Annotated in this window: 183 protein-coding genes, 5 tRNA genes, 1 rRNA gene, 1 other RNA gene, 4 pseudogenes and 1 riboswitch; of the genes and pseudogenes, 121 read left to right on the top strand and 73 right to left on the bottom strand. The window is 69.6% G+C overall.

Annotated features, from left to right (window positions below):
• Positions 1 to 154: 154 nt before the first annotated feature.
• Positions 155 to 271, top strand: a 5S ribosomal RNA gene (rrf, locus tag ACI2LP_RS08390).
• A gap of 122 nt (positions 272 to 393) precedes the next feature.
• Here the strand turns inward: rrf and ACI2LP_RS08385 are convergent.
• The 5 genes from ACI2LP_RS08385 to ACI2LP_RS08365 are packed head-to-tail and all read right to left on the bottom strand — an operon-like array spanning position 394 to position 5,806.
• Positions 394 to 1,704, bottom strand: coding sequence for a DUF58 domain-containing protein (locus ACI2LP_RS08385; protein WP_404723731.1), 1,311 nt, complete (start codon positions 1,702 to 1,704; stop codon positions 394 to 396).
• A gap of 11 nt (positions 1,705 to 1,715) precedes the next feature.
• Positions 1,716 to 2,699 carry an AAA family ATPase gene (locus ACI2LP_RS08380; protein WP_404723730.1) on the bottom strand — a complete coding sequence of 328 codons (984 nt, stop codon included), beginning with the start codon at positions 2,697 to 2,699 and terminating at the stop codon, positions 1,716 to 1,718.
• Entirely contained in the window at positions 2,696 to 3,889 is a 1,194-nt protein-coding gene (locus ACI2LP_RS08375; RefSeq protein ID WP_404723729.1) for a DUF4350 domain-containing protein, read from the bottom strand. Before ACI2LP_RS08375 ends, ACI2LP_RS08380 begins: the two co-directional genes overlap by 4 nt.
• Positions 3,886 to 4,575 carry a DUF4129 domain-containing protein gene (locus ACI2LP_RS08370; protein ID WP_404723728.1) on the bottom strand — a complete coding sequence of 230 codons (690 nt, stop codon included), beginning with the start codon at positions 4,573 to 4,575 and terminating at the stop codon, positions 3,886 to 3,888. Before ACI2LP_RS08370 ends, ACI2LP_RS08375 begins: the two co-directional genes overlap by 4 nt.
• A gap of 4 nt (positions 4,576 to 4,579) precedes the next feature.
• A complete protein-coding gene (locus ACI2LP_RS08365) occupies positions 4,580 to 5,806 on the bottom strand; it encodes a hypothetical protein (protein WP_404723727.1) in 1,227 nt (408 codons plus the stop codon).
• A 182-nt stretch (positions 5,807 to 5,988) separates the two neighbouring features.
• On the opposite strand from ACI2LP_RS08365, the gene mtnA reads away from it, so the two are divergent.
• From mtnA to ACI2LP_RS08330, 7 genes are all read left to right on the top strand, one after another.
• Positions 5,989 to 7,134 carry an S-methyl-5-thioribose-1-phosphate isomerase gene (gene mtnA, locus ACI2LP_RS08360; protein ID WP_404723726.1) on the top strand — a complete coding sequence of 382 codons (1,146 nt, stop codon included), beginning with the start codon at positions 5,989 to 5,991 and terminating at the stop codon, positions 7,132 to 7,134.
• 4 nt (positions 7,135 to 7,138) lie between these two features.
• The gene (gene mtrA / locus ACI2LP_RS08355; protein WP_351232597.1) at positions 7,139 to 7,828 is read left to right on the top strand and encodes a two-component system response regulator MtrA; all 690 of its coding nucleotides are present in this window, start codon (positions 7,139 to 7,141) and stop codon (positions 7,826 to 7,828) included.
• 1 nt (position 7,829) lies between these two features.
• Positions 7,830 to 9,845, top strand: coding sequence for an MtrAB system histidine kinase MtrB (gene mtrB / locus ACI2LP_RS08350; protein ID WP_404723725.1), 2,016 nt, complete (start codon positions 7,830 to 7,832; stop codon positions 9,843 to 9,845).
• Positions 9,835 to 11,682 carry an LpqB family beta-propeller domain-containing protein gene (locus ACI2LP_RS08345; protein ID WP_404723724.1) on the top strand — a complete coding sequence of 616 codons (1,848 nt, stop codon included), beginning with the start codon at positions 9,835 to 9,837 and terminating at the stop codon, positions 11,680 to 11,682. Before mtrB ends, ACI2LP_RS08345 begins: the two co-directional genes overlap by 11 nt.
• Positions 11,683 to 11,752: 70 nt before the next feature.
• The gene (locus ACI2LP_RS08340; RefSeq protein ID WP_404723723.1) at positions 11,753 to 12,478 is read left to right on the top strand and encodes a ComF family protein; all 726 of its coding nucleotides are present in this window, start codon (positions 11,753 to 11,755) and stop codon (positions 12,476 to 12,478) included.
• Between the two features lie 332 nt (positions 12,479 to 12,810).
• On the top strand, positions 12,811 to 13,500 hold the full coding sequence (hpf, locus tag ACI2LP_RS08335) for a ribosome hibernation-promoting factor, HPF/YfiA family (protein WP_360883180.1): 690 nt from the start codon (positions 12,811 to 12,813) through the stop codon (positions 13,498 to 13,500).
• A gap of 192 nt (positions 13,501 to 13,692) precedes the next feature.
• Entirely contained in the window at positions 13,693 to 14,442 is a 750-nt protein-coding gene (locus tag ACI2LP_RS08330; protein ID WP_404723722.1) for a response regulator, read from the top strand.
• Between the two features lie 33 nt (positions 14,443 to 14,475).
• Here ACI2LP_RS08330 and ACI2LP_RS08325 read toward each other — a convergent pair whose 3' ends face one another.
• A complete protein-coding gene (locus tag ACI2LP_RS08325; protein WP_404723721.1) occupies positions 14,476 to 15,645 on the bottom strand; it encodes a winged helix-turn-helix domain-containing protein in 1,170 nt (389 codons plus the stop codon).
• Between the two features lie 69 nt (positions 15,646 to 15,714).
• On the bottom strand, positions 15,715 to 16,296 hold the full coding sequence (locus ACI2LP_RS08320; protein ID WP_404723720.1) for a GNAT family N-acetyltransferase: 582 nt from the start codon (positions 16,294 to 16,296) through the stop codon (positions 15,715 to 15,717).
• A 241-nt stretch (positions 16,297 to 16,537) separates the two neighbouring features.
• Between ACI2LP_RS08320 and secA the strand changes: the two genes are divergently transcribed.
• A complete protein-coding gene (gene secA, locus ACI2LP_RS08315; RefSeq protein WP_404723719.1) occupies positions 16,538 to 19,351 on the top strand; it encodes a preprotein translocase subunit SecA in 2,814 nt (937 codons plus the stop codon).
• Positions 19,352 to 19,478: 127 nt separating this feature from the next.
• Here the strand turns inward: secA and ACI2LP_RS08310 are convergent, their stop codons facing one another.
• Positions 19,479 to 19,982, bottom strand: coding sequence for an SgcJ/EcaC family oxidoreductase (locus tag ACI2LP_RS08310; protein WP_404723718.1), 504 nt, complete (start codon positions 19,980 to 19,982; stop codon positions 19,479 to 19,481).
• A gap of 62 nt (positions 19,983 to 20,044) precedes the next feature.
• On the opposite strand from ACI2LP_RS08310, the gene ACI2LP_RS08305 reads away from it, so the two are divergent.
• Positions 20,045 to 20,506 carry a MarR family winged helix-turn-helix transcriptional regulator gene (locus ACI2LP_RS08305; RefSeq protein ID WP_404723717.1) on the top strand — a complete coding sequence of 154 codons (462 nt, stop codon included), beginning with the start codon at positions 20,045 to 20,047 and terminating at the stop codon, positions 20,504 to 20,506.
• 78 nt (positions 20,507 to 20,584) lie between these two features.
• On the opposite strand, the gene ACI2LP_RS08300 is transcribed toward ACI2LP_RS08305, so the two are convergent.
• Complete coding sequence (locus ACI2LP_RS08300) at positions 20,585 to 21,010, bottom strand: Rv3235 family protein (protein WP_404723716.1); 426 nt, start codon at positions 21,008 to 21,010, stop codon at positions 20,585 to 20,587.
• Positions 21,011 to 21,287: 277 nt separating this feature from the next.
• Between ACI2LP_RS08300 and ACI2LP_RS08295 the strand changes: the two genes are divergently transcribed.
• Both ACI2LP_RS08295 and ACI2LP_RS08290 read left to right on the top strand, forming a co-directional pair.
• A complete protein-coding gene (locus tag ACI2LP_RS08295; protein ID WP_404723715.1) occupies positions 21,288 to 21,794 on the top strand; it encodes a DUF6912 family protein in 507 nt (168 codons plus the stop codon).
• A 56-nt stretch (positions 21,795 to 21,850) separates the two neighbouring features.
• Positions 21,851 to 22,516: an HAD family hydrolase gene (locus tag ACI2LP_RS08290; protein ID WP_404723714.1), complete on the top strand. Its 666-nt coding sequence runs from the start codon at positions 21,851 to 21,853 to the stop codon at positions 22,514 to 22,516.
• A 168-nt stretch (positions 22,517 to 22,684) separates the two neighbouring features.
• On the opposite strand, the gene ACI2LP_RS08285 is transcribed toward ACI2LP_RS08290, so the two are convergent.
• Positions 22,685 to 23,251 carry a DJ-1/PfpI family protein gene (locus ACI2LP_RS08285; protein ID WP_360883150.1) on the bottom strand — a complete coding sequence of 189 codons (567 nt, stop codon included), beginning with the start codon at positions 23,249 to 23,251 and terminating at the stop codon, positions 22,685 to 22,687.
• A gap of 451 nt (positions 23,252 to 23,702) precedes the next feature.
• On the opposite strand from ACI2LP_RS08285, the gene ACI2LP_RS08280 reads away from it, so the two are divergent.
• Positions 23,703 to 28,643: an NAD-glutamate dehydrogenase gene (locus ACI2LP_RS08280; RefSeq protein ID WP_404723713.1), complete on the top strand. Its 4,941-nt coding sequence runs from the start codon at positions 23,703 to 23,705 to the stop codon at positions 28,641 to 28,643.
• Positions 28,644 to 28,713: 70 nt separating this feature from the next.
• Here ACI2LP_RS08280 and ACI2LP_RS08275 read toward each other — a convergent pair whose 3' ends face one another.
• From ACI2LP_RS08275 to ACI2LP_RS08260, 4 genes are read right to left on the bottom strand one after another with little or no spacing between them, the layout of a single operon-like run.
• The gene (locus ACI2LP_RS08275; protein ID WP_404723712.1) at positions 28,714 to 29,697 is read right to left on the bottom strand and encodes a serine/threonine-protein kinase; all 984 of its coding nucleotides are present in this window, start codon (positions 29,695 to 29,697) and stop codon (positions 28,714 to 28,716) included.
• A gap of 46 nt (positions 29,698 to 29,743) precedes the next feature.
• A complete protein-coding gene (locus ACI2LP_RS08270; protein WP_404723711.1) occupies positions 29,744 to 30,988 on the bottom strand; it encodes a glycosyltransferase family 87 protein in 1,245 nt (414 codons plus the stop codon).
• A gap of 47 nt (positions 30,989 to 31,035) precedes the next feature.
• Positions 31,036 to 31,815, bottom strand: coding sequence for an ABC transporter ATP-binding protein (locus ACI2LP_RS08265; RefSeq protein WP_404723710.1), 780 nt, complete (start codon positions 31,813 to 31,815; stop codon positions 31,036 to 31,038).
• The gene (locus ACI2LP_RS08260) at positions 31,808 to 32,731 is read right to left on the bottom strand and encodes an ABC transporter permease (protein ID WP_404723709.1); all 924 of its coding nucleotides are present in this window, start codon (positions 32,729 to 32,731) and stop codon (positions 31,808 to 31,810) included. The genes ACI2LP_RS08265 and ACI2LP_RS08260 overlap by 8 nt, the downstream gene beginning before the upstream one ends.
• Positions 32,732 to 32,885: 154 nt before the next feature.
• On the opposite strand from ACI2LP_RS08260, the gene ACI2LP_RS08255 reads away from it, so the two are divergent.
• Entirely contained in the window at positions 32,886 to 33,491 is a 606-nt protein-coding gene (locus tag ACI2LP_RS08255; RefSeq protein WP_404723708.1) for a TetR/AcrR family transcriptional regulator, read from the top strand.
• Positions 33,492 to 33,539: 48 nt separating this feature from the next.
• Here ACI2LP_RS08255 and ACI2LP_RS08250 read toward each other — a convergent pair whose 3' ends face one another.
• The 4 genes from ACI2LP_RS08250 to ACI2LP_RS08235 form a co-directional block, all read right to left on the bottom strand.
• Positions 33,540 to 34,421, bottom strand: coding sequence for a carbohydrate ABC transporter permease (locus tag ACI2LP_RS08250; protein ID WP_404723707.1), 882 nt, complete (start codon positions 34,419 to 34,421; stop codon positions 33,540 to 33,542).
• On the bottom strand, positions 34,418 to 35,767 hold the full coding sequence (locus ACI2LP_RS08245) for a carbohydrate ABC transporter permease (protein WP_404723706.1): 1,350 nt from the start codon (positions 35,765 to 35,767) through the stop codon (positions 34,418 to 34,420). Before ACI2LP_RS08245 ends, ACI2LP_RS08250 begins: the two co-directional genes overlap by 4 nt.
• Positions 35,768 to 35,770: 3 nt before the next feature.
• Positions 35,771 to 37,129, bottom strand: coding sequence for an ABC transporter substrate-binding protein (locus ACI2LP_RS08240; protein WP_404723705.1), 1,359 nt, complete (start codon positions 37,127 to 37,129; stop codon positions 35,771 to 35,773).
• Between the two features lie 165 nt (positions 37,130 to 37,294).
• Positions 37,295 to 40,657, bottom strand: coding sequence for an FtsK/SpoIIIE domain-containing protein (locus ACI2LP_RS08235; protein WP_404723704.1), 3,363 nt, complete (start codon positions 40,655 to 40,657; stop codon positions 37,295 to 37,297).
• A 450-nt stretch (positions 40,658 to 41,107) separates the two neighbouring features.
• Between ACI2LP_RS08235 and ACI2LP_RS08230 the strand changes: the two genes are divergently transcribed.
• From ACI2LP_RS08230 to ACI2LP_RS08215, 4 genes are all read left to right on the top strand, one after another.
• The gene (locus ACI2LP_RS08230) at positions 41,108 to 42,748 is read left to right on the top strand and encodes a serine/threonine-protein kinase (RefSeq protein WP_404723703.1); all 1,641 of its coding nucleotides are present in this window, start codon (positions 41,108 to 41,110) and stop codon (positions 42,746 to 42,748) included.
• A gap of 222 nt (positions 42,749 to 42,970) precedes the next feature.
• The gene (locus tag ACI2LP_RS08225; RefSeq protein ID WP_404723702.1) at positions 42,971 to 44,242 is read left to right on the top strand and encodes a serine/threonine-protein kinase; all 1,272 of its coding nucleotides are present in this window, start codon (positions 42,971 to 42,973) and stop codon (positions 44,240 to 44,242) included.
• Positions 44,243 to 44,297: 55 nt separating this feature from the next.
• The gene (gene prfB, locus ACI2LP_RS08220; RefSeq protein ID WP_404723701.1) at positions 44,298 to 45,404 is read left to right on the top strand and encodes a peptide chain release factor 2; all 1,107 of its coding nucleotides are present in this window, start codon (positions 44,298 to 44,300) and stop codon (positions 45,402 to 45,404) included.
• Between the two features lie 266 nt (positions 45,405 to 45,670).
• Positions 45,671 to 46,336 carry a PT domain-containing protein gene (locus ACI2LP_RS08215; protein ID WP_404723700.1) on the top strand — a complete coding sequence of 222 codons (666 nt, stop codon included), beginning with the start codon at positions 45,671 to 45,673 and terminating at the stop codon, positions 46,334 to 46,336.
• A gap of 93 nt (positions 46,337 to 46,429) precedes the next feature.
• Here ACI2LP_RS08215 and ACI2LP_RS08210 read toward each other — a convergent pair whose 3' ends face one another.
• The gene (locus ACI2LP_RS08210) at positions 46,430 to 46,633 is read right to left on the bottom strand and encodes a hypothetical protein (RefSeq protein ID WP_360880042.1); all 204 of its coding nucleotides are present in this window, start codon (positions 46,631 to 46,633) and stop codon (positions 46,430 to 46,432) included.
• Between the two features lie 249 nt (positions 46,634 to 46,882).
• Between ACI2LP_RS08210 and ftsE the strand changes: the two genes are divergently transcribed.
• The 5 genes from ftsE to ssrA all read left to right on the top strand — a co-directional run bounded on the left by ftsE (position 46,883) and on the right by ssrA (position 50,694).
• Positions 46,883 to 47,572, top strand: coding sequence for a cell division ATP-binding protein FtsE (ftsE, locus tag ACI2LP_RS08205; protein ID WP_266475950.1), 690 nt, complete (start codon positions 46,883 to 46,885; stop codon positions 47,570 to 47,572).
• 9 nt (positions 47,573 to 47,581) lie between these two features.
• Positions 47,582 to 48,499: a permease-like cell division protein FtsX gene (gene ftsX / locus ACI2LP_RS08200; protein WP_404723699.1), complete on the top strand. Its 918-nt coding sequence runs from the start codon at positions 47,582 to 47,584 to the stop codon at positions 48,497 to 48,499.
• Between the two features lie 67 nt (positions 48,500 to 48,566).
• On the top strand, positions 48,567 to 49,721 hold the full coding sequence (locus ACI2LP_RS08195) for a S41 family peptidase (protein ID WP_404723698.1): 1,155 nt from the start codon (positions 48,567 to 48,569) through the stop codon (positions 49,719 to 49,721).
• An 18-nt stretch (positions 49,722 to 49,739) separates the two neighbouring features.
• Positions 49,740 to 50,219 (top strand): SsrA-binding protein SmpB, encoded by a 480-nt coding sequence (smpB, locus tag ACI2LP_RS08190; protein ID WP_266475953.1) that lies wholly within the window; start codon positions 49,740 to 49,742, stop codon positions 50,217 to 50,219.
• Between the two features lie 90 nt (positions 50,220 to 50,309).
• Positions 50,310 to 50,694: a transfer-messenger RNA gene (ssrA, locus tag ACI2LP_RS08185) on the top strand.
• Positions 50,695 to 50,759: 65 nt separating this feature from the next.
• Here the strand turns inward: ssrA and ACI2LP_RS08180 are convergent.
• On the bottom strand, positions 50,760 to 51,182 hold the full coding sequence (locus ACI2LP_RS08180; RefSeq protein WP_404723697.1) for a hypothetical protein: 423 nt from the start codon (positions 51,180 to 51,182) through the stop codon (positions 50,760 to 50,762).
• A 71-nt stretch (positions 51,183 to 51,253) separates the two neighbouring features.
• Positions 51,254 to 52,477, bottom strand: a complete 1,224-nt coding sequence (locus tag ACI2LP_RS08175) for an MFS transporter (RefSeq protein WP_404723696.1) — start codon at positions 52,475 to 52,477, stop codon at positions 51,254 to 51,256.
• A gap of 273 nt (positions 52,478 to 52,750) precedes the next feature.
• Between ACI2LP_RS08175 and ACI2LP_RS08170 the strand changes: the two genes are divergently transcribed.
• From ACI2LP_RS08170 to ACI2LP_RS08110, 13 genes are all read left to right on the top strand, one after another.
• Entirely contained in the window at positions 52,751 to 53,716 is a 966-nt protein-coding gene (locus ACI2LP_RS08170; protein WP_404723695.1) for a LysR family transcriptional regulator, read from the top strand.
• Positions 53,717 to 54,003: 287 nt separating this feature from the next.
• Positions 54,004 to 54,540, top strand: coding sequence for a hypothetical protein (locus ACI2LP_RS08165; protein WP_404723694.1), 537 nt, complete (start codon positions 54,004 to 54,006; stop codon positions 54,538 to 54,540).
• A gap of 69 nt (positions 54,541 to 54,609) precedes the next feature.
• Positions 54,610 to 56,733: a glycosyltransferase gene (locus ACI2LP_RS08160; RefSeq protein WP_404723763.1), complete on the top strand. Its 2,124-nt coding sequence runs from the start codon at positions 54,610 to 54,612 to the stop codon at positions 56,731 to 56,733.
• Positions 56,730 to 57,929, top strand: coding sequence for an acyltransferase (locus ACI2LP_RS08155; protein ID WP_404723693.1), 1,200 nt, complete (start codon positions 56,730 to 56,732; stop codon positions 57,927 to 57,929). The genes ACI2LP_RS08160 and ACI2LP_RS08155 overlap by 4 nt, the downstream gene beginning before the upstream one ends.
• Before the next feature lie 125 nt (positions 57,930 to 58,054).
• The gene (locus tag ACI2LP_RS08150; RefSeq protein ID WP_404723692.1) at positions 58,055 to 59,395 is read left to right on the top strand and encodes a nitrate/nitrite transporter; all 1,341 of its coding nucleotides are present in this window, start codon (positions 58,055 to 58,057) and stop codon (positions 59,393 to 59,395) included.
• Positions 59,396 to 59,490: 95 nt separating this feature from the next.
• Positions 59,491 to 60,636 (top strand): uroporphyrinogen-III synthase, encoded by a 1,146-nt coding sequence (locus tag ACI2LP_RS08145; protein WP_404723691.1) that lies wholly within the window; start codon positions 59,491 to 59,493, stop codon positions 60,634 to 60,636.
• A 142-nt stretch (positions 60,637 to 60,778) separates the two neighbouring features.
• Positions 60,779 to 62,050 carry a serine hydrolase domain-containing protein gene (locus tag ACI2LP_RS08140; protein WP_404723690.1) on the top strand — a complete coding sequence of 424 codons (1,272 nt, stop codon included), beginning with the start codon at positions 60,779 to 60,781 and terminating at the stop codon, positions 62,048 to 62,050.
• A 103-nt stretch (positions 62,051 to 62,153) separates the two neighbouring features.
• Positions 62,154 to 62,756, top strand: coding sequence for a CGNR zinc finger domain-containing protein (locus ACI2LP_RS08135; protein WP_404723689.1), 603 nt, complete (start codon positions 62,154 to 62,156; stop codon positions 62,754 to 62,756).
• A 199-nt stretch (positions 62,757 to 62,955) separates the two neighbouring features.
• Positions 62,956 to 63,543: a sigma-70 family RNA polymerase sigma factor gene (locus tag ACI2LP_RS08130; RefSeq protein ID WP_142217417.1), complete on the top strand. Its 588-nt coding sequence runs from the start codon at positions 62,956 to 62,958 to the stop codon at positions 63,541 to 63,543.
• Complete coding sequence (locus tag ACI2LP_RS08125; RefSeq protein WP_404723688.1) at positions 63,540 to 64,376, top strand: anti-sigma factor family protein; 837 nt, start codon at positions 63,540 to 63,542, stop codon at positions 64,374 to 64,376. Before ACI2LP_RS08130 ends, ACI2LP_RS08125 begins: the two co-directional genes overlap by 4 nt.
• A 61-nt stretch (positions 64,377 to 64,437) precedes the next feature.
• A complete protein-coding gene (locus ACI2LP_RS08120) occupies positions 64,438 to 66,855 on the top strand; it encodes a HelD family protein (protein WP_404723687.1) in 2,418 nt (805 codons plus the stop codon).
• A 391-nt stretch (positions 66,856 to 67,246) separates the two neighbouring features.
• Positions 67,247 to 68,680 (top strand): NAD-dependent malic enzyme, encoded by a 1,434-nt coding sequence (locus tag ACI2LP_RS08115; RefSeq protein WP_404723686.1) that lies wholly within the window; start codon positions 67,247 to 67,249, stop codon positions 68,678 to 68,680.
• A 304-nt stretch (positions 68,681 to 68,984) separates the two neighbouring features.
• Positions 68,985 to 69,266: an HU family DNA-binding protein gene (locus ACI2LP_RS08110; RefSeq protein ID WP_004571953.1), complete on the top strand. Its 282-nt coding sequence runs from the start codon at positions 68,985 to 68,987 to the stop codon at positions 69,264 to 69,266.
• A gap of 138 nt (positions 69,267 to 69,404) precedes the next feature.
• On the opposite strand, the gene murA is transcribed toward ACI2LP_RS08110, so the two are convergent.
• Positions 69,405 to 70,745: a UDP-N-acetylglucosamine 1-carboxyvinyltransferase gene (gene murA / locus ACI2LP_RS08105; protein ID WP_360880087.1), complete on the bottom strand. Its 1,341-nt coding sequence runs from the start codon at positions 70,743 to 70,745 to the stop codon at positions 69,405 to 69,407.
• Between the two features lie 279 nt (positions 70,746 to 71,024).
• Here murA and ACI2LP_RS08100 point away from each other — a divergent pair, with 279 nt between their 5' ends.
• The 15 genes from ACI2LP_RS08100 to ACI2LP_RS08030 all read left to right on the top strand — a co-directional run bounded on the left by ACI2LP_RS08100 (position 71,025) and on the right by ACI2LP_RS08030 (position 88,634).
• Positions 71,025 to 71,585 (top strand): YqgE/AlgH family protein, encoded by a 561-nt coding sequence (locus ACI2LP_RS08100; protein ID WP_404723685.1) that lies wholly within the window; start codon positions 71,025 to 71,027, stop codon positions 71,583 to 71,585.
• Between the two features lie 73 nt (positions 71,586 to 71,658).
• Positions 71,659 to 71,946, top strand: a complete 288-nt coding sequence (locus ACI2LP_RS08095) for a DUF3039 domain-containing protein (RefSeq protein ID WP_360880093.1) — start codon at positions 71,659 to 71,661, stop codon at positions 71,944 to 71,946.
• Between the two features lie 262 nt (positions 71,947 to 72,208).
• Positions 72,209 to 73,513 (top strand): extracellular solute-binding protein, encoded by a 1,305-nt coding sequence (locus ACI2LP_RS08090; protein ID WP_404723684.1) that lies wholly within the window; start codon positions 72,209 to 72,211, stop codon positions 73,511 to 73,513.
• 119 nt (positions 73,514 to 73,632) lie between these two features.
• Positions 73,633 to 74,658, top strand: coding sequence for a carbohydrate ABC transporter permease (locus tag ACI2LP_RS08085; protein WP_404723683.1), 1,026 nt, complete (start codon positions 73,633 to 73,635; stop codon positions 74,656 to 74,658).
• A gap of 2 nt (positions 74,659 to 74,660) precedes the next feature.
• Complete coding sequence (locus ACI2LP_RS08080; RefSeq protein ID WP_404723762.1) at positions 74,661 to 75,494, top strand: carbohydrate ABC transporter permease; 834 nt, start codon at positions 74,661 to 74,663, stop codon at positions 75,492 to 75,494.
• 4 nt (positions 75,495 to 75,498) lie between these two features.
• Positions 75,499 to 77,184, top strand: coding sequence for a beta-N-acetylhexosaminidase (locus ACI2LP_RS08075; protein ID WP_404723682.1), 1,686 nt, complete (start codon positions 75,499 to 75,501; stop codon positions 77,182 to 77,184).
• 292 nt (positions 77,185 to 77,476) lie between these two features.
• Entirely contained in the window at positions 77,477 to 78,373 is an 897-nt protein-coding gene (locus ACI2LP_RS08070; protein ID WP_404723681.1) for an FAD binding domain-containing protein, read from the top strand.
• Entirely contained in the window at positions 78,370 to 79,704 is a 1,335-nt protein-coding gene (locus ACI2LP_RS08065; protein WP_404723680.1) for a 2Fe-2S iron-sulfur cluster-binding protein, read from the top strand. Before ACI2LP_RS08070 ends, ACI2LP_RS08065 begins: the two co-directional genes overlap by 4 nt.
• Positions 79,701 to 82,016 carry a xanthine dehydrogenase family protein molybdopterin-binding subunit gene (locus ACI2LP_RS08060; protein WP_404723679.1) on the top strand — a complete coding sequence of 772 codons (2,316 nt, stop codon included), beginning with the start codon at positions 79,701 to 79,703 and terminating at the stop codon, positions 82,014 to 82,016. The genes ACI2LP_RS08065 and ACI2LP_RS08060 overlap by 4 nt, the downstream gene beginning before the upstream one ends.
• Positions 82,017 to 82,114: 98 nt before the next feature.
• On the top strand, positions 82,115 to 82,648 hold the full coding sequence (locus ACI2LP_RS08055; RefSeq protein ID WP_404723678.1) for a hypothetical protein: 534 nt from the start codon (positions 82,115 to 82,117) through the stop codon (positions 82,646 to 82,648).
• Positions 82,649 to 82,681: 33 nt separating this feature from the next.
• Complete coding sequence (locus ACI2LP_RS08050; protein WP_404723677.1) at positions 82,682 to 84,193, top strand: hypothetical protein; 1,512 nt, start codon at positions 82,682 to 82,684, stop codon at positions 84,191 to 84,193.
• A gap of 27 nt (positions 84,194 to 84,220) precedes the next feature.
• Entirely contained in the window at positions 84,221 to 85,597 is a 1,377-nt protein-coding gene (gene mycP, locus ACI2LP_RS08045; protein WP_404723676.1) for a type VII secretion-associated serine protease mycosin, read from the top strand.
• 414 nt (positions 85,598 to 86,011) lie between these two features.
• On the top strand, positions 86,012 to 86,257 hold the full coding sequence (locus ACI2LP_RS08040) for a hypothetical protein (protein WP_404723675.1): 246 nt from the start codon (positions 86,012 to 86,014) through the stop codon (positions 86,255 to 86,257).
• A 32-nt stretch (positions 86,258 to 86,289) separates the two neighbouring features.
• Positions 86,290 to 88,050, top strand: a complete 1,761-nt coding sequence (locus ACI2LP_RS08035; protein WP_404723674.1) for an alpha/beta hydrolase — start codon at positions 86,290 to 86,292, stop codon at positions 88,048 to 88,050.
• The gene (locus ACI2LP_RS08030) at positions 88,047 to 88,634 is read left to right on the top strand and encodes a hypothetical protein (RefSeq protein WP_404723673.1); all 588 of its coding nucleotides are present in this window, start codon (positions 88,047 to 88,049) and stop codon (positions 88,632 to 88,634) included. Before ACI2LP_RS08035 ends, ACI2LP_RS08030 begins: the two co-directional genes overlap by 4 nt.
• 419 nt (positions 88,635 to 89,053) lie before the next feature.
• On the opposite strand, the gene ACI2LP_RS08025 is transcribed toward ACI2LP_RS08030, so the two are convergent.
• The 5 genes from ACI2LP_RS08025 to ACI2LP_RS08005 all read right to left on the bottom strand — a co-directional run bounded on the left by ACI2LP_RS08025 (position 89,054) and on the right by ACI2LP_RS08005 (position 99,249).
• A complete protein-coding gene (locus ACI2LP_RS08025; protein WP_404723672.1) occupies positions 89,054 to 91,096 on the bottom strand; it encodes a PQQ-binding-like beta-propeller repeat protein in 2,043 nt (680 codons plus the stop codon).
• Positions 91,097 to 91,123: 27 nt separating this feature from the next.
• On the bottom strand, positions 91,124 to 93,349 hold the full coding sequence (locus tag ACI2LP_RS08020) for a protein kinase (protein ID WP_404723671.1): 2,226 nt from the start codon (positions 93,347 to 93,349) through the stop codon (positions 91,124 to 91,126).
• A gap of 3 nt (positions 93,350 to 93,352) precedes the next feature.
• Complete coding sequence (locus tag ACI2LP_RS08015; RefSeq protein ID WP_404723670.1) at positions 93,353 to 94,285, bottom strand: serine/threonine protein kinase; 933 nt, start codon at positions 94,283 to 94,285, stop codon at positions 93,353 to 93,355.
• A 666-nt stretch (positions 94,286 to 94,951) separates the two neighbouring features.
• A complete protein-coding gene (locus tag ACI2LP_RS08010; RefSeq protein ID WP_404723669.1) occupies positions 94,952 to 97,030 on the bottom strand; it encodes a PQQ-binding-like beta-propeller repeat protein in 2,079 nt (692 codons plus the stop codon).
• 41 nt (positions 97,031 to 97,071) lie between these two features.
• Positions 97,072 to 99,249: a PQQ-binding-like beta-propeller repeat protein gene (locus ACI2LP_RS08005; RefSeq protein ID WP_404723668.1), complete on the bottom strand. Its 2,178-nt coding sequence runs from the start codon at positions 99,247 to 99,249 to the stop codon at positions 97,072 to 97,074.
• Positions 99,250 to 100,020: 771 nt separating this feature from the next.
• On the opposite strand from ACI2LP_RS08005, the gene ACI2LP_RS08000 reads away from it, so the two are divergent.
• Positions 100,021 to 100,437: a hypothetical protein gene (locus ACI2LP_RS08000; protein WP_404723667.1), complete on the top strand. Its 417-nt coding sequence runs from the start codon at positions 100,021 to 100,023 to the stop codon at positions 100,435 to 100,437.
• A gap of 112 nt (positions 100,438 to 100,549) precedes the next feature.
• Here the strand turns inward: ACI2LP_RS08000 and ACI2LP_RS07995 are convergent.
• A tRNA-Cys gene (locus tag ACI2LP_RS07995) sits at positions 100,550 to 100,624 on the bottom strand.
• 181 nt (positions 100,625 to 100,805) lie between these two features.
• Between ACI2LP_RS07995 and ACI2LP_RS07990 the strand changes: the two are divergent.
• From ACI2LP_RS07990 to ACI2LP_RS07975, 4 genes and pseudogenes are all read left to right on the top strand, one after another.
• A pseudogene (locus ACI2LP_RS07990) lies at positions 100,806 to 102,306 on the top strand (MFS transporter).
• A gap of 749 nt (positions 102,307 to 103,055) precedes the next feature.
• A complete protein-coding gene (locus ACI2LP_RS07985) occupies positions 103,056 to 104,849 on the top strand; it encodes a DEAD/DEAH box helicase (RefSeq protein WP_404723666.1) in 1,794 nt (597 codons plus the stop codon).
• 328 nt (positions 104,850 to 105,177) lie between these two features.
• Positions 105,178 to 105,819 (top strand): helix-turn-helix domain-containing protein, encoded by a 642-nt coding sequence (locus ACI2LP_RS07980; protein WP_360872838.1) that lies wholly within the window; start codon positions 105,178 to 105,180, stop codon positions 105,817 to 105,819.
• 199 nt (positions 105,820 to 106,018) lie between these two features.
• Entirely contained in the window at positions 106,019 to 106,807 is a 789-nt protein-coding gene (locus ACI2LP_RS07975; protein ID WP_404723665.1) for a PDZ domain-containing protein, read from the top strand.
• Positions 106,808 to 106,945: 138 nt separating this feature from the next.
• Here the strand turns inward: ACI2LP_RS07975 and ACI2LP_RS07970 are convergent, their stop codons facing one another.
• Complete coding sequence (locus ACI2LP_RS07970) at positions 106,946 to 107,422, bottom strand: Lrp/AsnC family transcriptional regulator (protein WP_404723664.1); 477 nt, start codon at positions 107,420 to 107,422, stop codon at positions 106,946 to 106,948.
• Positions 107,423 to 107,544: 122 nt separating this feature from the next.
• Between ACI2LP_RS07970 and hppD the strand changes: the two genes are divergently transcribed.
• Positions 107,545 to 108,690: a 4-hydroxyphenylpyruvate dioxygenase gene (gene hppD, locus ACI2LP_RS07965; RefSeq protein ID WP_360872829.1), complete on the top strand. Its 1,146-nt coding sequence runs from the start codon at positions 107,545 to 107,547 to the stop codon at positions 108,688 to 108,690.
• A gap of 127 nt (positions 108,691 to 108,817) precedes the next feature.
• Here hppD and ACI2LP_RS07960 read toward each other — a convergent pair whose 3' ends face one another.
• Complete coding sequence (locus ACI2LP_RS07960) at positions 108,818 to 109,216, bottom strand: DUF4267 domain-containing protein (RefSeq protein ID WP_404723663.1); 399 nt, start codon at positions 109,214 to 109,216, stop codon at positions 108,818 to 108,820.
• A gap of 100 nt (positions 109,217 to 109,316) precedes the next feature.
• Between ACI2LP_RS07960 and ACI2LP_RS07955 the strand changes: the two genes are divergently transcribed.
• Genes ACI2LP_RS07955 through nthA form a run of 4 tightly spaced genes read left to right on the top strand, consistent with a single transcriptional unit; the run spans position 109,317 to position 111,051 of the window.
• Positions 109,317 to 109,904 carry a TetR/AcrR family transcriptional regulator gene (locus ACI2LP_RS07955; RefSeq protein WP_404723662.1) on the top strand — a complete coding sequence of 196 codons (588 nt, stop codon included), beginning with the start codon at positions 109,317 to 109,319 and terminating at the stop codon, positions 109,902 to 109,904.
• 10 nt (positions 109,905 to 109,914) lie between these two features.
• Positions 109,915 to 110,196: a hypothetical protein gene (locus ACI2LP_RS07950; protein WP_404723661.1), complete on the top strand. Its 282-nt coding sequence runs from the start codon at positions 109,915 to 109,917 to the stop codon at positions 110,194 to 110,196.
• Positions 110,189 to 110,467, top strand: a complete 279-nt coding sequence (locus tag ACI2LP_RS07945; RefSeq protein WP_404723660.1) for an SH3-like domain-containing protein — start codon at positions 110,189 to 110,191, stop codon at positions 110,465 to 110,467. The genes ACI2LP_RS07950 and ACI2LP_RS07945 overlap by 8 nt, the downstream gene beginning before the upstream one ends.
• A complete protein-coding gene (gene nthA, locus ACI2LP_RS07940; protein ID WP_404723659.1) occupies positions 110,464 to 111,051 on the top strand; it encodes a nitrile hydratase subunit alpha in 588 nt (195 codons plus the stop codon). Before ACI2LP_RS07945 ends, nthA begins: the two co-directional genes overlap by 4 nt.
• A 29-nt stretch (positions 111,052 to 111,080) precedes the next feature.
• Here the strand turns inward: nthA and ACI2LP_RS07935 are convergent, their stop codons facing one another.
• Positions 111,081 to 112,742 (bottom strand): hypothetical protein, encoded by a 1,662-nt coding sequence (locus ACI2LP_RS07935; protein ID WP_404723658.1) that lies wholly within the window; start codon positions 112,740 to 112,742, stop codon positions 111,081 to 111,083.
• A gap of 108 nt (positions 112,743 to 112,850) precedes the next feature.
• Between ACI2LP_RS07935 and ACI2LP_RS07930 the strand changes: the two genes are divergently transcribed.
• Together ACI2LP_RS07930 and ACI2LP_RS07925 are read left to right on the top strand one after the other, a co-directional pair.
• Positions 112,851 to 114,218: an FAD-binding oxidoreductase gene (locus ACI2LP_RS07930; protein WP_404723657.1), complete on the top strand. Its 1,368-nt coding sequence runs from the start codon at positions 112,851 to 112,853 to the stop codon at positions 114,216 to 114,218.
• A gap of 99 nt (positions 114,219 to 114,317) precedes the next feature.
• Positions 114,318 to 114,698, top strand: coding sequence for a VOC family protein (locus tag ACI2LP_RS07925; RefSeq protein WP_404723656.1), 381 nt, complete (start codon positions 114,318 to 114,320; stop codon positions 114,696 to 114,698).
• A 42-nt stretch (positions 114,699 to 114,740) separates the two neighbouring features.
• Here ACI2LP_RS07925 and ACI2LP_RS07920 read toward each other — a convergent pair whose 3' ends face one another.
• A complete protein-coding gene (locus ACI2LP_RS07920; protein WP_404723655.1) occupies positions 114,741 to 115,217 on the bottom strand; it encodes an SsgA family sporulation/cell division regulator in 477 nt (158 codons plus the stop codon).
• Between the two features lie 231 nt (positions 115,218 to 115,448).
• Here ACI2LP_RS07920 and ACI2LP_RS07915 point away from each other — a divergent pair, with 231 nt between their 5' ends.
• Together ACI2LP_RS07915 and ACI2LP_RS07910 are read left to right on the top strand one after the other, a co-directional pair.
• Entirely contained in the window at positions 115,449 to 116,963 is a 1,515-nt protein-coding gene (locus ACI2LP_RS07915) for an RDD family protein (protein WP_404723654.1), read from the top strand.
• A gap of 75 nt (positions 116,964 to 117,038) precedes the next feature.
• On the top strand, positions 117,039 to 117,782 hold the full coding sequence (locus tag ACI2LP_RS07910) for an RDD family protein (protein ID WP_404723653.1): 744 nt from the start codon (positions 117,039 to 117,041) through the stop codon (positions 117,780 to 117,782).
• Here the strand turns inward: ACI2LP_RS07910 and ACI2LP_RS07905 are convergent.
• Complete coding sequence (locus ACI2LP_RS07905; RefSeq protein WP_404723652.1) at positions 117,771 to 118,091, bottom strand: hypothetical protein; 321 nt, start codon at positions 118,089 to 118,091, stop codon at positions 117,771 to 117,773. The two genes, ACI2LP_RS07910 and ACI2LP_RS07905, sit on opposite strands and share 12 nt — an antisense overlap.
• 373 nt (positions 118,092 to 118,464) lie before the next feature.
• Here ACI2LP_RS07905 and ACI2LP_RS07900 point away from each other — a divergent pair, with 373 nt between their 5' ends.
• Entirely contained in the window at positions 118,465 to 120,882 is a 2,418-nt protein-coding gene (locus tag ACI2LP_RS07900) for an immune inhibitor A domain-containing protein (RefSeq protein ID WP_404723651.1), read from the top strand.
• Positions 120,883 to 121,004: 122 nt separating this feature from the next.
• Positions 121,005 to 121,307 (top strand): annotated as a pseudogene (locus tag ACI2LP_RS07895) (hypothetical protein); the annotation flags it as partial.
• A 227-nt stretch (positions 121,308 to 121,534) separates the two neighbouring features.
• On the opposite strand, the gene ACI2LP_RS07890 reads toward ACI2LP_RS07895, so the two are convergent.
• Positions 121,535 to 122,122, bottom strand: a complete 588-nt coding sequence (locus ACI2LP_RS07890; protein WP_404723650.1) for a nicotinamidase — start codon at positions 122,120 to 122,122, stop codon at positions 121,535 to 121,537.
• A gap of 100 nt (positions 122,123 to 122,222) precedes the next feature.
• A complete protein-coding gene (locus ACI2LP_RS07885; RefSeq protein WP_404723649.1) occupies positions 122,223 to 123,551 on the bottom strand; it encodes a nicotinate phosphoribosyltransferase in 1,329 nt (442 codons plus the stop codon).
• Between the two features lie 80 nt (positions 123,552 to 123,631).
• Between ACI2LP_RS07885 and clpS the strand changes: the two genes are divergently transcribed.
• From clpS to ACI2LP_RS07850, 7 genes are all read left to right on the top strand, one after another.
• A complete protein-coding gene (gene clpS / locus ACI2LP_RS07880) occupies positions 123,632 to 123,946 on the top strand; it encodes an ATP-dependent Clp protease adapter ClpS (RefSeq protein ID WP_404723648.1) in 315 nt (104 codons plus the stop codon).
• The gene (locus tag ACI2LP_RS07875; RefSeq protein WP_404723647.1) at positions 123,946 to 124,539 is read left to right on the top strand and encodes a DUF2017 domain-containing protein; all 594 of its coding nucleotides are present in this window, start codon (positions 123,946 to 123,948) and stop codon (positions 124,537 to 124,539) included. The genes clpS and ACI2LP_RS07875 overlap by 1 nt, the downstream gene beginning before the upstream one ends.
• 351 nt (positions 124,540 to 124,890) lie before the next feature.
• On the top strand, positions 124,891 to 126,330 hold the full coding sequence (locus ACI2LP_RS07870) for an amino acid permease (RefSeq protein ID WP_404723646.1): 1,440 nt from the start codon (positions 124,891 to 124,893) through the stop codon (positions 126,328 to 126,330).
• Between the two features lie 162 nt (positions 126,331 to 126,492).
• A complete protein-coding gene (locus ACI2LP_RS07865; protein ID WP_404723645.1) occupies positions 126,493 to 126,915 on the top strand; it encodes a Mov34/MPN/PAD-1 family protein in 423 nt (140 codons plus the stop codon).
• Positions 126,916 to 126,995: 80 nt separating this feature from the next.
• Complete coding sequence (locus ACI2LP_RS07860) at positions 126,996 to 127,112, top strand: putative leader peptide (RefSeq protein WP_404723644.1); 117 nt, start codon at positions 126,996 to 126,998, stop codon at positions 127,110 to 127,112.
• A gap of 92 nt (positions 127,113 to 127,204) precedes the next feature.
• Positions 127,205 to 127,483, top strand: a complete 279-nt coding sequence (locus ACI2LP_RS07855; protein ID WP_404723643.1) for a MoaD/ThiS family protein — start codon at positions 127,205 to 127,207, stop codon at positions 127,481 to 127,483.
• Positions 127,483 to 128,433, top strand: a complete 951-nt coding sequence (locus ACI2LP_RS07850) for a PLP-dependent cysteine synthase family protein (RefSeq protein WP_404723642.1) — start codon at positions 127,483 to 127,485, stop codon at positions 128,431 to 128,433. Before ACI2LP_RS07855 ends, ACI2LP_RS07850 begins: the two co-directional genes overlap by 1 nt.
• A 193-nt stretch (positions 128,434 to 128,626) precedes the next feature.
• Here ACI2LP_RS07850 and ACI2LP_RS07845 read toward each other — a convergent pair whose 3' ends face one another.
• Positions 128,627 to 129,088 (bottom strand): type II toxin-antitoxin system PemK/MazF family toxin, encoded by a 462-nt coding sequence (locus ACI2LP_RS07845; RefSeq protein ID WP_404723641.1) that lies wholly within the window; start codon positions 129,086 to 129,088, stop codon positions 128,627 to 128,629.
• 180 nt (positions 129,089 to 129,268) lie between these two features.
• On the opposite strand from ACI2LP_RS07845, the gene ACI2LP_RS07840 reads away from it, so the two are divergent.
• Complete coding sequence (locus ACI2LP_RS07840; protein WP_404723640.1) at positions 129,269 to 130,021, top strand: MBL fold metallo-hydrolase; 753 nt, start codon at positions 129,269 to 129,271, stop codon at positions 130,019 to 130,021.
• A gap of 77 nt (positions 130,022 to 130,098) precedes the next feature.
• Here ACI2LP_RS07840 and ACI2LP_RS07835 read toward each other — a convergent pair whose 3' ends face one another.
• Together ACI2LP_RS07835 and ACI2LP_RS07830 are read right to left on the bottom strand one after the other, a co-directional pair.
• Positions 130,099 to 131,367 carry a PTS transporter subunit EIIC gene (locus tag ACI2LP_RS07835; RefSeq protein WP_404723639.1) on the bottom strand — a complete coding sequence of 423 codons (1,269 nt, stop codon included), beginning with the start codon at positions 131,365 to 131,367 and terminating at the stop codon, positions 130,099 to 130,101.
• Between the two features lie 284 nt (positions 131,368 to 131,651).
• Positions 131,652 to 132,950 (bottom strand): PTS transporter subunit EIIC, encoded by a 1,299-nt coding sequence (locus tag ACI2LP_RS07830; RefSeq protein WP_404723638.1) that lies wholly within the window; start codon positions 132,948 to 132,950, stop codon positions 131,652 to 131,654.
• Positions 132,951 to 133,192: 242 nt separating this feature from the next.
• On the opposite strand from ACI2LP_RS07830, the gene ACI2LP_RS07825 reads away from it, so the two are divergent.
• The 4 genes from ACI2LP_RS07825 to rdgB all read left to right on the top strand — a co-directional run bounded on the left by ACI2LP_RS07825 (position 133,193) and on the right by rdgB (position 135,407).
• Positions 133,193 to 133,426 (top strand): glucose PTS transporter subunit EIIB, encoded by a 234-nt coding sequence (locus ACI2LP_RS07825; RefSeq protein WP_404723637.1) that lies wholly within the window; start codon positions 133,193 to 133,195, stop codon positions 133,424 to 133,426.
• A gap of 141 nt (positions 133,427 to 133,567) precedes the next feature.
• Positions 133,568 to 134,305, top strand: a complete 738-nt coding sequence (rph, locus tag ACI2LP_RS07820; RefSeq protein ID WP_360872755.1) for a ribonuclease PH — start codon at positions 133,568 to 133,570, stop codon at positions 134,303 to 134,305.
• 93 nt (positions 134,306 to 134,398) lie between these two features.
• Positions 134,399 to 134,785, top strand: a complete 387-nt coding sequence (locus ACI2LP_RS07815) for a hypothetical protein (protein ID WP_404723636.1) — start codon at positions 134,399 to 134,401, stop codon at positions 134,783 to 134,785.
• A 19-nt stretch (positions 134,786 to 134,804) separates the two neighbouring features.
• Positions 134,805 to 135,407 (top strand): RdgB/HAM1 family non-canonical purine NTP pyrophosphatase, encoded by a 603-nt coding sequence (gene rdgB / locus ACI2LP_RS07810; RefSeq protein ID WP_404723635.1) that lies wholly within the window; start codon positions 134,805 to 134,807, stop codon positions 135,405 to 135,407.
• 56 nt (positions 135,408 to 135,463) lie between these two features.
• Here rdgB and ACI2LP_RS07805 read toward each other — a convergent pair.
• The 4 genes and pseudogenes from ACI2LP_RS07805 to bcp form a co-directional block, all read right to left on the bottom strand.
• A tRNA-Leu gene (locus ACI2LP_RS07805) sits at positions 135,464 to 135,550 on the bottom strand.
• A gap of 50 nt (positions 135,551 to 135,600) precedes the next feature.
• Positions 135,601 to 136,268, bottom strand: a pseudogene (locus ACI2LP_RS07800) (HNH endonuclease).
• A gap of 2 nt (positions 136,269 to 136,270) precedes the next feature.
• Complete coding sequence (locus ACI2LP_RS07795; protein WP_404723634.1) at positions 136,271 to 136,936, bottom strand: HNH endonuclease; 666 nt, start codon at positions 136,934 to 136,936, stop codon at positions 136,271 to 136,273.
• A gap of 135 nt (positions 136,937 to 137,071) precedes the next feature.
• Positions 137,072 to 137,539 (bottom strand): thioredoxin-dependent thiol peroxidase, encoded by a 468-nt coding sequence (bcp, locus tag ACI2LP_RS07790; RefSeq protein ID WP_404723633.1) that lies wholly within the window; start codon positions 137,537 to 137,539, stop codon positions 137,072 to 137,074.
• 109 nt (positions 137,540 to 137,648) lie between these two features.
• Here bcp and ACI2LP_RS07785 point away from each other — a divergent pair, with 109 nt between their 5' ends.
• From ACI2LP_RS07785 to ACI2LP_RS07775, 3 genes are all read left to right on the top strand, one after another.
• A complete protein-coding gene (locus ACI2LP_RS07785) occupies positions 137,649 to 137,999 on the top strand; it encodes a DUF3618 domain-containing protein (protein ID WP_404723632.1) in 351 nt (116 codons plus the stop codon).
• An 85-nt stretch (positions 138,000 to 138,084) separates the two neighbouring features.
• Positions 138,085 to 138,441: a GroES family chaperonin gene (locus ACI2LP_RS07780; protein ID WP_404723631.1), complete on the top strand. Its 357-nt coding sequence runs from the start codon at positions 138,085 to 138,087 to the stop codon at positions 138,439 to 138,441.
• Positions 138,442 to 138,513: 72 nt separating this feature from the next.
• Positions 138,514 to 138,583: riboswitch (guanidine-III (ykkC-III) riboswitch) on the top strand.
• Between the two features lie 35 nt (positions 138,584 to 138,618).
• A complete protein-coding gene (locus tag ACI2LP_RS07775; RefSeq protein WP_404723630.1) occupies positions 138,619 to 138,939 on the top strand; it encodes a DMT family transporter in 321 nt (106 codons plus the stop codon).
• Positions 138,940 to 138,952: 13 nt separating this feature from the next.
• Here the strand turns inward: ACI2LP_RS07775 and ACI2LP_RS07770 are convergent, their stop codons facing one another.
• Positions 138,953 to 141,367, bottom strand: coding sequence for a transglycosylase domain-containing protein (locus ACI2LP_RS07770; protein WP_404723629.1), 2,415 nt, complete (start codon positions 141,365 to 141,367; stop codon positions 138,953 to 138,955).
• A 167-nt stretch (positions 141,368 to 141,534) separates the two neighbouring features.
• Here ACI2LP_RS07770 and ACI2LP_RS07765 point away from each other — a divergent pair, with 167 nt between their 5' ends.
• From ACI2LP_RS07765 to ACI2LP_RS07745, 5 genes are read left to right on the top strand one after another with little or no spacing between them, the layout of a single operon-like run.
• Positions 141,535 to 142,335 carry an ABC transporter permease gene (locus ACI2LP_RS07765; protein ID WP_404723628.1) on the top strand — a complete coding sequence of 267 codons (801 nt, stop codon included), beginning with the start codon at positions 141,535 to 141,537 and terminating at the stop codon, positions 142,333 to 142,335.
• A 19-nt stretch (positions 142,336 to 142,354) separates the two neighbouring features.
• The gene (locus ACI2LP_RS07760; protein ID WP_404723761.1) at positions 142,355 to 143,131 is read left to right on the top strand and encodes an ABC transporter permease; all 777 of its coding nucleotides are present in this window, start codon (positions 142,355 to 142,357) and stop codon (positions 143,129 to 143,131) included.
• 2 nt (positions 143,132 to 143,133) lie between these two features.
• Positions 143,134 to 144,096, top strand: coding sequence for an ATP-binding cassette domain-containing protein (locus ACI2LP_RS07755; protein ID WP_404723627.1), 963 nt, complete (start codon positions 143,134 to 143,136; stop codon positions 144,094 to 144,096).
• A gap of 31 nt (positions 144,097 to 144,127) precedes the next feature.
• A complete protein-coding gene (locus ACI2LP_RS07750; protein ID WP_404723626.1) occupies positions 144,128 to 144,799 on the top strand; it encodes a DUF1707 domain-containing protein in 672 nt (223 codons plus the stop codon).
• 53 nt (positions 144,800 to 144,852) lie between these two features.
• Positions 144,853 to 145,917 (top strand): hypothetical protein, encoded by a 1,065-nt coding sequence (locus tag ACI2LP_RS07745; protein WP_404723625.1) that lies wholly within the window; start codon positions 144,853 to 144,855, stop codon positions 145,915 to 145,917.
• Between the two features lie 6 nt (positions 145,918 to 145,923).
• Here the strand turns inward: ACI2LP_RS07745 and ACI2LP_RS07740 are convergent, their stop codons facing one another.
• From ACI2LP_RS07740 to ACI2LP_RS07730, 3 genes are all read right to left on the bottom strand, one after another.
• A complete protein-coding gene (locus tag ACI2LP_RS07740) occupies positions 145,924 to 147,066 on the bottom strand; it encodes a hypothetical protein (protein WP_404723624.1) in 1,143 nt (380 codons plus the stop codon).
• Between the two features lie 26 nt (positions 147,067 to 147,092).
• On the bottom strand, positions 147,093 to 148,352 hold the full coding sequence (locus ACI2LP_RS07735; protein WP_404723623.1) for an SGNH/GDSL hydrolase family protein: 1,260 nt from the start codon (positions 148,350 to 148,352) through the stop codon (positions 147,093 to 147,095).
• Positions 148,353 to 148,693: 341 nt separating this feature from the next.
• A complete protein-coding gene (locus ACI2LP_RS07730) occupies positions 148,694 to 149,572 on the bottom strand; it encodes a hypothetical protein (protein WP_404723766.1) in 879 nt (292 codons plus the stop codon).
• Between ACI2LP_RS07730 and ACI2LP_RS07725 the strand changes: the two genes are divergently transcribed.
• A complete protein-coding gene (locus ACI2LP_RS07725; protein ID WP_404723760.1) occupies positions 149,507 to 150,784 on the top strand; it encodes a DUF445 domain-containing protein in 1,278 nt (425 codons plus the stop codon). The two genes, ACI2LP_RS07730 and ACI2LP_RS07725, sit on opposite strands and share 66 nt — an antisense overlap.
• A 145-nt stretch (positions 150,785 to 150,929) precedes the next feature.
• Here ACI2LP_RS07725 and ACI2LP_RS07720 read toward each other — a convergent pair whose 3' ends face one another.
• Complete coding sequence (locus tag ACI2LP_RS07720; protein WP_404723622.1) at positions 150,930 to 151,235, bottom strand: hypothetical protein; 306 nt, start codon at positions 151,233 to 151,235, stop codon at positions 150,930 to 150,932.
• 61 nt (positions 151,236 to 151,296) lie between these two features.
• The gene (locus ACI2LP_RS07715) at positions 151,297 to 152,241 is read right to left on the bottom strand and encodes a CHRD domain-containing protein (protein WP_404723621.1); all 945 of its coding nucleotides are present in this window, start codon (positions 152,239 to 152,241) and stop codon (positions 151,297 to 151,299) included.
• A gap of 170 nt (positions 152,242 to 152,411) precedes the next feature.
• Here ACI2LP_RS07715 and ACI2LP_RS07710 point away from each other — a divergent pair, with 170 nt between their 5' ends.
• Positions 152,412 to 152,903 (top strand): hypothetical protein, encoded by a 492-nt coding sequence (locus ACI2LP_RS07710; RefSeq protein WP_404723620.1) that lies wholly within the window; start codon positions 152,412 to 152,414, stop codon positions 152,901 to 152,903.
• Between the two features lie 207 nt (positions 152,904 to 153,110).
• Here ACI2LP_RS07710 and ACI2LP_RS07705 read toward each other — a convergent pair whose 3' ends face one another.
• Together ACI2LP_RS07705 and ACI2LP_RS07700 are read right to left on the bottom strand one after the other, a co-directional pair.
• The gene (locus ACI2LP_RS07705; RefSeq protein WP_404723619.1) at positions 153,111 to 153,410 is read right to left on the bottom strand and encodes a hypothetical protein; all 300 of its coding nucleotides are present in this window, start codon (positions 153,408 to 153,410) and stop codon (positions 153,111 to 153,113) included.
• A gap of 233 nt (positions 153,411 to 153,643) precedes the next feature.
• Positions 153,644 to 154,456, bottom strand: coding sequence for an excalibur calcium-binding domain-containing protein (locus tag ACI2LP_RS07700; protein WP_404723618.1), 813 nt, complete (start codon positions 154,454 to 154,456; stop codon positions 153,644 to 153,646).
• Positions 154,457 to 154,562: 106 nt separating this feature from the next.
• Here ACI2LP_RS07700 and ACI2LP_RS07695 point away from each other — a divergent pair, with 106 nt between their 5' ends.
• Positions 154,563 to 154,832 carry a hypothetical protein gene (locus tag ACI2LP_RS07695; RefSeq protein WP_404723617.1) on the top strand — a complete coding sequence of 90 codons (270 nt, stop codon included), beginning with the start codon at positions 154,563 to 154,565 and terminating at the stop codon, positions 154,830 to 154,832.
• A gap of 205 nt (positions 154,833 to 155,037) precedes the next feature.
• On the opposite strand, the gene ACI2LP_RS07690 is transcribed toward ACI2LP_RS07695, so the two are convergent.
• The 3 genes from ACI2LP_RS07690 to ACI2LP_RS07680 all read right to left on the bottom strand — a co-directional run bounded on the left by ACI2LP_RS07690 (position 155,038) and on the right by ACI2LP_RS07680 (position 158,801).
• Complete coding sequence (locus ACI2LP_RS07690; protein WP_404723616.1) at positions 155,038 to 155,895, bottom strand: geranyl diphosphate 2-C-methyltransferase; 858 nt, start codon at positions 155,893 to 155,895, stop codon at positions 155,038 to 155,040.
• Between the two features lie 33 nt (positions 155,896 to 155,928).
• The gene (locus ACI2LP_RS07685; protein ID WP_404723615.1) at positions 155,929 to 157,179 is read right to left on the bottom strand and encodes a family 2 encapsulin nanocompartment cargo protein terpene cyclase; all 1,251 of its coding nucleotides are present in this window, start codon (positions 157,177 to 157,179) and stop codon (positions 155,929 to 155,931) included.
• A 209-nt stretch (positions 157,180 to 157,388) separates the two neighbouring features.
• Positions 157,389 to 158,801, bottom strand: a complete 1,413-nt coding sequence (locus ACI2LP_RS07680) for a family 2B encapsulin nanocompartment shell protein (RefSeq protein ID WP_404723614.1) — start codon at positions 158,799 to 158,801, stop codon at positions 157,389 to 157,391.
• 349 nt (positions 158,802 to 159,150) lie between these two features.
• Between ACI2LP_RS07680 and ACI2LP_RS07675 the strand changes: the two genes are divergently transcribed.
• The gene (locus ACI2LP_RS07675; RefSeq protein ID WP_404723613.1) at positions 159,151 to 159,432 is read left to right on the top strand and encodes a hypothetical protein; all 282 of its coding nucleotides are present in this window, start codon (positions 159,151 to 159,153) and stop codon (positions 159,430 to 159,432) included.
• Between the two features lie 55 nt (positions 159,433 to 159,487).
• Here ACI2LP_RS07675 and ACI2LP_RS07670 read toward each other — a convergent pair whose 3' ends face one another.
• From ACI2LP_RS07670 to ACI2LP_RS07660, 3 genes are all read right to left on the bottom strand, one after another.
• Complete coding sequence (locus ACI2LP_RS07670) at positions 159,488 to 160,282, bottom strand: hypothetical protein (protein ID WP_404723612.1); 795 nt, start codon at positions 160,280 to 160,282, stop codon at positions 159,488 to 159,490.
• 146 nt (positions 160,283 to 160,428) lie between these two features.
• A complete protein-coding gene (locus tag ACI2LP_RS07665; protein WP_404723611.1) occupies positions 160,429 to 160,623 on the bottom strand; it encodes a DUF397 domain-containing protein in 195 nt (64 codons plus the stop codon).
• Positions 160,623 to 161,468, bottom strand: coding sequence for a helix-turn-helix domain-containing protein (locus tag ACI2LP_RS07660; RefSeq protein WP_404723610.1), 846 nt, complete (start codon positions 161,466 to 161,468; stop codon positions 160,623 to 160,625). The genes ACI2LP_RS07665 and ACI2LP_RS07660 overlap by 1 nt, the downstream gene beginning before the upstream one ends.
• Positions 161,469 to 161,675: 207 nt before the next feature.
• On the opposite strand from ACI2LP_RS07660, the gene ACI2LP_RS07655 reads away from it, so the two are divergent.
• The 3 genes and pseudogenes from ACI2LP_RS07655 to ACI2LP_RS07645 all read left to right on the top strand — a co-directional run bounded on the left by ACI2LP_RS07655 (position 161,676) and on the right by ACI2LP_RS07645 (position 163,417).
• Positions 161,676 to 162,332 carry an ATP-binding protein gene (locus ACI2LP_RS07655; protein WP_404723609.1) on the top strand — a complete coding sequence of 219 codons (657 nt, stop codon included), beginning with the start codon at positions 161,676 to 161,678 and terminating at the stop codon, positions 162,330 to 162,332.
• Positions 162,333 to 162,676: 344 nt separating this feature from the next.
• Positions 162,677 to 163,009 (top strand): annotated as a pseudogene (locus ACI2LP_RS07650) (YDG/SRA domain-containing protein); the annotation flags it as partial.
• Positions 163,010 to 163,075: 66 nt separating this feature from the next.
• Positions 163,076 to 163,417, top strand: coding sequence for an HNH endonuclease (locus ACI2LP_RS07645; RefSeq protein ID WP_404723608.1), 342 nt, complete (start codon positions 163,076 to 163,078; stop codon positions 163,415 to 163,417).
• On the opposite strand, the gene ACI2LP_RS07640 is transcribed toward ACI2LP_RS07645, so the two are convergent.
• The gene (locus tag ACI2LP_RS07640; protein WP_404723607.1) at positions 163,414 to 166,554 is read right to left on the bottom strand and encodes a DUF3427 domain-containing protein; all 3,141 of its coding nucleotides are present in this window, start codon (positions 166,552 to 166,554) and stop codon (positions 163,414 to 163,416) included. The genes ACI2LP_RS07645 and ACI2LP_RS07640 overlap by 4 nt on opposite strands.
• A 58-nt stretch (positions 166,555 to 166,612) precedes the next feature.
• Positions 166,613 to 167,629: an SEC-C metal-binding domain-containing protein gene (locus ACI2LP_RS07635; protein ID WP_404723606.1), complete on the bottom strand. Its 1,017-nt coding sequence runs from the start codon at positions 167,627 to 167,629 to the stop codon at positions 166,613 to 166,615.
• 105 nt (positions 167,630 to 167,734) lie between these two features.
• Here ACI2LP_RS07635 and ACI2LP_RS07630 point away from each other — a divergent pair, with 105 nt between their 5' ends.
• From ACI2LP_RS07630 to ACI2LP_RS07610, 5 genes are all read left to right on the top strand, one after another.
• Positions 167,735 to 168,514 (top strand): class E sortase, encoded by a 780-nt coding sequence (locus ACI2LP_RS07630; protein ID WP_404723605.1) that lies wholly within the window; start codon positions 167,735 to 167,737, stop codon positions 168,512 to 168,514.
• A gap of 43 nt (positions 168,515 to 168,557) precedes the next feature.
• Positions 168,558 to 168,878 carry a DUF6412 domain-containing protein gene (locus ACI2LP_RS07625; RefSeq protein WP_404723604.1) on the top strand — a complete coding sequence of 107 codons (321 nt, stop codon included), beginning with the start codon at positions 168,558 to 168,560 and terminating at the stop codon, positions 168,876 to 168,878.
• Between the two features lie 92 nt (positions 168,879 to 168,970).
• Positions 168,971 to 169,708 carry a YidC/Oxa1 family membrane protein insertase gene (locus ACI2LP_RS07620; protein ID WP_404723603.1) on the top strand — a complete coding sequence of 246 codons (738 nt, stop codon included), beginning with the start codon at positions 168,971 to 168,973 and terminating at the stop codon, positions 169,706 to 169,708.
• 125 nt (positions 169,709 to 169,833) lie between these two features.
• Positions 169,834 to 170,694: a fumarylacetoacetate hydrolase family protein gene (locus tag ACI2LP_RS07615; RefSeq protein ID WP_404723602.1), complete on the top strand. Its 861-nt coding sequence runs from the start codon at positions 169,834 to 169,836 to the stop codon at positions 170,692 to 170,694.
• Between the two features lie 168 nt (positions 170,695 to 170,862).
• Entirely contained in the window at positions 170,863 to 171,612 is a 750-nt protein-coding gene (locus tag ACI2LP_RS07610) for a dienelactone hydrolase family protein (protein WP_404723601.1), read from the top strand.
• Here the strand turns inward: ACI2LP_RS07610 and ACI2LP_RS07605 are convergent.
• Both ACI2LP_RS07605 and ACI2LP_RS07600 read right to left on the bottom strand, forming a co-directional pair.
• Entirely contained in the window at positions 171,596 to 172,072 is a 477-nt protein-coding gene (locus ACI2LP_RS07605; protein WP_404723600.1) for a heme-degrading domain-containing protein, read from the bottom strand. The two genes, ACI2LP_RS07610 and ACI2LP_RS07605, sit on opposite strands and share 17 nt — an antisense overlap.
• Positions 172,069 to 173,190: a Gfo/Idh/MocA family oxidoreductase gene (locus ACI2LP_RS07600; RefSeq protein WP_404723599.1), complete on the bottom strand. Its 1,122-nt coding sequence runs from the start codon at positions 173,188 to 173,190 to the stop codon at positions 172,069 to 172,071. Before ACI2LP_RS07600 ends, ACI2LP_RS07605 begins: the two co-directional genes overlap by 4 nt.
• 48 nt (positions 173,191 to 173,238) lie before the next feature.
• Between ACI2LP_RS07600 and ACI2LP_RS07595 the strand changes: the two genes are divergently transcribed.
• From ACI2LP_RS07595 to ACI2LP_RS07565, 7 genes are all read left to right on the top strand, one after another.
• On the top strand, positions 173,239 to 174,519 hold the full coding sequence (locus ACI2LP_RS07595) for an ROK family protein (protein WP_404723598.1): 1,281 nt from the start codon (positions 173,239 to 173,241) through the stop codon (positions 174,517 to 174,519).
• Between the two features lie 84 nt (positions 174,520 to 174,603).
• Positions 174,604 to 175,518: a hypothetical protein gene (locus tag ACI2LP_RS07590; RefSeq protein WP_404723597.1), complete on the top strand. Its 915-nt coding sequence runs from the start codon at positions 174,604 to 174,606 to the stop codon at positions 175,516 to 175,518.
• 30 nt (positions 175,519 to 175,548) lie between these two features.
• Entirely contained in the window at positions 175,549 to 176,307 is a 759-nt protein-coding gene (locus ACI2LP_RS07585; protein ID WP_404723596.1) for a GntR family transcriptional regulator, read from the top strand.
• A gap of 160 nt (positions 176,308 to 176,467) precedes the next feature.
• Positions 176,468 to 177,247 carry an HAD-IIA family hydrolase gene (locus ACI2LP_RS07580; RefSeq protein ID WP_404723595.1) on the top strand — a complete coding sequence of 260 codons (780 nt, stop codon included), beginning with the start codon at positions 176,468 to 176,470 and terminating at the stop codon, positions 177,245 to 177,247.
• Between the two features lie 180 nt (positions 177,248 to 177,427).
• Positions 177,428 to 178,018, top strand: a complete 591-nt coding sequence (locus ACI2LP_RS07575) for a hypothetical protein (protein WP_404723594.1) — start codon at positions 177,428 to 177,430, stop codon at positions 178,016 to 178,018.
• A gap of 1 nt (position 178,019) precedes the next feature.
• Positions 178,020 to 178,685, top strand: a complete 666-nt coding sequence (locus ACI2LP_RS07570) for a class F sortase (protein WP_404723593.1) — start codon at positions 178,020 to 178,022, stop codon at positions 178,683 to 178,685.
• Between the two features lie 139 nt (positions 178,686 to 178,824).
• The gene (locus ACI2LP_RS07565; protein ID WP_404723592.1) at positions 178,825 to 179,829 is read left to right on the top strand and encodes a glycoside hydrolase family 6 protein; all 1,005 of its coding nucleotides are present in this window, start codon (positions 178,825 to 178,827) and stop codon (positions 179,827 to 179,829) included.
• A 250-nt stretch (positions 179,830 to 180,079) separates the two neighbouring features.
• Here ACI2LP_RS07565 and ACI2LP_RS07560 read toward each other — a convergent pair whose 3' ends face one another.
• The 3 genes from ACI2LP_RS07560 to ACI2LP_RS07550 form a co-directional block, all read right to left on the bottom strand.
• Positions 180,080 to 182,032, bottom strand: coding sequence for a galactose oxidase-like domain-containing protein (locus ACI2LP_RS07560; protein WP_404723591.1), 1,953 nt, complete (start codon positions 182,030 to 182,032; stop codon positions 180,080 to 180,082).
• Positions 182,029 to 183,951, bottom strand: coding sequence for a glycosyltransferase family 2 protein (locus ACI2LP_RS07555; protein ID WP_404723590.1), 1,923 nt, complete (start codon positions 183,949 to 183,951; stop codon positions 182,029 to 182,031). The genes ACI2LP_RS07560 and ACI2LP_RS07555 overlap by 4 nt, the downstream gene beginning before the upstream one ends.
• Before the next feature lie 470 nt (positions 183,952 to 184,421).
• Positions 184,422 to 184,495, bottom strand: a tRNA-Lys gene (locus ACI2LP_RS07550).
• A gap of 147 nt (positions 184,496 to 184,642) precedes the next feature.
• On the opposite strand from ACI2LP_RS07550, the gene ACI2LP_RS07545 reads away from it, so the two are divergent.
• From ACI2LP_RS07545 to ACI2LP_RS07505, 9 genes are all read left to right on the top strand, one after another.
• Positions 184,643 to 186,007, top strand: coding sequence for a peptidoglycan-binding protein (locus tag ACI2LP_RS07545; RefSeq protein ID WP_404723589.1), 1,365 nt, complete (start codon positions 184,643 to 184,645; stop codon positions 186,005 to 186,007).
• 105 nt (positions 186,008 to 186,112) lie between these two features.
• A complete protein-coding gene (locus ACI2LP_RS07540) occupies positions 186,113 to 187,270 on the top strand; it encodes an SPFH domain-containing protein (protein WP_404723588.1) in 1,158 nt (385 codons plus the stop codon).
• A 122-nt stretch (positions 187,271 to 187,392) separates the two neighbouring features.
• On the top strand, positions 187,393 to 187,980 hold the full coding sequence (locus ACI2LP_RS07535) for a lytic polysaccharide monooxygenase (protein WP_404723587.1): 588 nt from the start codon (positions 187,393 to 187,395) through the stop codon (positions 187,978 to 187,980).
• Positions 187,981 to 188,006: 26 nt separating this feature from the next.
• A complete protein-coding gene (locus ACI2LP_RS07530) occupies positions 188,007 to 189,665 on the top strand; it encodes an AMP-binding protein (protein WP_404723586.1) in 1,659 nt (552 codons plus the stop codon).
• 145 nt (positions 189,666 to 189,810) lie between these two features.
• The gene (locus ACI2LP_RS07525) at positions 189,811 to 190,488 is read left to right on the top strand and encodes a response regulator transcription factor (protein ID WP_404723585.1); all 678 of its coding nucleotides are present in this window, start codon (positions 189,811 to 189,813) and stop codon (positions 190,486 to 190,488) included.
• Positions 190,478 to 191,830, top strand: a complete 1,353-nt coding sequence (locus ACI2LP_RS07520) for an ATP-binding protein (RefSeq protein WP_404723584.1) — start codon at positions 190,478 to 190,480, stop codon at positions 191,828 to 191,830. The genes ACI2LP_RS07525 and ACI2LP_RS07520 overlap by 11 nt, the downstream gene beginning before the upstream one ends.
• A 76-nt stretch (positions 191,831 to 191,906) precedes the next feature.
• Complete coding sequence (locus tag ACI2LP_RS07515) at positions 191,907 to 193,262, top strand: hypothetical protein (RefSeq protein ID WP_404723583.1); 1,356 nt, start codon at positions 191,907 to 191,909, stop codon at positions 193,260 to 193,262.
• Positions 193,263 to 193,461: 199 nt separating this feature from the next.
• On the top strand, positions 193,462 to 196,593 hold the full coding sequence (locus ACI2LP_RS07510; protein WP_404723582.1) for an amidohydrolase family protein: 3,132 nt from the start codon (positions 193,462 to 193,464) through the stop codon (positions 196,591 to 196,593).
• Between the two features lie 51 nt (positions 196,594 to 196,644).
• Positions 196,645 to 196,718: transfer RNA gene (locus ACI2LP_RS07505), tRNA-Lys, on the top strand.
• Between the two features lie 140 nt (positions 196,719 to 196,858).
• Here ACI2LP_RS07505 and ACI2LP_RS07500 read toward each other — a convergent pair.
• The 5 genes from ACI2LP_RS07500 to ehuB form a co-directional block, all read right to left on the bottom strand.
• On the bottom strand, positions 196,859 to 197,617 hold the full coding sequence (locus ACI2LP_RS07500) for an IclR family transcriptional regulator (RefSeq protein ID WP_404723581.1): 759 nt from the start codon (positions 197,615 to 197,617) through the stop codon (positions 196,859 to 196,861).
• A 167-nt stretch (positions 197,618 to 197,784) separates the two neighbouring features.
• Complete coding sequence (gene ehuA, locus ACI2LP_RS07495) at positions 197,785 to 198,570, bottom strand: ectoine/hydroxyectoine ABC transporter ATP-binding protein EhuA (protein WP_404723580.1); 786 nt, start codon at positions 198,568 to 198,570, stop codon at positions 197,785 to 197,787.
• The gene (gene ehuD, locus ACI2LP_RS07490) at positions 198,560 to 199,210 is read right to left on the bottom strand and encodes an ectoine/hydroxyectoine ABC transporter permease subunit EhuD (protein WP_404723579.1); all 651 of its coding nucleotides are present in this window, start codon (positions 199,208 to 199,210) and stop codon (positions 198,560 to 198,562) included. Before ehuD ends, ehuA begins: the two co-directional genes overlap by 11 nt.
• Positions 199,207 to 199,881 (bottom strand): ectoine/hydroxyectoine ABC transporter permease subunit EhuC, encoded by a 675-nt coding sequence (gene ehuC, locus ACI2LP_RS07485; RefSeq protein ID WP_404723578.1) that lies wholly within the window; start codon positions 199,879 to 199,881, stop codon positions 199,207 to 199,209. Before ehuC ends, ehuD begins: the two co-directional genes overlap by 4 nt.
• A complete protein-coding gene (ehuB, locus tag ACI2LP_RS07480; protein ID WP_404723577.1) occupies positions 199,878 to 200,759 on the bottom strand; it encodes an ectoine/hydroxyectoine ABC transporter substrate-binding protein EhuB in 882 nt (293 codons plus the stop codon). The genes ehuC and ehuB overlap by 4 nt, the downstream gene beginning before the upstream one ends.
• A gap of 42 nt (positions 200,760 to 200,801) precedes the next feature.
• On the opposite strand from ehuB, the gene ACI2LP_RS07475 reads away from it, so the two are divergent.
• Positions 200,802 to 201,302, top strand: a complete 501-nt coding sequence (locus ACI2LP_RS07475; RefSeq protein WP_360872538.1) for a DUF3830 family protein — start codon at positions 200,802 to 200,804, stop codon at positions 201,300 to 201,302.
• Positions 201,303 to 201,463: 161 nt separating this feature from the next.
• On the opposite strand, the gene ACI2LP_RS07470 is transcribed toward ACI2LP_RS07475, so the two are convergent.
• Together ACI2LP_RS07470 and ACI2LP_RS07465 are read right to left on the bottom strand one after the other, a co-directional pair.
• On the bottom strand, positions 201,464 to 202,876 hold the full coding sequence (locus ACI2LP_RS07470) for an amidase (protein ID WP_404723576.1): 1,413 nt from the start codon (positions 202,874 to 202,876) through the stop codon (positions 201,464 to 201,466).
• Entirely contained in the window at positions 202,857 to 203,819 is a 963-nt protein-coding gene (locus ACI2LP_RS07465) for a D-2-hydroxyacid dehydrogenase (RefSeq protein WP_404723575.1), read from the bottom strand. Before ACI2LP_RS07465 ends, ACI2LP_RS07470 begins: the two co-directional genes overlap by 20 nt.
• Before the next feature lie 209 nt (positions 203,820 to 204,028).
• On the opposite strand from ACI2LP_RS07465, the gene ACI2LP_RS07460 reads away from it, so the two are divergent.
• The 4 genes from ACI2LP_RS07460 to ACI2LP_RS07445 all read left to right on the top strand — a co-directional run bounded on the left by ACI2LP_RS07460 (position 204,029) and on the right by ACI2LP_RS07445 (position 208,690).
• The gene (locus tag ACI2LP_RS07460) at positions 204,029 to 204,847 is read left to right on the top strand and encodes a decarboxylase (RefSeq protein ID WP_404723574.1); all 819 of its coding nucleotides are present in this window, start codon (positions 204,029 to 204,031) and stop codon (positions 204,845 to 204,847) included.
• Positions 204,844 to 205,590, top strand: coding sequence for a decarboxylase (locus ACI2LP_RS07455; protein WP_404723573.1), 747 nt, complete (start codon positions 204,844 to 204,846; stop codon positions 205,588 to 205,590). Before ACI2LP_RS07460 ends, ACI2LP_RS07455 begins: the two co-directional genes overlap by 4 nt.
• Positions 205,591 to 205,652: 62 nt before the next feature.
• Positions 205,653 to 206,750, top strand: a complete 1,098-nt coding sequence (locus ACI2LP_RS07450; protein ID WP_404723572.1) for an LLM class flavin-dependent oxidoreductase — start codon at positions 205,653 to 205,655, stop codon at positions 206,748 to 206,750.
• Positions 206,751 to 206,980: 230 nt separating this feature from the next.
• Positions 206,981 to 208,690 carry a glycosyl hydrolase family 18 protein gene (locus ACI2LP_RS07445; RefSeq protein ID WP_404723571.1) on the top strand — a complete coding sequence of 570 codons (1,710 nt, stop codon included), beginning with the start codon at positions 206,981 to 206,983 and terminating at the stop codon, positions 208,688 to 208,690.
• A 339-nt stretch (positions 208,691 to 209,029) separates the two neighbouring features.
• Here ACI2LP_RS07445 and ACI2LP_RS07440 read toward each other — a convergent pair whose 3' ends face one another.
• Positions 209,030 to 210,844, bottom strand: coding sequence for a putative bifunctional diguanylate cyclase/phosphodiesterase (locus ACI2LP_RS07440; RefSeq protein WP_404723570.1), 1,815 nt, complete (start codon positions 210,842 to 210,844; stop codon positions 209,030 to 209,032).
• 322 nt (positions 210,845 to 211,166) lie between these two features.
• Between ACI2LP_RS07440 and ACI2LP_RS07435 the strand changes: the two genes are divergently transcribed.
• The gene (locus tag ACI2LP_RS07435) at positions 211,167 to 212,444 is read left to right on the top strand and encodes a M6 family metalloprotease domain-containing protein (protein ID WP_404723759.1); all 1,278 of its coding nucleotides are present in this window, start codon (positions 211,167 to 211,169) and stop codon (positions 212,442 to 212,444) included.
• Positions 212,445 to 212,748: 304 nt separating this feature from the next.
• On the opposite strand, the gene ACI2LP_RS07430 is transcribed toward ACI2LP_RS07435, so the two are convergent.
• Both ACI2LP_RS07430 and ACI2LP_RS07425 read right to left on the bottom strand, forming a co-directional pair.
• Positions 212,749 to 212,822: transfer RNA gene (locus ACI2LP_RS07430), tRNA-Lys, on the bottom strand.
• A complete protein-coding gene (locus tag ACI2LP_RS07425) occupies positions 212,813 to 213,469 on the bottom strand; it encodes a bifunctional DNA primase/polymerase (RefSeq protein ID WP_404723569.1) in 657 nt (218 codons plus the stop codon). The genes ACI2LP_RS07430 and ACI2LP_RS07425 overlap by 10 nt, the downstream gene beginning before the upstream one ends.
• Positions 213,470 to 213,625 lie beyond the last annotated feature (156 nt).

The following is a 213,625-nucleotide window of genomic DNA, read 5'->3' as shown; positions in this document are numbered from 1 at the left end:
GGTTGATAGGCCAGATGTGGAAGCCCTGTAAGGGGTGGAGCTGACTGGTACTAATAGGCCGAGGGCTTGTCCTCAGTTGCTCGCGTCCACTGTGTATGTTCTGAAGTAACGAACTCGCCTTTTGGCCGGCTTGAGTTCAATATTTTCATAGAGTTTCGGTGGTCATTGCGTTAGGGAAACGCCCGGTTACATTCCGAACCCGGAAGCTAAGCCTTTCAGCGCCGATGGTACTGCAGGGGGGACCCTGTGGGAGAGTAGGACGCCGCCGAACAATTATTGTGGGGAAGCCCCGCACCTTCTGGTGCGGGGCTTTTCTGCGTTCCGGGGCCAAACAGCCAGGCCCTCATGCGTCGGCCGCGCGGCATCCAATCCGAAATCCAATACCCGGCCCTCTCAGAGGCGACCGGCAGCCTTCAGCGCGAGGTACGCATCCGCGAGGGCAGGCGCGAGGTTGTCCGGGGTGGCGTCGACGACGGTGACGCCATGCCGTTGAAGCTGTTCTGCCGTTCGGCGGCGCTGGGCTTGGGCCTGGGCGCCCGCCGCCGCGTCGTACACCGCCTCGATAGTGCCGCGGGACGTGGACATCTGCTGGATGTGAGGGTCTGCCACCGAAGCCACGAGCACGGTGTGCCGTTGTGTGAGCTGCGGGAGGACAGGCAGTAGTCCCTCTTCGATGGGCGCGGCGTCGAGGCTGGTGAGCAGCACGATCAGGGAACGGCGGGGGGCGCTGGTGAGCGCGGTGGCGCTGAGGCCGCGGGCGTCGGTTTCGACGAGTTCGGGTTCCAGCGGAGCGAGCGCGTTGACCAGCGCGGGCAGCAGGTCACCGCCGGAGCGGCCCTGGACCTGGGCGCGGATGCGGCGGTCATAGGCGAGGAGGTCCACACGGTCGCCTGCACGTGAGGCCAGTGCTGTGAGGAGCAGCGCGGCGTCCATGGCCGCGTCGAGGCGAGGGACATCTCCGACGCGGCCCGCCGAGGTGCGGCCGGTGTCGAGTACGACGAGGATGTGGCGGTCGCGTTCGGGTCGCCAGGTACGTACGGCGACTGTGGTCTGGCGGGCGGTGGCTCGCCAGTCGATGGAACGGGTGTCGTCGCCGGGGACGTAGTCGCGAAGGCTGTCGAATTCGGTGCCCTGGCCGCGGATCAGGACGCTGGTACGGCCGTCGAGCTCGCGCAGCCTGGCCAGTCTGGAGGGCAGATGCTTACGACTGGTGAAGGGCGGCAGGACGCGAACGGTCCAGGGGACTCTGTGGTTGCCCTGGCGGGCAGCGAGGCCGAGTGGGCCGTACGAGCGGACGGTGACCCGTTCTGCGTGGCGGTCGCCGCGGCGCGTGGGGCGCAGGACGGTGGTGAGCCGACGGCGTTCACCGGCGGGAACGGTCAGCTTGTGGCGGCATGCCGCCTGTTCGGTGCCGGTGTGCCAGCTGCTCGGGGGCCAGGCGTCGCGCAGGTGGGCGCGCAGACGGCGGCTGGAGGGGTTGGTGACGGTCAGTTGGACTTCGGCACTGTCACCCAGTCGAACTGATGTGTCACCGCTTCGGGTGAATCGGAGCGTTCGCACTGGCGCGGCGAGGACGTAGTCGCACAAGATTGCCAGTGAGAGAGGCGCATTGACAGCGAGCATCCCGGTCCAGCTCGGAGCCAGGATGCCCACGGGGAGAGAGCCGAGAGCGGCGAGGAGTGCGGTTCGTCCGGTGAGGGCCATGGGGCAGTTCCTCAGCGGGGGACTGGCACGTGGGTGAGGATCGCGGTGATGACGGAGTCGGGGGTGACTCCTTCCATCTCCGCTTCGGGCCGGAGCTGGATCCGGTGGCGCAGGGTGGGCAGGGCCAGGGCCTTCACATCGTCGGGGATGACGTAGTCGCGGCCGGTGAGCCAGGCCCACGCTCGAGCGGTGGAGAGCAGGGCTGTTGCGCCTCGGGGGGACACACCGAGGGTGAGTGAGGGGGATTCACGCGTGGCACGGCAGATATCGACGACGTAGCCTGCGATTTCGGCGGAGATCGAGGTCTTGGCGACGGCGGCACGAGCCGCTTCCAGGTCGGCCGGTCCGGCGACGGGGCGCACGCCCGCAGCCTGCAGGTCGCGGGGATTGAAGCCTTCGGCATGCCGGGTCAGGACGCTGATCTCGTCCTCGCGGCTGGGCAACGGGACCGTCAGCTTGAGGAGGAAGCGATCCAGTTGGGCTTCCGGCAGGGGGTAAGTGCCTTCGTACTCAACCGGGTTCTGGGTTGCGGCGACCAGGAACGGTTCGGGCAGCAGGCGAGGTGTGCCGTCGACCGTGACCTGGCGCTCCTCCATCGCCTCCAGGAGCGATGACTGGGTCTTGGGCGGCGTGCGGTTGATCTCGTCCGCGAGAAGCAAGTTGGTGAAGACAGGGCCGGGTTGGAACGAAAACTCGGCGGTGCGTGCGTCGTAGACGAGCGAGCCGGTGACATCGCTCGGCATGAGATCGGGGGTGAACTGGACACGCTTGGTGTCGAGTTCGAGGGAGGCCGCGAGGGTGCGAACCAGGAGTGTCTTGGCGACGCCCGGCACTCCTTCGAGGAGGACGTGGCCACGGCAGAGCAGGGCCACGACGAGCCCGGTGACAGCGGGGTCCTGGCCGACCACGGCCTTGGCGATCTCGGTGCGCAGGGCCTCCAGGGAGGTCCGGGCGCGGTCCGAGTTCTCAGCCGTCTCGGGGGTCGGGGCGGTCATGAAGTGCGTACCTCTCTTTCGAGGGCGTCGAGTTGGTCAGCCAGGCGGATGAGAGCAGTGTCGTCGGCGGGTGCCGGGCCGAAGAGCAGATTCTTGAGGTCCCGGTCGTTATGGGGGAGGTGGGCCGAGACGGCCGGGAGCAGGGCCTCGGGGGCGTGGGCGTCGGCAGGTGGGACGCCGAGCAGCGCGGCAAGGCGGGTGCGGGTGGCCGAGCGCATGGTCGCAGCCGCACGGTCCCGGGCGTTCACCTTGCGATAGAGGCGGGCGCGGCCCTCGGTGGACTCGGATGCGCGGATGGCCACGGGAAGCCGTTCGGTGACCAGGGGGCCCAGTCGGCGGGCGCGCCAAATGGCGGCCAGGACGGCGGCGATGGCGAGCTGGAGTGTCCCCCAGAGCCAGCCTGCCGGGACAAGGTCGAGGAACGAGCTGTCGCCGTCGGTGCCGTCTCGTGCGGCGGAGGTATCGCTGAGTGAAGGGAGGTACCAGACCAGATGGGTGCGCGAACCGAGGAGTTGGAGGGCGAGGGAGGCGTTGCCGTGCTTGTCCAGGCGTTCGTTGTAGAGGATGTCGGGCGAACCGAGCAGGACGGTGTCCCCGTTGCCGGGGTCGTCGATCCTCAGAAGGGTGGGCAGGCCGTTGCTCGGGTAGCAACTGTCGGCGCCGGGCTTCTCGGTGGAGTACCGCTCACCGCCGAGTTCGGCACTGCCGGCTCGCTGCGCCGCGGGGAGGGAGCACTGGGGGTCGCGTGCCGCGACCCGGGCCGGGACTTCGCTGCGGACGCCGGGGGCCAGTGTGCCGAGCGAGGTGCTGTCGGCGGAGAGGAGGACCGTGCGTCCGCCGGAGTTGGCCGTCGCGGTGCGGAGAGCCTGTTGCTGGCGTTCCGTCAGCAGGCCGGGAGTGGTAACGAGAAGGGTGACATCGGGGCCCGTCGCCGTGGCGGCATCGTCGAGAGTGGTGACCACGTGGGTGGAGACACCACGGTCCTTGAGGAGTTCGGCGACGGCGCGGCTGCCGTAGCGGTCGGCGGAGCGGGGGTCGAGGCGGCCGTGCTGGTCCCCGGAGCGCAGCGCGGCCATGGCGATCCCGGCTGCTACGAGGATGATGAGCGTGAGCAGCAGGCCACGGGTGCGGGTCCACACCTGGCGACTGGTGGGATCCATCGAAGTGGCGCTGACGGTGGTCCCGGTCATTGCCCTGCTCCTTGGGCCGCGTCGCTCAGTTGGGGCTTGGCGCGCTCCAGTTCCAGGTCGAGATCCCGCAGACGCAGATATGCCTGCCGGTCGGCGGTGCGGCCGCCGTATGTGACGTCGTCGAACTCCCTGGCGGAGGCCCGCAGTCCGTCGGCGTGGCCCGGCAGGGAGCGGCCGGCTTCGGCGGCTGCCTCGTCGGCGGTGCGGCCGGGCCGCGGGTCGAGAAGGGCCCGCTCCTCCAGAGCGCGGACGATGGCGCGCATGCGTTCTTGGACGGCCTGGTTCCAGCGTCCGGCGGCGGCGTGGTCCTCGGCGGCGGCGCGGTGTTCGGATGCGCTGCGCGGGCTGTCGTCGAAGAGGGAGTCCGCGGAGCCAGGAGTGCGCCGCGGTGTGCCGAGACGCCACCAGAGGGCGGCGACCAGGCCAATGACCAGCAGGACGATGACGACGAGGCCGAGTGGGCCACCGGGGGCGGCCCCGGATGCGGAGTCGAAGAGGCCGCCGACCCAGTCCCAGAAGCGGTCGAGCGCGCGCTGGAGCAGGCTCGGGTCGTTCTCGTGGTACATCGGCTTGGACAGCTCCCGCTCCGCCGCCTCCCGGGCGGGGATGCGGGGAGTGTCCACCGGTACGTCGTCGCTCGTGCGGATCGGCAGCCGCACCGTCATCACGCCCCCCGTGGTGGACACCGCATCAGCTCCTGGCGGAGCTGTCGCCCGGCCGCCCGGAGCCGTAGCCGGGGACTCCCGCGGCCCGCGCGAGTTCCAGGTCGAGGGCCTCGCGGCGGATGCGCTGGTCGATGTAGAGGAGGACGGTCACCCCGGCGGAGATGGGGTACGTGATGGACGATGCGATGACCGAGCCGATACCCGTGATGATCAGGAACGGCCAGCCGAAGTCGGGGTTGTTTCCGGAGAACAGGTCGCTGAATGCGCTGCCGTCCACCGCGAACGCGATCAGGCTGAACGGCACCGCGATGATCATCGCCACCAGCAGGGTCAGCAGCAGCGTCAGCGCCACGATGCCGAAGGTCCGCCACCAGGCGCCCTGGACCAGTTTGGCGGAGCGGCGCAGGGAGGCGATGACACCCTGGCGCTCCAGCATCAGGGCGGGAGAGGCGAGGGCGAACCGGATCATCAGCCAGAGGATGACGACGCAGGCCACGAGGCCCAGGATCACGGACAGCGCGATTCCGGCACCGGTGCCCAGCAGCAGGCCGGGCAGAATCGCAACGGTCATGATGGCTGCGCTCATGATGGGCAACAGCACGGTCAGGCCCAGCAGTTGGGGCAGCCGGGGCCGTGCCTCGTGCCAGGCGTCGGAGAGCGTTACCGGGCGGCCCAGTACCGAGCGGCTGATCACCACCGTGAGAAGGGCCGTCGTGAAGAGTGTGGCGATCATGGTGATGATCAGGGACGGGCCCATGGCGAGCAGGCTGGACTGAAGCGAGTCCACGGACTGCCGCAGCGCCTCCGAGGGGGTCGCGTCCGGGTCGACCTCGGGCGGGTCGGGCAGCAGGTAGCGCTCGACGAGGATGTTGCAGATCTGGGAGATCACCGAGACGGTGATCGTGACGCCCAGCACCGTGCGCCAGTGGGCGCGCAGCGTCGACACCGCGCCGTCGAGGATCTCCCCGACGCCCAGCGGCCGGAGCGGGATGACGCCGGGCTTGGCGGCCGGTGGCCGACCCCAGTTGCTGTTCGGCTGACCGCCGCCCCAGCCGGGGGCGGGAGGTGGCGCAGGCGGGCGGTTCGCACCGTGGGCGGTCGGCGGGGACCACTGTCCTGGGGGCGGCTGCTCCTTGGACCACTTCGAGGCGGGGCCGGTCCCGTCGGCGGGCTCGGTGGGCCGGGGCACACCTGCGTCCTGCCCGTCGGAGGGAGCAGATCCGGGCGAGGCCCAGCCCGGAGTGTCATTCACGGTCGTCCACCTCAAGGATTGATCGCGGGGCCGGCTCGGCGAACCAGCACGTTCACGGTGCCTGTCCCCTTGGCGGGGCGGCAGGTTGGCAGCCATCGTGCCACGCGTGGCTTGCTGGTGGGCGGGGGCCTCTATCTCCTTCGCACCTTCATTGTCGGTCGCTCACCGGGCAGACTGGGCGGATGGCTGATCAGTTCGTACAAAACCCGGTCGGGATCGAGCCTCCCGCGCTTCCGGCACTGCGCTGGGACGAGCCGCCGGAAGGGCCCGTGCTGGTGCTGCTCGACCAGACCCGGCTGCCCGCCGAGGAGGTCGAACTGGTCTGCACAGATGTGCCTGCCCTGGTGCGGGCGATCCAGACACTCGCCGTGCGCGGGGCGCCGCTGCTGGGCATCGCCGGCGCCTACGGGGTGGCTCTCGCTGCCGAGCGGGGTTACGACGTGGACGAGGCGGTGGCGCTGCTGGAGGGGGCGCGGCCCACCGCGGTGAACCTGGGGTACGGGGTGCGGCGGGCGGCTGCCGCCTACCGGGCGTCGGTGAGCAAGGGCGAGAACGCGGAGCAGGCGGCACAGGCGGCGCTCGCCGCGGCCAAGGCACTGCACCGGGAGGACGCCGAGGCCAGCGTCCGGATGGCCGAGCAGGGCCTGGCGCTGCTCGACGAACTGCTGCCGGGCGGCGGGCACCGGATTCTCACCCACTGCAACACCGGCGCGCTGGTCTCCGGCGGGGAGGGCACCGCGTTCGCCGTCGCGCTCATGGCGCACCGCGCGGGCCGGCTGCGGCGGCTGTGGGTGGACGAGACGAGGCCCTTGCTGCAAGGTGCGAGGCTGACCGCATATGAGGCGGCGCGGAGCGGAATGCCGTACACATTGCTCACGGACAATGCTGCGGGATCGCTCTTCGCGGCGGGAGAGGTGGATGCGGTACTGATCGGGGCCGACCGGATCGCCGCCGACGGCTCGGTGGCGAACAAGGTGGGGAGCTACCCGCTCGCGGTGCTGGCGAAGTACCACCGTGTGCCGTTCATCGTGGTCGCGCCGACGACGACGATGGACCTGAGCACGCCGAACGGGGCGTCGATAGAGGTGGAGCAACGGCCTGGACAGGAGGTCACAGAGGTCTCCGCGCCGCATACTGCGGTGGCTGGAGGAGTGAGTGGAGGGCTGCAGGTTGCGCCGTTGGGCACGCAGGCGTACAACCCGGCTTTTGATGTCACACCCCCGGATCTGGTGACGGCGATCGTCACCGAGCAGGGAGCGTTGTCCCCGGTCAGCGGGGGTGGAATAGCGGAGCTGTGTGCCAGGTCACGCCAGGTAACGATTAGCTAATGGGATGATGTCGAATATGAAGGGACGAGTCCTTGTCGTCGACGACGACACCGCACTGGCCGAGATGCTCGGGATTGTGCTGCGTGGTGAAGGTTTCGAGCCGTCGTTCGTAGCGGACGGTGACAAGGCACTTGCCGCTTTCCGTGAGGCCAAGCCGGATCTTGTACTGCTGGATCTCATGCTGCCCGGACGGGACGGCATCGAGGTGTGCCGGCTGATCAGGGCCGAGTCCGGCGTGCCCATCGTGATGCTCACGGCCAAGAGCGACACCGTGGATGTGGTGGTCGGCCTGGAGTCCGGGGCCGATGACTACATCGTCAAACCGTTCAAGCCGAAGGAGCTGGTCGCCCGGATCCGGGCGCGGCTGAGGAGGTCGGAGGAGCCTGCGCCGGAGCAGCTGGCGATCGGGGACCTGGTCATTGATGTGGCCGGTCACTCTGTGAAGCGGGACGGGCAGTCGATCGCCCTGACCCCGCTCGAGTTCGACCTGCTGGTCGCGCTCGCCCGCAAGCCCTGGCAGGTGTTCACCCGCGAGGTGCTGCTCGAGCAGGTGTGGGGCTACCGCCACGCCGCGGACACCAGGCTGGTCAATGTGCATGTACAGCGGTTGCGGTCCAAGGTCGAGAAGGACCCGGAGCGCCCGGAGATCGTGGTGACCGTCCGTGGTGTCGGGTACAAGGCCGGGCCGAGCTGACATGCCCCGAAGCAGCGTTGCTCCGAAGCCCGGAGAACCGGGAGTCCGTACGGGGCGGGCTGCCGGACCGGGTCATGACCACTCGCGATTCGGCCGTCTGGGCGGACGGCAGCTCCAGGACAGTGCGCCGGGGGGCCCGATTCTGCGGCTGGTCGTGCGCTGGGTGCGCCGTCCGCTGCTGCCGGCGATCCGGCTGTGGCGGCGGAACATCCAGCTCAGGGTGGTCGCGACCACCCTGCTGATGTCGCTCGGCGTGGTGCTGCTGCTCGGGCTTGTCGTCATCGGGCAGGTGCGCAACGGGCTGCTCGACGCCAAGGGCAGGGCCGCCCAGAGCCAGGCCGCCGGTGGCTTCGCCGTGGCCCGGGAGAAGGCGAACGCGCCCACCCGGCCCGGCGGCCAGGACGGTGCCGGCACGGACGGCAGGACGGCCAGGAGCTCCTGGCGGTCCGATCTGGTGGAGCAGCTCGCCAGCGGTGGCCAGGGTGCCTTCAATGTGGTGGCGCTGAGCGCCGACTCCGAGGACGCGGGCTCCAGCCGCGGCCCCCGGACCTCGGGGAGCGTGGACTTCGCGAGCATCCCCGAGGACCTGCGGGAAGCGGTCGACAAGGGGACCGGGACGTACGAGACGTACATCCGGATCAAGTACACCAACGACGAGCACGAACCGGAGCCCGGGCTGGTCGTCGGTACGCGGCTGAACGACATCGAGGGCAATCCCTACGAGCTGTACTACCTCTTCCCGCTGGCTCAGGAGGAGCAGTCGCTCAGCCTGGTCAGGGGGACCCTCGCCACGGCCGGGCTGTTCGTGGTCGTCCTGCTGGGAGCCATTGCCTGGCTTGTGGTGCGGCAGATCGTCACGCCCGTACGAATGGCCGCGGGGATCGCCGAGCGGCTCTCCGCGGGCCGCCTCCAGGAGCGGATGAAGGTCACCGGCGAGGACGACATCGCGAGGCTTGGCGAGGCCTTCAACAAGATGGCGCAGAACCTCCAGCTCAAGATCCAGCAGCTGGAGGAGCTCTCCCGCATGCAGCGGCGCTTCGTCTCGGACGTCTCGCACGAGCTGCGTACGCCGCTGACGACCGTACGGATGGCCGCCGATGTCATTCATGAGGCGCGTATCGACTTCGATCCGGTGACGGCGCGTTCCGCCGAGCTCCTCGGGGATCAGCTCGACCGCTTCGAGTCGCTGCTCTCCGATCTGCTCGAGATCAGTCGCTTCGACGCGGGTGCGGCAGCGCTGGAAGCCGAGCCGATAGATCTGCGCGAGGTCGTACGCCGGGTGATCGGCGGTGCCGAGCCGCTGGCCGAGCGCAAGGGCAGCCGGATACGGGTGATCGGCGACGAGCAGCCGGTCGTGGCTGAGGCCGACGCCCGGCGCGTGGAGCGCGTGCTGCGCAACCTGGTCGTCAACGCCGTCGAGCACGGCGAGGGCCGGGACGTGGTGGTGCGGATGGCAGCGGCCGGTGGGGCCGTCGCGGTCGCCGTGCGCGACTACGGGGTGGGGCTGAAGCCGGGCGAAGCGACCCGGGTCTTCAACCGCTTCTGGCGGGCCGACCCGGCGCGCGCCCGTACCACCGGCGGCACCGGCCTCGGTCTGTCGATCGCGGTCGAGGACGCCCGGCTGCACGGAGGCTGGCTGCAGGCATGGGGCGAGCCCGGTGGGGGTTCGCAGTTCCGGCTGACCCTGCCGCGTACGGCGGACGAGCCGCTGCGCGGGTCGCCGATACCGCTGGAGCCGGAGGACTCGCGGCAGAACCGGGAGCGCGCCCAGTCCGTGATTCCGCAGGCGAACGGGCACCGGCTGGCGTCCGTACCCGCTCAGCCGGTGACGGACCGCTCGCGGCTGCCTGTTCCGCCGGCTGTTCCGGTGCCGCCCCGCAAGGTCCCGACGGGTGTGAACCCGGCGGCGCTGCCGGGCAGTGGCGCCCGGGTGGTGGCGCGTCCGGCGGGGGAGCGGCACGACGAATCGGCACAGCAGGTTTCTTCGGACCGGGAGGACACGACTCGTGGGCGCTGACCCCCGTCGCGGCGGACGCCGAGGCGCGCTCACCGCATTCGCGCTGCTCGGCTGCACCGGTGTGCTGGCAGGGTGTGCGTCGATGCCCGACAGCGGTGACATCCATGCCGTGAAGGCGTCCCAGCGCGCGGACACCCAGGTGCGGGTGTATGCGGTGCCACCGCGCAAGGGAGCGACGCCCAGCGAGATTGTCACGGGCTTCCTGGAGGCGATGACCAGCGACGATTCCAATTTCGCCACCGCCCGCACGTATCTGACGCCGGAGACATCGCAGAAGTGGCGGCCGGAGGCGAGCACCACCGTGCTGTCGGCTGCGCCGGACCCGGGACAGGCCAGCCTCGGCGGCAGAGACAACCCGGGGATGGACTATCAGCTGGTCGGCAAGCAGATCGCCACGGTGGACTCCCAGCACGCCTATCAGCCGGTGACGCCCACCGAGTTCCACCGGACGATCCATCTGTCGCAGCAGAGCGGCCCGGACGGCAAGGAGTGGCGTATCGACAACCTGCAGCCGGGGCTGGTGCTCGGCGCGTCCGACTTCCAGCGCAACTACCTCTCGGTCAACAAGTACTACTTCGCGTCCGGGCGGAACGTCCTGGTGGCCGACCCGGTCTACATACGGCAGCGCCTCGATCCGGTGACGCGGATGGATCCCGTGACCCAGTCGGTCAAGGCACTGCTCGACGGGCCGACGAACTGGCTGAAGCCCGTGGTCGAGTCGCCTCTCCCGACCGGTACGGCGCTGAAGGAGGGCACCAAGTCGCTGACGTTCGACGACCGGAACGGGCTGAAGGTGCCGCTCAATGAGAAAGCGTCGAATGTGGGCCGCCCGCAGTGCACGAAGATGGCGGCACAGATCCTGTTCACCCTGAGGGAGCTGTCTTCCACCCGGGTCGAGCAGGTGGAGCTGCAGCGCGCGAACGGCTCGCAGCTGTGTGTCCTCAACAGCGGCCAGGCCGAGGGTTACGCGCAGGATCATGTCTCGGGCAGGCCGATCAACCAGTACTTCGTCGACAGCAAGAACCGGCTGGCGCTGCTGGCGGGCGGCTCGAAGGACATAGGCGTGCCGGAGAACGTGCTGGGGCCGTTCGGAAGCGGCGGGCTGCCGATCAGCGTGGTCGGTGTGGCCCGTGACGAGCGCACCGCGGCGGCGGTCTCGAAGGACTACAGCCACTTGTACGTGTCGTCCATCATCGCGGACGGCGAGCTGGGCGGCGCGGTGCTGCAGAGCAGGGGCAACATCCCTGCCAACCGCCTTTCGGCGCCGAGCTGGGACGGCCGGGGCGATCTGTGGGTCGCCGACCGCGACCCGAACCATCCCGCGCTGCTGCGACTGGTGGGCGGCACGGGCAGACCGCAGATCGTCAAGATCGTTCCGGGCCTGGACGGCGAGCGGATCGAGGCGCTCAAGGTCTCGGCGGACGGTGTACGGATCGCGCTGCTGCTGACCAAGGACGGGAAGACCACGCTGAAGATCGGACGCGTGGAGCGCCGGGGGCCGAAGGACAACCAGGTGGTGTCCGTCGCGGAGCTGCGGCCCGCGGCACCGCAGATGGAGACGGTGACTGCCGTTTCCTGGGCGGGCCCCAGCAGGCTTGTGGTGGTCGGCAAGGAGTCCGGCGGGGTCCAGCAGGTGCGCTATATGCAGACGGACGGCTCGACTTCGGACACGAACGTTCTGCCCGGCCTGAATCGCGTCTCGGCGGTCGCGGCGTCGGACGACGAGACCCGCCCGCTGGTGGCGTACTCGGAGGAGGACGGCATCGTGCGGCTGCCGGCCGGTGCCAACTGGCAGACAATGGTCAAGAACGGCTCGGCGCCGGTCTACCCGGGGTAGTCCGGCAGCCGTCTCGCACAGTTATCCACAGGGGTGGCACGCTGCTTCGGCGGTTGGCACAGTGGTTGCCATGCGGGGCTGGTGGAGGGAGATCTCCGGTCTGGTGCTGCCGGTCGCCTGTGGCGGCTGCGGCACTCCTCGGACGCCGCTGTGCGAGGAGTGTGCGCGGGCGCTGTACGGCACCGGGGCGCGCCCGGCCAGGCCGGTGCCCGAGCCCGCAGGCCTGCCTGAGGTGCATGCTGCCGCACCGTATGCCGATGCGGTACGTGCCCTGCTGCTGGCCCACAAGGAGCGGGGCGCGCTGGGGCTGGCCCGGCCCCTGGGCGTCGCGCTCGCCGGGGCGGTGCGGGCCGCAATGCCCAGAGCCGCACCGGGATCGGGTCCGCTGCTGCTCGTACCCATGCCGTCGGCGCGGCGTGCGGTCAGGGCGCGGGGGCATGATGCGGCGCGGCGGATGGCGCTGGCCGCCGCGGGCGAGCTGAGGCGGACGGGGACGCAGGCCAGGGCGCTTCCGGTACTGCGGCAGCGGCGGGAGGTGGCCGATCAAACCGGCCTCGCGGCCCACCAGCGGGTGGCGAATCTGGCGGGGGCCCTGGAGGTCACGGCCGGCGGCGCACGGCTTCTGGAGGGCGGCCGGGCGGTGCTGGTGGACGATCTCATGACGACGGGGGCCTCGCTCGTCGAGGCGGCGCGGGCGGTCCGCGCGGCCGCCGGGTTGCGATTTCCCGCATACCTGCGGCTGAGCGCGGCGGTTGTCGCAGTGCCTCCGCTCTCCTTCGAAATCAACCGGAACTGAGAGGGAACTTGCATCGTTGCAGGTAGTGAGAGACGAAAAACTCCTGAATGGAAGTACGCGCTGGTAGCGGGTGCCGACACCCGTCCGAGCGAGCTATGTTCGGTTGTGAGGAATGGCGATAGCTGTACCTCACCGAATGCACTGCCGTGCTCCCGGCCAGGGATTCGAGGACGCGAAACCTCGAAAGTTGGTGGGGTGGGGACCTTGTCGACTGGGGAGGAGGAGGTGAAAGTCGCCAAGTCCGAGGCTCCGGTGATCATCGGGGCCTGGTGCAACAGGGAGACGCTCCGCAGCCAGCGAGCGGGCGGGGCTATCCGGGAACGGAGTTCTGCGTGGACATCGTCGTCAAGGGCCGCAAGACCGAGGTGCCCGAGCGGTTCCGCAAGCACGTGGCCGAGAAGCTGAAGCTGGAGAAGATCCAGAAGCTCGACGGCAAGGTGATCAGCCTGGACGTCGAGGTGTCCAAGGAGCACAACCCGCGGCAGGCCGACCGTTCCGACCGGGTGGAGATCACACTTCACTCCCGTGGCCCGGTGATCCGGGCGGAGGCCGCGGCCGCCGACCCGTATGCAGCGCTTGACCTGGCCACCGGCAAACTGGAGGCGCGCCTGCGCAAGCAGCATGAGAAGCGCCACAACCGCCGTGGAAACGGCCGCATTTCGGCATCCGAGGTGGCCGATGTCGTTCCCGGCGTCGCCGAGTTGAACGCCAACGGCCGGCCGCTCGTCGAAGAGGCGCCGGAATCCATTCCCACCACCAGGATCGGCTCGCTCGAAGTGCAGGGCGAGGGACCGCTGGTGGTCCGCGAGAAGATCCACACCGCAGCACCGATGACACTCGACCAGGCGCTCTACGAGATGGAGCTGGTCGGGCACGACTTCTACCTCTTCGTCGACTCCGAGACGAAGCAGCCCAGTGTCGTCTACCGACGGCACGCCTATGACTATGGCGTCATCCACCTGGAGACCGACCCGTTGGCCGGATCCGAGGCGGGCGGGGCCGGAGGTGCGCTCGGCGGCTGACCGCCGTCAGCAGTTCGGTGGTGCCCCTGGTGCGCCCTCTGCGCCCCCAGGGGCACCACCGTGCGACCACAGGATCATCGCGCTGTCGGTCGGGCATGAAAGCATGGCGTCGCTAGCCAACCGGTGCGCTGTGTGCTGATGTTGGCGGACCACTCATGATCTTCAGGCTCACGGGCTTCAGGGGGAGGAACGATGGCGGACAGCTTCGGGCCGGTTCACGACGCGGGCGACGCCACTGCCGCGGTCGCCGAAACCGGCGCCGACCACGGCGGCTCCCGCAAGGAGCCGATCCGGGTTCTGGTGGTGGACGACCACGCCCTGTTCCGGCGAGGGCTTGAGATCGTCCTCGCCCAGGAGGAGGACATCCAGGTCGTCGGCGAGGCGGGCGACGGGGCGGAGGCCGTCGACAAGGCTGCCGATCTGCTGCCCGACATCGTGCTCATGGACGTGCGGATGCCACGGCGCGGTGGCATCGAGGCGTGCACCTCGATCAAGGAGGTGGCCCCCAGTGCGAAGATCATCATGCTGACGATCAGCGACGAGGAGGCCGACCTCTACGACGCGATCAAGGCGGGCGCCACCGGCTATCTCCTCAAGGAGATCTCCACCGACGAAGTGGCCACGGCGATCCGTGCGGTGGCCGATGGGCAGTCGCAGATCAGCCCGTCGATGGCGTCCAAGCTGCTCACCGAGTTCAAGTCGATGATCCAGCGCACGGACGATCGGCGCCTAGTGCCCGCGCCGCGGCTGACCGAGCGGGAGCTCGAGGTGCTCAAGCTCGTCGCCACCGGGATGAACAACCGCGATATTGCCAAGGAGTTGTTCATCTCGGAGAACACCGTGAAGAACCACGTCCGCAACATCCTGGAGAAGCTGCAGCTCCACTCCAGGATGGAGGCGGTGGTCTACGCGATGCGGGAGAAGATCCTCGAGATCCGGTGACCCTGCGGGCGTCCGGTTGGCCCCTGGCCGCGCTCAGAGTGCCTTGACGGCCTGGGTCAGGGAGCCATGCAGTTCCGGCGGGCTCACGCGTTCCACGCGTACGTCCGTGCAGCCGACCCAGGTCGCGGCCTCGGACAGTGCCTGGGCCACGGCGGGCACATATTTGGCGCCCTCCAGCGAGACCTGCTTGGCCACCAGTGTGCTGCCTTCGCGTGCGGGGTCGACGCGGCCGACGAGTCTGCCCCCGGCGAGGACCGGCATCGCGAAGTAGCCGTACACCCGCTTCTGCTTGGGGACATACGCCTCGAGGCGGTGCGTGAAGCCGAAGATCCGCTCGGTGCGCGCCCGTTCCCAGATCAGTGAGTCGAACGGCGAGAGAAGGGTCGTGCGGTGGCGGCCGCGCGGCACGCTCGCGAGTGCCTCGGGATCCGCCCAGGCTGGCTTGGACCAGCCCTGGACCGTGACCGGCACCAGCCCGGAGTCGGCCACCACAGCGTCGAACTGCTCGCCCTTGAGGCGGTGGTAGTCCGCGATGTCCGCCCGCGTGCCCACACCGAGCGCCTCGCCGGCCAGCCGGACCAGTCGGCGCAGGCACTCCGCGTCGTCCAGTTCGGCGTTCAGCAGGTGGTCGGGGACGGCCCGCTCGGCGAGGTCGTACACCCGCTTCCAGCTGCGCCGTGCGGTGCAGACCACCTCGCCGTACATCAGGGCGCGCTCGACGGCGACCTTGGAGGCCGACCAGTCCCACCACTCGCCGCCGTTCTTCGCGCCGCCCAACTCCGTCGCGGTGAGCGGGCCTTCGGCGCGCAGCTGCTTGATCACCTTCTCGTACGCCCCGTCCGGCAGATCGTGGGACCAGTGCGGGCGGGAGCGGTAGGCGCGGCGCCGGAAGGCGAAGTGCGGCCATTCCTCGACGGGCAGGATGCAGGCGGCGTGCGACCAGTACTCGAAGCTGTGCCCCTCGGTCCAGTACGCATCCTCGACCGTCCGACGGCCCACGGCGCCCAGCCGCGCGTACGGAATCAGCTCGTGCGAGCGCGCCAGCACCGAGATCGTGTCCAGTTGTACGGCGCCGAGATGCCGCAGCACGCCGCGCACCCCGCCCCGCCGGTCCGGCGCGCCCAGGAATCCTTGGGCGCGCAGCGCTATGCGGCGGGCTTCGTCGGCGGACAGTTCGGCGGCGGGCGACGGCACGGTGGTCATGGTCGGCACCCTAGACGGCGGCACTGACAATTGGTCCGGCCGCCGGGAGGAGAGACCCTCGGCCGAGGCTCACGAGGTGCTCCGCACCGGGAGATATGGGTGGGGGCTCGGCAGCCCCAGGTCCGACGGGAGCAGCGCGCCGACCCAGGCGTCCCTGAGCGTGTCCTTGTTGAGCAGGGCCGCGCGCAGTGCCCCTTCGACCACGAAGCCTGCCTTCTCGGCGACTGCCCGCGAGCCCTCGTTGCCGACCTCCGCACGCCACTCCAGGCGCGTCGCGCCCAGCCTGGTGAAGGTCCAGTGGGCCACCGCGCCCACGGTCTCCGCCATGATGCCGCGGCCCCGGTACTCCTTCGCCGTCCAGAAGCCGATCTCCCAGGTGCCCGAGAGGGTGCGCAGGCTGACCGCCACCGACGCCATCAGCGGGCCGCCCGTCCGCGGCAGCACCGCGAAGGTGCACATCGTGCCCGCGCGCCAGCCGTCCGGCACTATCTGCCCGGTGAACTCCTCCGCGTGCCGTCGCTCGTACGGCGAGGGGACCGTCGTCCACCGCTGGATGTCGGGGTCCTGACAAGCCTGGTAGGCCGCATCCGTATCGTCGGGCGAGAAAGTACGCAGCAGCAGGCGCTCGGTGGTGAGGGTGATGGGCTCCATGCCCGGATTGTGGTCACGTGCGGGAAGGGATGCGAGCACTTTTCGGACCTCACCGGCACCTTCCGCGCGTCCCGTGCGTTCTCTTTTGCGGGTAACAGCAGCCCTGGCTGACGGCGGACCTCCCGACCCGGTGGGGTCCTCGCTTACGATGGCCGTTGCGGTGGGGCCCACCTGCCGTGCCCGCGCCAGTGTCCATAACACGACCCAGTGCCAGGCCCGATCGGCAAGGAGACCAACCTCAGTGTCCGTCTTCAACAAGCTCATGCGTGCAGGCGAAGGCAAGATCCTGCGCAAACTGCACCGCATCGCGGACCAGGTCAACTCCATCGAAGAGGACTTCATCAACCTCTCCGACGCCGAGTTGCGGGCTCTCACCGATGAGTACAAGGAGCGTTACGCCGACGGTGAGAGCCTGGATGACCTGCTCCCCGAGGCATTCGCGACCGTCCGCGAGGCCGCCAAGCGCGTCCTCGGCCAGCGCCATTACGACGTACAGATGATGGGCGGCGCAGCGCTGCACCTCGGTTACGTCGCCGAGATGAAGACCGGTGAGGGCAAGACCCTCGTCGGCACGCTGCCCGCCTACCTCAACGCGCTGTCGGGCAAGGGCGTCCACCTGATCACGGTCAATGACTATCTGGCCGAGCGTGACTCCGAGATGATGGGCCGGGTCCACAAGTTCCTGGGCCTGTCCGTCGGCTGCATTCTCGCCAACATGACCCCGGCGCAGCGCCGCGAGCAGTACAACTGCGACATTACGTACGGAACGAACAACGAATTCGGCTTCGACTACCTGCGCGACAACATGGCGTGGTCCAAGGACGAGCTCGTCCAGCGCGGCCACAACTACGCCATCGTCGACGAGGTCGACTCGATCCTCGTCGACGAGGCCCGTACGCCGCTGATCATCTCCGGCCCCGCCGACCAGGCCACCAAGTGGTACGGAGACTTCGCCAAACTGGTGACGCGCCTCGCCAAGGGCGAGGCGGGCAACCCACTCAAGGGCATCGAGGAGACCGGCGACTACGAGGTCGACGAGAAGAAGCGGACCGTGGCCATCCATGAGCCGGGTGTCGCCAAGGTCGAGGACTGGCTGGGCATCGACAACCTCTACGAGTCGGTGAACACCCCCCTCGTCGGCTATCTGAACAACGCCATCAAGGCCAAGGAACTGTTCAAGAAGGACAAGGACTACGTCGTCATCGACGGCGAGGTCATGATCGTCGACGAGCACACCGGCCGTATCCTCGCCGGCCGCCGCTACAACGAGGGCATGCACCAGGCGATCGAGGCGAAGGAAGGGGTGGACATCAAGGACGAGAACCAGACGCTCGCCACGATCACCCTGCAGAACTTCTTCCGCCTCTACGGCAAGCTTTCCGGCATGACCGGTACGGCCATGACCGAGGCCGCCGAGTTCCACCAGATCTACAAGCTGGGCGTCGTGCCGATCCCGACGAACAAGCCGATGGTCCGCAAGGACCAGTCCGACCTGATCTACCGGACCGAGGTCGCCAAGTTCGCGGCGGTCGTCGACGACATCGCCGAGAAGCACGAGAAGGGCCAGCCGATCCTCGTCGGCACCACCTCGGTCGAGAAGTCCGAGTACCTCTCGCAGCAGCTCAACAAGCGCGGCATCCAGCACGAGGTCCTCAACGCCAAGCAGCACGACCGGGAGGCGACGATCGTCGCCCAGGCCGGGCGCAAGGGCGCGGTCACCGTCGCGACGAACATGGCCGGCCGCGGTACGGACATCAAGCTCGGCGGCAACCCCGACGACCTCGCCGAGGCGGAGCTGCGCCAGCGCGGCCTGGACCCGGTCGAGCACGTCGAGGAGTGGGCCGCGGCCCTGCCCGCCGCGCTGGAGCGCGCCGAGGCGGCCGTCAAGGCCGAGCACGACGAGGTCACCGACATCGGCGGCCTCTATGTCCTGGGCACCGAGCGGCACGAGTCGCGACGTATCGACAACCAGCTGCGCGGTCGTTCCGGCCGTCAGGGCGACCCGGGCGAGTCCCGTTTCTACCTCTCCCTCGGCGACGACCTGATGCGGCTGTTCAAGGCGCAGATGGTCGAGCGCGTGATGGCGATGGCGAACGTTCCCGACGACGTCCCGATCGAGAACAAGATGGTCACGCGCGCGATCGCGTCGGCCCAGTCGCAGGTCGAGCAGCAGAACTTCGAGACGCGTAAGAACGTCCTGAAGTACGACGAGGTACTCAACCGCCAGCGCGAGGTCATCTACGGCGAGCGCCGCCGCGTGCTGGAGGGCGAGGACCTCCACGAGCAGGTGCGCCACTTCATGGACGACACCATCGACGCGTACATCCAGGCGGAGACCGTCGAGGGCTTCGCCGAGGAGTGGGATCTGGACCGGCTGTGGGGAGCGTTCAAGCAGCTCTACCCGGTGAAGATCACTGTCGAGGAGCTGGAGGAGGCGGCCGGCGACCGGGCCGGGATCACCGCCGAGTTCATCGCCGAGTCCATCAAGGACGACGTCCACGAGCAGTACGACGAGCGGGAGAAGCAGCTCGGCTCGGACATCATGCGTGAGCTGGAGCGGCGCGTGGTGCTGTCCGTACTGGACCGCAAGTGGCGCGAGCACCTCTACGAGATGGACTACCTCCAGGAGGGCATCGGGCTGCGCGCGATGGCGCAGAAGGACCCGCTCGTGGAGTACCAGCGCGAGGGCTTCGACATGTTCACTGCCATGATGGAGGGCATCAAGGAGGAGTCCGTCGGCTATCTGTTCAACCTGGAGGTCCAGGTCGAGCAGCAGGTCGAGGAGATCCCGGTGCAGGACGCGGCTCCTTCGCTCGCCAAGGAGGACGCGGTGCCCGCCGGTGCCTCCCGTCCCGAGATCCGCGCGAAGGGGCTCGACGCGCCGCAGCGGCGGGACCGGCTGCACTTCTCCGCTCCGAAGGTGGACGGCGAGGGCGGCATTGTCGAGGGCGACTTCGTCAGCGACGACGGGCAGCCCCACTCGGACGGGGACGGCCTGACGCGTGCGGAGCGGCGCAAGGCGCAGAAGGGCGGCGGTAGGCGCCGCAAGAAGTAGCGCGCCGACTCTCCCGCGCGCCTTCCCTCCCGGGCATCGCGCGCAGAGCCGACGGCCGGGGCCGGATACCGATTGCGGTGTCCGGCCCCGGCCGTTTCCGTGCCGTCCGCGCCCACTCCTTGCGTTCTCACGGGCTGGCGGTGGCCCGGCCCAGACCGAGATAGCGGGCCGTCCTGGTCATCGCCTGGGACATCCTCGACGGCATCGAGTCGGGTGCGGGGACGGTGACGGGGCGCACCCGGCCGTTGTGGATGGCGCTGATGCGCCAGCCGTCGTCCGTGTTCACGACGACGATCGTCTGCCGGGACAGCCTGCGCTTGGGGAGCCGGGAGCGCCAGGGCATCAGTACGGACGCCGTGCCGTAGACGATCGCGACGTCGGGGGTGACGTAGCGGATCGCCTCGATCTCGCCGACGAGTGCGGAACCGGTGAGGACGCCGCGGAACAGCCTGTCGTGGTTGGCCTGGTGGGCGACGCGTCCTACGGCGCGGGTGCCGTCGTACGAGACGTAGTCGGAGTCCTCGGTGAAGCAGGCGCCGAAAGCGACCGCGTCGCCCTCGGTCCAGGCGTGCATGAAGCGCTCGAAGAGGTCTGCGATGCGAGCGTCGCTCTGGTGCTGCTGAGTAATCATGGCTGTGCCCTCCGGGTGGTATTATTACGACTGACGAAACTTACGATACCAGAAAGATTCGAATGTCGAAAGAAGCAGCCATAGAGGATGTCGCTCAGCAGCTTCGGTCGCTGCAGCAGAGCTTCGACGCGTTCGACGAGGCGGCCGCGGCACGGCTTGGGGTGAACCGCACTGACCTGCGCTGTCTCGACCTGGTGTTGGGGAGGGGGCCGCTCTCGGCCGGTGAGCTGAGCACGGCCCTGAAGCTCAGTCCGGCCGCGACGACGACGGTCATCGACCGGCTGGAGCGCGCCGGTCTCGTCGCTCGCACGCGCGACGAGACGAACCGGCGCCGGGTGCTGGTCACCGCGACGGAGGCGGCGGGAGCGGCCGAGGCGGAGGTCTATCTGCCCGTCGGCGCGGCGGCGGCGCAGGCGCTGAGCCGCTACGACGAGGAGCAGCTGGCCACGATCCTGGACTTCCTCCGGGTGGCCCGCCAGGTCCAGGAGGGCCAGGCGGCGCGACTGGGGGTTTCATCGGGATGAGCGGCGGCGGCGCGGCCCCGGGCAGGGCCTGGAGCCGGGGCCCGGCTGCGACCGCCCCGGGTCCCCGTCCCGCCGGCGTCAGTCCGCCGCGCGGGCGGGGACGCGTTCGCCGCCGAGTTCCACTGCCGCGCAGCGCCAGCGCTGGTCCGCGCCCTGTTCCAGGCGGAACGCCATCGCGCTGACCCGGTCGCCCGAGCCGATCCTGGCGAAGGCCTCGATCACGCCCGGGCCCGGGTGGTACTCGCCGCAGTGACGTACGACCGGCGTCACCCGTTCCGCCGGGCGCAACGGGGCTCCGGGGGCGAGCCGCACCAGCTGCTCGTACGCCTCTCCGATCGTGTGCCCGAGCATCCAGTGCACCGGGCGCTGTCCGCTGAGCACCGCCAGCAGGCGGTCGGCGAACCAGTAGTGCGGCTTGTTCTGCCGTCGTGCGCGTGCCGCCGCCGCTGCCACCACGGCGGGGCGGCGCTGGTCGCGCCGTCCCGCGGGCCTGGTCCTGTCCATGCAGATCGCCCCCGATGTGCCGGGCCCGGCTTGATACCGGACGGTAACTTCGTTGGTGATCTTCTACGGGGTCGGCTCGGCGGGCTGCAACGCCGGTGACCCCGGCGCCAGGCCGACGCGCTGGTTCACCTATCAGAGTGACGAGGGGCGGTCTCGGGCCGTCGTGGGCGGGTGTGCGGTGTGTCCCCGGTGGACGGTGCGCTGGGCCGGGAGAGGCAGCCCGAAGGGGGACCTCGCACGTATCCTGAGGGCGTTCCCGACTACGAAAGCGGCCATCATGCGCGTCTACGTCCCCCTGACCCTTCCCGGTCTCGCAGAGGCGCACAAGACGGGTGATCTGGGCCCCGGCCCGCTGACCGCCTATGCCGTCACCCCCGGCCTGCGCGAGTGGTACGTCTCCGACGACATCGAGGAGCTCGAGTACGCCGCACTGAGCCGCGCCGCGGCCGCGTCGTTGCGGCTGCTCGCGGGTGACCCCCATGCGCCCAGGCGCCGGGTCGTCGTGGCCGTCGACGTACGGGACCAGGACGCGGTCGCCGATCCCGACCTGGTGCTCGACCCGGGCGCGCTCGGGGAGCTCCGGGTCGTGGCCGCCGTATCGCTGGCCAAGGCGGCGGCCGTGCATATCGACGCCGACGACGCGATCGGCGACGTTGCCGCGGCTGCGGATGCGCTGGGGGCTGCGGACCAGGGCGACGACGACGCGCAGTTCACGGTCGACGGCGCGGAGGATCACGAGCTGCTCTGGTACGGCGTGCAGGAGATCCCGAACCTCATCGGCTGATCCCCGGATCCCGGCGAGGGCGGCCGATTGTCGGACCCGGCCGGTACCGTTTTCGTATGGGGAAGCACACCACTCATCTGGTCTGGGACTGGAACGGCACACTGCTCGACGACGTCACGGCGGTCATCGGGGCGACGAACGCCGCCTTCGCGGAGATCGGCCTGGAGCCGATCACGCTCGAGCGTTACCGCGAGCTGTACTGCGTGCCGGTCCCTCTGTTCTACGAGCGGCTGATGGGCCGGCTGCCGTCGGACGAGGAGTGGGCGGTCATGGACGAGATCTTCCACCGGCACTACAGCGAGCAGCGGATCGGCTGCGGGCTGACCGAGGGGGTCGAGGAGCTGCTGCGGGAGTGGGCGCTGGCGGGGCGCAGCCAGTCGCTGCTGAGCATGTACGGGCACGAGGAGCTGGTCCCGGTCGTGCGGGGCTACGGCATCGAGAGCCACTTCATACGCATCGACGGCCGGACGGGGCCGTCCGGTGGCGGGAAGGCGCTGCACATGGAGCGGCACCTCGTGGCGCTGGCCGGGGCAGCGGCGCCGGAGCACACGGTGGTGATCGGCGACGCGGTCGACGATGCGGTGGCGGCGGCGCATGTGGGGGCGCGTGCGGTGCTCTACACGGGCGGGTCGCACAGCAGGGCGAGCCTGGAGACGGTGGGTGTGCCGGTGGTGGACACGCTGGTAGAGGCGGTGGAGGTCGCGACGTGGCTCGTGGCATGACGGCGACGCGCTGAGCCGGCTGCGGTGCGGTGTGAGGGCGGTGCGGGGCGCGGGCGGTGCGGGTGCGCCTGCGGCGTGCCTCTCCCCACCCCGCCCCTTCCCGCTGTGTCGATGTGCGGCTCCGCCCCGAGCCCGCGCCTCAATCGCCGACGGGGCCGGGATGTGCTTTCAGCCCAGTGGCGCCTTCGCCCGCAGCACCTTCAAGAACTCCCGCATCCACGCCGAGTGGTCGGGCCATGCCCGTGAGGACACCAGCGTGCCGTCCACCACAGCCTCCGTGTCCTGGAAGCTGGCTCCCGCCGCCTGCATGTCCAGTTCCAGCGCGGGGTAGGCCGTGACCCGGCGGCCCTCCAGGCCGCCGATCGCTGCCGTCAACAGAGGGCCGTGGCAGATCTGGGCCACCGGTTTGTCGGAGTCGAAGAAGGACTTGAGGATCTTGCGGAGCTCGGGGTCGTTGCGCAGATACTCCGGGGCGCGACCGCCCGGGATCACCACTGCCGCGTACTGGCCGGGGTCGACCTCCGAAAAGGCCAGGTCCGCCGGCCAGGTGTAGCCCGGCTTCTCGGTGTAGGTGTCGAAACCTGGCTCGAAGTCGTGCACGACGAATCGCAGCTGCTTGCGCGAGGGGGCCGCGATGTCGACCTCGTACCCCTCCTCCCGCAGCCGCTGGTACGGGTAGAGGACTTCGAGGGACTCGGCTGCGTCGCCGGTGACGATCAGGATCTTCGCTGTCATGACTGCTCCCGGGTGTCGGGCTCGACGGTGCCCCAGCCGGTGGCGCGGGGCGGCTGTCGACGGTGTCCGTGTCGTCATGGCCAACCTGCACCGCGGCGGGCTGTTTGCCAAGAGTGCCCCTGTGTCTCTGTCCAGAGTGTCAAACTTCCGGCCCCTCTTTTGTACACATACGGCTCATGACGGGTCGGGGGGAAGGAGCGATAGCCTTGACCCGTGATCAGCGCTATATGCCGTGGGGGCAGCGAAGCCCCCGGCCTGCGCCCGGAGCGCCACAGCGCCCGGGCGGTCGTTGATCTTCCCGGTCCGGCCCCGCTGCCAACATTGGCCAATAACGGCTCGGACATCGCTCATCGCGGCATAGCGTCGACTCCGACCGGACACCCCGCGTCGTGGCGTTGCGTCGCTTCTTTCACCTACGTCACGCAACGGCGCGCGACAGGAGCCAGAGGACATGCAGACCAAGCTGGACGAAGCCAAGGCCGAGCTGCTCGCACGGGCCGCCCGGGTAGCTGAGAACAGCCCGGTCGGGGGGAACCTTCCGACTGGGGCAGAGCAGGGAAAGAGTCCGGACCAGGACACCCTGCTCTCGTACCTCCAGCGCTACTACCTGCACACCGCTCCCGAGGACCTGGCCGATCGCGACCCGGTCGACATCTTCGGTGGAGCACTCTCCCACTACCGGCTCGCCGAGAACCGCCCACAGGGCACGGCCAATGTGCGTGTCCACACGCCGACCGTCGAGGAGAACGGCTGGACGTGCAGCCACTCCGTGGTCGAGGTCGTCACCGACGACATGCCCTTCCTCGTCGACTCGGTCACCAATGAGCTGTCCCGGCAGGGCCGCGGCATCCACCTGGTGATCCACCCGCAGATCGTCGTCCGCCGGGATGTGACGGGCAAGCTCATCGAGGTGCTGCCGAGCGAGTCCACCGGCAAGGCGCTGCCCCACGACGCGCTCGTCGAGTCCTGGATCCATGTCGAGATCGACCGCGAGACCGACCGCGCCGATCTGAAGCAGATCACCGCCGACCTGCTGCGTGTCCTGTCCGACGTCCGCGAGGCGGTCGAGGACTGGGAGAAGATGCGCGACGCCGCGCTGCGCATCGCCGAAGAGCTGCCGAAGGAGCCGATCCCCGACGATCTGCGCGAGGAGGAGGTCGAGGAGGCGCGGGAGCTGCTGCGCTGGCTCGCCGACGACCACTTCACCTTCCTCGGCTTCCGGGAGTACAACCTCGTCGACGGAGACGCCCTCTCCGCCCTCCCCGGCACCGGCCTCGGCATCCTCCGCTCCGACCCGCACCACAGCGGCGACGACGCCCACGGCCACCCGGTGAGCCCCTCTTTCAACCGGCTGCCCGCCGACGCCCGTGCCAAGGCGCGCGAGCACAAGCTGCTGATCCTGACCAAGGCCAACAGCCGCTCCACCGTGCACCGGCCCAGCTACCTGGACTACGTCGGCGTCAAGAGGTTCGACGAGAACGGCAACGTCATCGGGGAGCGCCGCTTCCTCGGCCTGTTCTCCTCCGCCGCGTACACCGAGTCCGTCCGCCGCGTCCCGGTCATCCGCCGCAAGGTCGCCGAGGTCCTGGAGGGCGCCGGCTTCTCGCCCCACAGCCACGACGGCCGCGACCTGCTGCAGATCCTGGAGACCTACCCGCGCGACGAGCTCTTCCAGACGCCCGTCGACCAGCTGCGTTCCATCGTCACCAGCGTGCTCTACCTCCAAGAGCGCCGCCGGCTGCGGCTCTACCTGCGCCAGGACGAGTACGGCCGCTACTACTCGGCGCTCGTCTACCTGCCCCGCGACCGCTACACCACCGGCGTCCGGCTGCGGATCATCGACATCCTCAAGGAGGAACTGGGCGGCACCAGTGTCGACTTCACCGCCTGGAACACCGAGTCGATCCTCTCCCGGCTGCACTTCGTGGTCCGCGTCCCGGCCGGCACCGAGCTGCCCGAGCTCACCGACGCCGACGTCGAACGCATCGAGGCCCGGCTCGTCGAGGCCGCCCGCTCCTGGGCCGACGGCTTCGCCGAGGCGCTGAACGCCGAAGTCGGCGAGGAGCGCGCCGCCGAGCTGCTGCGCCGCTACGGCTCCGCCTTCCCCGAGGGCTACAAGGCCGACCACTCCCCGCGCGCCGCCGTCGCCGACCTGGTGCACCTGGACCGGCTTACCGGGAGCGGCAAGGACTTCTCGCTCTCCCTGTACGAGCCGGTCGGCGCGGCCCCCGGCGAGCGCCGCTTCAAGATCTACCGCACGGGCGAGCAGGTCTCCCTCTCCGCGGTCCTGCCTGCGCTCAACCGGCTCGGTGTCGAGGTCGTCGACGAGCGTCCGTACGAGCTGCGCTGCTCGGACCGTACGACCGCCTGGATCTACGACTTCGGCCTGCGCATGCCGCTGGCCACCGGCAACGGCGACTACCTCGCCGACGACGCCCGCGAGCGCTTCCAGGAGGCCTTCGCCGCCGTCTGGACCGGCGAGGCCGAGAACGACGGCTTCAACTCCCTTGTGCTGCGCGCCGGTCTGAGCTGGCGGCAGGCGATGGTGCTGCGTGCGTACGCCAAGTACATGCGTCAGGCAGGCTCGACCTTCAGCCAGGACTACATGGAGGACACCCTCTGCAACAACGTCCACACCACCCGGCTGCTGGTCTCCCTCTTCGAGGCCAGAATGTCCCCGGAGCGCCAGCGCGCGGGCACGGAGCTGATCGACGGTCTGCTGGAGGAGCTCGACGGCGCGCTGGACCAGGTCGCGAGCCTGGACGAGGACCGGATCCTGCGTTCCTTCCTCACCGTCATCAAGGCGACGCTGCGCACGAACTTCTTCCAGGAGGCGGCGGGCTTCTCGCACCACAGCTATGTGTCGATGAAGTTCGACCCGCAGGCCATCCCGGATCTGCCGGCGCCGCGTCCGGCGTACGAGATCTGGGTCTACTCCCCGCGTGTCGAGGGTGTGCACCTGCGTTTCGGCAAGGTCGCGCGTGGCGGTCTGCGCTGGTCCGACCGGCGTGAGGACTTCCGTACGGAGATCCTGGGCCTGGTCAAGGCGCAGATGGTCAAGAACACCGTGATCGTGCCGGTCGGCGCGAAGGGCGGCTTCGTCGCCAAGCAGCTGCCGGACCCGTCGGTGGACCGGGACGCGTGGCTGGCCGAGGGCGTCGCCTGCTACAAGATCTTCATCTCGGCGCTGCTCGACATCACCGACAACCTGGTGGCGGGCGAGGTCGTGCCGCCGGCCGACGTCGTGCGCCACGACGAGGACGACACCTATCTCGTCGTCGCCGCCGACAAGGGCACCGCGACGTTCTCCGACATCGCCAACGAGGTCGCGCTCTCGTACAACTTCTGGCTCGGGGACGCCTTCGCATCGGGCGGCTCCGCCGGATACGACCACAAGAAGATGGGCATCACCGCCCGCGGCGCCTGGGAGTCCGTCAAACGGCACTTCCGCGATCTCGGCCACGACACCCAGACCCAGGACTTCACCGTCGTCGGCGTCGGCGACATGTCCGGAGACGTGTTCGGCAACGGCATGCTCCTCTCCGAGCACATCCGCCTCGTCGCGGCCTTCGACCACCGGCACATCTTCATCGACCCGAACCCGGACGCGGCCACCTCCTACGCCGAGCGCCGCAGGCTGTTCGAGCTGCCCCGCTCCTCCTGGGCCGACTACGACAAGGAGCTGCTCTCCGCGGGCGGCGGCATCCACCCGCGTACGGCCAAGTCGATCCCGATCAACGTGCATATGCGCGCGGCGCTCGGCATCGAGGCCGGCGTCACCAAGATGACGCCCGCCGACCTGATGAAGGCGATCCTCAAGGCCCCGGTGGACCTGCTGTGGAACGGCGGAATCGGTACGTACGTCAAGGCCTCCACCGAGTCCAACGCGGACGTCGGCGACAAGGCCAACGACGCCATCCGCGTCAACGGAGCGGACCTGCGGGTCAAGGTCGTCGGCGAGGGCGGCAACCTGGGTCTCACCCAGCTCGGCCGCATCGAGTTCGACCGCAACGGCGGCAGGATCAACACCGACGCCATTGACAACAGCGCGGGCGTGGACACCTCCGACCACGAGGTGAACATCAAGATCCTGCTCAACGGCCTGGTGTCGGACGGCGACCTGACCGTCAAGCAGCGCAACAAGCTGCTCGCCGAGATGACCGACGAGGTCGGCCAGCTGGTGCTGCGCAACAACTACGCGCAGAACGTCGCCCTCACGAACGCCGTCGCCCAGTCGCCCTCGCTGCTCCACGCCCACCAGCGCTTCATGCGGCGCCTCGGCCGGGACGGGCATCTGGACCGGGCGCTGGAGTTCCTGCCGACCGACCGGCAGATCCGCGAGCTGCTGAACGCCGGCAAGGGGCTCAGCCAGCCGGAGCTGGCCGTGCTGCTCGCCTACACCAAGATCACGGTGGCGGACGAGCTGATCGGGACCGAGCTGCCGGACGACCCGTATCTGCGCCGCCTGCTGCACGCGTACTTCCCCAAGCCGCTGCGCGAAAAGTTCCCCGAGGCGATCGACACGCACGCGCTGCGCCGCGAGATCGTCACGACCGTGCTGGTCAACGACACGGTGAACACCGGTGGTTCGACCTTCCTGCACCGGCTGCGGGAAGAGACGGGCGCGTCGATCGAGGAGGTCGTGCGGGCACAGACCGCGGCCCGCGAGATCTTCGGTCTCGGTGCGGTGTGGGACGCCGTCGAGGCTCTCGACAACAAGGTCGCGGCCGATGTCCAGACCCGTATCCGGCTGCACTCGCGCCGCCTCGTCGAGCGCGGTACGCGCTGGCTCCTCGGCAACCGCCCGCAGCCGCTGGAGCTCGCCGGGACCATCGAATTCTTCGCCGACCGTGTGGAGCAGGTCTGGGCCGAGCTGCCGAAGATGCTGCGCGGCGGGGACCTGGAGTGGTACCAGAAGGTGCTGGACGAGCTGACCGAGGCGGGCGTTCCCGAGGAGCTCGCCGTGCGCGTAGCAGGCTTCTCGTCCGCCTTCCCGACGCTCGACATCGTCGCGATCGCGGACCGTACGAAGAAGGAGCCGATGGCGGTCGCCGAGGTGTACTACGACCTCGCGGACCGGCTGCAGATCACCCAGCTGATGGACCGGATCATCGAGCTGCCGCGGGCGGACCGCTGGCAGTCCATGGCCCGCGCGTCGATCCGCGAGGACCTGTACGCGGCGCACGCGATGCTGACCGCGGACGTGCTCACGGTGGGCAACGGCAGCGCGACGCCCGAGGAGCGGTTCACGGCGTGGGAGCAGAAGAACGCGGCGATCCTGAGCCGGGCGCGTACGACGCTGGAGGAGATCCAGGGCTCGGACACGTTCGACCTGGCGAACCTGTCGGTGGCGATGCGGACGATGCGGCAGCTGCTGCGGACGCACAGCTGATGCGGTGACCGGGTCCGCCCGGTAGCCGGTTTGGTCCGCAGTCGGCGGGCGGGTTCGACGTGCGGTGTCCTCAGTCGCCGGGCGGGCTCGATGTCGAGCCCGCCCGGCGACCCGGCGTTCTGCGCAGCCAGCCCGAGGACCTCGGGTCCTTCGCTGCGCGTTCGATCCGTGACACCGTCGCGGTCAGCGGCTTCGGCAGCCAGCCGGTGAAGTCGCGTACGTCGCGTCCCGTCGCGCGGCGGCACAGCGCGGCCACCTGAGCCGCACTCGGCCGGTCCTCGGGACGGGCGGCGAGGCAGGCCGTCAGCACCTCGCGCAGTGCCGCAGGGTGCCCGCCGAGGTCCGGGGGCTCGCGGTCGGTGCCCGCGATCCTGGTGGCGACCACCAGGCCGCCGCCTTCTCCGTACGGATGGCTCCCGGAGGCGGCCTCGGCGGCGAGCAGCCCGAGGGTGAACACATCGGACGCGGGCGTGAGTTGCTTGCCCAGCGCATGCTCGGGCGACATGTACTTGGGGGTGCCGACCATCCGGCCGACGGTGGTCAGCGAGGACGTGCCGACGGCCCGCGCGATGCCGAAGTCGAGCAGCCACGGTCCCTCGGCGGTCAGCAGCAGATTGCCCGGCTTGACGTCGCGGTGTATGACTCCGGCGGTGTGTACGGCATCGAGTGCGAGCGCCGCCGCGGCGGTCAGCTGGAGCACGCAGGCCGGCGGCAGCGGCCCGTGTGCGGCCAGCGCGTCGTCGAGCGGCAGCCCCGGTACGTAACGGGTGGCGAGCCAGGGCCGCGGGCCCTGTGCGTCGTGGTCGACGACCGGCACGACATGGTGGCCGTGCACCCGGCGGGCCGCCTCGACCTCGCGGGCGAAGCGCCTGCGGAAGCTCTCGCTCTGCGCATGCTCGCGGCGGATCAGCTTCAGCGCGACGGGCCGGCCCTCGGCGGTGCGGGTGAGATAGACGGTGCCCATGCCGCCCTCGCCGATCCGCGACTCGAGCACATAGCCCGCGATCTCTCGCGGGTCGTCCGCGCGCAGCGGTTCCGGCCCCCCGTTCCCCATGCCCCGACTCCCTTGGCGTGCCCCTGCCGATCGGCGAGACGGGAGCCTATCGCGTGGCCGTCGCCGCCCACAGCCGTCGGCAGGAGAGCAGCGCGGCAAAGAGCAGCAGCCCGTTCCGTACGACCATGAGCAGCAGGCCGAGCGGGGTGCCGGCCAGCACATCGTCGTAGCAGACCGGGTAGGCGAGCGCGCTCAGTGCGGCGGCGGGCAGCATCAGCAGCGCGACCGTGCGCTGGGTGGTGTGCCGGGAGGTGAGGCACACGGCGGCCAGACCGAGCAGCCAGACCAGATACTGCGGGCTGATGACGCGGCTGGTGACGGTGAAGAGCAGTACGGCGGCGAACGCGGCGTCGAAGGGCGTGGCCGGCGTCCAGCGCAGCGCCCGCACCCGCCACAGCAGCAGCCAGCACAGCGCGACGACGCTCAGCAGCAGGGAGAGCCGCGCCACACCGGACACATGGGGGCCGACCAACTCGAACGCCCCGTACTGGTACCGGACCGTGCCCGACCAGCCCGCCTTCCGCGCGAGTTGGAGGACGGTCCCGCCGAGCGACTCGATCTGCACGCCCCTGGCGCCCTGTTGACGCACAAAGTCGAGGCTGTGCGAGAGGCCGGACATGAGGACGGCGAGCAGCGCTGCGGCGCAGGCGGCGGCCGAGAGCCAGGCCCGGCGTGTCGTACGTCCCGGGGGCGTACCCAGGACGGTCAGCACCGGCCACACCTTGATCATTGCGCCGAGTCCGGCGAGCGCCCCCGCGGTGCAGGGCCTGCGCTGCACGGCCAGCAGCGCGAGTACGGCGACGGCGGTGACCTGGACGTCGTAGCGCGCGTAGGGGAGGTGCAGCAGCAGCGGCAGTCCGCACACCCACAGCCATGCGCCGCTCAGACCGGCGCGGCCGAGGGCCAGGGTGATGACCGCGTCGGCCGCGAGGGTGAGGGCGACGAAGGCCTGGAAGTACGTCAGCCAGGGCAGCGCGCCGGGGGCGAGGAAGACGAGCGCGGCACCGGGCGGGTACTGCCAGGTGACGTCGTCCAGGGGGAACGCGCCCTGGAGGAGCTGTTCGTACCAGTGCCGGTAGAGGGTGTACACCTCCCCGGCAATGCCCGTGTCGCCGACGCGGTCGACGAGGAGCAGACCGAGCATGCCGAGGCGGGTGGCTCCCCAGACAGCGGCGAGCACCGCGGGGTGGCGGGTGCGGCAGTACGCGGCGCCGGGGATCCCCGGCGCCGGGGAGACGTCGAAGGAGGGCGGGGGCGGTGGCGGGGGCGGGCCGATCGGACGGGTCGTCATCGGCGGGTACTCTAGCCCGCTTTGGATCCTTTTCGAGCTATTTCGTACTACTTCTTGCCGCCGGTGAACGCCTCGTATGCCGCGACCACTTCCTTCGCCGGGCCGTCCATCCGCAGCACACCTGCCTCCAGCCAGAGGGCGCGGTCGCAGGTCTCGGTGATCGTCCCGTTGCTGTGGCTGACCAGGAAGACCGTGCCTGCCTCCGCGCGCAGCTCGTCGATCCGCTCCTGGCTGCGCCGCCGGAAGCGGGCGTCGCCGGTGGACAGTGCCTCGTCGATCAGCAGGACGTCGTGGCTCTTGGCGGCGGCGATCGAGAACCGCAGACGGGCACCCATGCCGGAGGAGTACGTACGCATCGGCAGCGAGATGAAGTCGCCCTTGTCGTTGATCCCGGAGAAGTCGACGATGTCGTCGTAGCGCTCCTGGATCTGCTCGCGGGTCATGCCCATCGCGAGCCCGCCGAGGACGACATTGCGCTCGCCGGTCAGATCGGCCATCAGGGCGGCGTTGACGCCGAGCAGCGAGGGCTGGCCCTGGGTGAAGACCTTGCCCTCGGAGGGCGGCAGCAGGCCCGCGATGGCCTTGAGCAGGGTCGACTTCCCGGAGCCGTTGGAGCCGATCAGGCCGATCGCCTCGCCCTTGTACGCGGCGAAGCTGACGCCCTTGACGGCGTGCACCTCGCGCACGCCGGGAGTCGTCCGGCGGGAGACGATCCGGCTCAGGGCGGTGGTGGCGCTGCCCCGGCCGGTCCGGGCGCCGTTCACCTGGTACGTGATGTGGACACCGTCGACGACGACGGTCGGGGTCCTGCCGGTCTGCTCAGCCACGGCCGTACTTCTCCTCTGCCTGCCAGAAGTAGACGAAGCCGCCCGCCCCGAAGAGCACCGCCCAGAACAGGGCCAGGGCCCAGACGTGCGGGGGGAGCTGGGCGGCGGTGAAACTCTCGATGAGGGCGAAGCGCACCAGGTCGATATAGACGGCGGCGGGGTTGCACTCCAGCGCGAGCAGCACGATGTGGGGCAGCTTGTTGTGGCTGAGCACCTTGTCGATGGACCACATCACGCCCGAGACATACATCCAGGTGCGCAGGATGAACGGCATCAGCTGGGCGATGTCCGGGGTCCGGCTGGCCAGCCGCGCCATGATCATGGACAGTCCGGTGTTGAAGCCGGCCTGAAGCAGCAGAGCGGGGACCGCGAGCAGCCAGTTGACGTCCGGGAACTCGCCGACGGCGAGCAGGATCATGATCAGTGCGGCGAGCGAGAAGAGCAGTTGCTGGAGCTGCTGGAGCGCGATGGCGATGGGCAGACTCGCGCGGGGGAAGTGCAGGGCCCGTACGAGACCGATGTTGCCGGAGATCGCGCGGGTGCCGGCCATGATCGAGCTGGAGGTGAAGGTCCAGATGAAGACCCCGGTGACGAGGAACGGGATGAAGTCGGGGACACCGCTCCTGGTGTCCAGCAGTACGCCGAAGATGAAGTAGTAGACCGTCGCGTTCAGCAGGGGGGTCATGACCTGCCAGATCTGGCCCAGCTTGGCCTGGCTGTACTGGGCGGTCAGCCGGGCGGTGGCGAAGGCGACGATGAAGTGGCGGCGGGAGAAGATCTGGCGGACGTAGCTGCGCAGGGTGGGGCGCGCGCCGCTGACGGTCAGACCGTGGCGCAGGGCGAGTGCGGTGAGGTCCTCCACCGGTTCCTCCGGTTTCTCCAGGGGCGGGGGCGGGGCAATCGTCTGGGTACGCACAGGGGCGGCCGCTTTCGGGGAGGGCGGATCGGCTGCTGACTGACGGATCGACTCATGGCTGGCGACGGGACGGTCCCGTATCGTCGCTACGGGGAGGGTAGGACGGAGTTACGTCGCAACGCAACCGTCTCGTCGTCCCGCTATGCTCCTGGGCATGACCACGGATCCGGGAACCCCGCGTCGCGCGCCGGCCGGAGCCGCAGTGCTCCGGGAGGACGTGACCGACGCCATTCGCGCCGCCGTCTTCGAGGAACTGGCGGCGGTCGGCTTCGCGCGCATGTCGATCGAGGGGATCGCGCGGCGGGCGGGCGTCGGCAAGACGGCGGTCTACCGGCGCTGGAAGTCGAAGCTGTCCCTGGTGCTCGACCTGGTCTCGGCGTTTGCCGCGCAGGGCCTGCCGGCGCCGGCGACGGGCTCTCTGTACGGGGATGTACGGGCGCTGCTGGAGGTGGCCTCGCACGCGCTGCGCCACCCGGTGGCCTCGCAGGTCATCCCGGACCTGCTGGTGGAGGCGGCCCGGCACCCGGAGATCTCGGACGCGATCAAGGCGGCGCTGCTGGACAGCCAGCAGGGGGTGGCAGCGGTGGTGGTACGCGAGGCGGTGGCCCGGGGCGAGCTGCCTGAGTCGACGGATCCGGACAGGGCGCTGGATCTGATGGTGGGGCCGCTGTACTGGCGGCTGGTGGTGGTCAGGTCGGACATGCCGGACGGATACCTGGACGAACTGGCGGGGGCGGCGGTGGCGGCGCTCCAGGCGTGAGGCGTGGGCGGGCTATGCGCGCGCCCGCCAACACCCCTCAGCCGTACGTCACTTCACCGCGCCGGCCATGACTCCCGTCACGAACTGCCGCTGGAACGCGAAGAACACCACCAGCGGGATGATCATCGAGACGAACGCGCCCGGCGCCAGCACGTCGATGTTGTTGCCGAACTGCCTCACCTGGCGCTGGAGCGCCACCGTGATCGGCGCGCTCTGCGAGTCCGCGAAGATCAGGGCGACCAGCATGTCGTTCCACACCCACAGGAACTGGAAGATGCCCAGCGATGCGATCGCCGGGCCGCCCAGGGGCATCACGACGCGGGTGAACAGCCGGATCTCACCCGCTCCGTCCAGCCTCGCCGCCTCCAGCAGCTCTCTCGGGATCTCCGCGAAGAAGTTCCGCAGCAGGAAGATCGCGAACGGCAGGCCGAACGCCACATGGAAGACGATCACGCCGATCGTCGTCTCGAAGATGCCGATCGCGCCGAACAGCTTCGAGACCGGCACCAGCGCGACCTGGACCGGGACCACCAGGAGGGCCACCACCGCGATGAACCACCAGTCGCGGCCGGGGAAGTCCATCCAGGCGAAGGCGTAACCGGCCAGAGCGCCGATCACCACCACCAGCAGTGTCGCCGGGACAGTGATCAGCACGCTGGACAGCAGCGAGTCGGTGATCGCCTTGTTGTCCAGCAGGCGCGAGTAGTTGTCGAAGGTGAGCTGCGCGGGCGCACTGAACACCTTCCACCAGCCGCTCTCGCCGATGTCCGCGGGACCCCGCAGCGAGGACAGCAGCAGCCCGAAGGTCGGCAGCAGCCAGAACAGGCCCACCAGCACGAGGAAGACGCGCATCACGCCACCGCCCGTGCGCGCCGCGATCCGTGCGGGGAGGGACTGCTTGGCCTTCACCACACCGTCGTTCGTGGTCATCGGCGGGCCTCCCTTCGCATGCGCCGGATGTTGAACAGCATCACCGGGATCACCAGCAGCAGCAGGAGTACGGCGATTGCGCTGCCCAGCCCCAGATTCGAGTCCGTGCCGAACGAGGACCGGTAGAGCTGGAGCGCCAGGACGTTGGCGTCGTCCTGCGCGGACCCGGGCGCGATGATGAAGACCAGGTCGAAGATCTTCAGCACATTGATCATCAGGGTGACGAGGACGACCGCGAGGACCGGTGCGAGCAGCGGAACGGTCACCCGGCGGAAGACCTGCCATTCGTTCGCGCCGTCCACCCGCGCCGCCTCCAGCAGTTCACGCGGCACACTCGCGAGCCCCGCCGCGATCAGCACCATCGCGAAGCCGGCCCACATCCATACGTAACTGCCGATGATCGCCGGTGTGACGAGCGACGGGCCGAGCCAGTTGACGCCGTTGTACGGCTCCCTGAAGTTCTCGGCAGGCAGCCGCAGTCGGGCGCCGTCCGCGGACGCGGGCAGCGTGAACGTACCGTCGGCGGCCGCCCTGGCCGATGCGACCACCTTGCCGTCCTTGACCGCCTCCACCTTGATGCCCTTGAGGCCGAGCTCCTTCGCGTCGATGGAGTTGGGCCTGCCGCCGCCCCCCTTGGTGAAGTCCAGCCACGCGGTCCCGGTGATCTTCCCGTCCGCCGGCTGCGCAGGCTTTGCGGGCTTCGCGTCGGACGGCATCTTCGCCGGCGCGACACCCACCAGCGGCAGCAGCGCTTCCTTGCCCGCGCTGACCGGCTCCTTGGTGATGAACGAACCGCCGCCGCCGGCCTTCAGTGGATGCACCGGCATCGGATGGGCCTTGGGGAAGCCCGCCGACTCGGCGAAGGTGTCATGGACGCCCACCCAGACCGCGTTGGCGACCCCCCGCTCCGGATCCTGCTCGTACACCAGCCGGAAGATGATGCCCGCGGCGAGCATCGAGATCGCCATCGGCATGAAGACGATCAGCTTGAAAGCCGTGCCCCAGCGCACCCGCTCGGTGAGCACGGCGAAGATCAGACCGAGCGCCGTCGAAACGGTCGGCGCCACGACCACCCAGATCGCGTTGTTCTTGACCGCGGTCAGGATGCTGTCCTCGGTGAATATCTCCTTGTAGTTGTCGAGCCCGGCGAAGGAGCCGCCGGACTGGTCGAAGAAGGACCGGTAGAGCGAGTACCCGATCGGGTAGACCACGAGCGCGCCCAGCAGCACCAGTGCGGGCAGCAGAAAGCCGACCGCAACAATTTTACGTGTGCCTGTCACGCTCTTGCGCTTGTCGGCGGGGGGAACCGGACTCGCCGGGCCCCCCGCTGCCGCCGCGGTCGTCACGCGTCAGCTCTTGTACGCCTTGGCCGCGTCCGACTCCAGCTTCTGCTGGGCCCCCGCGACGTCCTTCGGGTTCTTCAGGAAGTCCTGCAGCGCCTTCCACTCACCCTTGCCGGGCGTGCCGCCGAACGACTGCGGCATCTGGTCCGACATGTCGAAGCGGAAGTCGTCGCCCGCCGCGATCAGTGCTTTGGCGATACCGCGCTGCACATCATTGGGATACGCGGCGAGGTCCAGGGCCTTGTTCGGGGACAGGAAGCCACCCGACTGCGCGGAGATCTTGGCCGCGTCCGGGGATGCCAGGAAGGTCAGCAGCGCCTGCGCGCCCTTGCTGTCCTTCAGCGCCACGGCCGCGTCCCCGCCCGTCACCACCGGCGGCAGCGCGCCGACCGCGGGGAAGGGGAAGAACTTCGCGTCCGTACCGATCTTGGCGTCGGTCTGGGCGATGTTGACGGTTACGAAGTCACCCTCGAAGACCATGGCGCCCTTGGGCTGGTCGCCCCCGGTGAAGGTCTGGGTGACCGAGGCCGGGAACTCCGTCTGCAGCGCGCCGTCCGCACCGCCCGCGATCAGCGCCGGCTTGCCGAAGAGCTCGCCGAGCGTGGTCAGCGCGCTCTTCACGGACGGATCGGTCCACTTGATCTTGTGCTGGGCGAGCTGGTCGTACTTCTCGGGGCCCGCCTGGGAGAGATAGATGTTCTCGAACCAGTCGGTGAGCGTCCAGCCGTCCGCGCCCGCGACCGAGACGGGTGTGACGCCCGAGGCGGAGAGAGCCTCGGCGGTCGACAGGAAGTCCTTCCAGGTCTTCGGCTCCTTCGCGCCCGCAGCCTCGAAGGCGGCGTTGTTGTACCAGATCAGGGACTTGTTGGCGGCCTTGTAGTAGACGCCGTACTGCGTCCCGTTCACCGCTCCGAGGTCCTGCCAGCCCTTGGAGTAGTTCTTCGCCAGCTGCGCCTTCGCCTCCGCGCCGACGGGCTTGGCCCATTTGCGCTGTACGGCCTGCTGGATCGCGCCGACCTGGGGGAGCATCGCCACATCGGGGGGAGCGCCGCCCGCGATCTTCGTGCCGAGGAAGTTGACGATCGGGTCCTGAGCGGGGACGAAGGTGACCGTGGCGCCGGTCCGCTTCTCGAACTCCTTGAGGACCTTGGTGAAGTTCTCCTGCTCAGGGCCGCTCCAGACGGCGGATACTTCAATCTTCTCGCCGTTCAGCTTGGGGAGTTGGACGGTCGAGGCGGACTCCTTGCCCTTGCTCCCGCCCGGTTTCGCCTTGTCGTCCTTGTTGTCGCCACAGCCGGTCATGGCGAGTGCGCCGATGGCCACGAACACCACTGCGGCCCTGCCCGTACGAAGAGTTGTGCGCATCACTGCCCCGTCTCTTCCGTGCGCTGCTGTCCCGTGCGCGTTCCCACTGACCGACAGGTGTACGCCCGGTCTCCGGGTGTCGCAATACCGCACCAGCGGTCAACAAGCCTTTCGTGATGGCCTTGTGACGTGATGTCAGGTCAAATGGCGGGAGTACGCCGACGGTCAGGGGTGAGCCGGCGAGAGCGGAGGCAGCGGCGCGGCATCCACGGATCGTGCAGCTCGCTCCAGGGCACTGGCCAGGAGCGCCAAGTCCGTCGGCCCGTTGCCCAGTTCACGCACGGGGCGACGGGTGGGCGGATCACCCATCCGCTCCCACTCGAGCGGCACCACAGTGGGACGCAAGGTCGCCGTACGCGGAATGCGTCCCGTCACCCGGCCGCTCTGGAACGGCGTCACCCGGCCGTCCGGATGCCCCAGCCTGCCGCGCCCCGGAGCGGGGTCCTCCGGTCCGGGCGATGCGGGCGGCGCGTCCAGCACGGCACGCAGCCGCGCGCCCTGCGCGATCTCCGTCTCGGCGGTGCGGTCGGGGCGGGCGGACGTCGCCACCAGATGGATGCCCAGCCGCTCGCCGTCCCGGGCCACGGCGTCCAGCGCCCGTACGACCGAACCGGCCGCGGGGCGCCCGGGGCTGCCGAGCGCAGGAGCGACCAGCGCGTCGAAGTCGTCCACCAGGACCACGAGACGGGGCAGAGGAGCGGGCTCCTGGGCCCTCGTACGGGAGCCGGGGCGCAGCCGGAGCGTGCCACTGGAGGAGGAGTCCAGGTCACCGCGCTGCTCGGCGGCGCTCGGCGGGCGCTGGCCGACCATCCGGTCCGCGACCTCGCGCCGGTCGTGCCACTCGGCGAAGTCCACGCCGGCCAGCAGTTCGGCCCGCCGCTTCAGCTCGGCTCCCAGGGCCTGGGCGAAGGCCCGCATCCGGACCGGGTCGCTGGCGACCAAGTGCTCGGTGACATGCGGGAGTTCCGTACAGGCCGCGAGTCCTTCGCCGCGCTCGCCGCCCGCGCCGTCGACCAGCAGCAGGCCGAGCCGGTCGGGGCGGCCCGCGGCGGCGAGTGAGGCCGCGACGGAACGCAGCAGCTCGGTGCGGCCGCTGCCCGCCGGGCCCTCGATCAGCAGATGTGGGCCCTCCTCGGTCAGATCGACGGCGAGGGGGCCGCGCGGTCCCGTGCCGAGCACGACGGTGCCGTCGCCGGCCGAGGCCCAGCGCGCCATCAGGGACGCGGGGGTGGCACGGGCCAGCCCCAGCTCGTCGAGCAGCCGCGCGGACCGGGGAAGTGCCGCGGCCCGGCTCGGGTGCGTGCCCGTGCCCTCGGCGCGCAGCGGCGCGAGCGCGCGCCCGAAGCGCTCCGCCCAGGCCGCGGAGACGGCGTCCACCGCGCCGACCGTGCCATGGCCGGCGGGCCGGCCGCCGGCCGTACGCATCAGGCGCAGTGCGGTCGCCACATCGCCGCTCAGCAGGGCGACCGCGCCGCACTCGCGGAAGGCGAGCGAGGCCGAGCACGCGGTCTCGTACGTCGCGGCTACGGGGGAGAGCGGGGAGGCGGCCGGGGTCTCGGCCAGGCAGATCAGATGGATCCCGGCGGCCCAGCCCGCTCCGGCCAGCCGGGCCGTCGTCTCACGCAGCACGGCCGAGCCGGGGTCGCCGTCGACGATGACGACGGTCCGGGCCCCTTCGTACGCCGCGGCGGCGTCGGCGACCGACCTGCGGTCGGCGGACGGCCAGCCGGGGCCGAGCGGGCCGTCGTCAAGGCGGCGGGTGAGCTCGGCGGTGCGGGCGGTGGCCTGGTCCCGGTCGTACGCCAGCAGCAGCCGGCAGTCCTGGCCGTGGGCGGGGCGCAGATGCGGCAGCCAGCCGAGCCAGGCCCACTCGGCCCGGCGCTCTTCCAGGCTCCGGCTCCGGTCCGTGGAGATCAGCACGATCTCCAGATCCACGGGTGAGTGCAGCGCGGCCAGCTGGGCGACGGCGGACCTGGCGAGCCCGGCCAGCCGCGCCCGCGGCCCGGCGAGCCCGAGCGAACCGGCCTCGCGCAGGCCGACGGTCACCGGCACGGAGGGCAGCTCGGCCCGGTCCGCGGTGCCCAGCCGTATGACGAGCGATTCGGGGTGCGCCGGGCCCCGCTCCCAGAGCCGGGGCCCCGGCCCGAGCGCGGTGAGCAGCACCGCGGCGGGATCGGGCCAGCGCTCGGCGACGGGCGCGGCGAGGGCCGTCGGCGCGAACTGAGCCGGAAGCACGGACACAGCCTCGTCCCGCCCTCCGGCGAGCCGCCGCGCCCAGGCGCCTATGCCCCGCCGGCGGCTCCCGCTGTCGGGCAGCCGGGTCCCGCGGGCGGGCGTGCCACCGGTGTGGCCCTCGGCCGGCTGCTCCTGGTTGTCGGCGGCCCTGGCGTGCGTGGCGTCGGAGTCGTACGCATAGAGCGTCCCGGAGTCGCCCTGCCCGGCGCTGGTCGGCGCACTGGGCACGGCGGGGTCGTACTGGGCGGGCACGCGGGGCTGGCTACTGGACCCGTCTGCGGGGTGGTTCCCACCGGGGGCGGACCTTTGCGGGGCATATCCACGGGCGGTGGCTCCACCGGCGGCGGGGCTGCCGGAAGCTGTGCCGTGGGGTGCCGATGCGCCCGGGGCGGAGCCGCCGCGGACGTACCCGTCGGGGGTGTTGTCAGGCCCGGGGCGGTGCTGGGCGGGTGCCTCGGAGGCGTACCCGCCGGGGATGGTGCCGCCGGGCGGTGGGCCGCCGTGCCGTGCCCCGGCAGGAGCCGTCCCGCCAGCGGCGAGCCCGCCCCGGAGCGTTCCACCGGCAGCGGAGCGCGCGGAGGCGTGCCCGCCCGGGGCGCCCGCAGCGGGGCCCGCCCCGTCTCCCCTGTCTATCCGCAGATGCCCCTCGCCGTCCGGCGTCGTCGCAAGCGCCGTCGTCCGCGCGCCCTGCGTCAGCCGCAGCGTCGATTCCCCCAGGCGCAGCAAGGCTCCCGCGGGCAGCCGGACCGGACGCGGGCCCACCGCCGAGCCGTCCAGGGTCGTGCCGTTCGTCGAGTCGAGGTCTGCCACTGTCACATGGCCGTCCTCGGCCACCGTCACCGCGCAGTGCAGGCGGGAGACGTCCGGGTCGTCCAGAGGAACGTCCGCGTCGGCGGAGCGGCCGATGTCGATCCGGCCGCCGTGGAGCAGATGGACCCCGCCCGCGTCCGGCCCCGCCACGACGTGGAGCTGCGCGCACGCATCGGTCCACGGGGACTCGTCCTCGCCCGGGAACTGCAGCGAGAGCACCGCGCCGTCCACCAGCGGCGGCTCGCCCAGTGTGCGGCGCTGTGCGTCGAGGCGCTCCTGGCCCGCGTAGAGCACGACGGAGCCCGAGGCGTCCGGCCCGGAGACGGCCGCCGCCAGACCGGATGCCACCGCGGCCAGCGCCGTCCCGGCAGGCGCGGTGATCAGTACGTCGCACGCGCGCCCGACCGCAGAGGCGCGCCCCGCGGAGCCCGCCGCGGATTGCCCGCCGCCGCGCGGCGCGAGGACGGTCAGCCGGATCTGCATCGCCGTCAGCAATCCCTTCTGCGCGGGGTACCCGGCAGGAGCCGCCCTGTGATCGCCCCCACCCGGCAGGTCGGCACGGCGCGCGCAGTTCACTCCCCGAACGCTGACGCGCCAGAGGGCACTCCCACACGACTCCGTGCTGAAGGCATCCTCGCACCTGCCACTGACAACACGCCCGGGGACCGCCTTCAAGTGATCTTGATTGGTCGGCTCTGGGCGTAAAAATGCCTGGTTGGGGTCCGATCCGGAACGACCGTGACGTTCGCTGCACGACAGTGCGGCAACCATCCGTACGATGCCCGCGTCTTCTTTTCGAACACCACCGGGAGAGGGGACATGGCGACGACCCGCCGGTGCCCCGTGGAGCGGCACTAAAGTGGGTCGGACACCCGGGCCGGGCACAGTGGCTCCGGACCACGCAAGGACCACGATCAGCAGGGAGCACATGACGTGCGGCCGGTAGGCAGCAAGTACCTGCTCGAGGAGCCCCTCGGGCGCGGCGCCACGGGCACCGTCTGGCGAGCGAGCCAGCGGGAGACCGCGGGCGCCGAGGCGGCCGTCGCGGGCCAGCCCGGCGAGACCGTCGCGATCAAGGTCCTCAAGGAGGAGCTGGCGAACGACGCGGACGTGGTGATGCGCTTCCTGCGCGAACGCTCGGTCCTGCTCCGCCTGACCCACCCGAACATCGTGCGCACCCGCGACCTCGTCGTCGAAGGCGATCTCCTCGCCCTCGTCATGGACCTGGTCGACGGTCCCGACCTGCACCGCTACATCCGCGAGAACGGCCCTCTCACTCCGGTCGCCGCTTCTTTGCTGACCGCCCAGATCGCGGACGCGCTCGCCGCCAGCCACGCCGACGGTGTCGTCCACCGCGACCTCAAGCCTGCGAACGTACTGCTCAAGACGGACGCCGACGGCCAGATGCACCCGATGCTGACCGACTTCGGCATCGCGCGCCTCGCGGACTCCCCGGGCCTGACCCGTACGCACGAATTCGTCGGCACGCCCGCCTACGTCGCGCCCGAGTCCGCCGAGGGCCGCCCGCAGACCTCCGCCGTCGACATCTACGGCGCGGGCATCCTGCTGTACGAACTGGTCACCGGCAGGCCCCCGTTCGCCGGCGGCACCGCGCTCGAAGTGCTCCACCGCCACCTGAGCGAGGAGCCGCGCCGCCCCACCACCGTCCCCGAGCCGCTGTGGACGGTCATAGAGCGATGCCTGCGCAAGGAGCCGGCCGAGCGGCCCAGCGCCGAGAACCTCGCCAGCGGGCTGCGCACCGTGGCGGCCGGCATCGGCGTGCACTCCTCCAGCGCGCAGGTCGAGGCCGCGCTCGGCGTCGCCGCGCTGCTCGCGCCCGACCCGTCGCCGGCGACGGTCCCGGGGGCCCCCGGCTCGGCCGACCCGACACAGGTGCTGCCGAGCAACGCCGGTTCGTACGACCCCAACGCCGCGACCAGCGTCATGCCGCAGACCGGCCTCCCGCAGTCCGGTGGGCCACGCGGCGCCGCCGACCCGACCTCGGTGATGCCTCCCGTACCGCCGGGCCCGCCGCGTGGCGACAACGCCCCGCGCCCCGAGGACCCGCACCCCTGGCAGTCGCAGCTCCAGGCGGCCCGCGACCGCAACGAACAGACGCAGGTCCAGTACCTCGACCCGAATCAGGACCCGTTGCGCCGCCGTCCGCAGCGCCAGCAGCAGCGGCCGCCCCAGCAGCAGCCGCCGCAGCGTCCGCACCAGCAGCAGTACCCGCCGCAGCCGCAACGCCCCCAGCCGCAGCGGTACGCCCCGCCACCGCCGCAGCAACAGCAGTACGCGCCCCCGCAACCGCCGCCCCAGCAGCCCGTGCCGCGTCAGCCGCGCCAGCGCAACCCCAACAGGATGCGGATCCCGGGCCTGGGCTGCCTCAAGGGCTGCCTGTTCACGCTCCTGATCCTGGTCGGCGCGGGCTGGCTGGCCTGGGAGACGTTCCTCCAGGACTGGGTCGCCACGGGCACGAGTTACTGGGACGCGATCGGCGACGGCATCTCCAAGGTGACGAACTGGATCTCGAAGCTCGGCAGCAGTTCGGACACCCCGAACACCAAGCAGTAGCGACTCTGCGGATTTGTCGACTTCTGCGGCGTGATTTCCCCCGCAGAAGTGAAGGTTGGCGTCATCCGGGGCACACAGCCCCCGGATGCCCGCGTACGTTACTCAGGTGCGCCTCGTGTGTCCCCGTCGGTCACGGTGCCCGGCCTGCTTTTCGGGCCGGGGGTCCGGGGGTCTTCCCCCGGGTAGACACAGCGGGCAACGCCAGCCGCTGAGGGAGCAGTCTTGGCACGGAATATCGGCAGCCGGTACACGGCCCACCAGATCCTTGGACGGGGCAGCGCCGGCACGGTGTGGCTCGGCGAGGGACCCGAAGGGCCCGTCGCCATCAAGCTGTTGCGCGAGGACCTGGCATCGGACCAGGAGCTGGTCGGACGCTTCGTACAGGAGCGCACGGCCCTGCTCGGCCTCGAGCACCCCAAGGTCGTGGCGGTCCGCGACCTCGTCGTCGACGGCAACGACCTCGCGCTCGTCATGGACCTCGTACGCGGTACCGATCTGCGCACCCGCCTCGACCGGGAGCGACGCCTCGCCCCCGAGGCGGCGGTCGCGATCATCGCCGACGTCGCCGAGGGCCTGGCGGCCGCCCACGCCGCCGGAGTCGTCCACCGCGACGTCAAGCCGGAGAACATCCTCCTCGACATGGAGGGCCCGCTCGGCCCCGCCGGATCCCACCCGGCGGTGCTCACCGACTTCGGCGTCGCCAAGCTGATCGACACCCCGCGCCGAACGAAGGCACTGCGCACTGCCGGGGGACAGTCGCCGAACCCGCCGGGGATCATCGGTACGCCGGACTATGTCGCCCCCGAGATCGTCGAGGGGCTGCCGCCGCGGGCCGCGGTCGACATCTACGCCCTCACGACCGTTCTGTACGAGCTCCTCGCCGGCTTCACGCCCTTCGGCGGCGGCCACCCCGGCGCGGTACTGCGCCGGCATGTCACCGAGACCGTGGTCCCGCTCCCGGGCATCCCCGACGAGCTGTGGCAGCTGATCGTCCAGTGCCTGGCGAAGGCCCCGGCCTCCCGGCTGCGCGCCTCGGAGCTCGCAGCCCGGCTGCACGACCTGCTGCCGCTGCTCGCGGGCATGCCGCCCCTGGACGTCGACGAGCCGGACGCGGAGCCGCCCGCGGAGCCGTACGAGGACGTGGCCCCCGCCGTCCCCGGCGCACCCCGCCGCCGCGGCGCCGTGCCCCTGGTCCCCGGCGGCGCCTCCGCCGACTCCAACCGCGACACCCACACCTCGATGCGGGTCCCGGCCCCGGACGAGCTCGCAGGCGGCGCCCGCGGCACGGCCCGCGCCCCCCGCAGCCCCGGCCAGCGCCGCCCGGGTTCGGCCCGCCACAAGTCCGAAGCGGTGCGCAAGCGGCGTATCACCCTGGGTGTCACGGCGCTCGCCGTGGCCGCGGCGGTGGGCGTCGGCGGCTGGCTGGCCACGAGCGACGACGGCGGGGACGCGCCCCCGCAGGACTCGAAGCAGTCCAGTCCCGCGGAACCGTAGGACCGGGCAGGGCCTGACGGGTCGGGGTGTCGCCGCATGCCGTTACGCTGGGGGCGTGGCAGTCGTCGATGTATCCGAAGAGCTGAAGTCCCTCTCCTCGACCATGGGGTCGATCGAGGCCGTCCTGGACCTCGAGAAGATGAGGGCAGATATCGCCGTGCTCGAGGAGCAGGCCGCGGCCCCGTCTCTCTGGGACGACCCGGACGCGGCACAGAAGATCACCAGCAAGCTGTCGCACCTCCAGGCCGAGCTCCGCAAGACCGAGGCGCTGCGCAGCCGGATCGACGACCTCGCGGTGCTCTTCGAGCTCGCCGAGGCGGAGGACGACGCGGACACCCTCGCCGAGGCCGAGTCCGAGCTCGCCGACGTCCGCAAGGCGCTGGACGAAATGGAAGTGCGCACGCTGCTGTCCGGCGAGTACGACGAGCGCGAGGCGCTGGTCAACATCCGCGCCGAGGCCGGCGGTGTCGACGCCTCCGACTTCGCGGAGCGGCTGCAGCGCATGTATCTGCGCTGGGCCGAGCGCCATGGCTACTCGACCGAGGTGTACGAGACGTCGTACGCGGAAGAGGCGGGCATCAAGTCGACCACCTTCGTGGTGAAGGCGCCGTACGCCTACGGCACGCTCTCCGTCGAGCAGGGCACCCACCGCCTGGTGCGCATCTCGCCGTTCGACAACCAGGGCCGCCGCCAGACCTCTTTCGCGGGCGTCGAAGTGCTGCCGGTCGTCGAGCAGAGCGACCACGTCGAGATCGACGAGACCGAGCTGCGCATCGACGTCTACCGCGCCTCCGGCCCCGGCGGTCAGGGCGTCAACACCACCGACTCCGCGGTCCGCATCACGCACATCCCGACCGGCATCGTCGTCTCCTGTCAGAACGAGCGCTCGCAGATCCAGAACAAGGCGAGCGCGATGAACGTCCTGCAGGCCAAGCTCCTCGAGCGCCGCCGCCAGGAGGAGCAGGCCAAGATGGACGCCCTCAAGGGCGACGGCGGCAACTCCTGGGGAAACCAGATGCGTTCGTACGTCCTGCACCCGTACCAGATGGTCAAGGACCTGCGTACGGAGTTCGAAGTGGGCAACCCCCAGTCGGTACTTGACGGTGAGATCGACGGCTTCCTGGAAGCCGGAATTCGCTGGCGCAAGCAGACGGAGAAGTAGCAAGACGCTTTGTCGACAAGGGAACTGCCGCCCCGAGGGCGGCAGTTCCCTTTTATGTCACAGTTGCATCCTCGCAGGTCAGGCAACCTCCCTCATACCGGACATCGCACGCGCAACGAGCTTGACGCGTCCGCGAAAAGTGGGAAGGCTGACGCGCGGCATGCGTATCTCTGGGGCGCGTGTGAACGGGGGAGAACTCAACTCCCCGACAACGGCTGCCCCGGACGCTGCTCCATTGACAATTAGCTACTGGGGGTAGCAGCCAGATGACCAAGAAGACGCGGATCCGTGTGGCGCGTATAGCCGCCGGCGCGGTGATCGCCGCCGGTGCGTCGCTGACCGCCGCGGGCGCCGCCTCGGCCGTCGGTGTCGACATCAACGTCGGTCCCCTCGGGGTGTCGGCGAACGCCGACGCGAACGGTATCGACGCCGGTATCGGCATCGACGACGAGCCCACCGGGGACCCGACGGAGGAGCCGACGGAGATTCCGACGGACATTCCGACCGACGTTCCCACCGATGTCCCGACGGATGTCCCCACGGACGTTCCCACCGATGTCCCGACTGATGTCCCCACGGACAAGCCGACCGGCAAGCCCACGGACAAGCCGACCGGCAAGCCCGACAAGCCTGGCAAGCCCGGCAAGCCCACGGCCGATCCGTCCGAGGACCCGGCGAACCCGGGCACCGGCGGTGACGGCGACGCCGGCACCTGCACCGTCGACCTCGACGGTGCCAAGTGCGCCGACAACACCGACACCGACAGCGCCGGCTCCAAGCCGGTCGAGCAGGGCAAGGCCAAGGAGGAGCTGGCGGAGACCGGCGCCGCCGAGACCACCTTCCTGCTCATCGGCGCCGCGACGATGATCGCCGGTGGCATCGGCTTCCGTATGCTGCCGCGTCTCGTCGGTGGCGGTCGCACCATCGCTTGAGCGGCTGAGTGACACAGCTCACAAGAGGAGGGCCCGGGGTGCGCTTCAGCACCCCGGGCCCTCCTCTTGCGTACGCGGTACGTCCTGCGTGGGCTATGCCGCCCAGGCGGTCTGGTGCGTGGCCAGCAGCACCACAGCCGCTATCAGCAGCACCAGCAGGGTCAGCAGAGCCGCCGGGCTCAGGCCGCCGAAGGGGCCCTCCTGCTGCAGCCGCTCGCGGTTGGCCCGGCACACCGGGCATCGGCCCTCGATGACGGGGGCCGCGCAGTTGGCGCACACCAGTCGGTCGTAGGTCATGCGCTCTCCTCCTCCCGCGCGTCGGAGCCGCACATGCGGACCGTAAGCACAGTTCTCTACCGACAACGCTCAGGGAAACGCAACTGTTCCCTTACCACTGTGCCAGCTCCCGCGCTTTTCGGCGCGCCCCGCCGGGTTACCCCGGTTCCACGACCCGACAAAACGCGCAAACCACGACGCTGACTGCACGTGCCAGTCCGCTTCGCGTAATGTCTCGCACACCTACTCCCGGCCGACCGTGGTGCACCCGTGATCCGATTCGACAACGTCTCCAAGACCTACCCCAAGCAGAGCCGCCCCGCGCTGCGCGATGTCTCACTCGACATCGCGAAGGGGGAGTTCGTCTTCCTCGTCGGCTCGTCCGGTTCTGGAAAGTCGACCTTCCTGCGACTGGTGCTGCGCGAGGAGCGCGCCAGCCAGGGCCTGGTGCATGTCCTCGGCAAGGACCTCGCCCGGCTCTCCAACTGGAAAGTGCCGCACATGCGCCGCCAGCTCGGGACGGTCTTCCAGGACTTCCGGCTGCTGCCCAACAAGACCGTCGCGGAGAACGTGGCGTTCGCACAGGAGGTCATCGGCAAGCCGCGCGGCGAGATCCGCAAGGCCGTGCCCCAGGTCCTCGACCTCGTCGGCCTCGGCGGCAAGGAGGACCGGATGCCCGGTGAGCTCTCCGGTGGTGAGCAGCAGCGCGTCGCCATCGCGCGGGCCTTCGTCAACCGCCCCATGCTGCTCATCGCGGACGAGCCCACCGGAAACCTCGACCCGCAGACCTCCGTCGGCATCATGAAGCTGCTGGACCGCATCAACAGGACCGGTACGACAGTGATCATGGCGACTCACGACCAGAACATCGTCGACCAGATGCGCAAGCGCGTCATCGAGCTCGAAAAGGGCCGTCTCGTACGCGACCAGGCACGCGGCGTCTACGGCTACCAGCACTGAAAGGACGCCATGCGCGCCCAGTTCGTCCTGTCGGAGATCGGCGTCGGTCTCCGCCGCAATCTCACGATGACCTTCGCCGTCATCGTCTCCGTAGCCCTCTCGCTCGCCCTTTTCGGCGGTGCGCTGCTCATGCGTGAGCAGGTCAGCACGATGAAGGACTACTGGTACGACAAGGTCAACGTCTCGATCTTCCTCTGCAACAAGAACGATGCGGCGACCTCTCCCAAGTGCGCCAAGGGCGCGGTCACCGCGCAGCAGAAGCAGCAGATCGAGGCCGATCTCAAGAAGATGGACGTCGTCCAGTCCGTCCAACGTGAGTCGGCCGAAGAGGCGTACAAGCACTACAAGGAGCAGTACGGCGACACACCCATCGCCTCGACCATCACGCCGGACCAGATGCAGGAGTCGTTCCGGGTCAAGCTGGACAATCCGGAGAAGTACAAGGTCGTCGCAACCGCCTTCGCCGGCCGCGACGGTGTGCAGTCCGTCCAGGACCAGCGCAACATCCTGCAGAACCTCTTCGACCTGATGGAGGGCATGAGAATCGCGGCCCTGTGCGTGATGGGCCTCATGCTGGTGATCGCCATGATGCTGATCGTCAACACCGTGCGCGTTTCGGCGTTCAGCCGTAGGCGTGAGACCGGAATCATGCGGCTGGTGGGAGCTTCCAGCTTCTACATCCAGATGCCGTTCATCATGGAGGCCGCCTTCGCCGGGCTGCTCGGCGGCGGCGTCGCCTGCATCATGCTGCTGGTCGGCCGGTACTTCATGATCGACCATGGCCTCGCGCTGTCCCAGAAGATGCAGTTGGTCAATTTCATCGGCTGGGACGCGGTGCTCACCAAGCTGCCGCTGGTGCTCGCGATCGGTCTGCTGATGCCCGCTGTTGCGGCTTTCATCGCATTGCGCAAGTACCTCAAGGTGTGACAAGCACCCCTGGCGCCGTCCGGCCAACGGCCGTACGGCGCCGTTTGCTTGTCCTAGAGTGGTCGCCATGCCGGGCCCGGAGTTCTGTTCTCGGCCCCGCCGCATTCGCGGCGGGGCGGCCCTGGCATTGGTCTTCGCAAGCGTTCTCGCCACCGCGGCCGCCACCAACTCACTGCCGCACGACGACGAGAAGGCGCCACCCCTCTCCGCCGGTTCCGCGGCCGCGACCGTCGACCGCGACGATGTCGCCCGTGCCGCGGCCGAGGCGATGGCCGACGGCAAGTCCGGTACGGAAGCGGCCGAGGCCGTCGTCAGCCGCAGCGGGGACCGCTGGGGTGCGGTCTACGACAAGAGCGAGTACGAGGAGTTCGAGCAGGCACTCGACGGCGAGTACATCGGCGTCGGCCTGACGGCGAGACGCGCGGCCAACGGCCGGGTGGAGGTCGCCAGGGTCCAGCGCGGCGGCCCCGCCGACAAGGCGGGCATCAAGGCCGGCGACCGGCTGCGTACGGTCGACGGCCTCGGGGTCGACAAGCGGCCCGTCACCGACGTCGTGGCGCTGCTCCGCGGCGGCAAGGGGACCCGCGTCACGCTGGGCCTGGAGCGGGACGGCCGCGGATGGACGGAGCGGCTGCTGCGCACCACGCTGACCACCGAGGCGGTCACCGTTCGTCAGCTGGCCGGCGGGGCCGTCATGATCAAGATCGCCTCGTTCACCAAGGGCTCGGGCGCACGGGTGCAGGACGCGGTCCGGGACGCCCCCGCGGGCGCCGGTGTCCTGCTCGATCTGCGCGGCAACGCGGGCGGCCTGGTCGCCGAGGCCGTCACCGCCGCCTCGGCCTTCCTGGACGGTGGTCTGGTCGCGACGTACGACATAAGGGGCGAGCAGCGCGCCCTGTACGCGACACCCGGCGGGGACACCGACAGACCCGTCGTCGCCCTCGTCGACAGCGGCACCATGAGCGCGGCCGAGCTGGTCACCGGGGCCCTGCAGGACCGCGGCCGGGCGATCACGGTCGGCTCGCGCACCTTCGGCAAGGGCTCGGTGCAGATGCCCAGCCGGCTGCCCGACGGCTCGGTCGCCGAGCTGACCGTGGGCCACTACCGCACTCCGGCGGGCCACAGCGTCGACGGCCGGGGCATCGCCCCGGACCTCGTGGCGAGCGAGGGCGCCGAGAAGAGGGCCGAGACGGTATTGAGTGGCCTCGGGGGCGGGTCTTAGTGCGAAAATGACCGCACTATGGCTAAGGAAAAAGGGCGCAAGCTGATCGCGCAGAACAAGAAGGCGCGGCACGACTACACCATCCTCGACACCTACGAGTGCGGTCTCGTGCTGACAGGTACCGAGGTGAAGTCGCTGCGTCAGGGGCGGGCCTCGCTGGTGGACGGCTTCGTCCAGATCGACGCCCACGAGGCGTGGCTGCACAACGTGCACGTCCCGGAGTACACGCAGGGGACGTGGACCAACCACAGCGCGCGGCGCAAGCGGAAGCTGCTGATGCACCGCGCCGAGATCGACAAGCTCGAGTCGAAGTCGCAGGAGACCGGCCACACCATCGTGCCGCTGGTGCTGTACTTCAAGGACGGCCGGGCGAAGGTCGAGATCGCGCTGGCGAAGGGCAAGAAGGAGTACGACAAGCGGCAGACGCTGCGCGAGAAGCAGGACCGGCGCGAGACGGACCGTGCCGTCTCGGCTGCGAAGAAGCGCCAGCGGGCCTGATCGGCAGGAATAGGCTGGCACCGTCGTGCGTTGGTCACGTACGATGGCACCTGCACCTCACAGAGGGTGCGTGTTTTGAAAAATCAACATGGGGATGATCGGTTTCGACAGCGGATGTCGAAGCAGGGGAAGCGAGCCGAGGAAGCGGCAATGATCTCGTTAACCATATGTCGCAACCAATAATCGCCACTTCCAAGAGCGATTCCCGCGCCTTCGCGCTCGCTGCCTAATTAGCAGCTAGCGAAGGCCTTCGGGTGTCAGCCCGGGGCTGTTCCCGACCCGGATCCTGGCATCAGCTAGGGAACTAAACCTCTAAGCCCGGTCACGGGGCGTAGAGGGAAATCAAACAGTGACTGAGCCCGTCGGAGACTTGTCCGCGAGATCTCCGGGGCCGAGAAAATCGAAGCGGACTGCGCTCGGAGAAGCCCTGATTCTGCACCGTTGGACGCGGGTTCGATTCCCGCCATCTCCACTCATCCCATGTGAGACAAAGGCCCGGCTGTCGCGACAGCCGGGCCTTCGTCATGCAGAACGCGCTGCTCAGGCCGTGGGCTGGTAGCCGGTCAGCACGCCGAGCAGCTGGTCCATCTCGGCGCGCCAGATGCGGTGCACATTCATCCGGGTCGGCTGCGGCTGGCCCGGCAGCTGGAAGCGGAACGAGCTCCAGACGGCGTTGCGCTTGATCTCACCGATCATTCCCGTGACCTCGGCCGGCGTCAGGGCAAAGGCGATTTCCTGCGGGCGGTTGCTCATCCGGCCCGCCTTGTGGACCACCACGGCCTGCTCGGTCACGGTGATGAAGTAGTACGTGAGAAAGGCCTGGCCGATCAGGCCGAGCATGCTCATCAGCCAGACGCTGGGGCCTGCTATGGCCTGGATGGTGACGATCGGCCGGTCGGCCGGATTGGCCTGTGCAATCGCAGCTGCCACCTGCTGCTGGATGGTTGCCTTCTTGATGGCCATGAGCCCTCCCCTGAGCGGAACGTAGGCCCCCGCTTCCGGGGGCGGTGCAGCGTACCGCCTCGGGTCTGTGCTCATGACAGCCGGGCCCTGACTGCCGACGCGACCAGCAGTGCGGCCGCCGCAGCCGAAACAGGCACCAGGTATCCGTGTGCGGCGCCCAGGTGCTCCACCGCCGCGCCGCCCGTCGCCGAGCCGGCCGCGATGCCGCCGAGGATCGCGGTGACGGCGAGCGTCATGCCCTCGTTCAGGCTGTCCTGCGGGGTCAGCCGCTGCACCAGGGTCATGCCCGTCACCATGGTCGGCGCCGTCGCCGCGCCCGCCAGCAGGAGAGCGACGGCCAGGACGGACACCGAGCCCGTGCCGGCCGCGAGCAGGGGCAGGGCCATCAGGGCGGTCATGGCGCCGAGACAGCCTGTCAGCCGGCCCGGAAGACTGCGGGCGGGGCGGACCGATCCGTACAGCAGGCCCGCCGCGCACGACCCGGCGGCCTGCAGCGCCAGCAGCAACCCCGCGACAGGACCGTCCAGATGGGCGAGTGTCGTGACCTCCAGCGCACCGAAGACCGCGCCCGTGGCGAGGAAGACCGCGAGCAGCGGCACCATGCCCTGCGTACGCAGCGGGGAGCGGACCCCCGCCCGGCGCGGGGCGATCGGGGGCTCGGTGGAGCGCTGGGCCGCGAAGACCAGTACGCCGGTCATCATCAGGATCACGCCTGTCAGGGTGCCCGCCTCCGGAAAGAGCGCGGAGCACAGGAAGGCCGCGAGCACCGGCCCGAGCATGAAGCAGAGTTCGTCGGCTGCCTGCTCGAAGGAGTTCGCGGTGTGCAGGGCGGCCGGGTCGCCCTTGTGGAGGTGGGCCCAGCGGGCGCGGGACATGCCGCCGGTGTTCGGGGTGGTGGCGGTGGCCGCGTAGGCGGCGAAGAGGGTCCAGTCGGGCGCGCCGAGGCGTACGCAGAGCAGCAGCGCGAGCGAGCCGAGCGCGGCGATCGCGGTGGCGGGCACGGCGATCCGTGTTTGCCCGCACCGGTCCACGAGCCGCGCGTTCCACGGCGCGACGAGCGCGGTGGCGGCGAGCCCGGTCGCGGTGACGGCCCCGGCGAGGGCGTACGAGCCGCGGGACCCGGCGATCATGATGACGGCGCTGACGCTGAACATGCCCATGGGGAGGCGGGCGATGAGGTTGCCGAGGGTGAACGTGGTGGCGCCGTGCGGCTCGAAGAGCCGGCGGTACGGGGTGAGGCGGGACTTTCCCCCACCCCGCCCTCCCCCAGAGCTTCGCCTGGGAGGTACCCCCATTCCGTAACTGGGGGCTTCGCCCCCAGACCCCCAGTCCTCAATCGCCGGACGGGCTGAAATTTCAGCCCCTCCGGCGATTGAGGAGCGGGGCTCGGGGCGGAGCCCCGTAATCAGTCTCGCCGGCGTGTGAGGCGTGGGGTCCGGGGTGGAGCCCCGGTTACGGGAACGGGCGGGGTGGGGAACAGGCATGGGGCAACCCTCACCGCGGGGGCCACGCGCGGTCCAACACCTGCTCGGGCCCCATTGACGCACCCCCGTTGTAAATTCGGCCGCGTGCCCCGAGACATCGACCCCCGCCTGATCCGCGCCTTCGTCGCCGCCGCCGGCGAACTGCACTTCACCCGGGCCGCCGCCCGCCTCTACGTCGCGCAGCAGGCCCTCAGCCGAGATATCCGGCGGCTGGAGCGGGACTTGGGTGTCGAGCTCTTCGTACGGACCACCCGGCAGGTGACCCTCACCGGCGACGGCGAGCGGCTGCTGCCGTACGCCCGCCGGGTGCTCGAGGCGCAGGACGAGCTGCTGGCAGCCGCGGCGGGCGCCTCCCGGCCCCTTCTCGTCGACCTGAACACCGCAGGCATGGCCTCCGGCCGCGTGCTGGCCCGGGCGCGTGAACTCGCGCCGGAGTGCGAGCTGATGGCCCGCTTCGAGAGCGGTCTCACCGGGGCCGCCGCCGAGATCGTCGGCGGGCGGCTCGATGTCTCCTTCGGACGCTTCGCGGGGCTCGAACCCGCCGTACAGGCGCTGCTGTCCCATCAGCCGGTGCGGTACGAGCCGATGGCCGTGCTGCTGCCGCAGGACCACCCGCTCGCCGCACGCGAGCGGATCCCGTTGAACGCGCTCGCGGGTGAGTGCGTATATGCCGGTGCAGGAAATCCGCGAACCCTGGAGTGGACGGACCTGGCGCGGCGGCTGTTCGCCGGGCGGGGCATCGAGATTGCGCCGCCCGCGCCCATGGCCGTGGGCGTCGAGGAGTTCCGGCGGGTGATGGCGAAGAACCCCATCCCCGTCCTGGCGGTCGTGGATTTCCCGGCGATGCCGGACTGCGTGCTGCGCCCGATCGTCGATCCCGTACCGCTGTCGCCGCTCTCCATGGTGTGGCGCAAAGGGATCTCTCATCCGGGCCTGGACGCCCTGCGGTCGGCGGCGGCGCGGCTTGCGGCAGAGGAGGGGTGGCTGGAACGTGACCCTGACGACTGGCTTCCGGAAGGCGATATGTCGCTGATGTGTGACAACAACTGACACAAGAGCACGTGTGTCACCGGCGTGCGCTACATTCAGTGTCCGGGTGGGTGTGGTAGGGGGCGCTCGGGCTGGGTGGGGACCCAGTCCGACGAGATCAGGCCAGATGAAAGCGCACCCGTTATTCAGGTCGTGGGGGTGTGCGTACAACTGTGGAAAATTGGCACGAGGATGCTCGTAACGGGCATGCGTATGAGCCGAGCGAGGTGACAGTACAACTCGACGTCCGAGGCAGGACGTTGGGGGAGCCGGCCACCTCTGTTCCTCAGGAGACTTCCGACGGTCCGGTGTTCGTCGACGAGAGCGGCCGTCGCAGCAAGAAGTTCCGCCGCGTCGGCTGGCTGCTGGCCGTCGCCTGTGCCTGCTACGCCATCACGCTGGTCGCCGCCCTCCTCGGCGGCAACTCCGCAGCGCCCCTGCTCCCCGGTCTCGGCCAGGACGACGAGAAGCGGACCGACACCGTCCAGATCCAGCCCGACCCCAGCGGTGACGCCGGCGCAGGGGCCACCCCCGGCTCCGTACCCGGCGCACCCACACCCACCGACTCCACCGGCGCACTGCTGCCGCAACCCTCCGACGGTGCGTCCACCGGTACCGCGGCCGGGGCCTCGGCCGCCCCGGGACCAGGTGTCTCCGGCTCCGCAGCCCCCAAGCCCACCGGCGGAGGTACCCGGCCCGGCGGCGGCACTTCGGCCTCACCGCCGGGCGGCGGCGGCAGCGACCCCGGCCCCGAGCCGGAAACCAGCCCCTCCCTGCCCACGCCGTCCGACCCCGGCCCCAGCGGCGACCCCACCGAGCCACCAGTGCAAGAAGGCGCGCTCTAGATGACAACCCCCGACGGCAGGGCTGCTCACCGGCGGCCCAGATCTCGGCCGACCGTACGCAGAATGCCCATGCGGTATCTGCTGCCCGTGCTCATCCTCGTTGCACTGCTCGCCATGCTGATGCTGCGCGGCTATGTGCACAGCGAGATCCTCGCCGACCACCGCGTCCGCCCCCCGGCCCCGACCGACCAGGTCCCCGAGAAGATCCTCGAGGGCGGACCGGTCATCGACGCGCGCGACAAGGCCGATCCCAAGACCCTGACCATCCCGGACCGCAGGCTGGTGCTGACCTTCGACGACGGGCCCGACCCCGTCTGGACGCCGAAGGTCCTCGACAAGCTGAAGAAGTACCACGCGCACGGCGTCTTCTTCGTCACCGGCACCATGGCCTCACGCCACCCCGAGCTGGTGGAACGGATGGTGCGCGAGGGGCACGAGGTCGGACTGCACACCTTCAACCACCCCGACCTCTCCTACCAGTCCACCGCGCGCATCGACTGGGAGCTCTCGGAGAACCAGCTGGCGCTGGCGGGCGCGGCCGGCATCCGCACCTCGCTGTTCCGCCCGCCGTACTCCTCGTTCTCCGACGCCCTGGACAACAAGTCCTGGCCGGTCACGCAGTACATAGGCAGCCGCGGCTACATCACAGCCCTGAACAACACCGACTCCGAGGACTGGCAGCGCCCCGGCGTCGACGCGATCATCAAGCGGGCCACACCCAAGGGCACCCAGGGCTCGATCGTGCTGATGCACGATTCCGGCGGCGACCGCTCGCAGACCGTCGCGGCCCTCGACCGCTTCCTTCCGGAGATGAAGAACCGGGGCTACCGCTTCACCAACCTCACCGAGGCGCTCGGCGCGCCCAGCGCCCACACCAAGGTCACCGGACCCGAGCTGTGGAAGGGTAAGGCCTTCGTCACCTCCGTCGCCTTCTCCGAGAACACCACGGAGGTCCTGGTCGTCGGCCTCGCCGCAATCGGCGTGCTCGTGCTGGCGCGTTTCGGGCTGATGCTGATCCTGTCCTTCGCCCATGCCCGCAAGGTGCGCAGGCCGGGCTTCAGCTGGGGCGCTCCGATCACCGGTCCGGTGTCCGTGCTGGTCCCCGCCTACAACGAACGCGAGTGCATCGCCAACACGGTCCGCTCGCTGATGGCGAGCGACCACCCCATCGAGATCATCGTCATCGACGACGGCTCCACGGACGGCACCGCGGACATCGTCGAGGCGCTGCGGCTGCCCGGTGTCCGTGTCGTACGGCAGCCCAACGGGGGCAAGCCCGCGGCCCTCAACAACGGCATCCGGCACGCCCGATACGAGATCGTCGTGATGATGGACGGCGACACCGTCTTCGAGCCGTCCACCGTCGGCGAGCTGGTCCAGCCCTTCGGCGACATCCGCGTCGGCGCGGTCGCGGGCAATGCCAAGGTCGGCAACCGCGACACCCTGATCGGGGCCTGGCAGCACATCGAGTATGTGATGGGCTTCAACCTCGACCGCCGGATGTACGACGTGCTGGGCTGCATGCCCACCATCCCCGGAGCGATCGGAGCCTTCCGCCGCCGGGCCCTGGAACGGGTCGGCGGCATGAGCGAGGACACCCTCGCCGAGGACACCGACGTCACCATGGCCATGCACCGCGACGGCTGGCGCGTCGTCTACGCCGAGCGGGCGCGGGCCTGGACCGAGGCCCCGGAGACCGTTCAGCAGCTGTGGTCGCAGCGCTACCGGTGGTCGTACGGCACCATGCAGGCGATCTGGAAGCACCGCGGTGCGCTTGTGGAGCGCGGGCCGTCGGGCCGCTTCGGCCGGGTGGGCCTGCCACTCGTCTCCCTCTTCATGGTGCTCGCACCGCTGCTGGCCCCGCTGATCGACGTCTTCCTGCTGTACGGACTGGTCTTCGGCCCCACCGAGAAGACGATCGCCGCCTGGCTGGGCGTCCTCGCCGTACAGCTCGTGTGCGCCGCGTACGCCTTCCGGCTGGACGGCGAGCGCATGACCCATCTGGTGTCGCTGCCTCTTCAGCAGCTGCTGTACCGGCAGTTGATGTACGTCGTGCTGCTGCAGTCGTGGATAACGGCGCTGACCGGCGGCCGGCTGCGCTGGCAGAAGCTGCGGCGTACGGGAGCGGTGGAGGCGCCCGGCGTCATACCGAGCCAGCGCCGCAGCAATGAGGACCGGAGGCCCGTCGCATGAGTCACGCCTCCACGGCCGCAGCGGCCCCGGCGCCGGCGGCACAGGCCGCGCGGCCGGGCCGCGACCGCTATCTCGACCTGCTGCGCTCCCTCGCGCTGGTCCGCGTCGTCGTCTACCACATATTCGGCTGGGCCTGGCTGACGATCGTCTTCCCGTCCATGGGCGTGATGTTCGCGCTGGCGGGCTCGCTGATGGCGCGTTCGCTGTCGCGGCCCGCGCTCGGGGTGATCCGCGGCCGTATCCGCAGGCTGCTGCCGCCGCTGTGGGCATTCAGCGCCGTCATGCTGGCCCTGCTCTTCGCGGCCGGCTGGAAGCCGGTCAAGGAAGAGGGGCTGTGGTGGTTCGCCAGGCTGTTCTGCTACATCGTCCCGGTCGGCGCCCCGGAGTTCCCCTGGAGTATCGGTGACAAGGTGGGGCTGCTGGAGGACACCTGGGCGGTCCAGGCGGTGGGTCCGCTCTGGTATCTGCGCGCCTATCTCTGGTTCGTGATCGCCTCACCGCTGCTCCTGTGGGCCTTCCGCAGGCTGCCCTGGGTGACGCTGCTTGCGCCGCTCGGCCTGACCGCGGTCGTCGGCACCGGCCTGGTGAACATCCCGGGCGAGACCGGCAACGCGGTCTCCGACTTCGCTGTCTTCGGCTCCTGCTGGGTCCTCGGCTTCGCCCACCACGAGGGGCTGCTGCAGAAGATCCCGCGCCATCTGGCGATCTCCGGTTCCGCCCTGGTGATGGCCTTCGGCCTGTGGTGGGCCTCGGGCCACCAGACCGTCGACGGCTGGGACCTGAACGACATCCCGCTGGCCCAGGCCACCTGGTCCCTCGGCTTTGTGATGATCCTGCTCCAGTACTCCCCGTCCTGGCAGGAGCTGCCCGGAAAGCTCGCCCGCTTCGACAGGTACGTCACGCTCTCCAACAACCGCGCGGTGACGATCTACCTCTGGCACAACGCCCTGATCATGGCGACGGTCCCGCTGCTCGACCTGCTGTGGGAGATACCCTTCGTGGACGAGCACCTGAGCGGCGCGCTGGAGACGACGTATGCGATCTGGATGTTCCTGCTGGTCTGGCCGCTCATCGGGCTGATGATCATGGCCGTGGGATGGATCGAGGACCTGGCGGCCAAGCGAAGCCCGCGGCTCTGGCCAAACGGCGTCCGCAAGGGGTCCCCGGGGATCCCCAGGGAGTCCCGGGAGAGGTGACCGGCTCACACCGGACGTGACGCCCGGGTGAGAGCAAGGTTTCGCACCGGTCACCTCACGCCACCGGAGCCGAAACGAGCCGTCCATATCTTCGCCTCAGTACCCGACACCCGTGGAGGCGCGTGATGGCAGGCCGCTGGATTCAAGAGTGGGACCCGGAGGACGAGACCTTCTGGCGAGAGAAGGGGGAGAAGGTCGCCCGGCGCAATCTCGCCTTCTCCGTGCTCAGCGAGCACATCGGTTTCTCCGTGTGGACCCTGTGGTCCGTGATGGTCCTGTTCATGGGGCCCGAGTACGGCATCGACCCGGCCGGCAAGTTCTTCCTGGTGGCCATGGCCACGCTGGTGGGCGCCTTCATCCGGGTTCCTTACACCTTTGCCGTCGCCCGCTTCGGCGGACGCAACTGGACGATCATCGCGGCGTCGATGCTGCTCCTGCCCACGATCGCGGCCTACCTGGTGATGGAACCCGGGACCTCTTACACCACGTTCATGCTGGTCGCGATGCTGACCGGTGTCGGCGGCGGTAACTTCGCCTCCTCCATGACCAACATCAACTCCTTCTTCCCGCTGCGGAAGAAGGGGTGGGCGCTCGGCCTGAACGCGGGCGGCGGCAACATCGGCGTGCCCGTCCTGCAGCTGGTCGGGCTCGCGGTCATCGGAGCGGCCGCCGGACCGCGCCTGCTGCTCGGGATCTACATCCCGCTCATCCTGGTCTCCGCGATCTGCGCCGCGCTCTTCATGGACAACCTCGCCCCGGTCAAGAACGACACCGGCGCCTCCAAGGAAGCCGTGCGCGATCCGCACACCTGGATCATGTCCTTCCTCTACATCGGCACCTTCGGGTCGTTCATCGGCTACAGCTTCGCCTTCGGCCTGGTCCTCCAGACGCAGTTCGGACGTACGCCGCTGCAGGCCGCGTCCATCACCTTCATCGGGCCGCTGCTCGGCTCGCTCATCAGGCCGCTCGGCGGCTGGCTCGCCGACCGTTACGGCGGCGCGCGCATCACCCTGTGGAACTTCCTCGGCATGGGCGTGGCCACCGGGGTCGTCGTACTCGCCTCCGTGGAGAAGTCGCTGGCCCTGTTCACCGCAGCCTTCATCGTGCTGTTCGTGCTGACCGGGGTCGGCAACGGCTCCACGTACAAGATGATCCCCGGCATCTTCCAGGCGAAGGCGATCGCCAAGGGCATGACCGGCGAGGCGGCGGCAGCCTACGGACGGCGGCTGTCCGGCGCGTCCATGGGGCTGATCGGCGCGGTGGGTGCGCTCGGCGGGCTCGGCATCAACCTCGCCTTCCGCCAGTCCTTCCTGACGGCGCACACCGGCACCTCGGCGTTCGTCGCCTTCCTCGCCTTCTACGCGGCCTGTTTCGCGGTGACCTGGGCGGTATACCTTCGCCGGCCCGCCACCGTTTCGCAGCCGGTTGCCGAAGCGAAGCCGCAGCTCAGCTACGCAGAGGTGTAACACCGGAGAAATGTCGGCGAACCGAGTCTGTCACGCACCGTTGGCAGGCTCGGTCGCCACATCCGTACAGGGTGGGACAGAGTAGGGACGATCACATGCAAGACCTTCAACACGGACCGCTTGCCGGCTTCACCGTCGGGGTCACCGCTGCGCGGCGCGCCGACGAACTCGGCGCACTGCTGTGCCGTCGCGGCGCCACCGTCGTGCACGCACCCGCCCTGCGTATCGTTCCACTCGCCGACGACGCCGACCTGCTCGCCGCCACCAAAGAGCTCATCGGCCACGCGCCCGACGTGGTTGTCGCCACCACCGCAATAGGCTTCCGCGGCTGGGTGGAGGCCGCGGACGGCTGGGGATGCGGGGAGGAACTGCTCGAGCGGCTGCGCGGCGTGGAACTGCTGGCCCGCGGGCCGAAGGTGAAGGGCGCCATCCGTGCCGCCGGGCTCACCGAGGAGTGGTCTCCGGCCTCCGAGTCCATGGCCGAGGTACTCGACCGGCTGCTCACCGAAGGTGTCGCGGGCCGTCGTATCGCGCTTCAGCTGCACGGCGAGCCGCTGCCCGGGTTCGTCGAGGCGCTGCGGGCGGCGGGCGCCGACGTCGTCCTCGTACCCGTCTACCGGTGGATGGCGCCGGAAGACCTCGCACCCCTGGACCGGCTCCTCGACGCGACCGTCTCGCGCGCTCTGGACGCCGTCACCTTCACCAGCGCCCCGGCAGCCGCGTCGCTGCTCTCCCGGGCCGAGAGCCGCGGTCTGCTCCACGAGTTCCTGGACGCTCTCGACCACGATGTGCTGGCCGCCTGCGTGGGGCCGGTCACGGCGCTGCCGCTGCAGGCCCGCGGCGTCACCACGGTGCAGCCGGAACGCTTCCGGCTGGGGCCGCTGGTGCAGCTGCTCGGTCTTGAGCTGCCCGGCCGCGCCCGTACGCTCCCGGTCGCGGGCCGCCGTATCGAGATCCGCGGTCACGCGGTCATCGTCGACCGCGAGTTGCGGCCGGTGCCGCCCGCCGGGATGGCCCTGATGCGCGCGCTGTCACGGCGCCCCGGCTGGGTCGTCTCGCGCGCCGACCTGCTGGGCGCGCTGCCCGGCGCGGGCCGCGACGAGCACGCCGTCGAGACTGCGATGGCCCGGCTGCGTACGGCGCTCGGTGTGCCCAAGCTCATCCAGACCGTGGTCAAGCGGGGCTATCGGCTGGCCCTGGACCCGGCCGCGGACACGAAGTACGGACGCGTGACGCGGTAGGGCAGCTGCCCCGCGCCGCGTCACCCTGCCCAGCCGTCCCCGTCCCCGGTCCGGGAGTTCACCCTGGCCGATGCAACCAGCCTGGGGTTCCACGCGTATAGCCGTTGCCGGAGTCCGCATCCGCGGCGCGGCTCGTACGCGAATGGAGAAGAACCAGATGGTCTCAGGCATGGTGGGCAGCGGCACGGCGCTGGGCGCGGTTCTGCTGTCGTTACTGGCAGTTCCCGCGCAGGCCGCATCCGCCGCCGAAAGCACCCCTCCGGCCGCGGCCGAGGGGCTGCCGGCGCCCGATCTTCCGGGACTGCGTGAGGTGTTGCGGTCGGCGCTGGCGAAGGGCGCTCCCGGCGCGATGGCGCGGATCGACGACAACGGCACGGTCTACAAGGCCGCCGAAGGCATCGCCGACCGGGCCACGGGACGGCCCATCAGCACCGAGGACCGCTTCCGGGTCGGCAGCGTCAGCAAGAGCTTCTCCTCGGTGGTGCTGCTGCAACTCGTCGACGAGGGCAGGCTCGACCTGGACACCTCGGTCAACACCTATCTGCCCGGGCTGCTGCCCGACGACCGGATCACGGTGCGCCATCTGCTGAGCCACCGCAGCGGTCTGTACGACTACACGAACGACATGTTCGCGCAGACGGTCCCGGGCTTCGAGTCCGTACGCAACAGGGTGTTCACCCTCCAGGAGTTGGTGGACCTGTCGCTGGCCAAGCCGCTGAACAACCAGCCCGGCGCGGCCTATTCGTACTCCAACACCAACTTCGTCGTAGTCGGCATGCTCATCGAGAAGCTCACCGGACACACCCTGAGCACCGAGTACCGCGACCGGATCATCAAGCCGCTGAAGCTGCGCGACACCTTCTACGTCCACCCCGACACCGCGCTCCCGGGCCGGCACACCAAGGGCTATCTCACCCCGGACGAGGCGGGCGCGCCGCTCGTCGACTCCACCCGGCAGACCGTCTCCTGGGCGCAGAGCGCCGGCGCGGTGATCTCCAGCACCAAGAACCTGGACACGTTCTTCTCCGCTCTGCTGGGCGGCAAGCTGCTCTCCGCCGACCGGCTGGCGCAGATGCAGCAGTGGACACCGGTCAACAGCACCCAGGGCTACGGACTCGGTCTGCGCCGCCGCGATCTGTCGTGCGGCGTCTCGGTGTACGGACACACGGGCACCGTCCAGGGCTACTACACGTACTCCTTCACCTCGAAGGACGGGAAGCGCAGCATCACCGCGGTCGCCAACACCTCCAACAACGGTGATGTGCTGGGCGTCATGGCCAAGACGCTGGACGCGGCCTTCTGCGGCAAACCGGCGCCCGCGACGGGGGCCCGCCGCGCCGCGCCTTCGCAGCAGGACGAGAAGCAGCACGAAAAGCAGTACGAGGACATCGCGCCGGGCATCGCCCGCAACTGACGCACCCGCGTGCGGCCGGACCACGAGGGGTTCCGGCCGCACGCTCCTCAGGGCACTCTGGTGGAAAGACCCGGCGGTGACCCCGAGGGCGGTGACAAGGCGCATGGTGGCAGGCGCGACGGGTGCAGCCTCCTACGACTGGAGGTTCGACTCCGGGCGGATCTGCCTGGACCTGGTGGCGACCGCGGAGGCGCCGCCCGGCGGACGCGAGCCGCTGAACGGGGCCGGGCGGCTTGGCCGGTGGCTGGTGGGCGCCGGCCTGGTGCCCGCGGGCACTCAGCTGGTGGGCACGGAGAGCCAGTGGGTGGACCGCTTCGTCGAACTGCGGGACTGGATAGCCCAGTTGGTGCGGGCCGAGATCGACGGCCGGAGCGCCGAGTCCGCGCTGGAGCGGGTGAACGCCCTCGCCGCGGGAGCGCCGCCCGGCATCCGAGCCGTACGCGACGAAGAGGGCTTTCTGGTACGGGCGCTGAGCGCCGCGCCCGAGTGCGGGGCGCTGCTGGCCGCGATCGCCCGCGACGCCGTTGAGCTGCTGACCGATCCGGTGGCCAGGGCCCGGCTGCGGCAGTGCGAGGGCGACAACTGTCGGCGGGTCTATCTGGACACCTCCCGCGGACGGCGGCGGCGCTGGTGTTCCAGCGAGGTGTGCGGGAACCGCGAGCGGGTCGCCAGACACCGGCGCAGGGCGGCCGTGGCAGGGGCCTGAGACCTGCCCGGGACCCGGCCCGGGACCCCGCCCGAGATCCTGCCTGAGACCGTTTGAGACCCGCGCGCGGGCCCGCCCGGGGACCCCCGTAAAAGATCTTGAAAGTTTTTCCGGCGGACGTTGAGTGATGCGCCTGTGGCCTCCGTAGTGATGGGGGAGAAGCAGTCAGCCAAAACAGGGTCTCGACCGGGAGGTTCAGGTGCGCAAGGATGCCGCCGTGGCCGATGACCGTCCGCAAAGGGCCCGCCATCGAAGCGAGAAGCCACGCAACGACTCCTCAGCACCTGACGAGGAGCTCATGCGCGCGCTGTATCGCGAACATGCGGGACCTTTGCTTGCTTATGTACTGCGCCTCGTCGCCGGCGATCGCCAGCGTGCCGAGGACGTGGTGCAGGAGACACTCATCCGTGCCTGGAAGAACGCCGGTCAGCTCAACCGAGCAACCGGCTCTGTCCGACCCTGGCTGGTGACGGTCGCACGCCGCATCGTCATCGACGGTCACCGCAGCCGGCAGGCCCGGCCGCAGGAGGTCGATCCGTCGCCGCTGGAGGTCATGCCCGCGGAGGACGAGATCGACAAGGCGTTGTGGCTGATGACGCTCTCAGATGCGCTCGATGATTTGACGCCCGCCCACAGGGAAGTTCTTGTCGAGACGTATTTCAAGGGGCGTACGGTCAATGAGGCGGCCGAGACGCTCGGCATACCCAGTGGGACGGTGCGTTCCCGGGTGTTCTACGCACTCCGTTCCATGAAGCTCGCTCTGGAGGAGAGGGGGGTCACGGCATGACCATGTACGAGCAGGAGTCCGTACACGACGCCGCCGCTGCGTATGTGCTCGGCATCCTGGACGACGCGGACGCCTCCGCCTTCGAGGCGCATCTGGCGGGCTGCGACATCTGCGCCGCCCACCTCGAGGAGTTTTCCGGGATGGAGCCGATGCTGGCCATGCTGGCCGAGGCCCCGGCACCGCCCCAGCAGTCGAACGTGCTGAACCTGCTGCCCGGCGCGCGGTCGGCGTCCGACTGGGAGTACTCACCGCCGCGGCCCGTCCCCGTGGTGCCCACCGCCCCGAGCCCCAAGCTGCTCGGCGGACTGCTCGACGAGGTCGCGGCCAAGCGCGCGGCCAAGCGCAGGCGCGGGATGTATCTGGTCGCGGCCGCCGCGGCCCTGATCATCGGCGGTCCGGCCGTCGCGGTCGTGGTCACGGCGGACGACACCGGCAGCAACCAGGCAGCCACGACTCCGCACCCCACCTCGCCGGCCGAGGACGCCTTCTTCAACCACATGGAAACGAAGGTGCAGGCCACGGACGCGACCACCAAGGTCAGCGCGACCGTCGGCATGGAGACGAAGGCCTGGGGCACCCACACCGTTCTGGAGCTGAAGAACGTCAAGGGTCCGCTCAAGTGCAATCTGATCGCCGTCTCCAAGACCGGCGAGGAGGAGGTCGTGACCTCCTGGGCCGTCCCGAAGTGGGGTTACGGCATCCCGGACAGCCCCGAAAAGATGGGCAAGAAGCCGCTTTATGTGCACGGTGGCGCGGCGATGAACCGCAGCGACATCGATCACTTCGAGGTCCGCACCTTCGACGGAAAGCGGCTCGTGGAAGTCGACGCCTGACAGATTCGCCCCCTTCGCGTACGGTTGACGGCTGCCCAGTGCACGTCAGAAGGGGGCCCCGGTGGCCGCGCAGGAAGCCGCTGTCGACTCTGTCCAGGATTCCGTCCGGGACAGAGAGATCGGTGTCGAGCAGGAACATCTGGACCGGGTGTACCGCCGCCTCGAGGAGAAGATCCACGAGGCGGAGTTCCTGATGCACGACGCCGCCAAACGCGGTCAGGTCGGTACCCCCGGCGCGCTCGCCGAGCGGGACGCCCAGGTGTTCCGCGCGGGCATCCACCTGAACCGGCTGAACAACGAGTTCGAGGACTTCCTCTTCGGCCGTATCGACCTGTTGCACGGCAAGGACGGCCAGAAGGGCCCGGACGGCGCGTACACCTCGGTCGAGCCCGCCGACGACGCGGTGGCGGCGGACAACACGGCCGACATCGGGGAGACTCTGCACATCGGCCGGATCGGGGTCCTTGACTCCGACTACGCGCCGCTGGTCATCGACTGGCGCGCGCCGGCCGCCGCACCGTTCTACCGCTCGACCCCGGTCGATCCCGGCCGGGTGGTACGCCGCCGGGTCATCCGCTCCAAGGGCCGCAAGGTCCTCGGGGTCGAGGACGACCTGATGCGCCCGGAGCTGTCCGCCGTGCTCGACGGCGCCGAGCTCCCGGTCATCGGGGACGGCGCGCTGATGGCGGCGCTCGGGCAGGCCCGCAGCCACACCATGCGGGACATCGTCGCCTCCATCCAGGCGGAACAGGATCTGGTGATCCGGGCCCCGGCCGCGTCCGTGACGTATGTGGAGGGCGGTCCCGGCACCGGCAAGACCGCGGTGGCGCTGCACCGGGCGGCGTATCTGCTCTACCAGGACCGGCGGCGGTACGCGGGCGGCATCCTGATCGTCTCGCCGACGCCGTTGCTCGTGGCGTACACCGAGGGCGTGCTGCCGTCGCTGGGCGAGGAGGGGCAGGTCGCGATCCGTGCGGTCGGCAATCTGGTCGACGGCGCGGAGGCGACGGCGTACGACGAACCGGCCGTGGCCCGCATCAAGGGCTCCTCGCGGATGCTGAAGGTGCTCCGCAACGCTGCTCGGGGCGCGCTGGAGCTTTCCGGGGGCCCGGCGGCGTCCGCGCGCTCCGGTCGCTCCTCGCGCTCTTCGCGCGGAGCGGCAGGCGCCGAGCCGGGCGGCCAGCTCGCGTTCGGCGACGAGCCCGACGAGGGCCGGGAGGCCCCCGCCGCCACGCCCGCACGGCTGCGTGTCGTCGCCTTCGGACGCCGCGTGGAGCTGACGGCCGACGAACTCCAGCGCATCCGGCACAACGTCCTCGGCGGCACCGCGCCCGTCAATCTGCTGCGCCCGCGTGCGCGCAGGCTGCTGCTCGACGCCCTGTACGCCAAATCCGGCGCCGGGACCCGGCACACCGACCCGGAGCTCGCGGCCGAACTGCGGTCCTCCTTCGACGAGGACGTGGCGTCCGAGGACGCCTTCATCGGCTTCCTGGACGCCTGGTGGCCCGAGCTCACCCCGCGCCAGGTGCTCACCGCGATGGCCGACGAGAGGCGGCTCGGCCGCTGGGCGCGGCGGATCCTCAACCCGGGCGAGGTGCGCCGCCTGGCCCGCGCACTGCGCCGCGAAGCCCTGTCCGTGCACGATGTGGCGCTCCTCGACGAGCTGCAGTTGCTGCTCGGCACCCCGGCCCGCCCCAGACGCAAGCGCGAGCTCGACCCGCTGGACCAGCTCACCGGTCTGGAGGAGCTGATGCCGCAGCGCCAGGAGACGCAGCGCGAGCGCGCCGAGCGGCTGGCGCAGGAGCGCATCGAGTACGCGCATGTCATCGTCGACGAGGCGCAGGACCTGACCCCGATGCAGTGGCGGATGGTCGGCCGCCGTGGGCGGCACGCCACCTGGACGGTCGTGGGCGACCCGGCGCAGTCGTCCTGGTCGTCCCCGGACGAGGCGGCCGAGGCCCGCGACGAGGCGCTCGGCTCCCGTCCGCGCCGCCGCTTCCAGCTCACCGTCAACTACCGCAACCCGGCCGAGATCGCCGAGCTGGCGGCCAAGGTGCTGGCGCTGGCCATGCCCGGCATGGAGTCTCCGTCGGCGGTCCGTTCCACGGGCGTGGAGCCGCGCTTCGGTGTCGTACGGGACGGGGATCTGGCCGAGACCGTACGGAGCGAGACGCAGCGACTGCTGGACCGCGTCGACGGCACGGTCGGTGTCGTGGTCGCGATGAACCGGCGTGAGCAGGCCGCGCGTTGGCTGGCCGGGCTCGGTGACCGGGCCGTCGCGCTCGGCTCCCTGGAGGCAAAGGGCCTGGAGTACGACGCGACAGTCGTCGTCTCCCCGGCGGAGATCGCGGACGAGTCACCGGCCGGACTGCGCGTGCTGTACGTGGCGCTCACCCGGGCGACCCAACAGCTGACGGTGGTCTCGGACCGGCGCGATCAGCCGGACGAGGACGGTGTGCCGGACCTGCTCCGGGACTGACGGGGAGTCAACCTGCGATGCGGGAATCACGTACCAGAGTGGTTTGTTAGCCTGGGGGTGGCACCGGCTCGATCCAAGCCCCCGGGCCCAACCTTCGTCGCTACGAGCGACCACTTGCCGCGAGGCGAGCATGGCGGGTCGGTGCCACCTTTTCGGGTAAGAGACAGGTCCGCGTCACCGGATGGTGGCGCGGACCTGTTTTCGTTGCGGACCCTTTCGGTGGAGGCTTCCACCCGAACGGTCATATCTCGTATGGTGGAAAACAGTTTCCGAGAACTAAATGACCACTATTACCTGCTACCCGCAGGTAGGTGCGACGATCGGAAGGCGTTGCCGGGCACCTGCCACGGCCGCATGGCAATGAAGCTAGCGAAAGCAGAGGAACCCGGTCATGGCAACGGCGCCCAGCGTCTCGTACTCGATGACGGTCCGGCTGGAGGTGCCCGCGAGCGGAACCGCGGTCTCCCAGCTCACCACGGCCGTGGAGTCCTCCGGCGGCCACGTGACCGGCCTGGACGTGACCGCTTCCGGCCACGAGAAGCTGCGGATCGACGTCACGATCGCAGCGACCTCGACCACGCACGCCGAAGAGATCGTCGAGGAGCTGCGCAAGATCGAGGGCGTCGTCCTCGGCAAGGTCTCCGACCGTACGTTCCTGATGCACCTCGGCGGCAAGATCGAGATGCAGTCCAAGCACCCCATCCGCAACCGTGACGATCTCTCGATGATCTACACGCCGGGCGTGGCGCGGGTCTGCATGGCCATCGCCGAGAACCCCGAGGACGCCCGTCGCCTCACCATCAAGCGCAACTCCGTGGCCGTGGTGACCGACGGCTCCGCCGTGCTCGGCCTCGGCAACATCGGCCCCATGGCCGCGCTCCCGGTGATGGAGGGCAAGGCGGCCCTGTTCAAGCGGTTCGCCGGCATCGACGCCTGGCCGCTCTGCCTGGACACCCAGGACACCGACGAGATCGTCGCGATCGTCAAGGCGATCGCTCCCGGCTTCGCGGGCATCAACCTCGAGGACATCTCCGCCCCCCGCTGCTTCGAGATCGAGGCGCGGCTGCGCGAGGCCCTCGACATCCCGGTCTTCCACGACGACCAGCACGGCACCGCGATCGTCGTCCTCGCCTCGCTGACCAATGCTCTGCGCGTGGTCGGCAAGGCCGCCCCGGACGTACGGGTCGTCATGTCCGGCGCGGGCGCGGCCGGTACGGCCATCCTGAAACTGCTGCTCGCGGCGGGTGTCAAACACGCCGTCGTGGCCGACATCCACGGTGTCGTGCACGCGGGCCGCGAGGACCTTGTCTCCGCCGACCCCGACTCGCCGCTCCGCTGGATCGCCGACAACACCAACCCCGAGGGGGTGACCGGCACACTGAAGGAAGCAGTCGTCGGCGCGGACGTCTTCATCGGCGTCTCCGCCCCGAACGTGCTGGGCAGCGAGGACGTGGCGGCCATGGCGGACGGCGCGATCGTGTTCGCGCTCGCGAACCCGGACCCCGAGGTCGACCCGGCAATCGCCCGCCAGACGGCGGCAGTTGTGGCCACAGGCCGCTCGGACTTCCCCAACCAGATCAACAATGTGCTGGTCTTCCCGGGTGTGTTCCGCGGTCTGCTGGACGCGCAGTCCCGCACGGTCAACACCGAGATGATGCTTGCGGCCGCCCAGGCGCTCGCGGACGTCGTCACCGAAGACGAGCTGAACCCGAACTACATCATCCCGTCCGTCTTCAACGACAAGGTCGCCGGAGCGGTCGCGGGAGCCGTCCGCACCGCCGCGAAGGCGGCCGGGGCGGCTGTGACGGGCCCCACGTCGGGCTGACACCCGGCGCGTCGCGAGTCGCGGGGCCGTGACTGCCGCTCTAGGGTGGCGGACCATGAGCCCGCACGCGCGGCTCCTATGAGTCTCCACCGAGTGGACGGAACGTCACCACGACGAGGCCGTGGCGCTTTTCGTGTGACTCCGGAGGGTGCCGGATTGGCTTTCCCGCCGCTGGTGGGGGCAGGATGCGTATTCGGGCGCGAGGGTCTGACGGCAGACCCGGGTCCGGGGACTGTCCTAGGGCCCTGGCAGCATCGGCTTCGATCTCACGCCTCACAGGCAAGAAGAACACGGGAGTAACAACATGAACCGCAGTGAGCTGGTGGCCGCGCTGGCCGACCGCGCCGAGGTGACCCGCAAGGACGCCGACGCCGTGCTGGCCGCTCTCGCCGAGACCGTCGGTGAGGTCGTCGCCAAGGGCGACGAGAAGGTCACCATCCCCGGCTTTCTGACCTTCGAGCGCACCCACCGTGCCGCTCGCACCGCTCGTAACCCGCAGACCGGCGACCCGATCCAGATCCCGGCCGGCTACAGCGTGAAGGTCTCCGCGGGCTCCAAGCTCAAGGAAGCCGCGAAGGGCAAGTAAGCCTTCAGCACGCGAAGGGCGGCCACCCCAGTGGGGTGGCCGCCCTTTGTACGTTGTACGGCCCGCAGGGGGCCTTTGCCGGGGCTCTGCCCCGGGCCCGCGCCTCAATCGCCGGCGGGGCCTGAATCCGGGGTCCCGCTAGACCAGCGCCCCGCCGGGGAGTTCGACCTTCGCGCCGAGCTTCTCCAGCTTCTCCATGAAGTTCTCGTACCCCCGGTTGATCAGGCCGATCCCGTGCACCCTCGACGTCCCCTGCGCCGCCAGTGCCGCGATCAGGTACGAGAAACCGCCGCGCAGGTCCGGGATGACCAGGTCCGCGCCCTGGAGCTTCGTCGGGCCCGACACGACCGCCGAGTGCAGGAAGTTGCGCTGGCCGAAGCGGCAGTCCGAGCCGCCCAGGCACTCCCGGTACAGCTGAATGTGCGCACCCATCTGGTTGAGCGCCGAGGTGAAGCCGAGCCGCGACTCGTACACCGTCTCGTGGACGATCGACAGGCCCGCCGCCTGGGTCAGGGCCACCACCAGCGGCTGCTGCCAGTCGGTCTGGAAGCCGGGGTGCACGTCCGTCTCCAGCGCGATCGCGTTCAGCGCGCCGCCCGGGTGCCAGAAGCGAATGCCCTCGTCGTCGATCTCGAAGGCGCCACCCACCTTCCGGTAGGTGTTCAGGAACGTCATCATCGAGCGCTGCTGCGCCCCGCGCACATAGATGTTGCCCTCGGTCGCCAGCGCCGCCGACGCCCAGGAGGCCGCCTCCAGGCGGTCCGGGAGCGCCCGGTGGGTGTAGCCGCCGAGCTTGTCGACACCGGTGATCCGGATCGTCCGGTCGGTGTCCATGGAGATGATTGCGCCCATCTTCTGCAGTACGCAGATGAGGTCTTCGATCTCCGGCTCCACGGCGGCGTTGGTGAGCTCGGTGACGCCCTCGGCCAGCACGGCCGTCAGCAGCACCTGCTCCGTCGATCCGACGGACGGGTACGGCAGCCGGATCTTGGTGCCGCGCAGCCGCTGCGGGGCCTCCAGATACTGACCGTCCGCCCGCTTCTCGATCGTCGCGCCGAACTGGCGCAGCACCTCGAAGTGGAAGTCGATCGGCCGGCCGCCGATGTCACAGCCGCCCAGGCCCGGGATGAAGGCATGCCCGAGCCGGTGCAGCAGCGGACCGCAGAAGAGGATCGGGATGCGCGAAGAGCCCGCGTGGGCATCGATGTCAGCGACGTTCGCGCTCTCCACGTGCGACGGGTCGAGCACCAGTTCGCCCGGCTCGTCACCGGGGCGCACCGTCACGCCGTGCAGCTGCAGAAGTCCGCGTACGACGCGCACATCGCGGATGTCGGGCACATTGCGCAGCCGGCTCGGCTCGCTGCCGAGAAGGGCGGCGACCATCGCCTTGGGCACGAGGTTCTTCGCGCCGCGGACGCGGATCTCGCCCTCCAGCGGGGTTCCGCCGTGGACAAGCAGTACATCGTCTGTGCCGGTCATGAATCTCGCGTTCCGGAGGGGGTCCCCCCCAGCGGAGCGAGGGGATGTCGGGCAGGGGCCAGAGACAAAGGGTAAGGGGCTACCACCCTTCTCCCGTAGGGCCAGGGACGCTCCGTGTGCGTAATGAATTCGGCACAACACGCTTGGTTAATCATTCGTAGCGCTGCGTCACCGCCGCCGGTTCGGCCGCCCGTGGCCCGGGTCGCGCCCTGAGCTGCGTCGGCTCACACTCCGCCGCCCGGCCCCCGCGGAGGGCGAAGATGCGGGATCATGTCTCGCATGACCGAGGTGTCCTCGCTCACAGGGCGGCTGCTCGTCGCCACTCCCGCCCTCGCCGACCCGAACTTCGACAGGGCGGTGGTTCTGCTGCTCGACCATGACGACGAGGGCTCCCTCGGCGTGGTCCTCAACCGGCCCACACCGGTGGTCGTCAGCGACATCCTGGAGTCCTGGGCCACTCTCACGGGCGAGCCCGGTGTGGTCTTCCAGGGCGGTCCGGTCTCCCTCGACTCGGCGCTCGGTGTCGCCGTGATCCCCGGCGACGAGGGCCCGCTGGGCTGGCGGCGGGTGTACGGGGCGATCGGCCTGGTCGACCTGGAGGCCCCGCCGGAGCTGCTCGGAGCGGCACTCGGGTCCCTGCGGATCTTCGCGGGGTACGCAGGGTGGGGCCCCGGCCAGCTGGAGGACGAACTGAACGAAGGCGCCTGGTACGTCGTCGAGTCCGAGCCCGGCGATGTGTCGTCGCCGCAGCCGGAGAGCCTGTGGCGGGCGGTGCTGCGGCGCCAGCGCAGCGAGCTCGCGATGTTCGCGACGTACCCGGACGACCCTTCGCTGAACTGACCGGCGGGCTGTCGGCGCCGCCGCGCGGGGAGGCCTGAACCGAACGGCCCCGGGGTGGGTACCCTTGGCAGTTATGAGCACTCTTGAGCCCGAGCGCGGGACAGGCACGGGGACCCTCGTAGAGCCGACGCCACAGGTGTCGCACGGCGACGGCGACCACGAGCGCTTCGCCCATTACGTCCAGAAGGACAAGATCATGGCGAGCGCCCTCGACGGCACTCCCGTGGTGGCACTGTGCGGGAAGGTCTGGGTGCCGGGGCGCGACCCCAAGAAGTACCCGGTCTGCCCGATGTGCAAGGAGATCTACGAGTCCATGGGCTCTGGCGGGGACAAGGACAAGGGCGGCAAGGACAAGAAGTAGTTCCGGTTGCTCCGGTGACTCCGGCTGCTCCGGCAGCTCGGTAGCTCCGGTCCTTCCGTGGGGACGGCCCCCGGGACGTGCATGCGTGCGCGCCCCGGGGGCCGTTCGTCGTTTGCGCTGCCGTTGCACGGGGTGCGTCTGCCGGTCACAGAGTGGTTGAGACCTCTTGTCCGGTTGTTGGTGCGGCCTTAGCCTCCTGCGTGTTGTGCAGTACGAAACGTGCGTTGCATATGTTGCAATGCCTACTCGTAGGGGATCACGCATGAAGCTCATCGCCCGAACTGCCGCCCCCGCGGCGGTGCTTGTGCTGGCAGGCCTCGCTGCCACCGCCTGCGCCCCCCAGACCTCCGACAACAGCGCCGAGAAGGACAACAAGAGCGGCACCCTGCGCGTCTGGCTCTTCCAGGAGGTCAACAACAAGCCCAAGGAGAAGGTCGTCGACGAGGCCGTCGCGGCCTTCCGCAAGGCGCACAAGGACACCGAGGTCAAGGTCGAGTACATACCCGTCGAGACCCGCGCCCAGCGCATCAAGGCCGCGTTCAATGATCCGAAGAGCGCGCCGGACGTGATCGAGTACGGCAACACCGACACCGCGGGATACGTCAAGGACGGCGGACTCGCCGATGTGAGCAAGGAATTCGACGCCTGGGACGAGGCGCAGGACGCCGACCCGACGGCGACGCAGTCGGTCACGGTCGCCGACAAGATCTACGGCGCGCCCTTCTTCGTCGGTGTACGCGCGCTGTACTACCGCACGGACATCTTCAAGGAGTTGGGGATCGCGCCGCCCAAGACGCAGGACGAGCTGATCGCCACCGCCAAGAAGATCCACAAGTCGAAGCCGGAGCTGTACGGGCTCGCGGTGGGCGGTGCGTACACCTATGGCGCGATGCCCTTCATCTGGGCCAACGGCGGCGAACTGGCGCAGAAGAGCGGCGGTTCGTACAAGGCCGCGATCAACAGCGCGGCCGCGCAGAAGGGCATCACGGCGTACACCTCGCTCTTCGGTGGCGACAACTGTCCGGCCGCGAAGTGCGCCTCGATGGGTGGCAACGCCACGGTCACGGCCTTCGCCTCCGGCAAGGCGGCGATGGCGATCGGCGGCGACTTCAGCCACCAGGCGGTGGAGGCGGGCGCGGCGAAGGGCAAGTACGCGGTGGTGCCGCTGCCGGGTGTGAAGGCGGGCTCGATCGCGCCGGCCTTCGCGGGCGGCAACAACATCGGCGTACTGAAGAGCAGTTCGCACCGCACGCTGGCAGTCGACCTGATGAAGCAGTTCACGGGCAAGGAGACGCAGCGCAAGCTGTTCGACGCGATGGGCTTCCTGCCGACGTACACCGATGTGCGGTCGGAGGTGGCGAAGAAGGAGCCGTTCGTCGCGCCGTTCGTCGCGACACTGGCCTCGGGCACGAGGTTCGTACCGGCGTCCCCGGGCTGGGGCCAGATCGACGCGGCGCTGGTGCTGCCGACGATGTTCCAGGAGATCGTGAGCGGCAAGAAGGACGTGTCGGCGGCGTCGACCGACGCGGCAAAGAAGATGGACGCGTCCTTCACCGCGGCGGGCTGACCGCGATGCCGCACAGCACGAACGGGGCCCCGGCGCCGTGGCCGGGGCCTGCGGGAGCGAGGGAGTCCGCTGCGGGCGCGGGGGCTGCGCCTGCGGGGGCGCCGGGGTCCGCTGCGGGCGTGGGCGCAGGGCCTGCGCTCGCGGGCAGCCCGCCCGCGGGCGCAGACTGGGCCACTCGCCCCACCGCCTCGCGCGCTGCCAACCCCCGTCCCCGCCCCCGGCGTGGGGGCGACCGTCCGAAGGCGTCCGCGGCTCCCCGGCGGCACCCGGGCCGCGGGAGCTTGACCCCGTGGATATATCTCGCGCCCGCGCTCGTCGTGATCGCCGCGCTCCTCGTCTACCCCATCTACCAGCTCGGCCTCATCTCCTTCCTCGAATACACCCAGGCCCAGGTCAGCGGCGGCGAGCCCACCACCTTCCAGGGGCTCGGCAACTACCGCACCCTCTTCGCCGACAGTCAGTTCTGGCAGGTCCTGCTCGCCACCGTGACCTTCGCCGCCTCCTGTGTGATCGCCACCCTCGCCGTCGGCTGCGCCCTCGCCGTCCTGCTCACGCGCGTCCGCGCCCTGCCCCGCCTTGCCCTGATGCTCGCGGCGCTCGGCGCCTGGGCAACCCCTGCCATCACCGGCTCCACCGTCTGGGTCTTTCTCTTCGACCCGGACTACGGACCCGTCAACCGGCTGCTCGGCCTCGGCGACTTCTCCTGGACGTACGGCCGCTACAGCGCCTTTGCCCTCGTACTCCTCGAAGTTGTCTGGTGCTCGTTCCCGTTCGTGATGGTCACCGTCTACGCGGGCATCAAGGCGATCCCCTCCGAAGTCCTGGAGGCCGCCTCCCTCGACGGCGCATCCCAGTGGCGGATCTGGCGCTCCGTCACCGCCCCGATGCTGCGCCCCATTCTTGTCGTCGTCACCATCCAGTCGATCATCTGGGACTTCAAGGTCTTCACGCAGATTTATGTGATGACGAACGGCGGCGGCATCGCCGGACAGAATCTCGTGCTCAATGTGTACGCCTATCAGAAGGCCTTCGCGTCCTCCCAGTACAGCCTGGGCTCCGCCATCGGCGTCGTCATGCTGCTGATTCTGCTGGCCGTCACCCTCGGCTATCTGCGACTGCTGCGACGCCAGGGAGAAGAACTGTGAGCATGCCCCGCATCCACCGCCCCTGGCGGCTCGCCGCCGAGGCATCCGCGCTTGTCATCGCGGTCGTTGTGGCCTTCCCCCTCTACTGGATGGCGCTCTCCGCGTTCAAACCGGCGGGCGAGATCCAGTCCACCGAAGCACGCCCCTGGACGCTTTCCCCTTCTCTCGACTCGTTCCGCCGCGTCTTCGAACAGCATGAATTCGGCCGCTATTTCCTCAACAGCCTGCTTGTCGCGGGCGTGGTCGTCGTCGCCTCCGCGCTGATCGCCTTCCTCGCGGCGACGGCCGTGACGCGGTTCCGTTTCAGGTTCCGCACGACCCTCCTGATCATGTTCCTGGTCGCGCAGATGGTTCCGATCGAGGCGCTGACGATTCCGCTCTTCTTCCTGATGCGTGACTTCGGCCAGCTGAACACCCTGGGCTCGCTGATCCTGCCGCACATCGCCTTCTCGTTGCCGTTCGCGATCTGGATGCTGCGCGGCTTTGTGAAGGCGGTCCCCGATGCCCTGGAGGAGGCGGCGTACATCGACGGCGCGAGCCGCACCCGCTTCCTCTGGCAGATCCTGTTCCCGCTGGTGTTCCCCGGACTGGTGGCGACCAGCGTGTTCTCGTTCATCTCGACCTGGAACGACTTCCTGTTCGCCAAGTCCTTCATCATCAGCGACACCTCCCAGTCGACGCTGCCGATGGCTCTTCTCGTCTTCTTCAAGCCGGACGAGAACGACTGGGGCGGGATCATGGCCGCGTCTACCGTGATGACCGTGCCGGTGCTGGTCTTCTTCGTACTCGTACAGCGACGCCTGGTCTCCGGCCTGGGCGGCGCGGTGAAGGACTGAGGCAATGACACTGACGGATCTCATCCCCGCGCCGCGCGCCGTCGAGGGCCCGCACCGCGGCGGGTTCCTGCCGGACCGCAACACCACGCTGTACGCGGGCCCCGGCACACAGACCACGGAGCGCTGGCTGCGCTCCACGGTCGGCGCGGCCCTCGGCCTTCCGCTCCCACCGGGTGCGGAAAGCGCCCGGAACTCCGTCAGGCTGTTGGTCGACGACAGCCTGGAGCCCGAGGCGTACCGGCTGAGCGTGGTGCAGAGCCGGGGCGTCGAAATCCGGGGCGGCAGCGGCGCGGGCGTCTTCTGGGGCGCTCAGACGCTGCGTCAACTGCTCGGCCCCGAGGCCTTCCGCCGCGCGCCGGTCCGGCCGGACGGTACGTACGGCATTGCACACCAGGTCATCGAGGACGCCCCCCGCTTCCGCTGGCGTGGCCTGATGCTCGACGTCTCACGGCACTTCCTGCCCAAGGACGACGTCCTGCGCCATCTCGACCTCCTCGCCGCCCACAAGCTGAACGTCTTCCACTTCCACCTCACCGACGACCAGGGCTGGCGCATCGAGATCAAGCGCCATCCCAGGCTCACCGAGATCGGCGCCTGGCGCGCACGCACCAAATACGGCCACCGCGCATCCGAACTCTGGGACGAGAAGCCGCACGGCGGTTACTACACCCAGGACGACATCCGCGAGATCGTGGCGTACGCAGCCGAGCGGCATATCGGCGTCGTCCCCGAGATCGACATCCCCGGCCACTCGCAGGCCGCCATCGCCGCATACCCGGAACTGGGCAACACCGACGTCATCGACACGTCCTCCCTCACCGTCTGGGACAACTGGGGCATCACAGCGAACGTACTCGCCCCCACTGACAACACCCTCCGCTTCTACGAGGGCGTGCTGGAGGAAATCCTCGGCCTGTTCCCGGCAGCCACCTCGCCGTTCGTCCACATCGGCGGCGACGAGTGCCTGAAGGACCAGTGGAAGGCATCCCCGGCCGCCCAGGCCCGGATCAAGGAGCTGGGCCTGAAGGACGAGGACGAACTCCAGTCCTGGTTCATCCGGCACTTCGACCGCTGGCTCGCCGACCGCGGCCGCCGCCTCATCGGCTGGGACGAGATCCTGGAGGGCGGGAGTCGACAAGGGGTACGAGCGCCCGGAGGCGAGACGACGGAAATGGGTCTGTCCGCGGGCGCAGCCGTCTCCTCCTGGCGTGGATACGCCGGCGGGATCGCCGCCGCGGAGGCCGGCCACGACGTCGTCATGTGTCCCGAGCAGCACGTGTACTTCGACCACCGTCAGCACGGCGGTCCGGACGAGCCGATGCCGATCGGATACGTACGCACGCTTGAGGACGTCTACCGCTTCGAGCCCGTACCGCCGCAGTTGTCCGCCGAGGCCGCCGCGCACATTCTCGGCACCCAGGCCAATGTCTGGACCGAGGTGATGCAGGACCGTTCCCGCGTCGACTACCAGGTCTTTCCGCGCCTCGCCGCCTTCGCCGAGGTCGCCTGGTCCGCTCTGCCCGCCCCCGCCGAGCGCGACTTCGCCGATTTCGAGCGTCGAATGACCGCCCAATACAAGCGCCTTGACGCGCTCGGCGTCGGCTACCGGCCGCCCGGCGGCCCGTTGCCGTGGCAGAAGCGACCAGGTGTGCTCGGACGCCCGATCGAGGGTGCGCCCCCAAACGTGTGAGCCCGGCTCGAAGTCATATCTCCCGTGCCCGGGAGCCTGGGAACGTGTAGGGGCCGCCGTAAGGAATATGTCGTACATGGGTCGCCGAAGAGTGGCAATCCGCGTGTGGCGGCGACGGTGTTCCAAATCGGACCATCGTTACGAGCGAGTGCATTAGGTGCAGATGCACCCTTCGTGGACCCTCTCGTCGGTCGGCTCGGAAGATGTGCCAGAGTTGCCACGTCCGGGCTGTGAGCACGTACGGTACGGCAACACAGGCGGGACAGCCGGGACACCGGGAAGGGGCATCTGGGTGACCACGCACGCACCGCAGACGGCGCAGTCGGTGACGCTGCCGGCTTCGCTCGACGAGGCCGTGGCGGCTCTCACCGCCATGCCCGCTGCCGTGCCCGTCGCGGGCGGCACGGACCTCATGGCCGCCGTCAACAAGGGCCTGCTGCGCCCCGCCGGACTGGTCGGCCTCGGCCGTATCAGCGAGATCCGCGGCTGGCGCTACCAGGACGGGCACGCGCTGCTCGGCGCCGGACTCACCCACGCCCGGATGGGGCGGCCCGACTTCGCGGCCCTCATCCCCGCGCTGGCCGCCTCCGCGCGCGCGGCAGGGCCGCCCCAGATCCGCAACGCCGGCACCCTCGGCGGCAATATCGCCACCGCCGCCCCGACCGGCGACACCCTGCCCGTGCTGGCCGCCCTGGAGGCGGACCTGGTGATCGCGGGACCCGGCGGCACACGCCGCGAGATCCCCGTGTCGCACCTGCTGGCAGGCAGAGAGATGCTCGGCCCCGCCGAGCTCATCGGCTTCGTACGCGTCCCCCTGCTGCACGCCCCACAGGTCTTCGTGAAGGCGACGGGACGGACCGGCCCCGGACGCGCCGGTGCCTCCGTGGCGGTCGTGCTCGACCCGGCGCGGCGCGGTGTGCGCTGCGCGGTGGGCGCCATCGCGCCGATGCCGCTGCGGCCGCTGGAGGCGGAGCGGTGGATCGCGTCGCTGATCGACTGGGACGGCGAGCGGGGGCTCGCGGTCGAGGCGCTGGCGGCCTTCGGCGAGTACGTGGCCGCGGCGTGCATCCCGGACCCGGCGCCGGCCGCGCAGGGCGAGGAGCAGGCCGTGCTGCCGCCCGCCGTACTGCATCTGCGGCGTACTGTCGCCGCACTGGCCCGACGTGCACTGGGGAGGGCGCTGTCGTGAGCAATGAGGAGAACCCGCACGAACTGCCGCACGAGCTCCCGCCGGAGCAGGGGGGCTGGCAGCCGATTCCGCACGGCGGTGAGTACGACGCCGAGGCCACGGCCTTCCTGCAGCTGCCGCCCGAGGGCATGCTGGACGCGGCGCCGCTGGCGGCGCCGGGCCACGGTTACGTACCGCCGCCGATCACGCCGCTGCCGCCGTCCGCCGCGGCCGATCCGGGAGCGACGGGCAACTGGGAGCCGCACCGGGCGACCGAGGAGCCGGGGGCGGTGCAGTGGCCGGAGCCCGAGTCCGCGCGCGCGGAGGCCATGGACCGCCATGCCACCGGCCAGTGGACCTTCACGGAGCAGGAGCCTGCCCCGGTCCCGTCCGCCTCCGAGCTGACCGGCCAGTGGACCATCCCGGTGGCGCCCGGAGACCTGCCGGAGGAGTCCGGCGAGTTCACGACGACGGCGCTGCAGTCCCAGTGGAGTACGACGAGCCCGCCCGCGAACCTGCCGGGCGGTGCGCCTGCCCCGTGGGCGCCGTCGCCCGACGCCCCGGCGACGCTGCCGGGCGGTGCGCGTGCGCCCTGGGCACCGGAGCCGGACGCCGTCGAGGAGCCGGAGCCCGAGTCCGAGCCGGCGGCTGCCGAGGCGGCCGCACCGGAACAGGTCGCGGACGAGAGCCCTGAGGAGGCTCCCGAAACCGCACCCGATGCGGCCCTGTCGGACGAGGGCCCCACAGAAGGCCCCACCGGCACCGACGAACACCCGCCCACCTCCTACGTCCTGCGCGTCAACGGCACCGACCGCCCCGTCACCGACGCCTGGATCGGCGAGTCGCTCCTGTACGTGCTGCGCGAGCGCCTCGGCCTCGCCGGCGCCAAGGACGGCTGCTCGCAGGGCGAGTGCGGCGCGTGCAACGTCCAGGTCGACGGCCGTCTCGTCGCTTCCTGCCTGGTCCCCGCGGCGACCGCCGCCGGCTCCGAGGTCCGTACGGTCGAGGGCCTGGCCACCGACGGCGAACCCTCCGACGTCCAGCGCGCTCTTGCGGCCTGCGGCGCGGTCCAGTGCGGCTTCTGCATCCCCGGCATGGCCATGACCGTCCACGACCTCCTGGAGGGCAACCACGCCCCCTCGGAGCTCGAGACGCGCCAGGCCCTGTGCGGCAATCTCTGCCGCTGCTCCGGCTACCGGGGCGTCCTCGACGCCGTACGCGAAGTGGTCGCCGAGCGCGAAGCGAGCGCCGCGGCCGCCAACGAGGCGAGTGAGGAAGTCCGCATCCCGCACCAGGCGCCCCCCGGCGCAGGTAGTGTGCAGCACCACCCGCACGACGGAGGCATGGCGTGAGCAACGACGCGGCCACCACCGCGACGCCCCAGTCGGCCGGCGCTCCTCAGAGCGAGCAGCCGGCTCACGGCCTCGGTGCTTCCCTCCCGCCTGCCGACGCGAGGGCGAAGACCGAAGGCACGTTTCCGTACGCCGCCGACCTGTGGGCCGAGGGCCTGCTGTGGGCGGCGATCCTGCGCTCCCCGCACCCGCACGCGCGTATCGGCTCGATCGACACCTCGGCGGCGCTGGAGATGCCCGGCGTACGAGCCGTGGTGACACATCAGGACATTCCGGGTGATTCGTCGTACGGAAGACGTATCGTCGACCGTCCCGTCTTCGCATCGGAGCTCGTACGCCACCACGGCGAGGCGATCGCGGCAGTCGCCGCGGACCACCCGGACACCGCCCGCCTCGCGGCGGCGGCCATCGCTGTCGAGTACGAGGTACTGGACCCGGTCACCGACCCAGAGAAGGCCTTCGCCGCCGAGCCGCTGCACCCCGACGGCAACCTCATCCGCCACATCCCGCTGCGCTACGGCGACCCGGATGTGACGGGCGAGGTGATCGTCGAGGGCCTGTACCGCATCGGCCGCCAGGACCCGGCCCCCATCGGCGCCGAGGCGGGCCTCGCCGTGCCGCGCCCGGACGGCGGCGTGGAACTGTACGTCGCGTCCACCGACCCCCACACGGACCGCGACCTGGCGGCCGCGTGCTTCGGCCTGGAGCCCGACCGGGTCAAGGTCGTGGTCACCGGCGTCCCGGGCGCGACGGGCGACCGCGAGGACCCCGGCTTCCAGCTCCCACTGGGCCTGCTGGCGTTGAAGACCGGCTGCCCGGTCAAGCTGACGGCGACCCGCGAGGAGTCCTTCCTCGGCCACGCCCACCGCCACCCGACGCTGCTGCGCTACCGCCACCACGCGGACGCCGAGGGCCACCTGGTCAAGGTCGAGGCCCAACTGCTGCTGGACGCAGGCGCGTACGCCGACGCCTCCTCCGAATCACTCGCGGCCGCGGTCGCCTTCGCCTGCGGCCCCTACGTCGTCCCGCACGCCTTCATCGAGGGCTGGGCGGTCCGTACGAACAACCCTCCCTCCGGCCATGTGCGCGGCGAGGGAGCAATGCAGGTGTGCGCGGCCTACGAGGCCCAGATGGACAAGCTCGCCATGAAGCTGGGCCTCGACCCGGTGGACCTGCGCCTGCGCAACGCGCTGGCGACCGGAGACATCCTCCCCACGGGCCAGACGGTCACCTGCCCCGCGCCCGTCGCGGAACTCCTCCAGTCCGTGCGGGACTTCCCCCTCCCCACCCTCCCCAAGGACACCCCGGAGGCGGCCTGGCTCCTCCCCGGCGGCCCGGAGGGCGCGGGCGAACCCGGAGCCGTGCGCCGAGGCGTCGGCTACGCACTGGGCATGGTCCACATGCTGGGAGCCGAAGGCACCGACGAAGTCTCCACCGCAACGGTCAAGGTCCACGACGGCGTGGCCACGGTCATCTGCGCAGCCGTCGAAACCGGCCAGGGCTTCTCCACACTCGCCCGCCAGATCGTCCAGGAGACGCTGGGCATCGAAGAGGTCCACGTGGCCTCGGTCGACACGGACCAGCCCCCGGCCGGCCCGGCGGCCCACGGCCGCCACACCTGGGTCTCGGGCGGCGCGGTCGAGCGCGCGGCGAAGATGGTCCGTACGCAGCTTCTCCAGCCCCTGGCCCACAAGTTCGGGATGTCGACGGAGCTGCTCCAGATCACCGACGGCAAGATCACGTCGTACGACGGCGTGCTGTCGACGACGGTGACGGAGGCGATGGACGGCAAGGAACTGTGGGCAACGGCCCAGTGCCGCCCCCACCCCACCGAGCCCCTCGACGACTCCGGCCAGGGCGACGCCTTCGTGGGCCTCGCCTTCTGCGCGATCCGCGCGGTGGTCGACGTGGACATCGAACTCGGCTCGATCCGCGTGGTCGAAATGGCGGTGGCCCAGGACGTCGGCCGCGTGCTCAACCCGGCCCAACTGGCTTCCCGCATTGAGGCGGGCGTGACCCAGGGCGTCGGCACGGCCCTGACAGAAAACCTCCGCACCTCCCGCGGCCTGGTCCGCCACCCGGACCTGACGGGCTACGCACTCCCGACATCCTTGGACGCCCCGGACATTCGCATCGTGAAACTGGTCGAGGAACGCGACGTGGTGGCCCCCTTCGGCGCGAAGCCGGCGAGCGCGATCCCGGTGGTCACTTCCCCGGCGGCGGTGGCTTCAGCGGTACGCGCGGCGACGGGACGACCGATCAACAGGCTCCCGATCAGGGCTCAGGCGGCGGTGGCGGTTCCCAACTCGTAGCCGTGTGATGCGCATTGCATGTGCAATCCAGGGGTGCGAGGTGTCAGTGTTGCTCGGTACAGTGATCCCTGTAGACGTGTGTAAACGGGGAGGCGTTCGTGGCGGAGGACAGCGGGCAGGGGGCGCTTGGGGCGTTCAGTGCGATGCCGGTGATGGGCGGGGCATTCGCGATGGTGGCTGCCGTCAAGGACCTGGTATACGAGCTCGGCGAGATGGACAGCTTCAAGAAGCGTGTCGATGAGCTCCTGAAGATGCTGAATGAGTCCGAGGCTGCACCTGACAAGGTCGGGGCGGATCGGCTGGAGCGGGGCAAGCTGGGAGGTGGCAACTTCAAGGAGGCCGGCTTCCTGTACGAGTCGTACAGTCTCGTTCACACTGAGCTGGAGAATCTCTCCAAGGTGCTCGGGATGCAGATAGAGGGCATGCACCTCGCCGTCCAGGCCTCCCAGACGGGGTACGACAAGATCGATGAAGACATTCGCTCCCGGATGCGTGCCTTGAACGCCAAAATCGAAGCTTATTACGACAAGGATCGCGATCCGTACGCGAACCAGGTCACCAAGAGCAAGAGCGAAGCTGCACCGCAGAGCCAGCCGTCCGACTCGGGAACTGCCGGTCAGGACGGCTACTAGTGATCAAGCGAACGCACACGGGGGTGATGCGACATGGGTAAGCCAAAGCCGACGCCTGGGCACACGGCATTCGAATCATTGAGCCATCAAGAGTTGATGGCCCTGCTCTCATCGGCCAACCACGAGACGGCGACGCGTCTCGCCGGGAAGCTGGCCGCGGCAGCCAAGACCATCACTGAGATCGGCGACGACCTCAAGACCCGTGTGGGACTTGTGAGGTGGGAAGGCAAGGGCGGCGACGCATTCAAGGAGTGGGGCAACCAGACGGCGAGCGCCACCTTGCATCTCGGAAAGTACGCTGAGACCGCTGGCAAGTGGCTGGACCAGGTCTCCGTCGCCATCGCTGAAGCGCACTCGCAGATGCCGCCGCTCTCGGAGACGACAAACGCCCAGAGCGACCTGAAGAGCGCTCAGGAGAATCTGGAAGCAGCCAAGAAGAACCGCAAGGACACGGATTCGCGGACGGTAGAAAAGACGGCTCAGTCGGATGCGACCGGTGCCCAGGCCCGCCTCGACTCGACTCATGCCGAGGCTGCGCGGCAGTTGCGGAAGCTCGCCGAGACGTATGTTCAGTCGGGTACTCAGATCAACCGGCTGGAACCGCCGACGTTCCCGCCTCCGGCGAACCACCTGCCGGCCAGCCAATGGGTCAGGCCTCAGGAACACAAGGCATTGCCGGGGCAGACCTCCTCGAGCCAGAGGTCGACCGGGACCGCTACTACGGCATCCCATGCGCGTGCCGATTCAACGGCCGCAAGGGACGGCTCCAACGTTGCGGTGCCTGTCAACCACGGCAAGGTGACTCCGGACCGGCCGGTCGGGATGGAGATCGACAGCGTGGCGACGCTGCCCGAGACTCACGCCACGCCTCCGGGAACGACCAGCAAGGTTCCACCGGTAGCTGGTAGGCCTGAGGGTCCGGGCGTCCCGCCGCCAGAGATGATCCCGCCCACGTTCGGTGGCAGCAAGTCAGCCATGCCCAACACCACTGCGCCCGGGAGGGGCTTTCCCAGCGCTCGGGGTATCGTCCCGCCGGGACAGGCGGGAATCAACTCACGAATGCCGCGTGAAGGCATCGTCGGTGGCCGTCAGGTCGCGCCAAACACGGGCCGTCCCACTGGGCTTCCCCGAGGCACGGTGATCGGCCAGGAAGGGAACGGCCGCGGACCGATGGGTCGCACGGGCACGGGCGGCATGCATGGCGGACATCCCGGAGGAGGCGCCGGTCCGAACGGCATTTCCGGTGGCCGTCGGCTGGCGTCCGAAACCGGCGGTGTTGTCGGTGGACGGCAGCAGAAGCCCGGGCAAAACAGTGCTCGGCCGTTCACGCCCGGCGGCTCGGGCCTGGTCCGAGGTGCTAACCCGAACAGCACCGAGGGTGCGCACTCTGGACAGGCAGGCCGGGCCGGAGCGGTCTCCCCGGGGTCGCACGGCCCCAACTCTCGCCGTGATGAGCAGAACGGTCAGCGTCCCGACTACCTGTCGGAGGACGAGGAGACCTGGCAGCAGGGCAGCCGGCCCGTAGTCCCACCGGTCATCGACTGATCTCCCACGGATTGGCATAAGGAACAGATGCGTACCAGCAGTGAGCGAGCCATCGGCTTCAAGTCCGTGGCATCGGCGGTGATGGGGCTCGCCCTGCTGGCCATCGCAGCGACTCCGGCTCACGCCGAGACCGTGCGGGACCAGCAGTGGCACCTCGACGCCATGAAGGCTGATGAGATCTGGAAGATCAGCAAGGGGAGCGGCATTACCGTCGCCGTGCTGGATTCGGGTGTGGATGACACCGTGCCTGATCTCCGCGGGCAAGTCCTGAAGGGGAAGGACCTTTCTACCTTTCGGGGCGATGAGAATGTGGACATCGACAACCATGGCACCGGGACGGCTGCGTTGATCGCAGCTACCGGGAGCCGAGGACCAACGCTGGGTTCGTACGGCCTTGCTCCCGGCGCGAAGATCCTTCCTGTTCGAATCCCCTATGCGCAGGAGAGGTGGGCGCAGAATGGGAGCGGGAAGAGCTTCGCGGAGGGAATGAGCGAGGCCATCCGCTTTGCCGCTGATTCGGATGCAAAGATCATCAACATCTCCGTTGCGAGCAACGAAGGTGGGTCTCCTGAACTCACTCGAGCTGTCAAGTACGCGCTCGACAAGGGAAAACTGATCTTCGCGGGCGTGGGCAACACCGGCGACAAGGGCAATGAAGTCGAGTACCCCGCAGCAACGCCGGGTGTCGTCGGCGTGGCCGGTGTGGACAAGAAGGCAGCACGATGGTCGAAGTCGCAGTGGGGCCCGCAGGTGGATCTTTCTGCGCCCGCTGAGGACATCACCAATGCCTGTACCGGAGGATCGCAACTCTGCGAGGGCAGCGGAACGAGTGCTGCGACTGCACTGGCATCAGCGTCCGCGGCCGTCATCTGGTCCAAGCATCCGGACTGGACGAACAACCAAGTCCTTCGGGTCATGCTCAACACGGCAAGCAAGCCGGACAACGGCGCCAAGCGGAGTGACTACATCGGCTATGGCGTCGTCCGCCCGCGCATCGCGCTGAAGACCCCCGGCGACCCCGGCCCTGCCAATGAGTACCCGCTCCCGGACCTCGCGGCCGCCGCCCCCAAGTCCCCCTCCTCGGACGGCTCCAAGGCTGCTGGCGGGGCCGAGTCCGACAAGAAGCAGCCGGACGCCGCGGCGGCTTCGTCCAAGGACGGCAGCAATACCGGCCTCTGGATCGCAATCGGCGTCGGCGCGGCCGTCCTCATCGGCGCCGCAATCGCCGTCCCGCTGATCCGCTCCCGTCGCCGCGCCGCAGCCCTTCCGTCTGCGCCCGCCGCAGCGCCCGGACCGTACCCGAATCAGCCGCAGTTCCCCCCGTCCTACGGTCCGCCTCAGAGCGGCGCTCCCGACGCCAACTCTCCGTACGGCGGCCATCAGGGGCCCGGCCAGCCTGGGTGACCTACCCGTCTCCACTGAGCCTGGCCGCTCTTGTGGCCGGGGGGCTCGGATGGTATGGCCGCGGGCTGTTTGTGCTTCGAGATGCCCCATCGCAGTTGCGCACGGCGGTACCCCCTCGGATAGCGTTTCCACGCGCAACAGCTGTGACGGATGAACACGATGAGACGGGGGACGGTCGTGGCGAGCGAGACGCAGCCGCAAAGCCTGCAGCACCTGATTGAGCTGGAAGGACAGCAGACATCAGGGAGCCGGCCGGCGGATCCAGGTTCTGCGAGCGGTGCAATGACGCTTGCCTCGGCAGAGCCGGACGGTGGCGGAGGCGGCGACGGTGGCGACGGGCTCAAGCACACCGAGGGCCCTTGGACGCACGGAGCCACGGTCGTTGGTGAGCTGAAGACAGACACCAATACCGGCTTGACCAAGCTTGGGCAAGGGCACGAGGGAGTCTCCACCGGCACCGAGGGACTGGAGACCACCGCCGCGCTCAGCGCCGTCCTCTATACGTGGCAGCAACGGCTGAAGACCGTCCGGGACGAGTGCGGGAACCTGGAGGCTCCCCTTCGCCTTGTGGCCAAGGACCAGGGGGAATTCGAGAGGTACACCGTCGGCAAGTTCACTCAGGCTGTGCCCGCTGAGGGCCGGGACAAGGGCGGGCGGTAACGGCGATGGTGTCCTTGCCGGAGCTGAGGGACATGAAGCTGCGGGAGCTCCTCGAGGCGGCCCAAGGCTGGGCCGATGTGAGCAACCGGGCGTATACGTCCCGCAAGAGAGTCGACCACGAAGTAGTGGCCAAGCTGACCGATACTCAGAAGGGCATGGCGGCCATGTTCGCCACGTACCGCCTGGGCCGTCTCAGCCGTAACTATCAGTACATCCACACCGAATGCGGACTGATCGAGGCCTCGCTGAGCGGTCTTGCTCAGGAACTGGCCGCTCCCCAAATCCGTCTACTCACGGCGCTGGCCAAAGCCGATCACTACAAGTTCACGGTGCATGACGACGGTTCGGTGAGTTACCCGGCAGCGGGGGACGAGATCGACGGCCAGCAGCCTCAGGGCGACACGGCCACAGGAGCCAACGGCTTCTTCGGGCGGGCGATCAAGGCACCCGCCGCAATGATGAACCCCAACCCGAACGCCGCGAAGGCACAGGAGATCGCCGACGACATAGCGAGTGCTCTCAGTGAAGCGACCGAGATAGACGGCGAGTACGCCGCGGCTGTGCGGAGGCTCAAGGCGGAACAGGGACTCGAGGTCACCGAGAACACCTGGGCCGACGTCAGCGGCGACGCGAAGGCCGTCCATGGAGCGGCGGACGACGTCCTGAAGGACGACATCCCGACGGGCAAGACCCCGGCGGAGCGCAAAGTGTGGTGGGACGGGCTCACCGAGCAGCAGCGGATCGAGTATCTGGCCGTCTACCCCGACACCGTCGGCAACCTCGACGGAATCCCGGCCGGGGCGCGTGACGAAGCCAATCGCAGCTACATGCCACAGCTGATGGGCCGGCTTTCGGAGCAGGGCGACGAGGCATCGCAGACCAAGCTGGCAGGCCTGCGGAAGATCGACGAGCAGCTCAGGGAGGGAAGTCAGCCTCCCATGTATCTCCTGGGCATCGGTGATCAAGGAAACGGCCGCGCGATCGTCTCGTACGGAAACCCGGATACGTCGAAGAACGTGTCGGCGTATGTCCCCGGGCTGAGTACCAAGCTCGACGAGGAGTTCGCCGGCGGCACGCTGAAGCGCGCGCGGGACACGGCGGTTGGTGCTCAGGAAATCGATCCGTCCAGCGCCTCGATCGTCTGGCTCGGCTACGACGCACCGTTGAGCGTGGACGTCGCGACCAACGAGGACGCAAAGAACGGTGCCCCCGCCTATCAGAGCTTCATGGGCGGGCTGGCGGCGACCAACGAGAACGCCGACCCGCATCTCACCGCCATCGGCCACTCGTACGGCTCGCTGACTGTCGGTACGGCGACTCAGCAGCCGGGTGGCATGCCTGACGTCGACGACATCATCCTTGTCGGCAGCCCTGGTGTCGGCGTGGATCACGCGGAGGACCTGGGAGTCCCCAAGAACCATGTCTTCGTCGGCGCCGCGGAGAACGACCCCGTCACCAAGGCACCGTCCCATGGCTCGGTCGTCGGCGGCATTATTGGAGGAGCGACCGGATTCGTCGTTGGAGGTCCCGGAGGAGCGGTTGCCGGTGCCGGCATCGGTGCGGATCTGGGTGACCCGGGCGACGACGACAACTGGTTCGGCAAGGACCCGGCCAGCGAGAGCTTCGGGGCCACCCGGTTCAGGACGGAAGACGGACCGAACCCTGTCCGGCACCTCACCCTGGAAGCGCACTCGAACTACTTCAACCCCGACAAGGATCAGATGTCCGCGGACAGCATCGCCAATATCGTGGCCGGCAATCCCGGCGGCATCACCCCGGAGGCCCGTCGATGAAGGCACGTCTCGCTGCAGCCGCGGTGCTGGCACTGCTCGCCACTGGCTGTGGCCTCACGGGAACGTCGGAAACGTCGGGAAGCGGGGAAGAGCGAAAGGCTCCGGATATGAACATGCAAGAGGCGGCAGAGCGCGCCGATACGCTGTTGATCGACACCATCAACTCGATCAAGCCTCCAGTGAAGTGGGCGTACGGCATTTCCACGGACGGTGGCTGCGAGGTGTCCCGGAGGATCTCCGTGACCACTGTCATCTCGCCTGAACGTAAGGGGAGTTTCCTCGGGGTGGTGGAGCGCCAGTGGGAAAAGAGCGGATTCACGCACCGGGGAACGAACAAGAGCGAGAAGACTCCGGCGACGTACTTCCTGACCCCGGACGGTTTTCAGATCAGGGTGCTGTTCGGCTACCAGGGCCAGGCGCACTTCGAGGTGGCAACGCCCTGCGTGGAGAAGTCCGACGTCGAGCCGCCGAAGCAGGTGCCGGGTGGGCCCACCTACGACGGTAAAAAGGCTCCGCTGCCCAGCGAGAAGTCGGACTTCTGGTCCGCGGACACACCTGTCTCGGGAGCATCGCCCAGCAGCTGATCGCTCCTCAGGCGCAGCTCAGCGCGTGCTGCGACCTCGGTGGGCGGGCGGCAGCCCCTGCACAGGCCCGGGGCTGGAGCGCGGAAGGCGCGGTCGCAGCGGTCGCAGTTCTGGAGCGGGTCCGGGCGGGCCTGTTCCGCGAGAGCCGGGAACGGCGGTGGTGCGGTTGTCGAGGCCGAGCCTGCACTGCCAACAGGCATATGTGCCAGCCAGGTTGGGGCGGATCACTCGTGTGAGTGATGGGGGATGGGGGTGGGTGGGAAGGGTTCTCTCCCAGGAATCTTTACTCCTTGGCGTCGCGCCACACCGGGCCTAGGTGCACCGAGTCGTGGGAACCCTCAATGCGGTCAGAGCGGTGTGGACTGGTCATTTCTCCCAGACCTTGTTGCAGCGCGAAGGGGCAAGCGCGGTCCCTCCCCTCAGCCTCCCGACACGGTCGTGACGGTCTCCGCCTGAAGCAGAAAGAGCTGCTTGCCGTTCGACGTCAGTTTGAGCGACTTGACGCTGCGCTGAGCGTGGCTCCAGGCGGGCTTGCCCGTCGTCTTGTGGAGTGCCACGGCGTCGAACGACTTGGGGTCCTTGTCCTTGCCAGTCACCTCGCAGACGTAGTCGCCCAGGATCTGCGGGGCGTAGTAGGTGATGTTGGGAGCCTTCAGCTCGCGTGCCCAGACCTTCGTTCCGTCGCTCACGCGACGACAGTGGAGTGTTGACTCGTCGATTGCGTAGACGTGCTTGCCGTCAATCGTGGCCGAGCCCCACCCGAACAGACCTGAAACTGACGTGGAGGGGACGGACCACACGTCCTTGCCGTCCTTCAGCCCGACCTTCTTCAGCGACTTGCCTCCGAGCACGACCGTGTCGCCATCGATCGCCGGTACCCCGGAAATGTCACCTACGGCTTTTCGGTCCCAGACCTTCTTGCCCGAGTGCTTGTCGAGTGCGGTGACCGTGCCGCTGTCCGAGTAGAGGATCACGTGGTTCCGGGCAGCTGCGGCGTAGCCGGATTCGAATGACGAGGTCACTGTCCACAGAACCTTCCGGGTGGTCGTATCCACCGCCCGGATTTTCTTGTCCCGGGTCACGACGAAGAAGGCCGACTCGTTCACCGCGAGGAGCACGGCGGCGCCAACGTCCGCGGTCCACTGTTCCTTGCCGGTGGACGGATTGAGGGCATACACCATCCCGCCGGCATCCGCGGCCAGGAGCAGGCCATTGGGGAGTACTGGGAATTCGGACGACGGGGTGATGTTCACGGCATCCCACCTCCTCTTGCCGTCGGCCGCGCCGTACGCGACCAGACCGCCGTCCTTCGCTCCGAAGATCAGAACGTCACCGACGGTCCGTGCGGGTGGACTCCAGGGGTCCGCGACCGGAAGTGGACCCCACATCCGAGTTCCGGCGGGCTTGCCCGCGCCACCCTTCGACGAGGATGAATTCCGTTCCGGCTTGCCGCCCGTTTCGTCGCCGCTCAGCAGCCAGGCGGCGGTGCCTCCTCCCGCCACCAGCACCGCTGCTCCGGTCGCGAGCCCGGCCAGAAACCGGCGGCGATCCGGAGATGGCGTCATGGCCGTACCCGGGTGGGTGGCCAACTGACGTGCTCCGGTTTCCCGTTGCCGGATGTCGGTGGCCAAAGGCCCCTGCTGCCAGATTCGTTCGCCTCGCCGCGGCGGTGCGAAGGCCGTACGGATCTGCTCCGGGACAGGCCGGAAGGATGGGTCCTTCGTCATGCAGGGGCCGATGAGCGGGCGCAACTGGTCCGGCACCTGACTCAGGTCCGGTTCCCCGTGCACCACTTCGTACTGTACGGCTGCCACATGGGGACCGTCGTACGCCCGTCGGCCGCTCGCCGCGTACGCCAGTACGGCGCCGAGGGAGAAAACGTCCGCCGCGGGCCCGACGCGCTGGCCCAGTACCTGCTCGGGAGCGCCGTAGCCCGGTGTCACCGGAACCTGGCCGGTGGTTGTGAGCGTGAGGCCGTGCTCCGGCCGCGCGATGCCGAAGTCGATGACGCGAGGGCCTTGAGAGGTCAGCACGATATTCGCGGGCTTGAGGTCGCGGTGGATCAGGCCTGCGGCGTGGATGCTCTGAAGCGCCTCGGCGAGAGATGCGGCGAGCACGCGCACGGCTTCGTCGGGCAGCGGCCCGTACGAAGCGACAGCCTGATCCAGGGTGGGTCCCGCGAGGAACTCCGACGCGATCCACGGGCGGCCGCCCTCGGTCTGGGCGGCGAGGACGCGTGCGACCCCTCGGCCGGTGACGGCACGTGCGGCCTCGGCCTCGCGAAGGAAGCGCTGCACCAGGTTCTGGTCATGGGCGAGTTGGGGAAGCAGGACCTTGACGGCCGCGGCTCTGCCTTCGTTGTCGTGCCCGAAGTACACCTTGCCCATGCCACCGGCGCCGAGTACGCCGACCAGGCGGTAGGGACCGAGTCGGAGTGGATCGCCGGGACCGAGCGGGTTCATTCACGTGTCCTTATGTTTCTTGGCTGTTCAGTATGTGATGTCGAAGCGGATGGCCAGGACCTGCTTGCCGTCCGCCAGGATCAGGCGCTTGGAGCCCTCGTGGAGGCAGAGGCTCGGCGCACTGGGCTTGAAGGACCAGGTTCCTGTCTGTTTGCGGATCTCGGAGGCATGTCCGCCGGTCTCGCCCACGAAGAACATGTAGTCGTTGCCTACCGCAGGTGGAACCCGGATGTCGGGATCCTCGATCGACTTCGTTCCCCAGCGCAAACGTCCGTCAGCTGCCGACAGGACAACAACACCCATGCGCTTCTCGGCCGTGTACACCATCCCCCTTTTCAGGACCGGCGTGCCGTACGAGCCTGCGGCGCGGCCCTCGCCGAACGTCCAGCCGACCTTGCCGTCGGTGAGCCGGAGTGCCTGGACCAGGTCGCCGCCCACATACACATGGCTGTCGTCCGCGGCGAGTACGCCGGGCCTGAGCGGAGTGTCGTCGGCGTCCGCCTTGGCCACGGTCGCCTCCCACACAGGTACCCCTGTCGTCGCGTTCCTGGCGCTGATCTGGAGGGCCTTTTCGTCCTTCGCCGTTCGGCACAGGACCAGGAGGCCCCCGACCAGGGCGGACAGCATGAAGTCGGCCGGGCTGTTCATGTCGTACGAGGGAATGGGGAAGCTCCACAGCTGCTTCCCGGTTCCGAGGGCGACAGCCATGACGCTCCAGCTGCCCGACTTCACCGGGGCCGAATCAGCCGGTGTGCCCTTCCGGGCAATCAAGTAGACCGCGGTGCCGGAGACCCGCAGCAGTGCCGCCTCCTGCAGAGGTTTGTCCCACTTGGCGAACGAGGCGGCGGGTGTGGTTCGGCCGCTGGCGGAGTCGACGGTGTGGAGCGCCAGTTGGTGCCCGTGAGACCCCCCGGGCAGCAGCGCGTATATCTTTTTCCCATCGACTTGAACATGTCGGGGGTGCTTCACGGTGTCCGTGAGCCAGCGCCGCTCCCCGCTCACGGCCGTGAGGCCGATCAGCCCGTTGTCGGTCATCATCGCGACCATCTCATTGACCGCCATCGGTGCGAGCAGGAGCGGGCTGGTCCTGATGTTCTTGCGCCAGATCTGACGCCTGTCGGCGGGTTCCGTCGGCGAAGGAGCTGCCGATGTTGCGTTCCCGTTGGACACAGGGCTCGCCTGGGCACCCGATGAGGCGGTGCTGCCACTGGGGCTCTTGAGCCATGACCATGCGCCCGCGCCCGCCGCTGCTACCGCGAGTGCCGAGCCGCTTGAGATCGCCAGTATCTTGCGACGAGTCATGCCGGACGGGGCGGTGGAAGGGACGGTCGGGGCGAGGGCGTGGTCCGCGGGGGGCGGGAGCCGATACGGCTGGTGCTGCCACACCTCGGTGGCCCGGCGGGTGATTTCCCCCAGGAGGGTGTCCGGGAGGTGGTCGGCGAACTGTCCTTGGCCGTCGTGTAGTTGGGCGGCAAGCTCCGAAGTGCTGGGTCGCTGGGCCGGGTCCTTGGACAGGCAGCGGGTCAGGATCGGGATCAGGGATTTGGGGACGCCCGTCAGATCCGGGTCGGCGTATCGGACGCGGTAGAGCAGGTCCGCAGCCTGGCCCGTGCCGAAGGCGCCGTGGCCCGTCGCCGCGTACGTCAGTACGCCCGCCAGAGCGAAGACGTCACCGGCGGGGGTGTGCTCCTGGCCCGTGGCCTGCTCCGGAGACATGAACGCCGGCGTGCCCGCTGCCGCTCCCGTACGGGTCAGGCGGTCGTCGCCCGCCGCTCTGGCGATGCCGAAGTCGATGATCTTCGGGCCGTACGCCGTGACCATCACGTTGGAGGGCTTCAGGTCACGGTGAACGACGTCCGAGGCGTGGAGCTGGGACAGCGCCCCGGCGAGGGCTGCGCCCAGCGCCCGCACCGATGCTTCGGGCAGTGGGCCGGAGAGCGATACCGCATCATCGAGGGGCGGGCCCAGGACGTACTCCGTTGCCAGCCAAGGCGTTTCGGCGAGCGGGTCCGCGTCGACGACTGTTGCTCCGTGGTGGCTGCCGATGATGCGTGCCGCGTCTGTCTCCAGGTGGAATCGGGTGCGGAAGGCGGGATCCGTGGCGATGCCCGCGTGCATCGTCTTCAGGGCGAGGGTACGGCCGCCTGCCGAGCGCGCCAGGTACACCGTGCCCATGCCGCCGCTGCCCAGACGGGCGATCAGGCGGTACGAACCGAGTTGGGCAGGGTCGTCGTGTGTCAGGGGAGAGAGCACCGGTCAGATCCTGGGAGAGCTGGGAGAGCTGGGAGAGCTGGGAGAGAGCGGGACACGAAGCTCCGCAGCGAGTACTTCCGCCGACTGGCGGGCCACTGCCGCCACGACCCGGCCCGGCAGCCAGCCGGGAGTGAGGAGCGATGCGGTCGAGTCGAGCATCGTCGCGGTGGGAGCCGGTGACGACGGAGGGAGCGCGTGCAGCACCTCTGCAGCGGTGGGGCGGTCCGCCGGGTCCCTCGTCAGACAGGAGGAGATCAACCCCCTGAGTGAGTCGGGGAGTTCGGAACCCTCGGGAACTGTGTGGCCGGTGGCGGCGTACGCGAGGACCGCGCCCAGCGCGTAGATGTCACCCGGCGGGCGCGGGCGGCCGCCCGACGCCTGCTCCGGGGGCAGGCTGCCCGGCTCCAGGCCCGGGCGTCCGGTGCGCTGTTCGCCGTCCGGAGCCGCTGCCCGTACCGCACCGAAACATGTCATGCGCGGGCCGTCGCCGGCCAGGAGCACGGCCGCGGGGGACAGGCCCGCATGCGTGATGCCCGTGGCGTGCGCGCCCGCAAGCGTCTCGGCCAGCGCCGCGCCCAGGGCGCGGACGGTGCGCTCGGGCAGGGGGCCGCCGTGGACTGCCAGGGCTACAGGGAGTGGGAGCGCGGGTAGGTAGGGGGAGGCGTACCAGGGGGCCGTGGACGGGGTTGCGACTTCGACGACGGGGGCGACCCAGGGGCCCAGCAGACGGCGGGCCGCGTTGGCTTCGACGAGGAAGCGGCTGGGGTCGACGCCGTCGAGGGGAGCGCTTACCAGGACCGTACGATCGCCGTCCGCGCTGCGCGCGATGAAGCGGCGCTCGGGAACGGGCGGGAAGCCGGGGCCGGTCGGATCGAGGCGCGTGATCAGGTAGTACGAGCCGATCTGTCGTGGAGCGTCCAGGCGTGCTCGTTCCATGTGCGAATCCCCCGTCAATAAGACAACAGCAGGAGAGCCTACCGACTGCACGAGCGAGGCTTCGCCGGGAGGTGGCGGCGGCGCCAAGCCGTACTCTCACGCGGGGTTGTGGTGAAAGCCCAACTCATGACCATTTAATGGTAATTGCATGTGCAATCGAAGGGGGTGTTGTCTGTGGCGCACGCTGGCTACAGTGGCCGGTGAAGCTGTTGGTGACGGGGGAGGGCGTGTTGAGAAGGGCGGGAGTGGGTTCGTCCCGCCGGTTTCCTGGGGTTGTCGTGCCGACGTGTGTGCTCTTGGCGAGCAGCGCGTGCAGCGGGAGCGAAGAGGAGCCGGAGAAGAAGCCCAAGCCGTCGGTCGCACTGACGCCCTTGAGCCGTGCCTGCGGGGGGATCTTCGACAAGGAGACGGTTGCCGAAGTGTTGGGTGAAGTGACGACTACGAAGTCACCGCGCGCGGTGAGGACTTCGTCTTCTGCATGCACGTCTCGCAGAGCGAGTCGGCGGAGGGCGGGTTCGCCGTTCCGGGAGCGGACGGGTCGAGCACGGTCGTGCCCGAGTACGAGCTGACCGCCACCGTCGACGAGGGCTCCTGCTGAACGTCGCTGCCGCGTACGAAAGCGGCCGTCCCCGTATCACGGGGGCGGCCGCTGTCGCGTTCCGGCAATCAGAAGACCGGCATCGCGACCAAGGTGCCCTTGTTCAGAAGGAAAACGCGGTTGCCCGCGGCGGCCATGTGCCAGGGGCCTTCGGAATCCGGTTCGTACGTCCACAGAAGCTTGAGATCCGCATCCTCGGACAGGGAATCCGTGAATGCCGAAACGCCCGACGACGTACCGCCCTCGGTGATCCAAAGGGTGTTGCTCTCGACGACCGGTGGCAGTCGGGAAGGGGCGCTGCTGTCCGGCCATGAGATGTCGCTCAGAGTGCCGGACTCCTTGAACACGCGGCGGAGGATTCCGCTGTCGAGAGCGGCGATGTGGTTGCCGTCGATGGCGGGGGAGCTCCAGCCCTCAGCGGGGTCGAACGACTCGGACGCTGTGGACCAGATCTCCGCGCCGGACGCCAGCTGCAGGGCGGTGAGATTCTTTCCGCCGAGGTAGACGACTCCTTTTTCGACGGCGGGCGACAGGGCCGTCGTGGTCTGCCCCTTCACGCGCCACGCCTCATCGCCCTTCTTGGCGTCGACGGCAAAGTAGGTTCCGTCCGCGGTGCACACGACCAGCCGCCCCGCGTCCGCCGCTGCCACGGTTTCAGGATCGATGGTGGACTCGCCGGCCACTGTCCAGCGAACCTTGTGGTCGGCCGTGTCGATCGCGGTCAGTTGGTTGTCCTTGGTCACCGCGTACACGGTTGAGTCCTTGGCCGCGGCGACGAGAAGCTTCTCCGCATTGGCCGCAACACTCCACCGTCGCTCGCTGGTGGACGCGTCGACAGCCAGCACCTTGCCGTCCACGTCGGCTGCGAGGAAGAGGTCGTCCGTCAGTTGCAGGAAGCCGGCGGACGGAGACACCTCCGGAAGGTGCCACTTCCGCTTGCCATTGGTCACCAGGTGAGCGGCAAGTCCCCCTGAGGGGTGGGCGAACATGACGACGTCCCGCATTGCCAGCAGCTTGGACGCGTCCGGGCCGGCGACCTTCAGCGGGCCCCACAGGGGTTTCGGCGGCGTGCCTTGCTTGTAGTCCGCGGCAGTCAGCAGTCTGGCCGCTGGGGCGTCGCCCGCCGCGGGTAGATCGGGGCCTCTGGTCAGCCACCAGGCTGTCCCTCCTCCGCCCATGGCCAGCACCGCGCCACCGACCGCGAGAGAGGAGGCGAGGAAGCGTCGCCGTGACGGGCTCCCGTGGTCGACGGCGGTGCCGGTCACTGTGCCGAACTGTTCTGACCGGGCCTCGTGCTCCTTGATCCGGGTGCCGAGAGCGCCCTGTTTCCATGTGCGGTGCGCGCCCCGAGGGGGCACGAACGCCTCGACAAGTGCTGAGGTCTGGGGACGATGCGCGGGATCCTTGGCCAGACACGGGGCGATGAGGGGCTGGAGCGACGGCGGCACGGCATCGAGGTCCGGGCTTCCGTGCACCACCTCGTACTGGACTGCCGCGACATGCGGCCCGTCGTAGGCCGGCTTGCCGCTTGCCGCGTACACCAGGACGGCTCCGAAGGAGAACACATCGGCGGACGGGTCGACGCGCTGCCCCAGGATCTGCTCGGGTGCGCCATATCCGGGAGTGGCCGGTGCCTGACCCGTGGTGGTGAGGGTGAGGCCGTGCGTGGGCCGGGCGATGCCGAAGTCGATGATGCGTGGGCCGGAGGAAGTGAGCACGATATTGGCCGGCTTGAGATCGCGGTGCACCAGGCCCGCGGCATGAATGTCCTTGAGCGTCGATGCCAGGGCGCGGGCCAGCCCCCGTACGCCGGCGTCGTCCAGTGGCCCATGGGCCGCTACCGCCTGATCCAGCGTCGGTCCGGCCAGATACTCCGTGGCGATCCACGGGCGTCCGCCCTCCGTCTGCGCACCCAGGACGCGTGCGATTCCCTTGCTCGTGACCGCCTGCGCGGTCTGCGCCTCCCGAACGAAACGCTGAGCGAGGTGCTGGTCGTGCCCGAGTTCCGGGCGAAGCACCTTGACGGCCGCGGTCCGGCCGGAGTTGTCGTGGCCGAAGTACACCTTGCCCATTCCGCCCTCTCCCAGGACTCCCGCGAGGCGGTAGGGCCCCAGCCGGATCGGGTCGCCGAAGGAAAGGGGGAGCATGTGTGGGTCGGCCTTTCGTGATGACGATGCGTACGGGGAGGCTAAACGGTGTCTGTCACGGGCAGCGCGGTGATGGGCCCTTCCCCGACGCCGATGAGCCGCCCGTCAGAGAGCAGCGCGGCGAACCGGTCGAGACTCTCCTTGTGAAGCCAGACGGTCTCGTGTGTGCGGAGATCGATTGCGCGGAGTCCCGCCGCGCTGTGCTTGTAGACGTACCGATTTCCGACCGTGGGCGCCACTTTCAGCTCACCCCCTGACTGGACGGGGTCCTTCTCCCGCCAGAGGAGCTTGCCGGTCTCGGCGCTGACGGCCACGAGTGCACGTGCTCCCGCACCTTCCACCGCGTAGACCACTCCGTCTTTCAGTGCGGCAGCGCCGTACGAGGCGACGTTCGTGCCCTGGTACTTCCAGACTTCCTTGCCGTCGGCCAGACGCAGCGCCCGCAGCGCACCCGAAGCGACGTAGAGGTGCTCGTCGCTCAAGGCCATCGGGCTTCTCGCGATCTCGTCGGCGTCGAGGCGGAGGGACGTCCGCCAGATGTCTGTTCCCGTGCGCGTGTCGCAGACGAGCACATCGACCGCGCCGGAGTCCGTCCGGAACTGCAGGACCAGGTACGAGCCGCTCACGCGAGCCCCTGTCACCCACGGGACTTCACCGGGTACGGACTCTTTCAGGATCAGCTCTGTGCGCTTCTTGCCGTTCGAGAGGGAGAACGAGGCAATCAGCCAACCTCGTTCGGGGCCGATGCCGCTCGACGCCTCGGTATCTGTCTTGCGTACCGGCGCCGTGAGCACCCAAGCGGCACCGCCGGCGACGGAAACCAGCTGATTGCCCAGCAGTTTTCCGTTGTAGGCCCGCTCGTGGACGTCCGGGTCCATGGGCTTTCCGTCATCCAGATTGATCTGTGCGACGCGGAGTCCCTCCTTCGGATCGAGGGAGTACTCCAGCGCATAGAGCTTCTCTCCGTCGGTGGCCACATCCCATGGATGCAGCACCTGGCTGCTGGACCAGAGGTTCCGGCCGGTCGACGCTTCTATGGCGGTCATTCCGTCGCCCTGGAGCACGATTGCCTTGTCCCCGACCAGCAGTGGGCGCCCGACCTCGGCCGGTGCCGCTGTATCGATGCTTCGCCGCCACAGGGGGGTGGGAGCCTTCGTGGAACCTGCGGCTCCCTGAGTGTTCGCGCCACGGCCGTCGAGCCATGCCCATGCTCCGATGCCCGCGCCGACGACACCGAGCAGCGAACTCCCGCCGACGACAAGGAGTTTGCGGCGGCTCACACCGCGCCCCTGTGCGGCCGGAAGGGTTTCGGCGACGGAGTGGTGGGAGGGCGCCGGACGGCGGTACGGCTGGTACTGCCAGACCTCCGTTGCCCGGCGGGCGACCTCGCCGAGGACCGATTCGGGAAGGTGATCCGCGAACTCGCCCTGCCCGTCGTGCAGTTCGGCGACAAGACGCGACGGGGTCGGGCGCTGGGCCGGGTCCTTCGACAGGCAGCGGGTCAGGATCGGGATCAGGGACTCGGAGACACCGGTCAGGTCCGGGTCGGCGTATCGGACGCGGTAGAGGAGGTCTGCGGCTTGGCCGGCGCCGAAGGGGCCGTGGCCTGTTGCGGCGTACGTCAGCACACCCGCGAGGGCGAAGACGTCGCCTGCCGGGGTGTGTTCCTGGCCGGTTGCCTGTTCGGGAGACATGAAGGCCGGTGTGCCCGCGGCTGCTCCGGTGCGGGTGAGGCGGTCGTCTCCTGCCGCGCGCGCGATGCCGAAGTCGATGATTTTGGGGCCGTACGCCGTGACCATCACGTTGGAGGGCTTGAGATCGCGATGGACGACGTCGGAGCTGTGGAGCTGGGCGAGGGCTCCGGCGAGAGCAGCGCCGAGGGCGCGGACCGAGGCTTCCGGGAGGGCCCCGGTGAGGGAGACCGCGTCGTCGAGGGGCGGGCCGAGTACGTACTCCGTTGCCAGCCACGGCGTAGGGGCCAGCGGGTCGGCATCGACGACTGTCGCGCCATGGTGGCCGCCGATGATGCGGGCCGCGTCGGTTTCCAGGCGAAAACGGGTGCGGGAGGCCGGGTCCGAGGCGATGCGCGGGTGCATGGTCTTGAGAGCGACGGTACGGCCGCCGGCGGAGCGCGCAAGATACACGGTGCCCATGCCGCCGCTGCCCAGCCGGGCGATGAGACGGTACGCGGCGATGGCGACGGGATCGTCGTGGGTCAAGGGGGAGAGCATCGGTCAGGTCCTGGGCCGGGGGCCACGCGGGTCGGCCATTGACGGCAGCACTGTGTGCAGTCGTCCCATGTGTGAATCCCCCTTGGTGTCCCCAACAGCATCAGGAGAGCTTACTCAGCGACCGGAAGCGCGAATTCGGCGGCTCGACGGATGTCTGATCGTGGATCACTTTCCTGTCGGGGCAGGCTCGGCAGCGAGAGCAGATGTACTCAATTGGGCCGGGCGGCAACGGAGGGGGCGTGAGTGGTGCTGCTGAGGAGCTGAATAAGTGTGCGTGCTCAGGGGAGTTGGTGATCCATACTCATCCGGGCCCACGCCGGAAGCGGCAGGGTTCGTACGAGATCCCCCCCCCACGTGCGGGTGGCATGCCCGCGAAAGAGGTGCACACCGATGACTCAACCGCCGTACCCGGGGCCTCCGGGCGGGCCGGGGCAGTATGGGCAGCCAGGACCGCAGGATGCGCGGCCCGGGGGGCCGGCGGGTCCGCCTCCGCCGGCGCAGCCGCCACAGTATCCGCCGCCCCAGGCTTCGCCGTATGGCGCGTCCTACGGCCCGTACGGTCAGCAGCCTGCGCCGTACGGGAGCTATCCCCCGCCCCCGCCCCCGCCCTCCGGCGGACGTAGGACCCCCCTGGTCATCGCCGCCGCGGTCGTGGCGGTTGCCGTCATAGGCGGCGCTGTCTGGTTTGCCACCTCCGGCGGCGATGATGACAACAAGCCTTCGGCAGCGAAGAGTTCACAGGTCGGCGCGAGTCCGTCCGTGAGCGTGCCGGGGAGTGAGCAGCCGGCGGTCGAGCCCGGCGTCGTTCCGAGCGAGGAGGAGTCCGACAGCATCGGCGCCGAGCCGACCGGGACCGGCATGGCGGGCATGTGGAGGTCGGACTCCGGCGGTGGGATTCTCGGGCTGAAGGAGAGCACGGACACCGACAAGCCGAACAAGATCACGGTCATCCTCGTCTCCGGCGGGCTCGAGTGCCGCGGGATCCGGAAGGTCGAAGAGCCCGACAGGAAATACCAGATCGCGATGCTTTGCGAGCGCGGCGGGAAGCAGGTCAAGGAAGAGGATCGCGGCGGGGATCTCACGTACAGCGGCGGGGACACCGTCACCGTCAAGTGGTTCAAGGGCAAGACCGGTTCCGAGACGTTCACCCGCTACGGCGACTGGCCGGAGAGCTGAGGACGACCTGACGGCCACCGCCGTCGAGGGGTCGTGTCGAGGCTTGCGGATAGGTCCCGCCGACGCGAAAGCGGCCGCCCCTGCGCCAGAGGGGCGGCCGCTTTCGCGTCCGTGGAGGCCGTGACCGGAATCGAACCGGCGTAACCCGCTTTGCAGGCGAGTCCCTCAACCACTCGGGCACACGGCCGTGTGTCTCCAATGCCTCGACCGTAGGCCGGGCTTCCGCGGTGCTCAAGGGTCCTGCGCGGGCTGCAATGCGACTGCCATACGGCGTTCATGGTCGTACGCGGGTCGTACGACCAAGGGACCAGCCGGCTTCCCCCCAGCGACAGGGGCAATTGCGGATCATGGCCCTTACTCTGGGGGCCATGACCGTCCTCGAACCCCGTGACGCCCAGGTCACGCCGCCGTCCGCCGGCACAATCGTGGTCCCCGGTGGCCAAGGCGTCCTCGGCAGGACGCATCGTGCGCTCAGTGTCGGGATCGTCTCCGTCGTCGTGCTGATCGCGTTCGAGGCGACCGCCGTCGGCACCGCGATGCCCGTTGCCGCGCGGGAGTTGCACGGTATTTCGCTGTACGCCTTCGCCTTCTCCGCGTACTTCACCACCAGCCTCTTCGCGATGGTGCTCTCCGGGCAGTGGGCCGACCGGGACGGGCCGCTGTGGCCGCTCGCCACCGGGATTGCGGCGTTCGGGGCGGGGCTGCTGCTGTCCGGGACCGCGGGGGCGATGTGGCTGTTCATCGTCGGGCGGGCGGTGCAGGGGCTTGGCGGCGGGCTGGTGATCGTCGCGCTGTACGTGGTCGTCAGCCGGGCGTACTCGGAGCGGCTGCGGCCCTCGATCATGGCCGCGTTCGCCGCGAGCTGGGTGATCCCCTCGGTCGTGGGGCCGCTCGCGTCCGGGACCGTCACCGAACAGCTCGGCTGGCGCTGGGTCTTCATCGGCATTCCGGTGCTTGTGGTGTTCCCGCTGGCGCTCGCCCTGCCCGCGATCCGGCGGATGGCGGCCGGGCCCGCCGATCCGGACGCGCCGCGGCAGTCCTTCGACGGGCAGCGAATCCGGTTGGCGCTCGGGATCTCGGTGGGGGCGGGGCTGCTGCAGTACGCGGGACAGGAACTGAGGTGGCTGTCGGTGATCCCGGCGCTGGCCGGTACGGCGCTGCTGGTGCCCGCCGCGCTCGGGCTGCTGCCGCGGGGTACGTACCGGGCGGCAGCTCGGGCTGCTGCCGCGGGGTACGTACCGGGCGGCGCGGGGGCTGCCGTCCGTCGTACTGCTGCGGGGCGTCGCGGCCGGGTCCTTCATCGCGGCGGAGTCCTTCGTACCGCTGATGCTGGTCACTCAGCGCGGGCTGTCGCCCACCATGGCCGGACTGTCGCTGGCGGTCGGCGGGGCGACGTGGGCGCTCGGGTCGTACGTACAGTCCCGGCCGCGGGTCGAACCGTACCGGGAGTGGCTGATGGCACTGGGGATGGTGCTGGTCGCTGCGGCGATCGCGGCGGCGCCGAGCGTGCTGATCGCGTGGGTGCCGGTGTGGATCGTGGGGGTCGCGTGGGGCGTGGGCTGCCTCGGCATGGGCATGGTGATCTCTTCGACGAGCGTCCTGCTGCTGAAGCTGTCCGCGCCGGAGGAGGCGGGCGCGAACTCGGCGGCGCTGCAGATCTCGGACGGGCTGTCGAACGTGCTGCTGCTGGCGGCGGGGGGTGCGGCGTTCGCCGCGCTGGGCGGGGGAGCGGTGGGGGCGGCGCACGCGGCGTCGGGTGCGGCGGGATCGTCGGGCTCGCACCCGGGGGCGTTTGCGGCGGTGTTTCTGCCGATGGCGGGGGTGGCGCTGGTGGGGGCGTGGGTGTCGACGCGGCTGCGGACGCGGTGACCGGGGCCCGACCCTGGGCTTCGCCCGGGATCCCTGGGGGAGTTGGACGCGGGGGCTGACGCCTCCACGCCCCGATGCGCGGGCGGATTTGTCCCCCACCCCGCCCCTTCCCGAAACTGGGGGATCCCCCAGGCCCCCTGGGGGGAGGGGAACGTGGGGGCTGACGCCCCCACACCCCGGATGCGCCGGCTTCGCGGCGCGGGGGCACGTGCCCGACGATTCGCCGGCTTCGCGGCGCGGTTGGACACGGGGTGCCCGGGAGCCTTGGGGTGCAGGGGGACGCGTAGGGGTCGTGTTGTGGACGTAAAAGCGGCGCAGCTCGCGCGAAGCGCGGTGAGGAAAGCAGTCCAGAATTCGAGCCCCGTAGCGGCCCCCAGACCCGCACCCGCGGTCCCGGTTCGCCGGACAGGCCCCTGGCCCGCGCCCCGGACGCCCGCAGCCGCGGACCCGTGCATCCCGGACAGGCCAAGACCCGCACCCGCGGTCCCGGCCAGCCGGACAGGCCCCTGGCCCGTGCCCCGGACGCCCGCAGCCGCGGACCCGTGCATCCCGTACAGGCCGAGGCCCGCGCCCGTGGGCCCCGCGGACCCCCTCAAGACCCGCGCCCAAGACCCGCCGCCCCCTGTGAGGCCCGTCTCACCCCTCGGCGACCCGGCCCGTCCGCCCCAGCCCCCGCAGTCACACCGGTAGGGTGGCCCGGTTGTCATACCTGGACTGTCAGAGCTGGACGAGCGTCGAACCCGGAGACCGTGAGTACTACTACCGCCTCCCACTCCCACCACCTCTCCCCCGCCTTCCCCGGCCGCGCCCCCTGGGGTACGGCCAACAAGCTGCGGGCCTGGCAGCAAGGCGCCATGGAGCGGTATCTCCAGGAGCAGCCGCGGGACTTTCTCGCCGTCGCCACCCCCGGCGCCGGCAAGACCACCTTCGCGCTCACCCTCGCCTCCTGGCTGCTGCACCACCACGTCGTGCAGCAGGTGACCGTCGTCGCCCCCACCGAGCACCTCAAGAAGCAGTGGGCGGCCGCGGCCGCGCGGGTCGGGATCAAGCTTGATCCGGAGTACAGCGCCGGGCCGCTGAGCAAGGAGTACCACGGGGTCGCCGTCACGTACGCGGGCGTCGGCGTGCGGCCCATGCTGCACCGCAACCGCTGCGAGCAGCGCAAGACCCTCGTCATCCTCGACGAGATCCATCACGCCGGTGACTCGAAGTCGTGGGGCGAGGCCTGCCTCGAGGCCTTCGACCCGGCGACCCGGCGGCTCGCGCTCACCGGTACGCCCTTCCGGTCCGACACCAATCCCATCCCCTTTGTGCAGTACGAGGAGGGGAACGACGGCATTCGGCGGTCCGCCGCGGACTATACGTACGGATACGGCAATGCTCTCGGGGACGGCGTCGTCCGGCCCGTGATCTTTCTCAGCTACAGCGGCAATATGCGGTGGCGCACCAAGGCCGGTGACGAGATCGCCGCCCGCCTCGGCGAGCCGATGACCAAGGACGCCATCTCGCAGGCCTGGCGCACCGCGCTCGACCCGCGCGGGGACTGGATGCCCAATGTGCTGCGCGCCGCGGACAAGCGGCTGACCGAGGTGCGCAAGGGCATCCCGGACGCCGGTGGGCTCGTCATCGCGTCCGACCAGGACTCGGCGCGCGCGTACGCGAAGCTCATCCGTGAGATCACCGGAACCAAGGCGACCGTCGTCCTCTCCGACGAGGCCGCCGCGTCCAAGCGGATCGAGGAGTTCAGCGAGAACGAGGATCGCTGGATGGTCGCGGTCCGCATGGTGTCCGAGGGCGTCGACGTGCCGCGGCTCGCGGTGGGGGTGTACGCCACCACCATTTCGACGCCGCTCTTCTTCGCGCAGGCCGTAGGACGTTTCGTACGCTCCCGCCGTCGCGGCGAGACCGCGTCCGTCTTCCTGCCGACCATCCCCAACCTCCTTGGTTTCGCAAGCGAGATGGAGGTCGAGCGCGACCACGTTCTCGACAAGCCGAAGAAGGACGGGGAAGAGGACCCGTACGCCGAATCCGAGAAGGAGATGGCGGAGGCGGAGAAGCAGCAGGACGAGGACACCGGTGAGCAGGACATGCTCCCCTTCGAGGCGCTCGAGTCCGACGCCGTCTTCGACCGAGTGCTGTACGACGGCGCCGAGTTCGGCATGCAGGCGCACCCCGGAAGTGAAGAGGAGCAGGACTACCTGGGGATCCCGGGGCTTCTCGAGCCCGACCAGGTGCAGTTGCTCCTGCAGAAGCGGCAGGCCCGGCAGATCGCGCACAGCCGCAAGAAGCCGGACGAGGAAGCCGATCTGCTGGAGATGCCGGCCGAGCGGCGACCGGTCGTCTCGCACAAGGAGCTGCTGGAGCTCAGGAAGCAGCTCAACACGATGGTCGGCGCGTACGTCCACCAGAGCGGCAAGCCGCACGGCGTCATCCACACCGAGCTCCGCCGGGTGTGCGGTGGGCCGCCGAGTGCCGAGGCGACCGCCGGGCAGATCCGGGAGCGGATCAAGAAGGTCCAGGAGTGGGCGACCCGTATGCGGTGACGCGTGTACGGATGCCGAACGGGCCCGGGTGCGTGGGTACGCACCCGGGCCCTGCTCATCCCGCGGCGACGTGGGCCCTTCCCCGCGCATGGCCGGCGCGGAGAAGTCGGCCATCGTGGAAGCGCCCGGATTCTGGACGAGGTCTTCCGCTGAGCGGACCAGGTCGCTACTGTCCCCGCAATGCATACGCCCCGTGGCAGCGCCGCCGCGGAGCGCAGCCGGTGTGCATGCCATGAACTGCCGGCGGCCTCTGGGTGCGTCGCCGATGGGACCGGTGTCGCTGTATCCGTGGAGGACCGTCGTCACTCACTCCGAAGGAGAGGGCGTCGTGACCGCGGAAACCTCCCAGACGCTCGACCGGGGACTCAGAGTCCTCAAACTGCTCGCCGACACCGACCACGGGCTGACCGTCACCGAGTTGTCCAACAAACTCGGCGTCAACCGCACCGTCGTCTACCGCCTGCTGGCCACGCTCGAACAGCATGCGCTGGTACGCCGCGACCTGGGCGGCCGCGCCCGGGTCGGGCTCGGCGTGCTGCGGCTCGGCCGCCAGGTGCACCCGCTGGTGCGCGAGGCCGCGATGCCGGCGTTGCGCTCGCTCGCGGAGGACATAGGGGCGACCGCGCATCTCACTCTTGTCGACGGCTCGGAGGCCCTTGCGGTCGCGGTCGTCGAGCCGACCTGGACGGACTATCACGTGGCGTACCGGGCGGGTTTCCGGCACCCACTGGACCGGGGCGCGGCAGGCAAGGCGATCCTCGCGGCACGCCAGGGCAAGTCGAACGAACCCGGGTACACGCTCACCCACGGCGAGTTGGAGGCGGGCGCGAGCGGGGCGGCCGCGGCGCTGGTCGGGGTGACCGGGCTGGAGGGGAGCGTGGGTGTGGTGATGCTGGCGGACTCCGTGCCGGAGAGGGTGGGGCCGCGGGTGGTGGACGCGGCCCGCGAGGTCGCGGACGCGTTGCGCTGAGGTTTGGCGGTCACCGGGTCCGGCCCCCGGCGCGGGCTGTTGAGTCCTCTGCCCCGGCCCCGGCCGGTGAGCGGACCCGGGCACTGAGGTCCCGGGCGGGAGTTCTGTCCCCCGCCCCGGCCCCGGCCGGCCGGCGGACCCGGGATCCCCTTACCCGCAGCTCGGTACCCCCGCCCCCGCCCCCGATACATTGAGCACCGTGCTCTCCAGTCTCACGCGCACCCGCGCCATCGCCCTGTGCGCTCTCCCCGTCCTCGCCCTCTTCGCCGCCGTCGGCCTCGCGCCGTTGCCGTACGCCATCGCTGGGCCCGGGACCACCGCGAACGTGCTCGGCGAGGACAAGGGCACACCGGTCATCACCATCGCCGGCGCACCCACCCGTAAGACCAAGGGGGAGCTGCGGATGACGACCATCGTGGCGACCGGGCCGTCCGCCGATGTCGATCTCGGTGATGTGGCCGACGCCTGGTTCAGGACGGACCGTGCGGTGCTGCCGCGTGACTCCGTCTATCCGCCGGGCAAATCGGACAAGGAAGTCGAAGAGCACAACCTCAAGGACATGGAGCAGTCGCAGGACGCCGCCACCGCCGCCGCACTCGGCTACCTGGGCGAGAACCCGGCGAAGGTGAAGGTCACCCTGCACCTCGCCGACATCGGCGGACCCAGCGCCGGGTTGCTCTTCTCGCTCGGGATCGTCGACAAGCTCGACGGCGACGGCGCGGGCGGCGATCTGACCGGTGGCCGGACCATCGCCGGAACGGGGACGATCAGCACGGACGGCAAGGTGGGCGCGGTCGGCGGGGTGTCGCTCAAGACTCAGGCCGCCAAGCGGGACGGCGCGAGCGTCTTTCTCGTGCCCAAGAAGGAGTGCTCCGACGCGAAGGCGGAACTCCCCAAGGGGCTGCGGCTGATCCCGGTGACGACCCTGCGGGGCGCGGTGGACTCGCTGCGGGCTCTGGAGAAGGGCGGGAAGGTCCCGAGCTGCTGACCCCGCCCCCGCCGGACGCGCTGCTGACCCCGCCCCCGCCGGACGCGCTGCTGACCCCGCCCCCGCCTCCCGAGCCGCCGGACGCGCTGCCCGAGCCGGGTCTTGCCGCTGACCCTGGCAGGCTCGCACCGAGTCACCTCAGGCGCCGTCGTCCTCCGCGGCCTGCTCCACCAGCGGAATGATCCGCAAGCGCACGGGATTCTCCATGACGATCGCCGTGGAGGCCCGGACAATGCCTTCAAAACCGACAACGCGGTCGATCACCCGCTGGAGATCCGCGTTGGAACGGGCGACCAGCCGGCAGAGCATGTCGCCGTGGCCCGTGGTGGTGTGCAGCTCGAGCACCTCGGGGACGGTTGCCAAATGGGACCGCACATCCGCGCCCTGTCCCTGCTTGATCTCCAGCGTGGCGAACGCGGTGACGGGATAGCCGAGCGCGGCCGGGTCCACATCGGGGCCGAATCCGCGGATCACTCCATTGGACTGAAGACGGTCGAGCCGGGCCTGCGCGGTGCCGCGGGCCACGCCGAGCCGGCGGGAGGCCTCCAGCACCCCGATGCGCGGCTCGCGGGCCAGCAGGACGATGAGCCGGCCGTCCAGATGATCGATCGCCATGACGGTCTCCCTGGTGGTCATCATGTACAGATAGCCCCACCATCGTGCTCCTCTGCTGTGCATATTGACCAGAGAAAACAGAAACTATTGCGCACCTTGTGGATCGGAGGGAGCCTGCTGTTATGACTGAGACCATCGATCACACCCCCGCCACCGCGCGCAAGGCAGACCCCTTCCCGGTGAAGGGAATGGACGCGGTCGTCTTCGCCGTCGGCAATGCCAAGCAGGCCGCGCACTACTACTCCACGGCCTTCGGCATGAAGCTCGTCGCGTACTCCGGACCGGAGAACGGCAGCCGTGAGACCGCGAGTTATGTGCTGACCAACGGCGCCGCGCGCTTCGTCTTCACCTCCGTCATCAAGCAGTCCACCGACTGGGGCCGCTTCCTCGCCGACCATGTCGCCGAGCACGGCGACGGCGTCGTCGACCTGGCCATCGAGGTGCCGGACGCGCGGGCCGCGTACGCGTACGCCACCGAGCACGGCGCCACCGGTCTCACCGAGCCGTACGAGATCAAGGACGAGCACGGCACGGTCGTGCTGGCCGCGATCGCGACGTACGGCAAGACCCGGCACACGCTGGTCGACCGCTCCGGCTACGACGGCCCGTACCTGCCGGGCTTCGTCGCCGCCGACCCGATCGTCGAGCCGCCGGCCAAGCGCACTTTCCAGGCCATCGACCACTGTGTGGGCAATGTCGAGCTCGGCAGGATGAACGAGTGGGTGGCCTTCTACAACAAGGTCATGGGCTTCACCAACATGAAGGAGTTCGTGGGCGACGACATCGCCACCGAGTACTCCGCCCTGATGTCGAAGGTCGTCGCCGACGGCACGCTGAAGGTGAAGTTCCCGATCAACGAGCCGGCGATCGCGAAGAAGAAGTCGCAGATCGACGAGTATCTGGAGTTCTACGGCGGGGCCGGTGTCCAGCACATCGCGCTCGCCACCAACGACATCGTCGCGACGGTGCGGAGCATGCGGGCGGCGGGAGTCAAGTTCCTGGACACGCCCGACTCGTACTACGACACGCTCGGCGAGTGGGCGGGCGAGACGCGGGTGCCGGTCGAGACGCTGCGCGAGCTGAAGATCCTGGTCGACCGCGACGAGGACGGCTATCTGCTGCAGATCTTCACCAAGCCGGTGCAGGACAGGCCGACGGTCTTCTTCGAGATGATCGAGCGGCACGGCTCGATGGGCTTCGGCAAGGGCAACTTCAAGGCGCTCTTCGAGGCGATCGAGCGCGAGCAGGAGAAGCGCGGAAACCTCTGACGCCTGAGAAACCCGACTTCTGCGAAACCCCTCGACGTCTGCGCTGCACGTCCACGCGGCCCCACAGATCCTGACCTGTGGGGCCGCACGCATGCTCACGACCGGCGGCGTGTGCGCTGCCCGTCGGCTACGCCACGCTGCGCCGACGCCGCGCCTGCTCGACGAGCAGCAGGACCGCGGTCAGCAGGACCACGGCGGCCGCGGATGCGTGCACGCCGAGCGCGACGGCGACGGATCCGCCGTTGCCGAGCACGGCGGCGGCGTCGCCGGCCGGTACGAGGACGTCGGCGAGCACCACCCAGCCCAGGGCGCGGCGCTGGCCCAGCGCCAGCAGGGTGAACGCAGTGGCTCCCAGGGCGAGGTCGCGTACGCCCTTCACGACGAAGTACCCGGCGGCATTGCCCTCGGGCCAGGGGCTGATGCCGAAGCCGGAGGCGGCTCCGGCCCCGTTGAGCAGGAAGTTGAGTCCGAAGAAGGTGAAGGCGGCGCCGGTCAGGACGGCGAGGACGGTGGCGGTGCGCGACATGGACATGGTTTCCCCCACGGAGATGTCTAGCATTGCTAGGACTTCGGTCGATGCTAGATCTAGTGTCGCTCTCATGTCTAGCGGTGCTAGGATTTTGCTCATGTCGCTACAGGAACGCCGAGCGAGAGAACGAGAAGAACGCCACCGATTGATCGTCACCGCGGCCCGTGAGCTGGCCGAGGCGGAGGGCTGGGAGGCGGTGACCACACGGCGGCTGTCCGAGCGCGTGGAGTACAGCCAGCCCGTCCTCTACAGCCACTTCAAGGGCAAGAGCGCGATCGTGGCGGCCGTCGCGGTCGAGGGGTTCGCCGAACTCGCCGACGAGCTGCGGTGCGTCCGCGCCGAAAGCGCGGAGAGACCGCGAGTGTCACTGCTCGCCCTCGCGAACGCGTATCTGGACTTCGCGCGGCGGCGGCCCGCGGTGTACGAGGCGATGTTCGTACGGCAGATCGACATCACGTTCGGCACACAGGAGTCGCCCGCGCCGCTGAAGGCCGCGTTCGGCGAGTTCCTGGCAGTCGTCGAGACGATCGCGGGCGGGCGCGACCCCGAGCTGCTGACCGAGGTCGTCTGGAGCGCGCTGCACGGCCTGGCCACTCTCACCGAGGTCGACCGGCTCCGCCCGGAACATCACCGGGCCCGGGTCGACCTGCTTGTCTCCCAGCTCGCCGAGGTTCCGGGGTCCTAGGCTTGAGGACATGGCCAGGATCAACGACGTAGGCGGGATGCAGGGCTTCGGGCCCATCGACACCACCGACGACACCGAGCCCTTCCACGCGGACTGGGAAGCCCGGGTGTTCGCCCTCAACCGTGCGCTCATCGCCGGGAAGGTCTTCAACCTCGACGAGTTCCGCGACGCCATCGAATCGATGGCGCCCGCCGAGTACCTGGCGGCCTCGTACTACGAGCGCTGGTTCCACGCCATCGTCACTCTCCTGGAGAGCAAAGGCGTCATCGAGGCGGGCGAGCTCGATGACTGACCGCTTCGCTCCTGGCGCCCACGTGCGGACCGTGCACCACGATCCGCCGCACCACACCCGGCTGCCGCGGTACGCCCGAGGCAAGCACGGCACCGTCGTCGAGCCCGAGGGCCGGTCGCCGCTCGCCGACGTCCGCTCGCAGGGGCGCGACGACGCACCCGTCGAGCAGGTCTACGCCGTACGGTTCGCGGCCCGTGAGCTCTGGGGCGACGGCGACCACCACGTCGTACTGGATCTGTTCGAGAGCTACCTGGAGGACGAGCAGCCGTGACCGGAACCCACTCGGACGCCTTGATCTCCCGCCGCGTACGCCGTCTGGAGACCCTCCTGGAGGAGCGCGGTGTCGTCGCGGGCGCGGCGCTCGACGAGGTCATCGACGCCTTCCTGAGCGGTGCGTCCCCGGCGAACGGGGCTCGGGTGACCGCCCGGGCCTGGACCGACGCGGCCTTCCGCGCCCGGCTGCTGGCGGACGGCACGGCAGCCGTCGGCGAACTCGGCTTTGCGGCCGGGGGAGTCCAGACGCAGCGTCTGCGCGTCGTCGAGAACACCGCGCACACGCACAACGTCATCGTGTGCACGCTCTGCTCGTGCTACCCGCTCCGGCTGCTCGGCCCGTCCCCGAGCTGGTACAAGAGCGAGGCCTACCGCTCGCGCGTGGTCCGCGAACCACGGGCGGTACTGGAGGAGTTCGGGCTGCGGCTGCCGCCCGATGTGGAGATCACGGTGTGGGACTCCACATCGGAGACCCGCTACATGGTGCTGCCGCGCCGCCCCGAGGGTACGGAGTCGCTGACGGAGCCGGAACTGGCGGCACGGGTGACACGGAACGGGCTGATCGGCACGGCAGAGGTCTGAGAGCCGCCGCCGGCCGGGCACCGGTTCCGTCACCCCGACCGCCTTGACGCTGTCGGCTTCGCCCCGGCCGTCGTGGACGGTGAGGCCTGCGCCGGTCTCGCCCCGGCGGTGGCGGACGGTGAGGCCTGCGACGGGCTCTGATCGGACGTGGCGGACGGTGAGGAGGCCTGCGGCGGGCTCTCCTCGGCCGTCCTGGACGGCGAGGCTTGCGGCGTGCTCTCCTCCGCCATCGCCGACGGCGACTCCTGGGCCTCCGGCGGGACCTCCTCCACCGCATCCCCGTCCCCGTCCGTCCCCGTCACATCCTTCGGGCCGCCAGGAGGCGGTTCCCCCAGCACGTCCAGCGCGTCCCGTGCCTCGGGTGCCAGCAGCGGCGAGAAGTACGGGTTGATCCGCAGCGCCTCCTCGAGGTGCCTGCGGGCCGGGCCGGTCATTTTGAGTGCGCGTTCGATCTCGGCGCGGTGGTAGGTGAACAGCGCGCTCCGCAGCCCCTGCTCCGTCGCCTTCTTGGCATACGGCAACGCCTCCTTCGGCCTGTCCATCCGGTACAGCGCCCACCCCAGGGCGTCCGCCGCGGACATGCTCCGGTGCCCCCGGTCCCATTCAGCTTGCAGCCGGCGCACGGCCGCGGCCGGATCGCCGTGGTCCGCCTCGAAGAGGCCCAGCACGACGTCGTCGTCCACCCCGTCCGCGTCCGTCCCATCGGACCTGTCGGACCTCTCGACCCGGTCGCGCAAATGGTCGTACTGCGTCTGCGCATCCCCGTCCAGCCCCAGCGACTCGTACAACTCGCCTGCTGCCAGGGCGTATTCGGGCAACCGCACCATCCCGAGCGCCGACTCGTAGTCGCGGAAGGCCTCGTCCGTACGCCCCAGCGCGGCCAGTGCCCGAGCCCGCGACGCCAGTGATGGATGGTGGTCCGGCGCCAGCTTCAGCGCCAGGTCGTACTGCTCCAGCGCCTCCATCGGTTCGCCCCGCTCCCACGCCAGATCGCCGAGCCGGTGGCGCGCGGACGCCTTCTCCTCGGGCGCCTGCGCGCCGCCCACCGCGTCGTACGCCAGCGCTGCCGCGTCCTCGCGCCAGCCGCGGTCGCGGTAGATCTCGGCCGCCCGGCCCAGCGTCTGCGCGCTCGGGTGCAGCTCCATGAGCTTGTCCATCGCCTTGCCGGCGGCCCTGTAGTCGCCGAGCCCGTTGTACGCGTCGATCAGCGCCGGATACGCGCTCCACCGCGTCGGCTGCTGCTTCCTCGCGCTGTCGCCCAGCGCACGGGCCCGGGCGTAGTCGTGCCGGGCGTTGGCCAGCGCCGCGAGCCCCACCAGCGCCTCGACGTTGCCCTTCCCGCCCGGCAGCACCGTAAGCGAACGCAGCAGCGCGCTCTCCGCCTTCGGGTAGTAGTCCGCGTCCGCCAGCCGGGAGCCCTGCTCCACATACGCGGAGCCGAGCACCGCCCATGACTCCTCGTCCTTCGGGTGTGCCCGCACCCACCGCTCGCGGTCGTCGATGAGGGCGGTCAGATCGGCGAGGGAGGCCGGCGCCCCGCCGGCCACCGCCTCAGCCGCCCGTCCCAACGCTCCCGGCGCGGGCGGCGGTCCGTCATCACCCCACCCCGGCGCGAGTGTGATCACCCCGACGACCAGCGTCGCGCCGACCAGCGTGCCGATCGCGACGTTCTTCACATGTTCGCTGTTCATGGCGCTCACTGTGCGTCAGTAAGCAGCCAGTACGAAGAAAGCACTCGGCCCTGCGCAGCGGAAGGCAGACGGGTTCACACCGATGGCCCCCGGTGCGAGGCTGGTGCCATGGACGATCTTCTGGACCGGCTGCGTGCCGGGCTGCCCGCCGAGGCCCTGATCACCGACCCGGACATCACGGCCTCGTACGCCAACGACATGGCGAGCTTCTGCGCCGCGGGCACCCCCGCGGTCGTCGTGCTGCCACGCACCGTCGAGCAGGTCCAGCACGTCATGCGCACCGCGACCGGGCTGCGCGTCCCCGTCGTCCCGCAGGGCGCCCGTACCGGCCTGTCCGGGGCGGCCAACGCCTCCGACGGCTGCATCGTGCTGTCCCTGACGAAGATGGACAGGATCCTGGAGATCAGCCCGGTCGACCGGATCGCCGTCGTGGAGCCGGGCGTCGTCAACGCCGTGCTGTCCCGGGCGGTGGGCGAACACGGTCTGTACTACCCGCCGGACCCCTCCAGCTGGGAGACGTGCACCATCGGCGGCAACATCGGCACCGCGTCCGGCGGGCTGTGCTGCGTCAAGTACGGAGTGACCGCCGAGTACGTGCTGGGCCTGGAGGTCGTCCTCGCCGACGGCCGGCTGCTCAGCACCGGCCGCCGCACCGCCAAGGGCGTCGCCGGATACGACCTGACGAGGCTCTTCGTCGGCTCGGAAGGCAGCCTCGGCATCGTTGTCAAAGCCATCCTCGCGCTCCGGCCGCAGCCACCCGCGCAGCTCGTGCTGGCGGCCGAGTTCGACTCCGCGGCCGCCGCCTGTGAGGCGGTCTGCGCGATCATGGAACGCGGCCATACGCCTTCGCTCCTGGAGCTCATGGACCGCACGACCGTACGGGCCGTCAACGCCATGGCGAACATGGGCCTGCCCGACACCACCGAGGCGCTGCTGCTCGCCGCCTTCGACACCCCGGACCCGGCCGCCGACCTGGCCGCCGTCGGCGAGCTGTGCAGCGCGGCGGGTGCCACCCAGGTCGTCCCGGCCGAGACCGTCGCCGAGTCCGAACTCCTCCTCCAGGCACGGCGGTTGTCACTCACTGCCCTGGAGACCGTGAAGACGGCCACGATGATCGACGACGTCTGTGTGCCGCGCTCCAGGCTCGGCGCGATGATCGAGGGCACGGCCGCCATCGCCAACAAGTACGACCTCACCATCGGCGTCTGTGCCCATGCGGGCGACGGCAACACCCACCCCGTCGTCTGCTTCGACCACGCCGACGCGGACGAGTCCCGCCGCGCCCGCGAGTCCTTCGACGAGATCATGGCGCTCGGCCTGGAACTCGGCGGCACCATCACCGGCGAACACGGCGTCGGCGTACTGAAGAAGGAGTGGCTGGCGCGCGAACTCGGCCCGGTGGGCGTGGAGATGCAGCGAGCCATCAAGCACACCTTCGATCCGTTGGGCCTGCTCAACCCCGGCAAACTCTTCTGAGGCCGTGGCTCCTTCTGGGACCACAGGCCTAAGGCGAATGCCCGATGGTCCGGGCAGGGCCCTCCGCAATAACGTGAAGGTGCAGATGAAGGAGGAGCCGTGCCCGCACAGCTTGATCACACCATCGTCCACAGCCGCGACCGGTTCGCCGGCGCACGCTTTCTCGCCGAGCTGATCGGGGAGCCGGAGCCCAGGCCGTTCGGCCCGTTCGCCAGCCTGCCGCTGGCGGGCGGCGTCACCCTCGACTACCTCGACGCCGGGGGTGCCATCACGCCGCAGCACCTGGCCTTCCTCGTCTCCGAGGAGGAGTTCGACGAGATCTTCGGCCGGATCACCGACCGAGAACTCCCGTACTGGGCCGATCCGACGCACGCCAAGCCGCAGCAGATCAACCACCACTACGGGGGCCGCGGGGTGTACATAGACGACCCCGACGGCCACTCCCTGGAGTTCATCACGCATACGTACGTGACCGATTAGGACAGGGCCTGGGGCCCGCACCGACAAGGCATCCGTCACCGCTCAGGCATTGCCGTCCTTGGACTCGTCCGGGGAGCACGGGTCCCGCAGCCGCAGATCGTCGGCCGGAGTGGGCGCGAACAGCTCGGCGAGGCCGTCGTCGAGAGAGAGCTGCTCGGACTCGGAGCCCGGGGGGACCACCCGCAGGGTCCGCTCCAGCCAGGCGGACACCACTTCCGCGGGCGCCTCGAGCAGCGCCTCGCCGTCGGGGGAGCAGAGGGCCATCAGCACCACGCCCCGGCCGTCGATCTTGGTCGGCCAGATCCGGACGTCGCCGTCGCCGCCGGGCCTGAACACCCCTTCGACCAGCAGCTCGCGGGAGAAGGTCCATGAGACGGGGTGGTCGGAGCCGATGTGAAAGGTGATGTGGACGGCGTACGGGTCGTCCGTGCGGTAGGCCAGTCGAGCGGGGACAGGGATGCTGAGCTCGTGCGACAGCACCAGTCTGAGCTCCACCTCGCGCTCCACCACGGTGTGCATGACAGTGCTCCTTCCTTCCGTTACGAGGCCTTGTGAGCCGGCCGTACCAGGAGAGAGCACGTTGCCCGGCCGCTATGACGCGACTTTCGGGGGCAACTTTCCGTGCTGTGCCGTGGTGCGGTCCGTTACCGGAAAGTGGTCGTTACGGCAGGACCGGCCCGGGGGTGCGCAAGCGTCTGATAGATGTGGTGCCTTGTATTGCGGCTCTCGAGGAGATACGGGACCACGGTGATGAGCGCCCCAACCCCGGCCACAGGCGACGGCAGTCCCACGCCCGGCTACTACCCGGACCCATCCATCCCTGGATATGTCCGGTATTGGAACGGTGCCGCATGGGTGCCCGGAACAAGCCGCCCCGCGCCGAAGACGGGCGAGGCGATGCCCGCGGCGCCCGGCTCGGCGGCATCCGCGCCCGCCGCGAGCCAGGGCCCGGTACCCGCCCCGGCTCCCTCTCCCCTGGAGGAGACCGGTCCGGTCTTCCTCGACGAGGAGCCGAGCGACGAGCCGTCCCGCCCGGAGCCCGCCACTGCCTGGCACGCCGACACCTCGCGGCAGACCGGCTTCGGCGGCGAGCGCGACAGCCGCGTCTCCTGGGGCGGCGCGAGCGGTACGGGAGGAACGGGCAGCGGCCAGGACCCGCGCACCCAGAGCGACTTGGGCACCTCTGCTGCCTCCGGTGCTTCTGGTGCGTCCGCCGACCCGACCGGTGGCGCCCTGCCCGGCGTACGCTCCCTCGCTCCGTCCGCCGGGGGCGAGCCGCCCGTCGACGGCACGGTCGGCATCCGTCCCCTGCGCCCCGGCCAGGGTGCGTCCTCCGCCCCCGGTTCGGGCGCCGCGGACCCCTCGGCGGCAGCGCCCACGGGCGAGCCGTCCGCTCGCCGGCCCCAGCCTCAGCCGCCCGTCGACAGCACCGGCGCGATCCGCGCCATGCGTCGTGGCCTGCCCACCGGCGCCGCCGGGCAGGCCGACGGCCTGCTGTCGGTCCGGTCCATGACGCCGGGGGCAGCGAGCGCACCGACCGCGCCCACCCCGCCGCAGACTCCGGCCCAGCGCGGCCCGCAGCCCCAGGCGCCCGCCCAGCCGCAGCCCGAGGCGTCCGCGCAGTCCCAGACCCCTGTCACCAACGGCCCCGGCGGCGGCTCGGCCTCCTGGGCTCAGCAGGTCCACCAGCTCGCCAGGACCGGCCCCGAGGGCGAGCAGCCGGTCGCTCCCTGGAAGCCGCCGGTCAACGACCCCTTCCTGCAGGCCGCCCAGGCCCAGGCGGCGGCCCGCCCCGCGTCCCTCGGCAAGCGCCTCGCCGCCCGGCTGATCGACACCCTGCTGCTCGGGGCGCTCGTCGGCGCCGTCGCCGTACCGGTCGTATCGCAGGCGCGCGCCCATATCGACGACAAGATCGAGGCGGCGAAGCAGTCGGGCGAGACGGTCACCGTCTGGCTGGTCGACTCCACCACCGCCGGACAGCTCGGCATCGTCCTCGGCGCCCTGCTGGTCCTCGGCGTGCTCTACGAGGCGCTGCCGACCGCCAAGTGGGGCCGCACCCTCGGCAAGAAGCTCTGCGGCATCAGGGTCTGGGACATCGAGTCCCATGAGCCGCCGTCGTTCGGGGCGGCGCTGCGCCGCTGGCTGGTCTACGGAGTGCTCGGCGTGCTTGTGGTCGGTGTGCTCAATGTGCTGTGGTGCCTGTTCGACCGCCCGTGGCGGCAGTGCTGGCACGACAAGACGGCCCACACCTTCGTGACGAGCTGACTCCCGCAGGCCAGGGTTCCCCCGAACGGCGCGCGAGCCGTTGCGGGGGGCACCGGGGCGGGATGCACTGCCCCCATGAGCAACGACCAGCCGCCGCCCGGCGAGCCGCCCGAGGACGACCCCTTCCTCAAGAAGCCGCAGGAACCGACGCCGCCGGCGGGCGGTCCGCAGGAGCCCCCGCCGCCACCGGGCCCCCCGCCCGGCCAGGGCCCCCCACCGGGCGAGGGCCCCCCACCCGGCTCCCCCTACGGAGGCTCAGGCCCGTACGAGGGTGGTGGCGGTCAGCCCCCTCCGTCCGATCCGGGCGCCTTCGGCGGTGGGTACGGCGGCGTGGACCCGCTCGCGGGGATGCCGCCGCTCGCGGACTTCGGCAGGCGCTTCGCCGCCCGTGTCATCGACACGCTCATCATCTTCGTGCCGCTTTTCCTGCTCTCGCTGCTGGGCGGCGGCTGGCACGTGACCATGGACAACGGCGACACCTGGGACGAGATCACCCGGCAGGTGAACACCGGCAGGCAGTGGCTCTGGTCGCTGATCTCCCTGGCCGTGTATGTCGGCTACGACACCATCATGATCAAGAGGGACGGGCAGAGCGTCGGCAAGCACCTGATGAAGATCCGGGTCGCAATGCTCAACGACGGCAGCGTGCCCGACACGCCCTCCGCGCTGATGCGTGCCGTGGTGCTCTGGGTGCCGGCGTGGGTGTGCTGCTTCTGCCTCTGGTGGCTCGTCATCATCCTGACGATCCTGAGCGACAAGCCGTACAAGCAGGGTCTGCACGACAAGGCCGGCAAGACGGTGGTGGTGTCAGCGGCGTAGTGAGTGTTCGGCGGCCAGGGCCTCGGCCCCGGCGCGCGGACGGGCCGCGGGCACCCGGGTGGTGAGACCGTCTGCGGAGGCGGCCGAATGGTTCGTACGAACCGTTCGCGTCGCCTTCGCCGTCTGTGCCCTCCGCGTGCTGCCCATCGGCAGGGCGGCGGCGACCACCAGTCCGATCGCCATCGAGCCGGCGCCTATGGCGGCGACTCCCAGGACGTGGGTGGTACGGGTGAGCAGCAGCAGGGCGAGGGTCGAGAAGATGACGGTCGCCGAACCGTAGGCGAGCTGTGCGGCAGTCGGACGCGGCATGACGGTATCCGTCCTCGGGACATTGTCGGGGGGTGTCTCTCAACTCGGTCGCACTGACAAATGACTCTACGACGGTGGATGCCCGGGAGGAACCGGCGGTAAGCGTGACCTAACCCACGGTGCCGGTGCATGGGGGGCGCATTGAGTCATTCGTTCGGGCAACTGTCCCATTAGGTGCGCCCGTTGTCCGCTTCGTCCCACGTCCGGATAACGGAACTCTGCTTACGCATAGTGCAGTTGGTCTGTGCAAGTCAAGGTCTGTCTTTTCTCCGGTAACTCCGGTCGAATGTCGTCACTTGTGACGCGCAACACCGCGCGCGGACGACCCCACATCCGGTCCGCTGCGACGGAGCGCGGGGGAGGACAGCATCAAGTGACCACCAAGCGAAGGACGATCAGAGCGTCCGCGGTGCTCGTGGCCCTGGCCGCGACCACCGCGTCGGCTTCGGCGTTCAGTAGCGCCCAGGCCGACAACCAGAGGTCGTCGAGCCCGGCGGGGATCGAGCGCCATGACCCGGCGCCGCGCCAGGGCCAGGTCGAGCACGACCTCGAGGGCCCGTTCAGCGAGCAGCAGGACCAGCAGCGCGAAGCCGCGCTGGAGCAGGTCATAGCCGGCGACGCGACCGTGCAGCAGCGCGGCGCGTCCAAGGTCGTGAAGCTCGGCGACAAGAAGTACGTCGAGCTCGGCCGGGAGAAGACGGACAAGATCTTCACCATCCTGGTGGAGTTCGGCGACAAGGTCGACGACACCACGATGTTCGACCCGGACGGCCCGGACGGGCCCAAGCCCCCCGTCAAGAAGTACGGCGGCACTCCGGGCCCGCTGCACAACAAGATCGCCCAGCCGGACCGCAAGGTCGACAACTCCACGGCCTGGCAGGCGGACTACAACCGGCAGCACTTCCAGGACCTGTACTTCGGCACCGGCAAGGACAAGAAGGGGCAGCCGAAGCACTCCCTGAAGACCTTCTACGAGAAGACCTCCTCGGGCCGTTACTCGGTCGACGGCGAGGTCGCCGACTGGGTCAAGGTCGACTACAACGAGGGTCGTTACGGCTCCAACTACTGCGGCCAGACCAACTGCTCCAACGTCTGGGACACGGTCAAGGACGGCGTCACCGCCTGGGCCGCGGACCAGAAGGCCAAGGGCCGTACGGACGCGCAGATCAAGGCGGACCTGTCCAAGTACGACCTCTGGGACCGCTACGACTTCGACGGCGACGGCAACTTCAACGAGCCCGACGGCTACATCGACCACTTCCAGATCGTCCACGCGGGCGAGGACGAGTCGGCGGGCGGCGGCGTCGAGGGCACCAACGCCCTGTGGGCGCACCGCTGGTACGCGTACGGCACCGACGCCGGCAAGACCGGCCCGGCGAACAACAAGGCCGGCGGTACCCAGATCGGCTCGACCGGCATCTGGGTCGGCGACTACACCATGCAGCCCGAGAACGGCGGCCTCGGTGTCTTCGCCCACGAGTACGGTCACGACCTCGGTCTGCCCGACCACTACGACACCTCGGGCGGCGGCGAGAACTCCACCGGCTTCTGGACCCTGATGTCGGGCGGCTCCTGGCTCGGCACCGGCAAGGACGCCATCGGCGACCTGCCGGGCGACATGAACGCCTGGGACAAGCTGCAGCTGGGCTGGCTCAACTACACCAAGGCCAAGGCGGCGACGAAGTCCACCCACACGCTGGGTGTGGCGGAGTACAACACCAAGAAGCCGCAGGCGCTCGTCGTCGAGCTGCCGAAGAAGGCCGTCACCACGACTGTCGTGAAGCCCGCCGAGGGCTCCAAGCAGTGGTGGAGCGACATGGGTGACAACCTCAAGAACACCCTCACCCGCTCGGTCGACCTCACCGGCAAGTCCAAGGCGTCCCTCGAGCTTTCGGGCTGGTGGGACATCGAGGCCGACTACGACTACCTCTACGCGGAGGTGTCGACGGACGGCGGCGCCAACTGGACGCCGGTGGACGGCACGGCCGACGACAAGCCGATCACCCGCGACTCGTCCGACAAGCCGGCGCTGACCGGTGCTTCGGGCGCGTACAAGAAGCTGGCGTACTCGCTGGACGCCTACGCGGGCAAGAAGGTCGACGTCCGCTTCCGCTACCAGACGGACGGCGGCGCGGGCGGCAAGGGCTTCGCGGCCGACGCGCTGAGCGTGGTGGCGGACGGCAAGCCGCTGTTCACCGACAACGCCGAGGGCGACGACGCGGGCTGGACCGCGAAGGGCTTCTCGCGCATCGGTGAGTCCTTCACCAAGGAGTACGAGCAGTACTACCTGGCCGAGAACCGTCAGTACGTGTCGTACGACAAGACCCTCAAGGTCGGTCCGTACAACTTCGGTTTCAAGGCGCCGAAGGACTCCTGGGTCGAGCACTACCCGTACCAGAACGGCCTGATGATCTGGTACTGGGACACCTCCCAGAAGGACAACAACACCAGCCAGCACCCGGGCCAGGGTCTGGTCCTGCCGGTGGACGCGCACCCGAAGGCCCTGAAGTGGGCGGACGGCACGGTGATGCGGAACAAGATCCAGAGCTTCGACTCGCCGTTCAGCCTCCGGCCGACGGACGGCTTCACGCTGCACAAGGCGGACGTGGCGCTGCGGATCAAGCCGCAGGCGGGGAACCCGGTCTTCGACGACCGCAAGGGCGTCTACTGGTTCGCCGAGAACCCGACCGCGGGTGTGAAGGTTACTGACACCAACACCAAGATCACGGTCGTCCGGGAACCGCTGAGCGGCCAGACGATCACGGTCAAGGTCGGTCCGTCGACCAAGTAATTCGTATAACCGCAGGTCAAAGAGTGATCGGCCGTCGCCCTCTAGCGGGCGGCGGCCGATCGTGTTTAGGTGCGTCTTGCAGACCCTTATTGACACGCCATCTCACGGGGGAGTGGTTCAGCATGCCCGGCGGAGGTTTTTGCAAGCTGCCGAACGGCAGCGTCGTGGTCGCGCTCAGCCTGCCCAACCCGGTGGGTGACGGCAGCACGGTCCGCTTCCTGGTGCACGCGGTGAACCGCGCGAGGGCGCTGACGCGGCTGCGGAACCTGGGCCTGCGGGCGGTGTATCTGCGGGGCAACGCGGAGCCGCCGACGCCGGACGAGATCACGGCGGTACTGCACCATCCGGACGGCCTGCTGTGGCGCACGACGCCCGAGGACCACGACGAGCTGTGGCATCCGATACGGACGCTGCCGAGCCCGGCACGGAGCGGTCAGGCGGCGCGGGAGCCGGGCGCGCGGGTCTGCTCCCCACCCCGGCCCTTCCCGAACTGGGCCTCCGCCCCGGACCCTCCCCCTGCGGGCGTGGGGGGACCCCCACCCCTCAATCTCCCCCGGACTTCGTCCGGAGGGACCCCCAGGGGCTGAATTTCAGCGGGTGACTCCCGGGCGAAGCTCTGAGGGAGGGCGGGTAGGGAAACAGGCGCCGCGGGTCACACCACCGGCTTGCCGGTCAGCTCCACGCCCGCTCCCCGCAGCTCCTCCAGCGCCCGCTCCGTCGTCGCCTCCGCCACACCCGCGGTGAGGTCCAGCAGCACCTGCGTGCGAAAGCCCTCCCGCGCCGCGTCCAGCGCAGTCGCCCGTACGCAGTGGTCCGTCGCTATGCCGACCACGTCGACCTCCGTGACCTGGCGCGCCCGCAGCCACTGCGCCAGCGTCGTGCCGTTCTCGTCCGTGCCCTCGAAGCCGCTGTACGCAGCCGCGTACGCGCCCTTGTCGAAGACCGTGTCGATCGCCCCCGACGCCACCGCCGGGGCGAAGTTCGGATGGAAGCCGACGCCCTCGGTGCCCGCCACACAGTGCGGCGGCCAGGTGTTCACATAGTCCGGGTGGTCCGAGAAGTGGTCGCCCGGCTCGATGTGGTGGTCGCGGGTGGCCACCACATGGCGGTAGCCGGCCGGCGCGGCCTGGCCGATCAGGTCCGTGATGGCGGCGGCGACATCGGCACCGCCCGTCACCGCGAGGCTGCCGCCATCGCAGAAGTCGTTCTGAACGTCCACGACGATCAATGCGCGGTGCATGACAGGTGTCCTTCGATGGGGATCGGTGGGGAGACCGGCGGGCGAATGTACTGAGCCTAGAGACTTCGCCCGCCCTGCGGGAGAGGGCTTCCCGGGGCGCTCACAGGTACTCCGTGGGCAGCACGGGTTCGCCCCTGGAGAGCTGCATCGCCGACAGCGGCAGCCCCGCCCGGGCCGCGATGTGCCGCTCGCGCGCCGCGTCCAGCGGCTCGCGTGCGACGATCTGACCGCCCTTGATCAGCTCCACCAGCAGTTGCCGGTCCGCGAGTTCGGCCGGCACCGTGTCGACACCGATCACCTCCGCCTCGGCGACCCCCTCCGCGTCCAGCCGCCGCGCGGCCCACTTACGGCCCCCCACCGAGGTCTTCCCGCCCAGCGACTTCTTCGCCACGGCGTGCAGCGGCGCCCTGGAGTCGGCGGACTGGGCGCGGGCCACGAGCTTGTAGACCATCGAGCAGGTGGGGTGCCCGCTGCCGGTGACCAGCTGCGTGCCCACGCCGTACGCGTCCACCGGCGCCGCCGCCAGCGAGGCGATCGCGTACTCGTCCAGGTCCGAGGTGACGACGATCTTGGTGTCGCGCGCGCCCAGCGCGTCCAGCTGCTGCCGCACCCGGTGCGCGACCAGCAGCAGATCCCCGGAGTCGATCCGTACGGCCCCGAGCTCGGGACCCGCGATCTCCACCGCCGCGCGCACCGCCTCGGCCACGTCGTACGTGTCGACGAGCAGAGTCGTCCCCCGCCCGAGCGAGTCCACCTGCGCCTGGAAGGCGTCGCGCTCGCTGTCGTGCAGCAAGGTGAACGCGTGTGCGCTGGTGCCCACCGTCGGGATGGCGTAACGGAAGCCGGCCGCCAGGTCGGAGGTGGAATCGAAGCCGCCGACGTACGCCGCGCGGGCCGAGGCGACCGCGGCGAGCTCGTGCGTACGCCGTGCGCCCATCTCGATGAGCCGGCGCCCGGCCGCGGCCGTGTGCATCCGGGACGCCGCCGCCGCGATCGCCGAGTCGTGGTTGAGGATCGAGAGCACCACGGTCTCCAGCAGCACGCACTCCGCGAAGGTTCCCTCGACCCGCAGGACCGGCGAGCCCGGGAAGTACACCTCGCCCTCCGGATAGCCCCAGATGTCGCCGCTGAAGCGGTACGACTCGAGCCACCGCAGCGTCGGTTCGTCGACGATCTTCTGTGCGCGCAGAAAGCCCAGCACGCCCGCGTCGAAGCGGAAGTTCTCGACGGCGTCGAGGACCCGGCCGGTGCCTCCCACGACGCCGTACCGCCGCCCCTCGGGCAGCCGGCGGGTGAAGACCTCGAAGACGGAGCGGCGGTGTGCCGTCCCGGCCCGCAGTGCCGCCTGGAGCATCGTGAGCTCGTACTGGTCCGTGAAGAGCGCTGTCGAGGGAACATCCACCGGCAGGCCAAGGTCCGCAGTGTTCATGACGACGATGCTAGCGCACATTTCGTCAGAGTGACGAGATGTGCGGGTCGTTTGTGCGATGAGCCCTGTCGGGTGGCAGCATGGACCAGGTGAGTGTTGCTCCCACAGAGATCGAACGCCCTGAGGCGGCCGAGGAAACCTTCGCCGTACCCGAGCCCGACGTGCCGTGGGTGACGCTCGTCCACAACGACCCGGTCAACCTGATGAGCTACGTCACCTATGTCTTCCAGGCCTATTTCGGCTACTCCAAGGACAAGGCGCACAAGCTGATGCTCGACGTTCATCACAAGGGACGCGCCGTCGTCTCCAGTGGCACCCGCGAGGAGATGGAGCGTGACGTGCAGGCCATGCACGGTTACGGCCTGTGGGCGACCCTCTCCCAGGACCGCGGCTGATGTCGGGGCACTTCGAGCCGATCCCCGGCGGCGGCGCCGCTGTCGCGCTCGACGAGGTCGAGATCTCCATCCTGCGCTCGCTGGCCGTGCAGCTGCTTGAGCTGATCGGGCCCGGCGACGAGCCGGTCGAGGGAGAGGACCCGCTGGCCGCGCTCTTCGCCGAAGGTCCGAGCGAGCCGCCCGCCGATCCGGCGCTGGCCCGGCTCTTCCCGGAGGCGTACGCAGGGCCCGACGCCGACGAGGCGGACGAGGAACTGCGCGCCGCCTCCGCGGAGTTCAGGCGGTTCACCGAGAAGGACCTGCGCTCCCGCAAGCGCGACGACGCACTGTGTCTCGTACGCACCATCGACTCCCTCACCGCGGTCGGCGAGGGCGGCGCCGTGCTCAAGCTGACCGCCGACGACTGTCTGCACTGGCTCGGCGCGCTCAACGACCTGAGGCTGACCATCGGCACCCGGCTCGAGGTCACCGACGAGGACGAGAACGACGATCTGTACCGGCTGCCGGACTCCGATCCGCGCAAGCCGATGGTGATGGCGTACCTCTGGCTCGGCGCGCTCCAGGAGACGCTCGTCGAGACGCTGATGTCCTGAGGCGTCCCCCTGGATGTCTCGAGTCGTCCCCCTGTTGTTCGCTCCCCCGTTCGCTCAACGGACACTCAAATCCGGATAACGATCACGTCACCGCGTCGGCATGCTTTGCCGTGCCGATGGAATTTTGTCCGCTTCTTTCTGTGGTGTGCGCCACAGCGCCTGGGCTCATCACTGTTGCAACCGTGATAAATCTTCACGACCGCCGGGGGACGCCACCCATGTCCCCGGGGGCGCTTGGGCCGGCTGACCGCCGGTAGCACTCCATCCACATCCGGGGGGATCAGGACCTGATCCGCAGTCGCGCGGCAGTTGCAGCGGACGCGGATCAGCATGGAGAAAGGGCGCATCACCATGACCTCACTGCAGGTCGACAAGCAACACGACGGCAATGAGGCCGCGGGGTCCGCAGCAGGCGCGGACGAGGGCTACCAGCGAGGACTGGGTGCCCGTCAGATCCAGATGATCGCGATCGGCGGTGCCATCGGCACCGGCCTCTTCCTCGGCGCGGGCAAGGCAATCTCCAAGGCCGGACCGAGCCTCATCCTGGCCTACGCCATCGCGGGCCTGGTCATCTTCTTCATCATGCGGGCGCTGGGCGAGCTGCTGATGTACCGCCCGGTCTCGGGGTCCTTCTCCGAGTACGCGCGCGAGTTCGTCGGTCCCTTCGCGGGTTTCGTCACCGGCTGGACGTACTGGCTCTTCTGGGTCGTCACCGGCATCACCGAGGTCACCGCGGCCGCGCAGTACATGTCCTTCTGGACCCATGACAGCTTCCCGCAATGGGCGTACGCGCTGATCTTCACGGTCATTCTGTACGCCGCGAACCTGATCTCCGTGAAGCTCTTCGGTGAGCTGGAGTTCTGGTTCTCGATGGTCAAGGTGACGGCCATCGTCGGCATGATCCTGATCTGCGCCGGCATCCTCACCATCGGCTTCTCCGACGCCGCCGACACCGCGACCGTGTCGAACCTCTGGAACGACCGCGGCTTCTTCCCCGAGGGCATCGGCGGCACGCTGATGACGCTGCAGATCGTGATGTTCGCCTTCCTCGCGGTCGAACTGGTCGGCGTCACCGCCGGCGAGTCCAAGGACCCGGAGAAGACGCTGCCCAAGGCCATCAACACCGTGCCGTGGCGCATCGCCGTCTTCTACATCGGCGCGCTGATCATGATCCTGTCGGTCGTCCCGTGGGCCGAGTTCCAGCCGGGCGTCAGCCCGTTCGTCGCGGCCTTCGAGAAGATGGGCCTCGGCGTCGGCGCCGCGATCGTGAACTTCGTCGTCCTGACCGCCGCCCTGTCGTCCTGCAACTCCGGCATGTACTCCACCGGCCGCATGCTGCGCGACCTGGCGCTCAACGGCCAGGGCCCGACGTTCTTCACCAAGCTGACGAAGAGCGGCACCCCGCTGATCGGCACCACGGTCTCCGCCGTGCTGATGCTGGTCGGCGTCTGGATCAACTACGTCGCCCCGGGCAAGGCGTTCGACTACGTCGTCTCCTTCGCCACCATCTCCGGCATGTGGGCCTGGATCATGATCCTGGTCTGCCAGATCCGCTACCGCGCCAAGGCGGACCGCGGCGAGCTGCCGCAGTCCACGTTCAAGGCTCCCGGCGCCCCGTGGTCCAGCTGGTTCGCCCTGCTCTTCATCGGCATGGTCATCGTGATGATGGGCGTCGACAAGGACGCGCGGATCTCGCTGTACTGTGCGCCGCTGTGGGCCCTGATCCTCGGCGTCACCTACCTGGCGCTGAAGTCCCGCAACCCCGAGGGTGCGGCCTTCAACAAGCGCTGACACAGGACCCAGGTCCAGCATCCGGGCAGGCCTGTACCGCTCTTCGGTACAGGCCTGCCCTCCCGTCGCCCGCCGCCACCCTGCCTGACCCTCCCCCAGACTCCGTCCGGGGGGACCCCCATCGCGTCGGCTCCTCCTGACTCGATGCTTATTCTGTCGCTCATGCTGACCATCACCCAGGCTCTGTACGACCAGATCGTTGCGCACGCCCGCGCCGACCACCCCGACGAGGCCTGCGGCATGGTCGCGGGCCCCGAGGGCAGCGGCCGCGCCGAGCGGTTCATCCCCATGCTGAACGCCGCCCGTTCGCCCACGTTCTACGAGTTCGACTCGGCGGATCTGCTGAAGCTCTACCGGGAGCTGGACGACCGCGACGAAGAGCCGGTGATCATCTACCACTCGCACACCGCGACCGAGGCGTACCCCTCCCGTACGGACATCTCCTACGCCAATGAGCCCGGCGCGCACTACGTCCTCGTCTCCACCGCCGACGCCGACGAGGCGGGCCCCTTCCAGTTCCGCTCGTTCCGCATTGTGGAGGGCGAGGTCACCGAGGAGGAGGTCAAGGTCGTCACGGCGTACTGACGCCCACATAGTGGGCCGGTTCTGTCCATCATGCGAGATCACATTCCGGAACCCGGACCGGGAATCGTTACGATGACCGCATGGTTCCCCATGACGTGAGCGACAGGACGCCGAGCACCGTGCTGCTCGTGGCGCGGCTGCACGTCGACCTGTGCCGCCTCGCCAGCGCGATCTGTACGGCCCGCGCTGCGCTCTGAGCGCATCGACCACCGCACCACCCCCTGCGCGGGGGGCTTGAGCCGCGCGCACTTACGCAACCCCCGCCACACTCCCGACAGGAGCCCATGTCATGGCCATCGAGGTCCGCATCCCGACCATCCTCCGTACGTACACCGACGGCGCGAAGGCCGTCGAGGGGAGCGGGGACACTCTCGCCGAGCTCTTCACCGACCTCGAGACCCGGCACAACGGCATCCGGGAGCGCATCGTCGACGGCGGCCAGCTGCGCCGCTTCGTGAACGTCTACCTGAACGACGAGGACGTCCGCTTCCTCGACGGCATCTCCACCAAGCTCGCCGACGGCGACAGCGTGACGATCCTTCCTGCAGTCGCCGGTGGCATGCGCTGATGCGTTACGACTCCCCGCTGGCGGCGGTCGGCAACACTCCGCTGGTCCGGCTGCCGCGGCTGTCGCCCTCGGAGGAGGTCCGCATCTGGGCCAAGCTCGAGGACCGCAACCCGACCGGCTCGATCAAGGACCGCCCCGCGCTCCACATGATCGAGCAGGCGGAGAAGGACGGCCGGCTGACGCCGGGCTGCACGATCCTCGAGCCGACGTCGGGCAACACCGGAATCTCCCTCGCCATGGCGGCCAAGCTCAAGGGCTACCGCATCGTGTGCGTGATGCCGGAGAACACGAGCGAGGAGCGCCGCCAGCTGCTGGCGATGTGGGGCGCGGAGATCATTTCCAGCCCGGCGGCGGGCGGCTCCAACACGGCGGTCCGGGTCGCGAAGGAACTCGCGGCCGAGAACCCGTCCTGGGTGATGCTCTACCAGTACGGCAACCCGGACAACGCGGGCGCGCACTACGCCACGACCGGACCCGAGATCCTTGCGGACCTCCCGTCGATCACCCACTTCGTGGCGGGCCTCGGCACGACGGGCACGCTGATGGGCGTCGGCCGCTTCCTGCGCGAGCACGTACCCGGCATCCGCATCGTGGCCGCGGAGCCGCGCTACGACGACCTGGTCTACGGCCTGCGGAACCTGGACGAGGGCTTCGTCCCCGAGCTGTACGACGCCTCGGTACTCACCACCCGCTTCTCGGTCGGCTCGGCGGACGCGGTGACCCGCACCCGCGAACTCCTCCAGCAGGAGGGCATCTTCGCGGGCGTCTCGACGGGAGCGGCGCTCCACGCGGCGATCGGCGTCGGCAAGAAGGCGGTGGCGGCGGGCGAGCCGGCGGACATCGTGTTCGTGGTCGCGGACGGCGGGTGGAAGTACCTGTCGACGGGGGTCTACACGGCGCCGACGACGGAGGCGGCGATCGAAACACTGCAGGGCCAGCTCTGGGCGTAGGCGGGAAGGCTTTCCCGCGAGGCCCCCTGCGGGCCCGGTGTGCGGCCCGGCCGATGCGGAGTGCGTCGCCCTGCGGCAGCCCGAAGCAGCGGGATCCCTGCCGGAGCCGCGCGCCGCGAAGCGCGTGCCGTCCGGGGGCCCGGGGGCCTGCCCCCGGTTATGGGGAAGCGCTGGGTGGGGGAAAGGCCCGCGATCAAGGCGACAGGTGGCGGACCTGGTCCCAGACTGTCGGGTCCACCACCCCCACCCGCCGCCGGAACTCCCACACTGCCACGTCGCGCAGCTCATCCGTCTCCAGAAAGCTCGGCCTGCCCCGTGCATCCCCCACCGTTCCCGGTGGCAGTGAGATCACGCCCGGCCGTTCGTCGCGGTACCTGCTCGTGATCTTTGCGACCTGCGCCGTCCGGCCGCGTACCGTAAGCACCAGGCAGGGCCTGTCCTTCGAGCCCGGTCCGTCCTCGTAGGGCACATCTGCCCACCAGATTTCGCCCGGCTTCGGCCGCCGCTTCGGGGCCCGCCGGGGGCCCGTGGGGCGGCCCGGCGGGCGCGTCCGGCCGTGTGGGCGGCGCGTGCCGCGGCCGCGGCCGTCCGCCACCGCGGCGACAAGCGCGACCACCACCACCGCGCACACAGCGAGCCACCATGACGTGTCCATACCCAGACCGTACCGACGCGCCCCCGCGCCCCCCACCACGAACGCCCGAACCGGTGACAGAGCAGGTGAGTTCCCCCACAACGGCCCGCCCCGGGGAAGCGACCCGCCCTTTTGCGCCTTACGCTCAACAAACCGCACGACCCTCCCCCAGCCCTCCCCGTCAACGGAGGTTCCGGCTCCATGAAGCTCACCGTCGTCGGCTGCTCGGGGTCGTTCCCGTCCACGGAATCGGCCTGCTCGAGCTACCTCGTAGAGGCCGACGGCTTCCGGTTGCTTCTCGACATGGGCAATGGCGCCCTCGGCGAGCTGCAGCGCCACGTCGGTCTCTACGACCTCGATGCCATCTTTCTCAGTCATCTCCATGCGGACCACTGCATTGACATGTGCGGGTACTTCGTGGCCCGCTACTACCGCCACGATGGCGGCCGCTGCGGAGCCATCCCGGTCTACGGCCCGGAAGGCACCGAGCAGCGCCTGACCACCGCCTACGCGGACACCCCTTCCGCCTCCTCCATGAGCGAGGTCTTCGACTTCCACACGCTGAAGTCCGGCAGCTTCGAGATCGGCCCGTTCGCCGTCCGTACGGAGAAGGTGGCCCACCCGGTCGAGGCGTACGGCATCCGCCTGGAGCACGGCGGCAGGACCCTGACGTACTCCGGCGACACCGGCGTCTGCGAGCCGCTGCACGAACTCGCCGACGGCGCCGATCTCTTCCTGTGCGAGGCGTCCTTCACGTACGGCAAGGAGGACATCCCCGGCCTCCACCTCAACGGTCGCGAGGCCGGCGCCCAAGCGCAGCGCGCGAACGTCGGCCGGCTCGTGCTGACCCACATCCCGCCGTGGACGGACGCCGAGCAGACCTTGGCGGACGCCCGCCTGGTCTACGACGGTCCGACCCAGATCGCACACGCGGGCGCGGTCTACGAGGTCTAGGGCCTGGTACGACGCCTCAACAGCCGAAGCCCTGCCTCTCGTACGAGAGACAGGGCTTCGGTCCGGATGCGCGGGGCTTACTTGGCCTCCGCCTTCTGCAGCTCCGCAAGCTCCTCGTCGGACTCGCGGCCCGGCGTCGGAATGTTGAACTTGATGATCGCGAAGCGGAAGACCACGTAGTAGACCGCCGCGAAACAGAGTCCCACCAGCGCCAGGCCCCACGGGTTGGACGCGATGCCCAGGTTGAGGAAGAAGTCCACCGCACCGGCCGAGAAGCCGAAGCCGTCCTTCATACCCAGCGCCCAGGTCAGCGCCATGGAGACACCGGTCAGCACCGCGTGGATCGCGTACAGCACCGGCGCGATGAACATGAAGGTGAACTCGATCGGCTCGGTCACGCCGGTGACGAACGAGGTGAGCGCGAGCGAGAACATCATGCCGCCGATGACCTTGCGGCGCTCCGGGCGGGCACAGTGGACGATCGCGAGACAGGCCGCCGGGAGGGCGAACATCATGATCGGGAAGAAGCCGGTCATGAACTGTCCGGCGGTCGGGTCACCGGCGAGGAAGCGGCCGATGTCGCCGCTCTTGCCCTCGTACGTACCGGCCTGGAACCACGGGAACGAGTTCAGCAGGTGGTGCATGCCGATCGGGATCAGCGCACGGTTGGCGATACCGAAGATGCCCGCGCCCGCCGCGCCGGAGCCGACCAGCCACTCACCGAAGTTGTGCAGACCCGTGCCGAGGACCGGCCAGATCAGGCCGAAGATGATGCCGATGACCAGGCCCGCAAAGGCGGAGAGGATCGGGACGAGACGGCGGCCGCCGAAGAAGCCCGCCCAGTCCGGCAGCTTGGTCCGGTAGAACTTCTGGTACAGCAGGGCGACGACTATGCCCATCACCACGCCGCCGAGGACCTTGGCGTCCACCGGGGCCTCGGTCATGACGATCTTGCCGTCGACGACCTTGGCGACCTTGTCCAGGTTCGGGTCGGTGAACGTGGCCAGCACGTTCTTGAAGACCAGATAACCGGTGACGGCCGCGAGTGCGGTCGAGCCGTCCGACTTCTTGGCGAAACCGATCGCGATACCGACGGCGAACAGCAGCGCCATGTTGGCGAGGATCGCGTCGCCGCCGGCCGCCATGTACCCGGCGATCTTGGTGATGAATGTCGGGAACGAGTCCCTGGCAAGCATGTCGGGCTGGCCGAAACGCACCAGGAGCGCGGCGGCGGGCAGCACCGCGACCGGCAACATGAGGCTGCGGCCGATGCGCTGCATGACAGCCATCGCGCCGGCGCCCGTCTTCTTCTTGTCCGCCGCGGGGGCGGCGCTAGCCGTGGACATCAACTTCCTCCAGTGGGCAAGGCGCCGCCAAGGGGCATAACACGGGGGGGCGGCGTCTCAAAGGGGAACGCGGCGACGGCCGCGTGGTCTACACCACTGAGTGGTGTAGACCTGTTGTAGCACGTGAGGGCGAGATAAGGAACCTTCGATTCCTGTGGACTCGGCGATAGTGCGAAATGAACGACATAAGGCCCTCGGACGACAGGTCCAAGGGCCTTATGGGGTGTTACGGGAGGGCTACGGGCCGCAAGTGCGCGGGATTCCGCGTGGGATTCCCTGCCGGATTACTTGGTGACGTCCCGCTGCAGCTCCTCCTCGACCTCCTCCGGTTCGCGCCCCGGCGTCTGGATGTTGAACTTCGTGATCACGAACCGGAAGATCGCGTAGTACACCACCGCAAAGCCGAGCCCGATCGGAATGATCAGCCAAGGCTTCGTCGCCAGGCCCCAGTTGATGGCGTAGTCGATCAGGCCCGCCGAGAAGCTGAAGCCGTCCTTGACGCCAAGAGCCCAGCTCACCGCCATCGAGACACCGGTCAGCAGCGCATGGATCGCGTACAGCAGCGGCGCCACGAACAGGAACGAGTACTCGATCGGCTCGGTGATGCCGGTGACGAACGACGTCAGTGCGACCGAGAGCATCAGGCCCCCGATCTCCTTGCGGCGGTGCGGCTTGGCGCAGTGGGTGATGGCCAGCGCCGCGGCCGGCAGCGCGAACATCATGATCGGGAAGAAGCCCGTGGTGAACTGCCCCGCGTTCGGGTCGCCCGCCAGGAACATGGTGATGTCGCCGTGCACGACCGTGCCGTCCGGCTTGGTGTAGCTGCCGAACTGGAAGAAGATCGGCACGTTCAGGAACTGGTGCAGGCCGATCACCAGCAGCGCCCGGTTCGTGAGGCCGAAGAGGCCCGCACCCCAGGCGCCCAGACCCACCAGCCAGTCGCTGAAATTCTCGAGCGCGTCGCCGAGGGGCGGCCAGGCCCACAGGGAGAGGACCGCGACCCCGATCGCGACGAAGGACATGATGATCGGGACCAGTCGGCGGCCGTTGAAGAAGCCCAGCCAGTCCACCAGCTTGGTGCGGTGGAAGCGCTGCCAGAAGTAGGCGGTCAGCAGGCCGATGACGATGCCGCCGAAGACACCTGGATTCTGGTACGTGAACGCCTCGACCGATCCGTCGGGCGCCTGGCAGCCCAGGGCTGCCGCCTTTGCCCCGCCCACACAGTCCTCGGGAAACTGGCGCAGGACGTTGTAGTAGACGAGAAACCCCGCCACGGCCGCGAGCGCCGTCGAGCCGTCGGACTTCTTGGCCATGCCGATCGCGACGCCGACGCAGAACAGCAACGGCAGGCCCAGGTTGCCGTCCAGCAGCGCGCCGCCCGCGCCGGCCATCACCTTGGCGACGTCGTCCCAGCCGAGGCCGTCCGCGCCGAAGACATCGGGCTGGCCGAGCCGGTTGAGGATGCCGGCCGCGGGGAGGACGGCGATCGGCAGCTGCAGGCTTCGGCCCATTTTCTGCATGCCCTGGAAGGCGCTCTGTGTCCACCGCTTCTGCCGGGGTGCGGCAGCGCTGTCGGAGCTCATCCGTCCTCCCGGAAGGTGCCTGGTTTGGCAGGTGCCGCAGACTGGTGTAGACCAGTTGCGGTAAGGCCCGGGGGCCCGGTCGCAGGACAGGGCACCGGTGATCGTCATCATTCGGTACGAGATGGTTACTCGCTAGTGAAGATGGTCCGACCGTGCGTTACCGTGACAAAACGGGCCAACTGGTGGGCCGAGGCAGCGCTGAGCGCCCTGCGGGGGCGCTCTTGGAACGCAGGGAGACAGACATGGCCAGCAAGGCTGAGAAGATCGTCGCCGGGCTCGGCGGGATCGACAACATCGAGGAGATCGAGGGCTGCATCACGCGTCTCCGCACCGAAGTCGTGGACCCGGGCAAGGTCGACGAGGCCGCGCTGAAGGCCGCCGGGGCGCATGGCGTCGTGAAGATGGGCAACGCGATCCAGGTTGTCATCGGCACGGACGCCGACCCGATCGCGGCGGACATCGAAGACATGATGTGACCTTGGCCCCGGGCGGCCCGGCCCCAGTCCAAGCCCCCAGCTGTTGAGCCCACGCCGAAAGGGCCGCCGCTGAGCCCCCGCCGAGAGGGTCCCGCTCCGCCCGGAGCGGGGCCCTCTCGCACAGCCGCTAGGCTCGACGCCATGTCTCGAATCGACGGCCGCACCCCCGAACAGCTCCGCCCCATCACCATCGAACGCGGATGGAGCAAGCACGCCGAGGGCTCCGTCCTCATCGCCTTCGGCGACACCAAGGTCTTCTGCACCGCCTCCGTCACCGAAGGCGTCCCGCGCTGGCGCAAGGGCAGCGGCGAAGGCTGGGTCACCGCGGAGTACTCGATGCTTCCGCGCTCCACCAACACCCGCGGCGACCGTGAATCCGTGCGCGGCAAAATCGGCGGACGTACACACGAGATCTCCCGACTCATCGGCCGCTCGCTGCGCGCCGTCATCGACTACAAGGCGCTCGGCGAGAACACCATCGTCCTGGACTGCGACGTCCTCCAGGCCGACGGCGGTACCCGTACCGCGGCGATCACCGGCGCGTACGTCGCCCTCGCCGACGCCGTTGCCTGGGCCCAGAACAAGAAGCTCGTCAGGGCCGGCCGCAAGCCGCTCACCGGGACCGTCGCCGCCGTCTCCGTCGGCATCGTCGACGGCACCCCGCTCCTCGACCTCTGTTACGAGGAGGACGTGCGGGCCGAGACCGACATGAACGTCGTCTGCACCGGCGACGGCCGCTTCGTCGAGGTCCAGGGCACGGCCGAGGCCGAGCCCTTCGACCGCAAGGAGCTCAACGCGCTGCTCGACCTGGCGACCGGCGGCTGCGCCGACCTCGCCGCGCTCCAGCGCGATGCCCTCGAGCACACACTCGAAGGGTAAAGAAGCAACCAAGAACGCCCCATCGGGCGTCGTAGGATTCACGGGCGCACGGGCCGAACCGTGCGCCCGTCCGTATCCGGGGAGGACAGTTCCATGCCTGCGCGCCGCCGCATAGCACTCACGCTCGCCACCGCCGCACTGGTCGTACCGATCACGGTCGGCTGCAGCGCCATCGACAAGGCCCTCGACTGCGTCGAGACCGCCGACGCGATCGCCACCAGCGTCGACAAGCTCCAGCAGGCGGTCTCCAGCGCCGCCGACGACCCGACGCAGGCCCGTGAGGCGCTCAACGACATCGACAAGGAACTGAAGAGCCTCAGCGACAAGACCGACAACGCCGACCTGAGCAAGGCCGTCGACGACCTCAACACCGGTGTCGACAATGTCCGCAAGTCGATCGAGAACGGCGACAACACCCCGGACATCAAGCCCGTCACCGATGCGGCGGCCGAGATCGGCAAGGTCTGCACGCCCGGGTAGCGCCCTGATAATCAGGGGCATGACCCGTCTGATCCTCGCCACCCGCAACGCCGGGAAAATCACCGAACTCAGGGCCATCCTCGCCGACGCGGGCCTCAGCCACGACCTCGTCGGCGCGGATGCCTACCCCGACATCCCCGACGTCAAGGAAACCGGCGTCACCTTCGTCGAGAACGCCCTGCTGAAGGCGCACGCCCTGGCCCGGGCCACCGGCCTGCCGGCTGTCGCCGACGACTCCGGCCTCTGCGTCGACGTCCTCGGCGGCGCGCCCGGCATCTTCTCCGCCCGCTGGGCGGGCGGCCACGGCGACGACACCGCCAATCTGAATCTGCTGCTGGCCCAGCTCTCCGACATCGACGCCGCCCACCGGGGCGCCCACTTCGCCTGCGCGGCGGCCCTCGCTCTCCCGGACGGTACGCAGCGTGTCGTCGAGGGCCGCCTGCTCGGCACCCTGCGCCACGAGCCGGTGGGCACGAACGGCTTCGGCTACGACCCGATCCTGCAGCCGGAGGGGTACGACGTGACGTGCGCGCAGCTGACCCCGGCGGAGAAGAACGCAATCAGCCACCGAGGCAAGGCGTTCCGGGCGCTGGTCCCGGTGGTGCGGGAGCTCTTGGGCTGACGCCGGAGCGTAAGCATGCAGGAGGGCAGCTCACCTCTGTGAGCTGCCCTCCCGCGTGGTGCGGCCGGTGGGACTCGAACCCACATGGGATTTCTCCCACGACATCCTAAGTGTCGCGCTTATGCCAATTCAGCAACGGCCGCCGGTCGCGAGCCATCGTAGCGGGATGCCGGTAGCTGTGGCGTGTGTGTTCTCACTGACTGCCGCGACGTTTCCCTCCCCGGCACCAGGTATCTGTGATTGCGTGGCAATTGGGGCACAGCAGCCGAAGATTCTGGCGCCGGTCGTCGCTCCAGTCGCCATTGAGGTGGTCGACCTCGAGCGTGATCGGCCTCCCGAGCCACTCAGGGCCTGTCCCGCATTCGTCGCATCTTTCGGGAACGCCGATCTCGCGCAGAGCCCGACGCAACAGTGCGGTCTTCGTGCGACGGCCGTCCCGGTGCTTCACCAGCACTTCTCCCGGCGGCTTGGCCGCCGGGCTGGGCTTGCCCCGCTGGTGGGCCTGCCCGAGGAAGTGCGATGTTTCGTTCCGTATTCCGCGATCAACTGATGGAAGAGCCTGCGGACTCTGGTGTTGTCCGGGCGCTCCAGGACGCGCAGGGCACCCGCTATGGAAGTCGACTGGGCGACTGCCTGCTTCAGTTCGCCGGCGCTCGGCAGTGCCTTGACGCCGTGAGGGCCGCGCCGGGGTGGTGGAAAGTGTGAGATGTCGATGTCGAAGTGTTCGAAGCGCTTGCGTAGGTGTCGTCGTAGGTTTCCGTACGGCTGTGTGCCCAGAAAGGCGATCACATCTTCGATGTCGGCGCACTGCTCGGCCGCCTCGGTCAGAAGGTCCCTTGTGTACCGGCGCGTCTGGCTCATCGTCAGCTCTTCGTGCTGTGTGCAGCCGTGGCCCGACGCGCCTTGCCCCTGCCGCGATAAGTGTCCGTTGCCGAGTGGCAATTGGGGCAGAGAAAGCGCAGGTTCTCCGGACGGTTGTTCCGCCAGTCGCCGTCGACATGATCCACCTCCAGCGGCAGGGGGCGACCACGCCAGAACGGCTCCGTGCCGCAGAGCGCGCAGCGTTCCGCCACACCGAGTGCCGTCATGGCCGGTCTCAGCCGCTCGCTCGGAATACGGCGGGCGCTTCCGGGGGCCTGTTCCACGAGCAGTGCCTGGGGGGTCCGGCGTGACCTCGATTCTCCGGCCCGACTCGGTGGGGTGAAATGCGATGTGTCGATGCCCAGCGTCTTGACCCGGCGGCTGATGTGGGTGTGGTGCCCGCCCACTACCTCGAGCCCGAGCCGCCGCAGCACCTCGCACATGCTTGTCGAGGCCGCGACCACCGGCTCCAGGACGTCACTCGTCCACCGCGCGCCTTCGCGTTCGAAGTGCGAGGTGTCCACCCCTGCCTTGGTCATGCGGTCACGGACATAGCGCCTGGTGGGGCTGTTCGGATCCACCCCCAGCTTCGTCAGCGCCTCGGACAGTGTCCGCGACGAACTGGCCGCCTCGGTCAGGCGCTTGTGTGTGTACGGACTCACCCGCATGGTTCCCCTCCGCGTCCGGCTGCGTGTTCGCCATCTCGCACTGAGTAACGAACCGGTTATCGGATGGTCACGCCCGGAATGCGGAATGGCCCCTACCGTTCGCGCAGTACGGGCCATTCCCAAGGGAGCCGGGGCTCAGATGCCCAAGTCCTTGATGATCTTGGCGACATGGCCGGTCGCCTTCACGTTGTACAGCGCCCGCTCCACCTTGCCCTCCTCGTCGACCACGACCGTCGAGCGGATCACCCCCGTCACCGTCTTGCCGTACAGCTTCTTCTCGCCGAAGGCGCCGTACGCCTCCAGCGTCTCCTTGGACGGGTCGCCGACCAGCGTGACCTTCAGGCTCTCCTTCTCGCGGAACTTCGCCAGCTTCTCCGGCTTGTCCGGGGAGACGCCGATGACGTCGTAGCCCGCGCCCGCCAGCAGCTCCAGGTTGTCCGTGAAGTCGCAGGCCTGCTTGGTGCAGCCGGGAGTCAGGGCCGCCGGGTAGAAGTAGACGATGACCTTCCGGCCCTTGTGGTCCGCGAGCGAGACCTCCTTGCCGTCCGCGTCGGGCAGGGTGAAGGCAGGGGCGGTGTCGCCGGGCTGGAGTCGCTCGCTCATGGTTCTCCTCGAAGGACGTGCTCGGGGGACGTGTGGGTGTACGCCGTCGAGCGTAATAGGGGTGCCGTGGGGTGCGGGCGCGGCCGAGCTGACAGACTGTCGAGGAAGGATGACCACCCACGACCACGGAGGCAGCGCGGTGTCGGATGCCAGGACCCCTGCGCAGATCGAGGCGGACATCGTCCGCAGGCGCGAGCAGCTTGCCGAGACGCTCGACGAGATCGGGGTGCGCATGCACCCGAAGACGGTCATCGGCGACGCCAGGGCCAGGATCGCCTCGACCGTGGACCAGACGGCGGGCCGCGCCTACGTCGCGGTGAACCGCACGGTGTCCGACGTCAGGGCGCAGTTCGTGAAGGAGGACGGCGCCCCGCGGCTGGAGCGTGTGCTGCCGGTGGCGCTGGTGGCCGTCGGCCTGGTGGGGCTGCTCGCGTTCTCGGTGAAAAGGCGCCGGGCGTGACTCTGGGGCGGCCGGGCGTGAGCCTCGGGCGGCCGGGCGCGACCCTCGGGCGTACGAAGCGCTCCGGGGCAGGTAGGTTCGACACGTGAGCCCCAACAGCAATGAGCACAGCCCCACCCACGACAAGCTCCCCATCCGGATGCTGCACGACCGCGTGCTGGTGCGGACCGACATCCCGGAGGGTGAGCGGCGTTCCAGCGGCGGCATCGTCATTCCGGCGACCGCGGCGGTGGGCCGGCGGCTGGCCTGGGCCGAGGTGGTCGCGGTCGGGCAGAACGTACGGACCGTGGAGCCGGGGGACCGGGTGCTGTACGACCCCGAGGACCGCGCCGAGGTCGAGGTGCGGGGCGTGGCGTACGTACTGATGAGGGAGCGCGATCTGCACGCGGTCGCCGCCGACCGTTTCCAGGGCTCCGAGGACTCCACCGGGCTGTATCTGTAAGAACCGCAGGTGAGAGGGCTGGTGGCGGATGTCACCAGCCCTTTCGTATGCCCATTGAACGCCCCTTTACATGCCGTTTGCTATGTTTGTGCGATCCCCGACGAGACGCGCCGTACCGGGTTGCCCGCAAAGACGACGCACCTGTTGATTCCGCGTTCTTGTACGGAGGGTGCCGTCATGGCCTGGGTTCTGCTTCTTGTCGCCGGTCTGCTCGAGGTCGGCTGGTCGATCGGGATGAAGTTCACCGACGGGTTCACCCGGCTGTGGCCGAGCGTGATCACCGGCCTCGGGATCGCCGCCAGCATGGTGCTGCTGTCGTACGCCGCCAAGACCCTGCCGATCGGCACTGCGTACGGCGTCTGGGTCGGCATCGGCGCGGCCGGTGCCGCGGTCGTCGGCATGGTCGCGCTGAACGAGCCCGCGACTGCCGCCCGTATCTTCTTCGTCTGTCTGCTGCTGGTCGCGGTGGTCGGGCTGAAGGCGACCTCGGGGCACTGACGGTCGGCGACGTTCACTGAGGCCGGGGCGGGCGGACGGGCGTGGGCTTGCTGCCTGCGCCCCCGTCGCCGGTGCCGCCGCCGGTCGTCGTCCCTCCGTCGCTCGTGCCGCCCGTGGCGTCTCCACCGTCGGTGGTGCCGCTCGTCGTCCCGCCGCCGCCCTCCGTGCCGCTCGTCGTCCCGCCGTTGATCTGGCCCTGGTTCTGGCCCTGGTTCTGGCCCTGGTTCTCGCCTTGCGTCTGGCCTTGGTCCTGTCCCTGGTCCTGTCCCTGGTCCTGGCCCTGCGTCTGCCCCTGGTCCTGCCCCTGGTTCCCGCCCTCGGTCGGGCCCGGTGTGCTGGGCTCCTGCGAGGACTCGGTCGGCGGCTCCGGCTCCACCGGCGGCTGCACCTCCTCCGCGCCCTCCTGCAGTTGCAGGTCGAACTCCTCGATCGGGGTGCCCTCCAGCGCGGCGCCCGTGAACTGGCCCCAGATCTTCGCCGGCGCCCCGCCGCCGTTGATCCGCGGCAGTCCCATCGCCCCGTACAGCGGCTTCTGCACGCCCGTGTCCGGGTCCTGGCCCATCACCGCGACCACCGTCGCCAGATTCGGCGTGTAGCCCGCGAACCAGGCGGCCTTGTCCTCCTCCGCCGTGCCCGTCTTGCCGGCGGCCGGGCGGCCCGCCGACTGGGCCGCGGTGCCCGTGCCGCCGTCGACCACGCTCTCAAGGATCGACGTCGTCGTGTCGGCGGCCTCCCGGGTGACGGCCTGTGTCCTGTCCTCCTTGGGCAGCCGGATGACCGTGCCGTTCTTGGTGACCTTCTCGACGAGGGTGTACGTGCCGTGCGCGCCGTGGTTGGCGAGGGTCGCGTACGCCTGAGTCAGGTCGAGGACGCTCGCCGTGGCGGGACCCAGGGCAATGGAGGGGGAGGCGGTGAGATCCGGCGTGTTCGCCGGGATCCCGAGGTCGATCGCGGTCTGCTTCACCTTGGCCGGGCCGACGTCCATGGCCATCTGTGCGTACACCGCGTTGACGGACTTGTCGGTGGCGGTGCGGACGGTGATCGGGCCGTACGAGATGTCGTCCTCGTTGGCGGGGGCGTACGGCTTGCCGCTCCAGCCCTCGACCGTACGCCTGTTGGTGCCGTCGTAGACCGTGTTGGGGGTGATGGGCCGGCCGTCCTGAGTGGTCGAGGCGTTCTCGACGGCGGCGGTGAAGACGAACGGCTTGAAGGTGGAGCCGACTTGGTAGTCGTGGCGGGTGGCGTTGTTGACGTACTGCTTGGTGTAGTCGACGCCGCCGTACATGGCGACGACCTTGCCGGTGGCCGGGTCGATGGACGCGCCGCCGACGCGCACATTGCGGTCCGCCTTGCGGTCCTTGTCCAGCTTGGACATCACCTGGTCCTTCACCGCGTTGGTGAAGGCGTCCTGCTTCTTGCGCTCCAGCGTGGTGGTGATCCGGTAGCCGCCGGTGGCCAGCGTGTTCTCGTCGATGATCTTGTTGTTGGTGAGGTAGTCCTCGACGGCCTGGACGATATGGCCGCGCTGGCCGGAAAGACCGGTCGCGGGCCTCGCGGTCCCCGGCACGGGGAATTTCATGGCCGCACGGTCGGCGGGGCTGAGCCAGTGCTTCTTGACCATGCCGTCGAGCGTGTAGTTCCAGCGGTCGAGGGCGGCCGCCCGGTTCTCCGGGTGCGTCGCGACGTCGTAGGCGCTCGGTGCGTTGAGCAGCGAGGCGAGATAGGCGCCCTTCGCGGTGTCGATGTCCTCGATGTCCATGCCGTAGTACGCCTGGGCGGCGGCCTGGATGCCGTACGCGTTGCGCCCGAAGTAGCTGGTGTTGAGATAGCCCTCCAGGATGCCGCTCTTACTCTCCTCGCGGCCCAGCTTGATCGCGATGAAGAACTCCTTCCACTTCCGCGAGATGGTCTGCTCCTGGCCCAGGTAGTAGTTCTTGACGTACTGCTGGGTGATGGTGGAGCCGGACTGCTTGCCCTTGCCGGTCAGGGTGTTCCAGGCAGCGCGGATCATCGCCTTGGGGTCGACGGCCCGCTCGGCGTAGAAGTCCCGGTCCTCGGCGGCCAGTACGGCCCGCTGCACCGTCAGGGGGACGTGCGCGAGCGTCACGTTCTCGCGGTTGGTCTCGCCGTCGCGGGCGATCTGGGTGCCGTCCTTGTAGAGGTAGACATTGGACTGGGCGGTGGCCGCGGCATTGGCGGGCGGGATGTCGACGAGCGTGTAGCCGGCCAGGAAGAGGCCGATCAGCAGCAGTGCGACGAGCAGAATCGTGCCGAGCACCATGCGCCAGGTGGGGACGAAGCGACGTCGGCCGGTGCGCCCCGGGCCGGGCTGCCCGCCCTTCGCACCCGGTGCCGGCTCCCGTCCGACGGGATCTGCGACGGTCGCGTCCCTGGGTGTCCAGCCCTGCTGCTGTGGCTCGTCGCTCATGGGCCCATACTGCCCTTTTGGCCGGGATATCCCTCGGAGCCGGACCCCTGCCGTGCTGCGTCTTTCCGGGGGGATCCCCCACCTCCCGGCCACAAAAGCTGTCGCGGCGGCGCGCGCCCGCGGGCTAAGGTCGTGCGCTTTGGTGCCTGCAGGCGGAGGGGGTCGAGGTGCGGCTGTACGCGGCCGTTGCGGCGGGTGGCTTCCGGCGCCATGCGACGTACCGGATGGCCACGGCGGCGGGGGTGTTCACCAACACCGTCTTCGGCTTCATCCTGGCGTACACCTATACCGCCCTCTGGGACGAGCGGCCCCACCTGGGTGGGTACGACATGACCGAGGCGCTCGCCTTTGTGTGGATCGGCCAGGCGCTGCTGGCCACCGCCGGACTGATGGGCGGCGGCTTCGAGGAAGAGCTGATCGAGCGGATCAAGACGGGCGACATCGCCATCGATCTCTACCGGCCCGTCGACCTCCAACTGTGGTGGTTCTCGGCCAACTTGGGGCGGGCCGCCTTCCATCTGCTCGGGCGCGGCGTGCTGCCGATGGTCGTCGCCGCGTTCGCCTTCGACATCGCGCTGCCCTCCAGGCCGCTCACCTGGCCGGCCTTCCTCCTGTCGGTGGCCTTGGGCGTGAGTGTCAGCTTCGCGGTCTGGTACCTGGTGGCGCTGAGCGCGTTCTGGCTGATGGACGGCGCCGGTACGGCCCAGATCGCATGGCTCGCGGGCCTGTTCTTCTCAGGGATGCTGCTGCCGCTGACCGTCTTCCCGGGCGTGCTCGGCGAGGTCGCGCGGGCGCTGCCCTGGGCGTCGATGCTCCAGGTCCCGGCGGATGTCTTCCTGGAGAAGCGCACCGGGTGGGGGCTGGTGCAGGCGTATGCGTTCCAGCTCGGCTGGGCGGTCGTCCTGCTGACCGCGGGGCGGCTGGTGCAGTCCGCGGCCACCCGGAGGGTGGTGGTGCAGGGTGGGTGAGTCCTGGCGTACGTACCGGATGATCGCCGCGATGTGGGTGCGCTCCACGATGACGTACCGCTTCTCCTTCGCGATGACCCTCTTCTCCAACTTCACCGCGACGATCTTCGACTTTGTGGTCATCGTGCTGATGTTCAGTCAGGTGGAGGGCCTGGGCGGCTTCTCCTTTGCCGAGGTTTCCTTCCTCTACGGCACGACCAGCACCGCCTTCGGGCTCGCGGACCTGGCGATGGGGCAGGTCAACAGGCTGGGCAGGCGGGTGCGGGACGGGACGCTCGACACGCTGCTCGTACGGCCGGTACCGGTGCTTGCGCAGGTGGCGGCGGACCGGTTCGCGCTGCGCCGCCTCGGACGGATCAGCCAGGGGCTGCTGGTGCTGATCTGGTCGCTGCTGATCGTCGATGTGGACTGGACGGCCGTGAAGGTGGCGATGATGCCGCTGATGGTGGTCTGCGGCGCGCTGATCTTCTCGGCGGTGATGGTGGCGGGTGCGTCCTTCCAGTTCTGGGCGCAGGACGCGTCGGAGGTCACCAACTCCTTTACCTACGGCGGCAATACGCTGCTGCAGTACCCGCCGACGATTTTCGCCCAGGACCTGGTGCGCGGCGTCGTCTACGTCGTACCGCTGGCCTTCGTCAACTGGCTGCCCGCGCTGTACGTCCTGGGGCGCGACGCCCCCGCCGGCCTGCCCGACTGGCTGGCGTTCCTGGCGCCGCTCGTCGCCGGGCTGTGCTGCGCGCTGGCCGCACTGGCCTGGCGGGTGGCCCTTCGTTCGTACCGGAGCACAGGGAGCTGACCATGGCGGACTTCATTGAGCTCGACGGAGTGGAGAAGGTCTTCGAGGTACGGCGCAAGGCGGGCCGGCTGCGCCGCGAGAAGCACCAGGTGCGGGCCGTCGACGGGATCAGCTTCCGGATCCCGCGCGGCGAGATGGTCGGCTACATCGGACCCAACGGCGCCGGGAAGTCCACCACCATCAAGATGCTCACCGGCATCCTCACCCCGAGCGGCGGACGGCTGCGGGTCGCGGGCATCGACCCGTCCCGGGAGCGTACGCGTCTCGCGCAGCGGATCGGCGTGGTCTTCGGGCAGCGTACGACCCTGTGGTGGGACCTGCCGCTGAAGGACTCGTACCGGCTGGTGCATCGCATGTACCGGATCCCCGACCGGCGATTTGGCGAAAATCTCGACCGGTGTGTCGAACTCCTCGACCTGGCCGAGCTGTTGGACGTACCGGTGCGTCAGCTCTCGCTCGGGCAGCGGATGCGCGGGGACATCGCGGCGGCCCTGCTGCACGACCCCGAGGTGCTCTATCTCGACGAGCCGACGATCGGCCTCGATGTGATCTCCAAGGCGAGGGTCCGGGACTTCCTGCGCGACCTGAACGCCGAGCGGGGCACCACCGTGCTGCTCACCACGCACGATCTGACCGACATCGAGCAGCTGTGCAAGCGCGTGATGGTCATCGACCACGGGCGGCTGATGTACGACGGGGCGCTCGCCGGACTCCACGAGGTGGGGGAGAGCGAGCGGACCCTGGTGGTGGACCTGGAGCGGGAGATGCCGCCGATCGTGCTGGACCTGGCCCGTACGGTGAGGACCGAAGGACCGCGCCAGTGGCTGGCGTTCCCGGCGGCCCAGTCGGCGGCCCCGGTGGTCGCCGCGGTCGCCGACAAGTACCCGCTGGTGGATCTGTCGGTGCGGGAGCCGGACATCGAGGCCGTGATCGCGAAGATGTACGCCGAACGCCCGGGTCTGTGAGGGCGGCGCACCCTTGACTAGGCTTCCGTCCATGACGAGCGAACTCCCTGAGATGCGTGCTTCCGACGCCGAGCGCGAGCGGGTTGCCGAGCGGCTGCGAGACGCGGTGGCGGAGGGGCGGCTCGACATGGAGGAGTTCGAGCAGCGCCTGGAAGCGGCCTACACGGCGCGTACGCACGGCGAGTTGGAGCCGCTGGTGAGCGACCTCCCGGCGGGCACGGCAGCGGCGGCCCCGGCGCTCGCCGCCGGCTCCGGTGCCTGGGCGCAGCGCGTGGGCGGACCGCCCACCTCCAAGGTCGCGTTCGCCTTCTGGGGCGGCTTCGGCCGCAAGGGCACCTGGACCGTGGCCCGCAGGTTCACCTCCGTCACGATGATGGGCGGCGGCGAACTCGACCTGCGCGAGGCCCGGTTCGAGGACCGCGAGACGGTGATCCGCTGCTTCGCCGTCATGGGCGGGGTCCAGATCGTCGTACCGCCCGGCCTGAACGTCGAGGTCAGCGGCATCGGTTTCATGGGCGGCTTCGGCGAGCACGGCAGCGTCGAGTCCGCCCCCGACCCGGCGGCGCCGCGCGTGAAGATCACGGGCTTTGCGCTGATGGGCGGGGTGGGCGTGGAGCGCAAGCGCACCCGGGCCGAGAAGCAGCGGCTCAAGGCGGAGCAGCGGTCCAAGCTGGAGAAGGGCGACCGCAAGCAGCTCGGCTGAGCCCGGTAGTGTCCCGTCGGTCAGATTGCTGAGACGGTACGACGGGGGCTGGGATGTTGCCGCGGTGGGTCAAGGTCGGCGTGGTCGCCGCGGTCGTGCTGGCCGCCGTCGGGTACTTCGTGAAGCCGTACGCCAACGACTGGTGGCTGGCGAGCCGGGTCTGCGGCGGGGCGATGCCGGACGAAGCCGTCGACAGGCTGATCCCGGACGGCGAGCATCTGGACTCCGACTACGAGTACTTCAACAAGGAACTCGGCGTCTACAGCTGCTCGCTCATCCATGAGGACAGCTACCGGGCCAAGGGCGTCAGCGCGCTCGCGCACACCGACCGGGACAGCCAGGACCTGGCGATGAAGACCGTCTTCTACGACGGGACCGCGCGCTCCGTCGGCGCGCTGCCGGAGGGGCTGCCGGGTTTCACTGACGAGGGCCGGGTGCGGCTGCTGGTGACCTGTCCTGACCTGGGCAAGGACGTGGAGGGCAGGCCGCGCCGCCTGCTCGTGCGTACGTCGGCGGAGCGCGAGGCGATGGAGGAGCAGCCCGACGCGCTGCTGCGGACCGCGGTCGCGCTGGCCAACCAGGCGTCGAAGAAGCTCGGCTGTGGCGCCGAGCCGCTGAAGGCCCCGAAGCATGCGCTGCCCGAGGAGTCGAAGCCGGTGGCACTGTCCGCCGTGGCAGGCACCCCCTGCTCATGGCTGACCGGCGCGAAGCTGCCCACGGGCGCCGGGTGGACGGTGCGTGTCGCGGCGAACGACGCCGCGCCCGTGAGCCGCTGCGAGCTCCACCGCGACGGCGAGGAGCGGCCGGGGCTGGTCTTCAACGCCTGGTACGGGGACTGGAGCGAGGGCCCCTTCAGCGAGGCCGCGGCCCGCCAGGGGTCCTCGGCGGCGGACGGCTGGAAGACCCGTCCGGTGCTGACTGCCAACTGGGCCCGGGCCAAGGCCAGGTGCGACGCGGAGGCGGCGAACTTCGAGGCGGGCGCCGACGAGGACGCGGGGATCAAGGCCCCGCAGCTGCGGGTCCTGCTGACGGCTTTCGCGCAGGATCAGGTGAAGCGGCACGGCGGCTGCACGGATCTCGCCCTGCCGACCCGCGAACTCCCGGCCTCCAAGCGATAGTTGCGGTCAGCGGACTTCCAGCATCCCGTTGACGAACGAGTTGTCGATCCGCACCCGCAGGTCGGCGATCCGACCCGCAGAGATCTTGCGGTCCTTGCCCCACTGTTCGAGTACGGCGTAGAGCTGGTGACGTCCGTCGAGCAGTGCCGCGGCCCGGGGCTTCGCACCGCCCGCCGGCGCCCGGCGCGTGATGTCGCCCATCGGCGGTGTGCTGGTGACAGGCTTGGACGCGGCGGGGAAGACGCCGCGGCTGTGCCCCCGTACGGCCTGGTTGAAGGCGGCTGCATCGCGGATGGTGCCGTCGTGGGCGGCGTTCGCGCGCCGCTGTACGAGCGAGCCGATGCTGCGGGCGTCCATGCCCAGATCGAGATCGGCCCCGAGCTTGCTCGTGCTGTACTTGTCGGCGCGCAGCCTCGGCACCCCGCCTTCGCCGTTGAGTCGCTCGAGATAGTACGCGAAGTGGGCGCGGTAGGCGTCGTAGAGGACGGCGAAGGCCTCCGGGTCGGCGGCGATCCTGCCGATCACCCGCTCGAAGAACACGTCGGTGTCGTAGAGATTGCTCTTGAAGCTGAAGGCGGCCGTGGCGTCCTGCCGGTTGGGGAAGTCACCGGCCCACTCGCGGCTCTCCTGGTACGTCCCGGCGGGCTGGAAGAAGTCCTTCCGGCCAGGGCTGCTGTACCAGGTGCGCTGTACGTCGACGATGTAGTCGGCGAGAAGTCGGGCGACGTACGGGCTCATCCCGGCGGGCAGCGGATCGCTCTCCTCGGAGAGCGCCGATGCCGCGGCGTAGGCGACCCGTGCCTGTCCAAGGGTGTGCGGAGTGCCCGCGCCGCCGGTGGAGGCGTTCAGGACGACCTTGCCGAGGATTGCGCCCTGCCCGTCGCATGCGTGCAGATGGTCTTTGCTCAGCAGGTCGCTCATGACCTTGTACCGGGACAGATCGTCACCGGGGTCAAGGGCCTTCGTGGCTGCCGCGGGGTTCCCGGCGAGGGCCCCGGTCGCCGCCGGGACCTTCCAGCACGGCTTTGCGTCGTCCCCGGCTGTCAGGGCGACGGCGGTTCCGGCCGCCGCTGCAAGGACCACAACCGGCAGCGCCACGGCGAGTATTCGCCGCCGCCCGCCCTGCCTGAACCATTCGCGCATGCGCATCCGAGGAGGTTAGCGAGCGCCCGCCGTCACAGCCGCGCCGGGTCCACCGCCATGCCCATGCGCGCGTATCCGGCGTCGCTCGGGTGGAGATGGTCCCCGCTGTCGTACGCCGGGCGCAGCCGGGCGGGTGCGTACTGATCGCGCAGCGCGCGGTCGAAGTCGACGACCGCGTCGAAGACCCGGCTCGTACGGATGGCCGCGTTGACCTGGCCGCGTACGGCGTCGACTTCGGGCGTACAGCGGGGGTGCCCGCCGCACGGCAGCAGCGTCGCGCCGATGACCCGCAGGCCGTGTGCGTGCGCCCGGCGGGCGAGCTGGGCGAGCCCGGCCCTGACGGGGGCGGCGGACGGCGTCTTCGGGCCGTGCAGCAGGTCGTTGATGCCGATCGCGAGGATCACCGTCCTCGCCCCGGGCCGCGCGAGCACATCGCGGTCGAAGCGGGCGATCGTGCTGGGGCCGTGGCCGCCGTGGAGGAGACGGTTGCCGCTGATGCCCTCGTTGAGTACGCCGTAGTGGCCGGCGCCGCGACGGTTGAGCCGGTCGGCGAGGACGTCCGGCCAGCGGCGATTGGTGTCGGCCGTGGAGGTGACGCCGTCGGTGATCGAGTCCCCGACGGCGACGATCGCGCCGCGGGCGTCGCCGGTCAGCACATCGACGGCGGTGAGGTGCTGCCAGACGCGGGTCCGGGTGGTGTACGCGTCGCCGCTGAGGTCCCGCGTACGGTCGCCGTCCGCGAGATACGAGGTCTGCCGCGCCCGGGGGTGGACGGTGAAGGTCCCGAGGCCGGCGGGCGTGTGGACGGTGACGAGGAGATCGCGGTCGTACGGGACGTCCATGGCGACCGGGTCGCTCACGGACTGTGCCCCGGCCGCGATGGTGACGGCGCCGGCCCCCCGGAACGTCACCGCCCGCAGGGTCCCCGGCACGGCGGCCGGGCCGTTGCCCGCGCGGAGGGCGAGCGAGACATGGGCGACGGTGAGGGGGTGCCGACCGAGGAGATTGGAGAGGGTGACCCGGGCGGCGCTCCCGCCGATGCTGGTGTGCACGACATTGCGTACGGACCGGTCGGAGCGGTGTCCCTCGGCCCGGGCCTCGGCGGGCGCGGCGGCCCAGGTCCCGACCCAGCCGACGACCGTGCGGGGCGGCGTCCGCCCGGCGGTCCCGCCATGGGCGGCCCCGACGCCGAGGTATATCGCGCCGCACACGAGCACGACCAGGCTGATGAGGGCGGCGAGGATCGCGTACCCGCGGCGCATGGTGCTCGCGTACCCGCGGCGCATGTTCATGAGCACATGATGGGACATGTCATGGGGAACTCGATGGGCGCCCCAGGAGTACCTGAGGTAAGGACACTGCGTACGGGGCGCGCGCTGACGGGTGGAGCGGTATGGAAGCTTCAGGAACGGAACAGCCGGCCGAGCCGGGCCGACCGGACGACCGGGGCCGGGCGGGCGGGCCGCCGTGGTCGGGTCAGGCGGGTGAGCCGGGCCGGACCGGCGAATCGGCACAGGCCGGGGGGCTGGGCCGGCCGGATCCCGTGGGCCGGACGGACCGGGCGGGCGAGACGGACGGGCCGGCGCGCCGGGACGGGGCCGGCGGGACGAGTGGTCCCGGCCCGGCCCGCGAGTCAGACCCGCCGGACCGCGCGGGCGGGCCGACGCGGCCGGGGGAGGCGGACCGGCCGTCCGGAAGCCAGGCGGGCGAGCCGGAGCAGCCGGGCCAGATAGACCGGAGGGGCGAGCCGGAGCAGCCGGACCAGCGGGACCGGCGGCGCCAGGCGGATGAGCCGGACCAGCGGGACCGGCCGGGGCAGCCGGGCGAGCCGGCCGCGGCGGCGAACCGTCGGCAGGACCGGCCCGGGAAGTTGACCGGCACGCGGCCGGTCCACCCCCGGGCGGATGAGCCGGGCCGGCCGGTCCACCCCCGAGCCGGTAAGCCGGGCCGGCCGGATCGGCCCGACCAGCACGGTGAGCCGGAGCAGCAGAAGCAGCGGAGCCAGCCGCCCGAGGCGGGCAACTTGGACCAGCCGGACCAGACAGACCGGCGCAGCCAGGCGTACGAGCCCGGTCAGTCTGGCCAGCCGGGCCCGGCAGATCAGCAGGGCGAGCGGAGCCAGCCGCCCGAGGCGGGCCACCCGGACCAGCCGAGCCAGACAGCCCCACGCGACCGGCCGGACAAGCGGCGCAGGCCGGCCGGGGCCGGGCGAACCGGGCAGCCAGGCTTGGCGAAAGGCGATGCGGGTCCGGCCGGTCGGCCAGGGCTGCCGCGAGCCGGTGCGGGCCGGGCCGACCGGGCCGCCGTGCCGGAAAGCGCCGTCGACGGGGCCGACCGGCCAGGCCCGCCCCGAGGCGATGTCGACGGGGCCGGCCGACGAGGAGGGCCCGGAGGCGACACGAGCCGGGCCCGGGACGGCCGTGGGCAGCAGGCCGAGGGGCGCCGTATCGTCCCCCTTCCCTCCTTCGCCTACACCGACGCGGACGCCGAAAAGCAGCGCGGCGTACGCCATATGAAGCTCACCGCCACCGGTCTGCTCCTCCTCGTCGCGCTCATCTTCGTCCTCGCCACCTGGGCGAAGAACTCCGGCGCCGGCCCCTGGGCCGGCTACGTCGCCGCCGCCGCCGAGGCCGGCATGGTCGGCGCCCTGGCCGACTGGTTCGCCGTCACCGCCCTCTTCCGTCACCCCCTCGGCATCCCCATCCCGCACACCGCGATCATCCCGAACAAGAAGGACCAGCTCGGCGCCTCGCTCGGCTCCTTCGTAGGGGAGAACTTCCTCTCCGGGGACGTCGTACGGGCCCGCCTGCACGCCCTCGGCATCGGCAGCCGCCTCGGCGCCTGGCTCGCCGAGCCCGCCCACGCCGACCGGGTCACCGCCGAGCTCTCCACCGCCCTGCGCGGCGCGCTCACCGTGCTCCGTGACTCCGACGTCCAGGCGGTTGTCGGCGAGGCCATCACCCGTCGTGCCGACAACGCGGAGATCGCCCCCGGCATCGGCAAGACGCTGGAGAAAGTCGTCGCCGACGGCGCCCACCACCGCGCCGTCGACCTCATCTGTGCCCGCGCACACGACTGGCTCGTCCTCCACTCCGACTCGGTGATGGACGCCGTCGAGGGCGGCGCACCGGGCTGGACCCCACGCTTCGTCGACCGCAAGGTAGGCGAGCGCGTTTACAGGGAACTGCTCCGCTTCGTTAAAGAGATGCGCGACATGCCCGGTCACCCCGCCCGCGGCGCGATCGACCGCTTCCTGGCCGATTTCGCCGCGGACCTGCAGTCGGACACGGACACCCGCACCCGGGTGGAGCGCATGAAGTCGGACCTGCTGTCCCGCGCCGAGGTCCAGGATGTGATCGCCAGCGCCTGGTCCTCCGTACGAACCATGATCATCTCCGCCGCCGAGGACGACCGCAGCGAACTCCGGCTGCGCGCCCGCGCATCCCTGCTCTCGCTCGGGGCGCGGCTGGCGACGGACAGCAGGCTCCAGTCGAAGCTGGAGGGCTGGGTCGAGGATGCCGCGGTCTACGTGGTGACGACCTACCGCAGCGAGATCACTTCGCTGATCTCGGAGACCGTCGCGAGCTGGGACGCCGAGCACACCTCACGCAAGATCGAGGCGCACATCGGACGGGACCTGCAGTTCATCCGGATCAACGGCACGGTGGTCGGCGCGATGGCCGGTCTGCTGATCTACACCGTGGCACACGGACTGGGCGCGTGACCGGTCCCTGCCGTACGGTCACGCGCCCAGCCACCTGGGGGAGGTGCCAAGGAGTACGTACGGCGGGACCGAAGCGTTCAGGCGCCAAAGGGCCCGTCTTCCGGATCCTGCCTGGCTGATCCGAAGGACGGGCCCTGGCCCGCAGCTATATCGCAGCCCGGCGGGTGACGGCCCACGAGGCTATGGCCACCCCTCCCGCCACGGCGAACACCGCGGGCCAGGCGCCTACTTTCCTGGCCAGCGGGTGCGACCCGGCGAAGGCGGCGACGTAGGCGACACTCAGGCCGGCTGCGGCCCTGCCGCCCGCGGCCTGGTGCCACTCACGCGCAGCGACGGCTCCGGCCGCCGCGAGGGCGACACCACCGAGCGGACGCTTCTTGGTCCACCGGGCGATCCCGTACCCACCGACGAGCCCACTCGCCGCCACCGCTGCCGCCGGAACCCTGGCCATCGCTGCCGCCTCCCACTGCCATTGACTCGGACAGGTCCGAGCCTATGACGTCTCGGGCGTCTCAGTGGAAGAGCTGCCCCCGCACCGCGCCGTCGGGGAACTCGGAGGTGTGGATGTTGGAGTAGTAGTTGCCCGGGTTGGCGCGGACGCGCTTGACGACGTCCGGGTTCTGACCGTCGATCTTCCCGGAGACCGCGAAGATCCCGTCCGGCACGGGCCGGTTGAAGAAGTTGAAGACGACGTCGCCGTTCTTGCCGAACCGGCCCTTGTGGATGTGACCGTTGGTGGGGGCCTTGATGTTGATCCAGGCGAGCGAGTAGCCGACGCTCGTGCCCTTCGGCTGCAGAAACGTGATCGCGTGCCCGTCCGGGTCGCCCACCTTGGACGAGTCGTTCTTCGGGACCTCCTGGTCGCCGTTGGACAGCGCCCTCAGCTTGCCGCCCTTGATGATGTCGAGCGGGTTGACGTTCGCGTGGAGCGGCTTGAGCTGCCCCCGTACGGCTCCGCCCGGGAACTCGGCGCTGTGCAGATTGACGTAGAAGCCGGAGGGGTTGTTACGGATGCTGTCGGCCAGCTTGGCGTCGGTGATGGCCACCTGCCCGGCCGCCGAACTCACGGAGTCGGGCATCGCGGCGCCGAAGAGCGGGACCTTGACCGCGCCGTTCTTCCCGGCGACGCCCTCGTGGATGTGCCCGAGGCTCGGCGTGAAGCCCTTCCACTGAAGGGCGAAGGTGACGCGGTCGCCCTTCACCTTGACTAGGGCGAGGGCCTTGCCGTCGGGGTCGTTGACGGCGGGCCCGCCGGCGACGGGCACCTCGTTGGCGCCGGAGAGGTGCGCGGCGAAGGCGACGGCGTGCCCGCTGGAGGGCTTGGTGAAGGTACTCGCGCTGCTGTCCGAGCCCTGACCGCCATGCCCGCTGTGTCCACCGTGCGCGACTGCCGGAGTAACACCCGCAACACCAAGCACAATTGCGGTTGCGGTAACAGCAAGATAACGCTTCTGCATTAGTTTCGTCCTCCCGTTGGAACCGGCTTCTGCATTGGGCCGGTCGCGATGGAGTACGGCCCGTCAGCTCGCCACGTTCAACGAGAAGAATCTGGAATTCGATTGAACCGCCGATCAGTTGCCGCCGTACAACCGGGTGTACCGAGAAAACACATCAACGGGGGACCACCATGCGCAGGAACCGATCCACCATGCTCGCCGCGGCTTCGACCGGGGCACTGGCACTGCTCACGCTGACCGCCTGCTCAGGCTCGTCGGACGGCGACTCGGACGACGCGGCCAAGCCCGCACAGAAGCCCGCCGCGTCCGCCTTCGTCAAGGTCGCGGACTCGTCACTCGGCCGCATCCTGGTCGACGATTCCGGCCGTACGCTGTACGGATTCACCAAGGACAAGCCCGGCGCGAGCAAGTGCGACGCCGACTGCATCGCGGTGTGGCCGGCGCTCACATCGGCGAAGGACGTGAAGGCGGGCACGGGCGCGAAGGCCGCCCTGCTGAAGGAGACGAAGCTCGGCGAGGGCGCGGAACAGGCGACGTACGGGGACTGGCCGCTGTACTACTACGTGGGCGACGCGACACCCGGGGACGTCAACGGGCAGGGCCTGGACGGCGAGTGGTTCGTCATCGCGGCGGACGGAAAGCTCATCAAGAAGGCGGCCTGATCCGAGAATTTAACCGTCTCTTCATCTTTCCCGTGCAACCAATCCTGAATTCCTCATTCCATCCTTGATTCAGGACTCCCCAATAGACCTGCGACGGCTCCAGCCCATCCTGGGCCGTCGCGGCGATGCCCATTCCCGGTAGCCGCTCGTCCTCAACTCCCCCCGAGGCGCCGGCTACCGGGAATGCGGCGGCTCAGGAGTAAAGCGTCAGGCAGCGCCAGTGATGCCGGGGGCCACGAAACGCCGGTGCAGCGGGGAGACCTGGGTCTGCGGCTCGCCCTCGATGCCGACTTCCTTGACCGCGGGCATGATCTTCTCGGCGATGAAGCGCTGGAACTGCTCCTCGGAGTCCCAGATGTCGAAGACGTGCAGGCCATCGGGTTTGAACCAGGCCCCATGCAGGACCGCCCCGTCAGGAGGCTCCTCCTCCCAGCGAACCCGGGCGCGCACAGCGTCGTACTGATCGGGGGTGAGACCGGGCCACTGCAACGACATAGCGATCGCCATGGGAAGGCCTTTCAACCGTCTCGTCGCCGGCGCGGGTAGCCGGCGGCTCTTTACGGCGACGCTAGGCGGCTCGGGCGGCGTGCGCGCTCGGGGTCGGCCATTCGGGCGACCGGAGGAGGGTCATGACGCGCTGGGCGCGGCGGGTGTTCCGCGGGGCGTGCAGCCGTATCAACGATCCGCCCACTCGTCCGGGACGCGACGCCTGAAGCCGGCCACGTGACCTGGTGACCCGCTCACTCGCAGCCGACGCCGTCTCCGTCGCGGTCGAGGTGCCGCCCGTAGCCGGGTTCGCCCGCGTGGATGGGCGCGGCGCCCGCGGCTCGTACGGCGGCACAGTTCGCGTAGTACGTGCTCCCGCCCCCGCCGCCGGAACCCCCGCCGCCTCCGGTCGACCCGCTGCCCGCACCGGACGAGGTCTCGCACCCGACCCCGTCCCCGTCGCGGTCGAGGTGCGGCCCGTAGCCGGGTTCGTCCGCGTGGATGGGCGCGGCTCCGGCGGCCCGTACGGCAGCGCAATTCGCGTACACCATCTTGGGCTTGGGGGGCGTGGGCGCGGGTGTCGGCTCGGTCACGGTGATCCGTACGACGGCGGTGCCGGTCAGCTGCTGCCCGGCCACGTCCACGCGATAGGTGAACTGGTCGTCGCCTCCGTAGCCGGGGCTGGAGGTGTAGAGGATGGTGGTCCCCTCGACCCTGGCGGTCCCGTGCTGCGGCGCAGTCTCCATGCCGACGGTGAACTCACCGGCAGTCAGCGCGTTTTGAAGGCTCCCGTCCGTACCGTCCTTGAGGGTGATGCTGTCGTTGTCGAGGACCGTTGCCTCGATCTGCTGCCCGGCGTCGGCGCTTTCCCGGTCGTCGGTGAGATCGAGAGTGGGCTCGACGGACGGCGTGGGCGTGGCCGAAGCAGAAGTCGCCGCTGCGCTCGACGTGGTGACGGCGGGCTTCGCGTCGCCGACGGCGCCACCGCAGGCCACGAGACCCATGGCAATGGCCACCGCGCCGGCTGCGGCAATCGCACTCCGCCTGTGTGTACGTATCGCTGACATGTGTCCCCCTGAGGCGGATGAATCCCGACTGAGAGGCTGAGCGTGACATTCCGGTTTCATTGATCGCCGCAATTGCGGTGATCCGTACCCTAGTTGTGATGAAAATGTGCAACTCCGACCTGTTGCGGTCGAATTCGTACACGGGGGCTCGCCCAGGCTCCCTTCCGGCCGGCCCAGAGACGCCTCGCGCTCCCGCCGGGCCAGTCGGGGGCAGTGGCGCGAGCTGGCCGACCGGTGTGGCTGGTGCGACCTCAATGAGGCGTTCGAGACCGCTGATCCCCTCAAGCTGATGCGGCTGTTCGGCATCTCGGAGAAAGCCGCCATGCACTACGTCGCCGCCGCTTACCCGGAGCGCACTGCGAAGCTGCCGCCCTGAACCCACCCGGCGACAGCCCCGCAGAATTTCAGTCCACGCAAAGTGATGTGCTCACCGTGATCCAGGGCGCCTGAGCACAAGGCACCTTGCTCCCGGCCCGCCCACGGAGGGCATGGGCGTCAGCCCTCATGGACCGGTGCGAACAGGCCCTCCCCTGAGGGTCGGCCGAGGTGCTTGGGCCAGGCGGCTCGGTTGCCGACGCGGTTCAGACCTTGTCTGCCGCGACCAGCAGATACTGGAAGCTGCCGTCCTTGTAGGCGTCCAGGAAGGCCTTCTCGATGCCGGTGGCCAGGGGTGACTTGGCGCGCAGTTCCCAGTAGGGGATGGTGGCCGCGGTGAGGTCAATGACGCTGACGGGGACCAGGCGGTTGGCGGCCATTTCCTTGAAGTAGCTGCGGCGGGGGTGAATGCTGCAGATGTAGTGCGCGTTGATCTCGCTGACGGCCCGGGACGGCAGTCCGTAGGCGTCGTTGTAGCAACCGGTGATGGTGACGTAGCGACCGCCGTGCTTGAGGAGCCTGGCGTATTCGGGGAACAACAGGGACAGGTCCACGTACATGGTGCTCTCGTTGTTCCAGATGGCCTGGAAACTGCCGCTCTCGAAGCCGGTGTGGAGCATGTTCTTGAGGTGGAAGCGGACCTTGTCGTCCACCCCGTGTTCCTTGGCCTGACCGTTGGCAAAGGCGACCTGGGTTTCGGAGATGGAGACGCCGTCGACGCGGCAGCCGAAGCGGCTGTGGGCGACGAAGCTGCTGCCGCCGCGGCCCGAACCGGAGTCCATGACGCGGTCCGCAGGGGTGATGTCGCCGAGGTGGGTCATCAGCAGGTCGGCCTGGGCGCATTCCAGGCGATGGAGCTCGGCCGTGAGGCGTTCCTGGCGGGTTTCCTCGGGGCCCTCGAGGACGGACCAGTCCACGTCGCCGATGCCGTAGTGGTGGTGGTAGATGCCGTCGACCTCGCCCAGGCGGAGGTTGACCGGGTTCTTCTCCTCGTTCCAGTAGTTGGCGACTGACTTCTGGTAGAGGCTGCGCAGGGGATGGGTGGCGGTGCCCTGGACAGTCATGGCTTCTCCTTGTTGGCAGGTTTCTGTACGGGATCAGGTCGCGTTCTGGTAACGGGGGCTGGTGGCGTGCCACCGTTTGCTGCCGCCCATCCACGCCCACAGACCGGCCAGGTAGCGCCGCAGCTGGGGAGAGCCGGCCGCTGCCAGGACGGCGCAGTCGGCCTCGACGGTGTGCATGAGTTCGTCGTGGATGGCTGCCGTGCGGTCGACGGCTTCTTGGAGGGAGCAGTTGTCCTCGGCGGCGATGAGGTTGGGCAGGTTGGTGTCCCCGGGGTCTTCCTTGGCCATCGAGTAGAGGTCGTTGAGCAGGACGTTGGCCATGCCTGCGTAGAGGTAGGTGCGGCGCACGGTGGGGTCGGCGAACTCGTGGGCGGGCAGTTCGTAGCCGCCGACCGGGTCGATCAGCACCATGCAGGGGTAGAAGGCGTTTTCGTACCGGTGCAGGAGGTACTCCCACACCGCGGGCTTGCGCCCGCTGCTGCGCCATTCGGCTTCTTGCCCGTATCCGACGAACATGACGTCGAGTTCGTGGCGCAGACGTGCCACCTGGGTGGTGCTGGCGAACTGGGACAGGTGGGCGAGGCTGGATCGGAAGGCGCGCAGGACGGGCTGTCGTTGAACGAGTTCTTCGAACTGCGCGAGGTAGGGGGCGGGGAGGCGGACGGGGTCGATCACCGCGTGGGCCATCGCGAGGCGGGAGCCCAGGAGCTCCGGTTCCGTGTCGTCGCCCTCGTCGACCCAGTGGTCGTCCACGGCCCATTCCGCGAGCCCGCAGCGGGCCGCGGCCAGCAGGCGGTCGGGGTCGTCGGAGTCGGGATGCGCGAGCATGAACAGGCGCCCGAACTGGTGTGAGCGCAGGCGTTCGAGGCGGCCGGTGAAGATGCCGATCTCCGCGGCCCAGTCGACCAGGCGGTTGTTGACCTCCTCCCCGAGGGCGGGGTCGTCACGCACCGCGTCGGGGCAGTACAGGGGCGGGATCCGCACCGCCGTGTCCGGGCCGACCGAGGGGTCTTGCGTGGCGGACGGTGGGACCTCGTCCGGTCGGGCGGGCCGCGCCGCTTGCGACGCCGTGGACGGGGTGAGGGAGCGGATGGCGCGGGCGGCGGCCGTGCCCAGCCCGGCGGGGCCGGCCAGCAGGCGCTCGAGCGCGACGTGCGAGGGCGGGTCCGGCAGGGCCTGCGCGGTCGTATGGAGTGTCGGCGCCGTGGGGAGGACTGGTGGGTGGGCGGCCGGCGGCCCGTTCCACGTCCACGAGGGGACGCCGGCGCCACTGGTTCGGGTCATGCGAGGAGTGCCTTTCGGACGGGTGGGTGGGCGCACCTACTGGTGGCCGCGCGTGCTGGTGGCTCGTCGTGCTGGTGGCCGCGCGTGCGAGGCATGCGCGGTGTGCCTGCGTGGGGCGTCATACGAGGACGAGGGCCCGAGCGGCCGTGGACGGCGTGCGGCCGGCCGCGCCGGGGCAGCGGGGCGGTCGGGGCGCGTGTCAGCTCCGGTCAGCGCCAGCGGCCGACTTCGACGTTCTCCAGGATGCCGAGAGCGTCGGGGACCAGGATCGCGGCCGAGTAGTAGGCGGTGACGAGGTAGGAGATGATCGCCTGCTCGTCGATGCCCATGAACCGCACCGACAGGCTCGGCTCGATCTCGTCCGGGATCCCCGACTGCCGCAGCCCGATCACGCCCTGGTCGTCTTCACCCGTGCGCAGGCACAGGATCGGGGTCGTACGGGCTTCACTGACGGGGATCTTCCCGCACGGATAGATCGGCACGCCGCGCCAAGAAGGGATGCGGTGACCGCCGATGTCCACCGGCTTCAGGAGCAGGCCGCGCTTGTTGCACTCGCGGCCGAACGCGGCGATGGCCCGGGGGTGGGCGAGGAAGAACGTGCTGTCGCGCCGCCGCGAGAGCAGCTCGTCCATGTCGTCGGGACTGGGCACCCCGTCATGGGGCTGGAGGCGCTGCGCGTAGTCGCAGTTGCTGAGCAGCCCGAACTCCGGGTTGTTGACGAGCTCGTGTTCCTGGCGCTCGCGCAGCGCCTCAAGGGTGAGGCGGAGCTGCTGCTCGGTCTGGTTCATCGGATCGTTGTAGAGGTCGGCGACCCGGCTGTGGACTTTCAGGACCGTCTGCGCGACGGAGAGTTCGTACTCGCGCGGCATGGGCTCGTAGTCGACGAAGGTGTGGGGGATGAGCGGCTCGCCCACGTGTCCGGCCGCGAGGTCGATCGCGGCCTCGCCGTGACTGTTGGTGCGCTGCTGCGGGAGCGCCGCGACCGTGTCCAGGTGGCTGACCAGCGACTGGGCGCGTGCGGCGAGGTTGTCGACGTCTCTCCTGGACAGCACCAGCAGCGTGCAGGCGGTGGTGGCGCGGAACGTGCACTCCCAGGCCGGCTCCGTTTCGGTCAGACACTGGTCGCCGAAGTAGGCGCCGTCGGCCAGGAATCCCAGAACGGTGTCTCCGCCGTACGGTCCGGTGCCAACCTTGTCGACGCGGCCGTGCGCCAGCAGGAAGACGCGGTCCTTCGCGTCACCGGCCTGGGCCAGCACCGTGCCCGGCGCGCAGTCGACCTGCTCGCAACGACCGGCCAGTTCGCCCAGTACTGCCTCGTCGCCGTACCCCCTGAGCGCCGGCAACTCCCCCAACTCAGCCGGAATGACCGAGACCCGCCCACCGGTCTGTACGAACGTCACGCGCCCGTCACCCACGGCATGACTCAGCCGCCGGTTCACCCGGTAGGTTCCGCCCCGCACATCGACCCACGGCAGCATCCGGAGCAGCCACCGCGAGGAGGTCTCCTGCATCTGCGGAACGGACTTCGCGGTCGTCGCCAGGTTCCGCGCGGCGGCAGTCGCCAGACTCTGCTGCCCGGACGCTTGTGCTTGCACGGCTTCCCGGTCGGCTTCAACGGTCATATGTGATCCTCAGCTCTGCTGTAGGTGCCGACTTACCCTCCTTCTTAATCAGTTCGCCTGTCATCACACGAAAGAAGGTGAATGCCCCTTTCCCGTCCGGGGTAGCCAGGCAGCCGTGTCGTTTCTTCGCGCAAACGTCCACATGAGGTCGACCGCTGCCGGCGACGTAGGTGATCTCGGCGCTGGTGGAGTGGCTGATGGCGAGGACCTCCACGGCGAGGCGGATCTTTGCCCGGCGGCGGATCCGTCGGCGCGGACGGAAGGTGCTGCTGCCGCCGTGGCAGGGCGGCCCAGCCGACGGGTCCACGTCAGCAATGCATGATCCGCCGTATCGGCCTACCGTCGGAACATGAGCGAGATCTTCGTAATGTACGAGCTCGATCAGCCGCCTGCAGCGCGATCCTTCTCCGGAAGGTCACAGGCAGAGGAGCGGCCCGTCCTGCGCGTGCACGCGGCGAACGCCGCTCCCGGGTCTTCCACGACTCCAGGGCCGCGCACCCTGTGCGGTCAGGACACGTTCGCCATGGAGGCGGCCTCCTGGAAGCCCTCGGAGTATCCCGGTTCATCGTGGTACGCACCGAAGTACGCCCGGCTCGTCTGTGCCCAGTGCGATGCCGTAATGGAGGTCTGATGAGCCCGGCTGTGCCTCCTGCCGGCTGAACACCCTAAGCGGCCTTTGGGCCGGATCAGCTGATCGGCTGACGTGTCTGAGCGCGGACCTTGAGGGTGAGCTCTGCGTACTTCCTTAGGTCGATGTTCTCTGGGCGCTGCTTGTCCAGCTCGGCGCCGGCGAACAACACAGCGGCGGCGGTGCTCCCGTCGGCCCACGCGCAGGCGGGGCTGGTGACCGGCTTGTCGTCCTGGGAGCTCATCACCGCGCAGCTCAGCGTCACGTCGGAGCCTGCCGGGGTGACGTCCTTGGGCGGGGCGAACAGCTCGTTGCCCTCGGACGGTTCCTCGAGGCCCTGCAGCATCTCCCGGCGGACGTACTTCGCCTCCCGGATCTGTCCATGCAGACCGGTGACGACCAGCGTCTCGGAACCGGACGCCCCGCCGGTGTACGTGGCGAGGGTCGCTGCATGAACCCGAATACGGTGGTCCTGCAGATCCTTGAGGAGCTGCTTCCCCTTCGTCTTTGAGGAGTCCTTGGCCAGCGTGTACTCGCCGTCCAGCAGTGTCTGCGGCACGCTCAGTTGGTGTGTGGCCTTCGGCCAGTCGCCGTCCGCGACCCCGGCGGCGTTCAACGCGAGGAACAGGCCGTAGCCGAGGCCGCCGAGCAGGACCAAGGAGCCGGCGACGATGCCGACGACCAGACCCGTCCTCTTCTTCGGCTGCGGTGGCGCCCAGGTGCCCGAGAACTGCGGATAGGGCCCAGGCTGACCGTACGGGTGCTGAGGCGGGACGTGATGCGCATACGGCTGCTGCGCGGGCGGACCGTACGGGCCCGGATTCTGGTGTGGTGGCTGTGACGGCGTGGTCATGGCCATGACGCTACGACACGCGCACCGCCGGCCCGCGGGCACGTCACCATGGGCTCGGGGCCAGTACCCGGACTGGAGGGCATCCGTTGAACGCACGGCTCACCACGGGCGCGGCGCACCCGCCACCTCCGGTCTGGATGGGGGGCCTACCTGAGTCGCCCTTGGCGCAGAGCGGTCACGAAGTCACCCCAGGTGGGGGACCGGAGAGCGATGCGAGGGCCGTGCGGGTCCTTGGAGTCCCGCACGGCGATGTCGATAGCGGACGCGGCGACCTCGACGCACTCGGTGCCGCTTCCTCCGCTGTACGAAGACTTGACCCAGCGGACGTCTTCCTGATCCATCACAGCTCCCTGCAGACCCGATCCAGGAGCGCGGCTGACGCATCGATGTCCAGCGCCTGCGCGCGCAGGTACTCGAACGCCAACTTATAGCGCTCCAGTTCCTGCGGCTTCTCCATGAACAGGCCACCGCCGATGATGTCGACGTACACGACGTCGAGTTCGGGTGTGGGCCCACCGAGGATGACGAAGCTGCCGACCGCGGCGGCATGGGCACCGGCCGCGAACGGCAGTATTTGAACCGTTACTTGCGGACCCCCTGCCAGCGCAAGCAGTTGCTCCAGTTGCTCCAGCATCACTTCGCGACCGCCGACCATACGCCGGATGACTGCCTCGTCGATCACGGCCCAGATGTGCGGAGGTTCCTCCCGGTCGAGGAGTTCCTGGCGCTTCATTCGAATTTCGACCATGTGGGCAATCTCCTGATCTGTGCAACGCATCTCGGAAGCGCGGTGTACTGCTTCTGCGTATGCGCGGGTCTGAAGCAGGCCAGGTACGTACATGCAGGCGTAGTGGTCCTCGCGTACCACCTCGTCCTCGAGGGTCAGCATGAGATTCATCGAGTCAGGGATTGGATCGGCAAGAGATCGCCACCAGCCTTGGATCTTCGCGCCCTTGGCCAACTCGACGAGCGTCGCGCGTTCCTGGTCCGAAGCCCCGTACTCGCGGCAGAGCGCATCCACTGCTGGCCACTTGACGGAGCCTTCCTTAGTCTCGTAGCGACTCAAGGTGGCCTTGGAGACGCCAACCAAAGCCCCCGCTTCCTCCAGAGTGAGGCCCTTGCGCTCACGTAGACGGCGCAGGTCAGCGCCGAGTTGGCGCCTGCGGGTTGTGGGTCCAACTGCCATGGTCGAGGCCCTTCGTGTCGATCTCCCCAGAGCGTGCACGGTGCAGCCCGATGCCGACAAGACAGCGCACGCTGGGGGCGCGCGGAGAGAGGACGTGCTCCCTGAGCCACCTTGTGAGAGTTCCATATTGAGAGTTTCGCTGTCACCCTGGAGACATCGAAGCGCTACGGAGCGCAACCATCATCATGGTCGAATGGAGTGGGCGCCATGGACGAATGTCGATGCAAGGTCCTAAGAAAGCCGTGGGAGCTCCCGTTCTTGGCCGAGGCTTCGGAGGTTGCCGGACTGCGACGGGTGATGCGACTGCACTTGAGGTTGTGGGGCCTGCCGGATCTCGTTGAGGCTGCGCAGCTCTGCGTAAGTGAGCTGGCCACGAACGTCATCACTCACATCGGCTCTGGCACCCCGGCCACACTCGGCGTCTCGATGTCGGGTACCTATCTTCGACTCGAGATGCGCGACCCTGACTCCGGGGCACTTCCAATGCTCTTGGACCTTGGGCCTGATGCGGAGCGTGGTCGCGGTGTGGGACTGGTGGATGCTCTGGCCGATCGCTGGGGCGTGATCATCAGTGACTCAGGCAAGACGACCTGGTGCGAACTCAGCACCGGCCTCGCCACGGCTAACGGTCACGCAGGTGGGGCGCGAGTCTCGAAGGCGGAAGCGCTCCTCGCGCTCTACGGCGATGGTGTCGCCGCCCGGCGTCGGGATGCCACCCCACTCACCTTGACCGTGGCCAAGCAGGCGTTGGTCTGCCTGATCGGTGACCTCCTCCACTGGGTGCGAGCTCACGGTTGTGATCCGGATGAAGTGCTGGACCGCGCACAGATGCACTTCGAGTCCGAGACGGGTGAAGCGGCATAAGGGGCAGTTCTCGCCCAGTCCATTCCCCATTGAGTGTCGACTCCCTGGGCCAGAGTTCGAGAACGAGTCATACAGCAATCGATTTCAGACACTTGTGATCAAAGTGCAGCTGATCTGATCGAACTCGATCGGTAGGTCGACAGCATGTCCGGATGTCATGCAGAGCTGTCTTCGGACACGTGGGCGACGTTCTCCCCGGCACGCACTTCGACTCCCGGCAGGGAGTCAAGGATTGCGAGGCTCCACAAGGAGCAGCGAGCCGGGATCTCGTGGGGACGCGATGACGACGGAGAGCGGGCTGCCGACGCGATCGTGCTCAGTGAGGGCTACGAGGTGATCGTGATGAATGGGGCGAGGTTCTTTATACGGGCGCTGGTAGTCGAGACGAGAACACCGGCCGGCAGATAGCGGACCAGAACTCGGAGAACTGCGGGAACTCTGGCTTGCGGCGAAGCCGAATTAAGGGGTATCCGATTCGTGTCATTCGCGGACGGGGCGGTGATCTGAATTACTCGCCCGTGAGCGGATATCGCTACGGCGGGCTGTACGAAATCGTCGAGGAGCGGGCAGAAACCGAGGGTGTCCGGCTTCCAGATATGCAGGTTCAAGCTACGTCGCCTTGTGGACGATCGACAGGAGTTGACTCCCATCGAGCAGCAGGTCCAGGACATGCTTGAAGGTGCTCCGCCTCGAGTGACGGTACGGTTGAGCGCATCGTCCGAGACACAGCGGTTGCCCGCCGCGTGAAGCGGTGGTACCAGCACACGTGCCAAATATGTCGACTTCCACTGGTCGTTGGCGCGGGTGGTGCGAGCTATGCAGAGGGTGCTCATATCCAGGCGCTAGGCAAACCCACCAACGGGCCGGATGTCGATGGAAACGTCTTGTGTCTATGCCCCAACTGTCATGTGCGGCTGGACCGTGGGGCGATCTACTTCACCGATGATTTGGAGATCGTCGATCGCTATGCGGAGGGCCCAACCTTGCCGGTGGTGAGGCTTGCGACAGTGGAAGAGCATCGGATACAGCAGAGGTTTATACGGGCCCATCGCCGTTTCTGGAAGATCGACGGTGAGAGGTCCTAACCGGCGGCAATGGCTGAGTAGGTCCAGACGTCGGCCGGGATCTCATGCCTGAGCTTCCATGTGATCCCCATCGGCTTGCTGCCCTTGTGCTCCACATATTCGGCGGGGCCCAGCAGCATCCAGGGCTGCGGTCCGCCGATGTCCGTCTTCTTGTAGCGGCGCACGAAGAGGAGAACGTGGGAGCCGTTCTCCTTGTGGGTCTGGTAGCGGATGCCGGTGGGGGAGGTCTCGGAGGTCTGGTTCTGGGACTCCCAGTGGAAGAGGGCCTCGTTCATGGCGTAGTCCTTGTACCGAGTCTGCGGGGAGAAGTCCTTCTCGTCCTTCTCCAAGGTGATCAGAAGGGCATCGGTCTGGATGCTCTCGCACCACTTCACGCCCTCACGGAAGTGACCGGGCATGAAGCCGCCGATAAAGGACTGGCCAAGGGCCGGAAGGATCTCCTCGCGGCTGTACGAAGAGTGCACTGTGAGAGGGAGACCGGCGAGGTCTTCGAAGAGGGGGACCGGGACGTGGTCTGCGCTCTCGAGGGCATGAGCTAGTACCTGACGTAGTTCGTTGCGGAACGCGTCCTGCGGGCGGAGTGAGTCGAAGGCTTCCTGGTAGCTGGCGAAGCCGCCAAGAGGCCAAAGCGAGAAGTAGAGCATGCGCGCATACGCTTGCTCGCGGGCGCCGAGGTCGTCGTACGCCGGGGCGTCGTCCTCGAGGAGCTTGGTGTACGCCGCCACACGCTGAGGGTCATCAACGTGCAAGAACGCGGAGACCCGCTTGAGGAGTGTGCCCTCGCCTTCCGGCGCAGGCCCCGACAGCAGCTTGGCGCGGCGTAGGAGGCCTGTCCATGAGTTGCCGTTACCCCGGTAGATCTCCTTGAGTTCGCGTCCGCCCTCCCTGAGATAGGCCGAGAGCTCTGGCTCACCGTACTGGCCGACCTCCCGGGCGAGCTGCGTGACATTGACGCTGATTTGGCTTCGGATGTTGTCGATGATCAATTCCTTGGCCTTGGGCTCAAGGACGATCTGACAGCCAGACGGGAGCTGGGGGAAGTCGTACTCGATGTTGGCGAGGAGACGATTGCGCGTCAGATTGGTCAGCGCTCGGAACTGCTCCTCGAACCGAAACTCCTTACGGTGCTGGCCGATGAAGTCCAGGACGGTCAGCACCGCCTTGCCCTCGCTCCTCCGAAGCCCGCGCCCCAGTTGCTGAAGAAAGACCGTCGCGCTCGCTGTCGGGCGTAGCAGGAGCAGCGTGTCGACGTCTGGGATGTCCAGACCCTCGTTGAAGAGGTCGACCGAAAAGATGACCTGCAACTCACCCGACTTCAGGGCATCGAGTGCCGCCCTACGTTCATCACGCGGTGTCTCGCCGGACAGCGCGATGGCGTTGAGACCAGCGCGGCGAAAGAAGTTGGCCATGAAGTGGGCGTGCGGGACGGACACACAGAACCCGAGGGCGCGCATGGTGCCGGGGTCGGTGACCTTGTCTATGACCGCTTGCACGACGAGGCGAGCGCGGGCGTCGTTCCCGGTAAAGAGATTGCCGAGCGCCAAGGCATCGTAAGAGCCCCGCTTCCAAGCGATGGCGCTCATGTCGGTGTTGTCAGTCACGCCGAAGTAGTGGAAGGGACTCAAGAGATCGTTCTCAAGGGCCTCCCATAGGCGCATCTCGGCCGCGATGCGCCCATCGAAGAACTCGTCCTGGACGTTGCGGCCGTCCATCCGCTCTGGCGTGGCTGTCAGGCCGAGCAGCTCAAGAGGGTTGAAGTGATCGATGATCTTGCGATAGGTGGGTGACACCCCATGGTGGAACTCATCGATGACGATGACATCGAAGTGGTCCGGAGCGAAGCGCTCCAGAGAGCGAGCGTTGAGGGACTGGACGCTCGCGAAGACGTGTGTCCACTCCTCAGGAACGATGCTGCTGTGCAACTCTTCGCCGAAGTTGGCGTCAACCAGGACGTCTTGGTAGGTGCGGAGGGACTGTCGGAGGATCTCCTGGCGGTGGGCGACGAAGAGCAGTCGCAGGTCCCGTCCGTACTTCCGCCGCAGGTGCTTGTAGTCGAGAGCGGCCATGACGGTCTTGCCCGTGCCAGTCGCAGCGACCAGCAGTGCGCGATGTCGATCGTGGACGGTACGTTCAACCTCAAGCCGCTCCAGCATGTCGCGCTGGTGAGCGTACGGACGCACTTCCAGGCCAGACAGGGTGATGTGGCGCCCCGCCAGGTTAGTGGTTCCCCGGCCGGCGAGTTGAAGCGCTTCATCCAGGCGGGCAGAGTCTCGATCAGGGGCGTACAGCTCAAACGCGGACTCGCTCCAGTAGGAGTCGAATGTCGCTTCAAACTTGCGGAGCACATCGGGAGTCGCGATGGAGGAGAGTCGGACGTTCCACTCCAGGCCATCGAGGAGTGCGGCCTTTGAGAGGTTGCTGCTCCCCACATACGCGGTGTCGTAGCCGCTGTTGCGTCGGAAAAGCCATGCCTTGGCGTGGAGGCGCGTTGACCGCAGTTCGTAGTTGACCTTCACCTCGGCGTTGAACTTCTGGACCAGCCTGTCCAGCGCCCGCCGTTCGGTTGCGCCGATGTACGTCGTTGTGATGACACGAATGGGAACGCCACGCGCGTGTGCCGCTTCGAGGGACTGCTCGATGACGCGAAGCCCATGCCATTTCACAAAGGCACAGAGCAGGTCGACATGGTCTGCGGTCGCCAGCTCAGCGCGCAATTCAAAGCCGAGGCTTGGGTCTTCTGGGGAGTTGGTGATGAGCGCGGTCTCGGACAGGGGCGTCGCGGGTCGGATCGCGTACACGCCTTTCGCCTCCTGCTCGGCGATGGCGAGCAGCTGACGTGGGCCGTCAGCGACCAGGTCGACCCACTCCCGCGCCCCGTCGATCGTGTTCATCGACTCCAGGATGTGGTTGGCCGCGTGAACACGTTCCGCCGCAGGCAGCCTTTCCAGTACGCGCCGCATGGTCTCGGCGACGTGCCGCGCGATGACGTGAGGCGATGACTCTGGTCCCACCTCATCGTCGATGGCGTGCCAGCTGTTACCTGCGCTGAGCTTCTTGAGCTGGTTCTCAAGTCGCAAGGTGATCAGCTGCTCGTACAGCCCGGCGACCGGCTGATTGGCATCGACGGAACCCGTCATCGCGTTTCCCTCCCCGTTCAGACCCTCCCAGAGATATCAGGCGTCACTGACAGCAGCGTCAGATCGGGTCTGTGCCGTGGCAATCCCTGTACACCACCCCCGACCCGCACCAGCAAGCCGCCCCCTTCGCCGGCGGCCACGCCACCGCCCTCCCCCTCGCCGCCAGCGTCGTTGCGTACTGCGGCAGCAGGTCCGCGTTCGCCGGTGACGACTGCTCCGAGGCTGCGAACGCCTCGTACGACGGGACCGTCCCCGTCACGATGCCCAGATTCTCCGTGCCCGTGGAGGACAGGTCCCGCAGCGACGCCTCGAGGTCCGTCAGGTGGGCCGTGCGCGTCGGGTACTCCGATTCCAACTCCGGGTAGGCCGCGAGGAGTTCGTTCAGCTCCGACTCCGGCCAGTGGAGGACCGCCACCGGGAACGGGCGGGACAACGCCGAGCGGAACGAGCCCAGTTCGGAGCGGAGGCGGGCGATTTCGGCCTGGAGTTCTGCCGGGTTGTCCGAGCCGAGGGCCCACAGGCGCTTCGGGTCGTGGAGTTCGTCCAGGGTGACGTCCGTCGTGTGGGACGCGTGGACCATGTCGGCCAGGGCGTCCCGGTCGTCGTGGGGCAGGCCCAGGAGGCGGCGGACGCGGTGGCGGCCCGTCAGGAGGGACTGGGTGGCGTACGGGACCTCGTCGTCGTCCCCCGGGAGGAGCAGGGTCAGGGCCGTGGTGAAGCAGTCGTGGGACGCCTCGAGCTCGTCGTGGGACTCCAGCGTCTCGGCGATGATCTCCCACGGCAGGGGGTCCGCCGGGGCCGCCGTGCGGATGCCGTTGATCAGGGCGCGGGCCTCTGCCTCGTGGCCGTACTCCCAGAGGTTCGCCGCCTGGAGAGCCTTGATCAACAGGGGGTGTTCGGGGGTCGCCGAGAGGAGGCGGTCGTAGAGGGTGGAGGCGCTTTCGCGGTCGCCCGCCAGTTCCAGGTGGGCCGCGGCTTGGAGGAGCAGCGGCTCGTGGTCCTCGGGGTACTGCGCAGCGGTACGCAGCAGGCGCTCGGCTTCGGCGATGTGATCGGCAGGCGTGTCGGGGCGCATGGGGGACACCGTACTGCTGTACGGCGGTTCGGCGGGGTGAGCCTGATCTCTTGAGTACCTTGTCTGCGCCTGGTGACTTGGGCGGTCAGCCCCTATCTTGCGTCCGTGCGGCAGCGGATACGGGTCGTGGTGCAGGGGCGCAGCTCGCGGAGGCGGGCCACGCTCGCCCATGGGCTGTGGGCCGCGGCCGAGGTCGCCGTCACCCTCGGCGTCGTCATGCTCCTCCTTGTCGTGCACCAGCTGTGGTGGACCAACCGGCAGGCCCGGCAAGGCGCCGAGCACAGGGTGCGGGCCATGGAGCGGGAGTGGGGGGCGCCTGCTGCCGGGTTGCCCGGGCCGGTGGAGTCGCCGCCCGCGCCCGAGCCGGCCGCGGGCGGCAACGAGGCCGGCGAGAGCCGCGGCCGGCCCGCCGTGCAGAACTCCGCTCCCCGCTGGGACCAGGCGTACGCGATCCTCCGCATTCCCCGCCTCGGCGTCGTCGCCCCCGTCGCGCAGGGGATCGGTAAGAGGGGAGTCCTCGACAAGGGCTACGTCGGGCACTACCCCGGGACCGCGCAGCCCGGCGAGGCCGGGAACTTCGCCGTCGCCGGGCATCGCAACACCCACGGCGAGCCCTTCCGCCACATCAACCGGCTGCGGAGCGGGGACGAGGTGCAGGTGGAGACGAGGGAGGGCGTGTACCTGTATGTGATCGACGCCTCACTGGCACAGACCTCTTCCCGCGATACGGGGGTCATCGCCCGCGTACCGCGCAGCCTTGTCAAACCCTCCGCCGGGTACCGCGAGCCCGGCTACTACCTCACCCTCACGACCTGCACGCCCGAGTTCAGCTCGAAGTACCGGCTTGCCGTCTGGGGCAAGCTCAGATCAATGCGTCCGCGCTAAGCTCTGCTGAGTCGAACCGCAGACGTGAGGAGAGGAGGCGGGCATGGACAGGCTCAGGCCTACGCAGCTGCTGCGTCCCGCCGCGCTTGTGTTCCTCCTTCTCGTCGAAGTCCTGATCATCGACGGCGGCAGCCTCTCCGCCGCCCTCGCGCTCGCCGCGACCGCCACCGCCGCGGCCGGGTCCGCGCTTGTCTTCTGCGCCGTCATCAGCGCGCGTTGCGCGCCCGCTGTGCCGCGCACGCGGGTCCGTACCGCCATCCGCGACCGTGAGCAGCGCACCGCGTTCCTCCCGCAGCGCGATCCCGATGCGAAGGGGCGGACCAGGCCCCGAGCGCCCGGCCGTGCCCTCCTGACGGCCGCGTAGGGGAAACCGCACTTCTCGTACACACCCCTCGCGGGTCGTCATGCCGCTATGTCCTTGATTCCGGCACGACGAGACCCTCGGAGGGCTCACCCATGTCGATCTTCGCCAGCCTGGTCGCGCATCTCGCCGACCTGCTTCAGCCGCTGTTCCACACGTCCGCCACCGCCGCCGCGATCGTCGTCTTCACCGCGCTCGTACGGCTCGCCGTCCACCCGCTCTCGCGGGCCGCCGCCCGCGGTCAGAAGGCCAAGGCCAGGCTCTCGCCGCAGATCGCCGAGCTGCGCACGAAGCACGCCGAGAACCCCGAGCGCATGCAGAAGGCGGTCATGGAGTTGCATGCGAAGGAGCAGGTCTCGCCGCTGTCCGGCTGCCTGCCGAGTCTGCTGCAGTTGCCGGCGTTCTTCCTGATGTACCACCTGTTCTCCAGCTCGCGGATCGGTGGCGAGCCGAACGGTCTGCTCTCGCACACCCTCTTCGCCGCGCCGCTCGGCGACCGCTGGACCGACGCCCTCGCGCACGGCGGGTTCTTCGGCGGGGCAGGGACGGTGTACGTGGTGCTCTTCGCGGTTGTCGTGGCCGTGGCGACGTTCAACTACGGGCGTACGAAGCGGCAGATGGCGGCCGCGCCGCTGCCCCAGGCGGGCACGCCCGGGATGGGTGCGATGACGAAGATCATGCCGCTGCTCTCCTTCGCCACGCTCTTCACCGTGGCCGTGGTGCCCCTCGCCGCCGCGCTCTACGTCGTCACCACCACCGCCTGGACGGCCGTCGAGCGCGCGTTCCTGTATCGGGACATGCCGACCGCGGGCGCGCTTGCTACCGCCGCGTAAAGGTCCAGGTTGTGAACGGGGTCTTGCAGAGTGGTCCGATCTCTTGGAGGATCAGCCAATCCTCCGATCCTCCCGATGGCCGCTACCCATCGACCGGGCTCGCACTCGACCAGGGGAGACAGACCATGAAACTGCTGCGTGTCGGCACGGCGGGCGCCGAGCGACCTGCTCTGCTCGACCAGGACGGGACGACGCTGCGCGACCTGTCCGGCCTTGTCGCGGACATCGATGGGGAGCTGCTCGCCGACGCCTCCGCCCTGGCCCGGATACGGGACGCGGCGGACGCCGGCGAGCTGCCCGTACTGGAGGCCGACGGACTGCGGACCGGGCCGCCGCTCGCCCGTATCGGCAAGGTCGTGTGCATCGGGCTGAACTACCACGACCACGCGGCCGAGACCGGCGCGGACACACCGGCCGAGCCGGTCGTCTTCTTCAAGGCGGCGGACACGGTGGTCGGGCCGTACGACACCGTGCTGGTGCCGCGCCGCAGCCGCAAGACCGACTGGGAGGTCGAGCTCGCGGTGGTCATCGGGCGTACGGCCCGCTACGTGGAGGACGACGAGGACCCGCTGGCGTATGTCGCGGGGTACGCGGTCTCGCACGACGTCTCGGAGCGGGAGTTCCAGATCGAGCGCGGCGGCACCTGGGACAAGGGCAAGAACTGCGAGACCTTCAACCCGCTGGGCCCGTGGCTGGTGACGGCGGACGAGGTGCCGGACCCGCAGGCGCTGAGCCTGAAGCTGTGGGTGAACGGCGAGCTCAAGCAGAACGGTACGACGGCGGACCAGATCTTCCCGGTGGCCGAAGTCGTGCGCTACGTCAGCCAGTTCATGACGCTGTATCCCGGCGACGTGATCAACACGGGGACACCGGCGGGGGTGGCGCTGGGCCGGCCCGAGCCGAAGCCGTTCCTGCGGGCCGGGGATGTGGTGGAGCTGGAGGTCGACGGGCTCGGCCGGCAGCGCCAGGAGCTCAAGGACGCGTAACTCGCCCCGGGTAACGCGCGTTGTACGTCGTGCAGGTGAAGTGGTGCGGTCCGCCTCCTGACCGGTGGGCCGCACCCTTCGTCTCCCGGGACACGCATTGGGATTCCAATGGCTCCCCGTCTGAACCCTATTGGTTGGCCATGGGGTACGCGTCGTACGGTTCGCGGCATGAAGACCGAGAATCGCTGGGTCGAGATACCTGTACCTGACGAACTCCCGCACCCGACTGTCATGGGTGCCTATGTCGCCCGCCCTGACGCGCCGGGCGTTTTCCCCGGAGTGGTGGTCGCCCCCGAGCTCTTCGGCGTGAACGGGCACATCGAGGAGGTCACCCGTCGCATCGCCGCGCTCGGCCATGTGGCCGTCGCCCCCGACTTCCACCACCGCACCGAACCCCGAGCCGCACTCCCGTACGGGGACGAGGGCCGGGCACACGGCTTCGAACTCATCGACAGGCTCACCCGGGACGGGGTGGTGCGCGATGTGGCGGCCGCGATGGCGTATCTGCGTGAGTACGAGAGCACCACCGCGCGCACCGGCATGGTCGGCTTCAGTGTCGGCGGCCACTTCGCCTTCATCGCCGCCGCCCGGCTGGACCTCGCGGTCACCGCCGCCTTCTACCCGGGCTGGCTGACCAGCACCGACATCCCCGTCAGCCGGCCCGAGCCGTCGCTCGGTCTTGCGGCCGGTATCAAGGGGCGGCTGTTGATCCTGGTGGGCGGCGCGGATCACGCGGTGACGGGCGGCCAAGTGGAGCAGATCGGCGGCGAGTTGACGGCCGCTGGTGTACGGCACGAGCTCGTCGTGTATCCCGATACGCCACACGGCTTCTTCTGCGACGAGCGCGACACGTACCGGCCCGAGATCGCCGAGGACTCATGGCGGCGGGTGACGGACCTGCTCAGTGATCTGCGGTGAACCGCTCCAGCGCCTCGACCACCATCGCGTGGTCCTCGAGCTGAGGGAGGCCCGAGACCGTGATGGTGCCGACGACGCCCACGGCCTTGATCTTGATCGGGAACGAGCCGCCGTGGGCCGCGTAGGTGTCCGGGTCGAGACGGGAGTCCGTCTCGAACGTCCTGCCCTTGGCCCGGAAGCGGCTGCCGACAAGGAGCGAGCTCTCGCCGTAGCGCTCGACGACCCGGCGCTTGAGGTCGATCCAGGCGTCGTTGTCCGCGCTCGAACCCGGCAGCGCTGAGTGGAAGAGCTGCTGCGGCCCGCGGTGGATGCCGATCGCGACGGGAGCCTCGCGCAGCCGGGCCATCTCGACCAGCATGCTGCCCAGCGCCCAGGCGTCGTCGTGCGTGAACCGGCGCAGCGTCAGGCGGGCTTCCTGCGCTTCGAGTTCCGCGATCTCGGGGGCGACCGGGGTGCTCACAGCGACACCGTGATTCCCTCGCGGGCGGACCGGCGGGCCGCCTCCAGGACGTCGAGCGTGGCCGCGGCCTCGTGGGCGGTGACCGGGTTCTCGCCGGTGCCGCGCAGGGCGGCGGCGATGGCCGCGTAGTACGCCGGGTAGTCGCCCGGCAGCGTCTCGACCGGGCGGCCCCCGCCGGTCAGCGGGGACTCCCCGGCGCCGATCCGGCCCCACAGCGACTCGGGCTCGACGCCCCAGTTCTCGCCGCTCCGGTCGGTCCTGCCGGCCTTGCCCGTCCGGTCGGGGGACGGGCGCTTGCCGTCGCGCAGGGCGGCTTCCTGTGGGTCGAGTCCGTACTTCACGTATCCGGCTCTGGAGCCCAGCACCCGCAAGCGCGGGCCGAGTTGTGCGGTGACGGCGCTGACGTACAGGTGCGAGCGGACGCCGCTCGCGTGCGTGAGCGCGAAGAAGGTGTCGTCGTCGGCCTCGGCGCCCGGGCGGCGTACGTCCGACTCGGCGTAGACCTGTACGGCCGGGCCGAACAGGGCCAGCGCCTGGTCGACGACATGGCTGCCCAGGTCGAACAGCAGACCACCGATCTCCTGCGGGTCGCCCGACTCGCGCCAGCCGCCCTTGAGCTGCGGCCGCCATCGCTCGAAGCGGGACTCGAAGCGCAGTACGTCACCGAGCTCGCCGTCCGCGACGAGCCGGCGGACGGTGAGGAAGTCGTTGTCCCAGCGGCGGTTCTGGAAGACCGAGAGCAGCAGCCCGCGCTCCTCGGCGAGGGCGGCGAGCTCGCGCGCCTCGGCCGCGGTGCCCGCGATCGGCTTGTCCACGACGACCGGGAGGCCGGCTTTGAGTGCGGCGGTGGCGATCGGGACATGAGTCTTGTTGGGGGAGGCGATCACGATGAGATCGAGCTCGTCGGCGCGGGGCCAGAGCTCGTCGGGCGTGGCCGCGAGGCGTACGTCGGGGAATTCGGCGCGGGCCTGCTCCTGCCGCTCCGGGTTCGAGGTGACGACGGTGTCGAGGGCGAGGCCCTCGGTGGCGGCGATCAGCGGGGCGTGGAAGACGGAGCCCGCGAGGCCGTAGCCGACGAGTCCGACGCGGAGGGGAGTGCGGGTGCCGGTGCCAGTCATGCACTCCACTTAAGCAACGGTGTTGCCAAAGTGCAAGCGCAGGGGAGAATGGGGCGTGTGAAGGGAAACACTGGCGGGGCGACCGGGAGGAGCGGGGTGGCCGGGCAGACGAGGGCGACCAAGGTGGCTGGGGCGAATCCTGCGGGTCTGCGCAGCCACAACGCTGCGCTGGTGCTGGATCTGCTGCGTACGGCGGGGGAGGGCGGCATCAGCCGGCTCGAGCTGGCCGGGCGCACGGGGCTGACTCCGCAGGGGGTCAGCAAGATCACGGCGCGGCTGCGGGAGGAGGGCCTGGCGGCGGACGCGGGCCGCCGAGCCTCGACCGGCGGGCGCCCGGGCACGGCGCTGCGGCTGGTGCCGACGGCGGGCCATGCGGTGGGGCTGCACCTGGACCGGGACGAGCTGACGGTGATGCTGGTGGACCTGGCGGGGGCGGTGGTGGGTGTCCGGGTTGCTCCGCTGGACCTCGGGGCGGGGGTTGGGTTTGTGGTGGAGGGGGTGGCGCGGGAGGTGGACGCGCTGCTGTCGGGGCGGGGGGAGTACCCACATCCCGATACCGGGGCTCCGCCCCGGACCCCTTCCCCGACAGAGGCTTCGCCCCAGACCCAGGTGGGCGGTGAGGCCGGGGCCTCGCCCCAGGCCACCGGGCCTGACGCGCTCGCCCCGCGCGTACTCGGTGTCGGAGTCGCCATGCCCGGGCCCCTCGATCACTCCTCCGGCGTCACGCATCGCGTCACCGGGTTTCCCGAGTGGGACGGATATCCCCTCCGGGACGCGCTCGCCGCGCGGCTCGGGCTCCCCGTCGCGCTCGACAAGGACACCAATGCCGCCGCCCTCGGGCTCGCCCTGCGCGGCAGTGGGGACTCGTTCGCGTATCTCCATCTCGGGACGGGGCTCGGCGCCGGGCTTGTGCTCGGTGGGGTGCTCTACCGAGGTGCCCGCACCGGCGCCGGTGAGTTCGGGCATCAGGTCATTCAGCTCGACGGGCCCGAGTGCACCTGCGGCAGGCGGGGCTGTATCGAGGCGATCTGCCTCGCGGCCGTCGGCCGTGGCGACATCGACCTTGCCGCCCGTGTCCTCGGCATAGGCGCCGCGAATCTCGTCGAGTTGCTCGACATCGACCGGGTGCTGCTCGGTGGACGGGTCGTCGCCGCGGACGCCGAACCCTTCGTACGGGGAGTCGGCGAGCGCGTCCGCGTCTCCGTCGGTCTCGCCGAGGGCGGGGCGAACGTCGTCGCCGAGGGCGCCGCTCAGCTTGTCCTCGCACCCCTGTTCGGGCGGACCGAAAATACGCTGATAGGGCGGAGTTCCGGGGCTGATCGGCAGTAGGACGGCGTGGCGCCGCGTACGGCCGCGCGCGCGTGGCAGGTTCTCGAGGACGCAGCCGAGCCGCCCGAGCAGCAAAGGTCCCCCATGCGACGCCGCAATGCCCTCGCCCGCAATGCCCTCGCAGTCGGAGTCACCGCAGCCACGATCGTGCCCGCGGCGCTCACCGGACCGGCGGCGACGGCGGCCACCGTGACCGCCCCCGCCGCCGACACCATCGCCAGGCCCGCGGCCGGACCGGCGAACGCGAAGGCGGCCCCCGCGGCCGGACCGGCGGCCCCCGGGCCGGCGCCCAACGCGGCCGCCACCAGGTCGACCTCCCCGACGCCCATCCCCCCGCCGCCCCGGGAGCGGCAGCCCGTATGTGGCCAGGCCGCCAGCTCCGACTTCCCCATCAACACCCGCATTCACGGCGGCCCCACCGTCCACCGCCCCGGCGGCGGCTACGAGGAGTGGTCCGTCGATCTCGCCAACACCACCGACCAGATCTGCCGCAACATCTACCCGGTGATCGTCTTCACCGGCCGCGACCCCGGTCTCACCCCGCCCAGGGTGACCCTGGAGTTCCACGACAGGCAGGCGGACCGCTGGCGTCCCGCCACCCTGGAGACCACCGCCGAGGACGAGCTCGTCGGCGTACTCGACGACAGCGGCGGCGAGCGCCGAGGCGGCCGCTTCCCCGGCTTCGTCGTCCCCGCCCGCGCGTCCGTCACCGTCACCGTCCGGCTCGCGCTCGCCGCCGACACCCCGCCCAACCAGGTCACCGTCAACGCCGCGATCGTCCAGCGGCACGGCGACGACGGCGACTGGATCGGGGAGTCCGGCGACTACCGCTTCGCCGTACTCGACGACGAGGGGCCCGGCGCCACCGTCACCCTCGAAGAGCTCGCCACCACCGGCACCGGCTCCCTCCTCCGCCTCGGCGTCGCCTTCGGGGCGGTCCTGCTGGGCGGCGGGGCCCTGGTGCTCGCATCCCGCCGGCTGCGAACGGGCCGGCGCTGATCGTTCACGTATGTCTGCGACCATCCCCTGGTGGACTACCCGAACGACCAGGCGCCCGGCGCCCCTGTCCGCTCCGGCATCCCCGAGCACGGACGCATCCCCAAGTACTACGCCGTCAAGGCCCGTATCTCGCTCCTGATCGAGGAGTTGGGCGAGGGGGGACTGCTGCCCACCGAGCGCGATCTCGCCGTACGGTACGAGGTCTCGCGCGAGACGGTCCGGCAGGCGCTGCGGGAACTCCTGCTGGAGGGGCGACTGCGCCGGCAGGGGCGCGGCACGGTCGTCGCGGGGCCCAAGCTGGAGCAGCCGCTCTCGCTCGCCAGCTACACCGAGGGCGTACGCCGCCAGGGGAGCAGGCCCGGCCGCACCCTGATCGGCCTCGACCGGTTCCCCTGCTCCGACGCGCTCGCCCCGGAGATCGGCGCGGAGCGCGGCGAGCCCGTCTGGCACATGGAACGGGTGCTGCTCGCGGACGACGAACGCGTCGGCCTGGAGAGTACGTACGTCTCGGTGGCCCGCGTGCCGCGCCTGGACGCCGACTTCGATCCCGACTCCTCCTTCTACGCCTATCTGCGCGAGCGGCTCGGGATCGGCTTCGGTGACGCGGACGAGCGGATCGAGACCGTGCTCGCCACTCCGCGCGAGGCGCTGCTGATCGGCACGCCGCCCGCCCTGCCGATGCTGCTGCTCCACCGCCTCTCACGGGACACGTCGGGCCGCCCGCTGGAGCGTGTGCGCACCCTCTACCGCGGCGACCGCTTCAGCTTCACGACGCATCTGGCCAAGTAAGGCAAAGCTCGGCCTCGGTGACCGCACCGGCAGTCAGCGCATGGGTCGATGCGTGATCGACCGGGTCAAGGTCACGGCTTCCTGACTAGGCTGAGCTCGTCGTCGCCACAGCGTTGTCGCGGCGCGCCCAGCACACCGCGTACGGCAGGAGTCCGCCCCCATGGCAGAGCGCAAGCCGATCGAATCCTGGCTCACCGACATGGACGGTGTCCTTATCCACGAGGGCGTACCGATCCCGGGCGCCGACGCCTTCATCAAGAGGCTCCGGGAGGCCGAGAGGCCCTTTCTGGTGCTGACCAACAACTCCATCTACACCGCACGCGACTTGCACGCCCGGCTGGCCCGGATGGGGCTCGACGTGCCCGTGGAGAACATCTGGACCTCGGCGCTCGCCACGGCCCGGTTCCTGGACGACCAGCGCCCGGGCGGCACGGCGTACGTCATCGGCGAGGCCGGTCTCACCACCGCCCTGCACGACATCGGCTATGTCCTCACCGACCACGAGCCGGACTATGTCGTCCTGGGCGAGACCCGTACGTACAGCTTCGAGTCGCTCACCAAGGCCATCCGTTTGATCAACGCGGGAGCGCGTTTCATCTGCACCAACCCGGACGAGACCGGTCCGAGCCCGGAGGGCCCGCTGCCCGCCACCGGCTCGGTGGCAGCGCTGATCACCAAGGCGACCGGCAAGGACCCGTACTTCGCGGGCAAGCCGAACCCGCTGATGATGCGGACCGGGCTGAACGCCATCGGGGCGCACTCCGAGACCAGCGCGATGATCGGGGACCGGATGGACACGGACGTGCTGGCGGGGCTCGAGGCCGGAATGGAGACGTTCCTGGTGCTCACGGGTCTGACGACACCCGCGGATGTCGACAAGTACCCATTCCGGCCGTCCAAGGTCGTCGACTCGATCGCCGACCTCGTCGACCGCGTCTGACTGGCCGCGCCTGGCCGCATCTGACCGTGACCGCCCGGGTCTGACCGGCCGAGGTCCGGCCGGCCTCGTTCGGCTCACCGTATTTGGGCATGTCAGGGGCCCGTACGGACGACCGGGCCGCCCCTGCGGATGCGAAAACGGCCCGCACGCGTGAATCTTTTGGATATCAGGAGGTTTACGATGCGTGCAGGTTTGATTGCTCTCCGTGCCGCAGGGGCGGCTGCCGTACTCGTCCTGGCGCCCGCCGCCACCGGCGCGTACGCCGACGAATCCGTGCAGGCCACGGTCGCCCCGGCCGTCCCCGGAGGCGAGGTGGAGATCCGCGTCCTGGGTTGCAAGGGCCAGACCGGGGCCGTCACGTCCCAGGCTTTCGTGGCGGATGCCGAGCTCTCCGGCCAGAAGGGCTCAGAGCTCTTCGCCGAGACGACCGTGAAGTCCGACCTGAACCCCGGCACGTACGACGTCCGCGTCACCTGCGACGGCCATGACCACGCCGCATCGGGCCGCGCCCAGGTCGTACGCAATCTGCCGGCCAAAGCGCCCGCGCACGAGCCGACGGACCTGCGCACCCCCGTCGCCCCGGTCCGCGCGGGCGGTGGCGGCGCGGCCGCGCTCACCGCGCACGATGCCCGTGGCGCACACGGCGCCGCCGACCCGGCCGACGCGGGACCGGGCACCGGGCACGCCGTGATGGGCCTCGTCCTCGCGGGCGTAGCAGCACTCGCCGTGGCCTTCCGCAGCTCACGGCTCCGCCGGACGGACACGGACTGACATGTCGGCCGCCGATCGCCCGGCGGGTACCGGCCGGCTGCTCGCGGGAGTGGCCTGGGCGGTACTCCTGCTCGGGCTGTGGTTCTGGGGCCGGGAGATCACCGACGGCCCCGGCGGCACCTCCGCGCCCACCACCGGCGACGTGGCGGCGGTCGGGCGGCCGCTGGGGGTCCCTCTGCCACCCGCGCACGATCCGCTGCGGCCCGCGCAACCGCAGCGCGTGGACATCCCGTCGATAGGGATCACCGCCCCGGTCGTACCCCGCGGCCTGGACGCCAGCGGCGCGGTCGACCCGCCCCCGTACGCGATGCCGCACACGGTCGGCTGGTTCGGCCGCGGTACGCAGCCGGGAGCGACGGGCACGGCCCTGCTGGTCGGCCACGCCGACACCGAGACCAAACCGGCCGTCTTCTTCGGACTGAGCACCGCCCGCCCCGGCGACAAGGTCAAGGTGACCAGGGCCGACGGCTCGGTCGCCGAGTTCACCATCGACGACGTCCAGGTCTTCGACCGGGAGCGCTTCGATCCGCAGAAGGTCTACGGCCCGCGCGAGGACGGCCGGGCGGAGCTGCGGCTGATCACCTGCGGCGGCTCCTTCGACCGGGCGACGCGCACGTACACCGCGAATGTGGTCGTGTCGGCGTATCTGACCGCTGTGCGGAACTGATGGTGAGCCCGGCCCGGAGGGCGAGAGTGACATCCGGTCGAGTGACTCAGGACCGGTGTGCCAGGATGGATTCGACCGGTCTTGTCCGGGACCGGCCCTCTGGGTACGGCTCGGACTCAGTGCGCCCAAGGGGGAGTGGATGTACGGGAGCCGTACCGGGCGTGCCCGGCTGTGCATGGCAGTGACGGGGGCGGTGCTGCTGCTCGGGGGCTGTTCCTCCGACGACGGCAACGACGGTAAACCGGCGGTGAGTCAGCAGCCCAAGGAGTCCGACCCGTACTGGGTCAACCCCGACGGGAGCGCCGCCAAGCAGGTCGCCGCCTATCTGAAGGACGGCGACGACAAGAACGCCGAGCTGCTCAAGAAGATTGCCGAGCAGCCGGTCGGCGAGTGGATCGGCCCGGACAACCCGCAGGACGAGGCCAAGGGTTTCACCGAGGCGGCCGCGAAGGCGGACCGGGACGCGCTGCTGGTGCTCTACAACATCCCGCACCGTGACTGCGGACAGTTCTCCAAGGGCGGTGCCGCCGACGGCGATTCCTACCGTGCCTGGGTCGACAAGGTGGCCAAGGGCATCGGCGACCGGCGGGCCACGGTGATCCTGGAGCCGGACGCGCTACTGCACCTGGTGGACAGCTGCACGCCCCAGGAGTTCCACGAGGAGCGGTACGACCTGCTCAAGGGCGCGGTCGAGCGGCTGAAGCAGCAGCCGAACACCAAGGTGTACGTGGACGCGGGCAATGCCGGGTGGTCGCACCCCGATGCGCTCTTCGAACCGCTCCAGCGGGCGGGTGTCGACAAGGCGGACGGCTTCTCCGTCAATGTCTCCAACTTCTTTGCGACGGCCGCGAGCAAGGACTTCGGCAAGAAGCTCTCCGCGAAGGTCGGCGGCAAGCACTTCGTCGTGGACACCAGCCGCAACGGCAACGGCCCCTACACCGGCGGCGATCCGAAGGAGAACTGGTGCAACCCGCCGGGCCGCGCGCTCGGCGAGACGCCGACCGCCAAGACGGGTGACCCGCTGGTCGACGCGTATATGTGGGTCAAGCGGCCGGGCGAGTCGGACGGCGAGTGCCGGGGTGGGCCGAAGGCGGGGGAGTGGTGGCCCGAGTACGCGCTCGGCCTGGCGCGCGCGACGAACTAGGCACGGGGCGCGGGCTGTTGTCGGGGCTCCGCCCCGAACCCCCGCGCCTCAATCGCCGGCGGGGCTTGATTTGCCCGGGTGCGGTTCGCCCGCGAAACCACCCACCGGACAGCACCACCAACGCCCCCTGGCCCACGGCAACCACGAACCCGGTGACCCGGCGCACTGGGGGTCCCCCCACGCCCGCAGGGCGTAGGGGGCGGGTCTGGGGCGCAGCCCCGGTTGAGGGAACGGGTGGGGTGGGGAACCGTCAGGGGACCTCGACCCACACGCCCTCGGACGGCGTCCCCTTGTCGTCCGTCACGAACAGCATGTACCAGCCCGACGGCACCAGCGCCCGGTTCTCCGGCACCGTGACCTCGATGCCGTCCGCCGTCTTCTTCATGTCCAGCGCGATGGAGCGCTGATCCGTGTCCGTGACATGCGTGACGGCGCTCGGCCGCAGCAGCTTCGCCGTCTTCACCGTGCCCTCGGTCCTGACCTTGAACGTGCCCGATTCCCCGCGCTCGATGGCCTTCGGACCGCTGCTCACCACCGGCTTGGAGTCCCGGTAGAGATACGGCGGGGTGTAGATCTCGATGCGCTGCTCGAAGACGCCCGGCTTGGTGTTGGCAGCGTCCGCGAAGAGCGAGTCCGAGCCGAAGATCATGACCCGGCCGTCGGGGAGCAGTACCGAGCCCGAGTGGTAGTTGCGCCCCACCCGGGGGTCGGCGACCCGCTTGTACGTGCCCGTCTTCGGGTCGTACGTACGCGCCTGGAGGACGTTGGAGCCGCCGCGCCCGCGGTAGTCCGAGGAGCCGCCGGTGACCAGCACCGAGTCGTCCGGCAGCAGCGACGCGCTCGGGTAGCGCGTGCCCTTCTCCAGGGAAGCGCCGTCCTTGAAGCGGGGGCTGTCCTGCTTGAGGTCCACCAGACGGGACTTCTCGCTGGCCTTCTCGGACTCGCCGACCCCGCCGCCGCCGATCACCATGAACCGCTGGTCCTGGGCGGGCGGCAGCATGACGGTCGCGGAGGTCTCCATCCTGTCGGGGTCGCTCAGGCCGGGGATCTTGTCGAACTTGTTCGTCTTCAGATCCCAGACGCCCGGGTCACGGCCGACGTCGGCGGGCCCGTATCCGGCGTTGGAGCCGGAGTAGAAGAGCTTGCCGTTGTCCATCAGGAAGATCGCCGGGTAGGTGGGGAACTTCCGGATGATCCCGGTGTACTTCCACGTCTTGGTCTTCGGATCGTAGATCTCGTCCTTGCCGGGGACGATCTGGCCGATCTCGTCCAGGCCGGACAGCGCGAGGACCTTGCCGTCCTTGAGGGTGGTCAGCGTCGGGTACCAGCGGGCCTCGTTCATCGGGTCGACGGTGATGTACTTCTCCGCCACCGGGTCGAACTCGTAGGCCTCCTTGATGCCCTGGAAGTCCTTCTTGTCGAGCGCGAGCTTCTGCGCGATGCCGTAGACATTGCGGGCGTCGGAGCCGGTGAGGCCCTGCACCCGGTAGTTGTCCTCGGTGCCGGTCTCGTGCTCCTGGCCGGACTCCTCCGCCTCGACATAGATCCGGCCGAGGCCGGGGTCGTTGCGCAGGAACTTGCCGGTCTTCTTGTCGAAGACCTTGGTCGCCTTCTCCACCAGGACCGGGTCCTTGGAGACAAACGTTTTGCCATTCTTCTTGCCGGTGAACTTGGTGCCCGCGGGCAGCGTCTTGGGCTCGTCCGGGTCCTCGTTGTGCACGACCATCAGGCCGCCGGCCTTGGTGGCGTCGCCCTTGAGCTTCTCGTACCGCTTGGTGCCGCCCGCGACCAGCAGCTTCCCGTCGGGCAGCTGGGTGTGCCCGGCGCAGAACATGTCCTTTGGCGTCGGGATCTTCTTGAACTCGTTGGTCTTCGGATCCCACAGCACCGACTCGAACTTCTTGGCGTCGAAGTTCTTCTGGTTGTTGCCCGAGCCGGCGATCAGCAGCACCTTGCCGGTGTGCAGCAGCGCGGCATGGATGCTGTTGATCTTGTACTCGTCGGGGACCTTCAGATAGTCCCAGTGGCCGTTCTCGGCCTTGTACTCCGGCTTGTTGATCTTGTACTCGTGGTACTGCTCCGAGCCGAAGCGCCACATGGCGGGGCCGTTGAACCCGGCCACGGCAACGACCACCGCCGCGCCAATCGCTATCCGACGGGCGCGGTTCTTGCGGTAGTTCGGCCGGACGGGCAGCGTGCTCATTTCTTACGTCCCCCAAGGGCGATCTGCATGGTCTGTTCGGCGGTGGCACTGGGCCGTTGCTGCGGCAGATGGGCCGGTGCCTGCTCGGCCGGCGGCTGCCCGCCGCCGTGCCGCTTTCTGCGCTTCTTCTTCTCCGTGCGGATGCCATGCCGCCAGGCGAAGATCGGCGCCGCCGTGATCAGCAGCGCCAGCGTGGCCCAGGTGATCATCGCGGGATGGCTGTGCCCGTTGAAGAACGAGGCCGCCATCGACCCGCCGAAGACGAGAATGAAGAAGAGATGGATCCGGAAGGTGCCGAAGAGGGTGTCCGGGCTGGACGAGTCGCCCTTGGGGGTCACGACGAACTTGCTCTTGCGGCGCAGTACGGCGTCCATCAGCGAGCGTGCGTAGATCGGCGCGGAGAGCGCGGACATGACCATGCCGGCGAGTCCGCCGGAGCCCTCGGGCTCGTGCGGCGAGACATTGTGGCGGCGGTTCCAGATGTAGAGGCCGATCTGGAGCGCCGAGGCATTGCCGTACAGCATCATCCAGATTGCAGGGTCGATCTGCACACCCGATGCGCCCATGCCGAGGAACAGTGCACAGCTCAGCGCCGCCAGAATCCAGTTGAGGGCGGACATCGGGTAGAAGATGATCATCATCGTGTAGTTGAAGAGCTTGCCCGGGGGCAGTGAGGAGAAGCCCTTCCAGTACTGCTTGAGGATCGTCTCGTACGTACCTCTCGACCAGCGCAGCTGCTGGGTGAAGAAGTCGGTCCAGGCCGAGGGGCCCTCGCCGACGGCCAGCACGTCCGGGGTGTAGACCGAGCGCCACTTGTTGCCGCTCGCGGGGTTCTTGGCCCGGTGCATCTCGAAGCCGGTCGCCATGTCCTCGGTGATCGAGTCGTACAGACCGCCGATCTGCTGGATCGCCTTGATCCGTACGGCGTTGGAGGTGCCGACGAACATCGGCGCGCCGTAGCGGTTGCCCGCGCGCTGGATCAGGGCGTGGAAGAGGAACTGCTGGGACTCGGCGGCCTTGGTGACGAAGGTGTCGTAGTTGCCGTACACCTGCGGGCCTATGACGAAGCCCACGTCCGGGTCGCGGAAATAACCGAGCATCCGCTCCAGATAGTTGGGCAGCGGCACATGGTCGGTGTCGACGGAGGCGAAGAAGTCGTAGTTGCCGCCGTGCGCCTGGAGCCAGGCGTTGTAGTTGCCGTGCTTCGTCTTGGCCCGGTGCGCGCCCTTGGCCTGGTTCCAGTGCGGAACCCCCTTGCGGGAGAAGTGGTGTACGCCGAGCCGCGCGCACACCTCCTTCACGGCGGGATCGTCGCCCTCGTCGAGCAGCCAGACGTGCATCAGCCCGCGGTGGCGGATCTTGACGGCCGCCTCCAGGGTCTTCGTCACCATCTCCAGGGGCTCCTTGCCCGGGACGAAGGAGGTGAGGAAGGCGACCTTGGTGCCGCTCTCGGGCACCACGGGGACGGGGTCGCGCGCCACCAGCGTGGCGTGTGCGTTCGACAGGACGTTCATCGTGCGGAAGAGCTCGATCAGGCCGATCGAGACGAGCATGACGATGTCGAGGATGAGCAGCGTGTCGTTCTTGAGGTTCGGGTCGCGCTCGGTCCAGTGCTCGGGCTGCATCAGCCAGGCGAACAGGCCGAGCGACACCAGCGGCGCGGCCCCGAGCAGCAGGGCGGCCCGGATGCGGTGCGGCTCCTGCGAGAGCAGGGAGCGGTACTGCACGGTGTACGGCTTGCTCGGGTCGGGCTGGGTGAGGGGGCCGGCGAGGCGGCTGTAGTGCTCGTAGTCGTACCGGGGCAGCGCCTTCTTGGGACGCAGCCGGTGGCCTGCGTTGCGCACGTTCGCCGGTATCCGGAGCTGAGTCGTCCGGGAAGGGTCGTTGGGCTGCCGGGCGCCGTCTGGCGTCGACGTCATGAGTCATCCCCCCGCACGCATGGTGTGTGCGTGTGATGTGGTCGGTCGTTAATCGTCCTGACCGCGGTCCCCCTCGACCTGCTGCCGTGGACACATGAGTGGCGGGCCACCGTCCGTACAGACACGAAACAGTCACCCGTCGGTTGCATCATGCCCGTCACGTGTTCGGTTCGTGAAGGGGCCCCTGTCCCCACGGTGCCGCAACGGGACAATGCCCTGGTACTACCCCCAACTACGCGAAATGGATGCCCCATTGAGGGCATTGGCTTCAGGATAGGTTCTACGACCCCGGCCATGATCGCAAGGGTGGATAGGGCTGTTAACCGGTCATATGCACGATTTGAGGCACCCTTGCGGGAGGACGCCTGAGGGTGCATGGGTGGCTGAAAATGACTGTACGTACGACCGAATGCGGTCCGGGTGTACGACAAAGGCCCCCTCGCGCGTGGCGAGGAGGCCTTCGATTTGCGTGCGCCGCCAGGGACTCGAACCCCGGACCCGCTGATTAAGAGTCAGCTGCTCTAACCAACTGAGCTAGCGGCGCCTGCTGACCTGGAGAACTCTACCGGACGGCATGGGGTGCTCCTGACCATTATCTGATCGTTCCGGCCTGTCGAATCGCCTCTTATTACCTGAATTACGCCAAAATGCGATCGAACGTGACAGTCAGCACAGTGACGAGGGGCCACGTATGACAGTGCCGGTATTCGAGGAGTTCGAACCAGCCGCCGACTGCAACTGCGCCGGGTGCATCCAGCACCGCCGGGCCCTGGCCGCGGGAGAGCACCCCGCCGCGCACGGCTGCCGCCGGGCGATTGTCCTGTTCACCGCGGCGGGCGTGGTGCTGGGCGGGGGAGTGGACGCGGCGAGCGCGGTCGGCCACGCCGCCGGCCCGGCGGTCGGGCCCGTGCGGGTGGACCGGGGGGCCGCTGAACCGGGGCCCGGCACCGGCACCGGCACCGGCACCGAAGAACAGGGCGTCACCGAGCAGGGCGGCGCCGGACCGCTGCACGGGCCGTCGGGCGAGTCGGTCGACACCGCGGTCACGCTGAACAAGACGACCCGGGCCCAGATCATCAACCGCGCCAAGCAGTGGTTGAGCGCCAAGGTCCCGTACAGCATGGACCAGTACTGGTCGGACGGTTACCGCCAGGACTGCTCCGGCTATGTCTCGATGGCCTGGAACCTGGGCAGCAACGAATGGACCGGAAGCCTCGCGGACTTCGCCACCCGGATCACCCGCGAGCAGCTGCAGCCGGGCGACATCCTGCTCTTCCACAACCTGGACGATCCGACCAAGGGTTCGCACGTCACGATCTTCGGCGGCTGGACCGACTACACCCACACCTACTACGTCGCATACGAGCAGGTGAAGCCGCACACCCGTAAGCAGGCCACACCCATGGCCTACTGGACCAACTCGGACCGCTATCTGCCCTACCGCTACAAGGGCCTCACCGGGGCGGCCACGACGAGCGGGTCGGCGTCGACCGAGGCCTATGTGGATCTGTCGGCCTCGACCGAGGCCTATCCGGGCCGCACGGCCTTCGGTCCCGGTGCGGAGAGCGCGTACGTCACCAAGCTCCGCGAGATGCTTCTCGCGCGCGGCGCCGAGCGCTTCTACCCCAAGGAGCCGGGGCCGCGGTGGGCCGAGGCGGAGCGGCTGGCCACTCAGGCCTTCCAGCTCGCGCAGGGCTGGCGCGGCGCGGACGCGGACGGGCGGCCGGGCCCGGAGACCTGGCGGCTGCTGGTGACCGGGCAGGGCAAGGACATTCCCGCGGCGGGCGCGGGCGGGTCGGGTGGTGTGAGCGCGGTGATGCCCACGTACCCGGGCCGCGCGTACTTCGGGCCGGGCCGGTCCAATGCGTACATCACCCAGCTCGGCCGGCAGCTGGTCGAGCGCGGCTACGGCAAGCACTACACATCGGTTCCCGGGCCGGCCTGGGGCGAGGAGGTCCGGCGCAATGTCGAGGCGTTCCAGCGGGCTCAGGGCTGGCGCGGCGGCGCGGCGAACGGGTTTCCCGGGCCCGAGACCTGGCGCCGGCTCTTCCCCTGAGCGTCCCGGGTCCGCTGCTCGGCCGCCCGGCTCCTCCGCTCCCTCCCGGCTCCTCCACTCCGTCCCGGCTGCTCGATCCCGAACACCCTCGCGAGGTGAATCGAAGTGAATCCCACCCCGTCGGAGACGGACGGCGGCGGGCCGTCCGACGGCCCGCGGCGCCACCCGGTCATCTCCCAGGAAGTGACCACCGAGATCCCGGTGCATCTCCTCTTCCGTGACGACGACTCCCAGCCGATCGCCCTGCCCTCCGCCATCGTGGCGCGGCGGCAGGGCACCGGCGAACAGCCCAGGATCGGGCGCAGGCCCGCGCCGCTGCGTCCGGCCGCCGCCCCGTCACGGCCGGCGCCACCCGTGGACCCCGATCTGGTCGAGCGGGCCGCGGCCGCGCTGCCCGGCTGGACCGGGCTGGTCGCGGGGGCGTGCGCGCTCGGCGGGATCGGCGCGCTGCTGTGGGGCGCCGGGGCGGTGCCCGGCCCGGTGACGCGGCTGTTCGGGCTGACCTCGTATCCGTACGTCGGCATCGGGTTCGGGCTGTGGTGTCTGCTCACGCTGGGCGTCATCCTGGCGCTGTTCGCCTTCGGGGGGCTCGGGCGCGGCCGGGTCGGACACGCCTGGGTGCTCACGCTGTTCGGCGACTACCGGGGGAGCGTGCGGCGTACGGGACTGATCTGGATCAGTCCGCTGGTGCTGCGCCGTCGGGTCGACGTACGGCTGCGGCACTGGCGCAGCGAGCCGATGCCCGCGGTCGACGCGGACGGCACGGCGCTGCGCGTCGTCGTGCTCGTGGTGTGGCGGGTCAAGGACACCGCGCGGGCCGCGCTCGGCGTCGAGGACCACGAAAGCTATCTGAGCGAGCAGGTCGAGGCTTCCATGGCGCGGGTGCTCTCGCAGCTGCCGGCCGACGCCTTCCACGAAGACGCTCCCACCCTGCGCAACGCGGAGGCGGTCGGCGGCGCGCTCACCCGGCTGCTGTCGGCGGAGTGCGCGCCGGGGGGGATCGAGGTGTTCTCGGCACAGCCGACGGGGATCGAGTACGCGCCGGAGGTGGCGGCCGCGATGCAGCGCCGGCGGATCGCGGCGATCGACGCCAAGCACCGGGACAGTGTGCTGACTTCGGTGGTGGACGCGGTGAGCGACACGGTGCACCGGCTGACCGCGTGCGGGCTCGTGGAGCTCGACGACTACGAGCGCAAGGCTCTGGTGAAGGACCTCACGATCGCCTTCTACACCGGACGCTCCGGGCCGGTGGAAGGTACGTGATTGGTCTGGACATGTTCAAGTTACGTTAATACTCTGGGACTTGGTCTAGACCGGAACACGTACCACCCGCACGCGTGCAGTACGGCTCACCTGAACTCCCCCACGTTCTCCTGGAGCGAAGCATGCGCAAGAAGACAAGTGCGGCCGTGGTCGGCCTCGTCGTGGCGGGCACCACCGTGCTCGCGACCGGCAGCGCCAGCAGCCATGGCTACACCGACTCGCCCATCAGCCGCCAGAAGCTCTGCGCCAACCGCACGGTCGCCAACTGCGGCGAGATCATCTACGAACCCCAGAGCGTCGAAGGCCCCAAGGGCTTCCCGGCGGCGGGTCCGGCCGACGGAACGATCTGTGCCGGCGGCAACAGCCGCTTCTCGCAGCTCGACGACCCGCGCGGCGGCACCTGGCCCACCACCAAGGTCTCCTCGGGGCAGAACTACACCTTCCGGTGGCAGTTCACCGCCATGCACGCAACGACCGACTTCAAGTACTACATCACCAAGAACGGCTGGAACCCGAGCCAGAAGCTCACCCGCGCCTCGCTCGACTCGCAGCCGTTCCTGACGATCCCGTACAACGGCCAGCGCCCGCCGGCCACGCTCAGCCACTCCGGGACGCTGCCGTCGAAGTCCGGTCGGCATGTGATCCTCGCGGTGTGGACCGTGAATGACACCGGCAACGCCTTCTATGCCTGCTCGGATGTTCAGTTCTGACAGATAGTCAGTTACCGTGCGGCGCCATGACGAGTACTGTCGCCGAGCTCGTACAGCGCCAGTGGGGCGATCACCGGGTGGGGCTGAGGGAGTCCGAACTCGCACTCAGCCACCACCAGGTGGCCGCCGGCGCCGCCGCACGGGCCGCGCTCCTCGTGGACCTCGTGCCGCGCGGGGCCGAGCCACACCTCGGAGTGCTGCTCGACAACACCCCGGAGTTTCCCCTGTGGCTCAGCGCGGCGGCTCTGGCCGGGGCCGCCGTGGCGGGCATCAACCCGACCAGACGCGGGGCGGAGCTGGCCCGCGACATCGTGCACACCGACTGCCGGGTGCTGGTCACCGAACGCGCCCGACTTCCCCTCCTCGACGGGCTCGACCTGCCGGGGATCCGGGTGCTGGTGACCGACACCGACGCCTACGCCGAGCTGCTCGCCCCGTACGCCGCCGCGGTACCCGGCGAGGCAACGCTCCGTGCGGTCGGGCCCGGCAGCCGGCTGCTGCTGTACTTCACGTCCGGGTCCACCGGCGCGCCCAAGGCCGCGATCTGCTCGCAAGGGCGGTTGGCGGCGGCGGGCGCGTCGCTGGTCTCGCACTTCGGCGTACGACGCGACGACGTCCACTACATCTGCATGCCGATGTTCCACGGCAACGCGGTGATCGCCAACTGGGCGCCCGCGCTGGCCGGCGGGGCGTCGGTGGCACTGCGGCGGCGCTTCTCGGCGTCGCGCTTCCTCTCCGACGTACGGGAGTACGGCGCGACGTACTTCACCTATGTGGGCCGGGCGGTGCAGTACCTGCTGGCCACGCCCGAGCGGGACGACGACCGTGAGCACGGGCTGCGGCTGGGCTTCGGCACGGAGGCGGGCGCGGTGGACGCGGCCCGCTTCGAGGCGCGGTTCGGGGTGCGCCTGGTCGAGGGCTACGGCTCCTCCGAGGGCGGCGCGGCGATCCAGCGGACCCCGGACACCCCGGCGGGCGCGATCGGCCGGGCGGGTCCCGGCGACGACCTCGCGGTTGTCGACCCCGACACGGGCGAGGAACGGGCGGCGGCGGTCCTGGACGCGGACGGCAGGCTGGTCAACGGGGACCGGGCGATAGGGGAGTTGGTGAACCGCGGCCCGAACCCCTTCGAGGGCTACTGGCGCCACCCCGAGGCGGACGCGGCGCGGACGCGCGGCGGCTGGTACTGGACCGGCGACCTCTTCTTCCGGGACGCGGGGGGCTTCCTGTACTTCGCCGGCCGAAGCGACGACCGGCTGCGGGTGGACAGCGAGAACCTCGCGGCCGCGGTGATCGAGAACATCCTGTCCCGCTGGCAGCCCGCGACGGGCGTCGCGGTCTACGCGGTTCCGGACCCGGTGGCGGGCGACCAGGTGATGGCGGCGGTGGCGCTGCGCGAGGGGACCGCGTTCGACCCGGCCGCATTCCAGGACTTCCTGGCGGCGCAGCCGGATCTGGGAACGAAGATGGCGCCGCGATTTGTGCGGGTGCTGAGGCGGCTGCCGGTGACGGCGACGAACAAGATCCACCGGGTGGGGCTGCGGAGGGAGGGCTTCGACGGGGGCGAGGTGTGGTGGCGGCCGTGCGGCGCGCGGGCGGGGTACCGCGTGCTGGGGGAGGGGGACAGGACGCGGCTGCGGGCGGAGTTCGGGGCGCACGGCCGGGAGGGGTTGCTGGGGCGGTGAGTTTTCCCCACCCCGCCCCTTCCCTCAACCGGGGCTCGGCCCCGGACCCCAGACGAGCCCCGTCGGTGTCCGAGGCGTGGGGGCCGGGGGCGGAGCCCCGGGCGTGTTCAGCTCGCCTTCAGGAGGCGCGAGCAACAATCGGTGCATGCGGGTGCTGATCGTCGAGGACGAGGAGCGCTTCGCCGAAGGGCTGCGCATCGGCCTGGAGGCGGAGGGCTTCGCCGTCGACGTGGCGCTCGACGGCACGGACGGCCTCTGGCGGGCGCGCGAGAACCAGTACGACGCCATCGTCCTCGACATCATGCTGCCCGGCCTGAACGGCTACCGCGTCTGCGCCGCCCTGCGCGCCGAAGGAAACTGGACGCCGATCCTGATGCTCACCGCCAAGGAGGGCGAGTGGGACGAGGTCGAGGGTCTGGACACCGGCGCCGACGACTATCTGACCAAGCCCTTCTCGTACGCCGTGCTGCTCGCCCGGCTGCGCGCACTGCTGCGCCGCAACCCCCACGAGCGGCCCGCCGCGCTCACCGCAGGCGATCTGCGGCTCGACCCGGCGGCCAAGGAGGTCTCGCGCGGCGGGGTACGGGTCGAACTGACTGCCCGTGAGCTGGCGTTGCTGGAGTTCCTGCTGCGCAGACGCGGGGTGACCGTGTCCAAGCGGGAGATCCTCGCCCATGTCTGGGACGACGACTTCGACGGCGACCCCAATATCGTCGAGGTCTACGTCCGCCATCTGCGCAACAAGATCGACCGACCCTTCGAACGGGCCGCCATCGAGACCGTGCGCGGCTGCGGCTACCGGCTGGCCTCCGATGGGGGTTAGCCACGGGATCAGATTCCGGTCGACCGTCGCGGCCGTCCTCGTCGTCGCGGTGGGACTGGTCGCGGGCGCTGTGGCCCTGGTCGCGCTGCTGCGGGCCGAGCTCACCGACGACGTACGGCAGACGGCGCGCTCCCGTGCCGAGCAGGTGGCCACCGTCATCGAGTCGGGGCGCGGGGTGCCTGCGCTGACTGTGGCGGATCGCGACGAGCAGTTCATCCAGGTACTGGACGCCGACGGCCGCGTTGCGGCCGCCAGCGGGAACATCGAGGAGCAGCCCCCGCTGGCGCGCCCGGGAAGGAACGGCGAGAGCAGGATCACCACCCCGCTGGACGAGGACGAGTTCCTGGTGGTGGCGGTGACCACTGACGGACCGGGGCCCGACGGGCAGAAGACAGTCGTGGTCGGGCGGGCGCTGATCGCTGTCGCCGAGTCCACCCGGATCGTCACCCGGCTGCTGCTCGTGGGCCTGCCGCTGCTGCTCCTGCTGGCCGCGGCGGCCACCTGGATGGCGGTCGGACGAGCGCTTGCCCCGGTCGCCGCGATGCGCGACGAGGTCGAGGCGATCTCATCGGCAAACCTGCACCGCCGGGTGCCGCTGCCGCGCGGCAGCGACGAGATCGCACGGCTCGCCACCACCATGAACCGCATGCTGGACCGCCTCGAACGTGCCCAGAGCGCACAGCGGCGCTTCATCTCGGACGCCTCGCACGAGCTGCGTTCCCCCGTCGCCAGCATCCGCCAGCATGCCGAGGTCGCGCTCGCCCACCCGGACCGGACCACGAAGGAGGGGCTGGCGGCGACCGTGCTGGCGGAGGATCTGCGGATACAGCGACTGGTGGACGACCTGCTCCTGCTGGCCAGGGCGGACGAGGACGCGCTGCGCCCGCGCCGGCAGCCGGTCGACCTCGACGACCTGGTGCTGGAGGAGGCGCGGCGGCTGCGCTCGGCGGCCGAGGGGCCCCGGATCAGCACGGCCGGGGTGTCGCCGGCGCGCCTGGAGGCGGATGCGCAGGGACTGCGGCGCGTGCTGCGCAACCTCGGCGACAACGCGGCCCGTTATGCACGCTCCCAGATCGCCTTCGACCTCGCGGCGGGGGAGGACGGCCGGATCGTGCTGGGAGTGGAGGACGACGGGCCCGGAGTACCGGCCGCGGACCGGGAACGGGTCTTCGAGCGGTTCGTACGGCTCGACGACGCACGCTCGCGTCCGGCGGGGGACGGCGGCGGCAGCGGTCTCGGTCTGGCGATCGTCGCGGAGCTGGTTGCGGCACACGGCGGTACGGCGACGGTGCTCCAAGGCGCCCTGGGCGGGGCCCGTTTCGAGATCACGCTGCCCGGCTGAAAGCGGGTTCAGCTTCGTTCAGGGTCTCTTCAGCGCCCGGTTGCCATCGTCTGCGTACCAGACGAGGAGGCGCGTCATGAGCACCAGCAGCAGGAAACTCGCCGCAGCGATCGGGGTGGTGCTGGCCGCGGCCCTCGCGACCGGCGGCTGCGGCGGCAGCGGGGGAGGCAAACAGGCGGGGCGCGAGTGCGTACAGATCATCGACGAAAACACCGGCAAGAAGACCGGCAAGTGCATGCCGCTCGCGCCCGAGAAGAAGCGCGTCGACCTCGCCAGGCCGGTCTTCTCCCGTCCGACGTCCATCACCAACCCGCTCCATCCCAGCTCCGAGGTCCAGCAGGTGATCTACGGAGGCCAGGTCGGCGGGAAGCCGTTCCGGACCGAATTCACGCTGCTGCCCGGCACCAAGACCATCACCCTGAAGGGCGAGCAGGTGAAGGCGCGCACCCTCCAGTACATGGCTCTGTCCGACGGACGGATCGAGGAGGTGGCGCTCGACTGGTTCGCCCAGGCCGACGACGGCTCCGTCTGGTATCTCGGCGAGGACGTCTTCAACTACAAGGACGGCGTGGTTGCCGACACCGACGGCACCTGGCAGGCGGGCAGGACGGGCCCGGCTGCGATGATCATGCCGGGGCATCCGAAGAGCGGCGATGTGTACCGGCCGGAGAATGTGCCCGAGGTCGTCTTCGAGGAGGTCACGGTCAAGGCCGTGGATCAGACCGTCGAAGGCCCCTATGGGCCGGTCAAGGGCGCGATCACCGTGAACGAGCTGCACATGGACGGCAGCCGCGAGAACAAGGTCTTCGCCCCCGGCTACGGAGAGTTCTCCACCGGGGACGCGTCCGGCGACCTGGAGGCGGTCTCGCTCGCGGTGCCCACCGACGCCAGGCCGGGGCCGGTACCCGCCGGGCTGGCTGCCCTGTCGGCCGCCGTCCGCACGGCCCACGACGGCACGCCGGATGCGACGGCGGTGCGGAATGTACGGGCCGCCTGGGACGCGTACCGGACGGCGGACCGTGTGCCGCCCCTGCTCGCCCGGCAGATGGACCGCGATCTCGGCTCGCTCGCCAAGGCGGTTGCGGCCGGCGCTGCGGAGCCGGCGCGAACCGCCGCGCTGCGGGTCGCGCAGAACGACCTGGATCTGCATCTGCGGTACGAACCGCTCGCCACCGTCGAGAAGGCCCGGATGGGCCTGTGGGCACGGCAGTTGACGCAGGACGCGGCCGCGGGGCACGCGGGGGCGGTCGCCGGGGACGTCACCAGCCTCGAACTCACCTGGGAACGGGTCCGGCACAGTACCGAGGCGGGCAGGGCCGCCCTGATCTCCGAGCAGTTGCGGGAGCTGCGCGGTGCTGCCGACCGCAAGGACACGGCCGCGGCGGCACAGTCGGCACCAAGGATGACGGCCGCGCTGGCGGGCCGGTCCTGAGCGCGGTGGACGTGAGCGGGGCGGCCGTGAGAGCCGTGGACGTGAGCGGGGCCGGACGTGTGCGGGCCGGTCCTGATTCGTACGGGGACACGTCTGTTTCAGGGCAAGTTGCGGTAACAGCAGAGTGGGCACAGGGACCGGTGGGAAGGTCCCAGGCTTCCGTTACAGAAGGCGATACAGGGAGCCTGCCGTGCCGTCCATGCCGCGCCGACAGTTTCTGCAGAGTGCCGCCGGGACCGCGCTGGCGGCCGGAGCCGCGGGCACGCTCGACGTCACCCAGGCCGTGGCTGCACCCACAGCCGAAGTCGCTCTGCACTTCACCGCCGCCACCAACGGCGCCGCCACCCCTGCCCCCGGTGGCCGTTTCATCGCCGAGGTGCAGAACGTCCTCTGGTCAATCCCGCCGGACGGCTCACCGGCCACCGCGCTGACCCCACCCGACCTGGAGCCCGGCCGCCCGGTCTGTTCGCCCGACGGCCGCCGGGTCGCGATGACCGCCTTCAAGGGTGGCCAGTTCCACATCTGGACGATGGGCTTCGACGGCTCCGGCCTGCGGCAGCTGACCGAAGGCCCCTGGGACGACCGCGCCCCGGCCTGGTCGCCGGACGGCACCCGCATCGTGTTCTCCTCCGAGCGGGGTGGCGACCCGGTCAAGGGCAGTCCGTACCGCATCTGGACCGTCGATGTCCGCAGCAAAGCGCTCACCCGGCTGACCGGACTGCCCGGACAGGAGACCCCGGGCACGCCCTTCGAGGACTACGACCCGGTCTGGTCCCCGGACGGCGCCCGCATCCTGTTCGTACGGGCCGCGCTCGACGGCACGACTCTCAGGGCCCGCACCCTCGCCGCCGTCCCTGCCGCGGGCGGCCCCGTCACCGTCGAGCACTCCGAGACCGAGCCCGGCAATCTGCTCACACCGGCCGTCTCCCCGGCCGGGCGGCGGGCCTGGCTGCGTGCCGTCGGCTCGACCACGCGTTACGAGAACGTCGTCCTCGTCGTGGACGGGAAACCCGTAGCCGTGGACGGCGAGATCGCGGGCGCGCCCCCGCGCTGGATCGACGACGAGCGGCTGGTGCTCACGGTCGACGGCCGGTTCACACTCCTGCGGCCGCACCGGGAGACGGCGGCCGAGCGGATCGGCTTCTCGGCCACGCTCCCCGTCGCCCGCCCGCGCTATCGCACCAAGAGGTACGACTTCGAGCCGCGCGGGACCCGGCAGGTGCGCGGCATCCACCTCCCCGCGCTCTCCCCGGACGGTCGCTCGGTCGCCTTCGTCTCCCTCAACGCCCTCTGGATCAGCCCCACTTCGAGCGGTGTGCGGCCGCGCAAGGTGCTGCAGGCCGCCCCCACGACGTACCTCCAGGGGCCCTCCTGGACCGCCGACGGCCAGGCGCTGCTGTACGTCGACGACCGCGACGGCACTCTCAACACCGTCCGCCGCCACGACCTGGCGACCGGCAAGGACACGGTGCTCGCCCCCGGCGGCCGGGTCCATGCCTCGCTCTCCCCGGACGGCGGCCGCCTCGGCTGTCTCGACATGGCCGGCAATCTCGTCGTACGCGATCTCGCGAGCGGTGAGGAGAAGCAGCTCGCCGCGCCCCTGGGCGGAGGCGGGCTGCCGGGGCGGCCCAGCTGGTCGCCGGACGGCCGCTACCTGGCCTACTGCGACCGCAACCGTCTCAACCTCCGCTTCCGCGAGGGCTACAACCTCATCCGCGTCGTCGACACCACGACCGGGAGCTCGGTGCTCCACCCGCTCGCGCCGCATGTCTCGCTCTCCGACCGCTATGCGAGCGGACCCGTCTGGTCCCCGGACGGCCGCCATCTGGCCTGCGTCAGCGAGTCCGCGCTCTGGCTGCTCCCGGTCCGGCCCGACGGCACCCCCGACGGCGAGCCGCGCCTCCTCAGCGATGAACCGGCCGACCATCCGACCTGGTCGGCCGACTCGCGCAGGCTGCTGTATCTGTCGGGTGCCCGGCTACGGCTCAGAGACCTGGACGGCGGGACGCGCACGGTCCCCGTCGCGCTCGGCTACCGCCGCCCGGCCGCCGTGGACACGGTCGTCCACGCGGGCCGCTTCTGGGACGGGACCGGCTCCGCGCCCCGCGAGGACGTGGATGTGCTGATCCGGGACGGCCGTATCGCATCCGTCGAACCGCATCGCGCCGCCCGCCACGCGGCACGGACCGTCGACGCCTCCGGGCAGACGGTCCTGCCCGGGCTGTGGGACACGCACACCCACCCCTGGCAGTACACCTATGGCGCCCGCCAGACAGCCGTGTCCCTCGCCTACGGAATCACCACCACCGTCTCGCTCGCCGGTTTCTCCTACGAACAGGCCAGGCTCCGCGAGGACATCACCGCCGGCCGTCTCCACGGGCCGCGCCTGCTGACCACCGGCGAGCTCCTTGACGGTTCCCGCGTCGCGTACAGCATGGGCCGCGCGCACCGCACCCCTCGGGGGCTCGCGCGTTCCCTCGCCCGAGGGGCCGCGCTGGACTGGGACTTCGTCAAGACATACGTACGCGCCCCTGCCTGGATCATGGCGGAGGCCGCGCGCTTCGGCCATGAGCGGCTCGGCGTACGCTCCGGCTCGCACCTGTGCTCGCAGGGCATCCAGACCGGCCAGGACCTCACCACCCACCTGGTGGCGACGGAACGGGCGGAGTACGGCCATGGCGCGACCGCCGGGGGCCTCACCCACCAGGACACGATCGAGACCTACGCGCGGGGCGGCTTCCGTCTGATCGAGACCCCGTTCACCGCGTTCACGCTGCTCGCGGACAACCCCGAACTGGTCGAGGACCCGCGGGTGACCGCGATGATGCCGCCGTGGGACGTCCTGGCGATCCGCGACCGGGCGGGCAGGCCCGCCACCGACATCGAACGCCTCGCGCTGCGCCGCGAGTTCGACACCCTCCGCACGGTGAGCTCAGCGGGCGGTCTCGTCGCCCTCGGCACGGACACCCCGCTCACCCCGGTCGGCCTCCACCTCCATCTGGCTCTGCGCGCCCTGGTCGCGTACGGCTTCTCCCCGTCCGAGGCGCTGCTGACGGCGACGGCGAACGCGGCGAGGGCCTTCGGCGCCGAGAGGGACCTGGGCACGGTGGAGCCGGGCAAGCTGGCGGACCTGACGATCGTGGACGGCGACCCGTTCACGGACTTCGACGATCTGGCCAGGACGAGCCGCGTCCTGATCGCGGGCCGGGTCCACGACCGCGCGGCGCTGGAGGCGGTGTACAGCCGCCCTTCCGCGCGGGCGGTCGTCGTCGACCAACCGCACTGGGCGGCCGTGAGCGAGCTGATGCACCGGGACGGCTGCTGCGGCTGAGGTTGTGCCGGAGCACCCCTGGGGACCAGGTACTATTTACGACGTCAGCAGGCGCCGCTAGCTCAGTTGGTTAGAGCAGCTGACTCTTAATCAGCGGGTCCGGGGTTCGAGTCCCTGGCGGCGCACAGACGGAAAAAGCCCTTCGCGAGAGCGAGGGGCTTTTTCGTGCGCCTGGGTGTGCCTGGGTGTGCCTGGGTGTGCCTTCGCGCGCCTTCGTGCAGCCCTGGCCGGCGGGCCACCCGTCGGGCCGGCGGCCGGACAGGACCTAGATCGCCAGCGACAGCACCACCGGCGCGGCCCTGCGGTTCAGCGTGTCCGCGGCCGAGCGCAGCCGGTGGGCGTGCTCGACCGGCATGGAGAGCGCGAGGCACCCCACCGCCGAGCCCGCCGTCAGCGGGACCGCCGCGCAGACCGTGCCCACCGCGTACTCCTGGAGGTCCAGCACCGGAACCGTCGGCGGTTGCGCGTCCAGCTTGGAGAAGAGCAGCCGCTCGCTGGTGATCGTGCGCGAGGTGAGGCGGGCTATCTTGTGGCGCGCAAGGTGGTCGCGGCGGCCATTGACGTCGAGCTGCGTCAGCAGGCACTTGCCGACCGCGCTCGCGTGCGCCGCCGAGCGGAAGTCCACCCACTCATTGACCTTGGGAGCGTGCGGACTGTCCGCGTACTGCGTGATCTTGACCTCGCCGTCGATATAACGGCTGATGTACACCGCAGCGCCGACCGAGTCGCGCAGCTCGGTGAGCGTCTCCTGGAGTTTCGCCTGAAGCGCCTGCTGGCGGGTGGCTCCCGAGCCGAGCAGTATCAGAGAGTCGCCGATCACATAGGCGCCGTCCGCGACCTGTTCCACATAGCCCTCGCGGCGCAGCATCGCCAGCATGGGAGCCAGGTGGCCGGTCGGCAGCCCTGTCTCGCGTGCGACCTGGGCGTCGGTGACACCGCCGCCGTGCTTCGAGATCGTCTCCAGGACGCGTAAGACGTATTGCACCGAATGGAACGGCGCGGTGGGCTCAGGCTTCAGCGCCACGGTTTCCCCCTACCAGGTTGTGACCGCAAGCTTCCGTACCACGATAGCCGCCAAGAGCGGTTTCGGGGGCGGCTGTTGGCGAGAATGATGCTGAGCCCCAGCGTCATACGCTGGGGCTCATCCTCATGGCATATGCCAGAGTCACACTTATACTTCGGAGTAAGTGGTCAGAGCACCGCACTGAGGAACTCGCGAGTACGTTCGTGCTCCGGCTCGGAGAAGATTTTTTCCGGAGATCCGGACTCGATGACCTTCCCGGAGTCGAACATCAGCACCTCGTCCGAGATGTCCCGGGCGAAGTTCATCTCGTGCGTGACGCACAGCATCGTGATGTCCGTGGAGCGGGCGATGTCCCGCAGCACGTCCAGCACCCCGGCGACCAGTTCAGGGTCCAGTGCCGACGTGACCTCGTCGAGAAGCAGCACCTGGGGCCGCATCGCCAGCGCGCGGGCGATGGCCACCCGCTGCTGCTGGCCGCCCGACAGCTGGGTCGGTCTGGCATCGTGGCGGTCGCCGAGGCCCACCAGGTCGAGGAGCTCCTTGGCTCGCTCCTCGGCCTCGTCCTTGGACATGCCGAGGACCCGCACCGGGGCCTCGGTGATGTTCCGCAGAGCAGTCATGTTGGGGAACAGATTGAACTGCTGGAAGACCATGCCGATTTTCTTGCGCGCTTCGCGGCGCTCCTTCTCGGCGGCCGGAAACAGCCGGTTGCCGTTCACCTGGATCGTGCCCTCGTCGGGCGACGTCAGGGTCATCAGCAGCCGCAGGATCGTGGTCTTGCCGGAGCCGGACGGGCCGATCAGCGTCACATGCTTGCCCGGGCGTACCGAGAAGCAGAGGTCGTCGAGGACGGTGTTGTCACCGAAGCGCTTGGTGACGTTGTCGAAGCGGATCAGTTCGTGGGTCTCGTCGGGGGTCTTGGCATCGGCGGGGGGCTGGGTGTCAGTGGACAAGGCGGCGCTCCAGGGCTCGTACGAGAAGGGAAGCCGGATAGGCGATGAGGATGAAGGCGATACCGATCACGGTCAGCGGCTCGGTGTACTGGAACGTCGCGGCGCTCTCCAGCCGGGACTGCTGCAGCATCTCCAGCACGCCGATCGCGGCGACCAGTGGTGTGTCCTTCAGCATCGCGATGACGTAGTTGCCGAGCGCCGGCGTGATGCGCCGGACCGCCTGCGGCAAAATCACCGCGAACCAGGTGCGGTGTGCGGGCAGGCTCAGCGCCGTCGCCGCCTCCCACTGACCGGCCGGCACGGCTTCGATGCCGGCCCGGTAGACCTGTGCGGTGTACGTCGAGTAGTGCACCCCGATCGCGATGGTGCCGGTGGTCAGCGCCGAGAACCGCACGCCCCACTCCGGCAGTACGAAGTACAGGAAGAACAGCTGCACCAGCAGGGGCGTGGTGCGTATGAACTCCGTGACGACGTTCACCGGCCACCGTACGAAACGGGTCGGCGCGCGGAACCCGATCGCCCAGACCAGGCCGAGCGTGAAGGAGATCAGCGAGCCGAGCACCAGGATCTCCAGCGTGACCAGCACGCCGTCCCAGAAGCGCGGCATGAAGTCCGCGACGGCGGACCAGTCCCAGTTCACTTCGCGCCACCTCCCAGGGCCCCGACCCCGATATTGGTCTTGGTCTTCTTCTCAAGTGCCTTCATGGAGCGCGTGATGACGAACGCGATCGCGAAGTAGATGACCAGGCTGATGGTGTAGATCTGCGCGCTCTCCTGGGTCGCGAGCCGCACCAGGTACGCCGCGAAGGAGACGTCGCCCACTCCGAGCAGCGACACCAGAGCCGTGCCCTTGAGAAGCTCGACCAGCAGATTGCAGAACGGCGGGATCATCTCCGGCACGGCCTGCGGCAGCAGGATCAGCCGCATCCGCTGCCAGGGCGTGAAGCTGAGGGCCACCCCCGCCTCGCGCTGCGCCGGAGCCACCGAGTTCAGTGCGCCGCGCACGATCTCCGCGCCGTACGCGCCGTAGGACAGGCCCAGTGCGAGCACCGCGGCCCACATCGGGACCAGCTGCCAGCCCAGCAGCGGCGGCAGCACGAAGAACAGCCAGAACATCAGGATCAGCGCGGACGTGCCGCGGAAGATCTCGGTGTAGGCGCCCGCCAGAAAGCGGACGACGCGCGAGTGGTGGGTGCGGGCCATGCCGACGGCGAAGGCGACGAATCCGGCCAGCGCCGCGCTGTAGAGCAGCAGTTGAACGGTGATCCAGATGCCCGGGAGTACCCAGTTCTGCCAGAGTCCGGCTGTCATCGGCACAGCTCCTTGGCTGTGAGCGTGGTCATCTCGTTCTCCGTGAAGCCGAACTTCCGCAGAATGCGGAAGAGTTCGCCGCTCTTCTTCATCTTGTGGATCTCGACGTTGAAGGCGTCGCGCAACTCGGTGTCGGTGGGGCGGAAGGCGAAGCCCCCGCCGTCGATCTTCTTCTTGCCGTCGACGACGGCCGCGAACGGCTCGGTCGCCTCGGCCTTCCGGCTCTTCTTGACCACCTCGCGGGTGGTGAGCGCGGTACCCGCGAAGACGTCGACGCGGCCCGACTCCACGGCGTTCAGCCCCGCCACCTGGTCCTGGAGGATGACGATGTCCTTCTCCGGGTAGCCGGCGGCGACCGCGTAGTCGATCTCCGCATAGCCGGTGCCGGTGGCGAACTTCGCCTTCGCCTTCACCACGTCCTCGTAGGTGTGCAGATTCTTCGGATTGCCCTTGCGCACGATGAAGGAGTCGAGCATCTGGTACTCGGGGTCGGCGAAGACGACCTGCTCGCAGCGCTCCTGGTTGATGTACATCCCGGCCGAGACGACGTCGAACTGCTGGGAGTTCAGCCCGGGTATGAGCGAGGCGAAGTCGGTGGCGACGGGCTGGACCTGGTCGATGCCGAGCCGCTTGAAGATCACTCGGGCCAGTTCAGGGGCCTCGCCGGTGAACTCACCCTGATTATCGACATATCCATAGGGCACCTCGCCCGCGATGCCGAGGCGCACCGTGCGTGCGGATCTCAACCGGGCCAGCGCATCACCGGACGGCACACGGCTGCAGCCCGCCGCGGCCGCGGCCCCGAGCGCTCCGGCCGCCGTGCTGCCGAGCAGCAGTGTGCGTCTGCGAATCGATGGTGTCTCTCTCGTACGAGCCATGGGCGCGCGGCTACCCGGGTCCCTGCGGGGTATGCGTACGAAATGGCCGACCGATATGTGACCGTAGCCCTCGACAAGCGCGGCGTGCGGTGCACCGCGCTGCTTCTCGACGACAAGGCGCCGCAGACCTGTGCAGCTGTGTGGGACGCGTTGCCCCTGGCCGGGGACGTGTACCACGCCAAGTACGCCCGAAATGAGATCTATGCTCTGTTCTCGGCCTTCGCCGAGCAGGAACCGCCGCTGGAGAACCCGACGGTGACACCCATTCCGGGCGACCTCTGCTACTTCACCTTCTCCGACGTGCAGCTGGGCACGGCGTCGTACGGCTACGGCGAGCAGGCCGCGCACCACGGCCGCTCGACGGTCGTCGACCTCGCCCTCTTCTATGAGCGCAACAACCTGCTGCTGAACGGGGATACGGGGTGGGTGCCGGGGATTGTGTGGGGGACGGTGGTGGAGGGGCTGGACGGGATGGCGGAGGCGTGCCAGGACCTTTGGCGGGCGGGTGCGCGGGGCGAGACGCTTTCGTTCCGCCGAGCGTAGGAACGGGGCTCCGCCCCGGACCCTCCCCCTACGCCCTGCGGGCGTGGGGGGACCCCCACCCCTCAATCGCCGGCGGTGCTTGATTTGCCCGGGCATGCCAAGCCCGTCCGGCGATTGAGGACACGCCGAACGGCGTCTCGGGTCCGGGGCGGACCCCCGGGTTACCCGACCGTGGGCGTCGGGATCGTCGTCGCGCCCGACTCGTACAGCGCATGCGCCGCCCGCAGCACCAGCCCGTCCGCGTGCCGCGCCCCGATCAGCTGGACCCCGATCGGCAGCCCGTCCTCGTCGACCCCGCACGGCACCGTCGCCGCGGGCTGCTGGGTCATGTTGAAGGGGTACGTGAACGGCGTCCACCCGGTCCAGCGGCGGTGTCCCGAGCCCGCCGGGACCTCCGCCCCCGCCTCGAAGGCCGTGATCGGCAGGGTGGGGGTGACCAGCAGGTCGTACGAAGTGTGGAAGCGGCCCATCCGCCGGCCCAGCGCCATCCGGACGTCCACGGCCGCCAGATACTCCAGCGCGCTGTACCGCGCGCCGCGCCCGGCGATCTCGCGCAGACCGGGGTCCAGTTCCTCGCGCTGCCGGGCGCCCAGCGGCTGCAGCAGCCGGGCCGCGCCGCTGAACCACAGGGTGTGGAAGGCCTCCACAGGGTCGGCGATATCCGGGTCGGACTCCTCGATGTACGCGCCGAGTCCGGCGAGCGCCCCCACCGCCCGCCGTACCGCCGACGCGACCGCCGGGCGCACCGCCACCTGGCCGCCCAGGGACGGCGAGTAGGCGATCCGCAGCCCCTTCACGCCCTCGGTGAGCGTGCCGCGCACCCCGTCCGCCGGGCCCAGATGCGACCAGTCCCGCCAGTCCTCGCCGCTGATCACATCCAGCAGCAGCGCTGCGTCCGCGGCGTCCCGCGTCATCGGCCCCACGTGCGAGAGCGTTCCGAAGGGGCTGGACGGATACAGCGGCACGCGCCCGTACGTCGGCTTCAGCGCGAAGATCCCGCAGAAGGACGCGGGGATGCGGACCGAGCCGCCGCCGTCCGTGCCGAGCGACAGCGGGCCCGCGCCGAGCGCCACCGCCGCGGCACTGCCGCCGCTGGAGCCGCCGGCCGTCCGCGCCGGGTCGTACGGATTGCCCGTCACCCCGTGCCGCGGGGAGTCGGTGACGCCCTTCCAGCCGAACTCGGGAGTCGTCGTCTTGCCGAGGAAGACCGCGCCGTGCGCCCGCAGCCGCCCGACGGAGGGCGCATCCTCGTCCCAACTCCCCTCCGCGTGAACAGTCCTGGAGCCGCGCAGGGTCGGCCCGCCCCGCTGCAGCAGCAGATCCTTGACGGTGACCGGCACGCCGTCGAGCAGCCCCTGCGGCTCCCCCCGGTGCCAGCGCCCGGCGGAGGCCTGCGCCTGGGCCAGCGCCGCATCGGCGTCGACCCGGACGAAGGCGTTGACCAGAGGCTGCACCGCCTCGATCCGCTCCAGCGCCGCGCGGGTCGCGTCGATTGGGGAGAAGTCGCCTCTCCGGTAGCCGGCCAGCAGTTGACGTGCGGTCAGGGCGGTGAGGTCAGTCAGCGGAGCAGTCATGACTGGGGACGTACCCACGTTTCTTGTCGACCACGTTCGGGAACGGCTTTCCGGCCTCCCACAGCTCGTACAACTCGACGAACTGCTCGCCCAGCCGGTCGCGCCAGCCGACCGTGTCGCCGCTCATGTGCGGCGAGACGATCAGCCCCGGAACGTCCCAGAGCGGGCTGTCGGGCGCGAGCGGCTCGGAGCTGAACACATCGAGGGCCGCACCCGCGATCACCCGCCGGTTCAGCGCGGAGACCAGATCGTCCTCGACGACCAGCGGCCCGCGCCCCACATTGATGAACCGGGCCGACGGCTGCATCAGCGCGAAGCGCCGGGCGTCGAACATGCCGCGCGTGTCATCGGTGAGCGGCGCCGCGCACACGACCCAGGCGGCACGGGCGAGCAGCGGATCGAGGTCCTTCTCGCCATGGATCCCCAAGCGTTCGGTGCGGCCCACGACGGCGACGGTGACGCCCAGCGCCTCCAGCGTGTGGGCCACGGCCCGGCCGATCGGGCCCGCGCCCACCACCGCCGCGCGGGTGCCCGCGACGCGCAGGCCCTCACGGTGCCGCCAGCGCCGCTGACGCTGCAGTTCGAGGGTCCCGGGGAGGTCCTTCGCCATCGCCAGCACAAGACCGGCGACATACTCGGCGATCGGCTCCTCGAAGATTCCGCGGGCGTTGGTGACCACGGTGTCGGAGGCGATCAGCTCGGGGCAGAGCAGCCGGTCGACCCCGGCGCTCGGGGTGTGCACCCAGCGGGGCCGCGGACCCTCGCCGGGCCAGGCGGCCCGTACCGCGTCGGAGGTGAAGTCCCACACCAACAGGGCGTCTGCGTACGGGAGTCGGTCGGCGAGCGTCCGCTCGTCGGCGTATTGGACGCGGACCCGCCCGGCAAGCCGTCCGAGGCGGGGAGGAGGGTCGGCGGCCAGTACGAGAAGGGTGGGTTCGGACATGGAGCGGAAGCCGTTTCGTAACGTCTGACATGTACGGATTGACCACGCTCGCACCCGAACCTAACGTCGTCAACAACGCATCAGGTCCTGTCCGGCCGATCAGGCCGGATCAGCGAGCGGGGTCTGGCGTGGTGCAACGCAGCGAGGTGCCGTGCCAGGGCATGCGAGCCCGGCAAGATCGGCCGGACAGGACCTTTAGGGGGCCTGCGATGGATGTCTCCTTTCTCGGCGGTCCACAACCCCAGCGGGGTATCGGCGTGGTCGCCCCGTTCGACTTCGCGCTGGACCGTGAGCTGTGGCGATGGGTCCCCGACGATGTCTCACTGCGCTTGACGCGTACGCCCTATGTGCCCGTTGAGGTCTCGCTCGACCTGGCCCGCCTGGTGAGCGAGCACGAGACGCTGCGCGAGGCCGTCCAGGCGCTCAGCGTGTCCGAGCCGGAGGTCCTCGCGTACGCCTGTACATCGGGCAGTTTCGTCGGCGGTCTCGCCGGGGAGCGGGCGATGTGCGAGGCGATGAGCGCGGCCGGCGAAGTGCCTTCGCTGACCACGTCCGGCGCCCTGCTCGAAGCACTCGACGAGCTGGGCGCCGCGCGTATCGCCCTGGTCACCCCCTATACGGAGTCGGTCACCCAGGCATTGGAGGAGTATCTGGGAGAAGCTGGGGTAACGGTCACGGGTCGCGCTTTTCTGGGGCTGACCCGGCACATCTGGAAGGTGCCGTACCGGTCGGTCGTGGACATGGCGCGGCAGGCGGTGGTGGGTGCGGCCGACGCGCTCTTCATCAGCTGCACCAATCTGCCGACGTACGACGCGATCCCGCAGCTGGAGGCCGAACTGAGGATGCCGGTGCTCTCCGCGAACCAGGTGACGATGTGGTCGGCGCTGCGCCGGATCGGGGTGCACGCCGTAGGTCCCTATCAGGGGCTGCTGCTGCAGCCGGAGTCCACCGAGCCCGCAGCGCCTCCCGTCGAGTCCGCCTCGCCGTCGCATCCCCCTCAGCCCGAAGAACAGGAAGGCTGGACATGACCACGGTCGGACTTCTCTACCCCGGGCACTCCGCCGAGGACGACTACCCCCGGTTCGAGGTGCTGCTCGACAGCGACATCAGACTGCCCGTCGTCCACACCGACATCGGCGAGGACGCCCACCGTGTCGACGCGCTGCTGGAGATGGGGTCGGCCGAGCGGCTTGCCGCGGGTCTGGAGGAGCTCCGGCTGGAGGGTGCGGAGTCGGTGGTGTGGGCGTGCACCAGCGGCAGTTTCGTGTACGGCTGGGAGGGTGCGCACGAGCAGATCCGCGCGCTGGCCCTGGCCGCGGGCCTGCCCGCGTCGAGTACGTCCTTCGGCTTCGCCCATGCGGTACGGGCGCTGGGCGCGGTGCGCGTGGCGGTCGCCGCGACCTATCCGGAGGACGTCACGGCGCTGTTCACCGCCTTCCTCAAGGCGTCCGGGGCCGAGGTGGTCGCGGACCGCGCGAGCGGAGTCATCACGGCGGCCGAGGTCGGCACCTGGGGTCGCGACGAGGTGCTCGAGCTGGCGCGCGCGGGTGACCATCCGGACGCGGAGGTGGTACTGCTGCCCGACACGGCGCTGCACACCGCGGCGTACCTGGCGGAGCTGGAGGAGGCGCTGGGCAAGCCGGTCCTCACGGCGAACCAGGTCACGGTGTGGGAGGGGCTGCGCCTCGCGCAGCGCAGGGCGTGGGTGTACGGCCCGAAGCTCGGCACTCTCTTCCGGAAGCCGGACTGGATGGCGGCCGGCGGGGAATAAAGCGGAGATGCCCTCCTGTTGGCTTCTGCCATACGTAACTTCATGCGCAGGAGGGCCCATCCGTGGACGAGATACGAGGCACGGCGACCGGAACCGCACCCGTACCGCTGTCGGTACTGGACCTGGTCACCGTAGGCGTCGGCCGCACCGCCACCGACGCCCTGCGCACCAGCGTGGACATCGCCAGGCTCGCCGAGAGCCGCGGCTTCCACCGCCACTGGGTCGCCGAGCACCACTCGATGCCGGGCGTCGCCTCCTCGTCCCCGGCCGTGATCCTCGCCCACCTCGCCGCGCACACCGAACGCATCCGCCTCGGCTCGGGCGGTGTGATGCTTCCCAACCACGCGCCGCTGGTCATCGCCGAGCAGTTCGGCACGCTGGAGGCCCTGGCCCCGGGCCGGGTCGACCTGGGCCTCGGCCGCGCGCCGGGCACGGACGGGGCGACCGCCGCGGCCCTGCGGCGGACGGACCGACTGGGGTCCCCCATGCCGGAGGCCGGGAGAGAGGGCGCGGACGACTTTCCGCAGCAGCTCGCCGAGCTGACCCGCTTCCTTGACGACGATTTCCCCGACGGGCATCCGTACGGCCGCATCCACGCCGTCCCCGGCCCGGTCCAGGGTCCCTCGGCCCGCCCGCCCATCTGGCTGCTCGGCTCCTCCGGCTTCAGCGCCCGGCTGGCGGGAGTACTCGGGCTGCCCTTCGCCTTCGCCCACCACTTCTCGGCGCAGAACACCATCCCGGCGCTCGACCTCTACCGCGAGTCCTTCCGCCCGTCCGCGGTGCTCGACGCCCCGTACGCGCTGATCGGCGTCTCGGCGCTGGCCGCCGACGAGGAACGCGAAGCCCGTCGCGAGGTGCTGACGGGCGCGCTCTCCATGCTGCGGCTGCGCACCGGCCGCCCCGGGCTCATCCCCACGCCCGATGAGGCCGAGGCGTACCAATTCAGCCCTCTGGAGCGGGAGTTCGTGGAAAGCTGGCTGAGCAATGTCGTTCACGGCACACCGGACGCCGTGCGCACCGGGCTCGACGACCTCCAGAAGCGCACCGGTGCGGACGAGTTGATGCTCACGGCCAATGCGCACGGCGGCGACGCGCGGCTGCGCAGCTATGAACTGGTCGCGGATGCGTACGACTTGCCGGGTGGCGCGGTTCGTTCGTGAACCGTCCGTCCGCGGCTCCTTAACCGAGGCTTAAACCGCTCGTCACCGATGGTGGCGGGCGGTTCTGCGTTGGGGGTGCACGTCCCTGACAAGCGGTTTCTCGCGAAAATTGGTCTAGTCCTTGTTTTGTCCAGACCATTGACGCGGCGTTGGCCGGATCGCTATCTCTTTCTCCCACCCGCTTCGTTTTCTTCTTCAACTTCCGCTACACAGCCCCTCGGAGGAAGACCGTGCGCTCCCGTAAACCCTTGCTCGCGGCCCTGACGACCGCGGCACTCGCCGCAGGCGCCCTGGCCGGTTTCACCGGTCTCGGCACCGCCGACGCAGCCGCCCGCGACGATGTCACGACCGCCGCCGCGTCCACCGGCGGGGTGAAGATCGCGTACTACGACCAGTGGAGCGTGTACGGCAACGCCTTCTACCCCAAGCACCTGGACACCCGCGGCATCGCGGGCAAGCTCGATGTCCTCAACTACTCGTTCGGGAACATCCACCCCACGGACCTGACCTGCTTCGAGGCGAACAAGGCGGCAGGTGACGACGCCAACCCCAACGCCGGTGACGGCGCGGGCGATTCGTACGCCGACTACCAGAAGTCCTTCGCGGCGGCGGACAGCGTCGACGGCGTGGCCGACACCTGGAACCAGCCGATCGTGGGCGTCTTCAACCAGTTCAAGGAGCTGAAGGCGAAGTACCCCAAGCTCAAGATCAATATCTCGCTGGGCGGCTGGACGTACTCCAAGTACTTCCACGACGCGGCGCTGACGGACGCGAGCCGCAAGAAGTTCGTGGCCTCCTGCGTCAAGCAGTACATCGCCGGTGACCTGCCGGTCGAGGGCGGCTTCGGTGGCGCGGGCACGGCGGCCGGCATCTTCGACGGCATCGACATCGACTGGGAGTACCCGGGCTCGGCGGGCGGCCACCTCGGCAACCACTACGGACCCGAGGACAAGGCCAACTTCACGCTGCTGCTCGCGGAGTTCCGCAAGCAGCTGGACGAGTACGGCACGGCGCACGGCGGCAAGAAGTACCTGCTGACGGCGGCGCTGCCGGCCGGCCAGGACAAGATCAAGAACATCGAGACCGACAAGATCGGCGCGTATCTCGACTACGCGAACATCATGACGTACGACATGCACGGCGCCTGGGACGCGGACGGTCCGACGTACCACCAGTCGCCGCTGTACTCGCCGGCGTCCGACCCGACGGATGTGATCGCCCCGGGCACGCAGAAGTACTCGATCGACAACGCGATCGACTCCTGGCTCGACGGGAACACGGCGTACGGCATCGCGGGCGGCTTCCCGGCGAACAAGCTGACGCTCGGGTACGAGTTCTACTACCGCGGCTGGAAGGGTGTCCCGGCGGGCGCCAAGAACGGCCTCGCGCAGTCCGCGACCGGCGCGTCGGCGGCCCGTCCGGTCAGCCAGCAGGCGGGTATCGCGCACTACAAGGAGCTCGGCGGGATCGTCGACAACGCGGCGACGACGTTCTGGGACGACGAGGCGAAGGCTTCGTACTTCTACAAGGACGGCGAGTTCTTCACGGGCCTCGACAAGCGCGCGATCCAGGCCCGTGCGGACTATGCGCACAACAGGGGCCTGGCGGGCGCGATGATGTACTCGCTGCTGGGCCTGGATGCGAACGCGACGCTGTTCAACGACATCGTGACGGCGGTCGGCAGCTCTCCCACCACCCCGGACCCGACGCCGTCCCCGTCCAGCCCGACGCCGTCGCCCTCGAACCCGACCCCGTCTCCCTCCCCGAGCACTCCGCAGACCGGCTGCACGGCGGCGGCCTGGTCCAGCACGGCGGTCTACACGGGCGGTGGCCTGGTCTCGCACAAGGGCCACACCTGGAAGGCCCAGTGGTGGACGCAGGGCGAAGAGCCGGGCACGACGGGCGAATGGGGCGTCTGGCGCGACCAGGGCGCGTGCTGATCTAACCGGGGCTCCGCGCCCGGACCCCGTGCGGGGGCTCCGCCCCCGAACCCGCCCCCTACGCCCTGCGGGCGTGGGGGGACCCCCAGCGCCTCAATCGCCGGCGGGGCTTGATATGCCCGGGCATATCAAGCCCGTCCGGCGATTGAGGACACGCCCGAAGGGCGTCCGGGGGTCTGGGGCGAAGCCTCAGTTACGGGAAGAGGCGGGTAGGGGAACAAGCCCGCCGCAGGCGGCCCGCAGCCCGGCCCCCAGAAAAAGGCACCCCGCCCCCCACAACCCCCGCCCCCGCCCGGAAGCCGCCCCTTCCGGCCGGGGGCGGTTCCAACTCCGCCGCCCTCAGACCGCCGCCGCGCCCACCCCGAGCAGCTCCGCGATCCGCTCCGGCGCCACCGCGCGCGAGTACAGCCACCCCTGCCCCGTGTCGCAGCCGATCCGCCGCAGCCGCGACGCCTGGCCCGCCGTTTCGACGCATTCCGCCGTGACCGTCAGGCCCAGCCGGTGGGCCAGTTGGACCATCGCCTCGACGATCGTCTCGTCCGCCGGGTTCGGGTGCGCCTCGTCCTGGAAGCCGCGGACAAACGATCCGTCGAGTTTCAGTACGGACACCGGAAGCCGGCTCAGATACGCCAGGTTCGAGTAACCCGTCCCGAAGTCGTCGATCGCGATCTGCACGCCCATGTCGCTGAGCGCCTGAAGCGCCTGCAGCGGCCGGCCCGCCGAGCCCATCACCGCCGACTCGGTCAGCTCGAGCTGCAGCAGATGCGGCGCGAGTCCCGTCTCCGCCAGGATCTCCGCCACGTCCGCCACCAGGTCGGAGTCCCAGACCTGGCGTACTGCCACATTGACGCTCACGAACAGCGGCAGGGCCTGCGGGTGGTCCTTCTGCCACTGTGCAGCCTGGCGGCACGCCGTGCGCAGCACCCACTGGCCCAGCTGAACGATCGAACCGTCTTCCTCAGCAATTCCGATAAAACGATTCGGCGCCAGCGTCCCGAACTGCGGGTGGTTCCAGCGCACCAGTGCCTCCACGCCCCGCGTCACCCCGTCCGCCATCCCCACCAGCGGCTGGTACTCCAGCGCGAACTCCCCGCGCTCCACGGCCGGTCGCAGCATCGAGGAGAGCGCCTGCCGGGTCATCCGGTGCGCGTTGCGCTCGGGGTCGAAGAGGGTCCAGCGGGCCTTGCCGTCCGCCTTCGCCCAGTACAGCGTCGTGTCCGCGGCCTGCATCAGGGCGGTGGCGGTCGTCCCCGCCACCGCACGTTCCACCACGCCGATCGACGCCGAGACCGAAAGGCGCTGCCCCACCAGGTCGAACGGCTGCTGAAGTGCGGCCAGCACGGAGCGCGCCAGATCGGCCAGCTGCTCCGTGCCGGTGGAGTCCTCGACGAGGATGGCGAACTCGTCACCGCCGAGCCGCGCCACCAGATGGCCGCCGCTGCGGGTGAAGCCGTCGCCGTCCGCGCACGTGGTGAGCCGGGCGGCCACCGCCGCGAGCAGCCGGTCGCCGACCCGGTGCCCGAGCGTGTCGTTGACCGCCTTGAAGCCGTCGAGATCGAGGTAGCACAGCCCGATCCGCCCGGTCGAGCCCCGTTCGTACGCCGACGACTCGAGCGCCGCCGACAGCCGCTCGAAGAACAGCGCACGGTTGGGCAGCCGTGTCACCGGGTCGTGCATCTGGAGATGCCGCAGCCGCGCATGCAGCTCGCGCCGGTCGCTGACGTCCGCGATGGAGAGGAGCACATTGCGGCTGTCGGGCACCGGGGCGACCGTGACCTCCGCCCACAGCGTCCGCCCGTCCTGGTGCTTGAGCCGCCGCGTACAGCGGAACCGGGAGCGGCGGCCGCGCAGCACCTCGCGGTACGCGTGCCAGGTGCGGCGGTCCGACCCGAGGTCGACCAGATCCGCCGCGTACTGCTGCGCCACCTCCGCGGGCGCAGTGCCCAGCAGCGCCGCGAGGGCCGCGTTCGCGCTGACGACGAGGCCGTCGTGGTCCACGACCGCCATCGCCAGTTGCGCGGCATTGAACGCGGCGCGGTAGTCACGCAGTTCGGCGACGGCCCGGCCGGCGTTGTGACGCTCCGTGACCGGAGACCGCGTGCGGCCGGGGACGGCGACTCCCGCGGGCCCTGTTCCTTCGGAGGTTCCGCTCACCGTCGCTCCCGCAGTGGGGTTGTGTCGTACACAGTCGTACCGATGTGGTCGGGAAGTAGAAATCGGGGAAAGTGTGCCGATCATAGAGGCTGCCTCTGGGCCGTTCCAGCGACAAGCCGCCGGGACGAGCCCCGCGCAGCCTTCGGTCGATCGTTTCTGCACAGGTCGGAACCGTGCTGGATCCATGCTGACCGAATGTGACGTTCCGTGAGCCATCGGAGTGTCGGCGAGTCGCGGGCCGGTGTCGGGTCGGTCACCCGGGTGGGGCAGCGGAACAGGGCATACCACCGGAAACCGGAACAGGGTGGTTGAGGTGTCCCCCATTCCGTCGCCGGAGGTCCACGTGGAGGGTCAGCAGTCGTCCGAGGGAACACCCGGGGGAGTGGAACGTGCGCGCCTGCGCAGCGCCGCCGCCGCCCTCACCTCCCTCATGGCGCTCGCCGCCACGTCCTTGGTGGCGGGGCCCGCGGTGGCCAAGACCTCGGCTGCCTCGTGCGCGCTGTCCCGCACCTCCGCGCACCACTCCCTCGGCCTGGACACCTGGGACGCCGCGTACCCGCGCCCGTCCAGGGACCTCGACGCGGTCATGGTCTTCGTCTCGTTCCCGGACCATGTGCCGGTGAATGCGCCGGCCGAGATCGCGGCCGACCACTTCCCCGCCACCAGCGACTTCTACTCGCGCGCCTCCTACGGGAAGTTCGCTCTGCGTCCGCATCCGCAGCACCGGTGGGTGACGATGCCGAAGGCCTCGACGGCGTACGGGATAAAGCGGGACTGGGACTCGGGGCAGCGCAGCGCGTATCTGCGCGACGCGATCGCGGCGGCCGATCCGACGGTTGACTTCTCCCGCTACGACATCGTCTACCTGGTCGCCGACCCGGATGCGCCCGGCGTCGACTCCGACGCGACGAAGGTCGTCAACCTGGAACAGCCGCTGTCCGCCGACGGCACCGAGATCAAGCGGGTCGTCACCGTCTTCGAGCAGCATCCGCCGGACCGCAATGTGCTGGCGCACGAGACCGGGCATGTCTTCGACCTGCCGGACCTCTACCACCGGCCGACGGACGGCAAGGGCGACTGGGACACATATGTCGGCGACTGGGATGTGATGGGCAGCCAGTTCGGACTGGCCCCGGACTTCTTCGGCTGGCACAAGTGGAAGCTGGGCTGGCTGGACGGGCGGGCCGTGCGGTGCGTGACGAAGTCCGAGCTGATCACCCTGGAGCCGCTGGCGGCCGCGCCGGCCCCGGGCGGAAGCCTCGGCACGCGGCTCGCGGTCGTCAGGACGGGCGAGGACACGGCGCTGGCGATCGAGGCGCGCGGGGCGACAGGCAATGACGAGACGACCTGTACGGAGGGGCTGCTGCTCTACCGCGTGCAGGCGGAGACGGCCTCGGGCGGCGGTCCCATCGAGGTGGTCGACACCCACCCGGACACGGCGGCGTGCTGGGACCAGTCGGTGTACGCGCCGCTGGCGGATGCGCCGCTGGGGGTCGGCGAGACGTTCACGATGCCGGGGACACCGGGGGAGCGGACGAGGGTGGAGGTGGCGGACCGTACGAGGTCGGGCGCGTGGACGGTCAAGATCACGACGGCGTAGCCGGCGCGCCGACCCGCGAGCGCGGTCGCGCTCCTGGCGCCGGCGCCGACGGGGCTCCTGGCTTGCGGTCCCGGGTTCGGGGATCCCGGCCCGCGGTCCCCGGGTTCGGGGATCCCGGCCCGCGGTCCCGGGCTCGGGGATGCCGGCCCGCGGGCGTCCGCCTTCCGGTCCTGGACCGACTCCGGCCCCGGGCTCGGGTCCCCGGCCTCCGGCCCGAGGGCCTGGCCGCCGTCCTGGCCCGGCTTGGCTCCCTCGCCGACGCACGAAAAGGCCCCCCGCTTTCGCGAGGGGCTTCTTCCGTCTGTGCGCCGCCAGGGACTCGAACCCCGGACCCGCTGATTAAGAGTCAGCTGCTCTAACCAACTGAGCTAGCGGCGCCTGCTGACGTCGTAGACCTTAGCATCCTGCTCGCCGCGAGGAAAAATCGATATACGGACGCTCGCCGACGACACCGCACGGGCCGCCCGTACGCACGCCCAGAGCACCACCTCGGGCCCCGGCAGCCACGGGTGCCTGGTGTCCGGAGCCACCAGCCAGCGCGGGCCCGGCGCACCGGGGACCCGGGTCAGCGGCGGTACGGTCATCGCGTCCCCGATGCCGTGACAGAGCAGCGGCGGCACGGCCTCGCCCCACTCCTCCCAGTCGAGCAGCGCCGGCAGCCGCTGCGCGGTGCCGGGCGCGGCGAAGAGCAGCATCCGGCCGCGGTGCATGGCGACGGGGCCCGAGCCGGGCCCCTCCTCCCAGAGCCGGTCGAGCATGCGGCGGCCGAAGATCGTCGGCACGTTCACGACGTCGAAGACGGAGCCGCAGGGAAGCACGGCGGGCGCGGTGGGGCTGTCCTCCCAGAGGGAGAGCACGGAGCGCGGATACGCCCCGGCGGAGGCGAGCCAGTTCGCTCCGGGCGCGGTGACCTGGGTGACGTGGTGGCGGCTGTCCTCCCACGGGAGGGTGGAGGTGTCGGCCCGGCGCTCGTCGTCACCGGCGCCGGAAGTCAGCAGGGAGTCGTCTCGCAGCCATGCACTCATGACAGCAATGTCTACTGGGAGTGACAGATCCGTTTCTGAGAGTTGACCAAAACGGGGACACGGCGTGCCCTGGAGGGGTATCTTGCGCCCCGGCATATGCCATACGGCTGACGATCCCGGCAACGAGTTCCCGGCATCGCGCTCCCCGGCATGGCG

It is taken from the genome of Streptomyces sp. NPDC019890, from assembly GCF_044903445.1.
Taxonomy (GTDB): Bacteria; Actinomycetota; Actinomycetes; order Streptomycetales; family Streptomycetaceae; genus Streptomyces.
This window is presented reverse-complemented; position numbering and strand designations above follow the sequence as displayed.

Bases quoted from the DNA above. Each gene is read 5' to 3' on its own strand.
- ACI2LP_RS08015 (WP_404723670.1), bottom strand. From the start codon at position 94,285: ATGGAACGAGCACGCCTGGACGCTCCACGACAGATCGGCTCGTACTAC.
- ACI2LP_RS07945 (WP_404723660.1), top strand. From the start codon at position 110,189: ATGACTGACCGCTTCGCTCCTGGCGCCCACGTGCGGACCGTGCACCAC.
- ACI2LP_RS07590 (WP_404723597.1), top strand. From the start codon at position 174,604: ATGCGACGCCGCAATGCCCTCGCCCGCAATGCCCTCGCAGTCGGAGTC.
- ACI2LP_RS07515 (WP_404723583.1), top strand. From the start codon at position 191,907: ATGAGCACCAGCAGCAGGAAACTCGCCGCAGCGATCGGGGTGGTGCTG.
- ACI2LP_RS07795 (WP_404723634.1), bottom strand. From the start codon at position 136,936: ATGCGGGTGAGTCCGTACACACACAAGCGCCTGACCGAGGCGGCCAGT.
- ACI2LP_RS08385 (WP_404723731.1), bottom strand. From the start codon at position 1,704: ATGGCCCTCACCGGACGAACCGCACTCCTCGCCGCTCTCGGCTCTCTC.
- ACI2LP_RS07470 (WP_404723576.1), bottom strand. From the start codon at position 202,876: ATGACTGCTCCGCTGACTGACCTCACCGCCCTGACCGCACGTCAACTG.
- ACI2LP_RS07885 (WP_404723649.1), bottom strand. From the start codon at position 123,551: ATGAACACTGCGGACCTTGGCCTGCCGGTGGATGTTCCCTCGACAGCG.
- ACI2LP_RS07730 (WP_404723766.1), bottom strand. From the start codon at position 149,572: ATGGCGTACGCCGCGCTGCTTTTCGGCGTCCGCGTCGGTGTAGGCGAA.
- ACI2LP_RS07510 (WP_404723582.1), top strand. From the start codon at position 193,462: ATGCCGCGCCGACAGTTTCTGCAGAGTGCCGCCGGGACCGCGCTGGCG.
- ACI2LP_RS07680 (WP_404723614.1), bottom strand. From the start codon at position 158,801: ATGACCGTTGAAGCCGACCGGGAAGCCGTGCAAGCACAAGCGTCCGGG.
- ACI2LP_RS07950 (WP_404723661.1), top strand. From the start codon at position 109,915: ATGGCCAGGATCAACGACGTAGGCGGGATGCAGGGCTTCGGGCCCATC.
- ACI2LP_RS07865 (WP_404723645.1), top strand. From the start codon at position 126,493: ATGCTGACCATCACCCAGGCTCTGTACGACCAGATCGTTGCGCACGCC.
- mycP (WP_404723676.1), top strand. From the start codon at position 84,221: ATGCGTACCAGCAGTGAGCGAGCCATCGGCTTCAAGTCCGTGGCATCG.
- ACI2LP_RS07575 (WP_404723594.1), top strand. From the start codon at position 177,428: ATGCGTGCAGGTTTGATTGCTCTCCGTGCCGCAGGGGCGGCTGCCGTA.
- ACI2LP_RS07610 (WP_404723601.1), top strand. From the start codon at position 170,863: ATGAAGACCGAGAATCGCTGGGTCGAGATACCTGTACCTGACGAACTC.
- ACI2LP_RS08305 (WP_404723717.1), top strand. From the start codon at position 20,045: ATGTCGAAAGAAGCAGCCATAGAGGATGTCGCTCAGCAGCTTCGGTCG.
- ACI2LP_RS08295 (WP_404723715.1), top strand. From the start codon at position 21,288: ATGCGCGTCTACGTCCCCCTGACCCTTCCCGGTCTCGCAGAGGCGCAC.
- ACI2LP_RS07700 (WP_404723618.1), bottom strand. From the start codon at position 154,456: ATGTCAGCGATACGTACACACAGGCGGAGTGCGATTGCCGCAGCCGGC.
- ACI2LP_RS08240 (WP_404723705.1), bottom strand. From the start codon at position 37,129: ATGCGCACAACTCTTCGTACGGGCAGGGCCGCAGTGGTGTTCGTGGCC.
- ACI2LP_RS07465 (WP_404723575.1), bottom strand. From the start codon at position 203,819: ATGTCCGAACCCACCCTTCTCGTACTGGCCGCCGACCCTCCTCCCCGC.
- ACI2LP_RS07525 (WP_404723585.1), top strand. From the start codon at position 189,811: ATGCGGGTGCTGATCGTCGAGGACGAGGAGCGCTTCGCCGAAGGGCTG.
- ACI2LP_RS07740 (WP_404723624.1), bottom strand. From the start codon at position 147,066: ATGCGCATGCGCGAATGGTTCAGGCAGGGCGGGCGGCGGCGAATACTC.
- ACI2LP_RS07935 (WP_404723658.1), bottom strand. From the start codon at position 112,742: ATGAACAGCGAACATGTGAAGAACGTCGCGATCGGCACGCTGGTCGGC.
- hppD (WP_360872829.1), top strand. From the start codon at position 107,545: ATGACTGAGACCATCGATCACACCCCCGCCACCGCGCGCAAGGCAGAC.
- ACI2LP_RS07910 (WP_404723653.1), top strand. From the start codon at position 117,039: ATGAGCAACGACCAGCCGCCGCCCGGCGAGCCGCCCGAGGACGACCCC.
- ACI2LP_RS07655 (WP_404723609.1), top strand. From the start codon at position 161,676: ATGGACGAATGTCGATGCAAGGTCCTAAGAAAGCCGTGGGAGCTCCCG.
- ACI2LP_RS07970 (WP_404723664.1), bottom strand. From the start codon at position 107,422: ATGGCGATCGATCATCTGGACGGCCGGCTCATCGTCCTGCTGGCCCGC.
- ACI2LP_RS08115 (WP_404723686.1), top strand. From the start codon at position 67,247: ATGGCAACGGCGCCCAGCGTCTCGTACTCGATGACGGTCCGGCTGGAG.
- ACI2LP_RS08075 (WP_404723682.1), top strand. From the start codon at position 75,499: ATGACACTGACGGATCTCATCCCCGCGCCGCGCGCCGTCGAGGGCCCG.
- ACI2LP_RS08310 (WP_404723718.1), bottom strand. From the start codon at position 19,982: ATGATTACTCAGCAGCACCAGAGCGACGCTCGCATCGCAGACCTCTTC.
- ACI2LP_RS07665 (WP_404723611.1), bottom strand. From the start codon at position 160,623: ATGGATCAGGAAGACGTCCGCTGGGTCAAGTCTTCGTACAGCGGAGGA.
- ACI2LP_RS07905 (WP_404723652.1), bottom strand. From the start codon at position 118,091: ATGCCGCGTCCGACTGCCGCACAGCTCGCCTACGGTTCGGCGACCGTC.
- ACI2LP_RS07840 (WP_404723640.1), top strand. From the start codon at position 129,269: ATGAAGCTCACCGTCGTCGGCTGCTCGGGGTCGTTCCCGTCCACGGAA.
- rdgB (WP_404723635.1), top strand. From the start codon at position 134,805: ATGACCCGTCTGATCCTCGCCACCCGCAACGCCGGGAAAATCACCGAA.
- ACI2LP_RS07570 (WP_404723593.1), top strand. From the start codon at position 178,020: ATGTCGGCCGCCGATCGCCCGGCGGGTACCGGCCGGCTGCTCGCGGGA.
- ACI2LP_RS07595 (WP_404723598.1), top strand. From the start codon at position 173,239: ATGGGGCGTGTGAAGGGAAACACTGGCGGGGCGACCGGGAGGAGCGGG.
- ACI2LP_RS08140 (WP_404723690.1), top strand. From the start codon at position 60,779: ATGGAGAAGAACCAGATGGTCTCAGGCATGGTGGGCAGCGGCACGGCG.
- ACI2LP_RS07705 (WP_404723619.1), bottom strand. From the start codon at position 153,410: ATGGCGATCGCTATGTCGTTGCAGTGGCCCGGTCTCACCCCCGATCAG.
- ACI2LP_RS08320 (WP_404723720.1), bottom strand. From the start codon at position 16,296: ATGGAGCCCATCACCCTCACCACCGAGCGCCTGCTGCTGCGTACTTTC.
- ACI2LP_RS07760 (WP_404723761.1), top strand. From the start codon at position 142,355: ATGATCGCCGCGATGTGGGTGCGCTCCACGATGACGTACCGCTTCTCC.
- mtrB (WP_404723725.1), top strand. From the start codon at position 7,830: ATGCCCCGAAGCAGCGTTGCTCCGAAGCCCGGAGAACCGGGAGTCCGT.
- clpS (WP_404723648.1), top strand. From the start codon at position 123,632: ATGGACCAGGTGAGTGTTGCTCCCACAGAGATCGAACGCCCTGAGGCG.
- ACI2LP_RS07690 (WP_404723616.1), bottom strand. From the start codon at position 155,895: ATGACTGTCCAGGGCACCGCCACCCATCCCCTGCGCAGCCTCTACCAG.
- ACI2LP_RS08210 (WP_360880042.1), bottom strand. From the start codon at position 46,633: ATGACCTACGACCGACTGGTGTGCGCCAACTGCGCGGCCCCCGTCATC.
- ACI2LP_RS07455 (WP_404723573.1), top strand. From the start codon at position 204,844: ATGACCACGGTCGGACTTCTCTACCCCGGGCACTCCGCCGAGGACGAC.
- ACI2LP_RS07475 (WP_360872538.1), top strand. From the start codon at position 200,802: ATGGCCGACCGATATGTGACCGTAGCCCTCGACAAGCGCGGCGTGCGG.
- ACI2LP_RS07960 (WP_404723663.1), bottom strand. From the start codon at position 109,216: ATGTCGCGCACCGCCACCGTCCTCGCCGTCCTGACCGGCGCCGCCTTC.
- ACI2LP_RS07920 (WP_404723655.1), bottom strand. From the start codon at position 115,217: ATGCACACCGTGGTGGAGCGCGAGGTGGAGCTCAGACTGGTGCTGTCG.
- ACI2LP_RS08375 (WP_404723729.1), bottom strand. From the start codon at position 3,889: ATGACCGGGACCACCGTCAGCGCCACTTCGATGGATCCCACCAGTCGC.
- ACI2LP_RS07785 (WP_404723632.1), top strand. From the start codon at position 137,649: ATGACCACCCACGACCACGGAGGCAGCGCGGTGTCGGATGCCAGGACC.
- ACI2LP_RS07560 (WP_404723591.1), bottom strand. From the start codon at position 182,032: ATGAGCACGCTGCCCGTCCGGCCGAACTACCGCAAGAACCGCGCCCGT.
- ACI2LP_RS07855 (WP_404723643.1), top strand. From the start codon at position 127,205: ATGGCCATCGAGGTCCGCATCCCGACCATCCTCCGTACGTACACCGAC.
- ACI2LP_RS08030 (WP_404723673.1), top strand. From the start codon at position 88,047: ATGAAGGCACGTCTCGCTGCAGCCGCGGTGCTGGCACTGCTCGCCACT.
- ACI2LP_RS08340 (WP_404723723.1), top strand. From the start codon at position 11,753: ATGCGGGGCTGGTGGAGGGAGATCTCCGGTCTGGTGCTGCCGGTCGCC.
- ehuB (WP_404723577.1), bottom strand. From the start codon at position 200,759: ATGGCTCGTACGAGAGAGACACCATCGATTCGCAGACGCACACTGCTG.
- murA (WP_360880087.1), bottom strand. From the start codon at position 70,745: ATGACCGGCACAGACGATGTACTGCTTGTCCACGGCGGAACCCCGCTG.
- smpB (WP_266475953.1), top strand. From the start codon at position 49,740: ATGGCTAAGGAAAAAGGGCGCAAGCTGATCGCGCAGAACAAGAAGGCG.
- ACI2LP_RS07815 (WP_404723636.1), top strand. From the start codon at position 134,399: ATGCCTGCGCGCCGCCGCATAGCACTCACGCTCGCCACCGCCGCACTG.
- ACI2LP_RS08025 (WP_404723672.1), bottom strand. From the start codon at position 91,096: ATGAACCCGCTCGGTCCCGGCGATCCACTCCGACTCGGTCCCTACCGC.
- ACI2LP_RS07860 (WP_404723644.1), top strand. From the start codon at position 126,996: ATGGTTCCCCATGACGTGAGCGACAGGACGCCGAGCACCGTGCTGCTC.
- ACI2LP_RS07845 (WP_404723641.1), bottom strand. From the start codon at position 129,088: ATGGACACGTCATGGTGGCTCGCTGTGTGCGCGGTGGTGGTGGTCGCG.
- ACI2LP_RS08250 (WP_404723707.1), bottom strand. From the start codon at position 34,421: ATGACCACGAACGACGGTGTGGTGAAGGCCAAGCAGTCCCTCCCCGCA.
- ACI2LP_RS07620 (WP_404723603.1), top strand. From the start codon at position 168,971: ATGTCGATCTTCGCCAGCCTGGTCGCGCATCTCGCCGACCTGCTTCAG.
- rph (WP_360872755.1), top strand. From the start codon at position 133,568: ATGTCTCGAATCGACGGCCGCACCCCCGAACAGCTCCGCCCCATCACC.
- ACI2LP_RS08050 (WP_404723677.1), top strand. From the start codon at position 82,682: ATGGGTAAGCCAAAGCCGACGCCTGGGCACACGGCATTCGAATCATTG.
- ACI2LP_RS07875 (WP_404723647.1), top strand. From the start codon at position 123,946: ATGTCGGGGCACTTCGAGCCGATCCCCGGCGGCGGCGCCGCTGTCGCG.
- ACI2LP_RS07745 (WP_404723625.1), top strand. From the start codon at position 144,853: ATGTTGCCGCGGTGGGTCAAGGTCGGCGTGGTCGCCGCGGTCGTGCTG.
- ACI2LP_RS08150 (WP_404723692.1), top strand. From the start codon at position 58,055: ATGGCAGGCCGCTGGATTCAAGAGTGGGACCCGGAGGACGAGACCTTC.
- ACI2LP_RS07890 (WP_404723650.1), bottom strand. From the start codon at position 122,122: ATGCACCGCGCATTGATCGTCGTGGACGTTCAGAACGACTTCTGCGAT.
- ACI2LP_RS07625 (WP_404723604.1), top strand. From the start codon at position 168,558: ATGGACAGGCTCAGGCCTACGCAGCTGCTGCGTCCCGCCGCGCTTGTG.
- ACI2LP_RS07640 (WP_404723607.1), bottom strand. From the start codon at position 166,554: ATGACGGGTTCCGTCGATGCCAATCAGCCGGTCGCCGGGCTGTACGAG.
- ACI2LP_RS07615 (WP_404723602.1), top strand. From the start codon at position 169,834: ATGAAACTGCTGCGTGTCGGCACGGCGGGCGCCGAGCGACCTGCTCTG.
- ACI2LP_RS07535 (WP_404723587.1), top strand. From the start codon at position 187,393: ATGCGCAAGAAGACAAGTGCGGCCGTGGTCGGCCTCGTCGTGGCGGGC.
- ACI2LP_RS07600 (WP_404723599.1), bottom strand. From the start codon at position 173,190: ATGACTGGCACCGGCACCCGCACTCCCCTCCGCGTCGGACTCGTCGGC.
- ACI2LP_RS07425 (WP_404723569.1), bottom strand. From the start codon at position 213,469: ATGAGTGCATGGCTGCGAGACGACTCCCTGCTGACTTCCGGCGCCGGT.
- ACI2LP_RS07715 (WP_404723621.1), bottom strand. From the start codon at position 152,241: ATGCAGAAGCGTTATCTTGCTGTTACCGCAACCGCAATTGTGCTTGGT.
- mtrA (WP_351232597.1), top strand. From the start codon at position 7,139: ATGATGTCGAATATGAAGGGACGAGTCCTTGTCGTCGACGACGACACC.
- ACI2LP_RS07520 (WP_404723584.1), top strand. From the start codon at position 190,478: ATGGGGGTTAGCCACGGGATCAGATTCCGGTCGACCGTCGCGGCCGTC.
- ACI2LP_RS07850 (WP_404723642.1), top strand. From the start codon at position 127,483: ATGCGTTACGACTCCCCGCTGGCGGCGGTCGGCAACACTCCGCTGGTC.
- ACI2LP_RS07955 (WP_404723662.1), top strand. From the start codon at position 109,317: ATGTCGCTACAGGAACGCCGAGCGAGAGAACGAGAAGAACGCCACCGA.
- ACI2LP_RS08145 (WP_404723691.1), top strand. From the start codon at position 59,491: ATGCAAGACCTTCAACACGGACCGCTTGCCGGCTTCACCGTCGGGGTC.
- ACI2LP_RS08010 (WP_404723669.1), bottom strand. From the start codon at position 97,030: ATGCTCCCCCTTTCCTTCGGCGACCCGATCCGGCTGGGGCCCTACCGC.
- ACI2LP_RS07835 (WP_404723639.1), bottom strand. From the start codon at position 131,367: ATGTCCACGGCTAGCGCCGCCCCCGCGGCGGACAAGAAGAAGACGGGC.
- ACI2LP_RS08100 (WP_404723685.1), top strand. From the start codon at position 71,025: ATGACCGAGGTGTCCTCGCTCACAGGGCGGCTGCTCGTCGCCACTCCC.
- ACI2LP_RS07825 (WP_404723637.1), top strand. From the start codon at position 133,193: ATGGCCAGCAAGGCTGAGAAGATCGTCGCCGGGCTCGGCGGGATCGAC.
- ACI2LP_RS07770 (WP_404723629.1), bottom strand. From the start codon at position 141,367: ATGAGCGACGAGCCACAGCAGCAGGGCTGGACACCCAGGGACGCGACC.
- ACI2LP_RS08235 (WP_404723704.1), bottom strand. From the start codon at position 40,657: ATGCAGATCCGGCTGACCGTCCTCGCGCCGCGCGGCGGCGGGCAATCC.
- ACI2LP_RS08135 (WP_404723689.1), top strand. From the start codon at position 62,154: ATGGTGGCAGGCGCGACGGGTGCAGCCTCCTACGACTGGAGGTTCGAC.
- ACI2LP_RS08180 (WP_404723697.1), bottom strand. From the start codon at position 51,182: ATGGCCATCAAGAAGGCAACCATCCAGCAGCAGGTGGCAGCTGCGATT.
- ACI2LP_RS07750 (WP_404723626.1), top strand. From the start codon at position 144,128: ATGACGAGCGAACTCCCTGAGATGCGTGCTTCCGACGCCGAGCGCGAG.
- ACI2LP_RS07555 (WP_404723590.1), bottom strand. From the start codon at position 183,951: ATGACGTCGACGCCAGACGGCGCCCGGCAGCCCAACGACCCTTCCCGG.
- ACI2LP_RS07460 (WP_404723574.1), top strand. From the start codon at position 204,029: ATGGATGTCTCCTTTCTCGGCGGTCCACAACCCCAGCGGGGTATCGGC.
- ACI2LP_RS08110 (WP_004571953.1), top strand. From the start codon at position 68,985: ATGAACCGCAGTGAGCTGGTGGCCGCGCTGGCCGACCGCGCCGAGGTG.
- ACI2LP_RS07580 (WP_404723595.1), top strand. From the start codon at position 176,468: ATGGCAGAGCGCAAGCCGATCGAATCCTGGCTCACCGACATGGACGGT.
- ACI2LP_RS07735 (WP_404723623.1), bottom strand. From the start codon at position 148,352: ATGAACATGCGCCGCGGGTACGCGAGCACCATGCGCCGCGGGTACGCG.
- ACI2LP_RS08035 (WP_404723674.1), top strand. From the start codon at position 86,290: ATGAAGCTGCGGGAGCTCCTCGAGGCGGCCCAAGGCTGGGCCGATGTG.
- ACI2LP_RS07675 (WP_404723613.1), top strand. From the start codon at position 159,151: ATGAGCGAGATCTTCGTAATGTACGAGCTCGATCAGCCGCCTGCAGCG.
- mtnA (WP_404723726.1), top strand. From the start codon at position 5,989: ATGGCTGATCAGTTCGTACAAAACCCGGTCGGGATCGAGCCTCCCGCG.
- ACI2LP_RS07710 (WP_404723620.1), top strand. From the start codon at position 152,412: ATGCGCAGGAACCGATCCACCATGCTCGCCGCGGCTTCGACCGGGGCA.
- ftsX (WP_404723699.1), top strand. From the start codon at position 47,582: ATGCGCGCCCAGTTCGTCCTGTCGGAGATCGGCGTCGGTCTCCGCCGC.
- ACI2LP_RS08270 (WP_404723711.1), bottom strand. From the start codon at position 30,988: ATGACGACCCGTCCGATCGGCCCGCCCCCGCCACCGCCCCCGCCCTCC.
- ACI2LP_RS08300 (WP_404723716.1), bottom strand. From the start codon at position 21,010: ATGGACAGGACCAGGCCCGCGGGACGGCGCGACCAGCGCCGCCCCGCC.
- ACI2LP_RS07930 (WP_404723657.1), top strand. From the start codon at position 112,851: ATGGACGATCTTCTGGACCGGCTGCGTGCCGGGCTGCCCGCCGAGGCC.
- ACI2LP_RS08175 (WP_404723696.1), bottom strand. From the start codon at position 52,477: ATGGGGGTACCTCCCAGGCGAAGCTCTGGGGGAGGGCGGGGTGGGGGA.
- ACI2LP_RS08325 (WP_404723721.1), bottom strand. From the start codon at position 15,645: ATGACCACCGTGCCGTCGCCCGCCGCCGAACTGTCCGCCGACGAAGCC.
- ACI2LP_RS07830 (WP_404723638.1), bottom strand. From the start codon at position 132,950: ATGAGCTCCGACAGCGCTGCCGCACCCCGGCAGAAGCGGTGGACACAG.
- ACI2LP_RS08160 (WP_404723763.1), top strand. From the start codon at position 54,610: ATGCGGTATCTGCTGCCCGTGCTCATCCTCGTTGCACTGCTCGCCATG.
- ACI2LP_RS07545 (WP_404723589.1), top strand. From the start codon at position 184,643: ATGACAGTGCCGGTATTCGAGGAGTTCGAACCAGCCGCCGACTGCAAC.
- ACI2LP_RS08280 (WP_404723713.1), top strand. From the start codon at position 23,703: ATGCAGACCAAGCTGGACGAAGCCAAGGCCGAGCTGCTCGCACGGGCC.
- ACI2LP_RS07670 (WP_404723612.1), bottom strand. From the start codon at position 160,282: ATGACCACGCCGTCACAGCCACCACACCAGAATCCGGGCCCGTACGGT.
- ACI2LP_RS08095 (WP_360880093.1), top strand. From the start codon at position 71,659: ATGAGCACTCTTGAGCCCGAGCGCGGGACAGGCACGGGGACCCTCGTA.
- ACI2LP_RS08290 (WP_404723714.1), top strand. From the start codon at position 21,851: ATGGGGAAGCACACCACTCATCTGGTCTGGGACTGGAACGGCACACTG.
- ACI2LP_RS07565 (WP_404723592.1), top strand. From the start codon at position 178,825: ATGTACGGGAGCCGTACCGGGCGTGCCCGGCTGTGCATGGCAGTGACG.
- ACI2LP_RS08255 (WP_404723708.1), top strand. From the start codon at position 32,886: ATGACCACGGATCCGGGAACCCCGCGTCGCGCGCCGGCCGGAGCCGCA.
- ACI2LP_RS07660 (WP_404723610.1), bottom strand. From the start codon at position 161,468: ATGGCAGTTGGACCCACAACCCGCAGGCGCCAACTCGGCGCTGACCTG.
- bcp (WP_404723633.1), bottom strand. From the start codon at position 137,539: ATGAGCGAGCGACTCCAGCCCGGCGACACCGCCCCTGCCTTCACCCTG.
- ACI2LP_RS08125 (WP_404723688.1), top strand. From the start codon at position 63,540: ATGACCATGTACGAGCAGGAGTCCGTACACGACGCCGCCGCTGCGTAT.
- ACI2LP_RS08330 (WP_404723722.1), top strand. From the start codon at position 13,693: ATGGCGGACAGCTTCGGGCCGGTTCACGACGCGGGCGACGCCACTGCC.
- ACI2LP_RS08090 (WP_404723684.1), top strand. From the start codon at position 72,209: ATGAAGCTCATCGCCCGAACTGCCGCCCCCGCGGCGGTGCTTGTGCTG.
- ACI2LP_RS08195 (WP_404723698.1), top strand. From the start codon at position 48,567: ATGCCGGGCCCGGAGTTCTGTTCTCGGCCCCGCCGCATTCGCGGCGGG.
- ACI2LP_RS08275 (WP_404723712.1), bottom strand. From the start codon at position 29,697: ATGGGGAACGGGGGGCCGGAACCGCTGCGCGCGGACGACCCGCGAGAG.
- ACI2LP_RS07635 (WP_404723606.1), bottom strand. From the start codon at position 167,629: ATGCGCCCCGACACGCCTGCCGATCACATCGCCGAAGCCGAGCGCCTG.
- ehuC (WP_404723578.1), bottom strand. From the start codon at position 199,881: ATGACAGCCGGACTCTGGCAGAACTGGGTACTCCCGGGCATCTGGATC.
- ACI2LP_RS08380 (WP_404723730.1), bottom strand. From the start codon at position 2,699: ATGACCGCCCCGACCCCCGAGACGGCTGAGAACTCGGACCGCGCCCGG.
- ACI2LP_RS08285 (WP_360883150.1), bottom strand. From the start codon at position 23,251: ATGACAGCGAAGATCCTGATCGTCACCGGCGACGCAGCCGAGTCCCTC.
- ACI2LP_RS08080 (WP_404723762.1), top strand. From the start codon at position 74,661: ATGCCCCGCATCCACCGCCCCTGGCGGCTCGCCGCCGAGGCATCCGCG.
- ACI2LP_RS07870 (WP_404723646.1), top strand. From the start codon at position 124,891: ATGACCTCACTGCAGGTCGACAAGCAACACGACGGCAATGAGGCCGCG.
- ACI2LP_RS07720 (WP_404723622.1), bottom strand. From the start codon at position 151,235: ATGGCCAGGGTTCCGGCGGCAGCGGTGGCGGCGAGTGGGCTCGTCGGT.
- ACI2LP_RS07530 (WP_404723586.1), top strand. From the start codon at position 188,007: ATGACGAGTACTGTCGCCGAGCTCGTACAGCGCCAGTGGGGCGATCAC.
- ACI2LP_RS07755 (WP_404723627.1), top strand. From the start codon at position 143,134: ATGGCGGACTTCATTGAGCTCGACGGAGTGGAGAAGGTCTTCGAGGTA.
- ACI2LP_RS08155 (WP_404723693.1), top strand. From the start codon at position 56,730: ATGAGTCACGCCTCCACGGCCGCAGCGGCCCCGGCGCCGGCGGCACAG.
- ACI2LP_RS07685 (WP_404723615.1), bottom strand. From the start codon at position 157,179: ATGACCCGAACCAGTGGCGCCGGCGTCCCCTCGTGGACGTGGAACGGG.
- ACI2LP_RS07915 (WP_404723654.1), top strand. From the start codon at position 115,449: ATGAGCGCCCCAACCCCGGCCACAGGCGACGGCAGTCCCACGCCCGGC.
- ACI2LP_RS08215 (WP_404723700.1), top strand. From the start codon at position 45,671: ATGACCAAGAAGACGCGGATCCGTGTGGCGCGTATAGCCGCCGGCGCG.
- ACI2LP_RS07775 (WP_404723630.1), top strand. From the start codon at position 138,619: ATGGCCTGGGTTCTGCTTCTTGTCGCCGGTCTGCTCGAGGTCGGCTGG.